Annotated in this window: 171 protein-coding genes and 4 pseudogenes; 36 read left to right on the top strand and 139 right to left on the bottom strand. The window is 53.0% G+C overall.

Features of this window, described 5'->3' with window-relative positions:
* Positions 1–730: 730 nt before the first annotated feature.
* Together WMW72_RS21275 and WMW72_RS21270 are read left to right on the top strand one after the other, a co-directional pair.
* Positions 731–853 (top strand): annotated as a pseudogene (locus WMW72_RS21275) (transposase); the annotation flags it as partial.
* A gap of 88 nt (positions 854–941) precedes the next feature.
* Entirely contained in the window at positions 942–2,159 is a 1,218-nt protein-coding gene (locus WMW72_RS21270; RefSeq protein WP_341417577.1) for an IS256 family transposase, read from the top strand.
* 639 nt (positions 2,160–2,798) lie between these two features.
* On the opposite strand, the gene WMW72_RS21265 is transcribed toward WMW72_RS21270, so the two are convergent.
* The 3 genes from WMW72_RS21265 to WMW72_RS21255 form a co-directional block, all read right to left on the bottom strand.
* Positions 2,799–3,089, bottom strand: coding sequence for a hypothetical protein (locus WMW72_RS21265; RefSeq protein ID WP_341417576.1), 291 nt, complete (start codon positions 3,087–3,089; stop codon positions 2,799–2,801).
* A gap of 234 nt (positions 3,090–3,323) precedes the next feature.
* Positions 3,324–3,824 carry an SMI1/KNR4 family protein gene (locus tag WMW72_RS21260; protein ID WP_341417575.1) on the bottom strand — a complete coding sequence of 167 codons (501 nt, stop codon included), beginning with the start codon at positions 3,822–3,824 and terminating at the stop codon, positions 3,324–3,326.
* Positions 3,825–4,466: 642 nt separating this feature from the next.
* On the bottom strand, positions 4,467–4,916 hold the full coding sequence (locus WMW72_RS21255; protein ID WP_341417574.1) for an oxidoreductase: 450 nt from the start codon (positions 4,914–4,916) through the stop codon (positions 4,467–4,469).
* Positions 4,917–5,197: 281 nt separating this feature from the next.
* On the opposite strand from WMW72_RS21255, the gene WMW72_RS21250 reads away from it, so the two are divergent.
* From WMW72_RS21250 to WMW72_RS21235, 4 genes are all read left to right on the top strand, one after another.
* The gene (locus WMW72_RS21250; RefSeq protein WP_341417573.1) at positions 5,198–6,028 is read left to right on the top strand and encodes an undecaprenyl-diphosphate phosphatase; all 831 of its coding nucleotides are present in this window, start codon (positions 5,198–5,200) and stop codon (positions 6,026–6,028) included.
* 92 nt (positions 6,029–6,120) lie between these two features.
* Positions 6,121–7,554, top strand: a complete 1,434-nt coding sequence (locus WMW72_RS21245; RefSeq protein ID WP_341417572.1) for a hypothetical protein — start codon at positions 6,121–6,123, stop codon at positions 7,552–7,554.
* A 238-nt stretch (positions 7,555–7,792) separates the two neighbouring features.
* On the top strand, positions 7,793–8,377 hold the full coding sequence (locus WMW72_RS21240; protein ID WP_341417571.1) for a GNAT family N-acetyltransferase: 585 nt from the start codon (positions 7,793–7,795) through the stop codon (positions 8,375–8,377).
* Between the two features lie 55 nt (positions 8,378–8,432).
* Positions 8,433–9,158, top strand: a complete 726-nt coding sequence (locus WMW72_RS21235) for a sulfite exporter TauE/SafE family protein (protein ID WP_341417570.1) — start codon at positions 8,433–8,435, stop codon at positions 9,156–9,158.
* A gap of 99 nt (positions 9,159–9,257) precedes the next feature.
* Here WMW72_RS21235 and WMW72_RS21230 read toward each other — a convergent pair whose 3' ends face one another.
* On the bottom strand, positions 9,258–9,401 hold the full coding sequence (locus WMW72_RS21230) for a hypothetical protein (RefSeq protein ID WP_341417569.1): 144 nt from the start codon (positions 9,399–9,401) through the stop codon (positions 9,258–9,260).
* 133 nt (positions 9,402–9,534) lie between these two features.
* Between WMW72_RS21230 and trxB the strand changes: the two genes are divergently transcribed.
* Positions 9,535–10,482 (top strand): thioredoxin-disulfide reductase, encoded by a 948-nt coding sequence (gene trxB / locus WMW72_RS21225; protein ID WP_341417568.1) that lies wholly within the window; start codon positions 9,535–9,537, stop codon positions 10,480–10,482.
* A gap of 101 nt (positions 10,483–10,583) precedes the next feature.
* Here trxB and WMW72_RS21220 read toward each other — a convergent pair whose 3' ends face one another.
* The 13 genes from WMW72_RS21220 to WMW72_RS21160 form a co-directional block, all read right to left on the bottom strand.
* Positions 10,584–11,408, bottom strand: a complete 825-nt coding sequence (locus tag WMW72_RS21220) for a TatD family hydrolase (protein ID WP_341417566.1) — start codon at positions 11,406–11,408, stop codon at positions 10,584–10,586.
* A complete protein-coding gene (locus WMW72_RS21215; RefSeq protein WP_341417565.1) occupies positions 11,405–11,980 on the bottom strand; it encodes an RNA 2'-phosphotransferase in 576 nt (191 codons plus the stop codon). The genes WMW72_RS21220 and WMW72_RS21215 overlap by 4 nt, the downstream gene beginning before the upstream one ends.
* A gap of 208 nt (positions 11,981–12,188) precedes the next feature.
* Complete coding sequence (locus WMW72_RS21210) at positions 12,189–12,827, bottom strand: hypothetical protein (RefSeq protein WP_341417564.1); 639 nt, start codon at positions 12,825–12,827, stop codon at positions 12,189–12,191.
* A 66-nt stretch (positions 12,828–12,893) separates the two neighbouring features.
* Positions 12,894–14,186: an AAA family ATPase gene (locus WMW72_RS21205; RefSeq protein WP_423227574.1), complete on the bottom strand. Its 1,293-nt coding sequence runs from the start codon at positions 14,184–14,186 to the stop codon at positions 12,894–12,896.
* 2 nt (positions 14,187–14,188) lie between these two features.
* The gene (locus tag WMW72_RS21200; protein ID WP_341417563.1) at positions 14,189–15,634 is read right to left on the bottom strand and encodes an RtcB family protein; all 1,446 of its coding nucleotides are present in this window, start codon (positions 15,632–15,634) and stop codon (positions 14,189–14,191) included.
* A 370-nt stretch (positions 15,635–16,004) separates the two neighbouring features.
* Positions 16,005–17,003, bottom strand: coding sequence for a Gfo/Idh/MocA family protein (locus WMW72_RS21195; protein ID WP_341417562.1), 999 nt, complete (start codon positions 17,001–17,003; stop codon positions 16,005–16,007).
* A gap of 209 nt (positions 17,004–17,212) precedes the next feature.
* Positions 17,213–17,836 carry an SGNH/GDSL hydrolase family protein gene (locus WMW72_RS21190; protein WP_341417561.1) on the bottom strand — a complete coding sequence of 208 codons (624 nt, stop codon included), beginning with the start codon at positions 17,834–17,836 and terminating at the stop codon, positions 17,213–17,215.
* A 100-nt stretch (positions 17,837–17,936) separates the two neighbouring features.
* The gene (locus WMW72_RS21185; RefSeq protein ID WP_341417560.1) at positions 17,937–19,472 is read right to left on the bottom strand and encodes an extracellular solute-binding protein; all 1,536 of its coding nucleotides are present in this window, start codon (positions 19,470–19,472) and stop codon (positions 17,937–17,939) included.
* Positions 19,473–19,546: 74 nt separating this feature from the next.
* Positions 19,547–20,422: a carbohydrate ABC transporter permease gene (locus WMW72_RS21180; RefSeq protein ID WP_341417559.1), complete on the bottom strand. Its 876-nt coding sequence runs from the start codon at positions 20,420–20,422 to the stop codon at positions 19,547–19,549.
* Positions 20,423–20,434: 12 nt separating this feature from the next.
* Complete coding sequence (locus WMW72_RS21175) at positions 20,435–21,400, bottom strand: ABC transporter permease (protein ID WP_341417558.1); 966 nt, start codon at positions 21,398–21,400, stop codon at positions 20,435–20,437.
* Between the two features lie 90 nt (positions 21,401–21,490).
* Positions 21,491–23,272 (bottom strand): cache domain-containing sensor histidine kinase, encoded by a 1,782-nt coding sequence (locus WMW72_RS21170; protein WP_341417557.1) that lies wholly within the window; start codon positions 23,270–23,272, stop codon positions 21,491–21,493.
* Positions 23,273–23,323: 51 nt separating this feature from the next.
* Positions 23,324–24,940, bottom strand: a complete 1,617-nt coding sequence (locus tag WMW72_RS21165; protein ID WP_341417556.1) for a response regulator transcription factor — start codon at positions 24,938–24,940, stop codon at positions 23,324–23,326.
* Positions 24,941–25,070: 130 nt separating this feature from the next.
* Positions 25,071–26,474 carry an FAD-dependent oxidoreductase gene (locus WMW72_RS21160; RefSeq protein WP_341417555.1) on the bottom strand — a complete coding sequence of 468 codons (1,404 nt, stop codon included), beginning with the start codon at positions 26,472–26,474 and terminating at the stop codon, positions 25,071–25,073.
* Between the two features lie 141 nt (positions 26,475–26,615).
* Between WMW72_RS21160 and WMW72_RS21155 the strand changes: the two genes are divergently transcribed.
* Positions 26,616–27,656 carry a LacI family DNA-binding transcriptional regulator gene (locus WMW72_RS21155; protein WP_341417554.1) on the top strand — a complete coding sequence of 347 codons (1,041 nt, stop codon included), beginning with the start codon at positions 26,616–26,618 and terminating at the stop codon, positions 27,654–27,656.
* A 76-nt stretch (positions 27,657–27,732) separates the two neighbouring features.
* On the opposite strand, the gene WMW72_RS21150 is transcribed toward WMW72_RS21155, so the two are convergent.
* Positions 27,733–28,599, bottom strand: coding sequence for an AraC family transcriptional regulator (locus WMW72_RS21150; protein WP_341417553.1), 867 nt, complete (start codon positions 28,597–28,599; stop codon positions 27,733–27,735).
* A gap of 118 nt (positions 28,600–28,717) precedes the next feature.
* Here WMW72_RS21150 and WMW72_RS21145 point away from each other — a divergent pair, with 118 nt between their 5' ends.
* On the top strand, positions 28,718–30,985 hold the full coding sequence (locus tag WMW72_RS21145; protein WP_341417552.1) for an FAD-dependent oxidoreductase: 2,268 nt from the start codon (positions 28,718–28,720) through the stop codon (positions 30,983–30,985).
* A 106-nt stretch (positions 30,986–31,091) separates the two neighbouring features.
* Here WMW72_RS21145 and WMW72_RS21140 read toward each other — a convergent pair whose 3' ends face one another.
* Together WMW72_RS21140 and WMW72_RS21135 are read right to left on the bottom strand one after the other, a co-directional pair.
* On the bottom strand, positions 31,092–32,606 hold the full coding sequence (locus WMW72_RS21140) for a M23 family metallopeptidase (protein ID WP_341417551.1): 1,515 nt from the start codon (positions 32,604–32,606) through the stop codon (positions 31,092–31,094).
* 1,067 nt (positions 32,607–33,673) lie between these two features.
* Complete coding sequence (locus WMW72_RS21135) at positions 33,674–33,967, bottom strand: Dabb family protein (protein WP_341417550.1); 294 nt, start codon at positions 33,965–33,967, stop codon at positions 33,674–33,676.
* Between the two features lie 226 nt (positions 33,968–34,193).
* Between WMW72_RS21135 and WMW72_RS21130 the strand changes: the two genes are divergently transcribed.
* A complete protein-coding gene (locus tag WMW72_RS21130) occupies positions 34,194–35,657 on the top strand; it encodes a hypothetical protein (RefSeq protein WP_341417549.1) in 1,464 nt (487 codons plus the stop codon).
* Positions 35,658–35,732: 75 nt separating this feature from the next.
* Here the strand turns inward: WMW72_RS21130 and WMW72_RS21125 are convergent, their stop codons facing one another.
* The 8 genes from WMW72_RS21125 to WMW72_RS21090 form a co-directional block, all read right to left on the bottom strand.
* Positions 35,733–37,172 carry a nicotinate phosphoribosyltransferase gene (locus tag WMW72_RS21125; protein ID WP_341417548.1) on the bottom strand — a complete coding sequence of 480 codons (1,440 nt, stop codon included), beginning with the start codon at positions 37,170–37,172 and terminating at the stop codon, positions 35,733–35,735.
* Between the two features lie 92 nt (positions 37,173–37,264).
* The gene (locus WMW72_RS21120; RefSeq protein WP_341417547.1) at positions 37,265–37,822 is read right to left on the bottom strand and encodes a cysteine hydrolase family protein; all 558 of its coding nucleotides are present in this window, start codon (positions 37,820–37,822) and stop codon (positions 37,265–37,267) included.
* 140 nt (positions 37,823–37,962) lie between these two features.
* Positions 37,963–38,115 (bottom strand): hypothetical protein, encoded by a 153-nt coding sequence (locus tag WMW72_RS21115; RefSeq protein ID WP_341417546.1) that lies wholly within the window; start codon positions 38,113–38,115, stop codon positions 37,963–37,965.
* A 287-nt stretch (positions 38,116–38,402) separates the two neighbouring features.
* Positions 38,403–39,782, bottom strand: a complete 1,380-nt coding sequence (locus tag WMW72_RS21110; RefSeq protein WP_341417545.1) for a sulfatase family protein — start codon at positions 39,780–39,782, stop codon at positions 38,403–38,405.
* 44 nt (positions 39,783–39,826) lie between these two features.
* Positions 39,827–40,774, bottom strand: coding sequence for an ABC transporter permease (locus WMW72_RS21105; RefSeq protein ID WP_341417544.1), 948 nt, complete (start codon positions 40,772–40,774; stop codon positions 39,827–39,829).
* Positions 40,771–43,047, bottom strand: a complete 2,277-nt coding sequence (locus WMW72_RS21100; protein WP_341417543.1) for a helix-turn-helix domain-containing protein — start codon at positions 43,045–43,047, stop codon at positions 40,771–40,773. Before WMW72_RS21100 ends, WMW72_RS21105 begins: the two co-directional genes overlap by 4 nt.
* Before the next feature lie 62 nt (positions 43,048–43,109).
* A complete protein-coding gene (locus tag WMW72_RS21095; protein WP_341417542.1) occupies positions 43,110–44,693 on the bottom strand; it encodes a type 2 periplasmic-binding domain-containing protein in 1,584 nt (527 codons plus the stop codon).
* Positions 44,694–44,738: 45 nt separating this feature from the next.
* Positions 44,739–45,596 carry a carbohydrate ABC transporter permease gene (locus tag WMW72_RS21090; protein WP_341417541.1) on the bottom strand — a complete coding sequence of 286 codons (858 nt, stop codon included), beginning with the start codon at positions 45,594–45,596 and terminating at the stop codon, positions 44,739–44,741.
* A 638-nt stretch (positions 45,597–46,234) separates the two neighbouring features.
* On the opposite strand from WMW72_RS21090, the gene WMW72_RS21085 reads away from it, so the two are divergent.
* Positions 46,235–47,185 carry an SEC-C metal-binding domain-containing protein gene (locus WMW72_RS21085; protein ID WP_341417540.1) on the top strand — a complete coding sequence of 317 codons (951 nt, stop codon included), beginning with the start codon at positions 46,235–46,237 and terminating at the stop codon, positions 47,183–47,185.
* A 101-nt stretch (positions 47,186–47,286) separates the two neighbouring features.
* Here the strand turns inward: WMW72_RS21085 and WMW72_RS21080 are convergent, their stop codons facing one another.
* Entirely contained in the window at positions 47,287–50,412 is a 3,126-nt protein-coding gene (locus WMW72_RS21080; RefSeq protein WP_341417539.1) for an S-layer homology domain-containing protein, read from the bottom strand.
* 437 nt (positions 50,413–50,849) lie between these two features.
* Here WMW72_RS21080 and WMW72_RS21075 point away from each other — a divergent pair, with 437 nt between their 5' ends.
* Positions 50,850–51,110 carry a hypothetical protein gene (locus WMW72_RS21075; protein ID WP_341417537.1) on the top strand — a complete coding sequence of 87 codons (261 nt, stop codon included), beginning with the start codon at positions 50,850–50,852 and terminating at the stop codon, positions 51,108–51,110.
* A gap of 154 nt (positions 51,111–51,264) precedes the next feature.
* On the opposite strand, the gene WMW72_RS21070 is transcribed toward WMW72_RS21075, so the two are convergent.
* Complete coding sequence (locus tag WMW72_RS21070; protein ID WP_341417536.1) at positions 51,265–51,522, bottom strand: MerR family transcriptional regulator; 258 nt, start codon at positions 51,520–51,522, stop codon at positions 51,265–51,267.
* A gap of 265 nt (positions 51,523–51,787) precedes the next feature.
* Here WMW72_RS21070 and WMW72_RS21065 point away from each other — a divergent pair, with 265 nt between their 5' ends.
* The 3 genes from WMW72_RS21065 to WMW72_RS21055 are packed head-to-tail and all read left to right on the top strand — an operon-like array spanning position 51,788 to position 54,221.
* The gene (locus WMW72_RS21065) at positions 51,788–53,398 is read left to right on the top strand and encodes a flavin monoamine oxidase family protein (RefSeq protein ID WP_341417535.1); all 1,611 of its coding nucleotides are present in this window, start codon (positions 51,788–51,790) and stop codon (positions 53,396–53,398) included.
* A gap of 36 nt (positions 53,399–53,434) precedes the next feature.
* Entirely contained in the window at positions 53,435–53,992 is a 558-nt protein-coding gene (locus WMW72_RS21060; protein WP_341417534.1) for a RidA family protein, read from the top strand.
* A 37-nt stretch (positions 53,993–54,029) separates the two neighbouring features.
* Positions 54,030–54,221, top strand: coding sequence for a twin-arginine translocase TatA/TatE family subunit (locus tag WMW72_RS21055; protein ID WP_341417533.1), 192 nt, complete (start codon positions 54,030–54,032; stop codon positions 54,219–54,221).
* A gap of 159 nt (positions 54,222–54,380) precedes the next feature.
* Here WMW72_RS21055 and WMW72_RS21050 read toward each other — a convergent pair whose 3' ends face one another.
* The 5 genes from WMW72_RS21050 to WMW72_RS35760 form a co-directional block, all read right to left on the bottom strand.
* Positions 54,381–55,322: a dihydroorotate dehydrogenase gene (locus WMW72_RS21050; RefSeq protein ID WP_341417532.1), complete on the bottom strand. Its 942-nt coding sequence runs from the start codon at positions 55,320–55,322 to the stop codon at positions 54,381–54,383.
* Entirely contained in the window at positions 55,319–56,104 is a 786-nt protein-coding gene (locus tag WMW72_RS21045) for a dihydroorotate dehydrogenase electron transfer subunit (protein ID WP_341417530.1), read from the bottom strand. Before WMW72_RS21045 ends, WMW72_RS21050 begins: the two co-directional genes overlap by 4 nt.
* On the bottom strand, positions 56,101–57,372 hold the full coding sequence (locus WMW72_RS21040; protein ID WP_341417528.1) for a Zn-dependent hydrolase: 1,272 nt from the start codon (positions 57,370–57,372) through the stop codon (positions 56,101–56,103). The genes WMW72_RS21045 and WMW72_RS21040 overlap by 4 nt, the downstream gene beginning before the upstream one ends.
* Positions 57,373–57,783: 411 nt before the next feature.
* Positions 57,784–59,745 carry a ribosomal protection-like ABC-F family protein gene (abc-f, locus tag WMW72_RS21035; protein ID WP_341417527.1) on the bottom strand — a complete coding sequence of 654 codons (1,962 nt, stop codon included), beginning with the start codon at positions 59,743–59,745 and terminating at the stop codon, positions 57,784–57,786.
* A 154-nt stretch (positions 59,746–59,899) separates the two neighbouring features.
* A complete protein-coding gene (locus WMW72_RS35760) occupies positions 59,900–60,043 on the bottom strand; it encodes an RAxF-45 family protein (protein WP_479724857.1) in 144 nt (47 codons plus the stop codon).
* 177 nt (positions 60,044–60,220) lie between these two features.
* Here WMW72_RS35760 and WMW72_RS21030 point away from each other — a divergent pair, with 177 nt between their 5' ends.
* Positions 60,221–60,565 carry a hypothetical protein gene (locus WMW72_RS21030; protein ID WP_341417526.1) on the top strand — a complete coding sequence of 115 codons (345 nt, stop codon included), beginning with the start codon at positions 60,221–60,223 and terminating at the stop codon, positions 60,563–60,565.
* A 114-nt stretch (positions 60,566–60,679) separates the two neighbouring features.
* On the opposite strand, the gene WMW72_RS21025 is transcribed toward WMW72_RS21030, so the two are convergent.
* The 28 genes from WMW72_RS21025 to WMW72_RS20890 form a co-directional block, all read right to left on the bottom strand.
* A complete protein-coding gene (locus tag WMW72_RS21025) occupies positions 60,680–61,345 on the bottom strand; it encodes a CPBP family intramembrane glutamic endopeptidase (RefSeq protein ID WP_341417525.1) in 666 nt (221 codons plus the stop codon).
* A gap of 130 nt (positions 61,346–61,475) precedes the next feature.
* Positions 61,476–61,763, bottom strand: coding sequence for a hypothetical protein (locus WMW72_RS21020; protein WP_341417524.1), 288 nt, complete (start codon positions 61,761–61,763; stop codon positions 61,476–61,478).
* Between the two features lie 205 nt (positions 61,764–61,968).
* Positions 61,969–62,883 carry an arginase gene (gene rocF / locus WMW72_RS21015; protein WP_341417523.1) on the bottom strand — a complete coding sequence of 305 codons (915 nt, stop codon included), beginning with the start codon at positions 62,881–62,883 and terminating at the stop codon, positions 61,969–61,971.
* 13 nt (positions 62,884–62,896) lie between these two features.
* Entirely contained in the window at positions 62,897–63,820 is a 924-nt protein-coding gene (locus WMW72_RS21010; protein ID WP_341417522.1) for a proline dehydrogenase family protein, read from the bottom strand.
* An 87-nt stretch (positions 63,821–63,907) separates the two neighbouring features.
* Positions 63,908–65,458, bottom strand: coding sequence for an L-glutamate gamma-semialdehyde dehydrogenase (gene pruA, locus WMW72_RS21005; RefSeq protein ID WP_341417521.1), 1,551 nt, complete (start codon positions 65,456–65,458; stop codon positions 63,908–63,910).
* A gap of 5 nt (positions 65,459–65,463) precedes the next feature.
* Positions 65,464–66,687, bottom strand: a complete 1,224-nt coding sequence (gene rocD, locus WMW72_RS21000) for an ornithine--oxo-acid transaminase (RefSeq protein ID WP_341417520.1) — start codon at positions 66,685–66,687, stop codon at positions 65,464–65,466.
* A gap of 176 nt (positions 66,688–66,863) precedes the next feature.
* Positions 66,864–67,046 (bottom strand): hypothetical protein, encoded by a 183-nt coding sequence (locus WMW72_RS20995; RefSeq protein WP_341417519.1) that lies wholly within the window; start codon positions 67,044–67,046, stop codon positions 66,864–66,866.
* A gap of 95 nt (positions 67,047–67,141) precedes the next feature.
* On the bottom strand, positions 67,142–68,842 hold the full coding sequence (locus tag WMW72_RS20990) for a methyl-accepting chemotaxis protein (protein ID WP_341417518.1): 1,701 nt from the start codon (positions 68,840–68,842) through the stop codon (positions 67,142–67,144).
* Between the two features lie 185 nt (positions 68,843–69,027).
* Positions 69,028–69,801 carry an ABC transporter permease gene (locus WMW72_RS20985; RefSeq protein WP_341417517.1) on the bottom strand — a complete coding sequence of 258 codons (774 nt, stop codon included), beginning with the start codon at positions 69,799–69,801 and terminating at the stop codon, positions 69,028–69,030.
* 16 nt (positions 69,802–69,817) lie between these two features.
* Positions 69,818–70,867, bottom strand: coding sequence for an ABC transporter substrate-binding protein (locus WMW72_RS20980; protein ID WP_341417516.1), 1,050 nt, complete (start codon positions 70,865–70,867; stop codon positions 69,818–69,820).
* The gene (locus WMW72_RS20975) at positions 70,864–71,655 is read right to left on the bottom strand and encodes a nucleoside phosphorylase (protein ID WP_341417515.1); all 792 of its coding nucleotides are present in this window, start codon (positions 71,653–71,655) and stop codon (positions 70,864–70,866) included. The genes WMW72_RS20980 and WMW72_RS20975 overlap by 4 nt, the downstream gene beginning before the upstream one ends.
* 41 nt (positions 71,656–71,696) lie before the next feature.
* Entirely contained in the window at positions 71,697–72,464 is a 768-nt protein-coding gene (locus WMW72_RS20970) for an ABC transporter permease (RefSeq protein WP_341417514.1), read from the bottom strand.
* Entirely contained in the window at positions 72,464–73,207 is a 744-nt protein-coding gene (locus tag WMW72_RS20965) for an ABC transporter ATP-binding protein (RefSeq protein WP_341417513.1), read from the bottom strand. Before WMW72_RS20965 ends, WMW72_RS20970 begins: the two co-directional genes overlap by 1 nt.
* 250 nt (positions 73,208–73,457) lie before the next feature.
* Positions 73,458–74,735 (bottom strand): dihydroorotase, encoded by a 1,278-nt coding sequence (locus WMW72_RS20960; RefSeq protein ID WP_341417512.1) that lies wholly within the window; start codon positions 74,733–74,735, stop codon positions 73,458–73,460.
* 137 nt (positions 74,736–74,872) lie between these two features.
* On the bottom strand, positions 74,873–76,528 hold the full coding sequence (locus WMW72_RS20955; protein WP_341417511.1) for a PucR family transcriptional regulator: 1,656 nt from the start codon (positions 76,526–76,528) through the stop codon (positions 74,873–74,875).
* Positions 76,529–76,689: 161 nt separating this feature from the next.
* On the bottom strand, positions 76,690–77,274 hold the full coding sequence (locus WMW72_RS20950) for a hypothetical protein (RefSeq protein WP_341417510.1): 585 nt from the start codon (positions 77,272–77,274) through the stop codon (positions 76,690–76,692).
* Between the two features lie 95 nt (positions 77,275–77,369).
* A complete protein-coding gene (locus tag WMW72_RS20945; RefSeq protein WP_341417509.1) occupies positions 77,370–78,176 on the bottom strand; it encodes a response regulator transcription factor in 807 nt (268 codons plus the stop codon).
* Entirely contained in the window at positions 78,169–80,037 is a 1,869-nt protein-coding gene (locus WMW72_RS20940; protein ID WP_341417508.1) for a cache domain-containing sensor histidine kinase, read from the bottom strand. Before WMW72_RS20940 ends, WMW72_RS20945 begins: the two co-directional genes overlap by 8 nt.
* Before the next feature lie 164 nt (positions 80,038–80,201).
* Positions 80,202–81,842: an extracellular solute-binding protein gene (locus WMW72_RS20935; RefSeq protein ID WP_341417507.1), complete on the bottom strand. Its 1,641-nt coding sequence runs from the start codon at positions 81,840–81,842 to the stop codon at positions 80,202–80,204.
* A gap of 71 nt (positions 81,843–81,913) precedes the next feature.
* Entirely contained in the window at positions 81,914–82,789 is an 876-nt protein-coding gene (locus tag WMW72_RS20930) for a carbohydrate ABC transporter permease (RefSeq protein ID WP_341417506.1), read from the bottom strand.
* Positions 82,790–82,807: 18 nt separating this feature from the next.
* Positions 82,808–83,758 (bottom strand): ABC transporter permease, encoded by a 951-nt coding sequence (locus WMW72_RS20925; RefSeq protein WP_341417505.1) that lies wholly within the window; start codon positions 83,756–83,758, stop codon positions 82,808–82,810.
* A 252-nt stretch (positions 83,759–84,010) separates the two neighbouring features.
* The gene (locus WMW72_RS20920) at positions 84,011–85,744 is read right to left on the bottom strand and encodes a hypothetical protein (RefSeq protein ID WP_341417503.1); all 1,734 of its coding nucleotides are present in this window, start codon (positions 85,742–85,744) and stop codon (positions 84,011–84,013) included.
* 36 nt (positions 85,745–85,780) lie between these two features.
* On the bottom strand, positions 85,781–87,031 hold the full coding sequence (locus WMW72_RS20915; protein WP_341417502.1) for an efflux RND transporter periplasmic adaptor subunit: 1,251 nt from the start codon (positions 87,029–87,031) through the stop codon (positions 85,781–85,783).
* A gap of 63 nt (positions 87,032–87,094) precedes the next feature.
* The gene (locus WMW72_RS20910) at positions 87,095–88,678 is read right to left on the bottom strand and encodes a DHA2 family efflux MFS transporter permease subunit (protein ID WP_341417501.1); all 1,584 of its coding nucleotides are present in this window, start codon (positions 88,676–88,678) and stop codon (positions 87,095–87,097) included.
* A 39-nt stretch (positions 88,679–88,717) separates the two neighbouring features.
* Positions 88,718–89,371, bottom strand: a complete 654-nt coding sequence (locus WMW72_RS20905) for an HlyD family secretion protein (RefSeq protein ID WP_341417500.1) — start codon at positions 89,369–89,371, stop codon at positions 88,718–88,720.
* Positions 89,372–89,395: 24 nt separating this feature from the next.
* A complete protein-coding gene (locus WMW72_RS20900; protein ID WP_341417499.1) occupies positions 89,396–89,827 on the bottom strand; it encodes a MarR family winged helix-turn-helix transcriptional regulator in 432 nt (143 codons plus the stop codon).
* A gap of 174 nt (positions 89,828–90,001) precedes the next feature.
* Positions 90,002–91,150, bottom strand: coding sequence for a Gfo/Idh/MocA family protein (locus tag WMW72_RS20895; RefSeq protein ID WP_341417498.1), 1,149 nt, complete (start codon positions 91,148–91,150; stop codon positions 90,002–90,004).
* A gap of 54 nt (positions 91,151–91,204) precedes the next feature.
* Positions 91,205–92,128, bottom strand: coding sequence for a DNA-3-methyladenine glycosylase family protein (locus WMW72_RS20890; RefSeq protein WP_341417497.1), 924 nt, complete (start codon positions 92,126–92,128; stop codon positions 91,205–91,207).
* A 167-nt stretch (positions 92,129–92,295) separates the two neighbouring features.
* Here WMW72_RS20890 and WMW72_RS20885 point away from each other — a divergent pair, with 167 nt between their 5' ends.
* From WMW72_RS20885 to WMW72_RS20850, 8 genes are all read left to right on the top strand, one after another.
* Positions 92,296–92,883 (top strand): CatB-related O-acetyltransferase, encoded by a 588-nt coding sequence (locus tag WMW72_RS20885; protein WP_423227577.1) that lies wholly within the window; start codon positions 92,296–92,298, stop codon positions 92,881–92,883.
* Positions 92,884–93,105: 222 nt separating this feature from the next.
* The gene (locus WMW72_RS20880) at positions 93,106–94,449 is read left to right on the top strand and encodes an extracellular solute-binding protein (RefSeq protein WP_341417495.1); all 1,344 of its coding nucleotides are present in this window, start codon (positions 93,106–93,108) and stop codon (positions 94,447–94,449) included.
* A gap of 181 nt (positions 94,450–94,630) precedes the next feature.
* Positions 94,631–95,521 (top strand): carbohydrate ABC transporter permease, encoded by an 891-nt coding sequence (locus WMW72_RS20875; protein ID WP_341417494.1) that lies wholly within the window; start codon positions 94,631–94,633, stop codon positions 95,519–95,521.
* Between the two features lie 20 nt (positions 95,522–95,541).
* Positions 95,542–96,423, top strand: coding sequence for a carbohydrate ABC transporter permease (locus WMW72_RS20870; RefSeq protein ID WP_341417493.1), 882 nt, complete (start codon positions 95,542–95,544; stop codon positions 96,421–96,423).
* A gap of 192 nt (positions 96,424–96,615) precedes the next feature.
* A complete protein-coding gene (locus WMW72_RS20865) occupies positions 96,616–98,496 on the top strand; it encodes a sensor histidine kinase (RefSeq protein ID WP_341417492.1) in 1,881 nt (626 codons plus the stop codon).
* A gap of 8 nt (positions 98,497–98,504) precedes the next feature.
* Positions 98,505–99,704, top strand: a complete 1,200-nt coding sequence (locus tag WMW72_RS20860) for a response regulator (protein WP_341417581.1) — start codon at positions 98,505–98,507, stop codon at positions 99,702–99,704.
* A 427-nt stretch (positions 99,705–100,131) separates the two neighbouring features.
* The gene (locus WMW72_RS20855) at positions 100,132–101,805 is read left to right on the top strand and encodes a ribonuclease J (protein ID WP_341417491.1); all 1,674 of its coding nucleotides are present in this window, start codon (positions 100,132–100,134) and stop codon (positions 101,803–101,805) included.
* Positions 101,806–102,104: 299 nt separating this feature from the next.
* On the top strand, positions 102,105–102,452 hold the full coding sequence (locus WMW72_RS20850) for a hypothetical protein (RefSeq protein WP_341417490.1): 348 nt from the start codon (positions 102,105–102,107) through the stop codon (positions 102,450–102,452).
* 191 nt (positions 102,453–102,643) lie between these two features.
* On the opposite strand, the gene WMW72_RS20845 is transcribed toward WMW72_RS20850, so the two are convergent.
* The 6 genes from WMW72_RS20845 to WMW72_RS20820 form a co-directional block, all read right to left on the bottom strand.
* On the bottom strand, positions 102,644–104,563 hold the full coding sequence (locus WMW72_RS20845) for a 3'-5' exonuclease (RefSeq protein ID WP_341417489.1): 1,920 nt from the start codon (positions 104,561–104,563) through the stop codon (positions 102,644–102,646).
* Positions 104,564–105,086: 523 nt separating this feature from the next.
* Complete coding sequence (locus tag WMW72_RS20840) at positions 105,087–105,686, bottom strand: response regulator (RefSeq protein ID WP_341417488.1); 600 nt, start codon at positions 105,684–105,686, stop codon at positions 105,087–105,089.
* Positions 105,683–106,825: a sensor histidine kinase gene (locus WMW72_RS20835; protein WP_341417486.1), complete on the bottom strand. Its 1,143-nt coding sequence runs from the start codon at positions 106,823–106,825 to the stop codon at positions 105,683–105,685. Before WMW72_RS20835 ends, WMW72_RS20840 begins: the two co-directional genes overlap by 4 nt.
* A gap of 75 nt (positions 106,826–106,900) precedes the next feature.
* Entirely contained in the window at positions 106,901–107,956 is a 1,056-nt protein-coding gene (gene desA, locus WMW72_RS20830; protein ID WP_341417484.1) for a Delta(5) desaturase DesA, read from the bottom strand.
* Positions 107,957–108,194: 238 nt separating this feature from the next.
* Complete coding sequence (locus WMW72_RS20825) at positions 108,195–108,632, bottom strand: acetyltransferase (protein WP_341417483.1); 438 nt, start codon at positions 108,630–108,632, stop codon at positions 108,195–108,197.
* Between the two features lie 211 nt (positions 108,633–108,843).
* A complete protein-coding gene (locus tag WMW72_RS20820; protein WP_341417482.1) occupies positions 108,844–109,803 on the bottom strand; it encodes a D-2-hydroxyacid dehydrogenase family protein in 960 nt (319 codons plus the stop codon).
* A gap of 157 nt (positions 109,804–109,960) precedes the next feature.
* Between WMW72_RS20820 and WMW72_RS20815 the strand changes: the two genes are divergently transcribed.
* Entirely contained in the window at positions 109,961–110,812 is an 852-nt protein-coding gene (locus tag WMW72_RS20815; RefSeq protein WP_341417481.1) for a YitT family protein, read from the top strand.
* A 6-nt stretch (positions 110,813–110,818) separates the two neighbouring features.
* Here WMW72_RS20815 and WMW72_RS20810 read toward each other — a convergent pair whose 3' ends face one another.
* The 4 genes from WMW72_RS20810 to WMW72_RS20795 form a co-directional block, all read right to left on the bottom strand.
* A complete protein-coding gene (locus WMW72_RS20810; RefSeq protein ID WP_341417480.1) occupies positions 110,819–113,404 on the bottom strand; it encodes a metallophosphoesterase in 2,586 nt (861 codons plus the stop codon).
* Between the two features lie 4 nt (positions 113,405–113,408).
* Positions 113,409–114,674 carry a class I SAM-dependent methyltransferase gene (locus WMW72_RS20805; RefSeq protein WP_341417479.1) on the bottom strand — a complete coding sequence of 422 codons (1,266 nt, stop codon included), beginning with the start codon at positions 114,672–114,674 and terminating at the stop codon, positions 113,409–113,411.
* Positions 114,675–115,134: 460 nt separating this feature from the next.
* The gene (locus WMW72_RS20800; protein ID WP_341417478.1) at positions 115,135–115,893 is read right to left on the bottom strand and encodes an NAD-dependent protein deacylase; all 759 of its coding nucleotides are present in this window, start codon (positions 115,891–115,893) and stop codon (positions 115,135–115,137) included.
* A gap of 156 nt (positions 115,894–116,049) precedes the next feature.
* On the bottom strand, positions 116,050–116,250 hold the full coding sequence (locus WMW72_RS20795; protein WP_341417477.1) for a sporulation protein Cse60: 201 nt from the start codon (positions 116,248–116,250) through the stop codon (positions 116,050–116,052).
* Between the two features lie 256 nt (positions 116,251–116,506).
* Here WMW72_RS20795 and WMW72_RS20790 point away from each other — a divergent pair, with 256 nt between their 5' ends.
* Positions 116,507–118,378 carry an SLC13 family permease gene (locus WMW72_RS20790; protein ID WP_341417476.1) on the top strand — a complete coding sequence of 624 codons (1,872 nt, stop codon included), beginning with the start codon at positions 116,507–116,509 and terminating at the stop codon, positions 118,376–118,378.
* A 59-nt stretch (positions 118,379–118,437) separates the two neighbouring features.
* Here WMW72_RS20790 and WMW72_RS20785 read toward each other — a convergent pair whose 3' ends face one another.
* From WMW72_RS20785 to WMW72_RS20660, 26 genes are all read right to left on the bottom strand, one after another.
* On the bottom strand, positions 118,438–119,457 hold the full coding sequence (locus WMW72_RS20785; protein ID WP_341417475.1) for an HD domain-containing phosphohydrolase: 1,020 nt from the start codon (positions 119,455–119,457) through the stop codon (positions 118,438–118,440).
* Positions 119,458–119,608: 151 nt separating this feature from the next.
* Entirely contained in the window at positions 119,609–120,166 is a 558-nt protein-coding gene (locus tag WMW72_RS20780) for a nitroreductase family protein (RefSeq protein WP_341417474.1), read from the bottom strand.
* Between the two features lie 268 nt (positions 120,167–120,434).
* A complete protein-coding gene (locus tag WMW72_RS20775) occupies positions 120,435–121,322 on the bottom strand; it encodes a DUF6612 family protein (protein WP_341417472.1) in 888 nt (295 codons plus the stop codon).
* A 113-nt stretch (positions 121,323–121,435) separates the two neighbouring features.
* Positions 121,436–126,394, bottom strand: a complete 4,959-nt coding sequence (locus WMW72_RS20770; RefSeq protein WP_341417471.1) for a DUF4132 domain-containing protein — start codon at positions 126,392–126,394, stop codon at positions 121,436–121,438.
* A gap of 11 nt (positions 126,395–126,405) precedes the next feature.
* Positions 126,406–126,825, bottom strand: a complete 420-nt coding sequence (locus WMW72_RS20765) for a hypothetical protein (protein ID WP_341417470.1) — start codon at positions 126,823–126,825, stop codon at positions 126,406–126,408.
* Positions 126,826–126,901: 76 nt separating this feature from the next.
* A complete protein-coding gene (locus WMW72_RS20760; RefSeq protein ID WP_341417469.1) occupies positions 126,902–127,714 on the bottom strand; it encodes an undecaprenyl-diphosphate phosphatase in 813 nt (270 codons plus the stop codon).
* 377 nt (positions 127,715–128,091) lie between these two features.
* Positions 128,092–128,376: a Dabb family protein gene (locus WMW72_RS20755; RefSeq protein WP_341417580.1), complete on the bottom strand. Its 285-nt coding sequence runs from the start codon at positions 128,374–128,376 to the stop codon at positions 128,092–128,094.
* Positions 128,377–128,546: 170 nt separating this feature from the next.
* Complete coding sequence (locus WMW72_RS20750) at positions 128,547–129,656, bottom strand: slipin family protein (RefSeq protein WP_341417468.1); 1,110 nt, start codon at positions 129,654–129,656, stop codon at positions 128,547–128,549.
* A 670-nt stretch (positions 129,657–130,326) separates the two neighbouring features.
* Positions 130,327–133,824, bottom strand: a complete 3,498-nt coding sequence (locus WMW72_RS20745) for an S-layer homology domain-containing protein (RefSeq protein WP_341417467.1) — start codon at positions 133,822–133,824, stop codon at positions 130,327–130,329.
* 171 nt (positions 133,825–133,995) lie between these two features.
* Positions 133,996–139,767 carry an S-layer homology domain-containing protein gene (locus tag WMW72_RS20740; RefSeq protein ID WP_341417466.1) on the bottom strand — a complete coding sequence of 1,924 codons (5,772 nt, stop codon included), beginning with the start codon at positions 139,765–139,767 and terminating at the stop codon, positions 133,996–133,998.
* A gap of 447 nt (positions 139,768–140,214) precedes the next feature.
* Positions 140,215–142,503 carry a helix-turn-helix domain-containing protein gene (locus WMW72_RS20735; RefSeq protein WP_341417465.1) on the bottom strand — a complete coding sequence of 763 codons (2,289 nt, stop codon included), beginning with the start codon at positions 142,501–142,503 and terminating at the stop codon, positions 140,215–140,217.
* A gap of 69 nt (positions 142,504–142,572) precedes the next feature.
* Positions 142,573–144,099 (bottom strand): extracellular solute-binding protein, encoded by a 1,527-nt coding sequence (locus WMW72_RS20730; RefSeq protein WP_341417464.1) that lies wholly within the window; start codon positions 144,097–144,099, stop codon positions 142,573–142,575.
* A gap of 90 nt (positions 144,100–144,189) precedes the next feature.
* On the bottom strand, positions 144,190–145,074 hold the full coding sequence (locus WMW72_RS20725) for a carbohydrate ABC transporter permease (protein WP_341417463.1): 885 nt from the start codon (positions 145,072–145,074) through the stop codon (positions 144,190–144,192).
* Between the two features lie 35 nt (positions 145,075–145,109).
* The gene (locus tag WMW72_RS20720; protein WP_341417462.1) at positions 145,110–146,066 is read right to left on the bottom strand and encodes an ABC transporter permease; all 957 of its coding nucleotides are present in this window, start codon (positions 146,064–146,066) and stop codon (positions 145,110–145,112) included.
* A 459-nt stretch (positions 146,067–146,525) separates the two neighbouring features.
* On the bottom strand, positions 146,526–147,185 hold the full coding sequence (locus WMW72_RS20715) for a DUF1266 domain-containing protein (RefSeq protein WP_341417461.1): 660 nt from the start codon (positions 147,183–147,185) through the stop codon (positions 146,526–146,528).
* A 78-nt stretch (positions 147,186–147,263) separates the two neighbouring features.
* Positions 147,264–149,120: a tetratricopeptide repeat protein gene (locus WMW72_RS20710; protein ID WP_341417460.1), complete on the bottom strand. Its 1,857-nt coding sequence runs from the start codon at positions 149,118–149,120 to the stop codon at positions 147,264–147,266.
* On the bottom strand, positions 149,120–150,820 hold the full coding sequence (locus WMW72_RS20705; protein ID WP_341417459.1) for a molecular chaperone HscC: 1,701 nt from the start codon (positions 150,818–150,820) through the stop codon (positions 149,120–149,122). The genes WMW72_RS20710 and WMW72_RS20705 overlap by 1 nt, the downstream gene beginning before the upstream one ends.
* A 153-nt stretch (positions 150,821–150,973) precedes the next feature.
* Entirely contained in the window at positions 150,974–151,483 is a 510-nt protein-coding gene (locus WMW72_RS20700; protein WP_341417458.1) for a DUF1266 domain-containing protein, read from the bottom strand.
* Positions 151,484–151,656: 173 nt separating this feature from the next.
* On the bottom strand, positions 151,657–153,651 hold the full coding sequence (locus WMW72_RS20695) for a tetratricopeptide repeat protein (RefSeq protein WP_341417457.1): 1,995 nt from the start codon (positions 153,649–153,651) through the stop codon (positions 151,657–151,659).
* Positions 153,651–155,348, bottom strand: a complete 1,698-nt coding sequence (locus WMW72_RS20690; protein ID WP_341417456.1) for a molecular chaperone HscC — start codon at positions 155,346–155,348, stop codon at positions 153,651–153,653. Before WMW72_RS20690 ends, WMW72_RS20695 begins: the two co-directional genes overlap by 1 nt.
* 226 nt (positions 155,349–155,574) lie before the next feature.
* Complete coding sequence (gene ssuD / locus WMW72_RS20685) at positions 155,575–156,699, bottom strand: FMNH2-dependent alkanesulfonate monooxygenase (protein ID WP_341417455.1); 1,125 nt, start codon at positions 156,697–156,699, stop codon at positions 155,575–155,577.
* Between the two features lie 56 nt (positions 156,700–156,755).
* A complete protein-coding gene (locus WMW72_RS20680) occupies positions 156,756–157,589 on the bottom strand; it encodes an ABC transporter ATP-binding protein (RefSeq protein ID WP_341417454.1) in 834 nt (277 codons plus the stop codon).
* Positions 157,590–157,621: 32 nt separating this feature from the next.
* Positions 157,622–158,704 (bottom strand): taurine ABC transporter substrate-binding protein, encoded by a 1,083-nt coding sequence (locus tag WMW72_RS20675; protein WP_341417453.1) that lies wholly within the window; start codon positions 158,702–158,704, stop codon positions 157,622–157,624.
* 19 nt (positions 158,705–158,723) lie between these two features.
* Positions 158,724–159,506 (bottom strand): ABC transporter permease subunit, encoded by a 783-nt coding sequence (locus tag WMW72_RS20670; protein WP_341417452.1) that lies wholly within the window; start codon positions 159,504–159,506, stop codon positions 158,724–158,726.
* 131 nt (positions 159,507–159,637) lie between these two features.
* Complete coding sequence (locus WMW72_RS20665; protein ID WP_341417451.1) at positions 159,638–160,183, bottom strand: TetR/AcrR family transcriptional regulator; 546 nt, start codon at positions 160,181–160,183, stop codon at positions 159,638–159,640.
* Positions 160,184–160,448: 265 nt separating this feature from the next.
* Complete coding sequence (locus tag WMW72_RS20660) at positions 160,449–160,787, bottom strand: winged helix-turn-helix transcriptional regulator (RefSeq protein WP_341417450.1); 339 nt, start codon at positions 160,785–160,787, stop codon at positions 160,449–160,451.
* Positions 160,788–160,921: 134 nt separating this feature from the next.
* On the opposite strand from WMW72_RS20660, the gene WMW72_RS20655 reads away from it, so the two are divergent.
* On the top strand, positions 160,922–162,136 hold the full coding sequence (locus tag WMW72_RS20655; RefSeq protein ID WP_341417449.1) for an MFS transporter: 1,215 nt from the start codon (positions 160,922–160,924) through the stop codon (positions 162,134–162,136).
* Between the two features lie 38 nt (positions 162,137–162,174).
* On the opposite strand, the gene WMW72_RS20650 is transcribed toward WMW72_RS20655, so the two are convergent.
* The 7 genes from WMW72_RS20650 to mutT all read right to left on the bottom strand — a co-directional run bounded on the left by WMW72_RS20650 (position 162,175) and on the right by mutT (position 169,858).
* Positions 162,175–163,551, bottom strand: coding sequence for a hypothetical protein (locus tag WMW72_RS20650; RefSeq protein WP_341417448.1), 1,377 nt, complete (start codon positions 163,549–163,551; stop codon positions 162,175–162,177).
* Between the two features lie 390 nt (positions 163,552–163,941).
* Complete coding sequence (locus WMW72_RS20645) at positions 163,942–164,697, bottom strand: class I SAM-dependent methyltransferase (RefSeq protein ID WP_341417579.1); 756 nt, start codon at positions 164,695–164,697, stop codon at positions 163,942–163,944.
* A 275-nt stretch (positions 164,698–164,972) separates the two neighbouring features.
* Positions 164,973–165,791, bottom strand: a complete 819-nt coding sequence (locus WMW72_RS20640) for a carbohydrate ABC transporter permease (RefSeq protein WP_341417447.1) — start codon at positions 165,789–165,791, stop codon at positions 164,973–164,975.
* Positions 165,791–166,627, bottom strand: coding sequence for a carbohydrate ABC transporter permease (locus WMW72_RS20635; RefSeq protein ID WP_423227576.1), 837 nt, complete (start codon positions 166,625–166,627; stop codon positions 165,791–165,793). The genes WMW72_RS20640 and WMW72_RS20635 overlap by 1 nt, the downstream gene beginning before the upstream one ends.
* Positions 166,628–166,768: 141 nt before the next feature.
* Entirely contained in the window at positions 166,769–168,028 is a 1,260-nt protein-coding gene (locus WMW72_RS20630; RefSeq protein ID WP_341417445.1) for an ABC transporter substrate-binding protein, read from the bottom strand.
* Positions 168,029–168,380: 352 nt separating this feature from the next.
* Complete coding sequence (locus WMW72_RS20625; RefSeq protein WP_341417578.1) at positions 168,381–169,403, bottom strand: LacI family DNA-binding transcriptional regulator; 1,023 nt, start codon at positions 169,401–169,403, stop codon at positions 168,381–168,383.
* Between the two features lie 65 nt (positions 169,404–169,468).
* Positions 169,469–169,858 carry an 8-oxo-dGTP diphosphatase MutT gene (gene mutT / locus WMW72_RS20620; RefSeq protein ID WP_341417444.1) on the bottom strand — a complete coding sequence of 130 codons (390 nt, stop codon included), beginning with the start codon at positions 169,856–169,858 and terminating at the stop codon, positions 169,469–169,471.
* Between the two features lie 140 nt (positions 169,859–169,998).
* On the opposite strand from mutT, the gene WMW72_RS35635 reads away from it, so the two are divergent.
* On the top strand, positions 169,999–170,082 hold the full coding sequence (locus WMW72_RS35635; RefSeq protein ID WP_423227575.1) for a putative holin-like toxin: 84 nt from the start codon (positions 169,999–170,001) through the stop codon (positions 170,080–170,082).
* A 364-nt stretch (positions 170,083–170,446) separates the two neighbouring features.
* On the opposite strand, the gene WMW72_RS20615 is transcribed toward WMW72_RS35635, so the two are convergent.
* Both WMW72_RS20615 and WMW72_RS20610 read right to left on the bottom strand, forming a co-directional pair.
* Positions 170,447–171,229, bottom strand: coding sequence for a hypothetical protein (locus tag WMW72_RS20615; protein WP_341417443.1), 783 nt, complete (start codon positions 171,227–171,229; stop codon positions 170,447–170,449).
* An 11-nt stretch (positions 171,230–171,240) separates the two neighbouring features.
* Positions 171,241–173,994, bottom strand: coding sequence for an AAA domain-containing protein (locus WMW72_RS20610; protein ID WP_341417442.1), 2,754 nt, complete (start codon positions 173,992–173,994; stop codon positions 171,241–171,243).
* Between the two features lie 173 nt (positions 173,995–174,167).
* Between WMW72_RS20610 and WMW72_RS20605 the strand changes: the two genes are divergently transcribed.
* Together WMW72_RS20605 and WMW72_RS20600 are read left to right on the top strand one after the other, a co-directional pair.
* On the top strand, positions 174,168–174,746 hold the full coding sequence (locus WMW72_RS20605) for a TetR/AcrR family transcriptional regulator (RefSeq protein WP_341417441.1): 579 nt from the start codon (positions 174,168–174,170) through the stop codon (positions 174,744–174,746).
* Positions 174,747–174,783: 37 nt separating this feature from the next.
* A complete protein-coding gene (locus tag WMW72_RS20600; protein WP_341417440.1) occupies positions 174,784–175,758 on the top strand; it encodes an aldo/keto reductase in 975 nt (324 codons plus the stop codon).
* A 61-nt stretch (positions 175,759–175,819) separates the two neighbouring features.
* On the opposite strand, the gene WMW72_RS20595 is transcribed toward WMW72_RS20600, so the two are convergent.
* From WMW72_RS20595 to WMW72_RS20560, 8 genes are all read right to left on the bottom strand, one after another.
* Positions 175,820–175,981: a hypothetical protein gene (locus WMW72_RS20595; protein ID WP_341417439.1), complete on the bottom strand. Its 162-nt coding sequence runs from the start codon at positions 175,979–175,981 to the stop codon at positions 175,820–175,822.
* 69 nt (positions 175,982–176,050) lie between these two features.
* Positions 176,051–183,790, bottom strand: coding sequence for a GLUG motif-containing protein (locus WMW72_RS20590; RefSeq protein WP_341417438.1), 7,740 nt, complete (start codon positions 183,788–183,790; stop codon positions 176,051–176,053).
* A 141-nt stretch (positions 183,791–183,931) separates the two neighbouring features.
* Positions 183,932–185,083, bottom strand: a complete 1,152-nt coding sequence (locus WMW72_RS20585) for a response regulator (RefSeq protein WP_341417437.1) — start codon at positions 185,081–185,083, stop codon at positions 183,932–183,934.
* Positions 185,058–186,887: a sensor histidine kinase gene (locus WMW72_RS20580; protein ID WP_341417436.1), complete on the bottom strand. Its 1,830-nt coding sequence runs from the start codon at positions 186,885–186,887 to the stop codon at positions 185,058–185,060. Before WMW72_RS20580 ends, WMW72_RS20585 begins: the two co-directional genes overlap by 26 nt.
* 363 nt (positions 186,888–187,250) lie before the next feature.
* Entirely contained in the window at positions 187,251–187,871 is a 621-nt protein-coding gene (locus WMW72_RS20575) for a hypothetical protein (protein WP_341417435.1), read from the bottom strand.
* Between the two features lie 218 nt (positions 187,872–188,089).
* The gene (locus WMW72_RS20570; RefSeq protein WP_341417434.1) at positions 188,090–189,454 is read right to left on the bottom strand and encodes a HAMP domain-containing sensor histidine kinase; all 1,365 of its coding nucleotides are present in this window, start codon (positions 189,452–189,454) and stop codon (positions 188,090–188,092) included.
* Positions 189,451–190,125 carry a response regulator transcription factor gene (locus WMW72_RS20565; RefSeq protein WP_341417433.1) on the bottom strand — a complete coding sequence of 225 codons (675 nt, stop codon included), beginning with the start codon at positions 190,123–190,125 and terminating at the stop codon, positions 189,451–189,453. Before WMW72_RS20565 ends, WMW72_RS20570 begins: the two co-directional genes overlap by 4 nt.
* 58 nt (positions 190,126–190,183) lie before the next feature.
* Positions 190,184–192,127, bottom strand: coding sequence for a serine hydrolase domain-containing protein (locus tag WMW72_RS20560; RefSeq protein ID WP_341417432.1), 1,944 nt, complete (start codon positions 192,125–192,127; stop codon positions 190,184–190,186).
* Positions 192,128–192,505: 378 nt separating this feature from the next.
* Between WMW72_RS20560 and WMW72_RS20555 the strand changes: the two are divergent.
* Positions 192,506–192,948: pseudogene (locus tag WMW72_RS20555) on the top strand (YdeI/OmpD-associated family protein); the annotation flags it as partial.
* A 47-nt stretch (positions 192,949–192,995) separates the two neighbouring features.
* Here the strand turns inward: WMW72_RS20555 and WMW72_RS20550 are convergent.
* The 7 genes from WMW72_RS20550 to WMW72_RS20520 all read right to left on the bottom strand — a co-directional run bounded on the left by WMW72_RS20550 (position 192,996) and on the right by WMW72_RS20520 (position 204,290).
* A complete protein-coding gene (locus WMW72_RS20550; protein WP_341417431.1) occupies positions 192,996–195,362 on the bottom strand; it encodes a glycoside hydrolase family 95 protein in 2,367 nt (788 codons plus the stop codon).
* Between the two features lie 86 nt (positions 195,363–195,448).
* A complete protein-coding gene (locus tag WMW72_RS20545; RefSeq protein ID WP_341417430.1) occupies positions 195,449–197,257 on the bottom strand; it encodes an alpha-1,3-galactosidase-related protein in 1,809 nt (602 codons plus the stop codon).
* A 94-nt stretch (positions 197,258–197,351) separates the two neighbouring features.
* Complete coding sequence (locus WMW72_RS20540; protein ID WP_341417429.1) at positions 197,352–198,995, bottom strand: type 2 periplasmic-binding domain-containing protein; 1,644 nt, start codon at positions 198,993–198,995, stop codon at positions 197,352–197,354.
* A 79-nt stretch (positions 198,996–199,074) separates the two neighbouring features.
* Complete coding sequence (locus WMW72_RS20535) at positions 199,075–200,007, bottom strand: carbohydrate ABC transporter permease (protein WP_341417428.1); 933 nt, start codon at positions 200,005–200,007, stop codon at positions 199,075–199,077.
* Positions 200,007–200,915, bottom strand: a complete 909-nt coding sequence (locus WMW72_RS20530; RefSeq protein ID WP_341417427.1) for an ABC transporter permease — start codon at positions 200,913–200,915, stop codon at positions 200,007–200,009. Before WMW72_RS20530 ends, WMW72_RS20535 begins: the two co-directional genes overlap by 1 nt.
* Before the next feature lie 182 nt (positions 200,916–201,097).
* Positions 201,098–202,525 (bottom strand): response regulator transcription factor, encoded by a 1,428-nt coding sequence (locus tag WMW72_RS20525; protein ID WP_341417426.1) that lies wholly within the window; start codon positions 202,523–202,525, stop codon positions 201,098–201,100.
* A complete protein-coding gene (locus WMW72_RS20520) occupies positions 202,512–204,290 on the bottom strand; it encodes a sensor histidine kinase (RefSeq protein WP_341417425.1) in 1,779 nt (592 codons plus the stop codon). The genes WMW72_RS20525 and WMW72_RS20520 overlap by 14 nt, the downstream gene beginning before the upstream one ends.
* Positions 204,291–204,925: 635 nt before the next feature.
* Here WMW72_RS20520 and WMW72_RS20515 point away from each other — a divergent pair.
* Positions 204,926–205,507 (top strand): TetR/AcrR family transcriptional regulator, encoded by a 582-nt coding sequence (locus WMW72_RS20515; RefSeq protein WP_341417424.1) that lies wholly within the window; start codon positions 204,926–204,928, stop codon positions 205,505–205,507.
* A gap of 162 nt (positions 205,508–205,669) precedes the next feature.
* Positions 205,670–206,710 (top strand): NADH:flavin oxidoreductase, encoded by a 1,041-nt coding sequence (locus WMW72_RS20510; RefSeq protein WP_341417423.1) that lies wholly within the window; start codon positions 205,670–205,672, stop codon positions 206,708–206,710.
* Positions 206,711–206,733: 23 nt separating this feature from the next.
* On the opposite strand, the gene WMW72_RS35630 is transcribed toward WMW72_RS20510, so the two are convergent.
* The 7 genes from WMW72_RS35630 to WMW72_RS20480 all read right to left on the bottom strand — a co-directional run bounded on the left by WMW72_RS35630 (position 206,734) and on the right by WMW72_RS20480 (position 210,620).
* Entirely contained in the window at positions 206,734–206,922 is a 189-nt protein-coding gene (locus tag WMW72_RS35630) for an immunoglobulin-like domain-containing protein (RefSeq protein ID WP_423227573.1), read from the bottom strand.
* A 73-nt stretch (positions 206,923–206,995) separates the two neighbouring features.
* Entirely contained in the window at positions 206,996–207,841 is an 846-nt protein-coding gene (locus tag WMW72_RS20505) for a transposase (RefSeq protein ID WP_341417422.1), read from the bottom strand.
* Between the two features lie 63 nt (positions 207,842–207,904).
* A complete protein-coding gene (locus WMW72_RS20500; protein ID WP_341417421.1) occupies positions 207,905–208,051 on the bottom strand; it encodes a hypothetical protein in 147 nt (48 codons plus the stop codon).
* Positions 208,052–208,259: 208 nt separating this feature from the next.
* Positions 208,260–208,763: an SMI1/KNR4 family protein gene (locus WMW72_RS20495; RefSeq protein ID WP_341417420.1), complete on the bottom strand. Its 504-nt coding sequence runs from the start codon at positions 208,761–208,763 to the stop codon at positions 208,260–208,262.
* A gap of 217 nt (positions 208,764–208,980) precedes the next feature.
* Positions 208,981–209,370, bottom strand: a complete 390-nt coding sequence (locus WMW72_RS20490; RefSeq protein WP_341417419.1) for a hypothetical protein — start codon at positions 209,368–209,370, stop codon at positions 208,981–208,983.
* A 191-nt stretch (positions 209,371–209,561) separates the two neighbouring features.
* The gene (locus WMW72_RS20485; protein WP_341417418.1) at positions 209,562–210,107 is read right to left on the bottom strand and encodes an imm11 family protein; all 546 of its coding nucleotides are present in this window, start codon (positions 210,105–210,107) and stop codon (positions 209,562–209,564) included.
* An 18-nt stretch (positions 210,108–210,125) separates the two neighbouring features.
* On the bottom strand, positions 210,126–210,620 hold the full coding sequence (locus WMW72_RS20480; protein WP_341417417.1) for a hypothetical protein: 495 nt from the start codon (positions 210,618–210,620) through the stop codon (positions 210,126–210,128).
* A 177-nt stretch (positions 210,621–210,797) separates the two neighbouring features.
* Between WMW72_RS20480 and WMW72_RS20475 the strand changes: the two are divergent.
* A pseudogene (locus tag WMW72_RS20475) lies at positions 210,798–211,916 on the top strand (IS3 family transposase).
* A gap of 165 nt (positions 211,917–212,081) precedes the next feature.
* Here WMW72_RS20475 and WMW72_RS20470 read toward each other — a convergent pair.
* A pseudogene (locus WMW72_RS20470) lies at positions 212,082–212,396 on the bottom strand (MazG nucleotide pyrophosphohydrolase domain-containing protein); the annotation flags it as partial.
* Between the two features lie 77 nt (positions 212,397–212,473).
* Between WMW72_RS20470 and WMW72_RS20465 the strand changes: the two are divergent.
* Positions 212,474–213,043, top strand: coding sequence for an LOG family protein (locus WMW72_RS20465; RefSeq protein ID WP_341417416.1), 570 nt, complete (start codon positions 212,474–212,476; stop codon positions 213,041–213,043).
* 245 nt (positions 213,044–213,288) lie between these two features.
* Complete coding sequence (locus tag WMW72_RS20460; RefSeq protein ID WP_341417415.1) at positions 213,289–213,597, top strand: hypothetical protein; 309 nt, start codon at positions 213,289–213,291, stop codon at positions 213,595–213,597.
* 130 nt (positions 213,598–213,727) lie between these two features.
* Here WMW72_RS20460 and WMW72_RS20455 read toward each other — a convergent pair whose 3' ends face one another.
* The 8 genes from WMW72_RS20455 to WMW72_RS20420 form a co-directional block, all read right to left on the bottom strand.
* Positions 213,728–214,261 (bottom strand): RNA polymerase sigma factor, encoded by a 534-nt coding sequence (locus tag WMW72_RS20455; protein ID WP_341417414.1) that lies wholly within the window; start codon positions 214,259–214,261, stop codon positions 213,728–213,730.
* Positions 214,262–214,510: 249 nt separating this feature from the next.
* Positions 214,511–214,897, bottom strand: coding sequence for a hypothetical protein (locus WMW72_RS20450; RefSeq protein WP_341417413.1), 387 nt, complete (start codon positions 214,895–214,897; stop codon positions 214,511–214,513).
* Between the two features lie 117 nt (positions 214,898–215,014).
* Positions 215,015–216,670 carry an extracellular solute-binding protein gene (locus tag WMW72_RS20445; protein WP_341417412.1) on the bottom strand — a complete coding sequence of 552 codons (1,656 nt, stop codon included), beginning with the start codon at positions 216,668–216,670 and terminating at the stop codon, positions 215,015–215,017.
* 119 nt (positions 216,671–216,789) lie between these two features.
* Positions 216,790–217,695 carry a carbohydrate ABC transporter permease gene (locus tag WMW72_RS20440; protein ID WP_341417411.1) on the bottom strand — a complete coding sequence of 302 codons (906 nt, stop codon included), beginning with the start codon at positions 217,693–217,695 and terminating at the stop codon, positions 216,790–216,792.
* 13 nt (positions 217,696–217,708) lie between these two features.
* Entirely contained in the window at positions 217,709–218,680 is a 972-nt protein-coding gene (locus tag WMW72_RS20435) for an ABC transporter permease (RefSeq protein WP_341417410.1), read from the bottom strand.
* Between the two features lie 242 nt (positions 218,681–218,922).
* Entirely contained in the window at positions 218,923–221,226 is a 2,304-nt protein-coding gene (locus WMW72_RS20430) for a helix-turn-helix domain-containing protein (RefSeq protein ID WP_341417409.1), read from the bottom strand.
* 378 nt (positions 221,227–221,604) lie between these two features.
* On the bottom strand, positions 221,605–222,384 hold the full coding sequence (locus tag WMW72_RS20425) for a class B sortase (RefSeq protein ID WP_341417408.1): 780 nt from the start codon (positions 222,382–222,384) through the stop codon (positions 221,605–221,607).
* 19 nt (positions 222,385–222,403) lie between these two features.
* A partial coding sequence (locus tag WMW72_RS20420; RefSeq protein ID WP_341417407.1) for a hypothetical protein occupies positions 222,404–222,805 on the bottom strand: 402 nt, incomplete at its 5' end.

The raw sequence follows: 222,805 nt of genomic DNA, 5'->3' as shown, positions 1-222,805 counted from the left end.
TGAATCGTCTCAGCAAATAGATTTTTCAATGCGTTTTGGGCATCTTGAGCCGTTACCAATTTATTCTCCTTGATAAACTCGCGGAGCTGCTGCTTCGTCCATAATCCCATGTGTTCTCCCCAACCTTTCTCTTATTTCCATTTTAATAGGTTTTGGGAGTTTACACACTTTATTTTACAGACTCCAGCAAGGTATAACGTACTTTTTGATGTATCTTTAATAATCACTAAATTATTGAGAATAAACATTATATTAACCAAAATGATCCCGAACATGAGCGTGTAGATCAAAACATCCTCTCCTCGAAAGCTTAAGAGCAAATGCTTATTCTGGCTAAGAGCATCTCGAGCTTTTAAAAAGTTATCATTACAGAACAAAAACCTATTTAGAGCTGAAACTGTGCTCTAAGAGAGCTTCGCATAAAAGATGGTAGTACCTTTTTTCCAGTTACCACCAACTATAACATTCAGTCTTTTAGATACACTGATTTTATAATTTCTGTCTAATTTCATCGTGACATAGATTATTTTTCCGCACGACACATTCTAAGTTGAATTTTTGAAGTGACTAGCATTTGAAAACACCACATGGGGAGGGTCGCATTGTAATTCACTATTAAATTTCTGCTTCTTCACAACAATCATATTTCTCTAGATCGACTACTATTTCTTCAAATGTATTCTCGGAAATTACTTTTATCATTATGAAGGGGTTATTACCTGGATCAGCCATAGGGGAATATGGGCTCACCGCATCGGCCTTGGATCGTTGGATCAAACAAGCACAAACCACAGGCTCTTTCTCGGAGAAAGACAATCGTTCTGCAGAAGAGAATGAACTAATTGCTTTGCGGGGTCTGTAAAATAGAACGTGGAACCTTTGAAATCGAGAAAAGTTGGGCATACTGACATCATAGAAAACTCGATTCGGAGGAAACCAAGATGACCGAAAAGTTTTGGACCAAAAGAGATATCCGTGCTTTTGTCGATGAACACAAGTTCCAATCCGTGGAACACATTCAATCGACGCTGAAAGACATGTTCAAAGATGTGCTGGAGGAAGCGCTGAAAGCTGAGCTCGATACTCAGCTCGACTATGCGCGCTACGATCAGAATAAAGCCACAAAGAACAGCCGTAACGGCTACGGGAAAAAGACCGTGCATACCGAGTATGGTGACATGGAGATTCAAGTGCCGCGGGACCGGCTGGGCGAGTTTAATCCCGTGGTGATCAAGAAAAACCAAACCAACGTGACCGGCATTGAAGACCAGGTCGTCGCCCTGTACGCTAAAGGTGTCAGCACCCGTGACATCCAGGATCACCTACAAAACCTCTATGGGATTGAAGTATCCCCAACTCTCATTTCCAATATAACCAATAAAATCGTACCGCTGATCAAAGAATGGCAAAGCCGCCCACTGCAGCCGGTTTATGCGGTCGTCTTTCTCGATGCGATTCACTTCAAAGTCAAGCAGGACGGGGCCATTGTGAACAAGGCGACCTACATGGTCATCGGGGTTGATCTGGATGGCAACAAAGATGTGCTGGGCATCTGGATTGGCGAGAACGAATCGGCCAAGTTCTGGCTAAGCGTCTTGAATGAGCTCAAAAACCGAGGCGTCCAAGACATCCTGCTCGTCTGCGTGGACAACCTGACCGGCTTCAGCCAGGCGATTAGCGCCAGCTTTCCGAAAACGGATATCCAAAAGTGCATCATACACCAAATTCGCAGTTCCACGCGCTATGTGTCCTACAAAGATCTGAAACGAGTTACGGCTGATCTCAAGCCGATCTACAAAGCACCGACGGAGGAAGCTGCGAGGGCGGAACTGGATCGATTTGAGGAAGAATGGGGAACGAAATACCCGTTACTCGTGAAGTCATGGCGGCAGAATTGGGAGGAGCTCTCGACCTTCTTTGCCTATCCGCCGGAGCTGCGCAAGCTCATCTACACAACCAACATGATCGAGGGTTACCATCGGCAGCTGCGAAAGGTCACCAAGGGCAAAAGCATCTTTCCGACCGACGAATCGCTGCTGAAGATGCTGTACCTGGCGACCATGGATGTACTGCGAAAATGGACAGGACGGGTGCAGAACTGGGGTCAAATTCTGCTGCAGCTCACGGTATTTTATCCGGAGCGCGTCCAGGTGCGCTAAGCGGCTTGATGGGGAGGGGGTGGGCCTGATAGGCTGATCGCCGGAGCGAAAAAGGCCCACAGGCCCCTTCGCCCATCGCGGGTGCATCGGGCCCGCCAGAGGCTCCGGTCAAGCTGCGGCTCGCTGTTTGCTAGATTCTGCTTTCAAAGGTTACACTTATTAATTGACAGTCTCGCTTTGCGGAACCGTATTCATGGAACCTTGAAGTATTTAACCCCTATTCAGTATCGTCATGCAGCCCTTAAAAAAGTTGTCTGATTTACTGTTGACAATCCAGCTGACAAATACTTAGGGCTGAGTTTTCTATTTACACTTAACACAGGCCTTTGCCAAAATCGTTCATTGAAATAGGAATGATCAGTAATCCTATTAAAAACTTCTACACAGTGCCATAGCCCATTTTTTGCATGCTAACACTTTCTCTATTCCTTCTCGAAGCAGTTCTAAAGATATTCATTTCTTTTCGGCAAAGCCCTTTGGCTTAGCTAAAAAAGTTTAATCTTAATTCACAGTAAATGATTCGAACCTTCACCATATTGATGTGCATTGTCGCTATTCTGTTCAGTAGGAAAATCAAACCAACTTTAGTTAGCTAACTTTCTTCAGCACTTGGGACTCGCGAGAATTGCCAAGACATAGCTATTTCTTCAAACGTTTTATATCTCCTTTTTCAACAATAAATGTATACTGTTTGTCCTTTTCTATTTCCAGCCAATCCTCCAGAGATATAGTGCAGCTCTCCCCTTTCCCAGACTTATTCGTTAAAACCAAGTAATAAGATTCATCCTTTTGATACTTATCCAAAACCGTCCTAGTTGTTTCAATAAGAATCATTTTTTTAGTACTTTCACAGGCGCTCGTCACTAAAACAAGCACCATTAAGAAAGTAATTAGAAGCTTTATTTTACTAATACTCCATCTCCCCTTCAATCAGGTGGAAATATCTTAGCGGATAATCCTTGCCGGATAATTCCATTGCGCCCCAGTTCGCTGGATCCAAAGCGCGGCGTTTAACATGTTTCAATGATTTTTTGGAGAACGTCCTCCTTAGACTTCCGGTTTAGCCCCTCGAGTCCATTTTCCTATAGGCTGTTCAGTGTTTATTAATAGTTTGGTAGGCACGTACACCTTACGACAGTAAGTCTTATTGTGGTGCAACTTCACTCACTCCACTTTCTTAATATCATCATACGCATCTCCAAGTGAATCAAAACTAGACTCAAGCCAATACCAATAGTTACCTTTGTTTTCAAACAGTCTGCCTAAAAGCTCCATGAATGAAAATGCGATTATGCTACATTCCCCTACTATGCCATGTCTATCTATAAAACTATCGTAACATCTCCCTATCCTTTTACCGTTCAAGTCAATTGTCAGATACTCGCCCGAACCATTATCAGCGATAATATACCAATCCGAGGTTATATCCTCAGAGCAACGCTCTCCTACAATAACAGGATTTGCAGGTACAAACTCTTCAGGACCCACAATGTTTACCGCGTAGTCTGAGCCTTGGAACAATTGGATTCCACCACATAAACTATAAAACTCTTTTAGATCCCGTGGTAAGTAATAGTTCTCTTCTATCCTAGGAATCCCTCGACTAGGGTGTACATTGCAGCTATAAGTAAGCTTAATCTCGTCAATAAGTTGCTTCAGATCCATAAGATTCACTTCCTACTAGATATAATTGTTAAAGAAGGTCATCTATCTAATTCATTTGCGCATCCGACATAAAGGCAAATAGCCCCCTCCCAAGTTCCTCAATATTCAGACTATCCCCTATTCGGGGGATTTTCTCAAAAAATTACTGGTGTTATCATTGCTTTACTAGAGGTGATTATATTGAAAAAAACAATTGATATTCGATCCATCTGTAGGCAGTTAAATATCGAGGTTAAAAAGTTTATTGCTTGATTTACTTCGCCAATCTATCTCCTTCGCCCCTCATGGATCAAAGTATTCAAACGGTTTCCTTCTATTAGGGATACTATTTTCAGCCTTAAACACGTTCGTCACCCAGCACACTCCACGCAGATATCTAGCATTGTGGCATACTTCCGTGCGCCGTTGATTTTGTATATCCGGTGGAGCGTGCCTTCTACAGCTCTGGCTTTACATGCCTGACCGCTTGAAATTCCTTCAAAGGTTCTATCATCACGACTTCCCAAGTTCCTCAATATCCTCTTATTTGAACTTATGCAGACTGGGCTCTTCTTGAAAAGTAATTTCCTTACCTTCGTGCAGAATTTCCTTCACGTACTTAGTGGTAATCCTTGTATCGGATACATCTAGTTGTGACTATTATTAAGTTTCTGCAGTTCCATAAGTACTCATAATTGCTTTTTCATAGTTTTCCCATTTAAAATAAAACGGCCCAAGATTGATAGATTTATGAGCATGCTCTTTTTTAAAGTCTTTCCAGATAACGATATCTTCCTCTCTATCGATTATAACTGAAATAAATCCACATTCTTCATCTCCACACCAAGGGCAAACTAAAATGGGGTATCTATTGTACATATACTCATGCTGTTGTTTCAGTAAAAAATAATCAATCATTTGTCTCTGATGCTCTACTCTACCCCAGCCTAAGGATGGGACCCTATCATACTTTTTGAGCATCTGATAGAGGGATCTACCGTCAATAATTAAATCTGCAAACTTAGTATTTTTATTTCCATCTTGATCAGGATCCATTTCATCAAATCGAAGTGAAGGTCTTGTTTCTAAGAGATTTATTTTTTCATTTATCATACATACCTCCATTAGAGCCCTGTTGGCATACCCAATTACGTATACCTTATCATACCAAACCTTGGAAAATAGTGGACCATTCTATTCGAAATTAAATCATGTTTGATAAGATTCTCCTCACCATCAATCACGGCATGACTCCCGCATCCATTCTGATCCTCAGAAGAAGCTGTCGCGAATCGGATAGCGTCTCCCCGGCATCTCTCCCCCTCCTCCCACATAAAGTAATACAAGCCCCTCTCCCTCATCTATCTCCCTTTCAGAAAGGATGAAACCGCCCCATGAACCTCTGGGAACTATGCGTCGCCATCGTATTAGGCTTTGTGGAAGGACTAACTGAGTTCGCCCCGATCTCCTCAACCGGGCATATGATTATCGTGGACGATCTGATCCTCCACTCGAAGCAGTTGTTCTCCCCCCCCGTGGCTAATACTTTCAAAGTCGTCATTCAATTGGGCTCTATCCTGGCCGTCATGGTGGTATTCAAGGACCGATTCTTAGATCTGCTCGGGCTGCAAAGAAACACAAGCTCTGACCGGCCATCCAACAGCCGCTTGAAGCTAACGCAGGTGATTGTAGGAATCATTCCATTCGGCATACTGGGACTTCTATTCGAGGACTTTATCGATGAGCACTTGTTCTCCGTGCGGACGGTCATCATGGGGCTGCTGCTGGGGGCGGTGCTGATGATCCTGGCCGACCATTTCCGACCCAAGCAGGCAGCGGTAGATACGGTGGACCGGATGACGTATAAGCAGGCGCTGGGGATGGGGCTGTTTCAATGTCTGGCCCTGTGGCCGGGCTTCTCCCGATCGGGATCGACGATCTCGGGAGGGGTACTGCTGGGCCTCAGCCACCGGGCGGCGGCGGATTTTACATTCATCATGGCGGTGCCGGTGATGATGGGCGCTAGCGGGCTTTCTTTGCTGAAAAACTGGGAGTACATGACGCAGGATGCCCTACCCTTCTTCATCGCCGGCTTTGTCAGCGCCTTCGTCTTTGCATTGCTTTCGATCCGCTTCTTTCTCAAGCTGATCCAGCGGGTGAAGCTTGTACCGTTTGCTTTCTACCGGATCGCATTGGCTGCCATTATTTACTGGTTATATTTCTGATCAAAAAGAATTGACAGGCCTGACGAGACGGAGTATGATCCTCTTAATAACCAACCATTTTTATCGGAATTCACTTACATAGGGGGATTATTATGTCATTCTTACCAGTATCCAAACGCCAAGAAGCAGCCCGCAAGCCTGCAGGCTGGAAGGTTCTGACCTTAACCGCCCTGCTGCTCGCGACTAGCAGCACTGGCCTGTCCGCTTACGCTCAGGACCAGACCACTGCGACCTATGCTCCGGTTACTACGCTGACTTTAACGCAATCATCGTCCGTTGACGCGATCAGCGCTGGACAATATTTACAGGACCGCTTCGGCCTCAAGCTGGCTGCTTCGCCATCTAAGGGCGAATTCGTAAGCGCTGTTGCCAAGCTAATTCAAGCCGCTCCAGCTAAATCCGACAAAGCCTTAGAGAATCCGTTCTCCGACATTGCAACGGACAATGCCCTGTACCAGCCTGCTCTAGCTTTGCAAGAGCAAGGTATCCTCAGCAGCGGCACGCTGCAAGCGGAATCCGCTCTGACGAGAGGCACTGCCGTCTATATCACCCTCAAGGCCGCCGGGCTGAAGGAACTGGCTTACACGTATCCAGAAGCCAAGGTGAAGGAAGCCGTCAGCAAGCTGGGCATTACGGATATTAGCGGGCTGACGCTGCAAGCGGCCCAAGAGCTGGCAGCTGCCGTCGATGCGGGCCTGGTGGCCCCGCAAGCGGCCTTTAACCCGAGCGCTCCGGCTACGAGCGAGTTTGCCGAAGGACTGCTGGACAGGTTGTTGTCCGTTCGTGGCGAGTCCAAGCGGTATATCGGATCTGTAAACGATGCCGATATTTTCGCTAAGGTCCATGCTGCGTTTGATACGCATAACCTGATCCAGGTGCCAGAGCTGCAGGAGATTGTCGACCAAGCGGTGAAGCAAGGCTTGGTCACCGGCTACAATCTGAAGGACGATCGCTACACGGCTCACTTCGACGAATCCCGCGCCCTCACCTACGGCCATAGCGACCTGAAGCACGCCATTCAGCTGATCGGTCTGCTGCGCAGCGAGAAGCTGAACGCCAAGGTTCAGTTGGAGCCCAAAACATCGGCATTCCTGTATCTGAAGGAATGGGGAGAGCCGCATCAATCCGACGACTACAAGGTCGTACAGATCGAGAACGGCAACTACATCGCGTATGCGAAGGAATTCGATCTGGCGTTCGAATTTGATACAGTCGAGCAGAAGGATAAATTCAACGGCGTGATTGAAGCCTATGCCAAAAAGGACAGCGAGAATCAGCCCGGCTTGATCGCAAGCTCCTGGTGGCAGCCGCTGTACTACTCGCTCCGCAAGGAGGCCGGTTATGTCGAAATCGCCAATAACCGGATCGATCAAGGCCATTACTATGCTCAAACCTTCTCGCTGACAGAGAAGACAGCCGAGATTGGCGAAGGCTTGAAGAAAATCAAGCCAGGCACCGAGGTGAAATCGTACCACTTCTGGGTGGACAAGCCGTTCTACAACTACCTGAATGGCGAATCCAAATAAGTTCAACTAACAGCCGCCGGATGATCGGGCAGCCTCGGATAGAGGCTTTCCATCACCCGGCGTTTTTTCGTTACGGGGAAAGTCCCCACTGCCTCAAGCGGCAAGGTGAAGCTTCACTTCCTTACGTTCTCGGACATACTACATTCCGTATCTGCACAGCCGCTTTTTTGGCTCTTGATCCCGATTGGATAGTTATGGTAACCTTACAAAAACCAATCGACTTCCAGGAGGTCAGCCTATGCCTAATTCAGATGTAAATCCTTTATTATTGGACTTCCTCGAAAGCTTTGAAAGCGACCGTCTGCTAATTCGCGCTCCACTCTGGGGCGACGGAGCAATCGTCAACGAGGCTGTGCATGAAACGATCGAAGAGCTGCGTCCCTGGATGCCTTGGGCTCAAAGCCTGCCCAGCCTAGACGCTTCCGAAGAAGATATCCGTAAGGCGCGACTGAGCTTCCTGAACCGTTCCGATCTCCGGCTGCTCCTCTTGTCCAAAGATACGGGAGCGCTGATCGGCTGCAGCGGCCTTCATCGGATCGACTGGGATATCCGCAAATTCGAAATCGGATACTGGCTCCGCACGACTTGTGTGGGTCAGGGATATATGACCGAGGCCGTGGGAGCGATCGAACAATTCGCGATCCGTGAATTGGGCGCTAACCGCATTGAGATCCGCTGTGACAGCCGCAACCGGCGCAGTGCTAACGTCGCCGAGCGTGCAGGCTTCACACATGAAGCCACACTGCGCAGCGACAGTATCGCGGTCGACGGTACGCTGCGGGATACGTTGATTTATGCCAAGGTTCGCGGCGTGGAGTATTAAGAACGGCCCCGTTCAGGCAGAATGAATACGGAAATTTTATTTAGGAGATCTCCTCTTGGAACCCTATTTATTTGTACTGCTGGTAGGACTGGCCGCGGGTGCTGTCAGCGGTGTAGTCGGCACAGGCTCGTCCATCATGCTGCTGCCTGTGCTTGTGCTCACCTTTGGCCCCAAGCAAGCCGTACCGATCATGGCCGTAGCAGCTCTGATGGCGAATCTCGCCCGAGTGCTGGCCTGGTGGCGGGATCTGGACTGGCGGGCATTCGCCGCCTACTCGGTCCCGGGAGTCCCGGCCGCGGCGCTGGGCGCGCGGACCCTGCTGGAGCTTCCTTCCATCTGGCTGGAAGCAGGACTTGGCCTGTTTTTCCTGATGATGATTCCCGTTAGACATATTCTGGCTGCCAAACAGATTCTTATCCGCTGGTGGCAGCTTTCACTCGCTGGAGCGGGCATCGGCTTCCTGACGGGCCTAGTGCTATCCACCGGTCCGCTAAGCGTACCGGCTTTTGCCTCATACGGATTAGTGAAGGGCGCTTTCCTCGCTACGGAAGCCGCTAGCTCGCTCGCGCTATATGCCAGCAAGGTCGCAACCTTTCAAGAGCTCGGTGCCTTGCCGGCGGAGCTTCTCATGCATGGCTTGATCGTGGGAGCGTCGCTTACGCTCGGTACCTTTGCTGCCAAAGCCTTGGTCCGGCGCATGAAGGCCGTTACGTTTCAGTATGTGCTGGATGTGCTCCTGCTCGCCTCCGGACTTTCCCTGCTATGGGCTGCGCTTCGCTAGCCTGGCAGATATCCAGCTTCGCAGCGGGACAACACGCTAAGCTGAGAAAGCATATGCGGGTATCGATTCCCTCAAGGAATGCCTTTGGAATAGAGCAGCTTAATAAGCTTCCCGTCCACCTGTACAGAGCACTTGGTCATCCGCAGCGTATCCTGTATACTGGAAATGATGGACAGACGCCGCATGACGGGAATACTTCGTAAGACGACCTTCTTCAGAGGTAGTAGGCATAGATGTCGTCATGGAAGCGCCGAATCGGACCTATCTTCATCCGATCTTCATCAAATGATCATGAAGCGCTCATGATCTGTGGAGCAAGCACTGGTATACTATGAATATGAGCTAGACAAGAACCAAGGAAGCGGAGGCAATCACTATGTACAAATCGATCATTATCGGAACCGGACCTGCCGGCCTGACGGCGGCTATCTACCTGGCACGCGCCAACCTGAATCCCCTCGTTATCGAAGGACCTGAGCCGGGCGGACAATTGACAACGACGACTGAAGTCGAGAACTTCCCAGGGTTCCCTGAGGGCATCATGGGTCCTGAGCTGATGGACAATATGCGCAAGCAAGCCGAGCGTTTCGGCGCTGAATTCAAGACTGGCTGGGTGAACAGTGTCGATCTGTCCCAGCGTCCGTTCAAGCTGAACGTCGAGGGCATGGGAGAACTGGTCGCCGAGAGCATCATCGTCTCCACGGGCGCATCGGCCAAGCTGCTCGGCATTACCAACGAGAAGGAAAGCATCGGACGGGGCGTCAGCACATGCGCAACCTGTGACGGGTTCTTCTTCCGCGGCAAAAAAATTATCGTGGTCGGCGGCGGCGACTCCGCGATGGAAGAAGCAAACTTCCTGACCCGCTTCGCGTCCGAAGTGACCATCGTTAACCGCCGCAACGAGCTGCGCGCGTCCAAGATCATGCAGGACCGTGCAAGAGAGAACGAGAAAATCAAGTGGAACCTGAACCGGACGCCGCTTGAGGTCATCTCTGGCGATAAAGGCGTTACCGGCCTCAAAGTACGCAACAACGAGACCGGAGCCGAGGAAATCGTCGAAACCGACGGCATCTTCGTCGCGATCGGCCACAAGCCGAACACCGGCTTCCTGAACGGCCAGATCAAAACCGACGAGGTTGGCTACATTCTGGTACAGCCAGGTACTTCCCAGACGAACATCGAAGGCGTATTCGCCTGCGGCGACGTTCAGGACAGCAAGTATCGTCAAGCGATCACCGCAGCAGGCAGCGGTTGTATGGCGGCACTGGAAGCTGAGAAATTCCTCGACGGCCATATGGTTCATGAGTGGAGCCTTAGCCTGTAAGCGACAAAAACATACAGCGACGGGAACCTAATATATAGAAGGAGTGCGTACCGGTGACGGTTTCCGCACTCCTTTTTCTACATGGACCTGAAGATGGACGGCTACTCCAAGCCGAAGAACGCCTTGGCCGTCCGCGTGCTGTCCCGTGCGATCTCATCAGCCGGTCGACCAGTGCAGCTCGCCACGGCTTGCAGCACATGGGGCAGATACACCGGTTCGTTGCGGCCGTCCCGGGGCTTGACCGGCAGGTCGCGCGGCGTGAGGAACGGCGCGTCCGTCTCCAGCATGAGCCGGTCTGCGGGAATCCGCTTCACCAGCTCCCGCAGATGCCTGCCGCGGCGTTCATCACAGATCCAGCCAGTGATGCCGATATGCAGTCCCATAGACAAATAAGCGGACAGCTCCGCTGCACTTCCTGTAAAACAATGCACAACCCCGCCTGCCAGCCTATCCCGGTGCGACCTAAGCAGAGCCAAGAAATCTTGATGCGCCTCACGCTCATGCAGGAACAACGGCAGCTTCAGCTCGCAGGCCAGCTCAATCTGGGCTTCGAACCATTCACGCTGCACGTCGCGCGGCGAGAAATCGCGGTTATAGTCCAGCCCGCACTCCCCGATCGCCACCACCTGTGGCAGAGCCGCCAGCTTCTGCAGCCTCGCAAGTGTCTGGGGTCCACAGCTCTTAGCGTCATGGGGATGGACACCTGCCGTTGCATACAGCTTGCCCGGATACTGCTCGGCATAGCGCGCGGCTTCCTCGCTGCTTCGCATACTCGTTCCGGTGATCATCAGCGGACTGACACCGGCTTCCGCAGCTCTAGATACGATTTCTTCGCGGTCCGTCTGGAACGAACGGTGCATCAGGTTGACGCCGATATCGATCAGTTGGCCGTGTGATGGTCCCTTAGCAGGAATACCTTCACTCATGAATGCTCGCCTCCTTCCCCATCCGCTATCTGACGAAGACATACCGGCGGAATAGCAGCCGCCAGCCACACCTCGTTGCCCGCATAATAAAAGGTGATACCGTGGCGGCGAGCTTCAGAGGTATCCACTTCTAACATCACCAGATTTCCCCGCCTGCGTCCCGCCATCACCGCAAAATGCTTGCCCGCTGACAAATGTACATAGCTGCGGCCCATCGGCCGCAAGCCTTCGCGCCGGATGGACCCCATTACGCTCTCATTCGTCCCGTGATACAGCACGGGAGGCGGCTCGGCCTCTTCATAAGCCGGCTGCAGGCTGCTGTGTCCGTATCTGGCCCGGATGCGGCCTTCGGCGAGCTCGAATCGTTGCTTGTCGGAATTCCGAACCACCTGTTCGATATCCGCCAAGGTCAGTCGAGACCAATCGGGCAGCCTGCGCAGCGCCTGCAGCAGCTCTTCCGCATCACAGGAGCCATCGGCCCCGTCCAGCCTGATGCCGAAGGATTCCGGGCTATGACGTAAAATCTTCGTCATCAACTTGCTCAATGTTTTTTCCCTGGCTTCGCTCAACATACAAAATCTCTCCTTTCTCTCTACTAGCTTCGTTCGTCCGTACATGGAGGTCCCTTCAGCAGAATTTGGCCACTGAGCCTGTTCTCCCCTCAAGCCGTCGCGGGAAAAACAGGATCAAGTGCAACACTCTCCGTATCTTCGCAGCAACCGCAAGCCCTGTGAAGAATAGCTACCTTCATCTTGTGCGATAAGCTTCATCCGTCAGTGTCTACCCGCGCCGTCTGGCCCGCAGGATACGTAACAAGATGACCAGGCCAAGGCTCGCAGCCGTCATCGCGGCTCCAATCATCCCCCACCGGGGCTTGGGGAGCATTCCCCACGAGGGAGCATCAGCAGGAGGGGATTGCACGGTGATGCCACGGATATGAGCAGTCTCTTCGAGAAGCTGATCCGCAGTTGACCGTGCGTTGTGCGTAGCTTCTACCACCAAGCCAGCCTCAATGGGCAATGCTGTAGTGAAGCTCTCATTCAGCAGCACAGGCTCAGGCCCGTCTTGCTTCAGAAAGACCAGATATTCTCTCCCAGGCTCGAACCTCGTTGACAGATCCGGGCACATGTCCTCCAGCGTTCGCTGACTGGACCTCGTGGCAGGGAGACTCGCTGTCTGCGGCGCCACGCCCTCCCCCACGTAACGGATGACCCGTAATACCGCCTGTCTTCCTTCCTGATGGGCAGCAACAACCTCGCCATACAAGATCGCCTCAGACTTCTCGGCCAAACTGTGATACGACCAAGCCTCCGGACTGCAGGCTTCCGCCTCCGGCAGCGCCCAAATCATCGAGATCATGCCGAGCAGCAGAACGGCCCCGCCATACCAGCCTGCTCTCCATCGTCTATACCTGTCCAAGCGTCATCACCTCACGAAAAGTTCCTTTCACCCTTGGACGCAGGTCAAGATCGAATAGTTACAGTCCTAATGCCCGCTTGCCAGAAAACCTACCGCAGAATCCGGCTTATCCCGCAGCCAGGTCTGCCGCCGGCTCTTGTCGAGCTCCTGCCTCATCGCGCGGACCAGCGCGTGCAGCTCCGCACGGCCCTCCGTATGCCACTGCAGTGCTGCGGACACGTACAACTCGTTGAGCTGAGCGCAGGTGAACTGATCGGTCAGGCGTGCCGCTTCAGGCAGCGCTTCCTCCCCGATCAGCCGGCCGAGCTGCTTGCGCCGCAGGTAAGCGAGACGCAGCTCCTCGTCCGGCAGCGTCATCTCATAGGCGCGGTCGAAGCGCCCCGCCCGGTTCATCAGCGCCGGATCGATCTGCTCCGGGAAATTCGTCGTGCCGATCAGGAAGATGCCTTCCTTGGAGGTCGCCCCATCCAGCGTGTTCAGGAAAAAAGACCGCGCATGCTGTGGCATCGAATCAATATCCTCCGCCACCAGCACCATCGGCGCCATCGCAACTGCCGCCTGGAACACCTCCTGGATCGAGGCGCTGCTCGTATGCTCCGTCAGCTGCCAGTACGCGACAGGCGCAGAGATGCTGCCTGCAATCGACTTGACCAGCGTCGTCTTGCCGTTGCCCGGCTTGCCGTACAGCAGTATCCCCCGCTTGTACGGCACGTCGTACAACTGGTAGAACGACCGGTCCTCCGCGAAAAATTGGTCGATCGCTCGGAAGATCTCCGTCTTCAGCCCCTCGTCCATGATCACGTCCTCCCGGTCCACCGTGCGGGTGATCGGCTCGATCTGCCGCTCCATCCCGTCCCTCGTATCGGTGAACACGGTGACCTGACGGCGGTCCTGCTCCCGGCGCCGGGCTGCCGTGAAGGCGAGAAAGGACTGCAGAGCCTGGTCATCGCGGGCAAAGACGAAGTCCTCGCAGCTTAGCCCGTGCTGGCGGAATACCGGAACCCGGGCCAGCGCCACGCCCCAAGCCGGATAAGCAAATACATTATTGCGTAGCGAGCTGTAGATGCGGTACCGCCCATCTGCTTCTCCCGCCGTGCCACTATCTCCGTCGATCGCGAACGCGCGGGACTCGACGAACTCGAAGATGCGCGCTACATGCTCGAGCCCTTCGTAGCGATGCCGGATATCCTGCTCCAGGAGCTGCCAGTAATCCTCGCTACCGTCATCGCATACGTAGGCGTCGAATTCATAGCCGTATAAGCCGCTTAATTCGAACCGGATGCGCGACAACACATCCTCATAGGCTTCCGCCGTCATAAACAATGTCTGAACCGCATGATCTCGCTTCAGTTCCTTCATATTTATACCCCCTTGATCGTCGCCAGCGGACGGCATGCCGCTACCGGAATGGCCAGCCCGGCCCCTTTGACGCTTTCGATAATTTGATCGACATCCTTATAAGCCTGGGGCGACTCATCAACGAGTCCCTCGAGCGTACGGTGGTTGATCACCACCTCATTTTCGGTCCCTACACCGAGCGCGGCTGCGAAGTCCTTCACCGATACGAGCTTCTTGGTCGCCGTTCGAGACCGGATCCGGCCTGCTCCGTGGCAGATCGAGTAATAGTTGTCGCGGCCTCCCGCCTGCCCGACCATGATGTAGGAGGCCGTTCCCATCGAGCCTGGGATCAAGGCCGGGTGCCCCGTTGCCAGATATGGCGCCGGATTGTCCGGATGACCGGCAGGCAGCGCGCGCGTAGCCCCCTTGCGGTGAACGAAGTGCACGCTTCCCTCCTGCTGCTCCTCCCAGGCATAATTGTGCATCAGGTCATACAGCGTCCGCATCTCGAACGCCGTGCCCAGCACCTCCCGGCACGCCTCGCGGATCGCGTAAGCGATCAGGTGGCGGTTCGTCACCGCATAATTCAGAGCGGAATACAACAGATGTACATAATCCTGTGCGGCCGGTTCAGCCAGTGGGGCATACACCAGTTTGGGATCGGCCGTTCCGAGACCCAGCTTGCGCATGACCTTCACCAGCTCCGAAGAGCCATACTGGCTGACTGCCCCGCCCCAGGCCCGGGAGCCGGAGTGGATCATAACGACGACCTGCCCGTCGAACAAGCCCCAGCTTTCGGCCACGTCACGGCTGCGCTCGTCAATCTCCACCGCCTGCAGCTCGGCAAAATGATTGCCCCCACCCAGCGTACCGAGCTGGCGGTGAGCCCGGTGCCAGACCCGGTCCGGGAACCGGTCCAGCACGCTCTCGTCGAAGCTGTACCGGGAGCTTTCCACATGGGACAGCGAGGTCGACTTCTTCGGTGTGTAGTGGTCCGGCACATACTTGTGCGGGAGACCGTGCAGCCCCTTGCGCACGATATGCTCCAGCCGGATATCTGAATAGTGCCCGCGTGCATGCTCCTCGGCAGGCAGGTACCGGTCGATGGCCTTCACCAGCTTGCGGCGCAGCTTGATATCCTTCAGCTCGTCGCGATGTATATTGGTCAGGTGCACCCTCATGCCGCAGCCAATATCGCTGCCGACGATCGAGGGCGATACGAAGCCTCCTTCTGAGGGCCAGACGGCTGTAGTGCCGATGCAGGTGCCTACCCCCACATGCACATCCGGGGTATAGCTCATATACGTCAAATTCGGAATTTGCAGATTGTTGTTAGCCATGGCGAATACCTGGTAATCCAGCGCGCGGAATAGCTCTTCATTGGCGTAGACATGCAGCTTTCCGGCGGGCAGCTCCAGTTCACGGTAATAAGCGTCTAGGGCTTCGCCTGTACGTTCGTTTACGATCATAAATTCAAACATTCCTCTCATAGTCGGATAACACAAATAACCGTAAGCCTCGTCGCCTACGGTTATGAAGAACAAGCGGCAATCTCGGGTACGGGCGGGCGCAGCAGCTCGCGCTTGGCTCTCCCGATCCTAGATCCGAACCCGCATACACAGCCCCCCGTAAGGGTCCTGTATGCGATGCCCTGGCTCTATGTGGTCCGACAAGGCCGATGCGACGCGCCCGCGTATGAAGTTAGGTACAACAGATGCAAGGTTCTTAGCGAAACGTCAATCATGTCGATCGGCCTCCTTTTCATCAGAATGTACAATCAGTATAACCTGCTTCCAGCCAAATCGCTTGGGAAAAAATGATTGTTAATCAAGTTTACCTTCAATCCTGCGTATAAAATCCGCGGGTCAGCTCATCCATCACCCGGCTCGTCCGCATCGCGGAATCACCTGTACTCGCACAGCTTCCTGTCCCCCGCAGCTCGTTCACCATCGTCTGGATCAGCGGCTGCTGGATATGAGCCGGCGCCTCGAAGGGGAAGATCTGCACCCCGTCCGCCGTCTCTAGGCGGATCGGCTCGTGGCCGAACGTGGAGAAGACGAGCTTACCCTTGGAACCGACAATCTCATTGCGGTCCTCATGGGCATAAGCCGAGAAGCACCAGGTTCCGCTGCCCTGCACGCCGCTCTCGAACCTGTACGTACCGGTCACCGTATCCTCCACGCCCGGGAAGCGTCCTTCCTGATTGACGGCGATGCCCTTGGCCTCGGTAATCGGACCGAACAGGAAATCCAAGACATCCAGCGTATGACTCGCCAGATCGAAGAAGAGACCGCCTCCGGATTGCTCCGGCTGCAAGCGCCATGGCACCTCACCGTTCCGAAGCTGCGGGGAAGTTTGCGTCTGGTAGGTGCTGACGAAGCGTACCTCGCCGATCGCTCCCGCCTCCAGCAGCTCCTTGACCTTCAGAAAGCGTGGCAAGCCCCGGCGGTAGTACGCGACATAGAGAGGAACCTGCGCCTCCCGGCAAGCCTGGATCATCTGCTCGCACTCCACTTCATTGAGCGCCATCGGCTTCTCGACATAGACCGGCTTGCCGGCCTTGGCCGCCGCCAGCGTGTAAGCCAGATGCGAGCCTGGGGGCGTCGCGATGTAGACGACGTCCACCTCCGGATCGTCGATCAGCGCCTGTGCATCCGTGTACCAGCGCCCCACTCCATGCCTGCGCGCGTAATCCTCCGCCAGCTCGCCATTGCGCCGCATCACGGCGACGAGCTCCGAGCCGTCCGCCTTCTGCAGGCCGGGCCCGCTTTTGATCTCCGTTACATTGCCGCAGCCGATTATCCCGAATCTGACCTTATTTCCCGCGTTTGTCATCATAGCTGGAATCGCCCCTCATGTCCTTATTCTCTTGGCCCATTCTAGTTTATTGTAGCATGACTTCAGAGGCACAAGGCAGAGAGTTTAGGGGATATTGCATACCAGAGAGCCAATACGTGCTCTAGAAACCTTCACCCGCCTTAGCCTAGAACCCGTCAGAGAGTCTGGGTCAAGCATCTGCTCTACCAGGAAGCTGCATCCCTCCTAAGCTAGATACGTTTTAGAAAAGGAATGGCCATGGCTGCAATCCGCTTAAAGCCCTCTCCATTGGGATGCAGCCGGTCATCGCTTAGGAAGCCTAACGTGAACCGATTGAAGCCGCTCTCCGTGTACAAGTTCAGTACAGGGAGCGCATACCGGGCGCCAATAACTTGGATGGCCTCTACATAATCCTCCAATCGGTGGCCTTGTGCATTCACGGAATCGATGCCATACCCGTCCTTGTCACGCTGGAGCGGTGTCCATAAGTTGAGACGACACGCGGGATTTTTGCTTAAAATATCCTCAACCAAGGTGACATATGCCCCATAGAACGTATGGATATCCTTCTCTTCCTGCCGGCCCATCGGTTTATCCAGCCGAAAATCATTCGTTCCCGCGAAGATCGTCACACAATCATACACAGGCTCCATCTGTCGTCCGATATGCACGGTAGCCCCATCATCCGAGTCTCCTCCTGCGGTGAGTGGACACCCGCTTCTGCCTTCATTCCGAACGGTAGAGAAACCAAGCGCTGCGCTTACCAAGGTTTGATAGCCACCTGCTGCGGAGATGCTATCTCCCAGCGTACACCAGCTTTTCCCCTGCCATTTCGAATGCTCATTAGTCTCCATTGCTCTTCCTCCATATACAATCCGTTTGCTTTAGCAAAAAAAGAAGAGAACCTGCAGCAAATATTTGCAGGCAAGTTCTCTCTCCTCGGGGCGGCTTTGCTTATTTCTTCGCGGTTGCGTACCAATCATTGACTTCCTTGTAGCTGGCGTCTCCGCCGGCTGCTTTGAATTTTGCTTGGAAAGCTTCCAGCCCGCTGATGGATTCCGCACCGAAAATAAGCTTTGTCGTATAGTCTCCCACCATCGTGTTTAACTGCTGGAAGTTTTTCGAGAATTCAGGCAGGTAAGGCGCGAATCCTAACGGGTCATTAATTCGGGTACTCTCCGGTTCAATCTTATTCATGAAATTCCATGCCTCGAATAAACGCACATCCTTGCGAACACGTGCCTGCCAGTAAGTGGGATAGTTTTTATCGTCTGTCCCCATCAGGAAGTTGTTGGCTTGATTGCGCTCTTCCGTAAAGATCGGTTGAATCGGTGTATAAGCACCGTCCTTGAACGTGTAATGCTTGCCTTCTTGACCGATGGCCATCTCTTTGAACGTTGCGCTTTCAAGCTTGGCATTCATCCATTTGATCGCATCCTCCGGATGCTTGGATGCTTTGGGAATGAAGGTAATGCGATCAAAGCCTGTTGCAGCGTTTAAGCCCGCCTTGCCATCCTTTCCTTTTAACGCAGGAAGAAAGGCAGCCTTGGCTGCAGCATTATTTTTGACAAGCGCATCCGTCACGGCAGGCACATCGGCCCAGTGAAGAATAATCATACCGGCTTTGCCGCTTGCGAACTTCTCTTTTGCCGTTGCGTCTTTATTGGCGGCGGCCTCTTTGTCGAGTAAGCCTTGTTTAAAGAGCTCCGAAGCAAACGCGACATAATCTTTGTACGCAGGATCCAGAATACGCGGTGTCAGCTTCCCATTCACATCATTCCAGAAGGTCGGCATGCCGAAGGCACCCACAATGTTACTGATGAACATGGCATCGCCTTTGATCGTTAACGGGATGTTTTTATCGCCATTGCCACCGGGATCTTGCTCTTTAAACGCTTTCAAAACAGCAACCAATTCATCCAGAGTCGTGGGAGCCTTCATGCCTACCTTCTCAAGCCAATCCTGTCTCACATACAAGCTTTCCGCTGCATAAGGAATGGTTTTCGTCGGGATGGCATACAGCTTGCCGTCTACCTTCGCCGCCTCTAGAACGGCAGGGTCAATGGCTGCTTTGATATTCGGCCCGAATTTATCGATTAGCGGTCCAAGGTCGGTCAGGGCGCCTTTTTTCGCATAATCCGCATATAACGCTTTGAAATCTGTTCCGCCGCCTGTCGTGATAGCATCATAAGGCTCACCGGAAGCAATGAGAATATTCAGCTTATCCTGCGCTTTATCCTGCGGCAGCATGTCATACTTCACTTTGTAGCCTGTTTTTTCCTCGAGAAATTTTGCAACCGGATACGTATTGTAGTCGTCCTTCTGCCAAATTTGCAGCGATTTTAATTCAGGCTTTGGCACGGCGGTTGCTGCTGGGGCAGAGCTGTTGTCTGCAGGCGTGCTGCTCTTGGAGGAGCAAGCAACTAATGAGGTTACCGACAAGCTTGCTGTGAGCGTTAGAAGCACGGCTTTATGGTGTTTTTTGAACATGTGCAAACCTCCATTGGTCATAGATATTTTGATCATGAACCCCTTCGTAAACTCCATAATGGGATCATGCAAGTTCACCCTTTTACCGAACCGATCAGAACGCCTTTCACAAAATGCTTTTGCAAATAAGGGTACACAAGCAGCATCGGAATGATGGAAGCGATGACGGTTGCCGCCCGAATGCCTTCCGGTGATACGTTCATCATGTCGTCTACGCTCTTGTTCACGGCATTCGAACTATCCGCATCCATCACGATATCACGCAAGTACAGCTGCAGCGGCTTCAGACCTGCATCATTGATGTAAAGCATCGGATGGAAGTAATCATTCCAGAAGTACACGGCATAGAAAAGAGCAATCGTTGCGATGACAGGAACGCTCAATGGAATGATAATCCGGAAAAGAATCGTAAGGTTACGGGCACCGTCCATTTTGGCGGATTCCTCCAGCGCCTCCGGCAAGGATTCATAATAGCTCTTGATGACAAGCATGTTGAACACGCTGATCAGAGCAGGCAGTATGAGGGACCATAAGTTATTAATAAGATGCAGCTGCTTCATCAGCAAGTAATTCGGGATAATTCCTCCATTAAACATCATCGTGAAAATAAATAGCAGCATGATAAAGGAAATGCCGGGCAGATGTCTTTTGGACAAAGGATAGGCAGTCAGCGCTGTGATCAAAATGGCCAGCAGCGTTCCTGCAACCGTAATCAGCAATGAAATACCGATCGAATGAAGGAACTGGCTGGAAGAGACGACGTATTTCATCGTATCCAGCTGGAAGCCAACAGGAAAAATACCCACTTTACCGGAAACTACGGCTGATTCCTCACTGATCGCTTTGGATAAAATATTGACGATCGGCAGCAAGGTCGCTAAGCCGCAGAGGAGCAATACCAGATAGATAAGAAAGTCTAAGGACCAGTCGCCAATCGTTTTTTTGTGCATATTCGCCACCTCCTACCAAATACTGCGTTTGATCAGCTTTTTACTCAATTCGTTGCCGGCTACGATGAGGATGAACCCGACGACGGAGTTGAATAATCCGACTGCCGTACTGAAGCTGTAATCCTGTTGGCCAAGACCTTGGCGGTATACGAACGTGCCGATGACATCCCCCGACTGATAGACGATGGAGTTATACATCGTGAGTATTTGCTCCGTACCCGCCTCCAGCAAGTATCCCAAACGTAGAATGAAGATCAGAATGATCGTCGGCAAGATGCCCGGCAGCGTAATATATAGCATTTGCCGAATGCGTCCTGCTCCATCGATAGAGGCCGCTTCATACTGCTCCTGCTCAATTCCTGCAATCGCTGCGATAAAGATAATGGCATTCCAGCCGGATTCCTTCCAGCCTGCTGTAAATACAACGACGCTGCGGAAAAACTGGTTGTCCAGGAAGAAGGAGATCGGCTCTCCTCCGAACCATTGGATCACATTGTTCACCATACCGCCTGCCGGAGATAAGATATTAATAAACAGCCCGGATATAATGACCCAAGATAAGAAATGCGGAAGAAAAATAATGGTCTGAATCGTCTTCTTGAACAAGACCTTACGAACCTCATTCAAGAAAAGCGCAATGAGGATCGGTACCGGAAAAAGGAGCACAATCTTGTACACACTGATTAGCAGCGTATTGATAAAAACCTGATAGAACTCTTCGGAATTCATGAGCTTCCGAAATTGATCCAGCCCTACCCACTGGCTCCCCGCAAACCCATCGAAGATATTGAAGTCCTGAAACGCGATGATAATGCCGTACATCGGCGCATATTTGAATAGCAATAAAAAGATCAATCCGGGCACTAGCAGCAGGTACAAATCATAGTTGCTTAGGATCAGCCTCCATCGGCTTTTCCCCTTCGAGACTGGCTTGGCGTGAGCTGTCTGTGCTTCTAGCTCGGCTTGTGTGGTACTCATCAATGGCTCACCTCCATGTTCTTATAGGATCATTATATCGGTGGGCATCAATGGGATGTAGATGGTAATATTTCTGTTTCTGGTGCAATCTTATGGTTTTCGGATACGCATACGAACCACTACCGTCGTTCCTTCACCCGGCCTAGAGTATATCGTCAGTCCGTAGGGCTCTCCGGCGAACAGCCTGATCCTTTCGTTCACATTATACAGACCGTACGAGCTTCCTGAATTGTCCGATTTCATAGGAGGACGAGGCTGCGTCAGCAAGCTTTGCACAAGCTGCTCATCCATGCCGATGCCATCATCTGTGACGGAGAGGAGCAGATCGCCCTCCTCTTTTTTCGCTTGAACAAGAATGGAGCCGGTCTTGCCCTTGGATTTGCGTATTCCGTGCAGAATGGCATTCTCCACAATGGGCTGAAGCGTGAGCTTAGGCATTTCCACAGCATCAAGCCCGTCTTCCATGTCGAATTGAACCTCGAAGCTTTTGGGAAACCGGCTTTGCTGGATCTCCAAGTACACCTTGGCCAAGTTAAGCTCATCGGTTACACTGACCAAATCCCGGCCTTTATTGAGACTGAGGCGGAAATATTTAGCGAGGCCGGTGATCATTTGTGAGATCTCGGGCGCGTTATGTCCGATCGCAATCCAATTAATCGTATCGAGCGTATTGTACAAAAAATGCGGATTAATCTGCGCTTGTAAAGCCCGAAGCTGCGCTTCCCGCTCCTGCACCTTGGATTGATAGGTTTCCTCCATCAAGCCATGCACTCTGCGGATGAGGTGATCCACACTATGTTCAAGCAGCTTAAAGTCGCCACCGGCGTTTAATATGCGATCGTCCAGACTTTCAATGCCGCCTCGTTTAATCGTCCGGATGACCGTTTGAATGCGCCGGTTCATATTGCGAACAATCATCGCCAGCAGGATGAACACGAGCAGCAAGAACAGAATCGTCACGGTCGAAATAGTCGCTATCCCTGAGAATTGATTCAGGGCTACAGCCCGGGAGCTAATCTCCGATTGCGGCACCTCGGCTACCAGCTTCCACCCGGTGGAAGCTACCCTCGTATAGATCGCGAATCTCGGATCCTTATCATCGGGCAGTCGCACAACACCTTCATCACTTTGAGCAATCGTTTCGAATTGCTCGGTTTCCATCATCTTTTGGCCGAGCAGCGATTTGTCCGGATGCGACACGATCGTACCATCGCTCGCGAGCAAATAAATGTTACCCTCTTTGGTTAATTTAATTTTGCTCAAAATATCGGTAATCGTTTTTTCAGCCATATCAACGAGCAGCACGCCGGAAATTTGATCGTAATGATGCAAATCCCGTAGCATTCTTGCAGCTGAGAACACATACGCCGGGCCGCTATCGATGAACGACTCCAGATAAGCACCCGACCATACGATGGCGCCTCCTGAATTCATAACCCTGTCATACCAAGGCCAGCCCGCCAGACTTTCCTGTGTAAAAAAGTTCACCCGTTCGCCCGTAAATAAGCGATCCCCGTTCACGAACAAACGAACCCGGAACACCGTGCTATTCGTCTGAGCACTATCGACCAAAAATCTCAATTCTTTGAGCGACTCCAGCTGCTGCTGCATCGTGGCTTGACGGTTTAAGTATTCTGCAAGCATAGGGTTCATAAATAACGTATTGGACGTATCCCGGACCGAATCGAACTGAAAATCCAAGTTAATGCTCGCCTGCTTGAGCGTCTGCAGCATCGTATTGGTTACTTCCTCTTCCAAGATGTGAGAAGACCGCTGGGTATGCGCCACAAGCAGAATAGCTGCAGGAATGAGAATAACCATCACATAGACCAGCAGCCAGTACTTAGCTGTCAACACAGCGTTTATGAGCAACAACACATAATTCCAACAACGAATAAGCAACCGCTTCATCTGGCACCCTCTTTACATCATCTGGTCGCGGTATGCACTTGGCGTAAGTCCGGCGTACTTCTTAAACAGCTTGCTGAAATAGCTCGGATCCGAGTAGCCGACTTGGTAACAAACCTCGTAAAACTTGTTGCGGGGATCGCTGAGCAGTTCCTTTGCCTTCTCAATTCTCACCTTGGTCATATACTCGTTAATGGTTTCACCGGTTTCCTGCTTGAACAGCAGGCACATATAAGTCGCAGACAAATACACTTCCTTGGCAATATCGCCTATCTGCAAATTCTCCGCGTAGCGCTGCTCGATTAAAGCATGAATCCGTTCAATGACGTTTTTCGGCTTCCCTTTTCTCTTCTCCTCCATGCAGTCACAGACTTGCAAGAGATGGTCTTCCACAATATCCCTAAGCTCGGCCATCCGCTCCTGCTTGAAAATGCGCTCCCATACGTCTCTTTCCTTCCTTTCCATCTCGGGTCCTAATAAATTTACCTCTTGCAGCAGCCGGCTTGTCAGCAAAATTAACTGTAAGCTAGCGTTTCGTCCACTCGCGAACCCTTGCCTGCGGTTCTGGGAAAGCGGGATAAACACATCGTCCAGTTGAGCGTGAAGCGCCTCCCTATCCGCAGACTTGATAACAGACAGGATACGCTCTCCCTGTGCGGAATCGAAACGGTACGAGGCTTCGTTATCATGCTGCAGATGATCGATGGAAATGATCCGGTTCTTGCCCAAATACCAGCGATGGTCAGCTGCTTCCTGTGCCTGGTTGTACGATTGCGGCAAAGCCGCTAATTCGGAGATTCGATCGCCTACGCCAATTGTCACGCTTATTTTCAACCATTTCAGCAAGCTGTCTCGAATGTCCTCCGCAACACCGAGCAGCAGCTCCTCCTGGGTATCCTCCTCGCCCATTCTCAGAATGCCTACGAATTCGGCATTGCGATTTTCGAAAGCATATCCCTGCATGGAGTTCCCGATAATTTCCTGGATAATATTCAGAATCGAATAGGATAACAGCTGCTGGTCCCTCTCGGAGCGTGTCGCCAAAACTTGAGCGCTATCGTCGATTTTCACAACGATGATCCAATAGGTAGCCTCGACAGGCAGATCCAGCCCTAGAAAATCAAGCCGGTCCTGGATTCTAGCCGGATGCGGAATCCCGTCGCGAATGAGTGACATCAGAAATTTTTCGCGCAGCAAAGGCATGCTTTGTGTCAGCTTCACCTGCATATCGACGATATAGGTACGTTCTTGCTGAGCCTCCTTTAATTCTTGGACGACCCGTTCAACAACTTCAGCTAATTCCAGCCTATCGACAGGCTTCAATATATAATCCACCGCACTGACCTTCAGAGCAGATTTCAAGTAATCCGCATCATCATGCCCGCTCACAAACACAATCTTCATCGCTGGAAAGCGCGACTTCACCTCGTGCGCAAGCCGAATCCCATCCATCTGCGGCATGCGAACGTCCATCAGCACCATATCGGGCTTGAGGCTCTCAATCACTTCCAAGCCCACGTCGCCATCATCCGCATCTCCAACAACCTCAATGCCATAGTTGCCCCAATCAAAATAAGTTATTAAGCCATGACGGACCGTAGGCTCGTCATCTACAATTACGAGTCGAAACATGCTCTATCCAGTCCCCCTTATCCTCTTGCATGTAACTACTATACTACGAGATCCGATACATCCCGCTATCACAAAAAGACCGTCTCCTCTGCTCGGGGCAGGTCGGGGACGATCTTCCGCAGTTATGCCATTAATGACTTTCCTCGTCGTATTCAATATGGCCGGAGGCTACGGCAACGGCTTCCGCCTTGCCCGGATGTTCGCCCAGCCATGCTCCCTGCTCAACCAGCTTAGCCTGAAGCTCAGCGATGTTCACCTCACGGAAACCTCCACCTGTGACGCTTGCCATCGCTGCAGCCGTGCCTGCCGCTTGCCCCATCGCAAAGCAGTTTGGCATCACGCGAAGCGAGCCCTGAACAGGGCGATCGGACGAAACCGAGCGTCCGGCGACGATCAGATTGGATTTCCCTTGCGGCAGCATGCAGCGGTAAGGAACGCCATGGGATTTGCCTTTGGGCAGATGCTTAATCACCATGGTGCTGCTGGCATTGGCAAGATGAATATCAATAAAATACGCATTGCGGGCAATATCATCCTCGAATGTCCGCATGGAGATGAAGTCGTCCACGACGAGCGTATAATCTCCGGCGATGCGGCGCGTTTCTCTGATGCCGATTTGATCTCCGGAGTGGACCAGATGGATCTGTTCGAACCCCGGCACATATTTACGCAAAAATTTGATTTGCAGATCAATCAGCTTGCGCCCTTCGACCGCAGCATACGTTAAGTCTTCTGCACGCGTACCGTCAATCCCGAAGATATGACCAAAGTTAAACCCCGCAATCGAATCCGTAATCCACGCGATACCGGATACACGTTTGCGGCCTTCCGGAAGATCGCCATTTTGCTGTGCTTCCACAATCGTTTTGTCCAATTGCTGCGACTGTCCGGTGTCCTTACAAAATTGATCAAAGCGAGCTTTATCCGCTCCTGTCACCACATAGCACATCGTGCCGGGCTGCAGCTCTCCGTTTTCCCCGCCTGTCTGGAACGGCACGCCGGCCAAGGCCGCCAAATCCGCATCCCCGCTCGCGTCGATGTACAGCTTAGCCTGAACAACGGAACGCCCCGATTTGTTGCTGATGACCAGTCCACGGATGCGATCCCCTTCCAGCAGCACCTGATCGGCTACCGTGTGGAACAACAGCTTGGCACCGCTTTCCAAAACCTGCTGATCATAGACCCGCTTCAAGGTTTCCACATCGATTGGCACCCAGTCCAATTGCTCCTTAAATCGTCTATGGAAAGCGTCTCCTGCCTCCCGCTTCATTTCATTTAATAAGTCCAGACCGATCCCGCGTATAATCGGCTTCTCCCCATCGGAGTATGGACAGAAAGCCGGAACTAACGCAGCTGTTCCCATGCCCCCTAAATACCCCCGCTGCTCAATCAGCAGGGTGTCTGCTCCATTACGTGCCGCTGCCATCGCAGCAGCAACACCCGATGCGCCGCCGCCTACAACGACCACATCCGGGGTATAGGAAACCGGCAGCTCAGATGAAATGGTAATCGTTTGTGCCGTTTGTTTGCTCATGGGCTCTACCTCCACGTTATCGGATAGCTTTATTATAAGCTGCCCCTAACGTGAAACTAGTTTAATTTTAGTTTAATCAAAAAAGAGAACATGCTACGATAGAAGCCAAGCAAGCATCCTCCCGATCAGAGGTGATCTTACATGCCTATACGCAAGCAGGTAACCCAAAAAACGATCGCCAAAGAGCTCGGACTTACGGTACAAACGGTCTCTAAGGCCTTAAAAGGTAAACCCGGCATGTCCGAGACGACCCGCCAGCTTATCCTGCAGACGATGGAGCAGCGGGGGTATTTGACCAAGGATCAACTCCGCAGCTTGCGGGCTGAGCACATCGTCCCTTACCCTGTAGAAAACTTGAGATTCCTGCTCGTTCAAACCGAGGCATCTGTGACCTATAATGCGCGCTTAATCGAAGGATTGCGCGATCGATTCGCTTCCTTCGGCCACCATATTGAGACCTGCCAGCTGCCAACCTCGATCCGGGACAAAGCCATGTCCGGCTGGATCGAAGAGCATGGCCTCGCCTATACCGACGGTATCTTTATTGCTCCAAGCCTAACGCCCAAAACCTGGGAGGATGAGCTTCTGAAGCTGCCGATCCCCAAAATCTTACTAAGCTATCCACCGCTCGGCACCAAGGTAGACAGCGTCATCTGGGACATTTATGAGGCGACCTTCCAAGCCGTGGCCTACCTGTGCTCGATAGGTCATGCCAACATCATGTATGTGGGGGATACGCACCACAGACGGGGGTTTATTTTGCGCTGGCAGGCGTTTCTGCATGCAATGAATGAGTTTGAGGCGGCCATCGATCCCCTCATGCATTCCATTGATGCACGGGATACGAATCCGCATTGGGTTGAAGACCTGCGTGCCAAGCTTGTTCGCTATCAGCCCACAGCCATCATCTGCGGCGTCGACAGCGAAATCCCTGCCGTGTATCAGCTTTGCACCGAGCTTGGCCTTCGCATCCCCGAGGATATTTCCCTGGTCGGCATGCTTCATGAGCAGCCGGACTCCCTGCCGGAGTTTACCCGGCCGCTGCTCTCTGTACGCCAAACCGGGTATCGCGCCGCCGATCGCATGCTCTGGCGCATCGCCAATCCTACCTTGCCGTGCGAGCACATTCGCATCCAAGGGGAGCTGTGGATTGGCCGGACAACGGCGGAACCCCCTAGGTAAAGTCGGTTAGCTTAGCGATAACCTCTCTACTGGACTCTATCGTGGTATCCACGTAACCCACAATGCTGCTTGAGTGTTATACCCGATGCAGCCTTCTATACGCCGACGGCGTCATCCCTTTCTTCCGCGTGAAAATCCGGCTAAGGTAATATCCGTTCTCGTAGCCGCATTGCGGAGCAATCTGCTCGAGGCTTAGGGACGTTTCCTCCAGCAGACGACAGGTTCGGCTCAGGCGCAGCTCCGTCACAAAATCCATCGGCGTAACGGCGAAGGCCGCCCGGAAGCGCCTCGTCAGCTGGACCGGCGTCACCTGAAGCTGTCCGGCCAGCCCGCGCAGATTGAGCTCCTCGCAGGCATGCTCCAGGATATAAGCCCTCGCCCGGTCCATGACAGAATCGCCGGAAGACGGCAGAGAAGCGTTCGGCAGCTCTGGCGACTGCGGCATCCGCTCCAGCAGCGTCCACAGCCACAGATCGTTGACCGCATGGGTTTTCAGCAGATCACGGGTTTGCCCAAAGCCAGCGGCTTGTTCATGCAAGAGCCGGCAGGTCGAGGCGAGCCGTTGCTTGTCCTGGAAGGTCCAGCATCCCGCCAGGCTCGTGATCCTCTGCGCCATCCCTCCTAGCCCGAAACTCCAGAATGAAGGGATACCTGCGTCCTCCATATCCCCCTCTCTTGCCTCCACTTCCTGCCTCCCTGTCTCCAGCTCCAGATGAAGAAAATGAAACGATACCGGCTCCACCACCTGGCGGTGAAAGCGAACCTGAGGCGGACAGATGACCACGTCACCCACGCCAGCTTCTCCCGCATGCTCCCCAATCCGAAACCCGAAGCTTCCCTCCTCCGGCACGAACATCGTCCAGTACGTATAGATGTCATGCTCCAGCGCAAATTGATGCTTCCGGTGCCAATATTTATGAGATATCAGTCTGACCGACTGCATGGCAATCACCTCTTTACTTTATGAAATAAAGTATAAATGATTTTGAAATTCTATGCATTACATTACAAAAACGATTGTCATATGATGAAATTATAGACATTATACAAATCCGGAAGAGGTGTCCGATATGCTTCAGGAAACGATAAAAGCGGATATTACCGTAGTAGGTGCCGGTTTATCCGGGGTCAACGCCGCCATTGCCGCCGCCCGTCTCGGTCAGACGGTTACTCTCGTGCATAACCGCCCCGTGCTCGGCGGCAACTCCAGCAGCGAGGTGCGCGTCTGGGTATGCGGGGCGACCGCTCACGGGACGAACCGCTATGCCCGGGAGACCGGCATCATGGGCGAGCTGTTCGTCGAGAACCAGTACCGCAATATCGACGGCAATCCGTATATGTGGGATCTCGTCCTGCTGGAGGCCGTCCGCGCAGAGCCGAATATCCGGCTGCTGCTCAACACGGATGTACATGAAGTCGAGGCGGAAGGCGATGCGGACAACCGCCGCATCCTGTCCGTGACCGGCTGGATGATGGGCTCCGAGCGCCGGATTCGCTTGGAGAGCGAGGTGTTCCTGGATTGCACCGGGGACGGGCTGATCGGGTTTCTGGCCGGCGCCAAGTACAGAATCGGCCGCGAAGCCCGAAGCGAACACAACGAGGAATGGGCGCCCGAGGTTGCCGATGACATCACGCTCGGCAGCACCCTGCTGTTCTACACCAAGGATGCGGGACGTCCCGTTCGCTACCACAAGCCTTCCTTCGCCATCGATATCGAGAAAACCAGCATTCCGCTGAAACGCGTGATCCGCAGCGGCGACAATGGATGTGCTTACTGGTGGATCGAATGGGGTGGTGAGCTCGATATCGTCCATGATAACGAGCGCATCCGCGATGAGCTGTGGGGTGTGATTTATGGTGTCTGGGACTATATCAAGAATTCAGGCCAGTTCGATTCGGAAAACATGACGCTGGAGTGGGTCGGCTCGCTGCCGGGCAAGCGGGAATACCGCCGCTTCGTCGGGGATTATGTGCTGAATCAGAACGATATTCTGGCCCAGCGTCCATTCGAGGACCGCGTCGCCTTCGGCGGCTGGTCGATAGACCTGCATCCACCCCAAGGCGTGTATTCCACCGAGAGCGGCTCCAAGCATCTGCATGCCGACGGCATCTATCACATTCCGTTCCGGTCGCTCTACTCGGTCAATGTCTCGAATCTGCTATTCGCCGGGCGCAATATCAGCGCGACGCATGTGGCCTTCGGCACGACCCGCGTCATGGCTACGTGTGCGGTCGGCGGCGAGGCGGCCGGCACCGGTGCCGCTCTCTGCGTGCAGAAGAAGGTCACTCCGCGCACGCTGCATGCCGAGCATCTGGAGGAGCTGCTGCAAACGATGCTTCGTCAGGACGCCTCCATCATCGGCATTCCGTCGAGGGACCCGCTCGATCTGGCGCGTCAGGCTCAGGTGAAGGCATCCAGTACGCTGACCGGCCTGGCCGTCACGAGCTCGGCCCAGACGTATCCGCTGGCTTCCGGCGATGTGGCGCTGCTGCTTCCCGTCGATCCGGCGCTGAACGGTCTGGAGCTGCTGATCGATGCCCAGCAGGCTACCACGCTCACCGTGGAAGCATGGAACACCGGACGCGGAGAGAATTATGTCCCTCATACGCAGCAAGCGACAGCTACAGCGAGCGTAGCCGCGGGTCAGGAGCAGTGGGTGAGCTTCGACCTGACCTGGGCGCCGGATGAGGCGCAGAATGTCTTCGTTATCATCCGGGCCAATGACTCCGCCTCCGTCCACCTGTCGGCGGAGCCGCAAACCGGCGTACTACCGCTGTACCGGCAGCAGGCTCATGCGGCCGCCTCGATGCTGGAGGATCACTCGCCCGAGCAGCTGGTCGTGCAGTGGAGCATGCGGGGCCAGACCCGGCGGCCGTTCTGCTTCCGGCTGCCAGCCGGGGCGGGCACCGAGGCCTTCCGGCCGGAGAACGTGACCGACGGGTTCAACCGGCCGTTCGCTGGGCCGCATCTCTGGAGCTCCGAGCCGCTAACCGCAGGCCAGCCGGAGTGGCTGGAGCTGAGCTGGAGCGAGCCTCAACGGCTTGGGCGCGTCGAGATCATTTTCAACGATGATGTGAACGAGGACCTGATCAATCTGCATCACCATCGTACCGACTTCGAGCTCATCCCTGAGCTGGTGAAGGATTACCGAATCGAAGCCCGTATTGGTGGACAATGGCAGACGGTCGTCACCGAGCGGGACAACCGCAAGCGCAAGCGAGTGCATGCGCTGAGTCAGCCTGTGGCTGCCGAGGCGCTTCGCCTCGTGGTGGAATCGACCAACGGCGCTCCACGGGCCGAAGTCGTGGAGGTTCGGGCGTACGCGTAACGCATACAGCTGATCTAGAACAAGCAGAGCCGCCTTCCGTGAGGAAGTGCGGCTCTTGGTTTGTTGGGTATGCATGCTGGTCGTAACGAGAAGCAGCAACGCCGTGCTACGGTTGCTTTCCACCCCAACCAAACGGCGTCTTATCCATAAATAAATTCGGATTGGCCTGTACATTATGCACCCAGAACGTGAAGTGCAGATGGGGCCCTGTCGAGAAGCCAGTCGTGCCGACAAGCCCGATGATGTCCCCCTTCTTCACGCGGTCTCCCGTCTTGACGTTCAGCTTCGACAGATGCGCATATTGGGAGAACAAGCCCATCCCGTGGTCGAGGTAGATGGAGTTGCCCGTCAGATACAGACTATCGGCGAGAGCGACGATGCCGTCATTCGTAGCCTTGATCGGCGTACCCTCCTTGGCGGCCAGATCGATCGCCATATGCGAGCCACTGAACTTGCCATTGACATAGCGGGTGTAGCCATACGGGGTCGTCAGTATCCCTTCCACGGGAACAACGAACGGCCCCTGGAACAAAAATTCCGGCTGCGATTTGCTGCGGGCCGCGTTGATCTTCTGTTGATCCGCATCGATCCGCTTCGTATCCTGGCGCATGCTGTTCATTTCCTCGGTTACCTTCAGATACTGCGTCTCGAAGCGCTTCGCCACGATCTTCAGACTCTGATCCCCAATCGCATAGCTGCCCGGCTTCACATCCATCCCGATGGGCAAGAAAGTAAAAAATCCGGCCCCATAAGGCTGCAAGGCATAGGTTTTCCCCTGCCACTGTACCTCGCCCGCCTGGCTGTGCCTCACAAGCACCGTATCACCGGGGCTGGCCGTGTCCGGCATCAACAGCCAAGCCGAGACGAAGGCCCACTTGGCCTGCTCCGCGTCCATATACTGTGCGGCTTCCGTCTGCCGCTTGGACAGCAGCTCCTTATCTTGAGCGATAGCCGCCCGCACAGCCTCCGTTACCTCGGTTTGCCAAGTGCCGCCGCCATCGGCCGTTACCAGCAGCTTTCCTCGCAGCTCGCCGGTGTCCTGCACGAGCGCCCAACCGATGCGGTCCGTCATGAACTGGACCTGCTTCACCGTGTAATCTGTCCCTTGAACGCGCACTGACGTCAGAGGGGCATGATCACCTTGCAGACGCAGCCATTCATACGATGGCGGGACTGGGCCACCGCCCGCTGTGGGGTACTGTACGCGTATGACGCTTCTCCCTTCTGCCCCCGAACCGGTAATCACCTTCCCCTGCTCGTCCCCCTGCCCCTGGACAGGTGCGCCGGGCGAGGCCGTCTTGCCATCGGTCCCGGCAGCCTGCGCGCCTGTAGCTTTAGCATCGGAAGCGCCGCTTCCGCTCTGGCTTACGCTCTCTTGGGCGGAAGGCGATCCTGCGGCAGGTTCCTCAGGCAGCACATCCGTCTCCGTCCAGGTCATGCCGCTGTCTGTCGTCGTCTTGATCCCGTCCGTATAGCGGACCCAGCCGCGATCCAGATCGTTCATGCGGAATTCAACCGCTTCCTGGTAGCGGGCGGCGGGCGGCGCGCTGGAGGTAAGGCCCTCTTTGTCCCCCTTGAAATTTTCCTTGTTCGCCAGATTTATGTAGATGGCCAATCCCATCCCCAACATAGCTCCACATAATCCAAGGAACAGCAGCCTGGGGCGTCTTGGACTTCGATTGGAACCTAACCGTCTTGTTCTCGACGTATGAGCCTCTGAGCTTCTTTGTTCTCTTTGATCGGTCATGTAACGCTCTCCTTCCTGACCGTTTGCTTATGCGTTCACTTTTCATCTACTCTTATGGTACAACGATTGCTTACAGCAAACAACCGTATCCGGTCATGGTCGAATACGGCTGATACGGGTGCTTCCCGGATTCGCACTTTATACCTTTACAGTTATCCTGCACAACTATGATTGCTAAATAATGAGCTAGCCAGTATATGTTCGTGCTGATCCAGAAAAACGATGTCCATTTCTCCATCCGGCAATTGATTACGTGCTACCTTTAATAGAGTAAGAGGAAAGTAACGTACTTGAATTGATTTTTCGGTGTATGATGATTGGTCCACCCTAACCAAAAGCTTATTTTCCTTCAGCTCCAGTGACTGCACCTTTAGGGTATGCATCCCGCTTTGCTGATGACCCTGTGTTAAAATGAGGACAAATTCATGGCAAAAATCAACATGATCTAATTCTTTTGGGGGAAATGCTTGGGAGATGGAATCGCTTGTTGTAATACCAGGGAAAGTAGAGTAAAACTGCTCTATTTTATGGATAGGGATAAACGTTTCCCCAATAGCCTCTGTAGGTTTCCATGCGGTAAAGCTAACGTCGGGTAGAAGAATCTCATAGGCGATTGTCGAAGCACCCGCATTTTCCTTGGTTGCGGTTAGATCACTTTCTTGAGCACGGGGGCAACACCATATTAAACATAGAATGACAACGGCTGTTATGACTTTACCTATACTAGATCACCTCTCCTAGTCTAGATCCCTGCTATAAATAGTAACATTGCTTATTTTTAATTAAAACCATATTTTTATTTAATTGTAAATTTTAATCATAAGAAATGATGAATAGAGAAATGAAACACAAATGACCCGTGAGAAAGCACTTTTTAAAGTGTCCATCTCACGGGTCACACTTCATAGCAGGGTCCTGCTATTGCTGCATCGCTATACAGCTTAAATTTCAATATCCACAACGATGCTATCGACGCGGCCGACTTCGCGGATATAAGCGGCAACAGCCTGGTGATCCGGATTCGGGCCATAGGCTTCCAGCGCGGCCTTGTTCTCGAAGCGGACAGACAGGACGATCTGGTAGCCCTGGCTTTTCTCGGAGAAGTTAATGCCGGCTTGCAGATCGACAACGCCCTGCAGCTTGCCGCGCAGCGCCTTGAAGCGGTCTGCCACTTCCTGCAACTGCTCTTGCGTCGTAGTTTCGCCGAATTTTACGAGTACGATATGATCGATCATGGGATGGATGCTCCTTTGGGTCAGTAGGTTAATTGTTCCTCTCACACTTTACTATAGCGCGGGTGGTCTCGCAAGTTGAACGGACAGATTGCGGGCATTCACTATTCGTATGCCAAACTATTCATCAGGCATATATTCCAGTTCACCCGCTGCAACGCAACTTCCTGCACGCCAGCTCGTTTAATCGTATGTACGTTACACTCGATCCCCCGAGGAGGTTCAATCAGTGAGCTTTTCTGTTCAACCGGCCCGTCTAAGACGCTTGCTGGGCGCATTTCTGCTTCTGCCGCTCCTATGGAGCTCCGCACCCCTATCACAAGCTGAGGCCAGTGCTGCAGCAGTGGTCACGATCCCTGATTATACGGTCAAGGTGAATGGCTCTACGATCGATAATGTGCGCCAGCGCTACCCCTTCCTGGTATACAAGGATATCACCTACATGCCCTTAACGTGGAGCAACACGCAGGCACTGGGCATTCAGGCCGATTGGCAGGGGACGGAAGGGCTCGTCGTATACGAGATACATCCCATCGGCAATGGGGCCGACTGGAAGCCTGCGGCTCTGGAGCAGGATCTGTCCGGCTCCAATTCGCCCCGCCGCAAGTATCAAGCTTCCGTGGCGGAATATCCGATCGCACTGCCTGGCGGGCAGAAGCTGGACAATAGCAGCGAGCCCTACCCGTTCCTGGAGTTCCGCGATGTCACTTACATGCCGCTGACCTGGCGTTTCACCCGGGAGCTGCTTCAGCTCGGTATCGACTGGGATGAGTCTGCCGGGCTTAGCATTACCGGCGGGCAGTGGCTAATCGGCCGCATCTTCTATGACGATGCAGATGACCTGTACGCTTATCCCCGTGTCTTCCTGGACAAAGAAAAACGTGCGCTGAAAATTTCCAAGAAGCTGCAGGAGCCGCCGGTCTGGGTCAATGAAGCCGATACGAGAACAATCGAAGAAACGCTGTACAATGGCAGACGGGACGCAGGCTCACAGCCTGTCGAGCTAAAGCGTACCGGCAACGAGCTGTACAGCGGCTCCAAGCTGCTGCGCAAGCTGAGCGATGAAGACCGGCACATTCTGGGTGATAAGCAGCCGATCTATGAGGCCGTCCGTTTCCCTATCGATGACAAGAAAGCCATCGTCTCACTCCATATTTATTGGCCTATCGCGGTCATCGGCCCTCCGCCCGGACGCTATTATCTTTATTTGGAGCAGGAAGGAACATTCACCGAGCTGACAGACCTGGTCTTCCCGCCAGAACGAGTTCTACTCAATCCCGACGGCACGGTCTGGATTGTCAAGAGCTATAACGAGCTGCGTTACGGCCCGGCTGTCCTCTTCCTGCTGGATACACAGGGCAAGCTGCATAGCGTGAATGACAAGCTGGCCAGCCCGCAACTCATTACGCTCGGGTCGCTGAATAAAGATCTGAGCAATCCGGCAGCAGCCGACGGCAGCCTGATCGTGCAAATGGCCGATGGGATGTATAACCCTGATCGCAATCCTACCGAGGGACGGAGCATTTACCGCCTGGATACGAGCCTACATGCGACCAAACTGAATTATCCCGTTGACGGTCAGCTCTATATGGGGACCGGACATGAGCTGTTCCTACTTCGTCCAGGTACGAACACCCTCATCGACCTTTCCCGCAATCTGTCACGCACATGGCTGGACCAAGAGGTATATTAACCTCCCACAACAAAAAAATACAAAGGCAGGCGCTCCCGGCACCTGCCTCCTTGTCTCGCTTACAGCTCCTTAAGCTTAAGCCTTATGCGCAGCGATCAAGTCCATCTTGAGCTGCCACGCCGCCGTGCTGAGATCGACCGGATAGCCCTCGGGATGCAGCTTGCGCAGATATTCCGGCCAGAATAGCTCCAGCTGGCTCCGGTGATAGCTGCGGATTTCCTCCAGCGTAGGCAGCTCGTAGACGAGCTCCCCCTGCTCGAAGATCGGCTTCAGCAGCGGAATCGCCTCGTAATCGTCGATATGTTTGTAGATATAGGGATGGACCGGGTCAAACAGCTTGATCCGCTCCCCGCGCCGGACGTCTTCTTCCCCCATCAGAGCGATGTAATCCGCCTCAGCCTTGCCCGTCTCCCTGTTAATGATCCGGTAAGCTTCCTTCAATCCCGGATTGGTTACCTTCTCGGGATTGCCCGAGATTTTGATCACGGGAATCATCTCGCCGCCACGTTCCCTCGCAACCAGCTTGTATACACCGCCAAGCGCCGACTGATCCCCGCCGGTAATGAGCTGGGTCCCGATACCCCAGCTATCGACGCGCGCGCCCTGGGCCTTCAGGTTGAAAATAATGTTCTCGTCCAGATCATTCGAAGCGACGATCTTGACATAAGGCAGTCCGGCATCATCCAGCATCTTGCGCGCCTTCTTGGACAAATACGCGGTATCCCCGCTATCCAAACGGATCGCCTGCATCCGCTTGCCCTGCGCCTCCAGATGCTTGGCGGTCTTGATCGCATGAGGCACGCCGCTGCGCAGCGTATCATACGTATCGACCAGCAAGGTGACCTGGTCGGGCAGCGCGTCAGCGAACAGCCGGAACGCCTCCTCCTCCGAGTCATGTCCCTGCACCCAGGCATGGGCATGCGTGCCCTTGGCCGGAATGCCGAACAGCATGCCCGCCCGCATGTTGCTCGTCGCATCGAAGCCGGCCAGGTAAGCCGCACGTGCGCCCCACACGGCCGCATCCATCTCCTGCGCCCGCCGCGTGCCGAATTCCATCAGCGTGTCCTCGCCGGCCACCTGCTTGATACGGGCTGCCTTGGTGGCGATTAGCGTCTGGTAATTGAGCATGTTCAGCAGCGCCGTCTCGACGAGCTGAGCTTCGAAAATCCGCGCCTCTACGCGGACCAGGGGCACATTCGGGAAGACGAGCGTGCCCTCCGGCAGCGCGTACAGGCTGCCGGTAAACCGGAACTCGCGCAGCGCCTCCAGGAAGCCTTCCTCATAGCCCTCCTCCTGGGTGCGGAGGTATGCAAGCTCGGCATCGCTGAATCGCAGCGATTGGATATAACCCACGACCCGCTCCAGGCCTGCGGCGACGGCAAAGCCGTTGCCGAACGGCAGCTTGCGGAAATACGCCTCGAATACGGCCCGCTCGTCCTGCGAGCCTTGCTTCCAGTGGGCGTACATCATATTGATCTGATATTTATCGGTATGCAGGGCTAACTGTTGGTCCATCCTCCTGCTCGCCTCCTTGATTCTAGTTGTATAGGCGGATTTCGGTCTCAACCATCCTGCCAGAGGATGACGGACTGACGGCCGGGTGCTGCTTACAGCGCGGCCTGTTCCCCGCCCCGGACGACAGCTGCGCCCAAGGTATGCTTGAAATGCCCGAGCGCCCATTCATGGCCTGCCGGATTGAACGATGCGACCGCGTCTTCATGGACGATAATATCGAAGCTCTTATTATAGGCATCCACGGCCGTATGGAGCACGCAGATGTCGGTGCATACGCCAATGAGATGCAGCTCCCGGATCCCCCGGCTGCGGAGCTGTAGCTCCAGATCGGTGCCGCAGAAGGCGCTGTAACGCGTCTTATCCATCCAATAGACGGCATCCTTCCATTCGCGATAAGCGTCATCCAGCTCCCCATACAGCCGCCTGCCCTCCGTACCCCGCAAGTTATGCGGCGGGAACAGCTTGTACTCGGGATGGTGGACATCCGCCTCATCATGCAGGTCGACAGCCATGACGACCAGGTCGCCGGCTGCGGCAAACTCCCGGGTCAGCGCTGCGATCCGGCCCTCAATATCGATGCCCGGCTGCCCGCAAGGCAGCTTGCCTAAGACAAAATCCACCGTGTAATCAATGACGATCAAGGCTCTCATCGTTCAAAACCTCCTCGAATGGGTTGTAGCTTTCCATGCATCCATATAATCAATTTGATATTATCATTATGACATATTAATTCAAGTTGTCAACCCTATTTTTATTCCCGGGCACCGTGTCCCCGCCCACATCGCCTGCATCAGCGGCTCCAAGCAGATATAGCGCAGGTCTCCTCCAGCGAAATAAACCGGAAGGCAGACTCCATGTACCCTAGCGTCTTGTCTGCCAGTTCATCCAGGGTCAGCATGACCAGCCTGGAAGCTGGGATCTTCGACCAGGCCGCATCCGTCATCAAATCGCCAGCGGATCTATCCTATTATTGCCCAAAAATGAGTTATTTTGTGAAAATTAATTTTCAAGCAAATTATCTTTGGTTCATACACATATACTCTATATTTCTCAGAAATCATTTTACACTCTTCGCGAGCATTATCATATAGTACAGACAAGCGCTAATAAAAAAGAGCAATGATCGACACTCGGTTCGAGGTCTCATTACTCTTTATCATGAAGGTAAACCTTGCTGTTATATTTGTCCATAAAATTTGCAGAAGCAACAGATCGCAGTAACCATCTAAGTCAGATTCTCAGTTCCTCAACGGATATTCTTCTCTGCTCTAGCTTCCTGGATTTAGCAGGACGTATTTCGGGCGCTTCTTCCCCCGCTTCCATCATTCGGGCGATGAGTCTTTCTCTAAGCTCTGCCGTGATCGATGCATAGCTTTCCACGCCAATCAAATTGCTCAATTCATGCGGATCCGCATGAAGGTCGTACAAAAACTGCTCTTCATAGACATCGGATGCCGCATCCGTCCAACCATTCTTGTCTGGTGCATACACGCTGTATTTCCATCGATTCGTTCGTATGGCTCGCCCTACCTCGGATTCGCTAATTTGCAGGAACATTTCCTTGGGCCATTCTATGCTTTTCTTCTGCGCCAAAGGCAAGATGGAGCGGCCCTGCATGGTCTCCGGTACGGGAATGCCCGCTGCATCCAGCAAGGTAGGCGGTAAATCGATCAGGCTAACCAACTCTTGAATTCGGCCTCCTGCTTCAAAGCCTGGACCAATCAAAGCAGTCGGGACCCGAATCGAGCTATCGTGGCAGGATCGCTTGTACTCTGAATTGCGCGTCTTGAAATGACAGCCGTGATCGGAGGTAAACAACACAATCGTATTTTCTAGCAGCTGCAAACTTCGCAATGAATCAATGAGACGGCCCAGCGCCTCATCGAGCCGCTTAATCATCCCATAGTAACCGCCTAAATGCTGCTGGGCTGTACCGCCAAGCGCAGCGAGATCCGGTGGTGTCCACCGTCCGCTATATTGTTCTTCATAACCTATCGGAGCCGGATAATTGTCAAGGTGATTCTGGTGATGAGGTTCAATATAAGACAGGAACAGAAAGAAAGGCTCTTCGGACTTCTCCTTCAGGTTCTTTTTCTTCTCCTTATGAACAAATTGAATGGCCGCATCCGTTAGCGCGTCCGCCCGGTAGCCTGGCAGATGAACCGGCTCGTTCTCATTATTGTACATCACCGTGTCATACGCATCGGAGGAGAATTCCAACACGTTAGAGGCAAGCCAATGCTCGTAACCACCTCGTTGTTCCTCAAGCACCGGCTCCGAGCTCGCTAAATGCCATTTGCCGATATATCCTGTGCGGTATCCAGAATCACGGAAATAGTGCGCTAGCGTCTTGCGGTCCGGAGGCAGTGGAATACCGTTGCGGTAGCAGCCTGTCGTCGTTGCATACTCACCGGTTTGCAAGGATGACCGTGCTGGACCGCACACAGGCTGGCACGTGAATGAATGATTCACATGGGTACCTTCGGCCGCCATTCGGTCGAAATTCGGCGTCAGCCCCAGAGGGTTGCCATGCACACCCGTCGAATCCCACCTTTGCTGATCTGTAAAAAATACGATAACATTCGGACGTGTTGTTCCCTTTTCATGCAAAGTTCTCCATCTCCTTCAACCTTTTGTATAACAGCTCTTCCCCATTACCATAAGCCTTGATCGTTGAATCGGCGGGCTAGCCAGTTCGTAAACAGAAGCAGAAGCAATCCCGCCAAAGACTGAAACAATCCTGCGGCCGTAGCAATCGAGAATCGTCCCATGCTCAACCCTACACGATAGACATATGTATCCAATATGTCAGCGACATGAACCACGACATCGTTCGATAAAATAAATACCTGATCGAAGCCCGCTGACAGGATTTGACCCGTCCGCAAGATAAGCATAATAACGATAGTCCCTGAAATCGCCGGAAGCGTTACGTGCCTAATTAAACGGAATCGACTTGCTCCATCCATGCGAGCCGCTTCATACATCTCCGGATTAACGCCTGCTATCGCCGCCAAATAAATGATGGCCCCCCAGCCGACTTCCTTCCAGATGTGCGACAGGACAAGCAATGAGCGGAACGATTCCGGCTGCATGAGCGGCGAGCCGCTGAAACCTAACCATGAGAGCAAGCCCGTTCCTGGTGAAAGCACGGCAAACAATATGCCTCCCAGCACAATCCAGGATAAAAAATGCGGGAAATACAAAATACTTTGAATGATTCTTTTGAACTTTTGATTCATTACCTCATTCAGTAAAATCGCGAGCACAAGAGGTGCAGGGAAACCGAAGATTAGTTTATAAAAACTAATGAGCAGCGTATTATGCAGCGCATTCCAGAAATCTCCCGTAGACCATAGAATGCGAAACCACTTCAACCCAACCCAAGCGCTGCCTGTGATCCCCTGCGTTAGCTTATAGTCCTTAAAAGCAATAACGACACCGCCCATTGGGATGTACTTGAAAATAATAAAATAAATAAGTCCCGGCAACAGCAGCACGTAATAATATTTATACTTAAGCAGCGTTCGTAAGAAGGATCTTGACGATCCCGGAATCGCGCGGGCAACCGGCGTGTTAGCATCGTGAGCTTGACCGATCATAAGGCACCTCCTTTTTCCAGCTGTAGCTTGCGGTATTCGCCCGGGGTAATCTTTTCCCATTTCTTGAAAAACCGGATGAAGCTCTGCACATCGTGATAACCAATCTCCCAGCATATTTCCTGCAACGAATATTTGCAATTTTCTGCGAACAGCAGCTCTTTGCTTTTATCGATACGCAGCCGGGTCAAGTAATCGAGTGGTGTTTTCCCTGTCTCTGCACGAAACATTCGGCTTAAATAGCTGGAGCTGACACCCACATATTCGGCAATATCGGAGATGGATTCAATCCGGTCGTAATTAGCCTGCATATAGTCAATCGCCTTACTGATATAAGTATTGCTCAGAGTATGTTCTTGAAATTGTTCGAGCAGGGTTATGATGTCGCTGATATACCCATAGAATAGCTCTTTCACCTGCCCTATATGTTGGCATTCACTTACGGATTGAAACCGTAAATGAACTTTATCGAGGGAATAACCGTCTTCGTACAGCTCTTGCACGATCGCGCTCATCATCAACGTGATCGTGTCTTGAACCTCATCCCGGGTATAAGATTTCCCTAACATATAGCGGTCGAACAATTCGTCCAGGCATTGCTTCGCTAATTCCCGGTCTACCGACTTAAGGCGCCGCAACAGCTCCTTCTGGATGGCCAGGGGATAGCTCCATTTTCTTGAATCTGCCGAATCGTCGAAAAAGACACAGTCGGTTCGATGCATCCATGCGGTATTGTGTAACGCCCGTTTTGCCTCATGGTACGACTTGTTCAAATCGTTCATAGCTGAATAAATGCCGCCAATGGCTATTTGGAGGGTGATCCCCAATTCCTCCAGCCCAATCCCCCTCGCCGCTTTGCAGCATGCATCCAATTCCAGCCTTAGCTGCGTAATGAATGATGACACAGGCACATTCAAAATAAACCCGAATTGATGATTTTCCAGTATCGTCCCCACAACAAAAAGTCGCTTCCGCAGCTCATTCTCAGTGGTGCTGTACAGCATTAAGCGGATTTCGTTGTAGTCGTCCTGATCCTCCAAAGTCTGCATGTCTGCTTGCACAATGACAGCCGCATAGTAAGGATGAGGAAACACGATTCCGATATGCTGAAGCCGATTGGCCATGACCGGTGTTTCGAACACGCGATTTGTTAAAATGTCATAGATCAACCGGAAACGGATAATGGGTTCACTTTGCTCCAGGGTTTGTTTGATGTTTTGATTTTCCGAAACGAGCTCCCGGATCGCTTCAGCGATCAACTCGCTTTCGTCTTTTTTCGCAGCATTCCCTTGGCCTTGATACTGCTGTACATACTCCCTTACCATGTTCTTCCATGGTCTAGTGAAACGAATGCTATACAGGCATGCAAGCGCTAGGCTGATTAGGATCGCCACGGCCACAACTTCAATCGCCGCTTGTACCTTGCTTTTCCATGCGAGTTGGTACACGGAATATGGAATACGTTCTGCAACCGTCCACGGCGTCGTATCTGATCTGGCATAGCTGAGGAAGTAAGTCTCTCCCTCCCACTTCATCTTCACCATCCCTGATGAGCCTGACAGCAAGTGCCCCGAATCCAGGCTTTGCAAAGCCAGGTTGAGCTCTCTGCTTCTGGTATTACTTTCTGAAAGCACGACATGACGATCGCTGTCCATGATAAACATATTGCTGTTATCGACGTTCGCATACCGAAACAAGGCATCGAAGAAGGCTTGACGCTTCACATTCAGGATTAATTCGCCGAGCGGTTCTTTGGCCGTCAAGGGGACAAGTCTATGAAAGGTAAGCAGCTCAACAGGTTCTGTTGGTGATGTATCCTGCAAGCTGCGAACCTGATAGCTTTTGCTCATGCTGGATTGAAAGTTCGTCGTTACAACCTGTTTGTCAAAAAATTGATCCAGCGTATAGATCCCTTCGTTCGTAGTCAAAATACGGTTGTTAAGGCGAAAATACAAGTAAATGGAGTACAACAAGTTGTTAGAATTAACCTCATCCTTCAAATGATCCTTCAAAGCTCCATATTGCAAAATGGAATACGGAAACGGATTTGTTAATGCCTCATTGACCCCCGGCTTTAAAGAAACTTGCAAGGACAATTGCTCGATACTCTCAATCAAGGACTCGGCATGCTTCATCATCCCTTGCATTTGAGCTTGAGAGGATCTCGTAAGCTCGGACTTAATATCATGAGACACAATTATGAGGTACGACGAACCGACCACCATCACGAGGATGACTATGATTGTCAAATAGGATACGAGCATTTTATTAAACATAGACGGTCCTCCTTTTTCTTTGGAAACGTTGTTCGATTCGTCGTCTTTGAAAGATTAACCGTTTATTTCGCTTTCTTCCACTCCGCATTAACCTGCTTCTCTATTTCTTGTCCGCCCTCTTGGTAGTACCGTTTGACCAGTTCATCCCATTTATCGACGGACCAAGCACCGGTAACAATTTTGGCGAAATATTCATCCCAGAGCTTCTTAATATCCGGATAGTCATTCATCGCCGGCACACTCTTCCAAAATTCGTTGCGGACCAGATTTTGGGGATCGTTGGAAACCGTCATGGCCGCAGTAGCATCCTCCGTCAACCACCGGCGATCGACGACTTGCAGGAACCGGATCGGGTTGGAGAAGCCTTTTTTATACAGCTCAGAGTAATTAGGAACAAGCAGCTTAATCTTATTTTTCTCTTTGTCATATTGGTAATCTTCATTCTCAATGCCGTATGTAACCAGGTCAAAGCCCGGACCTGCAGACCAGTTGATCAATTCCATCAGCTTCTCGGGATTTTTAGCCTTTGCGGAGATCGCCCGAATATCGCTGTATGCCGGGGAATTCTCGGCTGCTCCCTTTTTCCCGTTCGTACCGGCAGCCGGTGCAAGGAAGGCAAGCTTCGCAGTCGCCGTTGTCTTTTTCAGCGCACTGTAGTTCGCTCCTGTCGGATCAGCATCAAACGCTGTTCCTTCGAAAGCGCCTGCTTTGGAATTAATGATCTTCTCGTTCATTTGTTTCGGTTCCATAATAGGGAACTCCGGATCGATAATCCCTTCTTTGTACCAGCTTTGCAATAAGGCAAGCGCCTGCTTCGTTTCTGGCAGAACCATGCCTTGCTTCAACTGTCCGTCACGCTGCTGCCAGAACGTCGGAATGACACCGAAAGCACCGAACACGGGGCTGAAATAGTTACCATTTGCGCCTGCTCCGACAAACTTATTGGTCGTTAAGCCAAACGTATCCTTCTTCCCATTGCCATCTGGATCATTGAACGTAAACGCCTTAAGCACGTCATGAAGCTCATCCAACGTAGTCGGCGTCTTTAGATTCAAAGCATCCAGCCAATCCCGCCGGATCAGCAGCCCGTTTACGTTAGGTCCATTGAATGTCTCTGGACGGTAGCCTGGCGGCAAACCATACAGCTTGCCCTTGTATTTGAGAATTTCCAAGTCTTCAGGCTTTAAATATTTCGTAACGTTAGGAGCTTGCTTTAACAAGTCATCCAGCGGCATAATCAAGCCTTCATCAGTTAATCTGTTCAACGTTAGTAAATCCGGTACACTAAAGTAATCCGGCAGATCCCCGGAGGAAGCAAGCAAGTTAAGCTTCGTCTTGTACTCTTCTCCAGAAGCCATTGAAACATTGTAATCAATGCCTTTGATTCCCGCCTGTTCAAGCCCAGCCAGCACCTTTTGCCTCGCTGGCCCGCCATCGGGCGGGTATTCAGGGGCTTGAAAGCTGCGGAAGATCTTAAAGGTAACCTTCGCGGGATCGCTGCCGGCAGCATGGCTTTGCTGACCCGCTGTACTTGGTGAGCTCGTACCGCTGCCCTCTTTCCCTGTGGTATCACTGCAAGCCGTCGTAAGACTGGCCGCCATCGTCAAGATAAGGATTGTCTTGTATGTATGATGAAATCGCATCATATTTGTTTCCTCCTATACAACAATGAAATGAATGCTGAGTTGTACTCAAGCTTTAACAGAACCGATTAGCGTGCCCTGCACAAAGTATTTCTGTAAAAAAGGATAGACGACAAGGATTGGCAGAACAGCCATGATCGTGGTTGCTGCAATAACTGATTCCGTTGATGAACCTGTGCTTTCCCCTGTCATTTGAGCGACGATCTGCCCATTAATAATATCCCTGAGGAGCACCGTAAGGACGTACTTGCTTTTATCATTCAGGTAATAAAGAGCCTGTAAATAGTTGTTCCAATAACCAACTGCCTCCCATAGTGCAATCGTAGCGAGTACGGGCTTGGAGAGAGGGAGAATGACACTGGTAAAAATGCGAATGGCATTCGCCCCATCCATTGTCGCAGATTCATCCAACTCCCGAGGAAGCGTTCTAAAGAAGCTCATCATAATGATCACATTGTAAGCAGATATGGCCGTAGGCAGGATTAATGACCATAAAGAGTTGATAAGTCCAATGCTTTTTACGAGCAGATAGGTCGGAATAATCCCCCCGTTAAACAGCATCGTGAACAAAATAAGGAGTACGAATGATTTTTTCCCAGGCAAATCTGCTTTAATAAGCGGGAACGCGGTTGCCGCTGTCAATAATACGCCGATAAATGTTCCAACCAATGTAACAAACAAACTATTGCCGTAGGCAAGCCATAAATACCGGGAATGTAAAATGTTGATGTAAGCATCCGCAGTAAAATCTCTCGGCCATAAAAATAAGCCGCCTTTCATCGCCTCCTCCATGCCGCTGAAGGACACCGCCGCTTCTCGCCACATCGGATAAAGAGTGATTAGGGACAAAGCGCTTAAACCTATATAATTGAAAATTGAAAATAGGTTGCCTCCTTTTTGACTCATCTGTAATCTCTCCTTCATGTAATATCCAATTCCATCTATCTTTTCGGTTAATTCCGAGTGATTTAATTATGTATAAAAGACCCCAATGAATATATAATGAGTTTTTGAACTAGTTATCAATATTTGAAATTCCGCTAAAAAAACCTTATATTATCAAGGTTTTTGAAAAGAATTGCGCCCCATGAATCTCTATAAATGAATACATGGAGTTCTTTTGAATGGAATTAAACTTATCATTTAACTCGGAATTATTCAATACATGTAGTTCGCCAATAAATCAGGTATCACAGCATATCTGTAACAACTGCTTGATGGATCCATCCCTCGCTAGCTTCCCTGCATACATCTGATAACACCCTGAGTAAACATACTAGATCCGCATAGGTTTCATAGATATCAGTTATCGCGAGTGAGACATCCATGTAACGCTGCATATGCAGGCACATGACCTCGCTTCGCGTTAGAGATCAGGTCCCTTTACCCTCTGAAAAGAGACCAAAATCGTCTTTTCCACCCTTATCCATCGTTTTTTCGTATAAAAACGACAAAAACTGCGAGTAGTATTATGAATATTTCTCAAAATCGGTTATGCTAGTACTATTGGCATCGATCGTGCTTATGTTGAAGGAGGAGCATTCTTGTTAAAGATTGGCAGAAACGAACCCTGTTACTGTGGTAGCGGTGCAAAATATAAGCGCTGCTGCCTAAATAAAATCGAGGTGACGGCCCTAGCCGCACCGGGCCATAACGACATTCAGGCCCGGACAGCGGAGCCGCAGGCCGAGCTCGGACTCACACCGGCCCCTGCGCCGACGATTGAAGAAATCCGCCGCATAGCGGATACAGAGATCCAGTGGGAGACTGACGCTTATGCTGCCCTGGCGAGCGAGCTTATTTCCCGGATGGAAGACTCCTATGAACCGACACATATCGGCGAAGCCTTGTCCGTCTGGGACAAGTTCTCGCGTGAAAACCGGCCTTCATTCAAGAAATCCGGCGCTTTCTGCGCCGCGCTTGAATACATGGTCGTGCAGGCCCACGGCCTTCCCGTTACCCAGAGCGATCTGGCCGCCAAGTATGAGGTTTCGTCCTCTACCCTGTCCAAGCGCTATCAGGAGCTGCTGCAGTTTGCAGACAGCTATTTCGGTTCGCACATTGAAGAGCCAGCTTCTGTGCCTGCCAGCCTGCCGTCTTCTCAAGCTGCGGAAGGGAATATCCGCTTGGAGGATCACGCGCGCGACTCGCTGCTGGCATCTTATCTGGAGCAAGACCGGCTTGATGAAGCTGAACAATTGCTGCAAGCATTCCCTGATGACTCATCCGTTACCTTCGTCTACGATCAGCTGCTTCTTGCTTACAAAAAATCCGGTACGATCACGCCTGAGATCGATGCCCTGTACCGCCAGGCTCATGAGCAGAATGAGCATGTACTTGAATTTCTATTCGGCGGCAAACCGCTGCCTAAGCCAGGCTCAGGTACAACCTCGAGCGAAGCTGAGGAAGAGGCCGTCGTCTATGTCACCACACATATCCGGCTGTGGATCAAGCTTCCAGAGCTGCTGGTCTGGATCTATAAGCAGCTTCGCTAATCCCGAGTTCGGGAACCTGGCGTAGAACTCCAGTCTAAAAAGTCCGTCGGCTCTTGAAGAGCCGACGGACTTTTTAGAACCTTTTAACCCCTACCTATAACCTATAGATGGAGCGACTCAAGCAGCTTATAGATAACCACAGTTGCTTCTGCTCTGGTCGCTAGACCGGAAGGCCGGAAGGTCTGGTCCTCATACCCGCTGAGGATACCGGATGACACCGCAGCATCCACGGACGACAGAGCCCACGCCGGTATATCTGCAGTATCCTGGAATGCGTTCTTCCCGGACGCAGACGGTCCATTATTGCGACCCAGTACTCTGGACAGGATCACAGCCATCTCTGCCCGGGTAATCGTGCGGTCCGCTTTGAATACCGTGCGGCCCTGTTCCTCATAACCTTGAATGAAGTCTGCCTGCACAGCTGCAGCGATACTGGCCTTGGCCCATGCAGGAATCACGGCATCATCTGCAAATCCCGTCGTCTTCGCCGCTTGAGGCAAAGCGAATGCATCTGCAATCATCTTGGCGAACTGCGCCCGGGTGACAGCCTCCTCCGGATGGAACATCCCGTCTTCAAAACCTTCTACAATACGCATGCCGACCAAACGATCACTGTAAGGCTTCGCCCAATGCTTGTCCAAATCTGCGAAAGTCATCGGCTTGTAAGCAAATACGGCAAACTTCGTAAAATGATTCACACGGACGGTCACCGCGCCTTTGGCCGAATCTACGCTTCCGCCCAGGTAAATCCAGCGATGCTGGGTATCGTTGTAGTAATAGACAGCCGCCTGGCTGCCTGCTGGAGCTCCATCCGGCTTGTAATTCAGCGTAATCTCAACCGGCTTGTTAAAGAGCCGACCTCCGGTGCTCGTCATCTCGACGACCGGGCTAAGCGCCTGGTAGCTGCCGGCTTGCGGAGCTTGTCCGGCCTGCAGGATCTCAGCTTGAATCACGCTGTCTTGGGACAGGGCGTTAGCTGGAATCTTGAAGCTCAGCACATTCTGGATCCCGCCTTCGGCCGCTTGCTTGCCTGCGGCATCGAATTTAACGGATGTTGTTTTGTCATGCTTGCCGCTATCCGGCTCTTTGTCCGAATTCCCTGAATTGCCCGGGGATGGGGTACTGCCTGAATTGCCGTCACTCGGTCTGTCATCGGATGCTGCGGCGACGACCTGTACAGCCCTGACAGCCTCAGCGGTATTTCCCGCAAGGTCGCTTGCCTTGTAATGAATCTGATAAGTCCCAAGCTTGCTCGTATCTACGGAACCTGTAACAACCACAGGACCGGCTAGGGCCAAGTTATCCGTGGCATCGGCCCCCATATCGGTGTAAGGGCTGTACACCGCCACCGTTACGCTCACAGCTCCACGCAGGGTAATGACAGGAGCCGTCCGGTCCATATTGACCTTCAGCGGCAGCACCGCTTCATGACCGAGCGAATCGGATGCTTGGAATCGAAGAACGTGCGTCCCCTCTTGCACCAGTTCCAGGCTGCTGCCACTTTCGTAAGGCAGGAAATCTCCACCGTCACGGGAAACCTGCAACGTAACCGTGCTGCCGGGTTCTTGAGCCGCGGTATAGACGCTGGCTGTTACATTTTGCTTAGTCCAAGCTGCCTGCGGGTAAAGCTCGCCGTCCGCAGTCTTCAAGGTCCCGCAAATGCGCAGCTGACTGCTGTCACTGCAATTCGGCTTTACATCCACGAAGATCGGATTCGAGTAGAACCACAGGTCCTTATAATTTCTTTGGTTGATTTCGGCGAATCGGAGTTCGTTATCAGCGATATCGGTCTTCTCATCCATCAATGGCTCCCCGTTGATGGTCTCGCCTTCCACATCCGTTCCCAGATTCGTGCCTCTTAATCTAAAATACTTGTTTTTGTCTGCGCGACCCACTTCGTAGGTAATGACATGGGTCCCGTCTGCTTCTGTGGTCCAATCCTGGCTAGTGAAACGCTTGACTACTTTCGTAGAATCATTGGTGTCCTTGCTGTAGGCTGCCGTGCCAGGAATAGCCTTGCCCGTAACATCGCCGGAGATCAGGTCGACATGGTCGACTTGAACCGGATCGCCGTTGTTGTTAGTTTCCGGACTCTTGAACCGGATGGTAAGCTGGAGCTTATCTCCCTCGTTCACTTGGAGGTTGCCGCCCATCTCTTGCTGACTGCCGCCTCCAGCCACCGTAAAGTCAAGCTTGTTGATGAGGTCACCGAATACAGAGAATGATTTACCCGATTTCATTCCGTCTAAGACGGCCTGCATATCATTGCCGTTCACCCAGGTATAATTCTTGGAGTATTCGCCCGGCCAATAGCCACTGGAGTAAAGGCGATTGGAGCTGATTTCAAAGTGAGAGTCTGAGTTAGCAAAATTCCAGAACCTGCGGCCTTCGCCCAGCAGCGCGTCCCAGGTACCGCCCAGCTTGGCGATCATGTAATCCGAACCGCCGTAGGTGCGGTTTTTGGGCGTCGACAGGTTCAAACCGCCCCGGTCCGGCTCCATCTGATTGCCCGGCATCCCTTCCAGACCGAACACAACATCCGGTGCCACATTGTTAAAATCCCGGATATCCGCAATGGTATAAACCGTTTTTCTGGACGGGTGGTTCAAGATGGCATAGCTGGTTGACGGGTAGTTCGTTTGCAGCCATTTCAAGCCGGTTCTGGCATCTTCCTTGGTTGAAAAAGCCCGGTTGTCCTTCGCTTTCCATGCCGCTACGTCAGAGGGATCGAATTTGTTCTCCGGACGATCGGAGAATAAGTACTCAAACTGATTCGAGACCTTCAGGGCCTCGTCGGAATTCGGATGGTCTGTCAAAATGCCAATGCCGACATGCTCGTAGGTAGGCATATCCCATTCGAACCCGGAAAACATAATTTTCCCTGCATACTTACCCGCCGCCTGAAGCTGCTTGATCTTGGGAGCTTGATATTGAATGATGCCCTGAGAAAACGGAATCGGTCCCCCAGGTATATTGTGGCCTTCATCATCCCGGGCAGACATTCTCAGGTGATCGGATAGAGCTATCCAGTCCATGCCGTATTGAGAAGCCTTGTCCAACACGTCCTCCAGGGACTGCTGCGCATCGTCAGATTGAAAAGTGTGTGCGTGATATTCTCCTGTTACCCATCTGCCGCCGCCAGGCGCTGGCTGGTTGGCTCCTGTGTCAGGACCAGCAGCCGCTGCAGCAGCGAGGCTCTGAGCAAATAGAGAAGCTGTGATTGACATGACAGATAACCACTTAGCTGACTTCGAATTAATCAAGACGGTTTATCCCTCCATCAGATTCCTTAGGTGTGTTGTTCTTCCTGGTGCACGATCATCCGGATGTCACATACGTGTAGGAAAGCAACTTAAAAATAGCCGATCATCGGTCATCCTGTCTACAAATTTCGACAAACAACATAATATCTTTAAATATGATCATATGAAGGATTGTAACTATGAATGGATCTGATCCTGTGGGGATGATGAAACCGATTAAGGGGAATTACAGAGGGTTACCAGCAGTCTTAGCTGAAGTCGAAAAAATAACAAAATCATGGTAAAATACACCTAAAATACAAGTTTACACGAGATCAGGAAGAAAACTAGGGTTTATAAAAAGAGCTGGTTGTCCAAACCAGCTCAGGCGATTCAGTAATTAATGGAATGGAGTGATTGGAGTGAAAAAAACCATAATAGGCGGAATCCTTACGTGTACCGGTACTTTTATTTCTCTAGCTATTTTAATAGCCGCGGCCTTATATGTACCAAGCATCACCGCTTGGAGAGGGTCCAAGCTGTGGTTTGCCATTTTCGGGACAGATTCTTTAGGCGATCAAGTGGTTCAAAGCTTATTTTTGGGCCTTCCCTTTACGGTAGGAATTGTGCTGTTTGTGCTGGGGCTGGTGGTGCTGGCTATCGAGTATTTCAAAAAAGAGTAATGTTCAGATCCGCTAGTCCCAAAGCTACGAGCATGATCATCCCGTTAGAAAGCGCTGCCGGGAAGACTTCCGGCTTTGGACCGAAGCTTCCCCCTAAGAACGCCCACAACCTTCCGCATGCTTACTATTCCTGCGCAATCCCGTCATTCCCCTCTTACTCCACTTCCCTCAGCTTCGTCATGGCCCCTCTCTTGCTGTGCATCAGCTGCTTGAGCTCGAACGTATTCTGTCCCTCCCTCAGCTGACGGTAGATCGCTTTGATCAACTCCACATCCTCGAATGAATACTTGCGGTTTCCTCCCTTCGTCCGCTCCGGGAAAATCAGCTTCCGCTCCTCGTAATATCTGATTTGCCTCTCCGTCAATCCTGTCATTTCACACACCGAACCGATACTGATGACTTTTTTGTCCAAAGTAACCATCCTCCCTGCGCGATATGCGATACATAAATGTCATTTAAACTACCATGAAAATCAAACGGAAATCTCTAAAAGTATCAATTCCCCTTACATTTTCCTTGATTTTAACAATTACAACCTTCATTAAGCAAGACCCAAGATAAAAATAGGACTCTAAAAATTTTCTATGTAAGATTTTCTAACCTGTTTTTACCACAGATTTTTAAATTCTGTTATATTGTGTGGGAGTCGTCATCCATTCATAAGGGGAGTGTAGCCGATGGAAACACCGGATTCACCTAAAGAAATCACACGCAGACAGTTTTTAACCACGGTTGGTAAAATCGGAGGCTCCGCTGCCGTATTCAGCCTGATGGGCACACTGGGCCTTCTTTCACCAGAAACCTTGAAAGCCGCCGATTATACGCCTCCGAGACAAGGCGATCTGAGCGCTACCCACCGCAACGGGAAAAAGATTCTGATTCTGGGAGGCGGCATCGCCGGGATGACGGCAGCCTACGAGCTCTCGCAGGCCGGCTATGATTGTACGATTCTGGAAGCCCGGGCCAGAGCCGGGGGCCGCATCTGGTCCGTCCGTAGGGGGACCACGGTGTCCGAGGTAGGCGGGATCAAGCAGGTCGCCCGCTTCGACGAAGCGGAGCACTTGTATCTGAACGCCGGGCCTATGCGGATTCCTCAGTTTCACGTGACGATGGAATACTGCCGCAAATTCGGCATCGAGCTGGAGCCGTTCAACAATGTGAACGAAAGCGGCTATTATTATCATGAAAATGTCGGCGAGCTGTCTGGCCGTAAAATCCGCAAGCGCGAAGCGAAGGCTGACATGCGGGGATACGTGTCGGAGATGATGGCGAAGGCTGTCAATAGCGGGTCGCTGGATCTCCCGCTTACGGCTGAGGAGAAGGCCAAGCTGGTCGATTATCTGAAGCGCGAGGGCGACCTGAACGCTGATCTGTTCTACAAAGGCTCTTCGCGGGGCGGCTACAAAGAGGAGCCGGGCGGTAAGTTCGACGCCGGCGTCGCCCGCGATCCGTTCGACATGAAGGCTATTATCAACTCAGGCTTCGGCAATAACTTCAGCGGCGAATACGGCTACGATCAGCAAATGATGATGTTCCATCCGGTAGGCGGCATGGATCGGATCGCCCAAGCCTTCGAGAAGCGTGTCGGCAATAGCATCATATACCATGCGGAGATTAAGGAAATCCGTCAGGGTGCGACAGCCGTCCGCGTCGTCTACACGGACACCACGACAGGAGCGCTCAAGGAAGTCAGCGGTGATTACTGCATATGTACGATACCGTTATCCGTGCTCAAGGACATCCCGGCAGACTTCTCCGCCGACATGAAGAAGGCGATCTCCAGCATCAGCTATGCCTCTGCAGGCAAGATGGGGATGCAGTTCAAGCGACGCTTCTGGGAAGAGGACGAGCAAATTTACGGCGGCAGTACGACCACCAATACCGACCTGGCCTCCATGTACTATCCGCCGACCAAGTATTTCGGCAAGAAGGGTATTCTGCTTGCTTACTATAACTTCGGGGGAGCTGCCGACAAACTCGGCAAGATGTCACTCGCAGAGCGCGAAAGCCATGCTCTCGCCCTCACCTCCAAGATCCATCCGCAGACCTACAAGGAATTCGAAACATCGTTCTCCATCAACTGGAAAACGATCAAATACAACATGGGCGGCTGGGCCGCATACACCGCCGACGATCGCAAGACCTATTATCCGACCCTGTGCAAGCCGGACGGACGCATCTACCTAGCCGGGGAGCATATGAGCTACATCACCGCGTGGATGGCCGGCGGCATCGAATCCGCCCGCAAGGTCGTCACGGAGCTGCATGAACGTGTGTTGAAGGAATAGTTGTTGGAATCCAATTATCTGAAGGAGTGACGCTGCATGTTCACCAGAAAAATAAAATTGTCCATCGCCGCCACTGTACTGGCCAGCTCGATCGGAGCGTATGTGTATGCGGCAGATGCCGATACCCCGAGCAAATATCCGGCCGAACCGATTCATGAGGTCGAATTCTACGGGAGCCCGAGCTCGTCGATCTCCAGCGGCGTATCCGTGCCTACCGGTGCCTCGTATCTATTCACCAGCGGGACAGTTCCTCCATTGCTGAACAAGGACGGTAAGACCGTGTATGAGCGATACGGCGATACGAAGACGCAGGCGACAGGGGTTCTGAAGACGATCGAGAAGCAACTGGCCGACAAGGGCCTCTCGCTGAAGGATGTCGTCTACCTGCGTGTCTACGTGACGCCGGACGCCGCCAAGGACAATAAGTTCGACTTCGCCGGCTGGAACGAGGCTTATGCGCTCTTCTTCAACAACGCGGATAACCCAGTCAAAACCGCTCGTTCCACCGTAGGCGTCCCGGCGCTGGTCAGCCCGGACTGGCTGATCGAGATTGAAGCCGTAGCCGTATATCCGAAGCCCCACAAGCAAAATTAAGCCACCCAACCGTTTATGAAAAGGAGCTGAGACTTCCATGCTGCAAAATATCGGCATCTCCGGCATTCTGATGATCGCGGTACTCGTCCTCATCCTGTTCGGTCCTTCCAAGCTGCCGGAGCTGGGCCGGGCCGTCGGACGGACCCTGCATGAGTTCAAAGCCTCCGCCCGCGACCTCGTCGGCGGTGACTCCAAGGACGAGGCGGAGCCGCGTCTGGAGAAACGCTAAACGAAAACCGCCGCTCAGCGCATAACAAGGAAGACCCTGCACAGCATCTTGGCTGCTGCAGGGTCTTCCTTGTGTACAATATCCCAGCGGCATCCGGGATGTCTCATAGCTCGCTCAGCTCAGCTCGGCTTCGTTGCCGGCGCTTCCGGCAACGCTGACTTACGGCTGGCAGACCTCCACCCCTTGATGAGGCAGGATCACCTGGCCGACCAGCTCGTTAATGTCTTGAATCTCATACATGCGCATATATTGCTCGATGCCTTCCAGAATGTCCGTCATGGCGAATGGATTAATGAAGCTGGCCGTTCCCACCTGTATGGCCGTCGCTCCGGCCAGAATCATCTCGATCGCATCCTCCCACTTCATCACGCCGCCGCAGCCGATGATCGGGAGCTTGGTCACCTGGCGGACCTGATAGATCATACGGACGATGATCGGCTTGACGGCAGGTCCGGAGAGACCGCCCATCACATTGCCGATCTTGGGCTTCCGGGTATGAATATCGATCGCCATCGCCAGGATCGTATTGGCTACATTCAGACCGTCAGCCCCACCCTGCTCACAGGCCAGCGCGATGTCCTGGACGCTAGTCACATTGGGGGTGAGCTTGGCTATAATCGGCTTGTCCGTCACCGAGCGGGCCAGCTTCACCAGCTGATACGACAGCTCAGGGTCCATCCCGAACGCATGGCCATCGCCCTTGAGATTCGGGCATGAAATATTCAGTTCGATGGCGGCGACACCCTCCGTCCCGCCGATAATCTCGGTCATCTCTCCATATTCCTGGATCGAATCGGCCGAGATGCTCGCGATCAGCGGCGTTTCGTACTGCCTATAGTAAGGAATCGTATGCTCCAGATAATACGCCAGCCCTTTGCTCTGAATGCCGATTGAATTAATCATGCCGCTCGTGACCTCGCATACCCGAGGGGTCGCATTTCCTCCCCTCGGATATTTCGTGATGCTCTTAGGAACGACAGCTCCGAGCCGGTTGAAATCGAACAGGCTGTCCATCTCTTCCCCAAAGGCCCCGGAAGCGGGCATAATCGGATTTTTCAAGTGCAAGCCGCCAATGCTGACGCCCAGCTTCACCTCTGTCATACGAGCACCACCTTATCCAGATCAAATACCGGCCCTTCCTTGCATACCCGCACCGAGCGCACGCTGCCCGCTTCCTTAATATCGCAGACACAGGCATAGCAGACGCCCATCGCGCAGCCCATATGCTCCTCCAGGGCGATCTGCCCCGGAAGCCCGTAGGCTTCGGCGGTCTGCTGCGTGAGCAGAGACAAGCGCTTGGACCCGCAAGTAAATAAGGCTTTAATGCCCTGGGTCTCGATGATGCTTTTCATCAGCTGGCCCACATGGTCCACACCGCTCGTACCCTCTTCTTCCGTTACTTTGTAAATCTGGGCGCCTAGCGCTTCCAGAGCCTCGGTCGCGAGAAGATCATTCTGGCTTCTGGCGCTGAGGATCGCCACGCACTTCACTTGTTTCCGAGCCGCTTCTTGTACCAGAGCTGCCAAGGTAGCGATCCCGACGCCTCGGGCAACGAGCAGAATCGAGTCCCAATCCTCCGCGATGGCGAAACCTTCACCAAGGGGACCGAAAACATCGATGGTATGCCCCTCAGCAATCCGGGTCATGCGCTTGGTGCCTTCGCCCTTCACCAGATACAGAAATTCGATCGTCCGCTCGTCCGGATTGATCCGGTAAATGCTGAACGGCCGCCGTAAAAAAGGGTCCAGCTCATCGCCGCACTTCAGATTAAAAAATTGACCGGGCTTGATGTCCTCCTGGATCAAGGACGCATCCACCACCATATGCCAATAGCGCTCACTTACCTGGATGTTGGATAAAACCTTCACATGGGCTACCGTCATAGGACTCTCTCCGTTCTATATACTTCTTGCTGGCTGCTGGAGGCACCGGCCCACTGTAAGATGGCTTGCTCCAGGAGGATTGCTCCAGCGGCCAGTTGCTCCACGGACGTGAACTCGTCGCGATGATGGCTCACCCCGTCCTTGGAGGGGACAAATATCAGCCCGGTAGGACAAAGCAGCGCCATATTCATCGCATCATGCCCCGCCCCGCTCGGCATACGTCTATATGAAAATCCCTCCTGCGCGCAAAGACGGCTTAGGGATTCAATCACTTCGCTATCCAGATGCACCGGCATTTCGTTGCTGAGCTGGCGGAACGTAATCTGGAGCCCCCGCGTGCTCTTCGCTTCCTCGATAGCCGCGAACAGCCGATCTACGACCCTGTTCTTGGACTCCACGGATGTGCCGCGGATCTCCAGCTTCAGCTCGGCCGCATCGGGAACGACATTCATCGCTCCAGGCTTAACCTCGCACACCCCAACTGTCGCAACCGTTCCATACGCAACCTCCAGCTTGGCAGCCTTCTCCAGCTCCAGTGATAGCTCAGCTGCGCCCAGAAAGGCGTCATGACGGCCATTCATCGGTGTCGTGCCTGAGTGGGACGCATGCCCCTGGATGTGAACTTCATACCGGGACGGAGCGGCAATTCCAGTGGCTAAGCCAATCTGCAGCCCCTCGTTCTCCAGAACCGGGCCCTGCTCGATATGTAATTCGAAGAACGCCTTAAGCTCCCCGCGGCCGCGGGCACTTTGTTCAACGCTTTCAAAATCGAGTCCGCAATCGGAAAAGGCCTCCGCCATCGAACGGCCATCCCGGTCCGTTAGTCCGCTGAGCTTTTCTTTGTCCAGAATACCTGCCATCGCTTTGCTGCCTACGGTCGATACACCGAACCGGGACGATTCCTCACAAGCGAAAGCTATAATCTCAACAGGATGATCTGTTTCGATCTGCCCATCATTCATGCTGTAAATCACTTCGAGCGCTGCGACCACACCCAATGCGCCGTCGTATCCGCCTCCTTGGATCACGGTATCCAGGTGGGAGCCTACGGCTACCGCAGGCCAGTCAGGATGCCGCCCTTCTCGGCGGGCGATCAAGTTCCCGCTAGCGTCGATGCATACCGTCATCCCCGCCTGTCTGCACAGACCGGCAAAATGCTCCACGGCCTGCCGCTCGATTTCCGAATAAGCCAAACGGGTCATGCCTTTATCTGAATAACCAAACTGGTTGATGGCCATCAAGGTGTTCTCCAATCGCTTCGCATCCACTTGTGATCCCTCCAGCCTCTAGGTGTCATAGAATTCAGACCGATATTCGCTAATCTGTTATCCTTATTGTAAACACTGTAGTTGCTATTGGCTTTATGGATACAGACAAAAAGCAGCGTCAGTTTTTATCCCAAACCATAAACAACCCCGAATCCAACGCGATTCGGGGTTGTTTATGCTGCACATATGAGGGTAGATCCCGGAAAAAGGAGCTGTGGGGAATCAAAATTGGCAGCCGGCATTCTGCGATCCCCTGACGAGCTTACGGCAAGCGTAGAACTGTTAGCGTCGTGCTTACTCGTTCGGCATCAGCCGCGCTTCAAGTTCCCACTTCAAATCCAGCCTCAAGCTTCGCTTCCGGTTCCACATCCGCTCCACGCCGACCGCCGCCGATGTACCAAGCCGTCAGTCCTATTCCAGCTCAAGCCACGCCTCCATCATCGCATCGAGCCGGGCTTGCAGCGCCTCGCGTTCCCGCCAACGGCGCTCCAGCTCCGCGGCCCCGCCCTCCTCGGCTCCGAGCCGCTCCAGCTCGGCATCCGCAGCGGCTAGTTCCGCCTCCAGCCCGGCCAGGGCGAGCTCCAGCCGCTCCCGTTCACGCTCTCTCTGCCTGCTGGAGCCCGCTTCAGTCCCGGCACGCAGCGGCCGCGCTTCAGCAGTCGCCGTTACCGCAGCCGGAGTCGCAGCTTGCTGGCTTTGCCCGTTCTTCTCCGGCATCCGCGCCGCAGCCGCTCCGGATTCCTGCCGTAGTCGCTTCATCCGGTATTCATCGAAGCTGCCGAGATGCGAGGTGAGCTGGCCTTGATTCAGCTCCCAGATCCGGTCGGCCAGCCGGTTAATCAGGTACCGGTCATGCGAGATGACCAGCACAGTTCCCGGAAACTCCTCTAGTGCTTCCTCCAGTGCTTCGCGGGAGGCGATATCCAGATGGTTCGTCGGCTCGTCGAGCAGCAGCAGATTCGGCTTATCCAGGATCAAGAGCGCCAGTCGCAGCCTCGTCCACTCGCCGCCAGAGAGCTGACACAGCGATCGGAACACATCCGCCCCGTAGAATAAATAGCGGGCCAAGATCCCTCTGGCCTCCCCTTCCTCCAGGCGCGCCTCGAGGCGGAAGTAATCCAGCACCGTCTGCTTCCCGTCCGGAACGGCCTGCTGCTGGGCCAGGTAGCCCAGACGCACCCGGGCGCCCAGCGTCACCTGGCCGCCATCGGCCGACTCCTCGCCAAGCATGACCCGGAAGAGTGTCGTCTTGCCCGAGCCATTGTCTCCGACCAGCACGACCTTCTCGCCATAAGCGAGACTCGCATCTGCCCGGGCCAGAACGCGACGACCGGTGAAGCTTTTGTCCAGCTGCTCCAGAGTTGCCACCTTGTTCCCCGAGCGATCCAGAGGAGTCAACCCGAATTCGGCACTCCGGCGCTCCAGCACCGGCCGCCTGATGAGTTCCATCCGCTCAAGCGCCTTGCGCATAGACGCCGCCCGCTTGAAGAACTTCTCATTGTCGCCGTTGCGACCCCATTCCTCCAGCTTGCGGATCGTTTCCTTCATCTTGGCCACGACCTTCTGCTGCTCCTGATACTGGGCGAACTGCTGCAGAAGCCGCTCCTGCTTCTCCGCCACATATCCCGAATAGGACGCCCTATACGAATGCGCCTCACCATCCTCCAGCTCGATGATCCGCGTGACGACCTTGTCGAGGAAGTAACGGTCATGCGACACAATGATATAAGTCCCTGTGTAATCCTGCAAATATTGCTCCAGCCACTCGAGTCCCTTCAGATCGAGATGATTCGTCGGCTCATCGAGCAGCAGCAAGTCGGGACGCACAATAAGCTGGGAGGCCAGGACGACTCGGGTCTTCTCTCCGCCGGAGAGCGTGCGGAACTCCCGTCCATAGGAGGCGGGGTCTATCTGCAGCCCCGCTGCGACCTGATCGATCCGGGCATCCGCCTCATATCCGCCTGCCGCTTCGAACTTATCCTGAGCCGCTCCATAATCGTGCAGCAGGTCGTCGAGCTGTGCAGGGTCAGCGGCGATTTCCTGTACCGACATCAGCCGCTCCAGCCGCAACATCTCTTCCTTGTACGCCCACAGCGTGCGCAGGCCGAACGCCAGCACCTTATGGACCGTCAGGCTGTGGAATTCATCCGGGATCTGGGGCAGATAGCCCACCTGGATATGCTTTCGCAGCGTCAGCTGTCCCTCATCCGCGCGCTGCCGCCCCGAGATCAGCTTAAGCAGCGTCGACTTGCCGCTGCCGTTGGAGCCGATCAGGCCGACCCGCTCGCCTTCCTGAATATCAAGATTCACTCCGCTAAGCACCAGATGGGCGCCATGGTATTTATGAACGTGCCGGGCATTGACTATAATCATATAGGGATCCTCCTCAAGATGAAGACCCTATCCAAGCTTATGAAGCGGATGGCAGGCGGCCCGTATCCGGGTGCAACCGGCTGCATACTCGTACAACGAAAAAAAGCCGCGGCAACAAGCCCGCGACCTTCGAACTAATCAAGCATCCGTTCGGCTAAGGTAGGTGTCTTCTCGCAAATGGTACAACCGTATTCATGGTTTTGGACAGACTTCTCCCGTTGTACGCCAAAGCATGAACGATGCCAGCCATAGCAATCGGCAGCTGGCTAATACGGTTGTTCACCATCTCGTGATTCACCTACCTCACCCCCTTCTCATAATTTCCATAACTGTATCATAAACTTCCAGTCAGCGTCAAATGATGAGACACAGCCTTCTGCGGCAAAGGTACAAGCGTCCAAGTCTATCCGCTCTATTCCCAGCATATCCTGTAGCATAGACAGGTCCACCAATTCTGGATATGGGGTGATTGAGCATGGATTTCAACAAGCTGGCCCGATACTGTGAGCTGAAGGAGCAGCATAAGCGGCTGGAGGACGAGCTGGAGTCCGTCCGCAAGGACATCGTATCGATGTATCCGGATTCCGCCGAGCTTAGAATCAATGAGTACACGTTAAAGATCATTTATCAGGAGAAAAGGCAGTTCAACGATCACCTGCTCTTCGAGGCACTGCCCGATCCTGAGCTCTGGAAGAATGTGTCCAAGGTCGATCCGGCCAAGATCTCCGCGCTGCTCAAGGCGGACATTATTACCTCCGACATGCTGGAGGGCACATACAGCACGATTCGCAGTCCCTACGTCTATGTGACCAAGCTGTAACAGACCGGCCGATGGAGAACGGCAAGCGGCACTTGCATGTCTTCCGCTAGCAGTCGCTTGCCCCTTATCGGCGATGAATCGACCCGTAGTCCCAAAACAGAATTTGTCACGATCTCATGCTATGTACAAGCCGTAAACGATCATGATGCCCGCATCCGCCAGCAGATGGCAGAGAATGGCTCCCAGCAGCGACCCGCTGCGGACACGCATCCAGCCCCACACGAGTCCCGCTCCGAATACAGCCAGCCCCGCCAGCCAGCCGAACGGCGGCTTGAAGATCGGCACGACAAGCAGCAGATGATACACGGTATAAAATAACGAGGAAACTCCTATTGCTGCCAAGGAAGACATCTTCCTCTTCAGCTCCTGCAGCACATACCCCCGCCAGTACAGCTCCTCCAGCACGGGATTGAGGACAATCAGTACCACAATCAGCAGTGGCCGTCCGCTCCCGCTAAAGCCCCAATTGGCCAGCAGCACGCGCAGGTTAAAGGGATCGAACAAATACATCCACAGGCTGGAGGCTGCCCCGAGGATAACAGCTAGTATGACCAAACCAAGCGCAGCCCCTGCGAGCGTATCGCTGCGATTATAGCGAAGCCCCCAATATTTCACAGCTTCTATCCATGTATGTCGCTGCAGCAGCAGCCGATCTGCAAGCGGCAGTCCGGCCAGCCACAAGTAGAAGAGCAAGCAGCCCAATGGTACGCTGCCCAGCTCCTGAAGCCCTATACCGAGCATCACAGTCGGTCCGAACAAGCGTAGACCCAGCATTTTCATCACAAACCCACCCTATACAACCAGCATCCTATTCAGATTAATTGTAGCTGCATGGGATAGGCAGGTGAAGTACTAACTTGACGTAGTACCGCCGATACGGCGAGGAGCCAGAGTCCTGCAGTGCATCCGCTCAGCTCTGTCCCGATCCGTAAGCTGCTGCCGGCTGGCACGACGGATAAGGGTACAAGTCTCGAATATCCCGAAGCGGATAATGGAAGGTTGCAAATTGCCGAGCGTACAGGTATTGAAGCACATACACTTCCCCTCCCTGTACGCCGCAGATGATCCCAGATACCCCCTGCCCATTCGCCATTGCAAGACCGACCGGCTGCCCGACTAATCCTCTCGCCTTCTCTTCCAAGGACATTTGTTCGTATCCGACATATGCCCTGTATACAGGTCGTTGCGGCTCCAACATCCTGCATGCACCCTCCCTCTCGAGGGCTGCACAGCTCTAGCTCTACAGCCCGCTATTATCTATCTTTATGCCGAGAAAGCAGGACTTGTGTTTCCTCTTCAGGGGGGAGCCGGTGGATATGCGTTCCTGGAGCAGGACATCTCTCAGCCCTGTACAGTCGGGTCAACAGACCTCTCCATCTTCCATTCCACCCTAGCGGGCAAACTCAATAAATCCGCTCGCCAAATAAAGAACTGATCAGCTCGACGGCGACCTTAGCAGTCGAATTGCGCACGTCCAGCGTCGGATTCACCTCCACAAACTCAGCGCTAACGACGACATCGGCTTCAGATAGCAGTTCCATTGCCAGCCGGCTCTCGCGGAAGCTGATCCCTCCGGCTACCGGCGTACCGACCCCAGGGGCGAACGAAGGATCGAGCGCATCGAGATCGACGCTCAGATGGACGCCGTCCGTGTCCTTGGCGGCAATGGCAAGCGCCTGCTCCATCACCGCAGCCATGCCCAGACGATCGATCTCCTGCATCGTGAATACGCGGATGCCCCGTTCCTTGAGAAACAGCTTCTCCCCGGGATCGATCGACCTCGCCCCGACGATAACCACGTTCTCCGGCAGGATCGCGGCCTTCCCGCTCCCGATCGACGTTAGCAGCGGATGGCCGCAGCCGAGTGCCACCGCCAGCGGCATTCCGTGGATATTCCCCGAGGGCGAGGTCTCTGCCGTATTGACATCCCCATGGGTGTCATACCAGATCACGCCGAGGCTTCCATAGTGACGGGAGACACCGGCCAGTGTCCCGATGGCAATGCTGTGATCGCCCCCGATCACGAGCGGGAAGCGGCCGGAAGCTGCAACGCCGGACACCCGCTCGCATAACTCCTGATTCACGCGCACGATCTCGTACAAATATTTCAGATTCGTCTCCGGAGCCGCAGGCTGGGGCTTGGCGCGCCGAACCAGCAGATCCCCCTCGTCAGCGACCTGATAGCCGAGCGCTTCCAGCCGCCGCTCCAATCCGGCGCAGCGAATCGCACTCGGCCCCATATCGACACCCCTGCGGTCGGCCCCTAGATCCATCGGTACGCCCAGCACAGTCACATTCCGGTTGCGGTTAGGGTTCATTACGATTCCTCCTTTAGCTGCGCATCAAGCCTTTGAGAACAAACCACAGATTGGCCGGCCGCTCGGCGATCCGACGGGAGAAGTACGGGTACCACTGTTCACCGAAGGGCGTATACACGCGCACGCGGTAGCCCTCGGCAGCAAGCTGCGTCTGCAGCGAACCGGCAATGCCGTAAAGCATCTGGAGCTCGAAGCGGTCCCGCGCAATGCCATGCTCGCTTGCATAGCAGATGACTTCGCGGATAATCCGCGTATCATGCGTGGCTACAGCTGTGTAGGTTCCCCGATCCAGAGCGGAGCGCACCAGCTCCAGGTAGGCGGCATCCACATCCCTTTTGTCCGGGAAGGCGATCTGTGCAGGTTCCCGGTATGCCCCCTTGACGATGCGAAGATTGGCGCCCAGCCCGGTGAGCCGATCCACATCCTCCGGCGAACGCCGCAGATAAGATTGAATGACCACGCCTACCGTCTCCGGGCCGTACGCTCGCAGCAGCCGCTCGAAGATGCTTAGCGTCGGCACGGTCAGCGAGGAATCCTCCATATCAATGCGGATAAATTGCCCGTAGCTTCTCGCACGCTCCACAATCAGCTCCATATGCCCGAGACAAAGCGACTCATCGAATAGGAGGCCAAGCTGGGACAGCTTGAGCGAGATATTGGCCTGCAGCCCGCGCTGCCGGATGTCATCCAGCATACGCACAATCATCATGCAAGTCTGTTCGACCTGCTCGCGGTCCCTGACACTTTCCCCCAGAAAGTCCAGGGTGGCGAGCAGACCGGATGCATTCAGGCGGCTTATCTGCTCCGCCGCTTCCGGTAGTGAACGCCCGGCCACAAAGCGCCGGACGCCCCAGTCCATTCCCCGCCGCTCCAGCAACCCCCGAAGCTTCGGCTGGCCGGCCAGCTTCAATACCGCCCGCCGATACAACTGGTTCATATCCATCGACTCCCGCACCTCCCAGTGAGCTGCTGTCCTTCATCTGGTCAACGGCCGCATGAATGCCTCCTAGACAGTGCGCCCGGTCTACAGCCGTTCAGAGATCAGCTTAGGCTGGGTGAACAGCAGCAGATAGTCGGGACCGCCCGCCTTGGAATCCGTCCCCGACATATTGAAGCCTCCGAACGGGTGAACCCCGACCGTGGCACCTGTGCACTTGCGGTTGATATACAGATTGCCGACATGGAAGTCCTCTCTCGCCCGCTCGATCCATGCGCGGTTGTTCGTATAGATAGCGCCGGTCAGCCCATAATCGGATTGGTTAGCTATAGCAATAGCCTCCTCCATCGTAGCTGCCTGAGCCATCGCCAGCACAGGTCCGAAGATTTCTTCCTGCATCAGCCGGGTATCCGAAGCCAAGTCTGCATAGATGGTCGGTGCGATGAAGAAGCCCGCCGAATCGTCATACGTCCCCCCGGTCACCAGCCTGCCCTCCTGCTGCCCTTGACGGATATACGAGAGGATCTTGGCATAGGCCGTGCTGTCGATCACCGGTCCGAGATCGGTGGACAGATCGAGCGGGTCGCCCTGCTTCAGCCGCTCCGTCAGCTCCCGGCAGCGTTCCAGCACCTCCGGGTATACAGCCTGATGCACAATCGCCCGTGAGCAGGCCGAGCACTTCTGCCCTGCATATCCGAATGCCGAAGCGACGATGCCCGCAGCCGCAGCCGATAGATCGGCCTCCTCATCGACGATGATCGCATCTTTACCTCCCAGCTCGCCTACGAACCGCTTCAGCCACAGCTGCCCCTTCTCCACCCGGGCCGATAGGGCATGCAGATGCACGCCTACATCCCTGGACCCTGTGAAGGACACAAACCGGGTGTGCTTATGTGCAACCAGGTAATCCCCGATCTCGCCCCCGCTGCCGGGCAGAAACTGAACGACGCCGTCCGGGACGCCCACCTCCCGCAGCAGCTCCATGAAGCGATGGGCGATAACCGGCGTCTGGCTGGACGGCTTGACGACGACCGTATTGCCGGCGACGATCGCAGCCGTCGTCATCCCGACCAGAATCGCCAGCGGAAAATTCCACGGCGGGATGATAATCCCTACACCCAGTGGCAGGTACACAAGCTGATTGCGCTCGCCCGGCACCCGGACCAGGTGAGCCGCACCCCGGCCGGTCAGCTCCAGCATCTGGCGGGCGTAATATTCCATGAAGTCGATCGCCTCCGCCGTGTCGGCATCGGCTTCCGCACAGGTTTTGCCGGACTCCAGCATGATCCAGGCCGAGAATTCATGCTTGCTCCGGCGCATCAGCGCAGCCGACTTGAACAAGTAATCGGCACGGGTCTCTGGCTTCACCCGCGACCAGGACGGGAACTGCGCATAGGCCGCCGCCACAGCCCGCTCGGCGAGCACCAGGTTGGCCTTGGTTACCAGGCCGACGATCTCGCCCTTCCTCGCTGGATTAACCGACGAGATACGCTGGTCTGTCTCATAAGGACGGCCATGGATCAGCGCCGGATACTCCCTCCCCAGCTTCGCGCGGACAACGTCCAGCGCCTGAAGCAGCTTCTGCTTTTCCACTGGATTCGTGTAATCGGTCAACGCTTCCGGAGCATATGGAATCATAGATGTCATCCTTCCCTCTTGGATTCATTCAAATTCTCGGCAAGCGCCTCGATAAGCTGACAGGCGGCGAAGTCCAGCGCATCCTGTTCGACCGTTAGCGGAGGGGCCAGCCGGATGATCGTGTCGTGCGTTTCCTTACACAGCAGTCCACGGCTCATCAGCAGCTCACAATAAGGACGCGCCTTCCCATACAGCTCGATGCCGATGAACAGCCCGCGGCCCCGGATTTCCTTCACCCACGGAAGGCGCAGCAGCCCTTGAAGCTGCGCCTGCAGGTACGTCCCCAGCTCCAGCGCCCGCTCGGCAAGCCGCTCCTCCTCCAGCACCCGCAGTGCCTCGGCCGCTACCGCACTGGCAAGCGGGTTGCCGCCGAAGGTCGAGCCATGCGATCCGGGATCGAATACCTGCAGCACTTCATCGTCGCCAGCCACAACCGAGACCGGCAGCACACCGCCGCCCAGCGACTTGCCGAGCACATACAGATCCGGCGTCACGCCTTCCCAGTCGCAAGCAAACATCCGCCCAGTCCGCCCGAGTCCCGTCTGGATCTCGTCGGCGATCAGCAGCACCCTGTGCTGTCTGCAGATCTCTGCCGCCTCCTGCAGGTAACCGTCTGGCGGGATGATGATGCCCGCTTCTCCCTGGATCGGCTCGACCAGAAAAGCTGCCGTATGCGGCGTCACCGCCCGTCGCAGCGCCTCAGCATCGCCGAACGGAACCGCTCGGAAGCCCGGACCGAACGGACCGAAGCCGTCCTTGTAGGCATCATTCGTCGAGAACGACGTAACTGTCAGCGTCCGTCCGTGGAAGTTGCCCGTGCAGACGATGATCTCGGCTTGATCTGCCGGGACCCTCCTGACCCGGTACGCCCATCGCCTGGCCGCCTTGATCGCCGTTTCGACCGCTTCTGCCCCTGTGTTCATCGGCAGGAATCGGGTCTTGCCCGTGAACCGGTGAAGCAGCGCATACAAAGCTCCCAGCGGCTCGTGGTGAAACGCCCGCGAGGTTAGCGCGACCTTCCCCGCCTGATCGAGGAGTGCCTGCATAATCCGGGGATGGCGGTGACCGTGGTTCAAAGCGGAATACGAGCTCAGCATATCCAGATAGCGGTTGCCCTCGATATCCTCCACCCAAGCTCCCTCCGCCCTAGCGATTACGACAGGAAGAGGCTGATAATTGGAAGCGCCGTACCGCTCGACTTCCCGAATGACATCATCCGAACTACTCATGGAAGCCCCTCCTTGGTCGCATCTTTTTTATTTTTGAATATTCAGACTTTTTATGGCGCTGTATACCATAGCTTATTCCGCTGCCCGGCGGAAGGTTCAAGCTTGCGAACAACCTAAAAACCGACATCTTCCCGGTAGGGTCGAATGTCGGTTTGGCTCGTGTATATGGAAAGCGGTTAGATGGAGTTCAGCTCGAACACCCGTTTCACTTCATTAAAATCCAGGTCCAATTGGTTGCAGCAGTCTTCCACTTTGCTGAAAAAGTTATTTTCCTCCGTGGGCTGGTCGCGTTCTACATAGTATAGATTAATTAGTCCAAACAACTCGGCCAACACTTCGACTCTCTTCACCTTATCCATGGTCTCATCCCTCTAGTCCTCTGTATATTTAGATCAAGAGTCTTTATTATACACAAACATGAATATTTATGCACGATAAATTTCTGTATCTTTCTCTACACGCGGAAACTGAGCAAGGATTGCTGCAATTCCTCAGACAGCTTGGCCAAGGAATCGGCCGCTCCTCTGATCTCCTCCATACCGGAGAACTGCTCCTGGCTGGAGGCACTGCTTTGGCGGCTTAGGGCCATTCCTTCGCGCGCAACCTGATTGGCGGCTTCGATCACAGATACGACTCTTTCGCTGCCAGCCAGCAACTGATCGATCGTTTCTTTGACCTCGCCGACTCCGGTGTATACTTGATCGAAGGAAACGTCGATTTGCCGGAATGCCACCTGCGCTTCATCGGTCTTAACCAGACCGAGCTCAGCTTCATGCAGACCATCCCGCATCGTGCTGCCGATCCGGTTCATCTCGGACTGGATCGAGGCGATCAGACGCTCGATCTCACGAGAAGAGCCGGAGGATTCGTCGGCCAGCTTGCGGACTTCCTCGGCGACGACCTGGAACCCTTTACCTGCCTCGCCCACTCTTGCAGCCTCGATGGCAGCATTCAAGGACAATAGGTTCGTTTGGGTGGAAATCTCGCGGATCACCGTAGCGAACTTCCCGATCTCTCTGACATGTCCGCCCAGCTGCAGAATGGTGGATTCCAGTTCCTTCACTGTGGAATAAATGGATTTCATCTGATCGGAAGCCGCCGATACGGTCAAAGCTCCGTTCTTGGAATGCTCTGCCGCCTGGCTTGCCGATATAAACATCCGTTCGCTGCTGTCGCCTATGCTGACTACATGCTCGCGGATTTGGTAAATATCCGTGGCCGCACTTTCAATGCTGGTGGCTTGCTTGTCCAGCTCCTGCTCCAAACGGCCGCTCGATTGTGCGATTTGCTCGGAAGCGGAAGCACTCTGCTCCGTGCTTGCCAGCAGCTCCTCTGAGCTGGCCGAGATGATCAGCGTGTGCTCGCCCACCTGATTAACCAGGTTGCGCAAGCCCTCGAGCATCTTGTTATAGGAGCCCGTCAACGCACCTACCTCATCCTGATACGGGTAGTTGCCTGTCGCAGATAAGTCTCCGGCTTCGGCACGCTTCATCAGGTCCTGCAGCGTGCGGATCGGATTCGTGATGACCAGATTGATGACATAGCCTACCCCGATAAAGATGGCAATCGCAATAATCGTTGCGACCCAGGACATCAGCTTCGCAGCTGTTGCTTCCTTCTCCGTGCGCTGGTACAGCGCTTCGGCAACTTGTTCATTTTGGGCGGACAGGCTGATGAGCAGTTCATTCAGTTGATTGCCCTTCACCCCGGCCTCGGTGACGAACGCATCGTAAGCCTTCGCTTCGTTATTCTGGGAGGCCAGCTCCAGCACGCGTTCAGCCGCCTTGCGGTAGTCCGGAAGCAGCTCCGTGTATTGACGGAACAGATCCGCCTCTCCGGTGCCCTTGGCAGCCTGCTCGTACTGGCGGATGACCTCATCCACCGCTTCGTTTTGCTTGCCCATCTTGGACTTCAGGAACTCATCCTTGGTCAGCATAAATTCCAGCATGCTGGCTTCATTCATCCGCATGGATGTTTGAATCGCGTTCACCCACTTCACCGGAAGCAGTTGATCCGTATACATCTTCTTCGTGTTCTGCGCCATGTTATTCATGTACACAGAGCCGATGCTGGCTACGATCAGAATCGCCACGATCGCAGCTACGTTCAAGATTAAGATTTTGTTGCGAAATTTTAAATTACGGAGTATCTCCACTCCAAGTCCACTCCTTGCAGCGAATTGCTTGCGCACCGCCGGTATTTTTCTTTATCTATGGTTTCCCGCTGGTGTGGTGTAGCTCTTGTTGCAAGTCATGTTGTTACTCAGCAGTATCGATAACAGGAAACACCCCTTCGTTCAGAGCTGTACGAGACAGATCGCTTCACGTCGGGGTATGGGACTTACATAATGACTTCCTGAGACTCATGCCAACGAAGCAGCTTCTTCTCCAGCTGGTTCGACAAGACATAGAGGATCAAGCCAATCAAACTCAAAAGCAATACGGCGGTCAGAATCATGTTGATGTCATACGTTTCGCTGCCCAGAATAACCAGGTAGCCAAGGCCGGCCTTGGCCCCGATCATCTCGCCGATCACAGCGCCGGTGATGGCATAAGTGGTAGAGACCTTAACGCCTGACATGATAGACGGCAGGGAATAAGGAATCTCCACCGACCAGAAGCGCTGCCACCGGTTGGCTCTCAGAATATGCAGCAGATCCTGCATATTCTTCTCGACCGAGCGCATACCTACAATCGTATTGACCATAATCGGGAAGAAGACGACCAAGATCACCAGCGCGACCTTCGATGTCGCCCCCAGCCCGAACCACAACAGAAACAGCGGAGCGATCGAGATTTTGGGAGCGATCTGGATCAGTACGATGTACGGATTGAACATCCGCTCCAGTACAGGATACTTGGCCAGCAGGTAACCGAACAACAACCCGCACACGCATCCGATGACAAATCCGATGAAAATTTCATACAACGTGATTCCGATATGGGTCCCCATATTGCTCATGGACATGATGCCCACAAACTTGGAAACAAATAAGGCGGGGCCCGGTAAAATTTGCACCGGCACTTTAAAGGCGGACACGTACGCTTGCCATAATCCGATAAATACCAGCAAGGTAATAGAAACGAGCAAGGTTTTGCGTCCAAGTCTGTTCATTAGTTGTTCACCCGGATTACTTTAGATTTGGCACGACCAGATCTTCGGCTTTAACGGCTGTCTTGATGATATCAAAGGTTTTTTGCGTATCGATCGAAGCTTGCCATCTTGCCAGATCGGCGGCACCATAGCCTTCTTTTTTCGTCAGATCGCTTTGCCACAGGTAAGGAATGAAGATTTCATTGAAGATTTTTTCTGTGATCTCCTGCTTGCCTTCGGCAGATTGAGCGTACTTCTTGATCGCCATGTCGACCGCTTCCTTCACATGACCCTTAATAATATAATCGAGCGACTTGTTCAGCGCTTGGTTGAAAGCGACAACGGTATCCTTGTTGCCAGCCAGGAACTTGTCGGAGGTTACGACTACGTTACCGAAGGAAGGCAGGAAATCGTCGGAGCGGATCTCGGCTACGTCGACGCCGGAGTTCTTCAGCTCAACGGTGCGCAGCATGGAGAACGTGATCGCATCCACTTCATCAGATACGAGGGCATTGACGATAGCGCCTGTACCTACGATTTTCGTGTTAACGTCCTTGATGTTCAAGCCGTTCTTCTCGAGCAATACTTGCAGTTGAATGTAGTTCGGGCTTCCGAAGCTAGTTACGGCAACCGTCTTGCCCTTCAGATCCTTCGGTTCTTTGATGCCCTTGCCATTTTTGAAAATGGTTGCACCCAGGCCGCGTTGGTAGGTCGTGTGAACGACTTTCACCGGAATGCCTTGGGACTTAGCTGTGATGACGGCATCTGCGTTCGGGAAACCGAATTGTACGTTGTCAGCCGCGACGTTCTTGACGATGCTTGCAGCATCGGCGTATACGAAATCGACGTCCAGGCCAGCGTCTTTGAAGAACCCTTGCTCCTTGGCTACATACATAGGAGCGTAATAAGGAGTAGCAGCTCCATCCATTTGAACCGTTACTTTTTTCACTTCTTTGGGCTTGGTTTCTGCGGCAGGAGCAGGCGTCCCGCCTTCGTTGCTAGGCTTCGCGGATCCGCATGCGGACATAAGGGAAGCCACCAGTGTCAGGCTCAGCAGCAGACCGAGCGATTTCTTCTTCTTCATCATTGAACTACACCCCTAGCGATTAGTTTGGTTACAGCATGCAGCGCCACTTGGCATAGTTTCATCTGGGCTTCCTCGTAGTCGACCAGCCATTGGTTCGTAATTCGGTTGGCATGAACGACAAGCAAAGTTCCCGCATAGGCTCCCATCACGGAAGCAATAGTTAACAGCGTCTCCGATTCCATCTCCAGATTCAGCACGCCGAGCGACTTCATTTCATCAATGATATCCGAGGAATAATTATACGGGCCGACAGTTCTGCCCTGACCATGGTAGAACGAGGATGTGGTCGCTCCAATACCTAGATGGTACCGGCAGCCCAGCTCCTCACAAGCTTCAATCAGTGCCTGAACCACATAGTGGTTCGCAACTGCAGGGAATTCAGGACGGGCATAATGACCGGTGCTGCCACCAAGCCGGACGCTGCCGGTATTGATGATCATATCCCCGCATTCGATGCCTTCCTGAATCGCACCCGTGCCGCCGATTCGCAGCAAGCACTTGGCTTTCAGGCGAAGCAGCTCCAGAACGGCGATTTCGGTCGAAGGACCGCCGATACCCGTCGAGCATACCGAAACCGGATTGCCCTTGTAAGCGCCTGTGCCGACCTTGAACTCCCGGTTTGAGCTGATGATCGAGTATTCGTCGAATAGCTGGCCGATCAGATCGACTCTGCCGGGATCGCCCGGCAGCAGGACGCAGGACGCAGTATCTCCTTCGGAAATTCGAAGATGCGGAACCTTCGTTCCTTCATAGAGCGGAAAGTCCGCTTGAATAAATCGTTTGCTCATAGCTGCTTCGCCCTTCCCCTGATGATCTTTCGCTTGCTTGACTATTTCACTTGCTTGGAGTCATGCCAGAACAAGAAGCGGTTTTCCAAGAAGCTGATTAAGGCATAGAAAATAATGCCGACGACAATTGTGTAAATAATGCTGGCGAACAGCATAGGAGAATTGTACGTCGTGCTGTTGAAGACGAGCAGATAGCCTAGCCCGCTTTGCCCGGAGATCCACTCGGCTACGATCGCAGCGATGACGGCCTGTACCATCCCGACCTTCAATCCAGCGAAGATTTGCGGCAGCGAGTGCGGCAATTCGACCTGGACGATGCGCTGCCACCAATTCAGACCCGTAATTTGCATCAGGCACTTGAGATTGTAGGTGACGCTTTTCAGACCGAAGATGGCACCCAGCATGACCGGGAAAAACACCATGGATACGATCAGCATCAGTTTGGACGTAAACCCAAGACCGAACCATATAACGAACAGCGGCGCAAGCGCGATTTTCGGTGCCGTTTGCGCGAGCAGGATATAAGGCATCAGCGCTTCTTCAAGCAGCTTGTATTTGCCGATCAGGTATCCGATTACGTACCCGAACACGATACCCAGCACGAATCCGGCTAAAACTTCACCTGCCGTGACGGAAAAATGATGCAGTAGATCCTGTGCGCTAAACATCTCGATCAAGGCTTTGCCTACATCAGCCGGGAGCGGAACGATAAAGGCAGGAACGTCGAAAAAGACGACATAAGCCCACCATATGATAACGAGAACCAGGATCGCTGCGACATATTGTCCGGCTTGCCTCAGTAGCTGCATTATCCCAACACTTCCCTTAGCTTTTTCACATAGTTGACGAACTCGATCGTTTCCTTTACTTCCACGGATCTGGGATGCGGCAGATTGATATCGATAATCTCATCGATCTTGCCCGGCCGCGGGGACATCACGATAACGCGGTCAGACAGAAAAGCCGCTTCCGAAATGCTGTGGGTGACGAACAAGATCGTCTTTTTCGTTTCTTGCCAGATCCGGAGCAGCTCGATTCCCATCTTGTCACGGGTCAGTGCGTCCAGGGCGCCAAATGGCTCGTCCATCAGCAGCACATCCGGGTTATAGGAAAGCGCCCGTACGATGGCCACACGCTGCCTCATACCTCCGGACAGCTCTCGCGGATACGCCTTCTCAAAGCCCTTCAGCCCGGCCAGCTCCAACAGCTTGTCGAGGTTCTCGAGGTTCTCCTTGGTTTCCTTCTTCTTGACTTCAAGCGGGAATTTCGCGTTCTGATATACCGTTTTCCAAGGAAGCAGGGTGGCATCCTGAAAAACAAAACCGATGTTATCGGATGAATTTTGCCATGTTATGGAACCCGAAGTCGGGGTATCCAGATTCGCGAGTATCCGCAGCAGCGTAGACTTGCCGCAGCCGGAAGGTCCGATGATGGAGATAAACTCGCTTTTTTTGACATCCAGATCAATATGCGTGAGCGCCTGTACCTCTCGACCGTCGCTTGCCTTGTAGATCTTGTTGACATCCTCTATGCGAATCGCTGTCGCAGACACAATCGATTACACCCCTTCGCCTTCATCAATTCCATCTAAGATATTGAAAGAAAAATTCTCTAATATTTTCTATTTGTTGTATCAAACCTATTCTATAATTTTATAATGTTATTAGATATATCCATTTGGACAAAAAAATATTTTTTATTTCGTCCAAGCGAACATATCTTTTTTTCAATTTTTATTTTCAGTCTACTTATCCAACCTATAATGTCAGATAATATGTCATGAAAATAACTGGGAACTGCCGTTAGAGCTCGTTATAGACGACATCGCCATGTACCATCGTCCACACCGCCTTGCCTTTCAGCTTCATTCCGGCAAAAGGTGTATTCCGGGATTTCGACTTGAATTTGTCGGAATCGACAATCCATTCCTTCTGCGGATCGATGATGGTCACATCGGCTGCAAGCCCCACCTCCAGTCTGCCTGACGGTAATCCCATGATAGCGGAAGGAATAACCGTGAGTTTGGAGATAGCATCCATCAACGACAGACGGCCCGGGTAAACGAGACTGGTCAGCGTAAGACCGACCGCCGTCTCCAAGCCGACCATCCCGAACGGCGCTTGTGCCAGCGGGCGACCCTTCTCCTCCAGCGTATGGGGAGCGTGGTCGGTGGCGATCACATCAAGCGTTCCGTCAGCGAGTCCGGCGATCACGGCCTCCACATCTTCACGGGTACGCAGCGGCGGGTTTACCTTGGCCATGCTGCCGCTCGTCAAAGCCTGCTCATCCGTGAGGGTGAAATGATGCGGCGCCCCCTCGGCGGTAACCTTCACCCCGCGGGCCTTCCCCTCTCGGATCAGTTGAACCCCGCGGGCCGTCGAGACATGCTGGATATGCAGTCTGGCACCCGTCTCCTCCGCGAACAATATATCGCGGGCGATGATCAGCTCCTCGCCCAGCCGTGGAATACCCGGATCGCCAAGCTGACGGCTGACCTCTCCCCGGTTCAGGGAGCCTCCCTTGACCAGATGATGGTCCTCGCAGTGAGAGCTGATCGGCACATCTAGCTCCGCCGCCTTCTGAAAGGCTGCATACACGAGCTGCGGGTCCATCACCGATCTCCCGTCATCGGTAAAGGTTACGGCTCCAGCTTGCTTCAGGCTGTCCAGATCGGTCAGCTCGGTGCCCTCCAGCCCGTAGGTCATCGCGGCCGACGAATACACATGGACCGCCGCCTGCTCCCTGCCAGTGCGCAGTACATACTCGAGCGTCTCCACCGTATCGATAGAGGGCTTCGTATTGGGCATACAGACGACAGAAGTAAATCCGCCGGCTGCTGCCGACTGGGCTCCGGTTGCAATCGTCTCTTTGTCCGGAAAGCCAGGATCGCGGAAATGCACATGGATGTCGACGAGCCCCGGCACGACGAGCAGGCCTGTCGCGTCAATGACCTGTTCGGCTGTTACATCGGCGATATCTCCGATATGGGATACCTTTCCCGCTTCGATCAGCACATCCGTGATTTCCATGAAGCCTGTTGCCGGATTGATCACGACTCCGTTTTTTACAAGCGTTTTCATTGGCAGCTGCTCCTTCGCTTTTCAATGTACTCAAATCGTATCAGGAATGAGCAAAACGGAACATGTAGGGCAGGACAAAAAAAGAAACCGACAGTTGTCGGTTCAGCCAAATCTCTCTTTTTGTTGTCAGGATTGCGTTAAAGACCCGATTGCAGAAGCAGGTCAATCTTCAGCCCCATCTGCAGCAGCAGACGCTGCTCCGCATCATGAACACTGCAATCGGTCAGCTGCTCGATCTTCTGCAGACGATACTTCATCGTATTGACATGCACGAACAGCTTCTCCGCAGTATCGGCGAGCGAGCAGTTATTGGCAAAGTATTCCTTGAGCGTAACGACCAGGCTCGCATTGTGGCCCCAGTCGTATTCGACGAGCTTGCCGATCGTCTCCTCATACAGCTTCTCCATCTCCCGCCAGTCCTTCATCTGGCCCAGGATACGGAAAATGCCCAGCTCTTCATAATGCACGCATCGCGTCTCGCCGCTCAGCGGCTTGCCCAGCTGTATCGCCTTGACGGCCTCCTTGTACCCTTCATGCAGGCCGGTCAGGCCTGGATAGAACCGGCCGATGCCCACGGAAAACTGCAGCTCCGAGAACTCCTGGGAGAGCTGCCGGCGCGCTGAAGCGGCCAGCTCCATCACTCCCGGCTTACGGGCGTCCGTCTTGTCCGTCCCCGGAATCCGGTCCCAGGGATACAGCACCACGATCAGCTCCTTGCGGATCGTGACGATCGCCTGGTGCGCATCGAACCGGAAGATGTCATACACCTTCAGCAGCAGCTTCCGCTTGCGCTCCTGGGCGCGCAGCGCTTCATGATCCGGCTTGCCGAGCGGCTTGGACGGGTCTGTGCAGGAGATGGCAAACACCTGGTAGTCCTTGTCCAGATCCCAGTTAAACATCCGGCCCTTATCCATCACCTCGACCGGGTCCTTCACATTGCCCAGGAGTACCTCGGATAGAAAATCATCCCGGTAGCTCTGCTCCACGTCGGCCCGCGTAATCACCTTCAGGAATTCGAGCGCCATCAGCGGAACGGTCCGGTCCAGGACGAGAAAATCCTGTTCGACAAACTCTCGCTTCGTCTGCCAGCAGGTCACATCGCCGTACAGTTCATCGTTGAGCAGCAGCGGCGTCACGATACAGGGTGTGCTGCGCTGATTGAGCAGCCGCTCCATGCGGATCGAGCGCTTCGCGATCTTGAGTTCATTCTTCTGCGCCCAGGTCAGCGGGGACACCTTGCGGTTCCACGAGATCGACTCCAGGGACGGAATTTCCGAGCCCAGGGTGATCATATTCTCCGCCATCTGCTGGACAGCCTCGACCAGTGCCGGAATTCCCTTGCCGCCCATGGCAAGCTCCGTAATCCACTGGAAGAACTTCTCCATCTGTTCCTTGTCGACATCCGATTTATTGAGACTGAGCTCCATGAGCGGTGTCATAATATCCAGGTAAGAAACCTCATCCTTGATCTCGATAATTGGGAAATTCAGGCGGTTGCCCTCATCCAGAATAATCTGGGGAATCTGCTCCACATAGCGTCTGGTCTTCACCGCCAGCGCAGAGCTGCCTACATCATGCAACTGCTGAACCAGACACCCGATCGCCACCGGATCATCCTTGATCGGATACAGGCTCGTCAGCAGCAGGTCATGGCCCTTCAGCCACCGGATCACATCCGGCACTTCCATCACCGTCGTATAATCAATCGTCCGGTGCAGCCCCTTCTCTCCGGCCACCACCCTGCAATGCGCCAAGCCGCCGATCCGCATCGCATCCTTGACCGTGACTCCCATCAGCCGCCCTCCTCGCGTACGAGTTCTGTTTACTAAGAAGACTATACCATAATTCTGCAAAATTCCTTAATAGAGAACAGTGAAAAACCGCCCGCGGCAGACTTGGGATAAGTCTGTGCCACTGACGGTATTGGGAGTCCACCTGACGGACGTACAGCCGGTTACTCGGTTCGGATCACTTGAATTCTGTTTATCTTTCTTGGCGGTTCGTCAGACGCTATGAAGGTCAGCATGAAGCCCTGCAACTCGTAGTTCATATAGTAGCCGCCATATGCTTCATTCGAATATTCCCTCGCAGGCTTGCCTAGAGTTTCCTTTACATCCTCTTCACTAATCCGAATACGAAAGAAATCGGGAGTTACCGAGATCTTGTTCAAGATGGTGTCTGGCCTCAAGTGGTTCAGTTCTTCGCTGCAGGAGTCATGCGCATAATAAAAGGTGGCTTTTGTCTGAGAGTGGCCATAAGAATACGTCCAGCACTCGTCATTGGCTATTTCTTCGGGACTTTCATGAGCGGCTATAACTTCCTGGAAGGAAGATCCTAATGGGGTCTCTACGCCTTCCAGCCTGCCCTGCTTGGCTTGCTCTCGCAGCACGATCAGAAGTTGTTGTTTCTGCAGCAGCTCCTGCCCGCTGCTCTCCACCTTTTCAACGAAAGGCGGAGGATGGACCTCCGTAACAACCGGTGGCTTACCGTAAAGAACTCCAGCTATTATCGCGCTAAGCAGTACCCACGCCTTAAACATCCCATCACCCTATCCGTATAAGGAATACGTTCCAATTTTTTACATAATTAGATACGTAAGGGCTGCCCGGTTTGTTGCAAAATAAAGCTATAAGTTTACAAAAACTTATTCCGGTATTCGGTCGGCGTCAGATTGAACTGCTTTTTGAAGCTCTCCCGGAAATGGTCCTGATCCGTGTAGCCGAGCCGGTCGCAGATTTCATAAATTTTGATCGAGGGGTCCTTCAGGAGCCGGGCTGCCTCCTCCATCCGGAGCTTGATCACGGCGTGATTGATCGTCATGCCTGTCACTTCCTTGAACAACAGGTTCAAGTACTTGTAGCTGACCCCGACGGAAGCTGCCACATCGGACAGGACCAGGTCGCGGCGGGTAAACTCCTCCTTGACCACCTGGATCGCCTGCTCGACGAGCTTCTTCTTCTTCAAGCTGCCTGACCATTCGCCAGGAGGCAGCGACTCCAGCACGTTGGGGAGCTTTTCCTTGGCCGCCTGCACAGCGAAGGCGACGCCCTGGCGCTCCTCCCGCTCCCGGCGCAGCGCCTCTACCACATGGGCAAGCACGCGCTCGATCTCAACCGGGTCGATCGGCTTGAGCACATAATCGAGCACCTGCAGCTTTACCGCCTGTCTGGCGTGCTCGAATTCATTGAGCCCGGATAGGATGATGCAGCGAATGTCCGGCTTACGCAGCCTAGCTTCGGCGATCAGCTCCAGTCCGTTCATCCGCGGCATCCCGATATCCGTCAGGAGCAGGTCAGGCTCCTCGCGGTCCAGCCAGGCCAGCGCATCCGCTCCATTCTCGGCGGCGCCCAGCAGCTCGATGCCCAGCTTCTCCCAAGGAATCATGCGAACGAGCGCTTCCCGTACGGTGCGGACATCCTCCGCGATCAGCAGCTTAAACATCGGTGTCATTCCCTTCTCTGGAGTAGATAGTCGCAGATGGTCCAGGCAGTACCACCTCGACGCAGGTGCCCTCATCCGCCTCGACATAGCGCAAGCCGAATGCCTCCCCGCACTGAAGCTGGATGCGCCGGTGCACATTCATCGTCCCGTAGCCGCTGCCTCCGCCGGACGGATGACCGGCAGGAGCCTGATCTGCCGGCTGCCTCAGCCTGCGGTTCAGCTCCGCAGCATCGCTGCCGCGGCCGTTATCCTCCAGGCGCAATACCAGCGCATCCTGCTCCAGACGCGCAGAGATGATGATCCGGCAGCCGGACGTACGGTCGGCGAAACCATGGATGACCGCATTCTCAGCGAGCGGCTGCAGCGTGAGATGCACGACCCAGGCGGGCAGCAGTTCTTCCGGCACCCGGATCTCCACCACCAGCTCCTCCAGCATCATCTGCTGGATGTGCAGATAGGCCTCGACCTGCTTAAGCTCCTCTCCAAGCACAATCCAGGCCTCCCCCCGGTTCAGCCCGAACCGGAACACATGGGCCAGCGAGCGGACAATCCGGCTCGTTTCCCCATCCCCGGTCATCATCGCCCGGCAGTTGATCAAATCCAGCGTGTTGTACAGAAAGTGCGGGTTGATCTGGGCATGAAGCAGTTCGAGCTGCAGCCGCTGGCGCTCCAGCTCCTCTGTAAACGACTTCTCGATCAACCCGTGCAGCGTGACCAGCATGGAGGCAAACTGCTGATTCAACGCATCCACCTCGTAGATGCCGGTCCGCTGGTCGGGCAGCGGCTCCCTGAACTCGACAACCTCAGGCCGCTGGATCGCATTCACCAGCCGGGTGATCGGGACGGTGACCCGTATAACAATCCGGCGCAGCCAGAGGCCGGCAACCAGCAGCGCCGCCGCTGCGGTAGCCGCTCCGATAGCGGAGATCGCGAACGTATACCGGCTGAAGTGGCTCTCTGGCACGATGGCCAGCAGCTTCCAGCCATTGCCCAGCGTGTCGAACATCACCCGGTGGTTCTCCCCGTCGATTCTAGTAACGACCGCCCCCTTAGAGCCGGAGAGCGCGCGCACATAGGGCAGCTCGCCCACCTCTTCCAGGAAGGCATACTTCTCGCTGAAGATGACCCGGTTCTCTTGATCCAACAGCAGGTAATATCCCATATCGAGCGGGGCATTGTCGAACACCCCCCGGATACTGCCGGTATCCGCGCCGACGAGTACGGTGCCGATACTCCGGCCGTCCTTGATGCTGGTCTTCCTTCTGGCGGAATAGATCATGGCTCCGCTCATCGTATCCGTCTGCTGTCCCCACCACTCGACCTGATGGTCCCCACGGTTCAGCTGTTGAAACCAAGGCTGAGACTGCAGATCCTTATTTTTCATAATCCCGGTCGTCGGGAAGAAATGATCCGGCGCCATCGCGTACAACCCGCTTTCCGGCTCCAAGGCTACAGCGACTACATAGGATCTCTGGCCGACCTTGTCTGACCCGGGATCGCTCAGCAGAGAGACCAGCGACAGATTTTGCAGGTTCGTCTGCAGCGTATAGAAATCGTCAATCGCTTCGTAGGCTTCTTCATGCGTATTTTCCAGCAAGTTCTCGATGGACTGGTTACTCAGGATGAAGGCGGCTACACTATTCATCGTATCGAACTGATAGCCCACATTGCGGTACACGAATTTCATCGATTGTTCGGACATCTTGAGCGTATGATCGTTCTGCACCCGAATCAGAATATAGCTGGCCGCCGAGGCGAAGATCGCAATGACAGTGACGATCAGGGCAAAGATCGGCAGGCTAAGCCTTGCCAGTAATTTGGAGCGGCTGCTCCGTACCCGCTGTGAGATCGTCATCTTCATGTTAAGTTCTCCTCTCTCGGCAGCCATGGAAGCCTTTCTTCTCATAGTAGCATACGGGATGGAAAGCGAATACATGACGAAGGCTCGACGGCGCATACATCCGCCGTCAAGCCAGTCGGTTGCGTTAGGGCAGCCGCTTGGTAAGAAGCTGCCTCCCAACAGGTTTATTTGCCGGACTTCTTCTTGAAGGACTCCTCCAGCTCGCTCAATATCTTGGTACCGCCCTGTGACTTCCACTTCTCTGCGAATTCGTCGAATTTCTTAATATCCGCGCCCATGATGATTTGCGTAAAGGTTGAGTCGCGCATCGTATTCAGCTCCACGAGCTTAGCGATTTTCGTCGGCGAGTCCAGATAGTTGGACGCATCTGTAATCTGGTATTTGTTATTGATGGCTACATCCAGCGCCTGGGAGGCACGCAGCGGCAGCGATTCCAGATAACGCGGCCAGCCCTTCAGTCCGGGTGCGAACAGATAGCTTTGGATGCCGCGGAAATTACCGTTTTTGTCCTGCATCGTTTTCGGATCGATCAGGTCGGTGACGATCTTCATCTTGCCGCCGTCTACCTTATAATCCTCGCCTTCCAGCCCCCAGACCGTCAGCATCTGATTCTCTGCCGACAGCGAGCTCTCGATAATCGCCAGCACCTTCTTAGGATCCTTTGTCTTGGCGCTGATCGCATGCATCTGGCCGAATGGAGCTCCCGCAGGAGCTACCGCCTTGCCGTCCGCTCCGACGATAGAATCTGTCAGCGTCAAATACTTGAACGGCTGCCCCGATTGATCCGGAAGCTTGCCGTCCGAGGCCAGCTTGCCGCTTTTCTTCAGCTCATTGGACTCAACCTGTGAATCATAGTCGTTGGGCGTAGACCACCAACCCATCCAGCTGAACAGCTTGCCGTTATACAGCTTCGCCCGCAGCTGCTCTTCTTTAATCGTCGCGAATTCCTTGTCGATCAGCCCTTCGGCATACATCTTTTGCAGGTATTGAAGCGCTTCCTTCATCCGCGGATCGATGTCGTAATTGCTGAACTTGCCGTCTTTCTCCGTGAAGTAGCCCGGCGTCACGCCAAACGCACCGAAGATGTGATCGAAGGAATTGTTCGCATACTTCTGCTGGCCGATCTGGGCCGTGTAGCCCCCGAGCGGGATGACATCCGGCTTTTCCGCTTTGATTTTCTTCAGCAGATTGTAGTATTCATCCAGCGTCTTGGGCGTCTGAGCGCCGGCACTCTCGACGTAATCCTTGCGGAGCACCAGATTCCAGCGATAGCCTGCCCCCGGCCCTCCCTGGTAAGGGATGCCGTAGATTTTACCGTTTACCTTGGCCTGCTCGAAGACCTCCTTGGGCACCTCTTTCAGGATATTCGGCGTATCCTTCTCATTGATCAGATTCGTCAGATCCACGAAGGCCCCTTGCAGGGCGTACTTCTGGAAGTCATCGGCGAAATCGATACGAACCACGTCGGGAATTTCCCCGCTGGACATTTTGAGATTCAGCTTGGTCTTATATTGCTGAACGTCCACCATCTCGGGGGTGATCTTGATATTCAGCTTTTTCTCCACGGCTTGCTTGACGGCATCCTTGGAGGGATCGTACGGCTTGGAAATATCCTGGGCTTTAAGCCATTTGAGCTCATAAGGCTCATCCGGCTTAGGAGCGGGCGCTCCCTCCTTGCCCGATGAGGCAGGCGGCGGCGTGGAAGCTCCCGGCTCCGCGGTTTTGCTGCAACCAGCCACCGTGACAGAACCTGCGAGTACAACCGCAAGCACACTGTACGGCCAAACTTTAACGGACTTGGACATGAAGACAGACCTCCTTGAATTTCACTTATATGATATAGGTACATCGTTGAAGCTGTATCTGGGGAATTTCTCTAACCCTTGACCGACCCGATCAGCATCCCTTGCTGAAAATACTTCTGCACGAACGGATAGATCAGGAGCATCGGCAGTGCGACGATGACGATCGCGGCCATCTGGATGCCTACCGTGGGTGGCGGCGTCGAGCCAGCGGCCTCCAGCAGCTCCGGCGGCAGGCTGGAGCTGGCAATCATCGTGCGGAGAACGAGCTGTACTGGCGCTTTATGCCAATCGGTCACGTAGATCATCGCATTGAAGAAATCATTCCAGTACACCACCAGATAGAGGAGTCCGATCGTCGCGATAACCGGCCTCGATAGGGGCAATACGATCTGCCACAGAATCCGGAACTCGGATGCCCCGTCGATCGCAGCGGATTCGCGCAGGCTTTCCGGGATCCCCTCGAAAAAAGACTTCATAATAATCATATTGAAAGCGCTATAGGCCATAACCAAAATCAGCACATAGCTTGTATTCAACAACCCGAGCTGCTTGATCGTGATATAGGTCGGGATCATCCCGCCCTTGAACAGCATCGTGAAGACGAAATATAGCATCAGGACCCGCCTGCCCGGCAATTTCTTCTCCGCCAGCGCGTAGGCCGCCGTCACGGTCAGGAACAGCGCCAGCACCACCCCTCCGGCTGTATTGCGGAGCGTATTGGCATAGGCGGAATAGATGAGCGAGCCTTCCTTCAGCAGATAAGCGTAGTATTCAAAGCTGAACGATGTGGGAAATAAAATCAAGCCGTTCTTTTCGCTGAAGATATGATATGGCGTCACCGATACGGAAATGACGTACCAGAAAGGTATGACGATTATGATCGTCAGCAGCGTCAATACGAAGTAATTGGTCGTAACAAAGGTTTTCTCCCCTGCTGTGAGCTTCATCGGTTCTCTTCCCTTTCCTCAGAATATGCCGGAATCATTGATCCGCTTGGCAAGCTGGTTGGCAATCAGCATCATCACCAGTCCGATCGCGCCCTTGATCACATCCGCGGCCGCGGCCAGGCTGAGACTGAACTGCTCGATGCCTACTCGGTAGATGTAGGTGTCCAGGATATCCCCGACCTCGAACACCATCGGATTATACAGATTGATCACCTGATCCAGCCCAGCGCTCATAATATATCCGACTCTTAGAATGAAGATCACGATGATCGTGCCGGTAATGCCCGGCAGCGTTACATGCAGGATCCGCTGAAGCCGGGTCGCTCCGTCCATGATGGCAGCCTCGTATACCTCCGGGTTCAGTCCCGCTATAGCAGCAATATAGATGATTGCGGCCCAGCCCATCTCCTTCATCGCGTCGGTCACCACCAGAATCACCCGGAAGTACGCAGGCTCGACCAGCAGATAGGCTGGACTGCCGCCGAAGAATTCAATGATTTTGTTAATGACGCCGGTTTCCGGTGAAAGCAGCAGCGTAATGATCCCCCCGTAGACGACCCAGGAGACAAACCGCGGCAGGTAGACCGCCGTCTGCAACGTTTTCTTGAACCAGGCGGAGCCGATCTCATTGAGTGCAAGCGCTAACAGAATGGGGCAAATAAATCCGCTGATCATCTTGTACAGGCTGATCAACAGCGTATTCTTGAAGGCATTCACAAACATCTCCGATTCGAACAGCATCCGGAAATATTTGAGCCCCACCCATTCGCTGCCTGAGAAGCCTTGAATCGCGTTGTAATCCATAAATGCAATGCTGATCCCGTACAGGGGCAAGTAATCGAAGATCAATACCCATGCCACGGCAGGCAGCAGCAGGATATACAGCAGCTTGTATTTCCACATCCTCCTTGCCTGCTTCATCAGCGGCTGCTCTCTGACTTCGGTGATCTTGGAGGTCACCCTATCCATAACGTTCTCCTCCATCCTCTCTCTAGCCGCACTGTCTTGCTTAAGAAAGTGCTTACATCTGTAAGCTTACCGGAAATTCAAAGTCAGGAAAACCGGAGCAGAGGACAATAATACCGGGGAAAAGTCTTTTTACCGCCCAGATTGGCCGGGTAGAGCTACAGGTCGGGGAACGGAAGGACTGCCTCAGCCGTTTCATGCTAAAAAAACCGCCGACAGCCTCGTATCGGCAGTCAGCGGCGTTCCCTTGCTCTTCTATTCCAAGTGTGCGATCAGCATTCTTGCCTGACCATGCGGTGTCTCGAAAACTTCATATACATTGATCTTCAACCTATTCTCAAGCTGATCGATAGGGTCGCGGAAGTAAATGCTCTGTTCTCCGTTCAGCATCTTGTTATCGCCAACCAGATTCAGCGTCTGCGTGCCCAGCTTCCTGTCATCGGACCCGAGAAGCTCCAACTGCAGCTTGGACGCACTATCGTCAGCGATGACGGCTTCCGTGGAGGAGAGTTCGACATCCCATTTCAGTTTGAATTGGTACATAAAGCCGCCTGTAGGCGAACCTGAGGTCGAGAGCGAGATGAAATGGCTCTTGATATCCAACTTATAAGGATAAAACTCGGTGCTCTTGCCGAGCTGATACGGATAGCCCGCTTCCAGGGAAACCTGCGCGATAGGCGCCTTGTACGGCGCAGCTGTCTTAGCATCGTTCAGCTGGAGCGTGAAATGATTACCCGGCTTGGCCGCGAGCGGCACAACGAAGGCATAGTCGACCACATTGGCAGTGCCTGGAAGCACTTCGGTCAAGTTGCCGGACACCCGGCTGCCTGTGTAAGAATTGCCGTCAGGTCCGATCAGATCGAATGCCCAGGCGGGCACGGGAAGAGGTTTGTCAGTCCCGTTGCTCAGCTTCAGCTTCACAACGCCGGACTGATAGCCCTGACCCTTATTCTCGTACAGACGGAAATCCTCGACCGATGCCCCGAGCTCCGAATAAGCCGACTTGGCGAGCGGATCCAGCTTGAGCGCCCTGTGCAGACCTTCCGTCAGCGGAACGGAAGCCGCTGATCCGTCTTGAGACGGCACAGCCAGTCTGAGCTTGCCCACCGTATAATTCACAGTGGCGGAAGCATCCGTTTTTCCCGGCACCCGGTAGGATTCCTTCGTCATCACGGTCAGATTATCCAGAGGCTGTGTCAGATCATAAGGGATGGCGAAGTACACATACCGGCGTTCCTGTGGCTCCAGCGCTCCGGCATTGGCATCCAGCAGCTCGCCCGCATAGAGCTGTCCGGCCGCTTGCCCGTCAAACTCGACCGCTGGGATCGCTTCGGCCGAAGCGCCCCCGTTCGTAACCAGCAGCTGCAGCACCTGGGCTGCAGCTCCGTCCTTGAACTGCTTGGTCAGGCTAACCGGCTGGTAGGACAGGGACGAATCCAGACCCGGGATCGTGAAGGACTTGCCCCACTCGATCTGGGAAAGCTGCCCCGCCGAGCTCGCCGCTCCGCTCCAGACGAGGGAAGCGACGGGCAGCTCCAGCAGCTTAGTTTCCTGCTTAGGGTACACATCCTTGTTTACATCGACCCAGACCAGGTCGGTCGGCGCAGGAGCATCCTGCCTGTCGACGACAATCATATACCGGAGTTCAACCGATGACATCGGAGCAATCGAGACCGGCTGATCCGCGCTCGGACGGAGCACATATTCCGTGCCAGAGGCCGTTCTTGCGCGAAGCTCGTAATCCGGCACACGGGCCGTACTCTCCCAGACGTTATACATCGTCACGACGGCAGCCAAGCGGGTGCCGCCTGTGATTTTCTCCGTGGATATACTCTTGACCTTAACCTGCAAAGCGCCCGACAATACGTTCGGCACCTGTGCATCCAGCACTGCCGCATGAGCGGCAGGGATAACGGTCAGCACGGACGGGGTACTGGCCGCCAGGGCGACGATCACCGCGCTGGCCAGCGTTTTCTTCCATATCTGCATGATTGTAAGTCCTCCTCTAAGCATAGCTATAGGCTTCTATTGGCTGACGACCGCTTGATCCTTGTCCTGCAGGTCCTTCTGACCGGAGATGACGACGAGCTCGCCGTCCTTCAGGCCTCCTGTCACTTCGCGGCCATTCTCGGTGCTGGCGCCCAGGGTGAGCTTCCGCTTCTCGACATGGTCATCTACAACTGCGAATGCGTAGGAGGCATCTCCCTCTTGGACCAAGGCCGCATTAGGCACGGACAACACGGATTGGCTGCCCCCACCGTCGCCAAGCTGCAGCTTGACCCGCATGCCCGGCTTCAGCTTCCGCTGCGGATTCGGTGCGGATAGCTCCACCACGTACGTCTTGCTCGGCAGGCTCATCACATCTGCTACATACACGATCTTGCCGCTGAGCTTGTCATTCGAGCCTTGGACGGTGAATGGAATCTCCTGCTTGCCGGACAACTGCTTGAGCATAGCCTCCGTCACATCGGCATGCACCTTGATCGGGTCAAGCTGCTGCACGACGCCGGCCGTATAGCCCTGAGGCACGGTCATACCCGCTTCCGGCGAGAAGTCCGTGAGTACTCCGCTGATCGGAGATTTCACTTCAAAATCGTTCAGCGTCGACTCAATATCGAGCAGCGCCAGATCGGAGCTGTCCATCTGAATACGCAGCGGTGCAAGAGCATCGGTCGATTCGAGATTAGCCAGTTGCTTCTGAGCCGTATCCAGATCCAGCCGCGCCGCCTTGAGCGCGGACTCGGCCTTCTCAACCTGAGTCTTCTGCACCGTTCCGGCATCGAAGTCATTGCGTGCGTTATTGTAGGCCTTCTCCAGATCGGCAATCTGCAGCGTGAGCTTCTCAATCGAATTGCGAAGCACCGCTTTGTTCGTCACAATATCGTTGGACGTCTTGTCGATTTGGGCCTTCAGATTGTCCTTGGTCAGCTTCGTCTTATCCCGGTTGCGCGCTGCAGTCGAGGAATCGAGACGGAAGAGCACATCGCCTTGATTGACACTATCCCCCTTCTTCTTCAAGACCTCGATCACATCACCGCCCAGCTTGCTCACGATGTTTACCTGAGTGGAAGAGACGATGTCCGCATCCAGCTCCTTGGCTCCTGTGACGAGTCCGGAGGAAACCTTGGCCACCCGTACCGTTTTGGCGCCGCTCTGCGCCGAACTAGGCGCTGAGCAGCCGGCGGCTGCCGCAGACAGCAGGACCACCATACCGACCAGCGTTACGCGCGTCCAGGCGGAGTTCCTTTTCGATTGTCGCTTCATTGCATATGTCATGTGCTTATACGCTCCTTTGCATCCTTGTTCCAATGGCCTAATCTCTCACCCGACTTACACGGGCTATTCTCCCATCATGTGCATGCTGCTGGCGCCGGCATCCTTATTGCGCTTCTCCTTGAAAAACAGGCTCATGACGAGTGCTACCAAGGACAGCACGGCCGTCACAATAAACACGTCATCAAGCGCCGTCACCGTCGCCTGCATCTGTACCTGCCCGTAGATGTAGCTGAGCGCACTGGATTTGGCTTGAGCAGCCGACTGACCCGCGCTTATGAAGGCGTTCTGAATCTTGGCAATCTGATCCGTAACCGTCACGGAGAGCGAATTGAGCTGCTCCGCATAGTTTGCACTGTGGAAGTCGCGGCGTCCCGAGAACTGCAGCGACAGCCAGGCGATGCCGAACGCGCCGCTAACTTGGCGGACCGTATTGGAGAGTGCCGTCCCCTGTCCGATCTTATCCGGAGGCACCGTGCCCATACCAGCTGTCTGCATCGGCATCATCATCAGCCCCATACCGGCAGCACGCAGACACATCCAGAAGATGATCGTAGCGAACGAAGTCTCGATCGTAAGCTGCGCCGTCAAATACAGTGCGTACGCCGTAATCAGAAGCCCGGCGATGGCAAGCTTCTTAGCTCCCAGCTTATCGTACAGCGCCCCCGCAATAGGCATCATGAATCCGGACAGCAGCGCCTGCGGCAGCAGGATCAGCCCGGTCTGTACGGCGGACAGCCCGGAGATGCTTTGCAGGAAAACCGGCAGCAGGAACAGCACCCCCATCATAATGACCGTCACTAGGCTGGAGATGAGCAGCGTCAGTGTAAATGTTCCGTTTTTCAATAACGACAGATCAAGCAACGGTTCCTTGATATTGAGCTCTATAAGTACGAAAGCCGTCAGCGAAATCAGCGCCACAATCAAAAATGCCAAAACCTCGTGATTGGTCCAGCCCTTCTCCCCGACCAGCCCTACCCCATACAGCAGGGAAGCGAGCCCAGTCGTAGACGCCACGAACCCCCATACATCGAAGGAGCGTTTGATCTCGGACTTGTATTCCTTAAGGAAGAAAATAGATAAGAACAGATCCGCGATTCCGATCGGTACGTTAATGGTAAAAATCAGCCGCCAGTCCAAGTACTCGACAATATAGCCGGACAAGGTCGGTCCCGTAGCGGGTGCAAACATGATCGCAATCCCGAACAATCCCATCGCAAGACCGCGCTTCTCATTCGGAATCATGCGGAAAATCATCGCCATACTGATCGGCATCATCGCGCCGCCCCCAGCAGCCTGGATAATCCGGAAGACGATCATCGAATCATTGCTCCAGGCGATGCCGCATAGAGCCGATCCGATCGTAAAAATAATTAATGAAATGATATACATCCGCTTGTAGCCAAACCGGTCCCCCAGGAATCCTGTGGCCGGAACCAAGGCTCCGCTGACCAGCGCATAAGCCGTCACGACCCATTCGATCTGCGACTGATTGACGCCGAACACGGACATCATCTTCGGAATGGCCACATTGACGATGCTTGTATCCAGGATAGCCATGAAGACACCCAGGATCATGGCAAGCATCGCGAGCAGCGGCAACTTGGGCGCAGCCGTCGCAGCAGCCGGGCTTGTCTCTTGCGCGCTCATCTTGTGAACTCCCCCTCCCGCGGCATGCGCGCATACCTGTTACTTTTCAATTCGTACGGTCGCATTCAGTCCCGGGATTAGCCGCTTGCCTCTCGTGCCGTCGAGGGCGATTTTGACAGGAATACGCTGGATGACCTTAGTAAAGTTGCCCGAAGTGTTGGACGAACCGAGCAGAGAGAAAGACGAATTCGTGCCCAATCCGATTTTATCGATATGTCCGGTAAACGTCTCACCCTTGAAGGCGTCAATCTGAATGGTGACCTTATTGCCCACCTTCACCGAATTGACTTCTGTCTCCTGCAGATTGGCTGTAATGTACAGAGCGTCCAGATCCGCGCTCATCGCAAGTGCCGCTCCCGGAGCAACGGTCTGATTCTGAACCGCAGCCGATTGGATGACCGTTCCGCCTTCAGCCGCTGTAATCTCTACCGTAGAGGCAGGCGTGTTGCCACGTGCTGGCACGGTTTCGACGATGCCAAGCACATCTCCCTTGGCGAAGGAATCTCCCTCCTTGTACTTCCACTCCACGAGCTTGCCGGCCGACAACGAGCCGATAGCCCTGAGATCGCCCTGTACCTTAGCGTCCTCCGTTGTTACATATTTGCCGCTTTCCACATACGCATTGACGCCAAAATAACCGCCCACCAGCACAAGGACGATCACGATTGCGAGGATGATCCGCTTCTTGTTCATGAATCTACTAAACCCCTTTCTTTCCTACTCACCGTTTCCTCCCAGAGAGGATGTCATTTTGCGCAGCAAGCGCACGAATTGCTCCTGTTCCTGACTGTCCAAGCCGCCCATCAGTTGCTTCAGTATCTCTCGCTTGCAGCTCCACATCTCCGCCGTTAGCCCCTTGGCGCTCTCCGACAGCTGCAGCCGGACAACGCGGCGGTCGGTCCCGTCGCGCTGACGCACGACCAGACCCATCTGCTCAAGCCGGTTCACGGAAAGCGTCGTCGCACTCGCAGAGAGCTCCAACTCCTCGGCCAGCTCCCCGACTGTAGCACCGTTATTAACGAATAACGTATGCAGCAGCACCATCTGCTGCCGGGACAGACCGGAGGAGGCGGCCCATTTGCGGGCGTGCCGGACGACGATCACAAGCAGCTCATCCAGGTCCATCAGCCGTTTGTCGATCTCGGACAATGACTGTCACCTCCATTTCGTTTTACAGTAAATTAATTTACTTTTAAATTATTTTAATGATAAAATATCATCATTCTAATAATTCGTCAACGATTATTTTTATGTTAAAATCAAAACAAAAAGACCTGACGAAATGTCCTCCGCCAGGCCTCATCCAACCGATGTATCTTTTCGTTATTCTTCCTCTACACGAACCCACCTCTGCTCCTTGTGGCTCTCCATGATCGCTTCAATCAGCCTCATAATTCGATGCCCGTCCTTCAACGTCGCGAACTGGCTTTTCCGTCGGGGCTCCTCTATGCGCGCATAGAAGTCTAGGAACAGGTTCTTCAGTCCATCCGGCCAGCCTTCATCATGTCCGCCCGGATAGTGCGTCATGGCAGCCGATCTCGGCAGCAGCAGACCCGGATCACGCGACCAGTCCTCGCTGGCTGTCTCCCGCTTGCCGACCCACAGGGCATTGGGATTCTCCTGATCCCAGGCCAGCGAGGAATACTGTGCAGCTATCTCAAAGCTAAGACGGTTCTTGCGCCCGGCCACCACCTGGGATACGGTAAACACTCCCTTCACGCCATCCTCCATGCGGAGGAGTACGCTGCCGTAGTCCTCCGTATCCACGGCAAACGCCTCTCTCTCGCCAGATTCGCTGCCGCCTGCGAAAGTTTCTACGCTTTCCTTGGGACGGAAGCGGGTCGGATAGACCGTCTTCAGATCGGCCATCACCTCGATAATCCGCTTGTTGAGCACATGCTGCACGGTATCGCACCAGTGCGAGCCGATGTCTGCTATGGCCCTAGACGGTCCATTCTGCTCCGGATCGAGCCGCCAGCTGTAGTCCGTGTCGAACAGCAGCCAATCCTGCAGATAGGTGCCGGTGACATGATGCACCTTCCCCGGCTGGCCCGTTTGCAGCAGCTCTTTCATCTGCGACACCATCGGATAATGCCTGTAATTGAAGCAAACACCGGTTACCGCCCCGGACTGATCAGCCAGCCTTACCAGCTCCGCCGACTCCCGGCTGTTCACGCCCAGCGGCTTCTCCGACATCAGATGCTTGCCCTCCAGCAGTACGGCACGGTTGATCCCGTAGTGCAGCGCATTGGGTGTACAATTGTGAATGACCTGAATCTCAGGGTCCTGCACCATGTCTCGCCAGGAGGCGTACGCCCGGGGAATATTCATATTCCCAGCAACCTCCTCACCCTTCTCTCGCGAGCTTGCAGCAATCCCACACACCTCAACGCCAGGGATCCGCCGCAGCGCCTCCAGATGTGCCATCGCCGAGAACCCGGTTCCGGCAATACCTGCCTTGATCGTATCCATCTCCATCGCTCCTCTCCATTTCTCTTCTATTACCCAGAAAATGAGAGAAACGATTCAAACGTATAGCGTCCTCCATAGATAAAAGGTCGCATACGCTTCCCAGCCCTGCCATGGAACGGCCATCTCCCGTATTTCTTCCATAGAAGGCTTGCGCGGCAGGCCAAGAAGAACCTTCAGAGCATTGTGAAGCCCCACATCGGCAATCGGAAATGCTTCGGTGTGATGCAGGCATTTCATGCGGACATAATCGGCTGTCCAGGCCCCGACGCCCCGCAGGGCAAGCAGCGTCTCCCGAGCCTGATCGCGATTCTCCTGAAGAAGCCGCTCCCGGCTCAGTTCTCCTCGCGCCATTGCCTGGGCTACGCCGATGACGTATTCCGCCTTGCGGCCGGTAAATTGAAACGCCGTCAGCTCAGCGGGCTCCAGCTCCGCGATCACGCGGCAATCCGGGTGCAGCCAGTACACTTGCCCTCCATGGATCAGCTGCTCCCCGAAGCGCTCCACGAACCGCCGCTTCAACGTATAAGCGAAGGTCAGGTTGATCTGCTGTCCGATGACTGCCCAGCTCAGCGCCTCGAACAGATCAGGAAAGCCGATCATGCGCAGGCCGGCATATGATGCGGGAAGCCGGGCCAGCACCGGATCATGCCGCAGCAGTTCCTGGAAGCCGTCCAACGGCGTATTCAGGTCCAGCCAATCCCATACATGCCTCGCGGCTTCCTCTCGTGCCGACTTGGATGGAATTCCCGCGGGGAAGCTCACACGGATGATGGATGCGGACGCCTCCCAGCTGATGCGCAGCAGAACCGGCTTCGGCTCATGCTGCGTCCTCAGCAGCTTGCACACCTCGTCGCCTTGAACCTGATGCGTCACCTCCTGAGTGGAGCGGCTGAGGAATATCAAGCACTCCTTATAATTGAATGGCTGGGGTGGGACGATATCCAGAAAAGCCTCGTGGTCAGTGTATGAACACTTCATTCGTCTTCTTCAGCTCCTTTCGCCGCAACCCTCTTCATTATCTGCAATTATAGTCGCTGTCTGCAGAGCTTGTCATTCCGATCCTCTGTAAAATGCCGCTTCTAAATGTACGTTTGGCTCATGCAACCTATCGGTCCCGGAATATACTACACTATTTGAATCCGGTGATGAAGGGTGTGGCTGCATTGGGTATCGACAACCTGCGGGGGCAACTCCCGCCAAGGGCAGACGGAGGCAAGACGAGCATCGGAGAGTTCACTTACGGGACGCCGGAGGTGAGATCATGGGGGGAGTACAGCCATTTGACCATCGGTAAATTTTGCTCGATCGCCGACAAAGTTACGATTTTTCTCGGAGGTGAGCATCGCACGGACTGGGTAACCACCTATCCGTTCAATGTCTTGATTCCTGAGTTCGCGTTCATTCAGGGACATCCCCGGACCAAAGGTAACGTCACGATCGGCAATGATGTTTGGATCGCATCCGGCGCTACGATTTTGTCCGGTGTCCAAGTTGGCGATGGGGCGGTCATCGGTGCAGGCGCGGTCGTCTCCCGCGACGTGCCTCCCTACGCGATCGTAGCGGGCAACCCGGCTAAGCTGGTGAAGTACAGATTCAGCGACGACATTATCGTCCGGCTGCTGCATATCCGGTGGTGGGACTGGCCGACCGACCGGATCGAAAGCGCCATTCCTTTGCTGCAATCAGGCGACATCCATACGTTTTTAACCCATTTCGACATCCAATCAAGCTGAAGTGAGAAAAGCCTTCGCAACATCTAATCCCCGGTCCTAAGCACCGGGGATTTTGCACGTTATCCGTCGAAAATTGTGGTACTTGCCAATCTGAAACTTTACTTCCATATTGTACCGACCTTTAGAAATCCCACCTCTTTTCTATAGTTCCCACATTGTAAGGGGGTTGAGAATTGGTGATAATAAAAACATCCAATCCAACACATAAGGGGGATACAAACAATGAAAAAGAAAACAGCACTCCAGGCAGTAATCGCAGGAACGCTGGCTGTAAGCTTGACGGCTTGTGGCGCGGGCGGCAACAAAGGAACAGAAAGCACTCCATCGCCAACTCCGGCTGCCGGAGGTAATGAAACGAAGAAAGCCGACAACATAACAATCACTTTCCAAAATATTTATCCAGATCCGACCGATCCTAAAAATGGCGTCATGAAAAAGATCGTCGCCGATTATCAAGCGAAAAACCCTAACATCAAAGTCGAGCTCGACTCGCTGAACACGGACCAGCAGAAGCTCAAGCTCAAAACGCAAGCCGCTTCCAAAGAAGTACCTGATATTACCGTCGTAAACCCGGCCGCTCAAATGAAGCCATTCGTCGATGCCGGACTTTTCGCTCCGCTGAACGACATGGTCGCTCAGAACGGACTGAAGGACACCTTCCAAAGCGGTATCCTGGACTGGTACACCTTCAACAACAACATCTATGCGCTTCCTGACGGCAACAACATCGGCGTTGTGTACTACAACAAAGATCTGTTCCAGCAAGCAGGCGTCGAAGTTCCGAAAACCTTCGAAGAAATGGTTGATGCCGTTAAGAAATTGAAGGCTAAAAATATCCAGCCGTTCACCATCGGAGAAAAAGATTCTTGGACAGGCTCCTTCTTGTTCATGAACATCCTGCTTCGCACGAACGGCGGCCCTGGCTTCCTGCAAAGCGTTGTAGACGGCAAGAAAACGTTCACCGACGCTGCATTCACGGATGCGGTTGATAGCTTCCAAGATCTGGTACAGGCCGGCGCCTTCCAAGAAGGCGCAACTTCCTTCGACTATAACGCAGGCGAGAACTTGTTCAAAACAGGCAAAGCCGCTATGTACTTCATGGGTACTTGGGCAACTGGCGGTATCGAGACTTCTTCCGTAAACGGCAAGGTTGGCGTATTCAAGTTCCCAACAGTCAAAGGCAAAGGCAACCCAGATGAGTTCATGCTCGCACCAGGCAGCGCGTTCGCCATCTCCGCGAACAGCAAGCACCTGAAAGAAACCAAGGACTTCTTGAACTACTTCATGCTGAATTTCCCTAAAGAAGCCTTCGCTGTTAAAGGCGCTGTAGGTCTGGCGCAAAAGGTAGACGGCGACTTCAAAGCAGCCGGTTACTCTGATATGGCGATGGAAGTTTTGAACCTCTTCAAGCAAGTTAAGGGCGGAGACCTGGCATTCGACAATACGATGAACCCAGGAACTTCCCAAGGTCACCTGACGAGCATCCAAAACCTGTTCGTACAAAAGAAAAATTCGCAAGATGTTGCCAAAGAGCATCAGACAGCTTACGAAACCAACAAAAAATAAGATCGCACCCGGCCGCATCCTTGCTTTACTAAGTTTTAAACTGGCTTAAACCGCCAGTTCTTTCACAAAATCAAGCAGCCGGATCGAAATCGCTCCTCTACCGTCAGGCAGGGTGGGCGGTTTCGATTCGCTTCATTTCTAGAAATGTTAAGAAACTTATAAGAAGGGAGGCGGAAGCCAAGTGAACGTATTACGTGTCTCCAAGTGGACCATTGCTGCCTTCGTTCTGCCGTGTTTGGTGCTTTACGTCGGCCTGGTTTTCGTGCCAATTCTCGTCTCCATGTACAGCGGTCTGCTCGATTGGAACGGGATCGGCGAATCGAAATTCATCGGTCTGGAAAACTTCAAGAATATCCTGACCGCCGACCCTGTATTCTGGCCGTCCGTTCGCCGGACGCTGATGTTTGCCGTATTCTCCATGGCGGAGATTCCGGTGGCCTTATTCGTCGCTATGCTGCTTAGCCGCTTTATCAAGAAGCCGAACTTCCTGGTGGCCAGCTACTTCCTGCCGGTCATCCTCTCCGTCGTTATTATCGGGCAATTGTGGAAAACGATCTATAATCCAGCCGCGATGGGCGGCATGCTGAACCAGGTGCTGGACCTCTTGAACCTGGGAAGCTGGAAAAGATCTTGGCTGACCGACCCGAAAATTGCGATGTACTCCCTGTACTTCGTCGCTTTGTGGCAATACCTGGGCTATCATACACTGATTCAATTCACAGGCATTCAGAATATTCCGGCCGATATCTATGAAGCGGCCAAGATCGATGGTGCCGAAGGTCTGAAAGCCGACTGGTACATCACGTTCCCGATGAATATTCCAATCTTCAAAATTTCCATCGTCTTGGCGTTTATCGGTTCTCTGCAAGCCTTCGACATGATCATGGTCATGACCGGCGGCGGCCCGGCTCACGCGACAGACGTGATCTCAACGCATATGTACAATATGTCGTTCCTATCCCTGAAATACGGTTACGGCAGTGCCATCGCAGCCTTCCTGGTTGGTATTTGCTTAGTGGCTACGCTGATCATCAACTTGATCTTTAACCGGCTCGAACGCAAATTTTCGTAGAAAGGAGAGTGTTCTCTCTTATGCAGTCAACGTCCCGATCCGCTACAGTCCAACCGGCCATCCGGGTGAGACGCAGCCGCTTCTCCTTCGCGAAAGCTATCGTCCTTGTTTTCTTGTCGGTGCTTGTCGTCACTCAGCTATACCCTCTGCTCTGGCTTGCGCTCTACTCGCTCAAGACTAACGAAGAGATTTTGTCCGGTGCCTTCTTCGCTCTCCCGGCTTCTCCGCAGTGGAAGAACTTCACAGATGCGATTCAAGCAGGGAACTATTTCCAATATCTGAAAAACAGCTTGTTTGTGACCATCGTCAGTATGGCGGGCGTCCTGCTGCTTAGCACGTTGGCTTCCTTTGCCATCAGCCGGTTTAAATGGAAATACGGGCAAGCTGTCATGTTGATCTTCCTGATCGGGATGATGATTCCCATGCAGGCGACCTTGCTGCCGCTGATGCTGATCTTCAAAAACCTGGGCATTCTGAACACACATGCCTCGATCATCTTGCCTTATATGGCGTTCCAGACGCCGGTCGCTATCTTTATCATGAGCGGGTTTATGAAGTCGATTCCCGCTGAGATTGAAGAATCGGCCATTATGGACGGAGCGAGCGTCGGACGGATTTTCTTCAACATTATCCTGCCGGTCTCAGTTCCGCCGATGATGACCGTCAGCATTCTGACCTTCATCAATATCTGGAATGAGTACATTCTGGCGTCTACGTTCATCTCCTCGGAGCGGCTCAAAACCTTGCCGTTCGGGGTAAACAGCTTCGTCAGCCAGTATTCGGTCAATTACGGTGCGATCGGAGCCTTCCTCGTCCTCGGGGCACTACCGGTCATTATCGTATACTTCCTGCTGGCCGACAAAATTACAAAAGGGATGGTGGCGGGAGCGGTCAAAGGCTAAGCCTCCGCCCCCTTTTCCCTTTCTACGCAAGCGGCGTTTGAATGCCGTAGCCGTTCGATTTTCATAAGATGCTCCCGCAGCCGCACGAGCTGCGGGACCTGATATTTCCCTTACCGGCTCCAGCCCGGTAAGGGATTTACCATTTCTATTGTGGTACAATAAGTGGAGGAATTATGGCGAAAGGGGATCATCATGAAGCGGAGCCTGAATTCCATTCACAGCCGATTGTTTCTGCTCTTCCTGGCTTGCATGCTGGTCCTGCTCTTTATTGTAAGCTTCCTGTATGACCAGAAGACAACGGAAATCATTCACGGTAAAATCAGTGACCTGGCAGAAAAAAATATCTCGCAAACCGTCGGTCTGTTCGACCTGCTGCTGCAGGGCTATGATAGCGTTACCAAGTCGCTCAACAGCAACTACGAGATGCTGCGGCTGATCGAGGATCGCGAAGCGAACCGCGAGACGGCCGTCGGCGCCATCAACGAACGCACAATCACTAACATTATAGGGGCGATCTATTACTCCCGGGACGATATTATCGGCATTCACATCATCACCAACGGCGGCAAAAACTACAGCTACGAGCGGCGCTTCGCTGGCGTCATGGACGCGAACTATTCCACCTCAGATTGGTATCAGAAGCTAGTAAATTCCTCGGGGGAGATGGTCTGGCTTGGCCTATACCCCGGCTCGGTCATCAACCGGTTTACGGAGGACCCGCTCTTCGTCTTCGGACGCAAGCTGTTCGATCTTAGCGAGCATAAGATGATCGGGGTTATGCTGATCGAAACGGACCCCAAGCCGATTCTCGCGGCGCTCTCGAACGTAACGATAAGTCCGAACAGCCGGGTCTATATCGTCGACCGTGAGGACCGTATCATCGCTTCTACGGAGATGGATCAGGTGCAGCCGCCTACCTTCAGCGGTCTTCCCCGCCCGCCAGCGGGGCAGATCGTCGTCGACAACGGAAGCGATCAATTGATCGTCGCGGCCAAGGCCAAGCTGTCCGACTGGACCGTAATCGGTCTGACTCCGAAGGGAGATATTAACGCCGAGGTCGTGAAGACACGCAAATACCTGCTGATCGTTGTGCTCGCCCTAGTTCTAGTCTCCACTGCGCTCGCCAGCCTGATCTCCCGCAGCATGTCCTCCCCGCTCAAGCTGCTGATCCGCGAGATGAAGCAGGTCGAGATGGGAAATTTCAAAGGCTCGGTCAACGTCAAGTCATTCGATGAAATCAACTCGCTCGTCTCCTCCTTCAATCGGATGGTGTACCGGATGGATGAGCTGATCGAGCGGATCAAGCTGGCTTCCATCAGTGAAAAAAACGCGGAGCTGCAAGCCTTGCAGTCGCAAGTCAATCCGCATTTTCTATATAACACACTGGATATGATATACTGGATGCTCGACGAGCAAGAGAATGATAGGCTGGGACGGGTGATTTTGGCCTTATCGCAGATGTTCCGCTACAGCAGCGATTGGGAGGAAGCATCCAAGACGACGCTGCGGCAAGAGCTGGAGCAGATGCAGCACTATATGACGATTATCGAGAACAGGTTAGCTGGACGAGTCCGGACGGAAATTCAGGTTGCAGCGGAATGGCTGGACGTCCCACTGCCCAAGATGACGATTCAGCCTGTGATCGAGAATGCCGTTAAGTATGGACTCGAGCCGCTGCATGAGCATACAGGCGTGCTGCGTGTCTATATCGAGGCGGACGACAACGAGCTGCGCATCGTCATCGAAGACAACGGAGTCGGGATTGAGCCTGGCGTCCTGGAGCAGATGCGAGCTTCGCTCCGCGGCGATACCGTGCAGCCGGCGGAGCCTGCTGCGGAGCCGATTCGCGGATTCACAAGCGGAAGCTACGGAATGTCTGGCCTGAGCATGGTGCAGGGAGCTGCCGCCGGTCTGCCCTTGACCGGCCGCACTCGCCGCGGCATCGGACTAACGAATGTCCATCGCCGGATGACGCTGATGTTCGGCGATTCTTACGGACTTCGTATCGAAAGTACCCCGGGGCGAGGAACAACGGTCATCCTGGCGATGCCGCTCCCCCGCAAAGGAGGTTAGAACTCATGATTCAAATTCTGATCGTAGACGATGAACATGTCATTCGCGAAGGCATCCAACGGACGCTGCACAACCGCTTCCCCGAGTACCGTATTCATCTGGCGGCAAACGCCGAGCAAGCGATCGCGCTGCTGCGCGAGCATCGTATCCATATTGTGCTGACGGATATTCTGATGCCCGGCATGACGGGCCTGGAGCTAATGAACGTCTCCCGTCACCGGCATCCTCAGCTCAAGTGGGTCGTGATCTCAGCTCACTCTGAGTTCGCCTACGCCCAGGAAGCCGTCCGACTTGGGGCCAAAGATTATCTGCTCAAGCCGATCGGCAAGGAAGTGCTCGGCGACATGATCGAGAAGTTGAGCGCCGACATCATCAAGGAAACGGCGCAGACGGAGGAAGCGGAGCTGCTGAAGCGGAACCGCAAATATTTACGCGAGGCGGTCTTCCAACGCTTTGCCGCCGGATTGGATACGGGCCGCATCGATATGAGCACGATGATCGAGCAGCACCCACACTTCCATCTGATCATGGTGAAGATGGAGGCCGACCGGCCGGTTCGTCTGGAAGTATTCATCATCGAGAATGTGCTCTGCGAGCTGATCGACCGGCACGGCACCGGCTTCGTCACTGCCCACGACAGCCGCAGCCTGCTTGGCTTGATCACGCTGCAGAGCGAGGACAAGCTCGCAGAGCTGCTAAGCGAGCTTCGCACGCACCTGATTAATTACCTGCGTGTACCGTTCCAAATCATGCATACGGAGCAGATCGAGCGATTCTCCTCCGTTCCAGAGGAAGTGCAGCGGATGCGCCAAGCGTCCACCACGCAGGTCTACGAGCATTATGCAGGAGGCGGCGGAGAGCGCGCCGTCGAGGTAGCACAGCAGTATATGCGCACGCATTACCAGGACGATCTGTCGCTGGAGAAGGTCGCAGCGCTCGTGTACTTGAACCCGGTCTACTTCAGCCAGCTGTTCAAGCAGAAGACCGGCCAGGGCTTCAAGGAGTACGTCATTCAGCTCCGGCTGGAGCAGGCCAAGCTGCTGCTAGCCAATCCCAAGCTCAAGCTGGCCGATATCGCCGAGCGCATCGGCTATCAGGATGTCCGGCACTTTACCCAGGTGTTTCGCAAGCGTTACGGGGTTACCCCGTCCGAATACCGGCAAGAAGCGGCGCAGGAGGCTGCCGCGACGGCGGATGAACACAGCTAGAGTTAGAGCTAAAGCTAAAAACTAAAGCCAGGGTCGGGTCGCCCAGACTCAAGGTATGGCCGAAAAAGCGAAGAATCTGACGCTCCCGCGTTTGGTTCTTCGTTTCTTTTTTGTCCGGATGTGCGGATTCTTTTGTGTACTGTATATGCTGGCCCTCTTTTACGCCTGCACATACTGACTCTCTCTTGTCCTGTACATGCTAACTCACTTTTGTTCCTGGATATTGGACTCACCAAACTCCTCACTTAGGGCCTCGTCGATGCCTCTCTCTCCTCCTCCATCCTTTACCAATTTCCTTCACCCCTTGAGAAGTCCGCAACCTCAGCAGATGACATATGCATAAATCCCCTGCTGCCGAGAGACATTATACTCATTCTTCCAGGGTCTGCTTGAAGGCCCCAGTTGCATGGACGAAGGAGCGTTCTAGATGAATACGAATGAAGACCTGCTGTCGATCGCCGCTCTCGGAGGCTTACATGAGATCGGCAAAAATATGTACATGCTCCAATACAACGAGGAGATCCTTGTCATAGACTGCGGATCGAAATTTCCGGACGAAAGCCTCCTCGGCATCGATCTGATCGTACCGGACATCTCATATCTGCTGGAGAACCGGGATCGGGTCCGGGGTTTGCTGGTTACGCATGGGCATGAAGACCATATCGGGGGAATCCCTTATATCATCAAGCAGTTGAACATGCCGATCTACGCCACGCGGTTGACGCTGGGACTGATTCGAGTCAAGCTGAAGGAGCACGGACTGCTCGGCTCGGCGAAGCTGCACGAGATCGACTCGAGCACGATCCTGGAGTTCGGAGGGGTCTCTGTCAGCTTTTTCCGTACCAATCACAGCATTCCGGACTGTCTGGGATTCGCCTTCCATACGCCGCAAGGTACGGTCGTGCATACGGGCGATTTTAAGTTCGACTTTACGCCCGTTAATCAGCAATATGCGGAGCTTCATAAAATGGCCGAGATCGGCAAGCAGGGCGTGCTGCTGCTGCTCTCCGAGAGTACGAATGCCGAGCGGCCCGGCTTTACCCCGTCCGAGCGCATGGTAGGCGATCATATCCAAGAGGCCTTCCATCAGGCCGAAGGCAAAATCTTCCTCTCCACCTTCGCCTCCAATGTGAATCGGGTGCAGCAAGTCATCGAGGCTGCGGAGAAGACGAGGCGCAAGCTGATTTTGCTCGGCCGAAGCATGGTTAATGTCGTGGAAATCGCCTCCAAGCAGGGGTATCTGCGGCTGCCTGACGGCATGCTCATCGATGCGACGGACAGCGACCAGTATGCTCCGCATGAGCTAGTCATCCTCTGCACGGGAAGCCAGGGTGAGCCTATGGCGGCTCTTGCCCGGTTGGCAAGCGGCAACCATCGGCAGGTCAGCATATCTCCCGGCGATACGGTGATCCTGGCGGCAACCCCGATCCCCGGCAACGAACGCAATGTCGGTCGGATCGTGGATAATCTATTCGAGCGCAGAGCGAAGGTCATCTACGGCTCGGGCTCTGTGACGGGGATGCATGTTTCCGGCCACGCTAGCCAGGAGGAGCTTAAGCTGATGCTTTCGCTCATGAAGCCCAAGTATTTCGTCCCGATACACGGCGAATACCGTATGCTTCACCAGCATCGTCTGCTGGCGGAAGCGGTCGGGGTGGAGTCAGAGAACATCTTCATCCTCAATAACGGGGATGTCGTGGACCTGACCGGCTCCGTAGCCCGCCAGGAGCGCAAGATTCCGGACGGGAATACGCTGGTAGACGGCCTCGGAATCGGGGATGTAGGGCAAATCGTGCTGCGCGATCGCAAAGTCTTGTCCGAGGACGGCATTCTGATCCTCGTCATGTCGATGACCAAATCAGGTGGAACGATTGTATCCGGTCCCGAACTGATCTCCCGCGGCTTCGTCTATGTGCGAAAGTCCGAAGGACTGATGGACGAGGTTCAGCGGCTCGCCTTAGCGACGATCACGCAGCTGCAAGAAACCGGCGCCAATCAATGGGCCGTCTACAAGCAGGCGCTGAAGGAAGCCGTGGGCAAGTACTTATTTGCCCAAACGAAGCGCAGACCGATGATTCTGCCGATCATCATCCAGGTCTGACGATAGGATCTTCCTTGGGAGAGCGGGGGGTGGCTCCCACGGCTTCCCCCTGAATACTGGCGTACTCCATCTCCGGGAGTACGTTTTTTGTTGATACGCAGACATATGCATCAGGGTCTTGCCTTCCTACTGGACCGACCGTGCTGATGGCCGCCCCCTTACTGCGACCCTTGCAGCCTTTGGGTCCTGGCACTTGATATATACCTGATCTACCCCCAAGATTGGCGCCGTTTAAAAAAATTGCATTCGGGAAACATTACAAGGGAGCTCATGATCCTGAACTTACGTAGGAGGTTCGTATGCTACTCGTGTATGCTGTCGCCTTGCTGCTTGGCGGGCTGTTTGCGATCAACGCTATCTTCGCTTATCAGAGCAAGCACATCGACCCGGCCTTCTGGACGACCGTCTGGTATCAGTTCAAGCTGCTGCCCGTGATGTTTGCAGCCAATATCATGATCGGTTATGGGGTCAAGTTTACGTATAAAGTGCTGAACAACCTGACCTTCGCCCTGTCCTTGTCCAAAGGCATCGAAATTTTCGTCTGCGTCGCGATCGGGTTTCTCTTTCTGAAGGAAGTGCCTACCTGGAAGACCCTTCTCGGTCTGGTCATTGTCGTAGGCGGGTTCTGGATTTCGAAGCTGAAGTGATTTTCTCTCGGTGCGTTAACCGTTGACCTGGGGAACCACGTCTCGCCCAATACCGGAAGTAACCGTCTCATTCGGTGAAATAGAAGGTTGCATAAGGGGTGTATTCTCTGGAGCGGATAAAAAAGAACCTGCTCCGCCAAGCAGGTTCTCTCGTCATGTATACCTAAGCGAAAGCAAGATAACTCCAGACCTCAACCCATACGGCTGTTCGGGTCACTCTCTCGCTTGCGGCCGACTCGGATCTCCTCCAAATACTTCGTAAAGGTTGACTCTCCGCTATAGGATAGGCTCAGCCAATCCAACGCCCGCGTCATCCCGATATAGAACAGCGACACCTCGCGTTCCTCTACCTCTTCGAGCGAGAACGGCATGTTCTCGATATTCACGATGAATACCGCCCGGAAGTCCAGTCCCTTGGCCCCATCAATCGTTGACAGCTTAACCGTTTCCTCCCGGTGAGTGAAGCCGTCTTTGCCGTCCATGCTTTCCTTCATCCGCGTAAACGGAATGTTGGATTTGAGCAGCTGTCCCTGAATATCATCGATAAATGACTGCTTGTGGTTATCCTTGACCCGGTACAAAATCAGCATCTCGTCATATGGCATATGACGCTCCCGATGCAGCAGCTCGATTTGCGCCGCTACGTCTTGCATCTCCTCCACAAAGGACGCGCAGCGGACGATCCGCGGTTCCGGTCCCCGGCGCCGCGTGCTTTGCGGCGGGATGATCTCGACGCCTCTGGCCGTGCCTAGCTTCATCTTATTCTTCAACTGCGAGTGCTTGTTGTAGAAATCCCACGCAAATTGCACAATCTGTGTCGTGTTGCGGTAGTTGATCGTCAGCACCTTGGAACGCCCACGGAAATCCAGCCCTGTATCCTGGGCCAGGCTGGTCTTGCGCTTGAAGCCGGATTGCGCCCGGTCTTCGACCAGCAGCAGCGATTGGGTGGCCGGGTTCAGCACCTGCCCGAGCAGCCTCAACCAATCGGATTCGAACTCCTGCCCTTCATCGATCAGGATCGCATCATAGGTAGGGAGAATGGCTTCCTTCTTCTGCAGCATATCGAGCAGGATCGGGATATGCTCTTCCCGGGTTTGCAGCTTGTTGCGGAGCCACTCGCGGAAGTTGTACACCTCGATCCGGCTGCTGATCATCTCCGGCGTCTCCTCGCGAAGCTGGATCAGATCGAACAGATCGACCGGCTGCTCCAGCATCCGGTCGATCATTTGCCGGAGCCGAAGGGACAGCGGGATGCCGTAGCACAGCACGAGAATTTTCCAATTCGGGTGCAGCTTCGCCAGCATCTTGGCCCGACCGGCCAGTAGGATCGTCTTACCACTGCCAGCCACGCCCCGGATTAGCCGGTGCCGGTCCCCCAGATGCTCGGCCAATGTTTCCTGATGCATATCCATGGTCTGGATGTTATGCAGAGACAGCAGCATCTGATCCTGAAAGGAAATCGGCCGAGCTCCCTCCGTTCCAATGCTGATCTGAGGCGAGATCCGATGACGAATCGCCCTGACATCCCCGGACGTCAATCGGTAAAACCGGCGGCTCCACACGCTAAACATGCCGAGCAGCTTCTCCACCAGATTTTCCTGAGAGTAACCATCCTCCTCCGGATCAATCTCATCCTGACAGAACACGAAATCAGCCGGGATCATCTCGTAGAGATCGTAGCGCACGAAGTCCGCCCGCTTCATCCGGGTGAATACCGCCCCGAAGCCGCAGGCAAACTTCAGCTGTCCAGCCTGAACACCCTGGAGCTGAATCAAGACCTTGTCCCTTCTAAGCTGCTTCTCCAGATGCTGAGCATGGTCCCGTGCTTGCTTCAATGGGCTTTTGACCGTCGTCAGGTCGCCCTTGGCTGTGTACAGCGCCCATTCATTCTGATCCATCTCCTGCAGCATGTTGCGTGTATAATCGCGGACCTCCAGCACGACCAGACCAAGGTCCGGCCCGATGACTACGAAGTCCGGCCTTCTTCCTTGAATCTCCGGTTTATAGTAGACGATGTAATCGCTCGGCAAATCCTCGCGCAGGGTTTGAAATAATATCCGTTCGCCCGCTATGGCGAGACGCGGGATCGTATCGGGAACCATATAGGCCATAACCTGTATCTCCTAGTCCATATTTCCTAATCTTAGTATACAACGGAAAGGAGACAGATGGAATCCGTCAGAAGTGGCGGTTCCTGTGTAGAAAATACTGTTCGTGAAGTAAATCCTCCCACAGAAGCCGTTCCACGGCCTGCAGTTGCTGATCTACATTCCGCGTCTCGCTTCATTAATGAATAAAACAAATCAGCTCAAAAGCGAATAAAAAAATGAACAATTTGGAAGAGTTGCTTATCGTAAGAGAGCAACCAACCTTAAAGTTAGTTCCCTTGTAAATGTAAGTTATCTTGTTATTATTTCAATTCAAACTGGGTATGTAATTATGAATTGGCGAATGATAAATATCTAAAATCAACGAAGAGCTCTATGGATTCGCTATAAGTCATTAAACTCTAACAGATTCATCTGACAGACACTCCTCTGGCGTCTCTTCCCTTCATGCACAAAAAACCAGAGCATCCGCTCCGGTCCAAGATCATCCGCTCATGGTCTTAGCCACCAGCTAAGACTGCTACCCTCACTTAAACCAGCCCTTCTCCTTAAACGTGACAATCGCCTCGATCCGGTTGCTCACGCCAAGCTTATCCAGAATCGTGGAAATGTAATTGCGCACGGTGCCGGTCGTCAGATACAGCTCGCTGGCGATCTCCTTGGTGTTCTTGCCGTCCGCGATCATCACGAGTACTTCTTTCTCCCGCTCCGTGAGCGGACTCTCCTCCGCATATACGCCGTCGACCAACTCGGGGGCATAAATCCGGCGTCCCGCCATGATGCTGCGAATCGAGTCGGCCAGTTCTTCGCTGGGGCTGTCCTTGAGCAGATAGCCATTGGCTCCGGCGCGGACGGCACGTTCGAAATATCCGGGGCGGGCGAAGGTCGTCAGAATCATCACCTTACAGCCAAAGCCCTTCAATTCCTCTGCCGCGTCCAGTCCGCTTTTGCCCGGCATCTCAATATCCATGATGACGATATCCGGCCGTTCCTGATGCACCAGCCGAACCGCTTCCTCACCATTGCTGGCGCGGCCCACAACCTTCATATCCTCTTCCAAATCGAGCAGGGAAGCCAAAGCGCCGAGCAGCATCCGCTGGTCTTCCGCGATGACGATTCGAATCATTTCCCCTCCTCCTTTTCCACTGGTCTGAAGACGTTCGGTACTTTCATAACCAAGGTCATGCCCGGTTCGCTGACGATGTCCAGACTGCCGTTAACGAACTCCAGCCGCTCCTTCATCCCCCGCAGGCCGTTCCCGCGGAAGCAAGTGGTTTCATTCACTACGCCGCTGCCGTTATCCTGCACCCGAACGACGAGCTCCGTCGGAGCTGGCTCAATCGCGATCGTACAAGCGGTTGCTCCGCTATGCTTGACGACGTTGGTGACAGCTTCCTTCAGGCACATACTAAGGACATTCTCCGTCATCAGCGAGGTCGCGGTCAGCTTGGGATCACCCTTCAGCTCAAAGTCGATCTGCGCCGCCCGGCAAATTTGCTCGATCCGGAACATCTCGTCCTCCAGCTTGGTGCCGCGCATCTGCGTGACCATCTCCCGGACTTCCTTCAGGGCGCTCCGGGCCGTCTGCCGCACCTCATCAATTTCGGTCTGAGCCCGCTCGGGGTTCATCGTGATCAGCTTGCCGGCGAGATCGCTCTTGAGTCCGATCAGAGACAGCTTCTGTCCAAGCGTGTCATGCAGATCCCGGGCAATCCGCTGCCGTTCCTCCAGCTTAACCAGCTCGGAGATCCGCTTGTTCGCATCCTCCAGCTGCACCTGCAGCTTATCCCGCTTGTTGCGGTTATACGTGGTGACAGGCAGTAGAATGACCGCGATCAGGCTGACGACCACAAATGGCAGCTGGGTAATAAACACCGGATTCGCCTTCTGTGTGATAAAACCGAAATTGACGGCCACAATAGTCGTAACCAGATGAATCGAATACAAGGTAAAGAAACCGGCCTTATGCTGAATATTGCCGATGAAGAAGGCCAGAAACAATGAGAAGTACACATACCCGAAGAGCAGGGTCATCAGGATCGAGATGACCACCTGCAATCCGGTCCAAAAGTACATAAGCCATCCCTTCGACAGAAAGGACAGCAGATAGCACCCGAAAAATAAGAGAATCATGATAATTCCGCTCGCAACCTCATAGGTCGAGGAGGAGCGGAAGATAAAGTAAAACGGAAGGATATAGAATACGACCCATACATACGGGCTCAATCCGGTGCTGCGGTGAAAGATCTGATACCATTTTTGCATGGTGGCCCACCTTTTAGGAGACGACGCTGATTGTACTTGTAGTTTACCATACAATCGCAGCAGGGAGCTATTCACCTATTCACCTTGCAGTCCCGGCTTGGTCAGCTTCAGCCCGTCGACGACGGCATCTACTCGGCCCTTAGCCCGCCGTACATCACGGAATCCCACAAACCGCTTGCCCTGTTCGTCCCACAGGTGGAACCGGAGCGACTTCAAGCTGGTACGGAGCGTAATCGTGGTTGCCATCTGCAGCGGCGGCGTCGCCTCATGAGCCTTCTCCAGGTTGTAATTCGGAACCTTGGGGCTCAGATGATGCACATGATGGAAGCCGATATTGCCCGTGATCCACTGCAGCAGCTTGGGAAGCTTGTAGTACGAGCTGCCTTCCACCGCGGCTTGGACGTAGCTCCATTCCTCTTCATTTTCGAAGTAGGAGTCCTCGAACTGGTGTTGTACATAAAACAGCCAGATCCCGAGTAAGCCTGACACGAACACGATCGGGAGCTGTACCATCAGAAACGCCTGCCAGCCGATCGCCCAGATCAGCAGCGAGTATACGCCGACAAGCAGCACGTTAGTCAAGTAATTGCCGAGGCGCTCTTTGCGGCGTGCGCCCTTGCGGTTGAAGCGGTATTGAAAGACGAATACGAAAATCGGACCCAGTCCGAACATTACGATAGGATTGCGATAAATGCGGTAAGCCAGGCGGCGCCAGAAGGAAGAGGCCACATATTCATCCACGGTCAAAATCCAGATGTCACCTACCCCGCGCTTGTCGAGGTTGCTGCTGGTGGCATGATGGATCGAGTGAGCATTTTTCCATTGTTCATACGGACATAAGGTCATGACACCCGTTATCGTACCCAGAATATCATTAGCCAGCCGGTTGCGGAAAAAGGACTGATGGCAGCAGTCATGGAAAATAATAAAGGTCCGAATCACGAACCCGGCCGTGACCACAGCGATCGGAAGCGTTAACCAATAGGATACGGATAAGCTGAGATAGGCTCCATACCAGAGCAGCACCAGCGGAACGATGGTGTTGATAAGCTGACGGATGCTCGCCTTCGTATCGGTCTTCTCATAGGGAGCAACGGTCTTCTTCAATTGAGCTATGCTGGGTTGATGCATCTGCGGGGCTTCCTCCTCTGATGGACGCGCGGCCATGCCGGTCAACCCGGTCGATGAACGCAGTTTTTCTGTTATCTCTAGTATAGAGAAACCCTCCGCATCTCTGAAGTCATAAACGTCATAGAGGGGAGTATGACAAGTGTCATGTCCGCTTCGCCAAAGCTGCCTGTCAAGCGAAAAAAAGCCCTCGGGCTTCAGGCCCGGGGCTGATTCGAACTCTTCATGGAAAAAATTGGTGTTAGCTAAGTGCCAGATGAAGCAGCGGGAACGGCTTACCCGAGCCGTCGAGCTCGGAACGGCCGGTTTGCACGAAGCCAAGCCGGAGGTAGAAGGCATGCGCCCCTTCATTCTGCTCGTTCACATCGACCGTGATCGCCGGTCCCTTCAACTGAACAGCGTGCTCCATCAGCCGTCTGCCGGTTCCCTGACCGTGACGGTCCGGATCGACAAACAGCATCTCCACCTTGGTGCCGTCCAGCCCAATGAAACCGACCGGTACGCCTGCCTCGTCGAGAGCCGTCCACAGCTCCACAGCCGTCAGCGCCTCGTCGCGCACCATAGTATGAAAGAACTCAATGTCTTCTTCCGTCAGAAAAGTATGTGTAGCGCGCACCGCGCGCAGCCAGATATCCACGAGCTGCTCGTGATCCTCTTTTCGGTAAGAAACAATCGTCATGATGCTTTCTCCTTTCTAACCTATACAACAAACTTAGACACAACCTCTGTACAGGCTCCACTCTCCATTATAATCCAAGCTTCATCAAGGTTCCACAGAGCTACCCGAGGCTCGAACATGGGCAACTCCCATCAGGCAGCGCTCTGCGGTGCCTCGCGAAGAGAGGGGATACTAAGTTCAAGCTGAAGGCCCTATCTCTCTCATGATAAGCTTAGCCCAGTTGACGAATCGGAGCGCCGGACAAATACGCCTGGATATCCTCCACCGCCTCCTGGAAATAAATGCGGTAATTGCCTTCCGTCACATACCCGGTATGAGGGGTAGCCAATACCTGAGGCAGAGTTCTCAGCACGTGCGACTCGGGCAGAGGCTCCAGCTCGAAGACGTCCAATCCGGCTCCTGCGATGCCGCCTGATTCCAAGGCCCGAACGAGGGCCTCTTGATCGACAATTGCCGCACGCGACGTATTGATCAGATAAGCGCTAGGCTTCATCCGCGCCAACTCCGCTTCGCCGATCAAGCCCCGGGTACGCTCGCTCAGCACGAGATGGATCGAAACGAAGTCGCTGACTGCGAGCAGCTCCTCCTTGGATGCCGCAAGCTGGGCTCCGGAGGCTTCCGCTTGCTCGCGGGTCAGGTTCTGGCTCCAAGCGATCGTCTTCATCCCGAACGCTTGTCCGATCCGCGCCATGCGGCTGCCGATCTTGCCCAGCCCGAGTAAGCCCAGCGTGCTGCCAGCGAGGTCCGTACCGATTGTCGATTGCCAAGGCCCATTCTGCCGCAGCGACACATTCTCCGGCATAATATGCCGCGCCAGCCCCAGAATCAGCGCCCAGGTGAGCTCAACCGGCGGCTCTGGCCGGCTGCCTGTCCCGCAGACGACGATCCCCCGCGCCTTGGCAGCAGCAAGATCAATGGAAGCGTTGCGCATCCCCGAGGTGATCAGCAGCTTCAGCTTATCCAGCCGGTTGATGAGCGATGCCGGGAACGGCGTCCGCTCCCGCATGATAACGACAATCTCACAATCCCCAATCGCTTGGATCAGTGCTTCCTGCTGCTCGATATGGTGATGAAATGCTCGCACCTCCACTTGATCTGCCAGCACGGACCAATCCGCCAGCCGCAGAGCCGCATCTTGGTAATCGTCCAGAATTGCACATTGTATACGCATAGCTTTTTCCTCCCAAGGTTTGGATGTCTGAAGCTCAGCCTGCCTATTCCTCCCTTAATCTTACCACAATCTGTCAAACCCTCGTCACGAACAACGCGAGCCTTCCGCTCCAACCTATGCTACTATGGATGAAGAAAGGAAAGGAGGAACCCGTTCTATGAACCATCGTCCCGGTTCTAAGCTGCAATGGCTGCCCGTCGGCGCCATTCTCATCGGTGTGCTGCTCGTTTCTATCGGTCTGGAGATGTTCCTGACCCCCCATAAGATCATCCCCGGCGGCGTTAAGGGAATCGCTATTCTGCTGTCCCATGTCACCGAGATGAAGATGGGACTCTTCCTATTGTTCATCAATCTGCCATTCGTGCTTTTCAATAAAAGGAAGCCGGTACAAATGCTCTCGGCCCTCATCTCCCTGATCGTCATCACAGCGCTCGCCATCTTCATGCATCCGTTCCCCCCACTACTCGAAAATCCCCTTCCCGCAGCGTTATGCGGCGGACTGACGCTCGGCGTCGGGCTCGGACTGATCATCCGCTACGGGTGGTACCCGGATGGACTGAATATCGTGGCCGTCTATCTGAACCGGAGGCTTCGGCTGTCCATCGGCGAGCTTGTCATGATTCTCAACCTGCTGATCCTGGCCTGCGGCGGCTTTTTATTCGGCTGGGATCAGGCCATTCACTCGGTCATCGCTTACTTCGCCGCCTTCAAGGCGATTCAGTTCACGCTGGAGTTCCGCAATAAAAAGCTGATCTGGATATCCTGCGAAGGTCCACGGGAACGGCTCGTGGAGCAGCTTCGCGCGGCATTCGGATCGGAGATTGAATTTCTGAAGCAGCACCAGGTCTCCGGTGATACTCCTTCTGATCCGCAGCTCTTCCTGGTCGTCCCAAGCCGGCATATCCAGCGGCTCAAGTCCCTCGTTCGCGAGCTGTGTCCGACCGCTCAGGTTGTCGTGTCCTATGCGACGCCGGACGCTCCGGGGGCCATGCCGGAGGGGCGGAAGTAGCCCCTCCTACAGCCTAGGGTCGATCTCCCGCTCCTTGGCTACCTCGAACAGCAGGCCGACAGCCGCTTCGCGGTAAGCGTCATGCTCCGGAGAGATGTCGCTGAGCTTTACCGCCAGCATCCGGTTGCCCAGCCGATACTCATTCATGGAGGTGCGCAGCTTGGGGCGGATATTTTTCTGCTTCAGCAGCTTCCTGTATTTATGCGGGAGACGGTAGTCGTAGCCATAAATGATGGAGAGGTATTCAGGATTGCGTACCTTCATATAAGGGACGTTGCTGCCGGATATCCGCTCCGGCTTGATCACGACGCCCTCCATCTGATTCTCAACCGTCAGCCTTGCGAAAAATTGCGCAGCCCGCTCGTAAGCATCCTCAGCGGACAGGTCGAGCAGCAGGCAGTCATCCTTCGACAGAAAGCGGTACATCTCGGAGGTCGTCCAGTTGGGTATCTGCTCCTCTCCGCTGACCAACATCATCTTCAGTACAGCGAATGGCTTAAACTCCAACTCTCCGTCACCGGCATAAATGTCCAGCTGACGCTTATACGTTTCATAAGCCTGTACATGCTCCTGAACAGGTGCATAGGTAGCCCTCAGCTCATGCACATACTTATAGTTCTGATACATACCGGCGCCATATTTGTCGCTAAGCGCTCCTTTGGGCATATGATGCTGATCCTTTTCGAAGCCGCTGGCGTCATAATCCTCGACCAGCTTGCTCCAGGCCTGCTCGAATCCATGCTGCTGCAGAAAAGCGAACTCGCTCTCCAGCGCCTGTCCAATCGGTTTGAACTGTCGTTCGATCAAGCCGTCCCCTAGCGCTTTCCAAGGCAGCAGTTCCCCGTCCAGCAGCAGAAGATGAATCCCCTGCGCCTCCATGTAAGAGCCGAACTTGCCAAGCAGCGCTTCATACACCTCGGTGAGGTCCGGCTGTTTGAGTCGATAACCGTTTCGGCTCACCGCGTAGCACTGCTCCAAGTCCCGATGCAGGTAAATATTGCAGCGGGAGCCCATGTACTTGGGCTGCAGCACCACCTGCTCTACGCCATGCTCGGCGAAATAAACCAATCCCTGGCGCAAAGACTCCAGATCGCCTGCCGCTTCGTCCTTGTCTGCCGGGGACATCGTACCGGAGATAAAGTTCACCTGGTTGCGCGAGATATATCTCAGACGGCGCACAGCCTCCTCGTCGAGATCGGCGATGCTGATCTTGCGTTCTATCTGGAACAAGATCGGCAAATCTTCGGTGACCACGCTCTGCCCTGAACGGAAGGACTTAAACATCGGCTTGTACCCGATCACCACTGAAGTCAGCTGGTTGCCGTACACGCAGCCGGTATCCAGATGAAGCTTGTTTTTCAAGCGGAAGGCTTGTTTGGCTGCAATATGCCCGAACAGGTGGAACGGGTGATTCTTGACCGCTTCCTCCTGCAGGAAGGCCAGCTGCTCCTCGATTGAGCCGTCCCGATCCAAGCGGAAGCTCCGCTGCTGGCGGACTGACTGAACATCCAGCTTGCCGATATATGTATTCCGGCATGGAGCGTGTGTGACGTAGAACGAAGGGCTTTGCTGCCCGATATATCGGTAGAAGGGCTTAGCCGACGAAACCAGTTCATTGAACTTATTCAGCAGCTCGGCATCTTGAGCAAGGACCTGGGTGGAGTCGAAGTATGATTCTAGCAACTGCCGGTCTGCCCCGGCAATCTCCCCTTGCAAATATTTGTACACAAAGTTCTCATGGTTGCCGAGCACGAACAGGAAATGCTCCCGGTTATCATATAGAAACTCAACAATCGCCCGAGTATTCTTCCCTTTATCGATCCAGTCCCCAGCCAATATCAGCTTCGTATCACGAACCTTCTCTCCCGCCACGAGCCGCCCTTCCTGCAGCTTGTAGCCATAGCTCAGCAGCAGGCCCTGCAAGGCCTCGATGCATTCATGAACGTCGCCGATAACGATGTAGCGCTGATGCTGCGGCAGAATCGTCGACAGATACGCCTCGAGATCCTTAATCTGGACCTGATAAGCCGGATTGGCCATGCCTCCCTCGGGATCGTAAAAATCCTTGGCCCGGACCCGATGCACGGCCTCGTAGCCTTCACGAGCCAGCGAGCCAAGCACTTCCTTACGCAATCGGTTGATATGGTTCGTGATCAGACGCTTGGAGCGTTCGGAGGCGTAATAGTCTTCCCGCTTCTTGTAATCGAACAGGATCACTTCCAGGTTATAGTGATTGGCCTTAGCAATCTCCCGAACCTTCGCCCGGAAGTCCTCGGATAAACCTGTTGTATCGACGACGACGAACTCCGCATTCACTGGGAAGCTCGTCGCCATCTTCAAGCGCTCGAACAGCAGATGAAACGCCTGCTCGCTCGATTCCAGCATCACTTGGTCGTACTTGTCGTAGTCGAAGCCCAGTACCTCCTGACGGATGCTGTCCGACGAGAGGACCTGCACGTTGGCCTTCAAAGACGTACCTGCAGCCTCAAATCTCAGCTGAGGAATCAGCACCTCTCGGGCAAAGGTCGTCTTGCCGCATTCCGTCGAGCCGATCAGCATGAAAATCGTATGCACCTTTGTTTGAATCTGCATAGACTTATGCCCCCTTTCTCCTCAAAATAACTCCTTGTGTCGTACGAATATGGTTGACACCCTCGCCGACCGCTACAAATTCATAATCCAGTCCGTTCTCCAGCACCGACTCCGTCAGCCACTGCTGGAACGCTCCCTCGCCCAGCTCCCACTTGTGATCATCATGCCGGAAGCCTTCCAGCTCGTAATAGCGGTTAAAGTCAGCATTCGGCGTCGTAATGATAAAGTGCTCGAAGTGAACCTGGGTGCAGATCTGGCGGATTAGCTCACGCGCTTCCTCCAGACTCATATGCTCGATCACTTCGGTCAGAATGACATCGACTTGCTCTCCGTTGTACTGTTCCAGGAAACGGTCTAGTGAAGCAAAGATCGCGATGTTGTCGATGTCCTTGGCCTGTGCCTTCCGCTGTACCGACTCTAGCAGTTCCTCGTTGATATCGACCGCGTAATAGCTGTCCTCCAGCTTGCCGGCGAAGGGAAGGGCATAGAAGCCTTCACCGCAGCCCACATCCAGAATAGACTTATTGAACGGCAGGATGCTCCCGATGTAATTTCTCCGCTGCATTCCCGTTCCCCCGAATTCAAATTGAATCTCGTACCGGTCGGTACGCTCCAACGCACCCTTGTAGGCTCGGAAGCGATCCCTTGAGGATAGAAAGTGCCGGACAAACAGGCTGCGAATATAGAACGGCGCGTCGATAATCTGAATGCTCTTGATGTATTTATCCAGCAGGCTATCCGCTACATCAAGCTCCTCTGGACCAAACATGGCCAGAAACAAACACAGAACGGAGGTGACATGAAGCAGTTGATACAGGCTGCGCTCGGTAGATATGGTCAGCGAGTAGCTTTTGTGGGCACGATGCTCCAGCTCGAACGTAAAGTCCTTCAGATGCTGGTTGAACAGCTCCACATACCGGACCCTCTCCACATGAATCATGTTGATGAAGAAGGTATGCCGGTAGCCGTCCGTATCGCGGGCATCCTGCGCCTTCAGCGGCGTCGAGAAAAACTCATTGATCGCATGAAGGGGAAAGAGCGGCGTATTGTACCGGGATACATTCAGGTATTCAAATTCCTCTTGCTCATGCTGCTTGTAAGAAATCTCATTGTCGGCATCCTTGAAATAAACGTTAAACGTCGTGTCATCCGTGTACCAGCCGTAGGCTGTGCCTTTGCGGATGGAGCGAAGCAGCATCCCGGAGCCCGGATTTTTCTTGATGATAAACGAGAGCTGCGGGTTGGTCGATTGCAGTTGAACGATAGCCATATGAACCCTCCTTCGGCATAAAAAAAGGCTACGGACTCATAGGTCCGTAGCCGGGTGATTGCCATTTCTCAAACGAACAGATTCAGTTCCCCGATAAGCAGGGCAAGCTGGTCTGAAGCCTGTAAACAGAAAACCGGTTAGGTCGATGAGTACGAATAAACGCAGGATGAAACAAATCATTCAGATTGCTATTCATCCAATCCATAGATAGATTTGTCTCTCGTTTCGCTGCGAACATAGTCATCGAACCTCCTTTTTTCATCGTGTACTGGAATCCATCATAACCCAAATGCCCACATTTTGTAAATCGTGATTTCAGCTTCGGCTCGTCGGTATATGCTAACTATCGCTCATACGGAGTCATCCGAACAGGGTGAAAGTATGGCGAAGCGGAGCTATTCGGGAAGAGACTCATCGTCCAATGTTGTCCAAACGCAGGAACATGACCTAGAACTTAGGACTATGCCTCGCCGTCCTTAGCGTCCTTGTTCGCCACCAACGCCTCCAGCACCTGTCCGATGCTGTCTCGGATCAGATACTGGGCCCGGCTGTCGAAAGGCGTCGGGGTCCGGTTGATCAGGATCAGCTTGTCCCCCCGGTACTCGGCGACGAGGCCTGCGGCGGGATTCACCGTCAGCGAGGTGCCTCCGACGATCAGCATGTCGGCGCTGCGCACAAAATCCCTTGCCCGGTACAGCAGCTCCAGATCCAGACTCTCCTCGTACAGCACGACGTCCGGCTTGATAACCCCGCCGCACTGGCGGCAGCGCGGGATGATCGACTCACTCTCGATGACAGCGGATAAGTCACAGAAGGTCCCGCAATCCAGGCAAAAGTTGCGGTGAACGGAGCCGTGCAGTTCCAGCACATGTCGGCTGCCCGCTTGCTGGTGCAGCCCGTCAATATTTTGCGTGATGACAGCCTGCAGCCGCCCTTGACGCTCCAGCTCGGCCAAAGCGAGATGGGCTTTTCCAGGTCTAGCGTCCGGGTACAGCATCTTCGACCGGTAAAATTCAAAGAAGCCCTCGGGATGCGTGCGGAAGAAGCTTCCGCTTAGCACACGCTCAGGCGGATAGCCAGTCGTGTGTCCGCCTGGACGGAACAGCCCCGTCTCTGAGCGGAAGTCCGGAATATGGCTTTCGGTGGAGACGCCTGCTCCTCCGAAGAAGACGATATTGGAGCTTTGGGCAACGATCTGCCGCAGTTCGGAAACGTCCATAGGTTTATGAGCCTCCTTCTTTCCTCCATCGTATCAAACACCAGGCCATCTTACCACGGAACCCTTGGGATGCAAGCGGATTCATAGCAAAGAGGCCAGCGTTCCCTGAACGGGGCTGACCTCTCTTGGCGACTCTAATTGGATCCATTCTAAGGACTAGGGCTCGTGCGGACCTGACGTCTTGTACACGACCAAAATAGTGCTGCGCTGATGCGCCGTGCCGGAAGCCGTCGGCTTCACGACCGAGCCGTAACACACATTGATGACCTGATCGTCTTTCAATCCGGACAGAAACTCATTGGCTTTATTCTCAGCATACGAGTTGTCCGTATCTACAAATTCCTTAACTTGAATCATGGGCTGCATCTCCTTGTCTTAGGGGTATCTGCTTGTGTGATCTCATGAATCATTGCAGAGCAAAAGGCATTCCGTGCCTTACGGAATGCCTTCGCTTGAGCTTAGATTAGCACCCCTGGAAGCAGTTGTCAAACCGTGCTTTTCCAGCTACGGCCGAATGAAGACCGCCTCCCTCAATCGTCGCACTTTGTTCACTCTCTCCTTCATTCCTCTGTGCTACTATGGAGGAAAGAACTCTACAGAGAGGAGCTCGCCCATGACGATGCCTATGATCATCACCCTCACCCTGCTGGCCACAGCGGCTATTCTGTTCATGAGCGGCAAGGTTCGCTCCGACCTGGTCGCGATCTGCGCGCTGATCCTGCTTGTCGTATTCGGCATACTTAGCCCGAGTGAAGCGCTGTCCGGCTTCGCGAGTCCTGTCGTCCTCATGATGATAGGTCTGTTTGTCGTAGGCGGAGGAATCTTCCACACCGGGCTGGCCAAGATGGCGAGCCGCCGGATGCTCAAGCTGGCGGGTACCCATGAGACCCGCCTGCTGATCACCGTGATGCTGGCTACCTCCGCCATCGGAGCCTTCGTCAGCAATACCGGCACCGTGGCCGTGATGCTGCCCATCGTGGTCAGCCTTGCCGCCGGGGCCGGGATCAGTCCGGGAAGACTACTGATGCCGCTGGCTTTCGCCAGCAGTCTCGGCGGGACGTTGACGCTGATCGGCACACCGCCCAATCTGGTGATCAGCGAGACGCTCGGCGCAGCGGGCTATCCCGAGCTGTCCTTCTTCTCGTTCACCCCGATCGGGCTCGTCTGCCTGACGATCGGCACGGTACTCACTGTGCTGCTAAGCCGGTTCCTGCTGCCCAAGGAAGCCGATGCCTCCGGCCGGACAAAGCGCCGGAGCCGCTCGCTGAACGAGTTGGCCAGCCAATATCAGCTCGGCCAGCATTTATTTCGCGTACAGGTCGGCCCAGCCTCCCTGCTGACGGGCAAGACACTCAAGGAGCTGGATATGCCTAAGCTCCATCACGTCCATATCCTTGAAATCCGGCGCCGAAGCTCCGCCAAAAATCCGTTCTTCAAGACCCTGCAGCAGGAGATCGCAGGTCCCGGTACGGTCGTCCAAGCGGAGGACATATTATATGTATACGGAGACTTCGAGCACGTGGAGCGTTTGGCCGAGTCCCAAGACCTGTCGATATTGGATCATCAAGCTGCCGAGCGATCCTCCGAGCTGCAAACCGAGCATTTCGCCTCGCATCAGATTGGCATCGCAGAGGTACTCCTCCCTCCCAATTCACGCCTGATCAACCTGCTGGTCAAGCATACCGGCTTCCGCGAGCGGTATGGGATCAATATTCTCGGCATCCAGCGCAAGGGTGAATACCTGCTGCATCAACTGAAGGAAGAACGCATCCGCTTCGGAGACGCGCTGCTGATCCAGGGAACCTGGCCGAACATCGCCCGTCTGGCACAGGAAACCTACGACGTCGTGGTCGTCGGACAACCGCTGGATACGGCGGCATCCGTGCCGATGAATCATAAGGCTCCGATAGCGGCCGGCATCATGCTGCTGATGGTCGCGATGATGATCCTCGAGCTGTTCCCCGCTGTCGTATCGGTCATGATCGCCGCCGTGCTCATGGTCGTCACCGGCTGTCTGCGCAGCATGGAGGAAGCCTACAAGACGATCAACTGGGAAAGCATCGTGCTGATCGGCGGCATGATTCCGATGTCGGCTGCCATCGAGAAGACCGGCGCTGCGGCACTGCTGTCCGAGCAGCTAGTCGCGACGCTCGGCGGATTCGGCCCGCTGGTGCTGCTGGCTGGCATTTATTTTGCAACGTCACTGCTAACCTTGTTCATCAGCAATACGGCCTGCGCCGTACTATTTGCCCCTATTGCGCTGTCGGCCGCCGTGCATCTTGGAGTGAGCCCGCTTCCCTACCTGTTCGCGGTGGCAATAGCCGCCAGCATGTGCTTCGCTGTCCCCTTCTCGACGCCGCCCAATGCGCTGGTCATGTCGGCTGGACGTTACAGCTTTATGGATTATGTCAAGGTAGGCCTGCCGCTGCAGCTAGGCATTGGGGTGGCGATGGTGGCCTTACTGCCCGTATTTTTCCCGTTTTAGCTGATCCGTATAGACGGAAGGGGAGCCCTAGTTGGCTCCCCTTCCATCGGTTATGTAAGTCAACACGAGGCTTGCGCGGTTGCAAGCAGCCCGTCCCTATCCAGGGATACGAGCGAATCCACAAGCTCGGCATCGAATTGCTTGCCCCTCTGATCGACTAGAAAGTCGATCGCTTGGGCTACGGTCCATTTCTCCTTGTAAGGACGCTTGGACACCAGCGCATCGAAGACATCAACCACGCTGACAAGCCGCGCCTCAAGTGGGATCTGCTCCCCTTTTAACCGATGGGGATAGCCGGTTCCGTCCCATTTCTCATGATGATGTAGAATAATATGCTTGGCGGTAGACAGCTCGCTCTCGAACAGCTCGTCATCCAGCTCGCGGAAAATTTTATCCACAATATCTACGCCGATCAAGGTGTGCATCTCAATAATCTTGCGCTCATAATCGGCCAGCGGGCCCGGTTTGTACAAAATTCCTTCCGGAATCGCGGACTTGCCGATGTCGTGCAAAATGCTCGAATTGACGATGTGCGTGATCTTTTCGGACGAAAGGATGAGTCCGCTTCGTTCGTTATGACGAACAAGCAGCCGCTCGGTTAGCCTCTGCACGTTGGAAAGATGCGTTTCGATGCCGGGATCGCGAATTTCGCAGGAAATCGCCAGCACCTTCAGCAGCGAGCCCTGAATCCGCCCCAATCGGCCCTCGTCGAGATAGTGCCCGCTCTCCAGCCTCTCCAGCTCTCGAAATACCCCCGCGAAGAAGCGTTCTCCCTCAATCACATAAGGCGTAATCGTGATGGAGGAATGCCACAGCTCGCCGCTTCGCTTGCTGTTTGTAAACACCCCCGACCAAGGGAGACCGTTGTGAATGGACTGCTTCATGGAGACGTAGGTGTCCGGCGGCGTGTGCGGGGTCCGCAGAATACCTGCCTTTTTCCCCAGGATATCGGCATGCGCGTAGCCCGTAATACGCTCGTAGGTCGCATTGACGGCTAAGATTCGATGATCCTGATCCGTAATAATCACGGCATCCGCCAGTGACAACAGGACCTCAAATATGCTGTTTCCGTTATTCATCGTTTCGCTCCAATATCCGTAATCTTGAACATTCTCATACTAGGAATGCTGGCAGGAGAAGCCACAAGGCCTCCGGAATAAAGAAAAAACCGGCCGCAGGACGTGTTCCGGCGCCGGTTTCTTGCTGCCCATTCCGTCAGAGAGGCGCTCTTTACAGCCAGGTGGTCTTATCAGCCACTGCGGAGCGCTTCGTCTCCGGCGTATCCCCGGACGGATACCCCACAAAGACCGTCCCTACGATCTTGCGATGTTCGGGGGAGCCCAGGAACTGGTGCAACCGCTCATCGCGAACCAGGCCGATGCCCCGGGTCCGCCACACCAGGCCTAGACCCAACTCCTCGGCGGCCAGCCACATGGAGTGAATGGCGCAGGCGACGGCATACTCATTGTCCTCCGATGACGCTTCATCCCCCGGGATGATATCGGCAGTAGCTACGATCACCAGCGGAGTCGCCTCCAGCACCGCGATCGAATCCTTCACCAAGTGAGGCTTGGTCGGAAAGCGCTCCTCCAGGAATTCGCGCGCAAGCTGCTCATAGCGCTGCTTGGCCTCTCCCTGGATGACGTAAAAGTGCCACGGTTCCCTCAATCGGTCGTTGGGAGCCAAGACAGCGGCCTCCAGCAAAGCGTTAATTTTCTCCGCCTCTACTTCTCTCTGCTCATAATTTCTTACCGCTCTGCGGCTTCTCAACGCTTGAACGATCGACATGATGGATTTCTCCCTCTCTTGGCATATGTAAGTGACCCGCAAAAAAAGACATCTCCAACAGCCGTCTGTCAGAAATGCCGGATTTCGAACACGAGCCGTTCGTTAACCTCTGTAATCCCGCCTAGCCTGTCAGGTTATGCGCCTGTTACTGTCATCTTAACACCCGCAAGAGCTTTTGTCGAACCACTTTCCCTGACTTCGGATGCTAAACAGACCGCCCCTGATCCAGGAGCGGCCTTGTCTTACGGGAGGTTCTATGCTCAAGTTATCATGTGCCAGTTGCGCTATTCAGTGCTTCTTGGGGCACCTTGATTTCCTTCACTGCGTTATAATTCGAGAACGTGCTATCCATCTTCATGTCCATGGACATCTTCTGTCCCTGCTGCTCCATATCCATCAACATAGCTACGTTCATGCTGACAGGAATATAGCCGTCTTTCTTAATGACATACTTAATCTTCATGCTCTGAATCTTCATCTGCTGCATAAGAGCTTCTATCTGAGGATTTGCCCCTCCAGGCCCGGTACCGGACATGAAGCCCTTGACCAGATCCTTTACATGGTCTCCGGACACGGTCGCGTCCAGCACATAATGGCCTCCTTCTTCCGTGACCTTCGTATCCTTGACGATGGTATTGAACTGCTCCAGCTGCTTCTGCGGGCTGGCCTGATTCTGAACGGCTTGGAGCAGTTGATCCTTCATCTCTGCCGGCAGCTTCATCCACTTGCCCTGCGTCTGCATGAAGATGCCGTCCTGGGTAATATATTGCTTAATCTGCTGAGAAGACGGCAAGCCCGGCATGTTCATGCTGATCTCTTGAACCATCGCCAAGGGCTCGTTGATCATATCGGTCTTAATCGCCATCTTGATGGCTTGCTCCTGCTTCTGATCATTTTGCGTCATCGTCATCTTCTGCTCGATCTGACTGTCCATCGAGTAGCTCTTCAGACTTTGGCTTGCTTCCATGGTCTTGTTAATAAGCTCTCCAACCGTAGGCGCGCTAGAGGCTGCCGGTGCCTGGGCTGTGGAGGTCGGACTTGAAGCTGGCGGGGCTGATGCCCCATTCGTTGCCGCTCCTGGATCTACCTTGCTCCCGCAAGCCGCAAGGCTTACGGCGAGTGCACTTGCAATCAGTACGTTGTTCCACTTCTTCAACTTTACTTCCCCCTGATCCTATTGCTTGATGCCTGACGGCATCCTCATCTACTTACCACCTGACAGTATTTTGAATCTTGTGCCGTCACGGCAGGTTGAATGTTGCTGGCTTTCTACTGGAGCTGCATCAGAATGCTCGGGTCCTTGATCTTCGTATCCTCTGCCAGCAGCGCAATCTTGGACACAATCTCGGCCGTTCTCGGGTCTTCGTCCATGAATGGCAGGAACAGACGCCCCCTATGCTGGGCATGGACCGGGATGATATGCAGCGCGCCCTGGGCTTGCTTGTATACTTGGCCGCTGCCCAGATGCACGCTGTATTCGCCCAGCTTGCCCCGGATCAGCGCATAATGGCCCTCCACCCGTACCTGATCCAGCTTCAGCAGACGTACCGACTCCGCCACGATGACCCGGCGCATCTCGACAGTCGACAGACTCGCCTCGGGATCGACGCCTCCGACATGCGCCACGCTAACGACGAGATCGATATCCCGCATCACCTCGGAGAACACTAGCTCGGGCACATCCCGGAACGGAATGCTCTTATATGTGGTACGGTCCATGAACTGAACCGTCTCCAGCGTTGGGGCTTCCGTATCAGCTGGAGAGAACCAGTCCGCCATCGCATACAAACTCGCGATAACATTCTCTGCATGGTACACCTTCTGAAGTCCTTCTTCATAGCTGACCGTCCACTTCCGCCCCTTCAGCAGCGCTACCGTCTTCTTCGGTTGAACCTGATGCCCCGCATAACGGCGAGATACCGTCCCGTTGTCCAGCTCATCGGTATTCGGCAGATACAGCTCGCGGAATATTTGCTTGAACGGCTGCCGGAGCTGCCGGTCATACAAGTCCTTCTGGTACTCGCTCCAGCGCCCACTCCGGTACAGATGCAGCGGATGCGCGATCAGCAGGTCAGCCTCGTTAACCAGCGGAGTCGTCTCGCCTGAAGGTTCTACAAGCCGTCCCGTCTCGGGGTCGAAGTAGCCCAGACTGCCGCTATGGGTCCAGACCAAGGCCTTCACTAAGGGCCGGATCACCGGATTATGGAACAGACCTGTCAGCTCGCGCTTGGTGAACGCACTGCCAGCGACCATGGACTTCTCCAGCTCCTCGCGGGCCCGCCGGTACTGGTCGGTCAGCTCCGACTTGGCCGCCTTCAGCGCGATCAGATGCTCATGCTTCTTATAGCGGGCCGGGACCGACTTCAGCAGCTTGCCCTTGGACGTCAGCTCGATATCGCTTTGCCCTTGTTCATCGATGACGAGTTGAACACTCGTCTCCTCATCCAGCGCATAAGGCTGGAAGTAAGACAGGAGGTCGTCCAGCTTGCGTCCCTCCATATCCCACTTGAGCCGGATGACATCGGCATACCCCGCATTCCTCGCGAGATTGCCGAGCGCGATCTCCGCCGCCTGACCCTCGCTGGCCTGGCGCTGGGCTCCGAAGGTCTTACTCTGCTTGAGGAATCGCTGAATCAGCTCATACCGTTCCCGGATATCTCTATCTCGGTCTTCATCGAGAGGCAGAAGGCTGTAGCTGAGCAGATGATCCTTGTTGCGCTTCTCATTCACCGACAGCACCAGCTCATCCTTGTTCAGACGTCCCAGTACCGCATCGGCGAAGAGCTGCGAACGGCGGTGATTGCCTCCGGCCGAGATATACTTGGCGGCTTGGTACAGCACCTCGAATCGCTCTGCGCCCAGCTCCTGGTACGCCTGCTCAAACCAGGCGATATCGAAGGCTCCGTCGTTAAACTCCTGCGGAGTAATCGGAGAATAGTGAGCGACCGTCGTTTCCTTCTCCGCCGAGAAGCTCTCATTGATGTGCGCGTGAAAATACCAGGCGGCCTTGCGAAGCCCCGGCCAGTCCAAATACTCCGCTACGATCTCGATCCATTGGGGAGCATACATCGCCGCCTCCAGCAGCCGCTTCTCGGAAATTCCCTTGCCCTGCAGCAGCGTGCGCAGCAGATCCGCATCCTCACCCGCCTTCGGATGGCATATCTTCAGCAGATGACTGAACGTCTCCTTCTTCGTAAAGCTGTCGTTATAGCTGTACACGTAGCCCCGGACGAAGGGGTCCTTGTCCAAGCCGGACAGCAAGCTTGTCCAATAGGCTATGCCTTCTGTCTTCTGCAGCCTCATCGCCAGCGGAGTCGCTTCCGTAGGCAGCTCCCCGCGTCCCAGCTCGATCTGCAGCAGCCGGTCTATGATCGTACTGCGCAGCGCCAGCAGCTGCGGATGCTCCTCGATCCATGCATATCTGGAAGAGGTCAGACTTTGCAGGAAGTTCCGGCAGTCCTTGCCGCTCAGCAATACCTTGTACAGCTCCCCCTCGCCGATGAGGCCAGACTGGAAAGCCCGGAGATAGTCGTCCAGATCCAGCTCGGAGTAGCTGTTAGGCAGCTTCTCCAGGCGCTGGAAGGTATATAGAGTATGGAACATGGTCCGGAAGGAGGCGTCATCCTTCTTCCCCCTGCGCTCCAGGCCTCGCCACGGCTGTGTCAGGAGATGAATAAGGCCCGAGTGCTCCGCCCACTCCGCTTCCGTGACCGACTGCATGATCGCATTCAGCATCTGGTCAATCTTATTGAAGGTATTCAGATTATGACTGTCTGCATAAAAGGATTGCAGCAGTATCCGGACCTGATGGCTGTATTCACAGTTTTCTACAGCCTCCTGCACCTGCTTGATCCAAGCTAACGGGTACAGCCTTCCAGCCAGCTCTCCTCGTTCTCCCTCCAGTAGCCGGTGCTTGTCCAGCGCTTGGTACTCCATCGTATGACTGAAATAGCGGTACAGCCGGCCCAGCGACTGATCCAGCGACTCCAGCGAGCTGTAGAATTGAAGCTGGAGCAGCTCTTCCGGCCCGAACCCGCTCTTATTCAAATATTCCTCCCAGACTTCGGCTAACGGAAGTGCGGCGAGCTCCTTTCCTTGATCGGACTCATCCCAGGGGCGAAGGCGACGAAGCATTGTTCCGATCAGCAGCTTTTCCTTGTAGCCCGCATAATACTCGGCTTCGTATTCCACCTCCCGGTGCTCATGGATCAGCTCGTCCAGGCCCTTCAGGAATTGCAACGCCGCCTCAGGCTCCAGTGTGAACATATCCGCCACTTGGAAATCGCCAGATTCAGGCAGGGACAGCAGCCAAGACTCCGTAGACGCCGGATCGTACAGACCGAAGCCATTCTCTTGCGTATAGGCATCGGTCCGGCTCAGCTTATCGATCAGCAGCTGCTCGTTGCGAGTTGGCTGAGGAAGGTGCGACACAAGCGGACGGATGCGCTCGTACTGCTCCTGCTTTTGCTCATCTTCGCTTAGCTCGGCGATGACCTCCAGCGCTGCCAGCCGCTGCAGCTCGATCTTGCTGAGCAGCAGCCTCTCCAGACAGCACGCTAGCTTCTCCTCCGGCTGGAGCAGCAGCAGACCGATCACGCTTTGCCTCAGCGATCCCGTCTTCAGCTTGAGCAATGCCTCCAGCTGCTGCAGCTCCTCGCCTGTGAGATCCAGCTCCATGCATGTCTCCAGGGCCAGTTCGCGGTTTTTCATACTCTTGTCCGACAAGCTGGCGAACAGGAAATCGCGCTGTACCCGGTCGTTCGTATCCTGCATAAAGAAGGATAGCAGTTCGCCCCGCAGGTCGGTGCTCACCAGGTCCTTCAACGCGATAAGTTCTGCAATCCATGCCGTGTCCATATCGTATGCGGTGAGGTAGAGCAGCTTGCGAACAGGCAGATCTGAGTCATAAGTAACATGAGCGAAGTCGAGGACCTTGGAGGGACGGGATTGCTCCTGCCCCCTCATGCTGCGGGCTATATGCAAGAGCTGCTCGAAATCATGCCTGCGTGCGGATTTATCCTCCAGCAGCGGGTGACGCCAGACAGATATTTGCCTCCGGTGACCGTTCTTACTGTCATGCTTCCATGTGTAATCGAGGGCATAGGCATAGTTGTTCAGCAGCCAATACCTCAGCTCCGGGTCCGTTTCGTGCAGATAAAGTCTGGCCGTACGGAATCGAATATCCTTGTTCTCGCTGTTCGCCAACACATACTGGGCCACAATTTTCTGGTAAATCTCGCCTTGCTTCATCACCTTGTCGATCCGTTCGTAGAGATCGCGCTCTTCATGGACGGCTGTCGCCCATAGGCTCAGATACACCTGATTGGCATTGTCGCTAGATAGCCACGTCTCCCTGATGGTCTCATCCGTCAGCACCAGATACGCCTGCTCAATCAGTTGACCGGCCACCCGATGATTGGCCGCCTCCAATCCCATCCCGGTCCAGACGCCGAGACCTCGAACCACTGAGCTGTAGCGGATAAAGTCATGATCGATGATCAGCTTGAGGATATACAGCGTGCCGGCCAGGGTGCCCTCATCCATGCGCTCCACGATGCTCTGCCTTAGCCCCTCCTGGAGACGGGCTGCGATCAGCAGCTCGCCCAGCATCCGGTAAGCTTCTTCATCATGGCTCATTACGATACCTGAGATCATCTCATGCGTCAGCAGAGCCGTCTGGTTCTCCCCGTAGATAATCTCCTTCAGAGCTTCCTTCACTTCTACGCTGCCCTGGTCCAGTTCGAACGCAATCCGGTCTCCGAGCGCTCGGCTCAGCACATAATGACGTCCCTCCTGGGGCGTAGTCAGATACTCGATTAATACAAAGCCATCCTGATGCATCTTGAGCAGGGACAGCAGCTTGTTGTACACCTTGAGCATATGTACGCTTGCATCCGAATGACGGAAGGGCCTGCGGGCATAGGAGGTCCCATGCGGATACTCCGCAGCATGCTCTGTGATGTAAGCGAGAAATTGTGCCCATTCTTCCCCCAGAAGCTCCCGTACGATACGGACCAGCGGTTCGAACAGAGCAGGGGTGTAGCCTCCCTCACCGGCCATCGCCAGGAGCAGCTCCCGGCTCTTGACATAGGCATCTTCATCCTCCCGGACATATGAGCCTGTGGCCAGCTCAATCAGATAAGCGGCCAGCGGACGAAGCTCCTCATCGAGTTGAGGAATGCGCTGTTCCAGAACAGCCAAGTATTCGGCGGCATTGTCCATCATCATGTAATCTCCCCTCACCATAACCTTCCGGCCAGCATAGTCAGCCGGATCAATATGAGTTCTCCGCCTTCTGTCAGCGACAAGGGGGCATCCAGCCCGAGAATCTCCTGTTCCTCTATAAATACCTTGTACAGGCCGTCTTCAAATGCCTGAATCGCCGCTTCCCGAGCTTGCTCAAGATCCGGCAGCTCCTGCGTCCGAATCTCGCCGAAGCTGACCTTGCCCAGCTCTCCCCGTTCCTGGACCTCACGCTCCGTCAGATAAGCGATAAGACCCGCACCTTGCTGTCGATCCGTGAATGCTCGCACCTGACTGGCAACGACCTCTTCAATGAGCTCCCTCAAGGTACCTGGAACGACGGGAAGCTCGAGCTCCTGGCGCGTCAGTACATCTCTGCGCCTGCCCAGACTTTTGACTCTCACCGTCAGCTTCATCGCGTTTCTCCTCCTTAGGTGACCGTCAACGACTTATATCTGGCATCCGGCAGTCCGCTATCCGCTACAGCCGGAATTACAGAAAAATAAGCAGGGCGATGCCCGCTATAAAACAATAATAAGCGAAAACCTTCAAATTGCCCTGGGCCATAATATTCATAAACCAGCGCATGGAGAAATACGTCACGACCAGCGTCGTGATAAAGGCAGCCAGATACGGAATAGCCAGCGCTGCGCGGTCGGGGTCCCCCACAATATCTGAGACTCCCAGCACCAGCCCTCCCAGACTGATGGGAATATAGAGCATGAAGGAAAAGCGCAGCGCCGTTTCCTGCTTCATCCCTACAGCGATGGAGGTGATCACGGTCGCACCCGAACGGCTGATGCCGGGTACTAGAGCAACCGCCTGCGCCAGACCGACGATCAGCGCATCCTTGAACTTCAGGTCCCCGTCACGCTTCACACCTCGCAGATTGCGGATGAGCCACAAAGCTACGCCTGTCGCCAGCAGGGAAATCGCAACGGTACGGATCGAAGAGAAATAAGTTTCGATGGCATCCTTAAATAATAAACCGATGATAACGGCCGGTACGGTACCGATGACTACATACAGGACAAACATAAAATCAGCTTTGAAAGACTGCTCTCTCGTTCTTATAAACTTAACCGTATGTACGGCAAGCCTCCAAATATCTTGCCGGAAAATATAAGCGATGGCGATCAACGAAGCGGTATTGGTCAAAATTTCGAAGGCCAGTCCCTTCTGCTCAACGCCCAGCAGCCGCTGACCGATGATCAGATGTCCGCTGGAGGATACGGGTATTGGCTCCGTAAAGCCTTGAATAAAGCCTAGTAGTACGTATTTTACAAGCAGTATAAGATCATCCACATTTTCTCAGCCTTTCATAGGAATTTCTTCCACTATAGCCTACTTGAACGGTGTTGTTCAAACTTTCGTGCCTCATATCTTCTGTTTCTACTCTAATTCATGGTTCGGAAAAACATCTCAGCACGGGCAAATGCCTGGCTTGCCAGCACCTTGTTTAAGAGCTGTCATCGCAACAATTGTCTGTATAAGAGCAACACTTAATAGATGAGTGACCCTAGCACAAGTAAGAAGGAACGCTAGGAGTCTTGTAGCTGGACATGCCAAAAAGCAGCTTCAGCCATGACTGAACTTTGCCCCAACCGTTAGTGAACTCTAACATTCGGGATGAAGTCCATACTCGGCACAAGCTGCTTGATCGGCTAGTATAGAGTCTCCGATTATTTACGATCGCTGAAATCAATCTCCAGGAAACGCTCTACTTCCACCTTCCAACGATTGTCCACAAAGTCCGTATGCAGCGGATGATCGTTGTAGGTGTCGTAATCGGCCTGATTGGCAAATACCATCGAAAACCCGTAGTCGTAATCATTCTTCGGACTGACCTGATCCAGGACGCGGAAATCGCGAACCGTCGGAATCTGGCTTAGAATCGCCCGTCCATCCTCCAGAAACTGCTTCGCTAGCTCCGATCCCTTGGAATGCTTCAAGCAAAAGATAACCATATGCTGAATGGATTCTGCCAATGGGGGGTCCTCCCTTATCGATTTAAAGTGACTTACATCTCGTCCAGTATACCAGAAGCCGGCCAGATGAGCCTGCTTTTTTTGCACAAGGACATCAGGTTTGAACCAAGAGTTTCGGCCTATTCCGGTCCAGGATCAAAGGGTGAGGGCTAGCCTGTTTTTTTCTCACCGAGAAGGGTGTTGAGCTGCTCCAGCAGGTTATTCCCGCCGGTGAGGGAGATGGTCCCGATCTTCTCGCAGATTTTCTCCAGGAACTCCAGCTCCTTAAGCCGATAGAGCGTCTGGTTCTCATCCATCAGCTTGGCCGTGTTAAGCAAGCTGCGGGTCGATGCGGTTTCCTCCCGGCGCGTGATGACTGTGGCCTGCGCCTTCTTCTCCGCCAGGAGCACGGTGTTCAGGATATCCTTCACCTCCCCGGGGAGAATGATGTCCTTGACACCTGCCGTCAGGAAGACCGCGCCGATTTCTTCGCTCTTCTCATTGAGTCGCGTCAAGGCGAATGCTGCGAGCTCCTGCTTCATCCGCAGCAGCTCGTCGAGCTTCAGCGTGCCGACATACTCACGCAGGATCAACTGCAGCTGGATGTACAGCTGCTCCTCGAAGGACTTGATCGCCAGCACGCGAAGCGGCTGCACGATCCGGTATTGGCAGACAAAGTTCAGGCGCAGCGTGACTTTGTCCTCCGTCATCATTTCCTGCCCGGTCATGTCGAGCTGGAGCTGCCGCAGATCCACCGTCTTGACGCTGACCGCTACCGGGCCCTTCCAGAAGTAGTATTTGCCCGGCTTGAGTTCCTGCTGCAGCTCGTGATTGTAGTACAAAGCACCTGTCTCGTGATGGCCCACCTCGAAAATCTGGCAGTAGGGGGCCAGCTTGGTCCGCACCGCAGCATTCACCCCCGATGGAAGCTCCGGCTGACGGATGTCTGCACGCACGAAGGTGTGCTTCTTCAGCACCTGCCAGAACGCGTAGCTGCCGGGCGTTAGCAGACCCGCAAATTTCCCGTCCTCGAAGCGCAGCACATACTCATGATCCTCCACCTGTACGACTTCAAGTTCGCGTAGCAGTTCGGAATCATGGGTGAATAGACTCAGTTCCTTCTCCGGCAGCACGAACGGCTTCATAATGCTAACGATCTCAACCTTGTCCTCCGACCAAGGTGCGAGACGATATACGCCGGGCTGCAGAACCTTGAGGTAGCTGCCTCTGCGAAAAAGCAAACCGCGCTCGTCGGCTTGAATGGTGATTTTCTTAAACATATATATCTTCCTCCTTAGGGGCTGCAATCGTCATCGGTTGGACTTCAGGTTGGGGAACCCTCCTGACGCGCGAGCGGAATCCGGCTTGAGCAGCGGAAGGCCCGGCTAGCGGGACGGGCTTCGGAGGAATCGCCAAGGGCTCAAAAGCAGCCCGGTGTTTTTCCTCTTCGGACCCCTGCCGATTCGCCGCTCCTTGCCGGCTGCGGTATCCGCGGATTGCAAAGCTCGGGGCCAGTGTGCATAGAAAGCCACAGAAGGTTCCGCCTGATGTCTTTTGGTAGGGTCTCATGGGCAATGAGAGTCTCGTTCGGACGCTCTACCTTGAGCTAACGCTTGCCGCGATCAGGGAATCGAACCCTGCCTTCCGATCCAATAAGCTTGTGCAACGGAGCGTACAGCATACGAGTATCCACCGGACACACGCACTGCGGAACCTCGGAAGTTCCTGCCTCGGGTACGGCTGACGACAGGCGAGCCTGCGGGATTTCGCTCCCATGCTCCTTCTGCCGCCAGGCAAGTTCCGCTACAAGAGCTATTATCCCCGAAGGCAAGCCCGGCGAACATGGTGAAAGTATGGCGAGGGGGCTAAGTGAGAGGAAATAAAAAAGCCGAGAGTTGTTCAGGGAGTGAACAACTCTCGGCTTGGTAAAATTGACCACTTCAAGAGACCTTATTCAAAATCTAGGGAATAGTCCATAAACTCAACGTCATAAAGCTTACCGGCTAATCTATATTTCAATCCGGCAATCCAGTAAGCCCGATTAGTTAATCCTGTTTTATCTAATGGAATAGCCAGATAACTTTGACCGTTTAAATTCAGCTTGTGACCCGTTAAATTATCGCCCGGGATCCGTCCTATCACTACATCCGAATAATCGACCGCATTCTGTAAATTGACCTGATGATCCGAAAGGTCCTTGAGCTTGAGCAAGATGGTGTCTGCGCCCTGAGCAGACTTGGGAAGGATATACTTTTCTTCCGTATCTGTGCGTTTAACTAGAGGCGCATAGACTGCTTGAGTAACGCTATTGTAAGGTATTGGGGGTTCAAACCCCAGCCACGCTTTGGTGGTCACCTCTCTCTGTTCCTCCGAAGAGCAGCCAGCCGCATTGCAAGCTTGAAATGTAAACTGATAAGTCGTAGCAGGTTTTAGCGACTCTATCTTATCATTAAACCCATTTATACTAGTCATCCATTGACCATTACTGAAAACCTTAACCTGGTCGGGGTATCCGCCCACCCATTCCGTGCGGAACATAAAACTATTATAGGAGACAAAGTACACTTGAAAATCTTTCATTAAGCGTGGTTTTTCCTTCAAATGGAGAAACAACTGACGTGGCTCTCCCGACCCCAAAATAAAGGAAGGGCTTGTTTCTTTGGAATACCCTTCTTTGGAAGCTGTTACTGTATAAGCCTTGCCGGAAGGAACGTCATTAAACCTATAGTATCCCCATGCATCGGTTTGCGTTTTTAGATTTGTTCCATCCAAAACGACATCTGCGCCTGAAACCTTTTGGCCTATGCGATCCCATACATAACCTTCCAGCGAACCATTCACCCACACTCCGGGAATCGGGATGTTGCCGCTTCCGGATGGAAGAGGGCAAGTGGAATTCGAGCAAAGGTTTCTCAGGCTTCCAGTTAGAGTTTTATCCGTAGTCCCGCCTTTGTAAATGAATTTATAGATTGTATCTTGCTTTTGTCCGTCTACAGTCAATAAGACAATTTTGGGAAACTGAGGATAATAGGTAACTGACTGAACCGAAAGGTTCTGATCAAACACAAAATCGTTGACAACCGGACCCGCTAACGGCGAGTCAAACTCAACGGCTACAAGATCTGGCCGCAAACTATCGAGACGCTGGACTTTGGCGTCATATTGTTTAATGGTTATCACGAAAGTCTTGGACACGTTATACCAACCATAGTAGATGATTGCTTCCAATGTAACGACAGCATCGCCGGCCCCTGAAGCCGGACGAGTGAATTCTCCCCAGCCTGAAATGAGATCCGAACGACTGGAATTCCAAATGACCGTATAATCCTGTTGAGAACCGTTTGCCAAAACAGGCCTCTTCGTTACGGAGTCGGCCGAGTCACCTTCTTGGTATGTAATTTTAGTTTCATTCCAAGCATAGGTCATCACTTCATAAGCCTTCTTAGCCCGCTGGTAGCCCTCAAGACTCCAAGGCTCGAAGTCCTGCTGTGTGACTCCCCATTTCTTAGCGGCTTCCAAAGCCAAGTCAGCTATTTTCAAATGATCAACCAGTTCGTCATAACCATAATTATTTAATTTAGAGAATAAATCAGTTAATCGCTGAATGGCCTTATTCTTAAATTCCGCAACAATCACCGGATCGAACTCTATCTTAATCTGGTTGCCTTCAAAAACTACCTTGTCGATGTCCTCTGCATTGGCTTTAATCTGAACAGGAGCCTCTCCCTTTAGAGTGCTTAATTGAACCCCACTATCCAAAATCAACTCAGAATCCGAAGCATCTCTCGTCACATGAACCTGCTCGATCTTTCCTGTTCCCGTTAGCTGAAGCTTTGTCTTGGGAGCAGCTATTCGGATGATTCGCCAAATTGCTGCATTGTCTGTGATCAATTGGGTATTGGCCTTAACAACCAAAGATTTGACCACAGTGCCGGATACTGAACTGCCGGTGGTCGGAGGTTCCGCTTTAAGCTTGACGTCCGGGGCCTCTACCGTTACATCGCTGTCCACCAGCCCCCTAAGCGTCACACTCTTGCCTGCTGCGGAAGGCTTCAGGATGATGCTGCCTAACGATGCTTCGGAAGAAGAGGCTTCCAAGATAGCCTGCGACAGCACTTCCGTAGATGCGATTATAGCGCCGCTCTGGGCTTCAATCCTGACCTCTTTCCCCTGATTATGTATGGCATTGACCTTTAACTGGTTTACTGCGGTGTTCTTCAGTACGATGGAATTTACTCCCCCCGAAAGAACAATTAATTGTTCGGGGTTGATGTTCTTCAAGATGACCTTACCGTTTACGCCCGGATCTACCGTAAGTTCCTTGACCGTCGTAACTGATCCGGCGGCTGGTCCATACTCACCATCCTTGGTTATGGTAAGGGAGGTTTGCGGCTTACCGCTGGCTAGCAGTTCTTTAACCCCTTGGGTATTAGTGCTGCCATTGTTGCCAGTACTCCCTCCACCTCCGCCTCCACCGCCAAAGAACGAAGAAGCTCCGGTTACACTATGCTTCGTGGCTTCACCTTTGTAGCTCAGTTTATATTCCTTACCTGCGCTTTGCGTTTCCGTTGTCAAGATGACAACGGTCTTGCTTCCCGTCTGAAACGCTGCAGTCGTTACCTTCAATTCAGGCTCGAAAGAGAAATGCTCTTTGCTCAATCCTTCTATAGGTGAAGCAAAGGTTACCTCAATAGAAGTCGAGGAAGCCGACTTGACCGACTTAATCTCAGATGCCTTGGAACCGGGCTGATTTAATTCGTTAACTAGTTTTTTACCCTTTGCCGTATAATCCGCTTGATTCACCTTAAATTCATAAGCCAGTCTCGCCAAAGCCTGACGGTCTGCTTGCTGCTTGGGCTTAAAGGTGAGCTTGCCATCGGCGCCTTCTAATCCGTTAATAAATCCGATCTTGGCAGACAGCTTGACCGCCGGCTGCGCCCATTCCGCTATATCGATTTCATCGCTGAATAGCCCAGCTTCGCTGAATTGTTTAGCTTCCTGCTCTAATCCCAAAGAACGAACAAAGAACACAACCAGCTCTTCTCGGGTCACTTGAGCTTCCGGTGAGAAGGTATGCTCCGAGGTCCCCTGCGTAATGCCCGAAGCTACCAAAGCCCCCACATAGCCCCGGTACCAGCTATCCGGCTGTACATCTTGGAAAGCTGCCGCTTGCTCTGGTGTTTCCTTGAGCCCCTTGCTTACTACCAAAATTTTTGCCAGCTCGGCGCGGGTAATCGCCTTGGCGGGTTGAAACGACCCGTCCTGATAACCCGCAAGTATACCTGCGTTAGCCAACTCCGTAATCTCATGGCTGGCATATGAGGCGGCGATATCCGTAAAAACAGACTGCGGCTCTGCTCCGGCTGCGATTGCTGGCAACAGCAAAGTTGCCAGCATTGTGCCGCTGGTCAGGCAACCGATGATGCGTTGGGGGAGTCTAACCCTCATACTTGAATGCCTCCAATGTTCAAATCCATGCTCTGCAGGAGCATGTCTTAGATAATTATAGGAGAAAATGTCAAAACAATAAACAAATTTATGCTTTTAAGGAAAAAATAAAAAACGACGACTATTCAAAAATGAACAGTCGTCGTTTTTACAAAAATTCCCTACTTTTCTTTATTCCAACGTCAGATGTACTGGCTCACTTGTCGCTTTACCGAGCACCGTGGCCGTTAGTGTCAGTTGATCTCTAGCTTTGTACTCACCTGGGAAATAAGTGATCTCATAAGTGCCATCCGTCTTCGCCACGGCTGTCTCGCTAAAGCCTCGGGAATCGTTCTTCAACTTGACGATAGCCCCAGGCTCGGCATGACCCACGAAACGATAAGACTCATACTCGTCGTCCGAGATCGTCGGGACGGCGGTCTGTCCTTGCGTAGCTTGGACAATAAGCTTGAACGGCTCGCTTCTTTTTTTACCCTCGGCTTGAGCGGTTACCCAAACCTCTCCTCCCGGAGTAAGCTTAAAATAATCGTAGTTCACGAGGCCAGTCCATACGAACGACCCTTCTCCCCTAAAACCAGTGCTGCCAATAGTTTGATTATACCGGTCCGTAAGAGTGATATTGATAAACTGGCTTTCCTGCTGCACAGTTCCTTGAAGGTCAAAGGCATTGGTATAAACGACACCGGTGACCACGGGCTTCGCTGTCACATCGGCGGCTTTCACCGTCGCGTAGACAGGGCTGCTTGATGCTTTGCCAATTTTCGTTGCCGTAATTTCAAGTCTGTCTCCGACCTGCCATTCCGCCCAATTTATAAAATTGGAGCCAAATGACCCATCGTAATCCGAAGCCCAGAATTGAATGGCCTGGCCCTGAGCCCATTTCACCACAATGACAGAATTCGGCTCTGCATATCCCTTGAGCTCTACCTCACTGCTCTCAGAGATGGTTGGCTCATCTGTGGTACCTTGAATAGCCTGCACCTGAAGCCGAACAGGAGCACTTTCCTTCTCAGCATAGGCGCGTACCTTGACAAGTACCTCTTCTCCTACCGGAAGCGGATCGGAAAATAACGCTTGAATCCAAAAGCCGCCGTCTTGTGAGATTACACGATCAGAGATAATCGTACCGTCCAGCCGGCTTACGGTGACATAGCTCAATTTGTCTAAGGCCCGCGGTTCCGCCTTCCCGCTCAACATCAAACCGTTGGTGTAGACACTGCCTGTTACACTAGGCGTTTTACTGATCGGCGCGGCTTTCACCTTAACTTCTACCGGTAGGCTTGCTTGTTCACCGATGTTATAAGCCGTGATCGTCAATGTGTCTCCTACAGCTAAAGCATCTTTCGTTATATCTACGCTGAACGAACCGTCCCGCTCTGATGCTTCTGTAAAATGAGTCCAACGGGTGTTCTTGTTCTGGATAGCAACCGTGGAGCCAAACTGCGCCCATCCGCTAACCACAACATCATTCACGATATCAGGCATCACCGGTGCGGTCTGAATCGTGCTCGGCTGAACGCTTAGCGAAAGCGGATCGCTTGGCTTCTTACCGAATACTCGGGCGGTAAGCTCCAGTTGTTCTCCTACCTGAAGCGGGGAACTATCCAACAGGCGAAGATACTGCAAGCTGAACCAACCATCGTCTCCTGCATAACGTTCTTGCAAAAATTCGCCGTTTTTCTTCTTTAAAGTAACCAAGGAGTTTGGCTCTGCCGTACCGCTGAACTTCCAGCCGTTCGTGTACACTGCGCCGGTAATTGTAGGCTGTTCTGTTTTCGACGAAGGCAAGACGGTCAGGTAAACAGCCTCGCTAACGTTTTTACCGAGTGATGCGGCAGTCACGGCCAATCGGGTTCCAGCTTCCCAGCTTCCGAAGTACAAATCAAAATTCCCTTCAGCATCGGCAAGAGCTGTATAGCGGTAGCTGTTCGATGTTAAGACCACTAAAGACCCAGACTCTGCGGTCCCTCTTACCCTGTTCGTCAATTCGTAGACAGCCTGATCGACGGTTGGCTGCTTCGTTTGGCCGCTGAGAGCCTGAACGATCAGCTTATACGGATCGCTCTTCTTTTTCCCTCGTAGTTGTGCCGTTAGATAGACCGCTTCTCCCACCGTCAGCACCGGCGGATCAGCAGACTCCGCAAATTGATACAATAACTCGTAGTATCCCTTGCGATAGGTATATCCTCCAGGCAAATAAAAACCGTCTTGTTTGGTTAACGTTACATTCGCAATATCGTCAAGCGAATCGCCTTCAACGGAAACCTGAACTTTCCAACCGTTCGCATAGACGGCTCCAGTTACCGACTTGAGCTCCGTTTTAGGCGAAGCCTCCACGGTTACATATACCGTTTCACTGACCGTTCGACCTATGGATGTAGCGGTCAGCGCCAGCTTGGTCCCCGCCTCGTACCGGCCTCCGTTATAGAAGCTATAAGAGCCGTCTATCGAAGAAGCCCTGTCCGTGGACGTATAAGGACTCGTGCCTACCCTTAGCTCTACCATAGCTCCCGGCTCTGAGAAGCCGGTGATGTAATTGGACATTTCGTACACGATCCCAGTGACCGTAGGAGCGGCGGTCGGCTCTGTAGGCGCTTGAACGGTAAACCAGAAGGGCGCGCTTGCATTTCTTCCGTAGGCTGTAGCTATCAGTTGCACTTCTTCGCCAGCCTTCAACGATGAGCCATTGGACAGGTTGTATTCCATACTGAATGTCCCATCATACGTGTGGGTCGAGCCTAAATACGAACCATCCTTCTTGAGAAGACGAACTTCCGTGCTGCGACCCTGCTGTGTGACTTGAGCTTGGCCGCCAAGTCTCCATCCATTCGTATATATGGCGCCAGTAACCGTAGGCTGCTCTGTTGGAGGAGCCGACTTGACGGTAACATAAACGACTTCGCTGACGGATTTGCCGAATTGAATGGCTGTCAGCCTCAACACAGTGCCGACCGGATAGTATCCGGAGTACAAGCTGAACGATCCGTCCTTGTGGGAAGCCTTCGTATCATGTGGATTGTCTGTCCCTGTCGTGACGATCACCGTCGCCCCAGGCTCCGCATATCCGTAGAAATCTCCTTTGTCGTACACGTCTCCGATCACCGTAGGCTTGGCCGTCGTACCGATTGTCGGCTTCACTTCCAGAACCACAGGGTCACTTTCTCGCTTGTTATCCGCTTGAGCCGTTAATAATATCCGCTCGCCTACGGCAAAGCTCCCATGGGAGAAGTAATCCTTATACAGCCGGTATTTGCCATCTGAACCTACAGGATGCCTATCAATGTATGCCTTGTCTTCCTTCGTTAACTGAAGTATCGCATAAGGCTCCGTTTGACCCTCCAGCCTCCAGCCATAGCTGTACACAACTCCTGTCACGGTAGGCACGGCCGTTTGGGACAAACCTGGTGTCACGCTGACTTCCTGAGAACTAGTGACTTTTCCGCCTTGGACCGCTGTCACCGTGAAGTAATAGATTTTGTCGTTTTCCAAGTTATAGACGGTATAGGTTGTGTTCCAAACAGTTGCAAGAGGCGCAGCATAAGAACCACTAACTTTAGATCCGTATACCTGATACATAACATTGTTCCCGACGGAGTTCCAGGTTAATGTGACTTGGCCGTCCCCGGGAGTAGCTTTGGCGACAAGCTTCTCTTGATTTTGAGCCAGTACGGTAACGACCTGTTCGACATTAGCCGTTGAACCATTTCTGGACAAAACGGCCCTAAGCTCTACTCTGGCATTCGGCTCACCTTCGGCCGGACGCACGACCGTACCATCCGTCGCGACCACGGCAGCATTGGAACTAGACCAGACAATGCCGACTTTTTTCTCGGCATCCAGGGTTGGCAGCGAGATGGAGCGTGTCACGGACTCTGGAGAATCTCCTTGGGCGAAGCCAATGGCAAGCTTCCCATCAACCTTCCCAGCGAGCTCCCTTGCGGCCTGCTCGACGGCCAGCTCTGCAATCCTCTGAATTGCAGGCTTAAGGCGATCCACGTATCCGGCAATTTCCGCTTCGGGCGTGCCGAGAAGAACGGCATTCGAAGCCGTGATGTCCGCCTTTTCAATCTCAGTGTCAATAGCCGGTGAATACTCCGTGAAATCCGGGATCTTCGCGATGGCCACTTCCGCCATCTCCTTCAATTCACGCACGAGTTCAGGGGATGCCTCGACAACCACGCCCGGCTCCGCAATCATCCTGATCTTGCTGATTTCTTTAGAGTTTCCCTCAAGCTTGATGCTGGCTTCCAGCTTGATCGCTCCAATATTGGAGGTGGCAAGACGGAGTGTAGCGCCCTGGGCCTCTTTGGATACGGTGACCGCCTCGACCATTCCTTCTCCTTCCAACGTTATCTTGGCCGTAGGCGAGGTAACGCTAACCGCCTTCAACGTCGTGTCGGAATCCGTTGATACCGTTGCATTGGCAGCCAGATTCAAGGAAGCGACCGTTGTCTCACCTCCCCCTGGAGGCTTAGCCAGCTTGATATGGGCGCCTTGGCCTTGCACCGTGATGCCGCCCTGCAGCGTCCCTCTCAATTCAATCTCCTGGCCTGCTGCGCCGGAGCCGATCTTGATCATACCGAGACTTCCTGCGGTCGATTCCATGATTACTTTGGATTGAATATCCGTTTGATCCACTTTCGCACCGGCCAACGATTCGATACGAACCGGGCTCGGCTGGTTGCTTGCAGCTACTTTCAAGCTTTGGATCACAGTGTTCTTGAGCTTGATGGAATTCGAGCTGCCGGAGGCTACGAGAATCTGAGCGGCATTGACGTTCTGCAGCGTGATCTCGCCACTTGCGCCAGGATCCAGCGTCAGGATGCCAGTCACGGTCGTCGTGCCTTTTCCGTCCGCAGGACCTAGCGTTCCGGAGGAACGCACAGTCAGGTTGTCATAAGTACCGCCGCTGTTTAATTTCTCTAGGTCCGTCTTATCGGTATCCGTAACCGGTTGGCTTGGGTTGCTGCTGGAGCCGCCTCCACCTCCGCCGCCCAAGATAGCCGAAGCGCCCTTGAACGTTTTACCGGTATCCTTGCCTTTATAAAGAAGCTTGTACACGGTGCCGGACGTCTGGGAGGATGTCGTCAAGACGACCACGGTTTTGCTGCCAGACTTCAACTCCGCTTTCGTGACCTTCAGACCTTGATCGAATACAAAATCCGCCGCTACAGCCGCCGATACCTCTTGATTAAAGGTGACCTCAATCGTGGTCTGGCTGACGACAGTTACGGATACAACAGCCAGTTCGTTATAACGAACAAGCTCTTTGGCTTTGGCAACGAACTTAGCCTTGCCCGTCTTGAATTCATAAGCCAATCGAGCCAAAGCCTGCCTTTCGGCATTCGCCTTAGGCTTGAACACCAGTACCCCGTTCGGGCCCTCGATGCCATTGACCAATCCAATGCGGTAAGCCAGCGAGACATGCGGCTGCGCCCAGCCCGAGACGTCCTTCAGGTCGGACAATCCTTCCCCCAGCGATGCTTGCAGAGCTTCCTTCTCCACACCTAGCGCGCGGATGAAGAAGATGACCAGCTCCTCCCGAGTGACCTTGGCCTCTGGGGAAAAGGTTGTCTCCGAGGTGCCTTGCGTGATCCCCGAGGCGACCAATGCTCCTACATATCCGCGATACCAGGCATCGGCTGCCACGTCAGAGAACGATGCTGCTTGCTCAGCATCTTCCTTCAGCTCCAAGGACAGCGAGAGCAGCTTAGCCAGCTCTGCACGACTGATCGCCTGAGCGGGGCGGAACGAGCCGTCCTCATAGCCGCTGAGCACACCCTGATCGGCCAAGGCTTGAATCTCCTTACTTGCGTAAGAGCCCCCTAAATCGTTGAAGGATGCAGGAGCCGCTCCAAATGCCAGCATAGGCATCAGCAGGCTGAACAGCATGGTGAAGATCAGGATTGAGCTGATTTTGCGTTGGCCTTCTTGCCAATTCATTATTTTTCCTCCTTACTATGTAGTTATCAATGAGCATTCTTCGGCCATTGTCGAGCAATTGCTCGCTCTATCGACAGAAGAACAAGAAGTAAACACAGGAATTATATCCCACTTTACCGAATTAATCCATTTAAATTCATGTAAAAGTCCTGGAAAACTAGGCCCAATGGTATAAATATCGGGTGAAGGGCTCTCGATAATTAGACCAACTGTAAAAAAATTCTCCTTCCCCCCGCTGCTTGCTCCCAGTCCTCTTACACCTATACTTAGGCGCACGTTGCCAGACTGCTGCGCCAAGGCAGCCCTCCACAAATATCTTGTGCCTGTGCCTGCCATACGCCCCACGACATGCAGAAGAAGCAGGACCCGAGCCGCCTTGGCCCAAGTCCTGCTTCATATGCCTTTCCCATCCCGGCCATTGGCCTTCCTTAACTCCACCCGCCCGCATCATATCTCCCGATTCTGCTCCCTGTACTGCCCCGGCGTAATGCCTTCCATCTTGCGGAAATACCGGATAAAGTTCGCCGGATTGTTATACTTCAGCTTCTCGGCAATCTCGGTAATGGTCAGCGCCGTTTCCCGCAGCCAGCGCTTGGCAATCTCCAGGCGGTACTGTGCCAGATACTCGGCGAAGTTGATGCCGGTCTCCTGCCGGAATACCCGGCTGATGTACTGCGGGTGATAGTTCAGCCGAGAACCGATCTTCTCCAGGGTCAGATCGGTGTCGAAGGCGTCCTCGATTAGGCGCTTCACTTCCTGCGAGATCGTCCGGAATTGCGTCTCACGACGCTCTTCCAGCAAGCGGATCCCTGGCTGCACGATCTTCCCTTCGAACCAGGCCGCGATCTCCCGGCTCGTGTGAAGCGTCAGCAGCTCTTCGAATAGCGAGCTTTCTCCGAGCTCCAGCCCATGCAGAGAAATGCCCGAATCCTGAAGCAGCCGGAGCAGGTCGGTCAGCAGCCGGACCAGCGCCATCTGGTAATCGTTATGGTCGTAGTCCTGCCTCGACAAGGCTTCCATCAAGACCGAGAGCGCCTGCGAAGCCCTCTCCTGCTCGAGCGACTTGATCGCTTGAAGCAGCTCTTCACCAAGCTCCTTCGGGTAAAGGATCTCTTTTCCCTTGTCCGGCTGCACATCCTCGATAAATAGAATCGCCTCTTCCCCGAGCCTTGCCCGATACTTCAGCGCGTTCTCCCCCTCCGCGTAGCCGCGGGAAGCTTCCGACCAATCCTCGAACGAACGGCTGATGCCAATGCTCGTCGGCAGCTGCAAGTACCGTTTGATCGCCTGCTGCATCTCCGTCGCCATCTCAAACACCGCATCCTTGAATACCTCCTCGGATTGCGAATTCGTGCCGATCAGCACGACGACCGATTCCTGCATAATGACAGCAGGCAGCCGATGCTCATCCGGCGCAAGCTCCGACACAATATTGCCGATCGCGAACAGCAGCAGATCGCGGTCCTTCTCCGTGAAGCGTTCGCCCTCCAGACCGTCGATCTGGAAGAGCAGCACGCGCATCACCGCCCACCCCCGGGTATAGTCATACCCGTAATAGAGCAGGCTCTCGGAGATTTCCCGAGCCTTGGCCTCTCCCAGCATGAGCTTGCGGACCAGCAGCTCCACGAGCTGCTTCTGCTGTCCCTTGAGTTCGAACTGCAGCTGGGACTGATCCTGGATCAGCGATTGAATCCGTTCCGTAATCGCCTTGAACTCATCCTTCTTCTGCACGCTTCCCTTATCGTCAAGCAGCGCATGATAGATCCGGCGTACCGGGGAATACATGCGTCTTGAGCCGATCAACGCGGCGAGCACCGTCGCGATCAGCACAATAACGCTGACCAGAATGGATGTCCAGGCGATCGACCTCACCTGCTCCGTGATCGCGCTGGTTGGTACGATGGAGACATAGGTCCAGCCGTTATAGGCGGATTTCCGGTAGGAAACCGACAAGTCCTCCCCGGCTTCTTTGGCATTCAACACCCCGATGTCGCTGTGATGCTCACGCATGGTCTGCATATAGGGAGCGCCGGATACATCCAAGCCCAGCTTGGCATCGTCGGAATGCGCAATAATACGGTTATCCTCGTCGACAATGAACATTTCGCCCGTACGCGGATCGCTGTCGATCAGCTGCTTCAGCTGCTGAGGCGACAGCACGACGCAGATCATCCCCCGCGGATGCGCGGAGTTGATCGGCCATTTCTTGAGACTCATCACCGAATGCTGCAATTCAACGACACCCTCGGCTCCCTGAAGCTTGGCCGCGTTGCCGCTCACCCACCTCGAGCCCTGAGGCATATCCGCATACTCGCGGATCTTATCCTTCAATCCGGGAGGACTGTACTCGTCCAGCCCGGAGTTGCTGATCAGCCAGTCCTTTTCCATGCTGAACAAGTAGACATCCTTGATGCCCAGCTCGAACGTTTGGATCGAACCCAGGACATTATAGATCTCACGGATCGTCTCGGTGTCACCAAGCCCCAAGCGCATGGGAAAAGATCGAATAACGACCGGCAGGCTTAATACCTGCGAGGTCGAGTAATCGATCATCTTAAGCGTCTGCTCGACGCGAAGCTGGCTTTGCCGCAGAACCTGGGAATTGCCTTCTTCCAGCTGCTTCAATACCGATTGCGAGGAGTAGTGGTAGGAATACCATCCTAACGTAAGCACAGGGAAGGTCCCCACGATTAAAGTTAGAATGACCAGTTTAAGTAAATAACTTGATGTTCGCATTCCCCACTACCCCCAGCAACTGTTCTTGATGTTTCTTTATTTTAATACAGCGGAGGCCTGTCTGCTGCTTTATTTTTTCTGGCTCTTGTTATAAGAGTCCGTGTACTCCTCGATGATCTTGGAACCGCCATCCTGCAGCCATTTGTTTACAGCACTGTTCCAGCCGGCTTCGTCCAGTTGACCCATGATGAATTTCGTGCGGGCATCGTCGATAATTTTATCCAGTTCCTTGCCCCGTTCGCTATAGGTGTTGGAGATATACGCATTGGTTGGGTTCGGTACGGCAATCTCAGCATTGGCCTTGTACAGCTTGTCACGCAATTGGAACAACGGACCGCCATAGGACTTCAGCTTGTCGCGAAGAGCGGCCAACTGGGAAGCGTCGCCCGAGCCGAACTCGACGAGCATCTTAGGATCGGCTGTTTTCTTATACTGCCCGTTCTCCAGCGTATATTGACGGCCTTCGATTCCGTTAATCAGCATGTTCTGCATGTCCTCATCGGAAATCTTGTCGAAGAAGTTCAGCACAGCCTTCAGCTCGGCTTCCGTCTTGACTGTCGTCTTCGGAATCATGAACATCCCGTAGGAGCCGGTACCGCCTACGCTGCGCAGTCCCTTCGGACCTTCCAGGGCATTAACCATCGTCAGGCTCGCCGTAGGTTCTACCTTCTTGATCGCTTCCTCAATGCCTTGTCCGTCATTCATATTAGCGATCCATGCGCCGGCCTTGCCTTTGTTCATCACCTGGCGTCCGTCCTTGACAACGGCGAAGTCCTGGTTGATCAGCTTCTCAGCATACAGCTTCTTGTAGAACTTCATCGTCTCGAGGTAGGCAGGCGACAGAGCCGCTGGACTCATCTTGCCGTCCTTGACTTCCCAGTCCACCGGACCGCCATGCCAGACCAGCATGCTGCGCCATGCCGCAGTGACCTGTTGTTCGACCAGACCTACCGTATCGGCTTTGCCGTTTTTATCCGGGTCATTTTGTGCAAACGCCTTCAGTACATTGTAAAATTCATCGATCGTTTTTGGCTCTTTGAGGCCCAGGTTATCCAGCCAGTCCTTACGCAGCATAATGCCGTCCTTCGCCAAATCACGCTCACGGTAAATTCCGTAAATTTTACCGTCGATAGATACCGCTTCAAGTGCAAGCGGGTTCATCTTGCTCAGGTTCGGATAATCCTTCAGATAAGGACCGACTTCCCAGAACATACCGGCACGGGCCGAGTTGACGATATAAGGAAGCTTCTGATTGAGCACCGTAATGACGCTTGGCAGTTCTCCGGAAGCCACGGTCGAGCTAAGCTTGTCCTCATAGGTCGAGGATGGCACCCAAGTCAGCTTCAGATCGGTGTTCGTTTTTTCTTGAAGGCGCTTAAACAATTCGCCGTCTGTAGACATCGGCTCCGGGTTATAGCTTGGGAGCATAATGGACATTTTATACGGGCCTTGGGCTCCACCCTTACCTGCGTCCGTTCCTGCGGCAGATTTGGACGAATTCCCTCCTCCGCAGCCTGCGAGCACGCCGGCCATAACAGCCATCGCACTAATCGCCGTAGCCGATTTCATCCAAACTTGCTTATTTGTTTTCTTCATTAGAATGAATCCTCCCTTTTCTATTGAACATGACATCAATAATGGCTTTGATTGCTTATCTATCATTAAGATGACAACGATGAAGGGAATTTATCCCTTCACCGATCCCATTAAAGCCCCTTTGGCAAAATGCTTCTGCAAGAACGGATACACCAGCAGAATCGGCAGCGTCGATACGACGATAACCGCCATCTTCACCGTCTGTTCTGGCGGCTGGACGAAGCTCGCATCCAGCGCTGCGGAATCTCCCAAGCCTCCGCCCTCGGATAGGATAACGATCTGCCGGAGCAGAACCTGAATCGGCCACATGGTCGAATCGTTGATGTACAGCACGGCATTGAAGAATGTATTCCAATGACCTACCGCGTAAAACAAGGAGAACGTCGCAATTGCAGGCAGCGACAGCGGAATCACAATTTTCCACAGAATACCGGGATCGCTCGCACCGTCGATCTTGGCCGACTCTTCCAGCCCATCGGGAAGCTGCTGGAAGAAGCTGCGCATGATGATCAGGTTAAAGGCGCTGATCGCACCCGGCAGCAGCAAGGACCAATACGTGTCGATAAAGCCAAGCTGCTTCACCACCAGAAACGTAGGAATCATCCCGCCGCTGAACAGCATGGTGAAGATAACCATGATCTGAATCGGCTTACGGTAGTCCAGATCCTTCCGGGCCAGCGGATACGCCATCAGGCACGTGAATACGATATTGATCAGGGTCCCGACGATCGTGATGAAAATCGTCACTCCCATACTGCGCATCAGCGTGCTGGTGGAGAAGATAAACTCATAGGCGCTCAGAGAAAATTCCGTCGGGAATAAGATAAACCCTTTCTCCAGCAATTCCTTCTGGGTAGCGAACGAACCGGCGACGATATAGATGAACGGAACGATAGTAATCAGGGCGAACAAGCCAAGCAGGACGATATTCAAGCCGTCAAACAGCCTGCTCCCCCAGGAACGGTCATGGACCATGGAGCGTCATCTCCTTTCGATGATGGTTTCAAGTCTTACAGAATGCCTTCCTCGCCAAACTTCTTGGAAAGGTAGTTCGAGGCAGCGACCAGCACGAGACCGACAACGGATTTAAAGAGACCGACGGCCGTCGAATAGCTGTATTGTCCTTGTGAAATCCCCGTCGAGTATACATAAGTATCGAAGACCTCTGCAACCTCCCGGTTCATAGCATTCAAGCTCAGGTAGATCTGCTCGAAGCCCGTATCCAGGAAATGTCCCATTCTCAGAATGAGCAGGATCACGATCGTAGAACGAATGGCCGGCAGCGTGATATGCCACAGCTGGTGCATCCGGTTCGCCCCGTCCATCTTGGCTGCCTCATAGAGCTGGGTGTCCACACCCGCCAAGGCTGCGAGGAAGATAATCGTTCCCCAGCCGGTTTCCTTCCACATCACCTCGGCGGTGATGAACGGACGGAACCAGTCCGGACTAAGCAGGAAGTTGATCTTCTCCCCGCCCAGAGCTGCGATCAATTCGTTGACGATACCGCCCTCGGTCGTGAAGAACAGGTAAGCGATCGATACGATGACAACCCACGACATGAAGTGAGGGATATAGATCAGCGTCTGAATCAGCTGCTTGTACACGGCTAACCTCAGCTCATTGAGCATCAGCGCGACGATAATCGGCAGCGGGAAGAAAAAGACGATGTTGTACATCGCGAGTATAAAGGTATTCTTCATCAGCATCCAGAACAGAGGATCACCGAAGAATCGTTCGAAATGCTTCAGCCCGACCCATTCGCTGCCCGCGAATCCGAGAAAGGGCTGGTAATTTTTGAAAGCAAGCAGCACTCCGTACATCGGAATATACTTGAAAATGATGAAGTACAGCAAACCCGGCAGCAGCATCGCATAGAGCCAGCGGTTGCGGACGAGCCTTTTCAGCTTCTCTTTTCGATACACATTCCCAACGGCCGGAGCCTGGGTTGCGGTGGCATTATCCTGCATATGGTCTCTCCCTTTCTAAGCCTTGAATATCCGGTGGAAGCCTTAGCCGTATCCGGCGGTCACCTCTGCATAGTAAGAGACAGCGCTCATTGCCGTCCATAGTCATTCCCTGACGATATGAGCTTATTGTCCCCGAAAACCCTTGCTGCACGCGGATATTCATTTCGCAACCTGGGATAGTCATAACGCGATATGGGTGAAAAATAGGCGTCCGGCCGCGGTTTGATAAGGTTTAGACAGGTCCTTCACATAAATAAACGGCGGTTGCGATCTGCCGGGTGAAAGGAGGAGCGCCCAGCTATGGAGCAGCTTCATAGCGTCAGCTTACCACCTTAGCAGGTCAGGACAGGGGGCCAAGTACATGTCAAAAAAGCGCTGGCTCCGAGTCCAACGCTTCTCTTTCCCTATCTCTGAACGAGCTATTCCATAGCTCTGAACTTATCCTGCTGCCTGCTGGCTCTACCCCAGCTCCAGGCTCCAGCTTACCTTCTCAAACGGACTGTGCCTGGAAGTAAGCAGCTCCGTTATAGCCGATTTTTCCTTTTCCATGTAGGCAGTGGACATGTTCCGGTCCACAAATTGGATGCCCGCAGCAAACCCAATGACGTATTCGTTCCAACCCCCATAGTCCCGCTGAGCGTTCCGCGCAGTCTGCAGCAGATAAGCATAATACTCGTCGCGAGTGAGATAATTGAATTCCAGGCCCGCCTGGCACAAGAAGGAGCTCCAAGCATAATCCACAGCCGCAATGCCTCCTGCAGGAAGCCTTCTGAGGTAACGATTGACAATGAGCAGCTCTACCTTATGCACATGCCCATCCAGGGATTGGATGTAGCGTTCACGCCCAGCCTCCGACATCGTGGACAACTTCCGGGTCCAGTCGTTAAATCTATGTCGTCTTCCCAGATAGTCTATCCAATCCAAAACCTGCTTTAAGCTTTGTGCGTTCTTAATCGGCTCACTCGTCCAAGAGTCTAGTCCTTGGCGGTAATACGATCGGCGGATCTGTTTATTCTCCATCGCAACCTCGTACATGGAGTCCCCGCTGAAGCAGACAGCTGATAGCGCACTTGCGTAGAGATCAAGCTTCTTGCGCTCCTCTAAGACAATATCAGGCACCCGTTACACCCCCATCTCTAGTTGAGTAATTGGCTGCCTGGACGAGTAGACCTAATGCCCATAGGACGAGACCGTACATCATAAATACGATAACCGGCCGGGAGCCGGAGGATCGGGGCTCTCAGGCACTTCCACCACCTCAACCCGTGCATCTACATACGTATCGGTTATGAACTGACCACTCTTGTATGTAACTAGCGATTTAAGTGCCAGCAGTTCCTCGACCATGTCTTGGAATGGACGAGAAGGTACATCCAGCACCCTCCCCGTAATTTGGGCCGTCTTCTCTTTGGTTATTTGGCCGCTCAGCTTCTTATCTACGATGACCGTAACCGCGGTATCGCCGAGATAGCCGACATGTACCCAGCCGGACGGTTCTTCGGACTCAGGCACGTATTCCTTCTTTGCCGTCATCATATAGGTTGCATATTCCGCATGCATAGCACCCTCCCCGTCCTGCCGCTTGTACTCATACAAGCCTATGGCTCTGGCATTCGTGAGTGTAAATTGAACGAGATGATTCCCGGTTCTCCATCCCTCAATGGACGTTATGGGTATAATCACGGTCGGCTCCTCCTTAAGCTGGACCGATTGCTGTTGGAAAATTGAACCGTACGTCAGCACACTGCACACGGTAATCAGAACCAGACAGACGGCAAGCTGGATCCACCACTTGGTCCAGCGATCCATCCTCCGACTGCTCCGTTGTTTCGTAGCCTTCAGCAGCTCTAAGCTTCCGGCCCGGCCCGACTCCTTGCGGAGTTCCCTGGCCTTCTGCATCCGGCACTCCGTCAAACAAACCACGGCCGTCATATCATACGGGTCCTCTTCAAGCACTTGTTCCAGGTAAGGGATAGCCCGTTCAAGATCCCCCAGCTTCATATAGCATTGGCCGAGCAAGCAGCGAATAGCTGTGTTCACCTGCATCCGAGTCAGAATAAACTGGCATTCCCGAATCGCCTCCGTAACCTCGTTCTGCTCGTACCAGATTCGCGCCCGGTACAAATAGCCGTCCATTTCATCCGGGGAGGATGCAATGGCACGGTTACAAGCAGCCAGCGCAAGCTCCCGCTCTCCCCTGCGTACATAATACTCTGCCTGGAGCCGGTGGAGATCCGGGTCCAGGGCATATATGGCATAGGCTTCATCCAGGGCCTCTCCTGCGCCCTCAAGGTCGTCATCTTGCAGCGCCTCCAAGGCGGCTTTGCGCAGACGCAGGAAAGCATCGTAATCCACCTCTTCCCCTTCAACCAAGGAAGGAAACCGAAGTCCCAGTCCTTCCAATTGATCGGACATATGCCGGATAAACCCGCCGGAGAACTGTTCAGCAAATTCCGGTTCCTCGCGGATCCGCTCCTGCCAGTAAAAGCTTTCCTCCAGCAGCCTCCACACATGGGGCGGCAGCTGGTCATGCTCCTCGAGGAAGCTGAGCAGCCGCAAGCTGAGCGTCTGCCTCTGAGCGACCTGCCAGACGATATCCGAGTTCAGCAGCTCTGTCCAGCGATCCATGTCGATACGGGCCCAGAAATCATCGTACACAGCTTCCACCTGCTCCATGAACCGGTCCAGCTGTTGAGGGAACGACGGGAATCCGCTCTGCTGCTCCGCTACTACAAGCCTCGGGGTATAGGATTCCGTCTCCTGCTCTTCCTCCGGTTCCCAGACCACCAGCCGCGGAGTGTGGATTTCTTCCTCCCCCGTATCTTCATGTTCGCCGTCATTCCAGTCCATATCATCCTGGGACCTGTCATCCTCAGCATCCAGGACGCGCCGCTGCTTGGCCAGTCTGAGCGCCTCGTCGTAAGCCTCCCTCAGCTGCTGGTAGCCCTGCGGATCATCCTCGGGGTGATGCTTTTTCAACTGCCGGGCATAGGCCCGTTTTATTTCTTTCTCATCCTGCGTACGTTCGATACCGAGCCATTCCCATACCGTCACTAGTAATCCAGCCACCTCTCAAAGTGAAGCAGCTGTTTCTTGAATTCGGAAGCGGCTTTTTGGATCACCTGCTCATTTTGGGTCATCAGCGCTTGTTCGAATTCACTCAGGTAAAATCCGATCTGATCTCGTTTCTCTCCGAGCGCTTCCTCATATAACCGCTCACCCTTGGCCACCAGCAGCCGGTTTTCTGTTCTCTCCCGCGGGTGAATCTTGATATCTCTCAGCTCCAGCAGACGGGCTTCGATCTCTTCCGGGGTCAGCACGCCCGGGTTTTTCTCGATAATCTGCTTCACCTTCTCTCCCGTGGTGACCGTCGTGACCTCGACCTCCAGGATGCCGTTGATATCATAGGTGTACCTCACGTCGATCGGCTGGTTGCCGGCCAAATCAGACGGCACTTGAACCACGAAGCCGCCAATACGGATATTGTTCTCAATCCGGCGGCTTTCCCCCTGGTAGATCTCGAGGGATATGTCCGTCTGATGGTCATAAGCCGTGTATAAGCGCTCGACCTTGCTGACAGGAATCGGTGTATTCCGCTCAATAATCGGCTTGAAAAATCCCTCTTCATAGTTGCCGTTTCCGACCCTCTTGACGATCTCCACTCCTAGCGTATAGGGGCATACATCGGTCAGCACGACTTCCTTCAGCGCCTCATTGCGTTCCTTGAGCGCGACCTGGATAGCTGCTCCCAAGGCTACCGCCTCATCCGGGTTAATCTGGGAGAAGGGCAGACGTCCCAGCATCTTGCTCACGACTGACTTAATGATCGGCATCCGCGTAGCGCCCCCGACCAGAATTATCGCATCCAGCTCGGAAGGCGCCAATGATGCATCCCGCAAGGCCCGTTCGATCGGATGACGTAAACGGAGCATAAGCTGACTGCAGATTTTCTCAAATTGCTGACGGTCCACACTTAACTCCGCCTGCTTGTCCCCTTCCGTAAAGCTCATATGTCCGGCCGTCTCCGTGCCCAGAGCTCTCTTGCACAGCTCTGCTTGCTTGAAGATCGCAGATCGCGCCTTATAATCTAGCGCCTGTATATCGATCCCGTGAGTTTCGGTAAAATACGAGACCAGCTGATTGGTGAAATCCTCACCACCCAAGTAATTATCCCCAGCGATGGATTTGACCTCCATCACCCCTTCGAAAAACTCCAGGATCGACACATCGAACGTGCCGCCCCCCAGGTCGAAGACCAGGAACTTCGTATCCGACTGCTCCTGATGCAGCCCGTACGCGATCGCCGCCGCCGTCGGCTCACTGATCAGCCGCTCAACCTTCAGTCCGGCAATCTCCGCCGCCTGCTTCGTCGCCTTCCGCTGGGTATCGTTGAAATAAGCCGGTACGCTGATGACCGCCTCGGTCACTTCTGCCCCGAAGAAAGCTTCCGCATCCGCCTTGAGTGACTTGATCACGAACGAGGAGAGCTCCTCCGGCGTAAAGGCATATTGAGCCAGACGGAATACCTTCTCCGTCCCCATATAGCGTTTGAAGGCTGCCGCTGACCGGTCGGGATGTGTAATCAGCCGTTCCTTGGCGATCTGCCCGACCAGAATCTCGCCGTTCTCATCGATGCTGATGACTGACGGTGTGAGCCGCTCGCCCAGTACATTTGGAATAATGGCCGGTCCGTTATCGGTCCAATACGCCACGAGACTATTCGAAGTCCCCAAATCAATGCCTATCATGGTCATAGTGATATTCTCCGCTTCGGTATGTAAGGATTCAACTTTTAGGTATTCCCAAATAACTGATACGACGGGGTTCAATATGGAAAGACGACTCTCATCACTAACAACTTGGAATGAGAATCGTCTTATTAATTGGTGGTACGACCGATTTGCCAGCTACCCCAGCTTCAAGTTCCAGCTTACCTTCTGAAAAGGGCTATGTCTGGAAGTCAGCAGCTGAGTAAGGACGACTTTGTGCTCTTGCGTATAAGAAAAGGAAAAATCCCGGTTCATGTATTGAAGGCCGGCGGCATACCCTATGACGTATTCGCTCCAATTCGCATAGGCCCTTTGAGCGCTCAAAGCAAAATGCAGCAGGTAAGCGTCATGTTCTTCGCGGGTGAGATACCTGAGTGCCAATCCCGCCTGGCACAAACAACTCCCCCAAGCATAATCCAATGCAGCAATGCCTCCTGCCGGAAGTCTGCTCAAATAATGATGGATACAGAGCAGTTCGGTGGTAAGCTCCTGCCCTTCCGGCAGCGATTGCATGTAGCGCGCACGCTCAGCTTCAGAGGACGACGATAGTATCCGGGTCCAGTGGTCAAAGCTATTCCTGTATCCTGTAGAGCTGAACCCTTCCAACTCCCGCTTCAGACTTTCTGCATCCTTGATCGGCTTTTTCATCCTAGTCTCAAGGATGCTGCGATACCATGCCCTACGAATCGGTCTATTCTCTAATGCAGCCCGGTATATGCTTTCACCGCTGAAGCAAAGTATGGATAACGCACGCGCGTAACGATCCAGGTTTTGGCGCTGCTCATTATAAGCCATCTGTTGGTTATCCCTCCACCTCTATATCAGAATCTGGCCGCCCTGTAGACGGCGAGGAGCCCATAGATGACATGCCCGTACAGCGGGAGCAGGAGAACCAGGTAAATCATAGCCTCCACGGGCATTTCCGGACTCTCCGGTTCCGCTTCCTCCACGATTCGTGCATCGATATACGTATCTTTGACTACGGGGATATCTCTGTATCGGGCATACCCTTTAAGCCCCAACAACTCCTGAACAAGCTCTTGTAATTGCCCGGAGGAGGAGGCATCCTGCACCTTGCCGGTGATCTCGGCTGTCATCTCGCCGTTCTTCACTTTATTTAACTTTACGGCCTGCTTGGCATCCACCTCGACAATAACCCCGGAATCACCCAAGAGCCCGACATAAAACCATCCGGTAGGCTTTTCCTCGTTTGCCTTGATCCCCTTCTTATGCAGGGACAGATAAGAGTCAAACTCCACCCGCTCGGCTCCCTGCCCGTCCTTTCTCCTATACTCGTATAAACCAAGGTACGAAGCTTCGTTGAGCGTGAATTGAACGAGGTGATTTCCTGCCTTCAGACGATCTTGGGAAGTAATAGGTACGATTTCGGTCGTTTGTTCCTCCCTGAATGTTTCCGTAACCCATTCCCATGCTGTATAACCCGTATGTTGGATAAATGCGTGGTTCAGCATCAGATGCATCCCGATGATCAGAACCAGACAAACGGCAAGCCTGATCTTCGGCGCAACCAGGGAGACAATCTTCCATCTCTCTGCCCTCCCCCCGCTGTAATCCAGCTGTTGCCTGAGCTTCAGCAGCTCCGACCTCCGCTCCGGGTCCCGCTTCTTACGGATGGCCTGGGCCCGCTTCATCCGGCATTTTGCCAGAAGAACGATCGCCGTGATGTCATTCGGTTCACTTTCAAGTACTTGCTCCAGGCAAAGGATAGCCTGCTGAATGTCTCCGAGCTTCATGTAGCACTGGCCGAGCAGGCAGCGAATAGCAGCATTCTCCGGCATCCGGGTCAAAATAAATTGGCATTCCCGGACCGCCTCGGCATACAGCACCTGCTCATACCAGATCCGCGCCCGGTACATATACCCATCCATCTCATCCGGATACCAGGCAATGAGCCGGCTGCAGGCATCGAGAGCAAGCTCAGCGTTGCCCGTGCGCACATAGTAATCCACCTGAAGCCGGAGGAGATCCGGATCTTGGGGATAGATGGAGTATGCTTTATCCAGATACGCTCCCGCAGCCTCCAGCTCTTCCTGCCGGAGCGCCTGTAAAGCCAACTGTCGCAGTTGCAGAAAAGCATCGTAGTCCACCTTGTCCTCGGGGTCAAAGGAAGAGAATCTCAACCCTGGCCACGTCACTTGAGTGGTCAAGTGTCTGATAAACTCATCTGACAACGGTTCGGCGAATTCCCTCTCCTGACTAATCCGCTCCTGCCAGTGGAAGTTGCTATCCAGCAGTCTCCACACCTCAGGCGGGAGCTGATCATGTTCCTGCAGGAATATGATCAGCCGCCCGCTAAGCAATTCTCTCTGCTCCACATTCCATACCAGATCCGAGCTCAACAGCTCCGTCCAGCGTGTCACATCGATGCGTGCGAAGTAATCATGATACAACGCCTCTGCTTGCTCCATGAACCGGTCCACCGGATGTTGGGTCTGCGTAAAGCCGCCCGGGTGCTCCCATACGACCAGTCTCGGGGTATTGGGTTCTTCCTCCTCTTTCTCCTCCGGTTGGGATACGATTAGCCTCGGGATGTGCAGCTCTTCCTCCTGCTCCTCCGTATCTTCATAGCCGCTGTCATCCCAGTCCGTACCATACCCGAACCCGTCGTCATCATCGTCATCCAGGCGCTGAGGCTGCTTGGCCAGTCTGAGGGCTTCGTCGTAAGCCTCCCTCAGCTGCTGGTAGCCCTGCGGATCATCCTCGGGATGATGCTTTTTCAACTGCCGGGCATAGGCCCGTTTTATTTCTTTCTCATCCTGCGTACGTTCGATACCGAGCCATTCCCATACCGTCACTAGTAATCCAGCCACCTCTCAAAGTGAAGCAGCTGTTTCTTGAATTCGGAAGCGGCTTTTTGGATCACCTGCTCATTTTGGGTCATCAGCGCTTGTTCGAATTGACTCAGGTAAAATCCGATCTGATCTCGTTTCTCTCCGAGCGCTTCCTCATATAACCGCTCACCCTTGGCCACCAGCAGCCGGTTTTCTGTTCTCTCCCGCGGGTGAATCTTGATATCCCTTAGCTCCAGCAGACGGGCTTCGATCTCTTCCGGGGTCAGCACGCCCGGGTTTTTCTCGATAATCTGCTTCACCTTCTCTCCCGTGGTGACCGTCGTGACCTCGACCTCCAGGATGCCGTTGATGTCATAGGTGTACCTCACGTCGATCGGCTGCTTGCCAGCCAAGTCTGACGGTACTTGAGCCAGGAAGCCGCCAATACGGATATTGTTCTCAAGCCGGCGGCTTTCGCCCTGGTAGACCGCAACGGATAACTCTGTCTGATGGTCACGGACCGTATAGAAACGCTCGACCTTGCTGACAGGAATCGGTGTATTCCGCTCGATAATCGGCTTGAAAAAATCTTCATAACTGCCGTTGCCGAGCCTCTTGACCATATCCGTCCCGAGTGTATAGGGGCATACATCGGTCAGCACGACTTCCTTCAGCGCCTCATTGCGTTCCTTGAGCGCGACCTGGATAGCTGCTCCCAAGGCCACCGCCTCATCCGGGTTAATCTGCGAGAAGGGGAGTCGTCCCAGCATCTTGCTCACGACTGACTTAATGATCGGCATCCGCGTAGCGCCCCCGACCAGAATTATCGCATCCAGCTCGGAAGGCGCCAATGATGCATCCCGCAAGGCCCGTTCGATCGGATGACGTAAACGGAGCATAAGCTGACTGCAGATTTTCTCAAATTGCTGACGGTCCACACTTAACTCCGCCTGCTTGTCCCCTTCCGTAAAGCTCATATGTCCGGCCGTCTCCGTGCCCAGAGCCCTCTTGCACAGCTCTGCTTGCTTGAAGATCGCAGATCGCGCCTTATGATCTAGCTCCTGGATATCAATGCCATGGGTTTCGGTAAAATACGAGACCAGCTGATTGGTGAAATCCTCACCACCCAAGTAATTATCCCCAGCGATGGATTTGACCTCCATCACCCCTTCGAAAAACTCCAGGATCGACACATCGAACGTGCCGCCCCCCAGGTCGAAGACCAGAAACTTCGTATCCGACTGCTCCTGATGCAGGCCGTACGCGATCGCCGCTGCCGTCGGCTCACTGATCAGCCGCTCAACCTTCAGTCCGGCAATCTCCGCCGCCTGCTTCGTCGCCTTCCGCTGGGTATCGTTGAAATAAGCCGGTACGCTGATGACCGCCTCAGTCACTTCCTCCCCGAAGAAAGCTTCCGCATCCGCCTTGAGCGACTTGATCACGAACGAGGAAAGCTCCTCCGGCGTAAAGGCATATTGAGCCAGACGGAACACCTTCTCTGTCCCCATATAGCGTTTGAAGACAGCCGCTGACCGGTCGGGATGTGTAATCAGCCGTTCCTTGGCGATCTGCCCGACCAGAATCTCGCCGTTCTCATCGATGCTGATGACTGACGGTGTGAGCCGCTCGCCCAGTACATTTGGAATAATGGCCGGTCCGTTATCGGTCCAATACGCCACGAGACTATTCGAAGTCCCCAAATCAATGCCTATCATGGTCATAGTGATATTCTCCGCTTCGGTATGTATGTTGTTGGCTTGCCTGTCACGAAACTATTTATCGGTAAATTTGCTGTAAATCTTTAACTTTTGGACAGACTCTATCCAGGTGCCTTACGCAGCAACCTGCAAGGAAACGGTTTGTTCTCCCTTCAACACAAAAAAGGCGAGGACAGCGCACGCTGCGCATCCTCACCATTCTTATAGGGCGTTGCTTTTGCTTATATCATCACTTCGGCACGATACTCTCCGCGATTAATTCTCCCATCGGGGCCCATTCCCAAGGTTCCGGCCGCTTCGGAAATTGAACCGGCAGACGCGGAAACAACAGCTCTGCGATCCGGTACGCCTCCTCCAGATGCGGATACCCGGACAGGATAAAGGTATCGATCCCCAGTGCCGCATATTCCTTCAGCCTCTCGGCCACTGTATCCGCATCTCCGACCAGAGCGGTTCCGACACCGCCTCTCACCTGACCGATCCCGGCCCACAGGTTGGGACTGATCTCCAGCTGGTCCTGATGATCCCGGACGAGCTGAGTCATTCTCCGCTGACCGACCGAATCGAACCGGCCCAGAACCTGTTGGGCTTCCTCGATATCTTCCTTCGTGACATGCTTCACCAGCTGCCGTGCAGCCTCCCACGCTTCCTCCTCCGTATCACGCACGATAATCTGAACCCGCAGTCCAATCCGGATTTCCCTGTTCAACGCACGTGCCTGTGCACGGACATCGGCGATTTTCTCCGCGACCATAGCCGGGGTTTCCGCCCAGGTCAGATACGTATCGATGTGCTTAGCAGCCACCTGATGCCCTGCTGCCGAAGAAGCGCCTATAAATAGAGGCGGAGATTGGCGGTTGAACGGAGGATACAACAGCTTGGCCTGCTCCACCTGAACATGCTTGCCGGAGAAGGTCACCTCTTCCCCCTTCATCAGCCGGTTCCAGACGGTCAGGAATTCATCAGTCGCCTCATAGCGCTCCTTATGGTCGAGGAAAATCCCATCCCCCTTCATCTCCAGCGGATCTCCACCTGCCACTACATTAATCAGCAGTCTTCCGGTAGACAGCCGGTCGAAAGACGCCGCCATCCTTGCGGCGATGCTGACCGAGATGCCTCCAGGACGAACCGCAACGAGAAATTTTAACCTCTCCGTGGCCGTCATCAGCGCTGAGGCGACCACCCAGCCATCCTCGCAAGCATGCCCGGTGGGTACAAGCATTCCCGTGAAACCGAGCCGATCGACCGCCTGAGCGACCTGCCGAAAATAATGCAGGTCCGTTACCTTGGCTCCCTCGCTCGTCCCCAAATAACGGCCGTCCCCCATAGTCGGCAAATACCAGAAGATTTCCATGTCATTACGCTTCCCTTCATTAATAATTACAGTAGCAATCCTCTACATCCTTGCCTCTAAGCATGAGCCTGTGCAATCTGAGAGATCAGGAAGCTTCTCAGCTCGATGAATTCCCGTTCTGACCGAATCCGGTTGAAAGAGACTTCCTCGGTCTCTTGAAACAAAGGATTGACAAAATCCTGTACAATTCTCCCGGGGCCAGGCTGCATAATCAGAATGCGTCGTCCCAGCAGCAAGGCTTCATCCACATCATGCGTAATGAAAAACACGCATTTGCGCGTTTTGAGCCAGATGGAGCGCAAGTGCAGCTGCATCGATTCTCTCGTGAGTGCATCCAACGCGCTGAACGGCTCATCCATCAACACAATGCTCGGGTCCGTAGCGAGCGTTCGCGCGATAGCGGCACGCTGCTTCATGCCTCCCGACAGTTGATGCGGCAGTAGGGCCCCCGCCTGAGCCAGCCCGACAAGCTCCAGATACGTAGCCGCACGCTTCCTGCGCTCTGTTCGGGGCAGCTTCGCCATCTTGAGCCCGAACTCTATATTGCCCGCTATCGTCAGCCATGGGAACAAATTGGCGTGCTGGAAGACGACGCCAACCTGCGCATCAGGCTCCGTATGGGCCTTTCCGCTAATCCGTACCGTACCGCCAGTCGGCGGCAGGTATCCGGCAATAATATGAAGCAGGGAAGATTTCCCGCATCCCGATGGTCCGAGCACGCAGACGAATTCATCCGGCTGCAGCCTGAGATCGATGCCCTTCAGTACCTCCAGGGACGATGAGCCTTGGCTGTAAGTGAGGTCAATCCCTTCCAGAGAAATCCCGTTCCTGCCCTCTGCCCCGTGCTCCGCTCCGCTTTCCAGTTGATGATGCAAGCTGTGCATGGCCATGAATAGCCTCCTTCCTGCTTTCCTTCCAATGGTCAGGGCTTGGCATACAGGTCATTGCGGATCGCCTTGGTAAAGACAGATAGCTCAGGAGCTTGCTTGATCGACTTCTGCTCCACCAGAAAATCCGCCGTCGCCTTCAATAAAGAGGCGAACTCCCCAGGCTTATCCGGCGTGCCCATATATTTGGGGCTTGTTTGCTCGGAAGCATCCAGCACCGTAATTTCTTTCATCGCCTTCAGCGTTTCCTGCGGGGTTAAACCGAGCTCCTTGGACAGCGCCTCGGCCGCTTCCTGCGGATGATCGCGGTAATATTTCGTCCCTGCGTCCAGCACCTTGATGTAGGTTTTGACGGCATCGGGATATTTGGCTATAAAATCCTTATGAACCACGCCGAATTCTCCGGTTAACGCTCCCTTATTCGCGACTTCCTTGGAGGTAATAATAATCCTCCCTTTCTCTGCCAGCAGCTTGGATTGAACCGGCTGCCAGGTGTATGCCCCGTCGATATCTCCGCGCTGCCAGGCCGCAAGCAAATCCGGAGCCTGCATATCGATCAGCTTGACCGTCTTCAGGTCAATGCCTTCCTGCTTCAAAGCAGACAACAGGCTGAAGTGCGAGGTTGAACCGAACGTAGTCGCAATCGTCTTGCCCTTTACATCCTGCAGCTTCGAGATGGACGATTTCTCCTGCACGACCAGAGCTTCGCTTTCTCCGATAACATCATGAATATAATAAATTTCATCCGGAAGTCCTTGAGCAATTCCAGACGCCCCCGGAGGCGTTCCTACGAGTCCGAAGTCGATGCTTCCGCTGGCCATCGCGGTATTCACATCCCGGCCGGATTCGAATTTCAACCATGAAATTTTAACGCCCGGAAACTGCTTCTCAGCCAATCCAAGCGCCTTGGCGACAAGCTCGCCGTTGGGCGATACCTGATAGCCGATGCGGATTTCCCCGGGTAGGCCCTGAGCCTGCCCAGCCGGTTGGCCGGAGGACTTCGTCGTCTTATCCGTACCCCCCGGATTGGAGCAGGCTGCCGCGATCAGCAGGATGAGCAGTGGTATAAACAAGCGTGCAGCAAGACGCGCTGCCGGAATTTGTTGGATCATGTTCATTCGTTGAACCTCCTCATTTCTACTGCCCCACCCATGGCGACACGCGCCGGATGAGGTACCTCAACCCCATATCGATAGCAATCGCGATAATACCCATAATTAGAATAGCCGCGTAAATAATATCGCTGCGCAAATATTTGCTGGCGTCCAATACCATCCAGCCGATACCGGATACGGCCGCGATCATCTCCGCCGCCACCAGCGTCGCATACGTAATGCCTACCGTGGTCCTAAGTCCGGTCAGTACATCAGGAAGGCAAGACGGAAAAATAACGTACGCATACAATCTCCAGCCCTTGGCCCCTAGCGATTTGGCCCCATTGAGCCGGTCAGCCGGGATACGGCTGCTGCTGTATACCGTAGCAATAAACAACGGAGCGAAGCCGCTCAGAAAAAGCAGCACGATTTTGGACGTGTCCTGGATACCGAACCATAACACCAGCAGCGAGTAGTACGCCAGCGGAGGCAATGGGCGATAAAATTCGATAAACGGGTCAAACACCGCCCGAATCCAGCGAATGCGTCCGCACAGTATACCGAGCGGCACTGCCGTGACGAAGACAAAGGCCAGAGCAATAGCAATCCGTCTCAGGCTTGCTCCGATATGCTCCAGCAGCGAGGAATTTTTGTAACCCTCGCGTGCGATGTCTAAGAAAGCGGCCCAGACCTCCTCCGGGGTCGGGAGAAATAATGGATTTACCCAGCCGTTCCGGCTGGCGACCCACCATAAACCAAACACCACAAGCACCGAAGCGGCCGATATGAAGAAATAACGAGCCTCATGCTTCGCATGCTTTGCCATCCTGATCACCTCACTTTTTTCTCTTAATTTATTATGTTTATAGAATTAGTCGGCTTTAAGTCGCGACTTCTCCTAAGAAGTTCTCCCGTTGTCGGGTCGCGGACCGGGAGGGACGAGCCCTCGCCGCCCGGTTATGATTCTCTTTTCTTGACCATCGTCTGCAGGTACGAAAGCACGTCCGAACGGAACGGCTCATCCAAGGGCGCGAATCCGAATAGTTCACAAAAAAACAACCCGTCCGCAGCCAGACGCGCGACCGTGGCTTCCACCGGATCCTTGCACTCCGCCATCATCCGGCTCTGCCACATGATATATCTCTCCCGCATGGGATCCAGCAGATCCGGACTGTTCGCCGCAGCAGCCAGGATGCTGGCGCTCATCTGCAGGTCCTCCTTGCCAATCTCGAAAGTCTCGATGAGATAGGCCTCAGCCCAGCCGTTATTCAGCTTGGTATTGCGGGACGCCTCTTCTTCCGTGTTCGAATCGAAGCGGTTGAGGAAATCATCCAGGGTGGCCTGAATCAACGCTTCCTTGGTCGGAAAATGGTACAACAGCCCGCCCTTGCTGACGCCCGCTTCCTTGGCTACAGCGTCAAGCGTAAGCTTGGATGCCCCTTTTTCACTCACAAGTTTGCAGGCTACCTTTAGAATTTCATTGCGCTTGAAGCTTGGCCTCATGCCTGTCACCCCTCCCCATTACTGTACTGGCTGGACGGTATAGTTGTCAATCCAAAATTGCACTTTTCCTACTTGATAAGTTTGTTTTAATCTAAATGCTCATTAAGGCACTACAGCTCTCGAATGAAGTCAGCAAAAAAAGGTGCCCAGCGCAGTTAGATCTGCGTGGCACCAAAGGTCCGAACGAACGAGCGGCAGCCTCTTCAAGGGAGCAGTCCTCTTCTGAATAAGCGCTGCGCCTGGAAGCCGACTCCGAAGTTCACTTTTAACCAATGTGCTCGGATTCCAATAACCGTTCCTTATGCTTCTCACCCCATAGATTCATCAGGTCCATCAAAGGAATCAAGCTTTCTCCATACGGAGTCAGCGAATATTCTACCTTTGGCGGGATCACGGGGTAAATCTGCCGCCTCACCAAGCCATGGGTCTCCAGCTCTCGGAGCTGATACGTCAGCACCTTCTGCGTAAGTCCCGGGATGAGGGCGGTAAAGTCACAGAAGCGCTTGGTGCCGTTCCGCAAATGACACAGCAACAGGAGCTTCCACTTTCCTTCGAGGATACCCAGGGTTACATTAGCCGCATAATCGCATGAAGTAGGTCTCAATGTCCTCTCCCCTTTCCCTGTCTATACTTACTTTCAAGAAACTAAAGCGAAATAAAGTGCGTACTTCTCAAGCTGCTTCCTCTCCAGCATAATCAATGCCATACCCATAAGCAACCCCAGAGAGGAGCAACATCATGGAAGTATCCCAAGCAAACAAGAACAAAGGTCCCCACTCACGCTATCCCATCGCGATCTATATCCTGATGATCAGCGCATTCGCCATAGGTACGACGGAATTTGTCATTATGGGACTGCTGCCTGACGTGGCCCGGGATCTGCAGGTTTCGATCAGCACCGCGGGATTACTGGTCACCGGCTATGCCCTAGGCGTAGCCATCGGCGGTCCCTTGCTCACGGCATTCACCGTGCGCTTGCCGCGCAAAGCCTTGCTGCTAGCCTTAATGGCCTTATTCGTAGCGGCCAACATCATCAGTGCGATCGCGACCGGCTATAACGTCTTGATGGTCGCCAGGGTTCTTTCCTCCTTTACGCACGGCACCGTGTTCGGAATAGGATCCATCGTCGCCGCCAGGTTAGTGAGGCCCGACCAGCAGGCGAGCGCCATAGCGATGATGTTCATAGGTGTGACCTTGGCTAATATATTGGGCGTCCCGCTCGGGACCTGGATTGGACAAAGCTACGGCTGGCGGGCGACCTTCTGGATCGTGGCCGGGCTCGGTATGTTCTCGCTGATCACCCTGGCCGTGTTCGTCCCCAACTTGAAGTCGCAAGAGATCCCTCGTCTGGGACAAGAGCTTCGTGTACTGCGAAACCCTCAGGTGTTGTTGACCTTGCTCATGACGGTTACCGGTTTCGGAGGCGTGTTCGTGGTATTCACCTACATCGCCCCCATACTCACGGATATAACGGGATTTCATGATAGCAGCGTAACCTATCTCCTGCTGATCGTAGGGGCTGGCCTCACCCTTGGCAATATCGTCGGCGGAAAGCTGTCCGACCGGAGGCTTATGCCCTCGCTGATCGGCATGCTAGTTCTGTTGACTGTCGTGACGGTCCTCTTCTCGTTCACCAGCCATAGCAAAATCGCTACAATCTTCACCCTATTCTTCTGGGGCTTCGCCGCCTTCGGCACGGTGCCGGGATTCCAGATGCGCGTGCTGGATAAGGCACGATCCGCCCCTAATCTGGCCTCCTCCCTCAATATCGGCGCGTTCAATCTCGGCGGCGCAGGCGGCGCTTGGCTGGGCGGACTTGTGCTGGACAGCGAGCAGGGGCTACCGTTACTAACTTGGGTCGCGGCGCTGGTTACGCTGCTGGGACTCGCTGTCACGATGGTAAGCAAGCTGGTCGAGGATCGAGAGCGGCGGAGGCTCGGGGAGGGAAAGTGAGGGGCTGACAGCAGGGTGGCGAGGCAGCAAGCCACTGCCTATCGAACTCCAGCAGCCCCGTACTCCACCCAAACAAATTCATCCGGGGACACCCACCCCAGGAAACGTCCGATCCCAACAAAGCGGGGTTGGGTGCCGCGGTCGCCCGTCATCCAGATTTCTATGTAAAAATCTGCGTTTGACCGGGTGATATAGACGGCTTTACTTGGATCAGGAGATAAATATATCGTGATTTCCGGTTCGGTTGCGGAGATCCGATTGAGCATATCCAAATCCGGGTCTTTATCAGGGATCATAGTTACAGCTTGTGTACGAACATCGATCTCCTTCTGCCCTGCTCTGGATTGGTCCGGGTACTCTGTCGTTATTCTTAGGGTATTCCCTTGTTGCCACTTTATCATGTACTCGGTTAAGTAACCATCGCTATGAGATATATAGGCAGCCCGGGGAATAGCGAATACCGCCTTTCCCTTCTCATTAATGACCAGAAGATCTGCCTCCGCCCGCAGCTCCTGATCCTGGGCAACCATAAGTCCTATCATTTTCCCATCCGGAGAAGGAGAAATACCGAGAATAGGCAGGGGGGACGTGTAGACCTTCTCACTTCGCTGAGTGCGGATATTCAGCCGGTGCACCTCCGAATGAGACAAGACCACATACAGCTCGTCACCCTTGTAGGTATCGGGAAATAAGATGTTCTTAAAGCCATGCAGCTGTTCCAACCCCGCTCGATACTTCGCATCAGGAATGGGAAGGGCACGCGTGAGGCCGCTTTTTATATCCATGATCTGAATCTTAGATGGACCGGAGGTCACCGTGAACATATTCCCCGACTCAACTTCACGGATCAACCCGAGCTGCTGCGCGGCATCGACTTCCGTATACCGGTGTTGTTGAGAATTGAAATTTGTAACGGCAAGAGCAGGTGCAGAACCAGCTTCTCTGTACTGAAAGACGGTATCGAAGAGATGAAGAGCCCCTTCGTTAAGAAGGCCAGGCTCTTTCGTCTTGGCCTTCTGCAAACTAACGTGAACCGCTTCTCGAGGCAGCAAATCAAAGAGCGATAAAGTAAAATCTTGATCAGATCCCCAATGGATTCGGTAATCAAAATCTTTTCTGTCCGTCAGATTACTTGTCAGTTGTTCCTTGACGGCTTGCTCCACTGACGCACGGTCCAATTCGATATCGGAGATATAATGAAAGGTCATGGGGTTTTTATCGGACACAGGAGGGTATTTCTCATCTACGTCTGGTTTTAGATGTCCCTGGAGTTGTTTCAATTCAAACTGAGGCGTAGCGGGTACTGGTACTAGTGAGGGCTCTGGAGGCATACTTGTCTGGCGCCCTACGAGTTGCAAGCATCCGGACAACAGCGTAAGTACGGCCAAGCTCGCAATGATCGTCATCCTTTTCATCTGTGCCCTCCATTTTCCATTGCATGGTACCAGGTAACAGCCCCAATATATCGCTTCAAGCTCTCTTCCACGGTTCCCGCAATACACGGAATAAAGGGCTCCAGATGACCTGATGTGCTCATTCTGTATGAATTACATTAGCCTCAATTACCAGGGTTCTTTAGTCCAAACTGACCGCCTCGCTACACAAATAATCTTTTTCGCGCTCAAAGAAAAACGTATCTTCCTTGCTCTTCTCATAAATATCAAATAAGTCGCTTGGAATTTATCGATGCGGTCGTGCCTTTACTCCGCTATTCGGACTTTCGTATGTCGGAAGAGGACGGTTCCCTGTCACGTGCTTAGACAGATTAAGTCATGTCGTCTTTTCAGCACGCTCAGCCCGCTACCTTACACGTCCCCCCAGAAAACCTCTGTCTCATAATCGAAGCTGACCAGGCCATTCTCTTGTGTCTTCTCGAACAGCTCTTCCAGCCCCTGCTTGAACTCGTCATGATTCGGCTCGCCCTCGGCAGGCACATAAGAAGAGGACAAAGCCCGTCCGGTCAGCTCCTCCAAGTTAAACTGCTGGGAGTTGGTGAATCTGGCTTCCTGCATCTTCTGATTTCGGAAGAACAGCTTGAGCTGGTCCGGAGAAATCTTTTTATGCGTCATCTGCTCGTAATCCGTGGTGTACAGACGAAGCAGGTCCTCATAGCCTGCCAGGAACCGCGTGCCGCTCGTCAGACGGGAGTTCCAGATCAGGACGGCTTTGCCGCCCGGCTTGAGGATACGGTGGAATTCCACTTGCGCCGCTGGGCGATCGAACCAGTGGAAGGATTGCGCACACACGATAAAATCTACCGAATGCTCCGGCAGACCTGTCACTTCGGCCGCGGCTGCCACAGAGCCATACTGGCCGTAGGCGCCCAGCTCACGATCGGCCGCCTCGCGCATCGCCTGATTCGGCTCCACCGCGATTACCTCACTGCCCCGCTCCAGCAGCAGCTTGGAGAAAATCCCGGTCCCGGCTCCCACATCGGCTATCCGCGACTCTGGCTTCATCCCTACCGTGCTGTACAAATAATCGATCGCTGCCGAAGGGTAACTTGGACGGTACTTCACATAGTTGCCTACCCGGTTCGAAAATCTTTCCTTGCTGTCCATACTCATTGGCCCACGCTCCTAACAAAACTGTTATGATCCTTGATGGCTTTTAAAATAATTATAGTAGAGTAGCTACGCCATATTCAACAACACGACAGTACGTGCTTATATAGGATTACGATCATGAATCCATTCCCGTCCAGAAGCTGCCATTATCCTTCCTGCCTCCTTGTATCGGCTATCCGCAGCTACCGAATGAAATGCAAAAAAGGGAGCGTTTCCGCTCCCCCTCTTGGCATACAGCCGTTATCCTACAGCATCCGATTTTGTGGTATTTATTTCACGGCACCTTGTGTAATGCCGTTAATGATCCATTTCTGCGCGAACAGGTAGACGATAATCATCGGCAAGAGCGCAAGCAGATAGGATGCAAAAGCCAGGTTGAAATCTGTACTAAACTGTCCTTGGAAGACATACTGCACAAGCGGGAGCGTATACGAATTCGGATCTCCCAGCAAGATCAGCGGCAGCATGAAGTCATTCCACGAAGCGAGCCACGACAGAATGCCGATCGTAGCGTTGATGGGGGCCAGCAGCGGGAAGATGATCTTCCAATAGGTTCCCCAAGTCGAGGTCCCGTCTACCGTCGCCGCTTCCTCCAGCTCGTACGGAATCGAACGGATATAGCCGACGTAGACGAAGGTATTGAATGCCAGCCCGTACACGACATTCAGAATAATCAGGCCGGGGATGTTATTCATCCCGAAATCCGTCGTCACCTTCACGACAGGCAGCATGATGATTTGGAACGGAATGAACATAGCGCTGATCAAGTAAAAATATAGACCTTTAAAAAATCGCTGCTTCATATTCCGTGCAATCGCGTAAGCGACCATGGAATTGGTCAACAGAATGAGCAGCACAGAGCTCGCTGTAATCACGAAGCTATTGCGGAAAGCGCGGAAGAAATCCGTCGCCTCGATCGCATGGGCAAAGTTCTCAAAGTGAAGCCCTGTAGGCAAGGCGAAGATGGAAGCGGCCATCTCCTCCGGATTTTTGAGCGCAATACTTACCGTCATATATAAAGGAAATAAAATAAGCAGGGAGCCTAGTGCGATCAGTATCGTAGCGGACCAGTTTGTCGATTTTGTCATCACAAATCCATCTCCCGTTTTTGCAGAAATTTAAGCTGAAGCACAGAGATGGCGACGATGAGGATGAAGTAAATAACGGCATTCGCCGACTGGTAAGCAAACTCTCCTCCTTGGAAGCCCCCCGTGTAGATCAGGTATGCGATGGATTGCGTCGCGCGGCCAGGTCCTCCGCCGGTCAATGCCACAATTTGGTCGAAAACCATCAAGCCGTTTTTCATGGCAAGCACCATATTAATGGTGAAGAACGATGCCAGCAGCGGGAAGGTAATGCTCCAGAACTCTCTGAGCTTCCCCGCGCCGTCCAAGCTGGACGCTTCATACAAGTCTTGCGGAATGGTTTGCAAACCGGCCAGATACAGAATCGTATTGAACGCAATCCCTTGCCAGACAGCGACGATGACGATCCCGGTCCAAGCCCAGGTTTGATTCCCCAGAATATTTTGCGAAAACAGTTCACTGCCAAGCTTCTCTCCCCAGACCGGGAACACATTCGCAAACAAATAGTTGAAAATAAAACCGACGATCAGGACGCTTAGAATGTTCGGCAGGAAATAAACGCCCCGGAAAAAGTTTTTGAATTTTATTTTAGCATTCAACCCGACCGCAATCAGCAGGCTGATGACATTCGTCAGAATCGTCATCAATAGCGCATACTTAAACGTAAACCCGTACGAGTGAATGACATTTTCGTCTTTAAAAATATTGGCAAAGTTCTTGAAGCCTACAAAGTCAAAAGCATCGCTGTAGCCATTCCAATTCGTAAACGAGTAGAAAATCCCCTGCAAGGCAGGAAAGGTGTGAAACAAAAAAAACAGTACTAAGGCCGGAATGGTCATGAAGTAAAAGGCAATGCGGCGTTTTGCCACGGCATACTCCTCCTTAAAATAACACAGCTATGGGGCTCTAGCTGCGGGAACTTCGTACTAACACCTAGCCATAGCCCCATAGCGCCTGCCTACACGGTTAAGATGCCTCCGTTACTTCCGGCTAGCCACCTTGTCCCATTCTTTGTCGAGCGTAGACAAGTATTGATCAATGTCTTTCTTCTGAAGGAAATCTTGAATAATCGCACTCAAATTCATCGCGCCTGGAATGTAGTGATCCGCAAAGTCAACCAGGCTGCCGCTCTCAAATGCGCTGTTAAGATCCGCTACGCTTGCATCCGACTGCACGACCCCTTTGATCGTGGAGAAGGCTTTTTGCTCATCGATGTAAGCTTTGGAGTTTTCAGGCTGCAGCAGGAAGGCAATGAACTTCTTGGCTTCTTCCTTATGCTTGGTTGATTTGGAGATCGTGAGCAACGTATCTACGCCGGACACGAGCTTGTTTTTGGCCGCATCGTTAGTCGACGGGAACGGGAAGATGCCGAGCTCCATCGATGGATTGGCTTTTTTAATTTCTGGAATCGCCCACACGCCCTGGATATACATCGCTGCCTCGCCTTTGGCGAAGGCTACGTTGCCGTCGTTGTACCCTTTGCCGAAGGCGTCCTTCTGGCCATAGTCGAGAATTTTCAGCTGCTTCTCGGCAACCTCGCGGAAAGAATCCTTGAAGGCAACTTTGCCGTCCTTCCGATCCTTGAAGAAATCAAGTCCGACAATACCCGGCTCCAGGGAGTTAAACAGAACTAGAGAAGTCCAAGCATCCTTAACCGTCAGGTAAAACGGAGTTTTGCCGGCCGCTTTGATTTTGTCTGCTGCTGCGATCAGCTCATTCCAGGTTTTTGGAATGTCAATGCCAAGCTCCTTGAACATAGCCTTGTTGTACAAAACACCGCTTGCATTGGCAGAAAAGGGAACACCATTCAGTTCAGCAGAGCCGGTTTGCTTGTTGAGCATGTCGATATAAGCCGGTTGTACATTGCTTAGGAGGGCGTCGTTGGTAAAGTTATCGAATACCCCGCTTTGAGAAAGGGAAATATACGTATCGTTAGCGCCAAGTCCGATGACATCCGGCAGATCCTTCTTAGCGAGCCGTGTTTTCAGAACGGTCTCCGCATCCGGCGGGTTCACTTGAGTAACTTGAATGCTAGGATTGGCCTCGTTGAATTTGGTAATAAGCTTGTTGAAGCTATCCTTGGCTTCCAGCTTGTTTTGGAAAAACTCAATCTTGACCGTACCGCCAGCTCCGGCCCCGGCACCTGTGCCGCCTTCGCTTTTGTTGCCCCCGCTACCACATGCACTAAGCATGGAAACCATCAACGTACCCGCTATAACCGTATGCAAAGTCTTCTTCATGTCATGTCCCCCCACGGTATGAGTTTTATAGATTAAACGTTTACGTAACCTTGAAAACAAAAGAATTACCTTAGCTCTAACTTCCCCAAATCAGAACGGCACTATTCATTTCCCTGGATAGTAAACGTTTACTCTAACAACAAAAAAAACATTGGTAAAGCTTCCTATTCTTTTTTTTAATCGAATTTCATGTAAACGTTTACTCTAACATTTCACTGAAGAAAATATAATCCTAAATAAATGATTTGTCAAGCTAAAGTCATCCAGTAAATCTTCTGCTGTTTCCCCTTGATTTTTGAAAAATCTGTATTGGAAGACGCCAATAACACGCTCGCCGATCACGCAAGCCGTCTTAATCGTTCCCGATCGTACCAACTGTTTCTCTCTCCACAATGCTATGAGGAACGAGCTGGTTCTCCGCAACAACTCCCGTCATAATCATGCTGATAAGCTTCGCTGCGGCCACTTGGCCCATCGCAAATAACGGCTGCTGTACGGTCGTAAGAGCAGGCACTGACATCTGGGCGAGCTTGACGTTATCGTATCCGACCAGTGACAAATCCTGCGGCACCTTAACTCCATGCTTCGCGGCAGCGGAAAGAACGCCCAGCGCTGTCTCGTCGCTGGCAGCGAATACGGCCGTGACCTCCGGAGCCTTCTGCAGAATCTCTTCCATCCCCCGGTATCCGCCGTCAAACAAGAAATTCCCATGCACAAGATACTTGCTGTCAAACGGAATTCCGTGATCTGCAAGCGCCTTCAGGTAACCTTGGACTCTGGGACGTCCGGCAATCGGGTCCTTCTCCGTGCCACTAATCATAGCTATCCGGCGGTGACCCTTGCCAATTAAATAAGTGACCGCATCATACGAAGCCTGCCAGTCATTCACCTTCACATAGGGAACGGAAGCATACGGCGATTCCGAAGCTACCAGCACGACAGGAATTTTCATGGCCTGGATGACCTCGTAATATTCCGGCTTGAGCACCTCGCTGGTATAAATAATGCCGTCCACCTGCTTCTCCCTCAGCACCTGCAAATACTTCAAGGTACGGCTGCCATCCGCATCCGTATTACATACGATCACGCTGTAATCATGGCTTTGGGCGTACTCCCCGATCCCCTGAAGAATGTCTGAAGAAAATTGGACGGAAACCTTGGGCAGCAATACCCCAATGGTTTGCGTTCTCTTGTTGATTAGCCCTCTTGCAATGGCATTCGGCTGATAATTGGTCTCCTTGATGGCCTCCATGACCTTCTGCCGCGTCTTGTCCGAATAACCGGTCAAATTATTCAGCACTCGGGACACCGTGGCGATGGATACCTTGGCTTTCTTAGCTACATCCTTAATGGTTGCACTATGGGTAGGTTTCACTTCATTCAACTTCCTCTTCCTTCGATACCTAAAATATAGTGGCAGAGCAAGAGGTTGTCAACTTCTCACTGCACCAGTTGTCTCAGCATATCCACAAACTTAACATCTGCCGGGGCGAATAGATACTCCCCCAGCTCCTCCAGCCGGATCCACCTGTACGCATCATGATCAATTAAAGCTATTTCTCCGCTGAGGTAAGCGGCTTTGTAAGCAATCAGGCGAACACAAACAGAGCCGTAGTCATGGTCATTCGTGGCGAAATAAGCATACGGATCGATCTCGATCTGCATCTCCTCCCGCAGCTCTCGGCGCAGGCATTCCTCCGGCGACTCCCCTCTCTCGAGCTTTCCGCCAGGGAATTCCCACAAGCCTTCCTGGGACTTCCCTTTCCTTCGTCTGGCGATCAGAATCTGTCCCTGTTCATTCTCAATAATAGCTGCGGCCACTTCGAGCATGTCTATCACGTCCTGTTCAATCATTGTATACGCTGTTGGCCATCTAGTATTCCAGTACTGTCCATTTAGGCTATTATCAGGGAGCAATAGAATAGGCTTGTAAGGGCGGTCGGCTACCTCTCGGAAGGGAGGGATGCCCCATGACCGTATACGAAGCGCTGATGATCATGCTCACGTTTGGTCTGCTTATCGTAGCATTGCTGTCGTTTAGAAATAGGAAATAGACCGCCCTCGGCCAAAGGATGCGGTCTATTTGCTGATCGAATCACCGATTTAAGCCTACCGCCCTTAAAAGCGGCTATTGCTCGGAGAGTCGTGTTACCAGCACGGCTCTCTTTGCATTGTACGCTATTCTTACTGCAAGTATACCACAGAGGAGTGGGAACTGAAATGTAGAGCTCGGGCCTTAGCTAAGTTTTCTGGCGCTTGACCCTAGGTACATCCTACTCTAGACCCTCGAGTCGATCTCCACTTTCATCCAAGCCTATGCCGTGCAGCTAGAAAGATACAAGTTTATTTGGCATCAAAAAATACATCAGGTTAACTTAATCATTGTTCTCTTAATTAAAGAAGTCCAAAAACATATTGTCATTTCGATTTACTAGTTCTAGCTAATAGTTTCACTAGGTAGAACTGTAAGAAAATAGCTAGGGAAATTAATGATGGCTTGATTGCTAAAAAAATAAATGGCACAACAATAATTCCAAATGTATAAGCCCAAGGTTTAATTCCAAGGCTCCTTCTTATTTTACCTTCTATTAGGATATTGAAAATTGATAGAAAAATGAGACCTGAAAGCAACAGCGCAAAATACTTTGCTACAATATTAATTTTATACGAAGTAAAATCTATCTCTGAGAATTCTGAAATGAATGCACCAAAAAGAAGTACTATTAGTACGATAGAAATCATAGGAAAAAATGGTCTAATGACTTTGGCTATAAGAGCAAAGATTTGATCAATGAGCAGGGGTTTACCTCCAAATGTAGGGTAGCTATCTAACTCAGAAGCAATAACTCTTTTTAACGTATTAAGTGCTGCATCTGAGCGATTCACGTAGTATAGTCTCAATTTTTGCTTAACTTCCCACGATAAATAACAATAACCTTCCCCCAATTTTTCTATGAGTTTATCCAGTGCGGACTGACTTTTGTCACCCATTTGATATACAATTATCGCAGCCTCAATTTTTCCGAGCATTTCTCCAGTCTTAATTCTTATTGGTTGAATTTGCTTGTCATCATCAGAATACATGCCTAAAAATGTTTTATAAAGAAAGGCAAATAAACCAATGCATAGTGTCACATAAAATTTTGAAGTCCCGTCTAACTTAGTGAAGGAATCATATATTTCGTACAATTGATTTAGCATTAACACAACTCCTATCCATCCATATCTAACACCCTATCCAAAGCCCCCCGAACCTTCTCGATCTCATTCGAGCCCGTCGTCGGCAGCCGTAGCAAAGGAAACTTCTTTTCTTCACAGATCCTAGTTTTCAGTCGATCTCGCTCCATTTGATCTGGATTATTCCGATGACTGGCAAAGCCATCTACCTCAATGGCCAGCAGCGGCTGCTTATTGATGCCATCATAGACAACAAAGTCGAACGAAGCTTTGTTTTGAATATACTTTTTCTCCCGATCACTAAGGCCGTCAGTCTCTCTGAATATATCCTTTAGGTAGATCTGCATGTTGAAGTAAACACCTTTATACCTCTCTTCACTAACGATATCTGTCATCACACGCCACATAATATTCTCAGACTTATATTTCGATTGGTTTCCTATCCTACTATGTAAGTAGTTCAATCGCTTAGAATACTCGGAATACAAGAGGTCGAAGACAGAGATCAGTTCACTTTGAATAACATGCTCATGAAGTGTTTGGTACTCGATGTAACGTATCAAATTACCTATATCTTTTCTTGAATTACGGAATAACTTATGGTCCGTTACCAGAATGAACTGCTTCTGAGCTCTAGATACCGCTACATTTACTAGGCAAGAATTTTCAACAAAGTTCTTCCCAATCTTTCCACTCCGGGTTTGGTCCAGCACCGTAGACATGATCATGACGGGTTTCTCGCGTCCTTGATATTTATGAACCGTATCGATTTCAATGTCCTCCTCAAGCTTGTCGGTCGCTTCGGTAACTTGCAAACGATACGGCGTTGTAAATCCGATATCTTCATTTGATATATCCTGCAGCTGAAGTTCCTTCAAGATCTCCTCTTTCACTACATCGATTTCCCGGTGGTTAAAGCTGCCTTTCTTTCCCTTAATCGTCACTCTTTGCATGTGATTTCCAGCAGCCGTATAATGCAGCTTGATGGGAACATCCGATTCGGCCTGTGGCGTGAATGGAATCAACTTATTGTCGTAGTACTGACTATTGCAAAAGCCTATGATCTGAGGATGACATCTATAATGTTCTTTCAATATGACTTTAGGGATGTTCTCCCCATATATGGTAAGCATGGATGATAATAAACTATGTCTAAAATAGTCATAACCTTCCTCGACATGCGTGACCTTTAAGTGTTTTTGAATGTTTTCATCTACGATCTGGGGAAGTTGTTTCGTATCGCCTACAATGATGATCTGTTTGCAGCAAGACATAGCCAATGCTCCTGTCAACAGATCTACTTGAGACGCTTCGTCCACAATCACATAATCAAACAGAAACTGTTCTGGAATGCATGAGCGTAAGGAATGTGTAGTACTGAGTAGGATAGGAAAGTGAGTAACAAACTCACTGATATTCTTTTTGTAATTTTGTTGATTGCCCCTGTATGCAGCTTTATCTTGATATTTCTGATGAAGCCTATGTTTAAATAAAGTGGCTGAATAGAACTCATGTTTTTTGATCAGCGTTTGGAATGATTCCTTCTCAAGCTCCAACTTCATGTCGTTACTCTGCTTTTCTAGGGCAGCAATCTTGGAATAGTAATATTTCTTTTGAAAGCTTGTGATTAGATCCAACCGATTCTTTTTTAACTTGCTAAAATCAACAAACCCATACTTGAAAAACAGCTTCGCATGTTGTAACAAACGAAAGGCCCGATTCTCCATCAAATTTTCATCAGCCAGAAATGCAATGATCGTTTCGGGAGTCTGGCGTCTATAAAACAGACGCTGCATTTCTTCAAAATTTTGTTCATCATGATGGACATGGAAATGCTTTTGTTCGAGGCGGTACGCAGCAATCTTCTGATCATGCTTGGCTTTCCGGTTGGCAATCTCTAATAACCGGTTAAGACGTTCTGACAATTCACTTATAGTTCTAATAAGCTCTTCTTCCGGGATCTCACTCTGCCAATCGGCTACATCATGCTGAGGTAGATTCTCAAAAAAAGCTTGTTTGTTTTTCTTATTGCCTAGCGAAGCGACAAGGAACCCATACCCATTCTTATGCAGCTTATCCTTCACGTTCTGTACAGCTGCGTTGTTGCCTGAGACGACCGCTACCGTTTTACACTGCACAACCGTTAAGTTAGCAAGGATATTAAGGATCGTTTGTGTTTTACCTGTCCCCGGTGGTCCTTCTATTATTGAGACCTTACTGACAAAGGCTTGTTCGAGCGCTTGTTTTTGACTCAGATTGAAACTGAATGGAAAGATCACTGGAGTTGTTGTCGGTTCTGACTGTGTGATTGACGATTTATTCATATACATGGCCAACACACTATCCTTAGGTACATCATTCATATTGGCAAATTGTTTTTTCAGTAGACCCTCTTGTTCTTCATCTGTCTTGATATTCTGAGCGATGTCTTCCCAATAATTCATGAGTCCGACGATCGGGCTCGAATTCGTATTCTTAGACTCGATGCTGACCAGAGAGCTGTCATAGATCTGAGTTTGCTGGTTTTTGAAAAACACCTTATGAAGCTCACCAAAATCAAGAACTTCCTGTACGTTTCGGAGTGGAATCCCCTCATAGTATACGTTTTGTGTACTAGCATCCAAAGCAGTCGGGGCGGTAAGTACCTTGATCTTTTGTGTTGCGTATTCATAGGTTCTTTCACTGTTCTTAAATCGAACACACACTTTATCTTCCTCAATGGTATAGGCAAAGATGTCTTTCGTCTGATCACCTTTATTTGTAACAATTAGTACTTCCCGCTCATTCATGGTATAAGTCCCTTAGTTCAAATTTATTATGGTTATATAGGTAGTATAGCTCATTTATTCCTATTCCTTCTAGACGAGTCTGCTCCTGCATCCATAAAAAGCTTAAAAAGTTTTGGACCAACCAATACAAAACATGCTATACTCTTATCAAACCCTCACAGGAGGCAGCAGCTATGGTCAGACCCCTGGAATTCGACAACAAGCAAGCCCTTCGCGCTGCCATGCAAACCTTCTGGACCAAGGGTTACGATGGCGCGTCCCTGCCCGATCTGCTGCTGGCTATGGATATCAGCCGATCCAGCCTGTACAACACGTACAAGGACAAGCCAACCTTGTTCCAGCAGACGCTGACCTACTATCAGCAGACCATCGGTGCGTCTAAGCGTGAGGCCTTGACCAAAGCCCCTTCGGCAAAGGAAGGAATCTGGCAGTATTTCTACCGGCTGCTGGAGGTGGCTCTGTCCGAGGAGTTCCCGGGCGGGTGTTATTTCACCAATATCGCCACCTCGCTGGAGACAGCCGACGAGCAGACAAGGCAGCAAATAGAGGACAGCCTCCGGTCGCTGGAGCAGCTGTTCTACGAGACGTTACGGCGCGGTCAGCAGCAGGGGGAGTTCGATCCCGAGCAAGATATGCGGAAGAAGGCCGCCCTGCTGCTCGGCCTGAGCCAAGGCCTTAACGTTCTCTCTCGCGTGTACAAGGACAGAGAGCGGTTTGAACCTATGATTCACGCCGCATTGGAAGACCTTTAATCGGAGTCCCCATCAACCCACAGAGGAGCTGGAGAAGATGAACTATCGGCGTCTTGGAAAAAGCGGTCTGCAAGTATCGGTGCTCGGCATAGGCACGAATGCATTTGGCAGAAGGGCGGATGTGGATACCTCCACGAGGCTGATCCATCAAGCCTTGGACTATGGGATTAACTTCATTGATACAGCCAATATCTACACTGGCTCCGAGTCTGAGAAAATTATCGGGCAGGCACTTGTAGGCAAGCGGCATGAGGTCGTGCTGGCTACGAAGGCAGGCTTAGTGCGGGGATCAGGTCCCAACGCCAGCGGCTCCTCGCGCATTCATCTGATGCAGGAGCTGGACAACAGTCTGAAGCGCCTGAAGACCGACTATGTCGATCTGTACCAGATTCACACCTTCGACCCGTATACACCGCTCGAAGAGACGCTGCGCACCCTGGACGATCTGGTTCGGTCGGGAAAAGTCCGCTACATCGGCGCGTCCAACTACGCCGCCTGGGAGCTGATGAAGGCGCTGGGGATCAGCGACTGGAAGGGGCTCGCTCGGTACAGCTCCATCCAGCTCAGCTACTCGCTGGCCGACCGGACTCCGGAGCAGGAGTTGATCCCGGTGAGCGTGGACCAAGGACTGGGAGTAATCCCATACTTCCCGCTGGCTGGCGGTATTTTGAGCGGCAAGTACAACGACGCTGATAGCATTCCGGCTCAGGCGCGGTCCCAGACGGAGCCCAGCTTCAATAATTTCCTGAATGAGCGGACGCTCAACCTCGGGAGACAAGTCAGCAAGCTCGCTGCCGAGCACGGCTACACGCCTAGCGCCCTCTCCCTGGCCTGGCTCATGACAAGACCTGCGGTCTCGACCGTGATCGTAGGCGCTACGCGTCCCGAGCAGCTAATGGACAACCTCCAGAGCGTAGCGATCCAGCTCACCCCCGAGATTATCAGCGAATTGGATGAGATCAGCGACTCGTTCCGCTACGGCAAGCCGTTCGCCTTCTACCGGCTGCCTTAACGCACAAGAAAAAAGCAAGCTATCGCCTGAGAGAGGCGGCAGCTTGCTTTTTTGCCTAAACTTACTTAATCCAAACGGAGACGACGTTATTGACCTTCAGACGGTTGACCACCACTGGGGTGACCCGATTACCGGCTTTTAAAAGCAGGACGTTCTGCTTGTTATAGATATCTTCAGCCAAAATCTTACCGACAATATATTCGGTGACGATTGCTTTCTTCATGCCTTCACCCCCTCGCGGGAGCCAGGTACCCGGCAAGTTTGTTCACTGTAAGATCCAGTCATCCGTGATTCACCATAATTTCTTCAACTGCAGCGCTCTTAGGATAACTGTCGCCGCTTCCGCGCGTGTGCTGTTGGCTTGCGGCCTCACGGTACCGTCCTCGTATCCGTTCATCAAGGCTTGGGCCGTTGCGGTCGCTAGCGCCGTCCTAGCCCAGTCGGAGATGTCCGCGTTATCCGCAAAACTCCCTTTATTCTCCGTAGCATCGATGTGAGCGGCGCGAATGATGATCGCGGCCATTTGCTCCCGGGTGATAAGGTCATCTGGACCGAAGGTGCTCGCATCATAGCCGGTAACAACCCCGAGCGAGGCTGCCACTTCAATGGCACTTCGCGCCCAGTGAGCCTCCGTATCGGCGAATGTTTGGCCTGTCTGAGCTTGAAGCTGGAAGGCTTTGACGATGATCGTGACAAACTCCGCTCTCGTGATGCTGTTATTCGGCTTAAACGTACGGTCCGAATAGCCATGAATGACGCCGAGTTTGACTAACTCGCGAATACTTGTTTCAGCCCAGTGCCCCTGGATATCCCCTAGATCCACGACTTCTGTCGGAGGATTGGTTGTTACCTTTTTATCCGAAGCCAGTGCAGCGAACTTCGTAAACTGACGAACGGTTCCCGACACCTTACCGGTCGTCTGGTCCACTTGCTGGTCATCCAGCGGCAGCCATGTGCGCTTCTTTTCATCCCATCCATATAGACCGACTGTGGATTTCGTGAAATCCACCTTAGATTTGTCATAAGGCAAGGTAAGGACGACAGATTTATGAAACTCACCAGCCGTATCCTTCTTGATGTCGAAAATGTCGCTCACCAAGCTCAAGACAAGGCCAGTAGGCATGGTGGAGGTGTCACCTAACTTATCTACCGTAACCTGAATATCGCGCTCTATGGCTCCGGCCGGTACTTCAATATGGACCCCATTCAAGGTTAACGTTCCCCCGCTAGGCGCGTAAATGATTCCCGTGTTGCTCGGACCGCCACCGCCGCCTCCACTGCTGCCAGTATTGGTCGGAGTAACGGGCAAGTAGAAAACATACTTAGTGAAATGCTTCGTCCATACGACCATATCCTCGCCAAGCGTAAGTTTGGCCTCACCGCCTGGAGCGATCTCGCGATCTGCAGTTGCCTGGGTATCTGATGTGATGGAAGCCGTGATCGGAATAACCCCGCCATTGCTTACATAACCTGCTAACTTGCCCCCCTGCTTAGGGAACAGCAGGCGAATGGCCGTATCAAAAGTTAACGTGACATCCGGCGAGCCTATTTCGATGACTCCGCTTACCCTACTACCGCTGACGGATATACTTTCGTTGCTCTGTATTTCCGGCAGGAGGATCATGCCGTCCCAGCCTTCCGGAGCTGTCACTTTCGTGCCTTCTGGAATGATGACCGTGATCGGTCCTTGGGCAGTCTCCGCGTAGACTTCGATCAAGGGAAGAATGACCTCTTTGTTCGAACCTGCCACAACCGGCGTGACGGCAATCTTGGCATTCGTTACACCCTGTGGAACGGTAATGGTTACCGGATCGCTCGTTACAGGAATTGACGTGTCCGTGACAGCCGTGATGGCTATGGCTCTTTTGACCGTCACGCGATAAATCCGCTTCGTGATGCCGTCTGGTGCCGTGACTTCGATGGGAATGATCGTGCTGCCCACAGGAAGTCGGATTTCTTTGGACATTGTCGGCTCAGCATCTATTATTACACCCGCATGGGTCACTTCAGGAAGAGCCTTTACCGTTAGGGTCTGCACACGATTTCCCACAGACAGGGTGTAATCCAGGATATCCCGGTTGAACATCAGATCCGCGTTGCCTACTTGTAAGGATTGCAGATGAGCATTGCTGTAGGCCGCAGAGGTTCGATTTACGAACACGAGATACGTCTGACTGGAGCCGTCAACAGCGGTTAGGACTAGCTCCAATCGGTTACCGCCTACAGCGAGAGGAATCGGATCGGTCCCCACACCGCTGGTTATTTGAAAAGGACCTGTTACTAGCACATGATCACTGTTGTACAAGCTGCCTACGATGCGGGTATGGCTATCATAAGCGCTGGCCGTCACGCTAATACTCGAAATGGCGTAACTCACCTTATACTGGTATGTGGTTCCCGTGACAGAATCAGCCACGAGGGGCACTCCCCCGCCCGTCAGCATCAAGCTGCTTAGACTCGGGCTGCCTCCTACAACACCAGACTGCGTAACCACCACCGTATAGGAGGCTCTCGTTCCATCCTGAGCCGTGACGGTGTACGTGAGTGGGGAAGTAAAGTCGTTCGCCGTCGTGCCGCTAACTTGCGGGATGGAGCCTACGGTCACCGTAGATCCAGCCGAGTTGGTAAATGTCGCCACTAGGGACGTTACTGCTGTTCCGTTCGGTACAGTTAGAGCGATCTGAGTACCATTAATGATGCCTACTATAGGTGGCGTTAAGCCTTGGAAACTGAAGGCCGTCAGGTCCTTGGCGCTGTTTGCCGCGGTTGTCACCGTAACTGTCCAGCTCTGCGTGCTGCCGTCCGCAGCTTTCACTACATAAACAACTGGAGCCGTGAAATCGTTCGCGGTCGTGCCACTCACTTGATCCACGCCGCCGACCTTCGCCGATGCTCCTGCGGATAAGCCGAACGTGGACACCAAGCCATTCAAGCTAGTTCCATGCACTACTTCAATCGCCACTGTATGCGCGACCGCATCAATCACTGCAGCTCCCGTTTGCTCAGCGAAGCTGAACGACGTGATTTCCTTCGCGCTGCTCATGGCAATGCTGACCGTAACCGTCCAGTTCTGTATGCTGCCGTCCGCCGCTTTCACCACATAAACGACTGGAGCCGTGAAATCGTTCGACGTAGTGTCGCTTACTTGATCCACACCACCGACCTTAGCCGAAGCTCCTGCGGATACACTGAACGTGGACACCAAACCGTTCAAGCTAGTTCCATGCACTACTTCTATCGCTACCGTATGCGCCGTAGCATCAATCACGGCTGCTCCCGTTTGCTCAGCGAAGCTGAACGACGTGATTTTCTTCGAGCTGCTCCCCGCAACAGACACCGTAACCGTCCAGTTCTGTGTACTACCATCCGCCGCTTTCACCACATAAATGACTGGGGCGGTGAAATCGTTCGCCGTCGTACCGCTCACTTGATCCACAGTGCCGACCTTAGCCGAAGCTCCTGCGGATACACTGAATGTGGACACCAAGCCGTTCAAGCTGGTCCCATGCGCTACTTCAATTGTCACCGTATGCGTCGTCGCATCAATCACAGCTGCACCGGTTTGCTCAGCGAAGCTAAACGCCGTTAGTTCCTTCGCACTGCTCGCCGCAACGGATACCGTAACCGTCCAGTTCTGCATGCTGCCGTCAGCCGCTTTCACCACATAAATGACTGGTGCGGTGAAATCATTCGCGGTCGTGCCGCTTACTTGGTCCACACCGCCAACCTTAGCCGAAGCTCCTGCGGATACACTGAACGTGGATACCAAACTGTTCAAGCTGGTTCCGTGTGCGACTTCTATCGCTACTGTGTGCGCGACTGCATCAATCACAGCAGCTCCCGTTTGCTGAGCGAAGCTGAACGACGTCAATTCCTTCGCACTGCTCGCCGCAATACTGACCGTAACCGTCCAGTTTTGCGTACTACCATCAGCCGCTTTCACCACATAAACGACTGGAGCCGAGAAATTATTCGCAGTTGCGCCACTTACTTGATCCACACCACCGACCTTCACCGAAGCTCCTGCGGATAAACCGAACGTAGACACCAAGCCGTTCAGGCTAGTTCCATGCGCTACTTCTATCGCTACCGTATGCGCGACCGCATCAATCACAGCCGCTCCGGTTTGCTCAGCGAAGCTGAACACCGTCAATTCCTTCGCACTGCTCGCAGCTACGCAGACCGTAACCATCCAGTTCTGCGTACTGCCGTCAACTGCTTTCACCACATAAATAACTTGTGTGGTAAAATCATTGGCGGTCGAGCCACTCACTTGATCCACACCACCGACCTTCGCCGAAGCTCCCGCCGATACACCGAACGTAGACACCAAGCCGTTCAAGCTAGTTCCATGCGCCACTTCTATCGCTACTGTATGCGTGCCAGCATCAATCACGGCCGCTCCCGTTTGCTCAACGAAGCTAAACGACGTGATTTCCTTAGCACTGCTCGCCGCAACACTAACCGTAACCGTCCAGCTCTGCGTGCTGCCGTCAGCCGCTTTTACCACATAAACGACTGGGGCAGTGAAATCATTCGCGGTCGTACCGCTTACTTGATCCACACCACCGACCTTCGCCAAAGCTCCTGTAGATACACTGAACGTAGACACCAAGCCGTTCAAGCTGGTTTCATGCGCTACTTCTATCGCTACTGTATGCGCGAACGCATCAATCACAGCCGCTCCCGTCTGCTCAGCCAAGCTGAACGACGTGATTTCTTTCGCACTGCTCGCCGCAACGGATACCGTAACCGTCCAACTCTGCGTGCTTCCGTTCGCTGCTTGCACCACATAAATAACTGGTGCGGTAAAATCATTCGCGGTCGTGCCGCTTACTTGATCCAAACCACCGACATTAGCCGTAGCTCCTGCCGATACACTGAACGTAGCCACCAAACCGTTCAAGCTAGTTCCATGCGACACTTCTATCGCTACCGTCTGTGCACCAGCATCAATCACAGCCGCTCCCGTTTGCTCGGAGAAACTGAACGACGTGATTTCCTTCGCACTGCTCGCCGCAACGGACACCGTAACCGCCCAGTTCTGCGTGCTTCCGTCCGCTGCTTTCACTACATAAACGACCGGGGCGGTAAAATCATTCGCCGTCGAGCCACTTACTTGATCCACACCACCGACCTTCACCGAAGCTCCTGCCGATACACTGAACGTTGCCACCAAGCCGTTCAAGCTAGTTCCATGCACCACTTCTATCGCTACTGTGTGCGCGACTGCATCAATCACGGCAGCTCCCGTTTGCTCAACGAAGCTAAAAGACGTGATTTCCTTCGCACTGCTCGCCGCAACGCTGACCGTAACCGTCCAGCTCTGCGTGCTGCCGTCCGCAGCTTTCACCACATAAACGACCGGAGTCGTGAAATCATTTGCCGTCACTCCACTAACCTGATCCACACCACCGACCTTCGCCAAGGCTCCTGCCGATACACTGAACGCTGCCACCAAACCGTTCAAACTAGTTCCATATGCCACTTCAACAGCTACTGTGTGCGCCGTCGCATCAATTACGGCCGCTCCCGTTTGCTCAGCGAAGCTAAACGCCGTGATTTCCTTCGCGCTGCTCGCCGCCACCGTCACGGTATAGGTAACCTTGGTCGTCCCGTCCTGCGCGGTGACGATGATCTTCTGCTCCGAAGTCAAGACGGTCGCTACTGTCGTGCCGTCCGCTTCGTAGATCTCAAAGGTCGCATCGGCCGCCGTTGTGATCGCAGCCTTTAAGGAAGCTAACGTTGTGCCATACGGAATGCCGGTTATGCTTTCATTGGTTGTCCCGCCCGTGCTGACGGTCCCAATCGTGGAGGTCAGGGTCGCTATCGTGCTGACGGGCTTCCACTTGGCATACAAGGTCGTATCCGATGTGATCGTATACAAATCCCCTGGGCGATACGAACTGCCGCTGCCATCCGCTTGCGTGTTCCATCCGTCGAAGACGTACCCGGTCTTGGATATATTCAGCACTCCGGAATAAACCCCGGCTTTGGTCCCGGGCATGTAGGAATGGTTGGCCGGCGCCGTTCCGCCGGTATGCTTGTTCCCGTCATAATCCAGATAGGCCTGAATAGCCCGCAGATAAGGGTAGCCGCCATTATGCCTAGCATCGATGGCCCAGGTGTTCAAGAAGTCCCAACGATGAGCCATATCAGCTTCATACGTGCTCTGATCCTGCATCTCTGCCGTTACTTTGCCGGTACCCGACCCTGTGCCCGGCTGTCCGGTGGTGACCGTATCATAGAAGCTATTGACCGTCAGAGCATAGATATCTTCACCGATGAAGCCTCCTACGTTGCTGCTTCCGCTGACTTTCCCTGAGACGTAGCTGTTACTGATGTTCCCGTAAGCGGTGATGCCGATGAGCCCGCCGACTTGTGTACTTCCATCGTCTCCGCTCACTTTCCCTGAAGCGTAGCTGTTGCTGATGGCGTTAAACATATGATAGCCGACTAAGCCTCCGACGCCTTCGACTCCGCTCACATCTCCGGAGGCGAAGCTGGTGCTAATTGGTTGATCGTTCGTGTAGCCAACCAGGCCACCGACAAAATGGGCTCCGCTCACTTTGCCCGAAGCATAGCTGGCCTGGATCTCTCCATGATTGTCACCCACCAGGCCGCCTATGCTAAAGCTATCCCCACCGGCGCTCACATTCCCCAAGGCATAGCTATGGCTGATAAGCGCATTCTGGTGGTAACCCACCAGCCCGCCAATATAGAGACCTCCGTCCTCTCCCTTAACATGCCCGGAAGCGTGGCTATAGCTGATCGCGCCATCCTGGTCATGACCCACTAAGCCACCTACATACATGAATCCGTTCACCTCACCAGAGGCCGGGCTGTTGCTGATTTCTGCGGATTCGTTACGGCCTGTCAGACCGCCTACATAGTTGCTGCCTTGGCCACTTAGGACAGCGCCTGATGCCTGACTGTCGCTAATCTTCCCGAATAGATTTTCTCCCACCAGGCCACCGACAAGATTACTAGAATTGCTTCCTTTCACCTCACCTGAAGCATGGCCTCCACGGATGGTTCCACGGAGATTCCGGCCGATCAGGCCGCCTACGTGCTCTTCTCCGCTTACGTTTCCTGTGGCGTAGCTATCGGTGATCTCTTCCCCCGTCGATTCATTGCCGACCAAGCCGCCGACTCTAGTCGTTCCACTGACATGACCTGATGCGTAGCTGCTGATAATTTTGGTCGAGTCATTCACACCCACCAGGCCGCCTACGTTTTTACTTCGCCTGCCGCCGCTCACATCCCCTAGAGCATAGCTGTTACTAATCTTCCCATCGGAGACCCCGCCAGCCAAGCCTCCGACCTCGGTGCTATTTCTTCCCCCCTTGACCACGACAGAAGCATAGCTGTTGCTGATCTCCCAAGCCGATCCGGTCGAGTTACCGACCAAGCCCCCTAATTGAACACTATTGTCAGCACCGGTCACCGTTCCTAAGGCGTGACTACCGTCAATCTGACCGCCCGCGTTATAACCTAACAGACCGCCGACATTATACATGCCGCTTACATTCCCTGAGGCGTAGCTGCTGCTGATGCTTCCTCCATTGTTGTATCCGACCAATCCCCCTGTGAATTGCCAGCCTTTCACCGAGACTTGCTCCAGCTTCATACCTGAGACTGTACTATCCGTATCGATGTAGCCGAACAGACCCGAATAATCCGCGTCAGGCCTATTGATCGTCAATCCCGTAATGGTGTGGCCGTTGCCATCCATGTGCCCTTGAAAGGGAGTATTGTCATCTCCGATCGGGGCCCAGTGGGAATAGCCGCTCAGATCTATATCGCCGTTCAGCTTGAAATACAGGCCGGGCCCCAGATAGCTCCCCCTGATCTTATTTAACTGATCGGCCGTTCCGACAAGATAGGGGGTTCCCGAGGAACCATCTCCGCTAAAGTCGCCTGCACCTGCGGCGTATGCTTTGCCGCTTCCCCTGAAGCCTCCCATACCGGTTCCCAACACCATCATCACCGTCAAGAGCATGATCATGACTTTATTTCCTGATGAGCGCATTCCATTTCTCCTCTCCATCTATAGCTTCTCTAACGTAAGTCTACAGAGGCCCACTGAAAGAATAATGAAAAGAACGGTCCCACATAGACAAAAACCGCGAAGCATCAAGCTTTCGCGGTTTTTGTCGACGGATGGAAATATTTATTTTTTGTTAGATAACCGGCTGACCAGCAAATCGTAATGCTGGATCAGCTCCTCGGACGGGCGGATGCCCAGTTCCCGGCCGAGCAGCCGGACATACCCGGTATACAGAGCGGTTAATCCTTTCTTGTCCCCGTTCATCTCCCGGATCGTCATGAGCAGGCGAATCACCGATTCGTCCAGCGGATTGCGCTCGTTCAGCTTAAGCAGCAGCTTGGAGGCATGGGCCGTATTCCGCAGCGAGATCAGCACCTCGGCCAGCCGCTTGACGAAGGCCGCATATAATTCCGCGTAGCGCTCCGTTTCGTGAATAGCCCACACATAGGCCTTGTCCCCGAACAGATCACCGGTATACAACCGCTCGATGTGGAGCGCCTGCTCCACATTTCGATAGTCCATGACTTGTAGCTTCTCCGCTTGCTGTTCGAATTCCAAATAATCGATCGCCGGATCTTTCAATTCCAGCGCGTAGCCATCGTTCTCCGAACGCACCGCTTCACGCAGACCCAGCGGTTCCAACGATTTGCGCAGCTGATACACGGTTGTATTCAGATAGCTTTCTGCGCCTCCCTGGTGCATCCCTCCGAAAATATCCGTGACCAGCCGGGAACGGGGAATGCGTTTGCCCCGGTACAACAGCAGATACGCGAACAGCTCCGCGCACTTCCGCGAGATCCACTTAACGCGCCCCGCTTCACTGCTCACCGCCACGTCGCCGAGCATCGTAAGGATGATCTTGGGAGAATCTGTGGAAGCCGGAGCCGATAACGATGGCGATTGGCGGCTCACGCGCTGGTTCGTCATCGCACGATGGACGGTCCGCTGCAGCCGCTCCTGGGACACGGGCTTGACCAGATAATCCAGCACAGACAGCTCATACGCTTCCAGCGCAAACTCCTTGTGCGACGTGACGAAGACAATCTGCAGCGGCGAGTCCGCGTCTTCCATCCGGGCGGCGAACTCCATGCCGCTTCCACCCGGCATCGAGATGTCGACGAAGGCCAGCCCGATATCCGTATGCTCGCTGAGAAAGGAGGCTGCCGACTTCGTATCCGTAAAAGCACCCGCAACATGAATGCCGGGCAGCTTATCCAGCATTTTACGCAAAATCAAATGCATCGTAGGTTCATCGTCCACCAAGATAACCTTCATCCATCTGTTCCTCCAATCCGCCGTTCTCCGGCGCGTCCCGCTCACCTGCCGAGACCGGCAAGCTGAAGGAGAAGATCGTTCCCGTCCCCGGCTCGCTCTCGAACCAAAGGCTTCCTCCATGGATACGGACAAACTCGCGGGTCAGCGCCAGTCCGAATCTCGTATCCCCCGACTCCTCAGCGGCCACCATGACCTTCAAGAACGGCTCCTCCAGACGAAGCAATTCGGAGGTCTGTTCATCGATCCCCGCTCCATTGTCGCGAACAGACACGATGATCCGCTCGCCCTCCAGCACAGCCCCGATCTCGATAGCTCCGCCAATGCCGGTAAACTTAATCGCGTTGGAAAGCAGATTCCGCAGGATCAGATCGAGCATCTCTTTATCCGCTCTGACCATGAACCGCTCGTCGATGCTCTCCGTCATGCGAATCTGCTTCATGCCCGCCTTGATGCCGGACAGCAATAGAGCCTGGCGGACCACCTGCTGCAAATTCCAGCCCAGCGGGCGAAACACAACCTTCCCCTTCTGGCTGCGGTACCAGTCCAGCAAATTCTCCACGAGGTGGAAGGTGCTCTGCACCTGTCCCTTAAGCTCCCGTACCAATTCCGCATGCTCGAAGTCGGCGGCCGCCAGCTCGTCGCCCAGCAGCTCGGTCAAGCTGACGAGCAGCGCGATCGGATCGCGAATATCGTGCGCGACAACCGTGAACAGCTTGTCCTTGAACGCGTTAAGCTCGGACAACTGGCGGGCGTTCTCACGCAGCCGGGCCTCGCTTTCCTTCAGCTCTGTAATATCGTTGAACATCAGCATCCGGCCGATCAGCACCTCACCCGAATCATAGATCGGCGATAAGCTGCAGTTGTAGTACTTGTTCCGCCCCGCCTGCATCCGGTGGAACGGGAACCGCTCGTCTCCACCGCTTGCGGCGCGGATGCGTGCCAGCAGCTCAGGACTCTCCACCAGTATCCTCTCCATTTCGACGGGATAGCGGACTGTCCGGCCAAGCTCCGGCAGCACCTCTTGGGCCGCCCGGTTATAACTGACGATCCGATCCTCGTAATCCAGCAGAACCACGCCTTCACGGATCGTCTCGAATACCTTGGCCATCGCCAGCGGCGTGAGGCGGAGCAGGTTAAAGCGGAGAATGCCCCAGACATAGGCGACTCCCGAGACGGCGAAGCCAAACGGCGTCAGATCTACGGTAAGTCCGGTCCAGAAGAACAAGTTGCAGAACATAGGGGCCAGCGCGCCCAGCAGAAGGACGACGATTTGCTTGCGCACATGGGGCAAAGCCCGCCAGTACATCGGGATGAACAGCAGAATCCCGCACAGCAGTACGGAATAATTGTAAAGCGTGTGGATCTTATACCAAAGTCCCTTGACCGTTGTATACAGAGGAAGCGTGCCTTGTGTGTTCAAGTCATAGCGCTCATAGACGAGATGATGCCAGTCATTGGTCAGGTGGAAGCCGAAGACGGCTATGGGGATCACAAACAGAGCGGCAGCTAGACGCTTGCGGTAACGGGCCGCCGTCCCGGTGAACTGCACGACCTGGAAGAACCAGAGCGTCGTGACGAAGGGGATGCCCAGGTATTGAATCCGAAGCGACAGCTTCACCTCGCTCAGATTCCGGCTGAGCACCTCGAGTCCGTAGCCGAACGCATAGAAGGCGGCTGCCAGCATGATTAGAATCATCGTCTTGGCCACCGGCAGATGGCGTTTCCGGTAAGATAGATAAGCGACGAACAGCATAAGCGCCGTTGCTATAAAAAGCGTTCCCGCCATCCATTGTCGAGTGTCCACTCTGACGCCCCCCCTTGTACCCAGGACTATCGAACCCCGGGACCCGGGACCCCCTTCGACAATTCTCTGCGTTGATAAAGGTAGGATAACATCTTCGCTTAGCCCTGTCGACGGATGGATTTCGGACCCATTACGGACAGACAGTACCCACCTTGATCACCGCTTCTCCGAGTCGAATGTGAGAATGCCGGCGCCCCCGAACAGCGCCTGAACGTTCGCGATCCGCTGCAGCTGTCCCCCAGACAAGCGGAGTCCGCCCTCTCTGATCATCGTCTTGAAGCCTGATGAAGCTATCTAAGACGAATAAAAGCGCGGGATTCGGCTCCCGCGCCGGGCTTTCTCTCCTGCTTCTAGAATCAAGCCTTATCTCATACGGTCCAATACGACCGGAGGTCTAGTCGCCTTTTTTTCCAACAGATTTGTTGTCTCCACCAAAGCCTCATTCCGTTTAGTCATTAAGCTTTGCAACCTGAGCATATCCATCTGCAGAGCATTATTTATGGCGTCGACTTTGCTGAGCATTTGCTGATGAAGGGTATCCAGATCCCCCTTCACTTTCAACGAAGCAACGATATTTGCTTGACTTAATGCCGTCGTCAGCTCGGCTGAAGCCGAGATCTTATCCGTGGACTTCGCATCCGGCGAAATCTTGGCCAGTTCAGCTTTGATCACAGCCAGCACCGCATTCTGCTTGGCTAATTCCTCGGTTTTCAGCTTGACCGCATTCAGTTGATCGTTAAATTGGTTGTCCATCAAAGCAGCCCGATTCGACTGTACCAGCAGCATTGCCGTTTCGATATCCATGCTGGAGAGACTCTGGGGCGTTATGCCCGGATTGCTTCCGATGGCATTTTGCGTCGCTCCCTGATCCAGCACCTCCCGGATCGAATGGTACACCGTATCGTTGTACATCAGCGCCGATCCGCCTATGATCCCCAGTACAAACATGCCGGCTAAAGGCAAGACCCTCTTCTTCACGTTCATTCGACATCTCCCTGTCCTCAAGTAGTCAATCCCATGGTTTCCTGATGAGGTCATTGTAGCACCGTCCAATGAAAGAATAATGAAAACAATCAGCCTTCTACGCAGAAAAACCGCGCAGCATCAAGCTATCGCGGTTTCTCCAAACGCTGAACAAATTTTTTCGAATGCCGGCTGACCGCCTTTCGATTCTGAGCGTTTTGGCCTCATGGCAGAGCGGATTAGCCTTGACCTGGCCGGAGGGGAAGATGAACCGACACGGTCGTCCCTTGGCCTACCTCGCTTTTTATAGCTACCCTCCCCTGGTGAAGGGTGATGATTTTCTTCACGATAGCAAGCCCCAGGCCGTTCCCGCCGAGCTTGCGGTTTCGCGAACGGTCCGTCTTGTAGAACCGCTCGAACACATGATGAAGATGCTCCGGGGCGATTCCAATCCCGGAATCGGTGATCGTGAAGCAAATCTCAGCAGCCGAATGGATCAATCGGATATCGATCAGCCCGCCCTCCGGCGTAAACTTGATGCTGTTGCCGAGCAGATTCATCCATACCTGGCTCAGCAGATCCCGGTCAGCCGTGATCATGACGGCGTCCTCCAGCTCCAGCTCGATGCGGATACCCTTCGCCGACCACTGGGGCTCGCAGGTGACGACGACTTGCCGGATTTGCTCATCGAGACTGTACGTAACGGGCTCGAACGGATGTTGCTCCGAATCCAGGGAAGCGAGCTTGAGCAGATGATCGCTCAGTCTGGAGAGCCGCTCACTCTCCGTAAGAATAATATCCAGATAATAATCCCGGTCGTCCTCCGCTACCAGCTTGTTATTCTTCATAGCCAGGGCGAACCCGGAGATGGACGTTAGCGGAGTTTGAATTTCGTGAGAGACATTCGAGACGAAGTCCTGACGCATCTGCTCGAGCTGCTTCAGCTCGCTCGCCATTTCATTGAAGCTTTGAGTCAAGGCACCGACTTCATCGGCTCGCTTGGTCTTGATCTCCACATTGAAATCACCCTTCGCCAATCGCTTGGTCGCTTGTGTCAAGACCTGAAGAGGCTTCACCAGGTACCGGGCTGCTGCGAGAATGCATACACTTCCGATCAACAGGCCGAGCAGCAGCACGATCAGCATCATCCGGTTCAGGATATTTTCGTTCTGCGGGGAATATTGCATGAACATCGCATGCGGCCGCCCGTCGAAGGCAAAGGGCAAGCCGACGAATGTTTGGTCCACATCCGCGGGAGAGCGGTAAACTTGTCCCTGCAGCACCTGCTGGACGGCCTCCGGCGTGATTGGAGCCATTCGGGATTGGTTCAGATCATAGAACGTGGCATGGCCCGAAGCATCATACATATGAATCGGGTGAGCCGATACGTTCACCATACTCTGGATGAACCCCTTCCAGTCCTCGGGCCGGGTTTGCTCATAGAGACGGATAATCTCCTCGCCAACAGCAATCATATCATTCTGTCCGATACGGTTGATTTCTTTCTTGAATAGCGAAAGTCCGATAAAGAAAGCCGACAATAGGCTGAAGATAATGACAGCCAGAAACGTCCAGATGACGCGAACATATAAGGTCTTGATCATGGAATCACTAAGCGGTACCCGAGACTGCGGGCTGTTTCAATCTGAAAATGCTCCGTATCTCCGGCAAACCTCTCCCTCAGCCGCTTGATATGCACATCGACGGTCCGGTCGAGGCCCTCGTAGTTCATCCCCCAGATCTGCGAGATCAACTGCTCGCGGGTAAAGATTTGCCCGGGATGGTTAGCCAGCTTGAAGAGCAGCTCGAACTCCTTTAGCGGCAGCGTAAACATCTCGTCTCCCCTTATCACCTGATAATTGCGGCGATTCAGTACGATTCCACCCAGTTGCACGGTCTGCGAAGAGACGATCATATAGCGCTTCAGTAACGCCTTGACCCTAAGTACGAGCTCCAGCGGATTGAACGGCTTGGTCAAGTAATCGTCTGTCCCAAGCTGGAACCCTTTTACCCGATGTCCCGCCTCACCTTGGACCGTAACCATCAGCAGAGGAATGTCAGCATGGACGCGCCGGATTTCCTTGCATAATTCCCAGCCATCCATCACCGGCATCATGATATCCAGGATCACCAGATCGATTCGGGAGTTTTCGATGATAGCAAGAGCTTCCTCGCCGTCTCCCGCTTCTACGATCTCGAAGCCTTCATTCCGCAGGAATAAAGTGATTAGCTCACGGATATGCGCATCGTCATCCGCGATCAGGATTTTGGCCATAAGCATGCAGTCCTCCCTGCTCTATCGTTGTTCCTCTGTCCATCGGCGGATGATGGCTTTAGCCAAACTGCCAGCCTAACAAGTTCCAGTGATAGAAGAATACACTCATCACGACCGCCGCCAGCGCCACCAGGGTGAAATGCACACGCTTCAGTACACTCCAGTAGTTGTTTTTCCAAGCGATCACCATGGTAGCCAGCATCGCCAAAGTCAGTCCTACGAGTAGGATGGGCATGAACAGGTAAAGGTTGAGCGCGGTCGTAATCCGGCTAAGCCTATCCACCAGCCCCATGTTCAAAACCACGGTAAACGTCCCGGCCATAGTTAGCAGTGCCCAGGCGGCCGTAGCCGCCGACAACCGGACAGCCCGTCTCTGAGCCTTCGGCATCGCCTTGATCTGGCGCCTGCGATACGCGACTCCCAGCAATACGGTAAGGAATAGAAAAGCCGAGATCCCCAGCAGTGGAAACCAGAACATCGTCTGGTTGATGAGCGGCCTGCGTTCGAGCGGCTCCGACGAAAGAAAGTCGATAAACAAATGCGTGACTTCGCCCGATGCATCCGTGCGGAAGGCGATCTGGTGCGTGCCCCCGACCTCCTGAAATATATCCGGTCCGATCGGAGCGAATACTTGCTGCTCGACACCGCTCCCCATGGTCAGATGGTTATCTGAGGTAGCCTCCACATTCATCTGGGCCATGAAGCTGTAGAACTTATCGATCTTGCTATGATTGCTGCGCACAAATTGATAGGCTCCCGCATATTTCTGCACGTTGTTCTTAAGCTCATCGGATACAGGAGACAGCTTAGTCTCCTGGGCCGGATAATATCGGTCGAAAAACACGCCGGTCAATGCGTTCGCCGCACCTCCGCTTTCTCCGCCGCTGTACGATATGAACATGCCGAGTTGCTTGTCAGGCACTAGATACAGCTCCGTATTAAATAGCGGGTCGGCGCCGCCATGGGAGATCACGCGCAGCCCATTCATGTGCAGCTCGTAGAAGCCAAGCGCCATGCCGGGTAAACGTTCATGGAACTTAAAGGCAGGAGCATGCATCAATTGGGCGGTTTCCTGCTTGAGAATCCGCTGGTTGCCGTACTGCCCGTCCTGCAGATGGGCGATCATGAAATGAGCCATATCCACCGCCGATACAGACGCCGATCCGGCTGGCCGAAAGCCTCCCTCGAACGTGGGCGGCTGGGTGGCGAAGCGGCCGTTCTCCCTGGCATAGCCCAGCACTTCATAACGCTTCAGCGCTGCCGGGACGGGCTCATGGGTTGTCGCATATTTCATGTTTAGCGGATCAAAGATATTCTTCTGAATATAGTCATTATACTCAAGGCCGCTTACCTCCTCGACGATCAGTCCCGCCAAGGCCGTCCCGTAGTTGGAATAAGACATCATCTCGCCCGGAGGACGAACCCGCTCCGGCATATGCTTGGCCAGCGTCCCCGAGATCGATACCGGCAGCTTCGCCGGGTCGGTAGTAATTTGATAACCGACGCCCCCCTCCTCGAACCCGGCGGTATGGGTCATCAGATGATGCACCGTCACAGGCTGCGGATAGGTGGCCGGTATCTTCACGGTCTTGAGATACGTATTCACATCGGCATCCAGGTCGATCTTGCCCTGCTCGACCAACTGCATCACAGCGGTCCAGGTAAACAGCTTCGTCGTCGAAGCAATCCGAAACAGGCTAGTCTCCGGGTCGACGGGCTTGCTCTCTTCCATATTGGCTTGCCCAAAGCCCTTGGCCAGCAAGATCTTGCCATCCTTGACGATGGAGATGACAGCACCCGGGATCTTGAAGCTGTCCATATGCACATTCATGATGCCGTCGATGAATGCGGCGAGCCCGGCTGTGTCATTCAGATCCGCAGCCGCTTCCCTTCCTTTATCCAATGGGGCTGCCGACACTGACGCCTGCGCTCCCAGCCAACTCGTCCCCGCCATTGCGACCACTAGCGCCAATACTAATGTCGGGCAAGATATCTTTCTCATCCAAGATAACATAATCAACCTCCGGCGTTCACTCTATTTTGATAGCTCCGTCATGACTTTCGTGGGATAGCATACCAAAAAAGTGTGAACGCAGAGTGAACCTGACCGGCATGGCAAAAGCTGTCCTGACAGAGCTTCTGAGTGTTGCCCTATGATCCGCATCGCCATCTGCATGGCATCTTTACCCGGTGTATCCTTAATTGAACATACTTATACATGCTTACATTTCCCATGGTCCAAGCATCTATATGCATATTCTGCCTGCGTCTTACCAAGCATCAAACAAGAACCGCAAGCTGTACAATCCCCCAAAAAGCAATGGAATTGAATCTATAAGATACAGAGAGGACAAACTAATCAGGCAAGTAGAGTTGAAACCATGAAAACATCGTGCTCATCCAGGGGTTTAAAGAATACTGTGCGATTCTATTTATGAAAGGTGCTTTGTTACAAGATCCCCATGGCATTCTGATCCAACAAACCGAGAATGTTCAGGCGGCGCGGCAGATTCGGTTCACCCAGATTCAAGAAATCATGGAGATGGAATACGTCTTGAAATCGTATATTCATCAAGCCACAGAGGTTGAAAGAACCGGCTTGGAGGTCAATTTTAAAAAGAACACCGAATATGCCATTCCTGAAGAACTTCAACATAAATTCGATGAAAACCCTGCCTTGAAAACAGCCTTTGAAGCCTTAACGCCTGACGGCAAAGAGCGTATCTGCTTTATTTCTCCGCACCCAAGCAATCCAAAACTCGAGAATCCAGGGTTGACAAATATGTACAGCAAATTCTGAGCGGGAAAGGATTAAACGATTGACTTACCTAGGAAAAGCCACCTGTCGGCAGGTGGCCTTTCCTCGCTTGCTATTGCTCTAATGTCAAGATATACCGCTTCCCTGCTTCCGCCAGGAACGTCAACACGCCAGACTCTAACTGCTCTGTAGGAATGGAAACATCCCCTAGGCGTACTTGCATAGCTGATCCCCCGCGAATTTTGCAGAGCCCCCCATGCAGAGAGGAAATCTCCGCTTGCACCAGCTTATTCGCTTCCCACTGGATATCGACTTCGAACCCTCCGCGCGCCCGCAGACCTCGGATCGAGCCCCGGGCCCAGGCGTCCGGCAGCGCCGGTAGCAGCTCCAGAACCCCTTGATGCGACTGCAGCAGCAGTTCGGCGATACCGGCTGTGGCGGCGAAGTTGCCGTCAATCTGGAACGGAGGATGCGCATCGAATAAATTCGCATACACCCCACCTTTATTCTCCTGGGCCTCATCCGGCTTGACCAGCTGCAGCAAATTCGAGATCAGCTGCAGCGCCCGGTCTCCTTCCCGGAATCTCGCCCATAGCGATACCTTCCAGCCCAGGCTCCAGCCCGTTCCTCCGTCGCCGCGCCGCTCCAGCGATTGCCGGGCCGCTTGATAGAACTCGGGCGTCGACTCGGCCGTCAACTGCCGCCCTGGGTAAACGCCGAACAGATGCGAGACATGACGGTGATGGACATCCTCGTCTTCGAAGTCCCGGAACCATTCCTGCAGATGTCCGTGCACGCCGATCTGTATCGGATACAGGCGCTTGCGGGCCAGGATCAGCTCGTCGCGGAAAGCTTCATCTGTGTCCAGTGTGAAGGAGGCCTCGATGCAATTGGTGAATAAATCCCAGATGAGCGCCATATCCATCGTCGACGCGACGCTCACGGCGCTCTTCCCTCCTTGAGTGTGAAATTTATGCTCGGGTGAGGTCGATGGCGATGTGACGAGGTACCCAGCCTCGTCTTCGATAAGCCAATCCAAATAAAACAGAGCTGATTGCTTCATAAGCGGATAGGCCTTGTCCCGCAGATACGTCATATCGAGGCCGAACGCATAGTGCTCCCATAGATGCTGCGCCAGCCAAGCCCCGCCCATCGGCCATAGCGCCCATACCGGATCGCCTCCGACCGGGGCCGTATGCCCCCAAATATCGCTGTTATGATGGGCCGTCCAGCCGCGTGCTCCATAATTGTCGAGGGCTGTTTGCTCCCCGCTGACCGACAGGCGCTCGATCAGTGCCAACAGCGGGGCATGGCATTCCGCCAGGTTGCATGATTCCGCAGGCCAATAATTCATCTCGGTATTGATATTCAGCGTCCAGTTGCTGCTCCACGGTGGACGCGTCTCGTTGTTCCAGATGCCCTGCAGGTTGGCGGGCTGCGTACCGGGACGGGAGGACGCGATCATCAGATAGCGGCCGTAATCGAAGATCAGCTTAACCAGCCCCGGGTCGCTGGCGCCGTATACGGCAACCCGCTGATCAGTAGGGAGGTCCTCCGGCGCCAGGGACTTCCCCAGATCCAGCCGGACCCGGTTGAACAGGCGCTGGTAATCCTCGATATGGCGCTGCCGGATCTCTTCGTAAGAAAGCTTCAAGGCTGCTTCTAGATGGCGCTTGGCCAAAGCTGACGGATCTTGCCCTGTCGCGTCCGCCTGATAATCGGCTGTCAGGTGGAAGCTGGTAGCTGCGCTGAAGTACAGCGTCGCGCTGGTCGCACCGAGAATATGGAGTCCGCTGGCATCCGCTCGCAGCGTCCCCTCCTCCAGTACCGCCGCAAGCCGGCCTTCGAAACGGATCGCCGGCGTGGTCTCAAGCGGACCGTAGACGATAGGCTGATCGCTCACGTGGTATTTGGGATCGACATGCTCGGGAGCGACGCCGCGAAGCACCAGATCTGGCCCGTCGGCAGACGTCTCATACCTAAGCAGACTGTCCAGCCTGGCGTGAAAGCTCAGCATCCCGCGATGGCTGGCCTGCAGCCGGATGACGAGGACCTGATCCGGATGCGAAATGAAGACCTCGCGCGTGTACGTCACCTCGCCGATCCGGTAATCGACCTGACAAACACTCTCGGTCAGGTCCAGCCTGCGTGTATAGTGCTGCGTCATATCTCCGTGGTCAAACTTCAGATGCAGTGAGCCCAGCGGCAGATAAGATTGCGTATTGGGCCCGAGCATGCTTCGGCTGAGCTGGTCGGCTTCCAGGAAGCGCTCCTCCGCCAAGAGGCGACGGACCTTCGGCAGCACCTCCTGGGCCCTCGGATTGTTCCAATCCAGCGGCGGTCCCGACCATAGCGTATCTTCGTTGAGCTGCAGCAGCTCCTGCTCAACGCCTCCGAAGACCATCGCGCCGAGGCGTCCGTTGCCCAGCGGCAAGGCCTCCGTCCATGCCTTGGACGGCTTCTTGTAGCTTAGTAACATATCCTTCATCTCCTTGTCGAATCGCCGAAGCTTATTCCTTCGGGCTCAGCTTGGGCCCAGCCCAGCTTAACTAAGCTTAGCTTAGCCTAGTTACCTGGCAGCTGCAGCCCCTCTCCCTCGGCCACAGCGACCTCTTCGCTCGGCATCCTCTCCAGCTTGATTCGCTTCATAGCCGCTCCCTCTGTCCAGCTATTGTCCTCGATCGTTACCTGGGTGCAAGCCTCCAGCTGTATGACGGAGTCCTGTTGTTCCAACTGCTTTCCCTGCTGCGCGGCCTGCACAGGCAGCTCCACTTCATTGCGAACAAACTGCAAATCTCGCGTGCTCTTGGCCGCCAGTACGGGAAGCTCGCTCAGCACAAACCGATTGCTTTCCACCCGAATCTGCCGGTGGACAGGCTGATCGGCACTAACCACCGTATTCTCGGGCTCGATGCGGATCACCGGGGCTCCGCAGCGGATAAACCGGTTGCCGGAGATGGTCACATCCTCCACCCGGCCGGATTCATACCAACTCTCCGCATCCCCCGCAATCAGCACACCGCTCATCCTCATGCCTTCGAAATCGTTGTTCTCGATCAAGACCTTCTTCCTCGTCGTCGCCAGCACCCCACGCGTCGGGATGCGCAAGAAGCGATTGCCCCGCACCTCAACCTCCGCGATCCACGTCACGTTCTCCACAACATCATCTGCTCTAATGCCGTCCGGTACATCGTCCTGCAGCGTCAGCAGCAGCTCTCGCGGGCTGCGGAATTCCGAAGCCATGACCGTGCCGCTGCCATAACCAATGAGCGATATCCCGCGCACGAACTCGATGCGATCTCCCGGGTAGAAGCTTTGGAAGCCATACGTCTGATGATGCATATACCGGACGAGAAGCTGGCGGTGACCGGGCTGGCCCACGATCCTCAGATACGTACCGTGCACATTGATCACATCGTCGTGTGCGCCTTCGAAGTACGAATTCGTCACCGTGATCTTCCCGCGGCAGCCGGACATATGCACGAAGTCGGCGAACGCTGCGCAGGTGCGTCCGCTCTCTTCGCAGGGAGCCAGACGCAGTCCGTCCAGCAGCACATCCTCGCTAAGCTGGCCTACGATACCGAGGCCATGCATGTAGTGCACGCGCAAGCCGGTCATCACGACGTTGCGGCTCCGGTTAATAAAGACGCCGACCTGATCGCGAATCCCGTCCCGCATCTGATAGACTCGGCCGATCTGCGTATCCGGCACACGGTCATAATACAGCCGCAACCGGTCAGAGCCGCCTGTCGTGCCCGCCAATGGCTCGACCCGCGAAGCCTCGGTAACCGGATTGTCCACACGCCAGGTCGTATTCGTTTCCGGGTCATACTGCTGCGCAGGCCCATCTGTGTAGCTCCAGCCCTCCCCGACCCAGTTCAGCTTGCCATTGTCCAGCGAGTACCACGAATCTGGATGAACGCATACGTCCAAATAGTCACCGCCCACCGCTTCCACCGTGAACTCCGACATCGTCGGCCGTTCGAAGTCGGTGCTAAAATTACGCAGGATCACATCCTCGCATCCGTCCAGCACGATCATCGTCATCTTGCCGTGAAAGACAAACCGAGATCCTTGGCCGTCCACGGTCAGCCCCCGGACATCTTGCAGCCAGAGGCCGATCGTCTTCTTCACATCCGGATTCTCCACTTCCGACGCCGTGTTGGAGATGTAGTACGGGAACTTAGAGGCTTGCTCAGGATAAAAGTCGTAGCGGCCTGTCGGAAACTCCAGTACGACGGGGCCTGACGCGGCTTGAACCGCCAGGATCGCCCGCTGAACCGCCGGCCCGGCATCCTGCCCGGAGCCGGGTACGGCTCCATAATCCGTCACGCGGATCACCGCAGGTGCCGGTGTACTTTCCATATGAGACATGGTCATCAGGTTCACGCTTCCCTTCGTCTTGAAGTTGAAACAAGGAAAAGTTCTGCACCTCTACCGATGCAGAACTTGTTCCCGGTGCTTGCTGTTACTTGTTCAGCTTGGCCATCTCGGCAGTAACTTCCGTAATCGCCTGCTGCAGGCCCTTGCTGTCGTAGCCCTTGAGTGTGTCATGCCACATCTTCACTGGATCATCCTTGCCCAGGATCACCTTGATGAAATCATCATCGAAGTTGATCGTCGACAGCTTATCCTTGGCCTTCGAAGACATCGTGAAGAGTTCGAAGGCTGTAGGGATCGGCTTAGCATTAGTCATCTGCCATTTCAGCTCATTCTGGATGAATTGAACGGTGCTGTCGCCGAATGCCGCACGGTTAGCCGGGCTGTCCTCGATGACGCTCGCATTTCTCCAGAAGGCCATCTGCGAGATAATATCCATGGACGGATACTTCTTCTTCAGGTCGATGTATTGACCGCTTGGGTCCTTCTCGCGAGTAACGGTGATCTTGTCGCCGTCCTTCGTGAAGTCCTTGCCAGCGATGCCGTAGTCGAATAGCTCCTTGCCTTGCGGCGAAAGCAGCCAGTCATAGATGCGCAGGATGCGGTCCAATTTCTTGTCGTCGACATCCGCGTTGATCATCGTCTCAGACCACCATGGCGTGTTGACGTTCCGGTACACGGTACCGCCTGCATCCGGCCACAGGTGGATGATTTTCACAAAGTCATAGAAGTTTTTACCCGGATTGTTTTTCTCCCACTCCGCCTTGACGCCGGTCGCACCGGTTACGCCGTCCACCTTGAAGGCGAAGGCTCCCGCTTTGTTCTGATAGAACTTCTGGTTGGCTTCGCCAGCCTTCTGTACGGCGAAGTCCGGATCAAGCGCGCGCTCCGCATACAGGCTGCGGGCCTGGGTGACAACCTCGTCCATCTTCTTGGAAGCAAAGAAAGGAATCCACTTGCCGTCTTCCTTCAGCCAGCCGCGGTTGCCGAACTCAGGGAAGGTCGGCACGAAGACGGACTTGAAGTAACCAAGCGTATTCATGACGATACCCGTCGTATCGTTCTTGCCGTTGCCATCAGGGTCTTTCTCCGTAAACGCTTTCAGCATGTCTTTAAATTCATTGAAGTTTTTAGGATCTTGAATCCCCAGCTTCTCCATCCAGTCCTTACGTACGAAGATCGCGCGGTCCACCGCCCAAACACTCTGCATGTCGCTGACCGGGAAGGTCATCCGCGGCAACGCATACAGCTTGCCGTTACGGGCAATCCCCTGCACCCCTTCGACCTTCGTAATTTGCTGAACATTGGGATACTGGCTCAGGTTATCCGGCAGCGGGCGAATCAGCTTCTGATTGACCCACTCGTTATACGTAGCCGGGCTGTCCGTGGTCATACTGTGGGTGATGATGTCCGGCAGTTGACCCGACGCGGCCCAGACCTGAGACTTTTCCTTGTAGTTGTCCCAGCCGATATCCATCGGCTTGAATGTCACGTTGAAGTCCTTCTCGATTTTTTGCAGGACTTCGTCGCGTTTTTCAAACCCTACGCCAATCCCCCACCATGAGACGGAAATATCCATATGCTCCTTGAACGAGCCGTCCCCCGCAGCCGTCTCCGGCGCAGCGCCGGAGGGCTTCGTTTCCGTGGACGTTCCCGATTGACAAGCGGTTAACAGCGTGGTGAGCATGACCGCGCTCATCGAGGCGGCGCCGATCCATTTGGCCTTCTTCATCTTTTTGTCTTCCCCCTTAATAAGGTACGTGAATGATTACGTTTTATAATAAAAGCATGAGCTGCTTTTACTACCTAGCCTAACCTTTGATCGAGCCAATCATGACGCCCTTGGTGAAATACTTCTGCAAGAATGGATACAGGCAGATGATCGGCAGCGCGCTGACCACCAGAACCGCCATCTTGAGCATCTCCGGATGCACATTGGATTTGTCCGAGATGACAATGCTTACACTAATATTGGTAAGCAGCTGCTGGTAATTCGTCAGAACCTCGCGCAGCAGAGCCTGCAAAGGCAGCAAGTTCACGTTGGTCATAAACAAGACGCCATACCACCATTCATTCCAGCGGTCTACGGCATAGAAGAGCGCGATGGTTGCGATCATCGGCTTGGCCACCGGCAGCATAATATGATAGAGCACTTGCATGTCGTTAGCTCCGTCAATCGTGGCCGATTCCTCCAAAGCTGCAGGCAGCGTCCGGAAGAAGGAAATACAGATAATCATATAGAACGTATTGACGGCTACGGGAAGAACCATGACCAGCAGATTGTTGACCAAGCCGAAGTTCTTCATCGTCAGGTACAGCGGAATGAGTCCGCCGTTGAAAAACAGCGTGAAGATAATAGCTGACATGACCCACTTGAGCCCGGGGATGCCCTTCTTGGATAACACATAGGCTCCCGTTACGGTGACAAACATATTCACCGCTGTACCGACAACCGTCACGAACAGCGTCACTTGGAACGCTTTCAAGAAGCGCGGTTCACTGAAAATATACTTGTAAGCCGAGAAATCGAAGTTTGTAGGGACCAAATACACGACTTGCTTGGAAATCGCGGTCGCATCGCTGAAAGACATCAGAATGACGTTGTAGAAAGGAAAGATCATGCAGATCGTCAGCAGAATAAGAACCGCGTGAATGAGCACATCTGCAAGATTGGCTTTCCCACGGCGCTTGGCCTTGGACTCGACCGCAGTGGCCGCTTGCTGTTGTTGTACCGGTGCATCCATTACAGCAGCCCCTCCCCGCCGAGTCGTTTGACCATATAGTTAGCCGTGTACAGAAGGACAAAGTTAATGACCGCCTTGAACAATCCGACCGCCGTGGTCACTCCGAAGCTGAGTCCGCCTCCGAATGAGGAACGGTAGACATACGTATCGATAATATCGCCGGTCTTGTAGACGCCCGGGTTGTACAGGTTGAAGATCTGCTCGAAGCCGCCGTTCATCGCATTGCCCACCGCCAGGATCAGCAGGATCGCCGCTGTACCGCGAATCGAAGGCCAGGTGACCGCGAGCAGCTGCTGAAAGCGATTAGCACCATCGACGTAAGCGGCTTCATACAGCTCCGGGTTAATCCCGGCGATCGCCGCCAAATAAATAATGGCGCTCCAGCCGATTTCCTTCCACATGTTCGACAGGAACAGGATGGGTCTGAATAACTCCGCATCCGTCAGGAATGCATATTTCTCAAAGCCGAGGAAAGCTATCAGTTGGTTCAGTACGCCCGACTCGCCCAGGAAGTTCAGCATAATTCCGCTGATGATAACCCAGGAGATGAAATGCGGAAACGTATAGACCGTCTGGTAGAAGCGCTTAAACTTCTCGCGAGTCACCTCGTTGATCATCAGAGCAAGAATGATCGCCGCCGGAAATTCAATGACGATCCGGCCTACGCTGATGATGATCGTATTCGTAAACGCTTGCCAAAAATCGCTCTGTTCCATAAGCACCCGGAAGTTGTCCAATCCCACCCACGGGCTGTTCAAAATACCGGCCTTGATATGAAATTCCTTAAAAGCCAACAAGATCCCGTACATCGGGAAATATTGAAAAAATAAATAATAAAGCACTGTAGGAAGGAGCAACAAGTACAAATACCTTCGTTTATAGATTTCCTTGCCTAATGACGTTCCCATGTAAATCCTCCTCGTAAGCGCTACCACTGAGTCTATATTTATTATCCATGACAGACGGCTTTGGGAGTATGCACGAGATTTATACGTTTGATTTAAAAATAGTCCATTTCAGAACTTGAAAGATGACGCTTTCAAGATTCTAAAAATAATCCATACGACATCTAAAATCAGTCTATTTCATTTCAAGAAAGCGGTTCCACTCGATATTGAGTCGGTGTTTTGCCAGTCATTTTCTTAAATAAGCGCGTAAAGTAAAAATAGTCATGGTATCCGATCTTCTCCGCAATATCGTGAACGGAGGCGTCGGTATCCTTCAGCAGCTCGCAGGCATATTGAATCCGCAGCTTGGACACATACATGGTGAACGTCTCCCCGACCTCCTTCTTGAACAATTGGCTGATATAACTCGGGTTCATATAAAACTGCTCCGACAGTCCTTGCAGGGACAAGTCCTGCTGAAAATTTGACGTGACAAATTGCAGAATGGCATTGAACGTCTGGTTCTTTGTTTCGGGCGAAGCCGTATGGGCCTGCTTCAAATACCGTTCCGTCAGCTGCTTCAGCTCGCCCAGCATCAAGAAGACGTGATGGAAAGTCTGCGCCAGCTGCTCGTAGCTGTACAGCGTATTCTCCGTCTGTCCCAGATCAAACAGGAAGGAAATCGTCATGTTATACACCTGGAACGCATGCCGGATAGACAGCGACGCTTCCCGGAATAAGTCCTCGATGCGCTCGAAGATCAGCTTGGCCGCCGCGAGCTCCCGGTCGCGCACTGCGTCGCTCAGTTCTCGGAGCAGCTGGCTTAATTCGCCGTCCTTGAAGCAATGCTTGCCGTATACACCCGACTTCGAGGTAATAAAATACTGGTAGGCCAGATTATCTGCACTGGACACCGCGCGTCCGAGCTCCGTCAGCTCGGTCAACGTCTCGCTGATGCCGATCCCCATCACGCCCGCAGGCTGCTCCAGCTCCCAGCGCTTGCGCAAGGCTGCTGCCTGCTTGTCGCTCAGCAGATAGGCGGTCTTGGACGTGCCGGTCTTGGCTCTCATCGCCGGCTGGCCGATGCCGGGCAGCTCGCCCGAGCCGATCGCTACAACGCACACGATCCCGTCGCCGGGCGCCTGAATGACGCCATGACGGAGCAGCTCCTGCTCGAGCCTAGCCCGGTTGCCTCCGCTGGGGTCCTCGATCAGATGAGCGAGCGCAGTGGAGTCACCCGCGGGCTTGCCCGCCTGCAACAGCTTACCGAGCCTCAGCAGCACGCTCGAAATCTCGATCTCGTCAAACGGCTTCAAGCAGTAAGCCACAGCCCCGTAATTCAGAGCCTTCTGCACATAAGCGAACTCGGCATAGCCGCTAACGACGACGCAATGAAGGGGGAACGGCAGCGCCCTCGCCCGCTGCAGCAGTTCCAGCCCGTTCATCTCAGGCATGCGGATATCCGTGAAGACGACATCCGGCCGAATCCGCTCGATGGCTTCCATCGCCTCGACACCGCTGTAGGCTTGCCCCGCCACCTCGAAGCCGTATTGCCCCCAGTCCATCAAATCCTTCAGGCTCTCGACAACCCAGCTTTCATCATCCACCAGCAGCACTTTATGCATGGTCATCCCTCTTCTCTCCAATGGTCATTCGAATATGCGTCCCCTCGCCCGGACGGCTGTCTATCTGTAGGCCGCATTCATCTCCGTACATGATCTTGATCCGGTTGCTTACGTTCACTAGGCCGATGCTGCGCTCATCCTCCGCATGAATGCCGATCGAAGAAGGCGCTGCCAGCAGGGCCTGAATCTCCTTAAGCCGCCCCGGCTCCATCCCTATCCCGTTATCCTGCACGGTCAGCACTAGTCTCCCCTCTTCATCGACGGATCCCTCCATCCAGAGATCTCCCTTTCTGAGCGTCGGCTCGAAGCCATGGAACACCGCATTCTCTACAATCGGCTGCAGGATCATCCGAGGCACCGCATAGGCGAGCGCTTCTTCCGTGAACTGGTAGTGCACGGTAAACCGATCACCGAAGCGAATCTGCTGAATACTCACGTAAGCTTCGATCATCCGAATCTCCTGCGCCAACGGAACGATATTATTCCCCTTGATGCTGTATCTGAAAATACTGGACAGCGAACGGGTCATCGTCTTGATCTTGCTCTGTCCCTCCATCGCGGCGATGCCTGTGATCGCTTCCAGCGTATTGTACAGGAAGTGCGGATGAATCTGGCTGCGCAGGAAGGCCAGCTCGGACTTTTTCTTCTCCAGCTCGATATGGTACAAGCGGGAGTTCGTTTCGATCAGCCGCTGCGTCAACTGATCGATTTCATCGAGCATGCTGTTGAATTCTGCGGCCATCATGCTGATCTCCAAGTAGCCTTGCAGCGAAACCCTTCGCTTGAGCTTGAGCAAATCTCCCCGTTTCACGATCGTCATGAAGAACATTAATTTCCGCAAAGGCAGCAGGATGTTATTGATGATGAACATAAAGGGAACGGCCAGAATCAGCAGGCATAAGCCTAGGATAACGATCTCCTGCTTCTGAATCGTCCATAAGTCCTTAAGCAGCTCATTCTTCGGCACCATACTAACGATGCTGCCGCTAATTTCCGGCAATGGCTCGGTCTGGACGACGTACTGCTTGTTATCCCAATCCACCAGCTTGCCGTCGGTCAAGGAGTTATCCAATTGAAGGCCTTGCAGCTCGGTGCCTACCTCCGCTTGCGAATTGTGGGACACCACCTTGTGTTCCCGGTCCAGCAGGTAGATCTGGGTGCTCGACTGCTTGGAAGGAAATCCTTTGTCCCCGACCAGCGCCTTGGGATCGATAATAAAGAATAGCGTCCCCACATTCGTGTTGAACAGCTCGCCCTGCCTCAAGTAATAGATCGTCGTAGCAAAAACCAGGCTTTCCCCAAGTCCGTTCTGGCTTGCAAAGGGGACCCGGCCCGCATAATACGAATTCGTCTTGGGGGGAAGCGCTTTCCTTAGCTCGGAGACATATCGGTTGCCGCCGCTCAGGTCAATCCATGCTCCGTCATTGCCGGATAAGACGATATCCATAATCCCGTCCTTGAGCTCCCGCTGGCTGGACAGGTAATTGTTCAGCTTCTTGAACAGCTCGTATTTGTACACATTATCCTTCTCAACCAGATACGTCTGCACATCCTCGCTATAGGAGATGCTCTGCATCAGCCGGTTGATGACATCCTTGTTGGAGGCCACATTTTTCTGAATCTCGGTAACGGTCTGCTTGATGTACTGCTCATGATTCTGGGTGATCATCCCGGACATCATCGAGTACGAATGCAGGATAATAATGAGAATCACAACGATCGTCGATGTCGCCAGCACCAGCAACTGCGACCGGATCGATAATCTGCGCAAGAAAGCCATAGCGTCATTCCTTTCTGGGGCCTGGGCAGTTTTGGGGTCCGCCTGTAGGTTCTTACATATTAGCATGAAGTCCACTGAGCGAACATAGGCCAAAAAAAGACTCTGATAGGAACGGAGTCCGTGGCTCGGAATACGAATTTCGCACCATTCTTGAACATAATTTTTTTGTTTTTTGTAAAAATCTATTTTATACGAGAACCTTCGTAAAACCCAGATCATCTATTCAGCCTTTCTTTTGCATGGAAAGTTTTCACTTTTTCCAATGTCATTAGTTATTGTGGTGCCGGATCCTTATAAGAAAAGAGACATTTACAGCTCAAGCTGTGCAATAGATTGTTCAGCATTCGGTATGGCTCTCTCTGCAAGTAGTGGAATATTTATGCCCTGAGCTCTCACTACTTGAACATTTTCAATTCCAATAAATCGTAGATAATAGATTTTGCTCTATAGTTACGGTTAAAGATCGAAAAATAGTTTATTGGAGAGACTATATGGATTCACTTGCTGTTATGCAGTTGAGCAGCAACTAGTAACGAGATCAAGATGATCAAGCAGTAATGGGAGACTAATATGAGGATTTGCCCAAATTTTTTGACTTCATGGTCAAGAAGTGCTATCATGATTCCATGAGCAGACCAAGAGAATTCGATATCAATCGTGCCCTGCACCAGTCTATGGAGATGTTCTGGGCCAAGGGCTTCAAGTCCACTTCGTTTGAGGATCTGACCCGCACAACACAGGTAAAAAAACAAAGCTTGTATGGCGTGTTCGAAGACAAGCGAACCTTGTTTTTGAAAGCTCTGACGCGGTATCGCGAACAGAGCATCACCGCCCTGGAAGAACGGGTCTCCCGGGAGTCGTCTCCGCTCGACAAGCTGGAGGCCATACGCACTATTCCGCTGCTGGCCTATGACGAAACAATGTGCAACGGATGCTTCGCAGTCAATTCCGCACTGGAATTCGGCACCGATGACGAAGCGGTAACCCGCGAGGTGGAGATGATGTTCGCCCAGTTCGAACAATTACTTGAGCAGACCATCCGCAGCGGCCAAGAGCAGCAGTTGATAACGACCCGCTTTTCGAGCACTGAGCTCGCGGCATGTCTCAACAATGCTATTCTCGGCGCCAACATCTTGGCGAAGTCGGGTGCATCTCGTGAGAAGATCGACAGCGTCTTACGTACGGCTTTTGCCGTGATCGCTCCCTAATTTTTTTTCGAAGTTTTTGACTTCATAGTCAATAATGGAATCATTAAGGTAAAAAATGGATGTGATAAGTGAGATGAAGGAGGTGGTATTTAGGGATTATAAGTAAGTATAAAACGAAAATCCGTACTCAACATAAACTCACAAATTTTGGAGGTTATTGATATGACTCATACTCAATCTGTACAATCCTTGTTTAAACCATTCACCGCTGGAACTTTGAAGCTCTCTAATCGTGTTGTGATGGCACCGATGACCCGGCAATTTTCCCCGGATGGAGTTCCTGGGGCCAATGTGGCCGCCTATTACCGCCGCAGAGCCGAGAACGGGGTCGGTCTGATCGTGACAGAAGGAACCGTGATTGATCACGCGGATGCGTCTAATCAAGCCAACGTTCCACACATCTACGGCGAAGCCGCACTTGAGGGTTGGGCCAACGTTGTGACTGAAGTGCACGCTGCAGACGGACGGATCATCCCGCAGATCTGGCATATGGGAGCGCGCGGCAATGTGAATGATTACTCCGAAGCCGAGATCGGCTCTATCGTCGAAGCCTTTGCACAAGCTGCAGCCAATGCCAAGCGGATTGGATTTGACGGCATCGAGCTACACGGTGCGCATGGCTATTTAATCGACCAATTTTTCTGGGAGAAAACCAACTCGCGCACTGACAAGTATGGCGGCGATATGCTGAAGCGCGCCCGCTTCGCTGTGGAGGTCATCGAAGCTTGCCGACGTGCGGTCGGACCGGACTTCCCTATTGTGCTGCGTTTCTCGCAATGGAAGGGCAGTGATTATGCAGCCAAGCTGGCTACCACCCCGGAACAGCTGGAGCAGTTCCTTGCGCCGCTGGTCGCTGCAGGAGTCGATATCTTCCACGCCTCCACTCGCCGCTTCTGGGAGCCTGAATTCGAAGGCTCCGACCTGAACCTCGCCGGATGGACGAAAAAATTGACCGGGAAACCGACGATTACGGTGGGATCGGTCGGTCTTGACGGTGATTTTACGAGCCTCTTTGCCGAAGGCAAGGGAGCCGATAATGCTCAAATCGACGGGATCTTCGACAGACTCGAACGTGAAGAGTTTGATCTGGTCGCCATCGGCCGGGCCTTGTTAATTGATCCGGCTTGGGCCAACAAAATCCGCGACGGCCGGGCATCGGAATTGATCCCCTTTACGCCTGAGGCCTTGAAGACCCTGCATTAAAGTAAGAGTTATTCGGAAAAGCCTTAGCGATCGTTAATGGCGTGAGGGCTACTAGGAGCATGCACAGCCCCTGCAGGAGACAAGACTGCAGGGCTGCTGCTTGCCCAAGAGAGGGTTCTGCCATTGGCGCCGGTAGTCGGCAGGGCTTCATCCGGTCTAACGTGAGCCGCGGAATCTGCAGAAGCGTATCCGACTTGTAAAGAATCGATCATAGGCCCTTCCGGGGGTCTGTCAAATCTTTTGTGTAAACTCATTTAAAGACTTCTCCCCGAGGGGAGAAAAAATTCACCTCAGATGCTGGCCGATGCGATCTGGAAAGAAGACTGACAGCTGGAGAAGCATTTGCCCCCAGTTTTGGACCCGGCCGGTCCACTTTCGAGTGACGTCCATCGTGGCCAAATAGAGCATTTTCAAGAGAGCTTCGTCCGTCGGGAAGATGCTCTTTCCTTTGGTTACCTTTCTAAGTTGACGATGGTAGCTTTCAATGATGTTGGTTGTGTAAATGAGTTTGCGGATCTCTGGCGGATACTTAAAAAAAGTAGCCAGTTCATCCCAGTTGTTGCGCCAAGAGCGAAGAATGAGTGGGTACTTCGTTCCCCAGGCCTCCTCGAATCGATCAAGTTCCACGAGAGCCATTTCTTCCGATGCAGCTTTGTAGATGGGCTTCAGATCAGCCGTTACCTTTTTCAAATCCTTGTTCGTTACGTTGGAAATGAGGGTTGGCGAAACCTCGATGCCATACAGGTTTTCTAAATGATCCTGAATATCTCTCGTGCTAACTCCCTTAGCGTACAAGGCAATAATTTGATCTTCAATGCCCGTTACATTCGACTGATGCTTCTTGACGACTAGAGCTTCAAACTCACCTTGGCGATCTCTCGGAACCATGATTTCTTGCTCTCCGTACTCACTGGTTACGCGTTTCTTGCTCTTCCCATTGCGGCTGTTGGACGTCTGTTTGTTCTCTACTTCATGTTTTTGGTAGCCCAGATGCGTATCCATTTCCGCTTCCAGCATTTCCTGAATTGTCTCTGCAAATAGATTCTTCAGTGCGTTTTGAGCATCTTGAGCTGTGACCAACTTATTTTCCTTAATAAATTCGCGGAGTTGCTGCTTAGTCCATAATCCCATGTGTTCTCCCCAACCTTTCTCTTAATTCCATTTTAATAGGTTTAGGAGTTTACACAAACTATTTTACAGACTCCCTTCCGGGTCGTAGCCGTGCTGTACAACACCGCGATCTGCTTGCTCGACTCGAATCGTCCGGTTAAACGCATCATAAGCGTAGTTTGTCTGCAGCACATTCCAAGCACAGAAGATTTGGTTCAGTTCCTGAACCACAGATTATAAAAACAGGCCTATCCCTGATAGGAATAGACCTTCGACATAAAAAATGTTTGCCTGACCAATTATAGTTTTGATTAGGTGTCGCACTTCATACTACAATCCGTCAAAATGGGTTATTGCAATAAGGTGTCACCTCAATGCACTTTCTAAACGGAAGATGAACTCACGGTCTCTTCCCATGTAAAAATTCTAAAGTTCCACTCTATTCATTCGTTGGATTATCATATGCATCTCCTAATGGTTCAAAATCATCCTCATCCCAATACCATGTAGTTCCTTGTCCCCTTGTTTCAACAAGATTGCTCAATAATTCTGTAAAGCTATTAGAAATGATCGCACAACTTCCTGCGACAGCATGTGTATCCCAATGACTATCGTAACATCTTCCTAATCTATCTTTATGGAGATCGATTGTAAAATAATCTCCATTACGATCATCAGCTATAATGTACCAATTAGAAGAAATGTCATATTCGCACAATTCATTAACTATGACTGGGTTTGCCAAGAAGAATTTTTCTGGAGAAACAATATCAACTCCAAAATTTTTCCCTTCGAATAGTGTTATCCCCCCGCAAATTTGATAAAACTCTTTCACATCTTCAGGGAGTATATGGTTCTCACTGAGTCTAGGTAAACCTATAGGAGGGGAAATCATACAATCATCGAATTGTTCAATTCGTTTAACAATTGTTTTTATTTTCACTTACTATTCTCCTTTGTAATTGTATTTTCACTTATAATTAGATCCCTTAGTTGATTTGAAAATTCTATTTTCTGAGTCCTACTCATTACCTCAGACGAAGGTAGATTGTACAAAAATTGATCCAACGTTTCTGTAATATTCTCTACGAGCAGAATCCGGAGTTTTAACAGCATTAAACATGTCTTCGGAAAGTTTTTGAATTTGTTTTGGAGACATCTTAGTCCCCAACTGGCCTACCGTAATTCTCTCGACTCCATTCTCTAAATATCTCTTTGGTCAGCTTATGGTTGTCTACACTTAAAGCTACTGTAGGAGACACGTTTACAAATGCAGTATATCCCGGTACATTTTGTTTAGCCCATTCATTCATTACACCATGATGATTTTCAAGCCCATATTTCCCAGTTGTTGTTGGCATACAAGGTGCCACATCATACTCATCTCCGACCTGGCTCCGATTTTTGGTCGTAAGCAAACCGTCTTCGTTATAGTCGTAGTCGTAACGCACTTCGTTATTCACGGACGAGATCAGCAGGCCGTCTTCGCGGTAGGTGTACGTTTCTTCCTCACCGCTGGAAAGCTCCCGTATGCTGAAATTGTAGACCATATCCAGTATCCGCTGGTTCCGATCCTGCTGCCGAGCCAGGCGGCCTTCCCGGTCATACTGGTACGTGATCGGTGAGCCGTCCGGACCCTATTTCGTAAGAATGTTAAGCATCGATATTAGCAAAAAAAAGTATTTAAACATTCACGCCGTACGTACATTAATCCGATTTTAACTCTGCGAAAGTTGAGTTTTCAACTAAACTGTTTAAATTTAAACCCCTTTAACTGATGCTTTATCACAATTTCTTTTAATACATCCGAAACAAATATAGAGGTTCCATACAGATTATTATTAAGATAAACTTTGAATATATTATGATTTTCAATAACGTTTTGAATAAAATGAAGTTTTTTAAAACCCACAATCAAGCCACTAGGCAACTGTCTAAACTCCGTTTTCGTTCTATCAACTGCATCCAAATGTTTTATAATATGAATAGCATAATATATTTTTTCACCAAGCATAATAGGAAGAAACTCCACTTCATTTCCCAAGACGTCTTCTAATATTATTTTTGCATTCTCACTAACAATAGGTACCCCACTTGAACCCCAGAAATGAGGATAATCACTTTCCATGCCCTCATCTGCTACTTCAACATAGACAGGATTCCATTTATGATCACTAATTAATTCAACACCATTGAACATTTCTGCAAAAACTATAGAACTTTCCTCAAATTCTACGAGTTGAAATGTTTGGAACCCTTCCGTATTACTTTCTAGTTCCCATACCATCACTAAACACTCCTTGATTTACTCTAATGTGGGCCCCCCAGAATACATTATTCTAGGCATTTCAGTTAATTGATTGAAATATAGATAAATTTCCTGCTGATCACCGCGTGTTTTTGAATCCGGCAAATTACTGAAAACAGTGATATGGTAATAACCATTATCAAGACGAATGACTTGCTCACCCGGTAATTTGCTAGTCCATTCCATTAAATCATACAAGTCTCTAATACATAATTCATGATTTCGCACTTCTAATCCCAATCTCAAAACAAAGTCAGACTCATCTAAAATTTTTTCATCGGGATACCCTGTCCTAATCCGTAAATTATAATTCCCTGGTGATCCTGTTGAAAACCCTACAATCGTTCCTCGATTGACATGGTCTGCTACTTGTTGAGCAGACATATAATTTTGCGTTAAATAATCCTCTTCTTCATCAATATGTGCTACTGAAAAGGGCGAATAAACAATAATGCCAAGCCCCTCAATTTGGATATTTATATCTTTATACATCTGATTGATCCCTCATTCTTTATTGTTGTTATCTTTCCATATTCTACTCCCATTCTAACAATTCGGTATATGCCTCACCAGGAGTAAGTTTATCACCTGGATCGTCTACACTTAGTTGGACAATAAAAATAAGGGCTTGTAGAATAAACCTATCATCCTAAGGAGCGGATCTCTACAATGCCAAAACAACAACGACGTACCTTTACAGCACAATTCAAAAAACAAATGGTGGAACTCTATGAAAACGGTAAATCTAGAGCAGCAATTGTGGAGGAATATGACCTCACCGCCTCCGCTTTAGACCGCTGGATCAAACAAGCCACGACCACAGGATCCTTCAAGGAGAAGGACAATCGCTCGTCAGAAGAAAATGAGCTGCTTGCTTTACGAAGAGAAAACCAACGTTTGAAAATGGAGGTGGATATTTTAAAGCAAGCCGCGCTGATCATGGGACGAAAGTAGCTATCATCCAGAATAATCGTGATAAATACTCGGTATCAGCAATGTGTGACGTCCTGCAAATCGAAAGAAGTACGTTTTACTATGAAGCGAAAGAACAAACGAACGAAGAAGATATCAACGAAGCGATTGTGGACATTTTCCATAAGAATCGAAAAGTTTACGGTACACGCAAGATCAAAGTCAAGCTCCAGGAACGTGGTTTCGTCGTCTCCAGGCGTCGAATGGGTCGGATCATGAAAGAGAATGGGCTTGTTTCCACGTACACCGTGTCCCAATATAACCCCCTTAAGGCCGCATGTAATGAAGCATCTACAGCCCATACACTGAATCGCGAATTCGATCAAACGGAGGCTAGACGATTCGTTGTCAGTGATCTGACGTATGTAAAAGTTCAGAACCGGTGGCATTACATTTGTGTACTTATCGACCTGTTCAATCGAGAAATCATCGGCCATAGCGTAGGTCCTCATAAGGATGCTGCGTTGGTTTCCCGTGCCTTTGCAACGGTTCAAGGTGATTGATCTCAGATTCAATGGTTCCATACCGATCGTGGCAGCGAATTTAAAAATCAAACGATGGATGCGCTTTTGGAGACATTTAAAATTGGCCGATCCCTGAGCATGAGAGGCTGTCCCTACGACAATGCTGTTGCGGAAGCGACCTACAAGATTATGAAAACGGAGTTCGTGAACCAGATGAACTTCCAGAGTCTTCGTCACCTGGAACTGGAATTATACGATTATGTTAACTGGTTTAACCAGCATCGGATTCATGGGACACTTGAATATGACGCCTATTCAGTATCGCCATGCAGCCCTTAAAAAAGCTGTCTGATTTACTGTTGACAATCCACCTTTATGTCGAAGAAAAGGGGGATTTGTGTCGGTTAAGCGAAAATAACTTAAAAAAAACCCCGCTTGCTGACCGTTAAAATAACGGAAGACGACGGGGTAATTCCAATTCATATATAAATCTACAATTGTGTAATACTCTGAACTTCTGCTTATAACGATTAAATAATTTCTCTTGATGAGATTTAAATATATCCCCAATACTAATATCGTACTTGTTGGCAATTACTATAACATTCCCTAGTACATCACCAAGTTCTTCTATTAACTCCTGCTTATTTTCAGCGTATGTTCCGATGGTTTCATCTGGACGATCTCGACCAATTTCTAACGCTCTAATAGCACGTGCTACTTCTCCCGTTTCCTCCGCTAAAAAACCAATGCGAATGAATATATCGAGTTCTGACCAACCTCGTGCTTCATAATAATCCTTCACCCATTTTTGAAACGCATTTACGTCCAATTTATGTACCCCCTATTTATTAAACAAAATTCAAGTAATTATTAGTATATAATATTCTTCGAAATGGGGTTAATTTTATGAATAAAATAGCTATTTTTTGTGGATCTAGTAATGGATCTTCTATAGCATACAAAGAAGGGGCAATAAAATTAGGTGAAGAATTAGTAAGACGTGGCATTACTTTAGTGTACGGCGGGGCCAGTGTTGGAATTATGGGAACGGTAGCTGATACTGTGTTACAAGCGGGCGGTCAAGTCATTGGTGTGATTCCAAAGCTACTTGAGGAACGAGAAATATCACACAAAAACTTAACAAAATTAATTACTGTTGAGTCCATGCACGAGCGAAAAAGCAAGATGATGGAGTTAGCAGATGCCTTTATTGCGCTTCCAGGTGGTCCCGGTACATTAGAAGAGTTTTTCGAAGTATTTACATGGAGTCAAATCGGTTTACATCAAAAACCATGTGGTATATTAAATGCTAACAATTATTTTGATCTGCTGATTTCATTTTTCGACCATATGAACGAACAACAGTTTTTGCAAGATCAGTACCATCAAATGCTTTTAGTAGATCAGGAGCCAGCAGGATTATTAGAAAAGTTTGCAAATTATGTTCCGCCTAGAGTAAAAACATATACTAAGTAATCTATAAAATACTTTTTATCTCAAAGCTGCTAGACTAATTTCCATACAAAAATATTACTTTAGTATATTTTGATTTGTAACGATATTATCCCCGGCAGGTACCTTGTCGGGTTTTTCGCATTTCGGCTTTCCGGGGCGTTTTGTCGGCGGTTCTTTACATTGTTAACGGTGGAGCATCACAAATCGAATAATCGCCGCGACATAGGTATGCATAAGAAACAAAAAACGAAGGGGCTGTTTACACTATGACGAACCAAATCAAAAACCAGAACGCCGAAAAATTTATGGAGGAATTGAAACGTAATTTCTACGAAGCTGAACGAAATGAAATAGTGAAAAGAAATTTACTAATCGTATTGTTTGAAGCGCGACAAGACCTCGCCGAACAATTGCAAGTTTTCAAAAAAGAAATAGAACGGTTCTCGACCCTCGACATTGACGATGTACAGGTCGTGAAACACGTTCTTAAAAGGTTAATACAAAAAATTGAAGTATTCGAGGGCGGAAAAATTAAAATTCACTATAATCTTTCAAACCCTCTTCTACAGAACTAAGATACAGTTTAATCGGCTGTGTCTTTTCTTTCAAGTCTTACTGTACACTCCACATGCACGGTATGCGGGAACATTATATATGAATGTCCCTCCATACCTTTCGAGAACGCGTATAGCCGCCCCTCCGCCTTTAACTCGTCATGTCCAAGCTTTGAGCTATAGACCTCATTTTAAGCTTGGCCCGGTGCAGCCTGGTTTTGATCACGCTCACCGTCGTTTTTTGATAACAAGCAAGCTGTTCATACGTAAAGCCATGTGCATAAACAAGCAGCAGCGCCTGTCTTTGCAAGGGCTGTAAAGTTAAAAGCAGCTCCCGAGTGAGCTCCATGTCCGCGAAAAGCTCGATTTCCTTTCCGCCCGTACCCGTACGCGTGGTGGACCATTCATCGAGTATTTCCAAGCGCCGGAGCCGTTTGCGGTAAGCATCGATGGCCGTATTTCGGGAAGTGATAATCAGCCAAGCCTGCTGGATGTTCTCATCGCTTAATACATCGAGATGGCGGAATGCCTTAATAAAGGTTTCTTGAACCACATCTTGCGCCAGGTAGTGGTCCTTAGTAATCTTATAAGCCGCACAATAGGCGGATTGGGCATACCTGTTATAAAGCGCATGGAATCTGTCTTCATCCGACGAACTTTTCAACTCCGGTTCACTTTGTTTCATAGCTGCTCTCGCCTCCGCTGTATCTAGTTCTACCGGAACCAGGTCTCTGCGTGTCAAGGGCAGCTCTGTGATCGGCTTGCCGGATCCTGGACCGGTTCATAGCTCCTAGTGTACCGAACAGTTTGGGCAAAATTGCGGGAAATGTGTGTAAAAAGTATGGCGCTCCATGTTCATAAAAAAACGCCCGCCAGCCTCCCCATTCGGGAAGCTTGCGGACGTTCGCTCTCGCTACTTTATAGAAGATGGCGGTTATTTCCGTTCATACCAATACCCCGGTACCCCTCGCACGAGCCGCATTAAGGCTTCCATGTAGAAGTAATCCCCCCAGATGACGAAGTCATCCGGCGACAACCCGCCCCGTACATGGTAGGAGCCGTGGCGCAGCAGGCCTTCCGCATCCGGGTCATCGCGGGTCCAATAATTCTCTGTGAGCGACGCCATGCAGCTATGCACGGCTCGCTCGAATTTCTCCCGATCCGGATCTTCCTGCGGAAGATGGCTGATCAGCTCCAGCATGCCGCAACAGGCAATCGCGGTTGCCGAGCTGTCCCGTCGCGTACCTGCCTCCACCGGCACATCGAAGTCCCAATACGTGACCTGTTCCTCCGGAAGCCGGAAAATAAAGTAGGATGCCACACGGCGTGATGCTTCCCACCTCCAAGGCTTCCTTGGATCCGTGCAGCTTACGGGTAACGTTCAGCCTTCACCATCTGCCGTTCACCTGAGTCTCTGACCCGTATACGGTCGTCAGCTTTACTTTTTATAAGCCGCCGTGTCGTACGCTTTCTGCAAAATCTCCAGGTAACGTTTGATTTTCAGATTCTCGAGTCCCTTCACGTACGCATCCCAGTCCTTGTTCAAGTCCTTGTTCCCGGTAATAAATTGAAGCGAGTTTTGATCGATGTAGTTTTTGAGGTTCGTCTGCAGAATGCTCGCTTCATCCGTCTCATCCGGATTAATCCAGACCGCCCAGAGCGGATAAATCTCCTTCGGCTCATGGCCTTGGTACAGCAGCGTCGCATCATACAGCCTGCGTTCGTAGTTGGCCGAGTCATAGACATCGGTGCCTTGGACGAAGCTGTCCCGGTATTCCTTCGGCTGATAGAAATGTCCCATGCCGCTCCATCCGGCGTTACGCGGCGCTTCCCCTTCGACCGACGGAATGGAGGCCACTTGAGGCTTCACGCCCTTGCCGAGAGCGACCTCGCCTTCCTTCGGCTTCCTCCAGTCGATGCCCTCCATCCCGGAGGCGGCGTTGGTCTGGCCTTCTGTGGTGAACATGTAGTCCACCATCTTGATCAGCGTGACCTGCGCTTCCTTGCTAGCCTTATTCGTGATGACGAATTTGGCTCCCGGACTGAGGCCTCCTCCATCATGCGTTGCCAGGGCACCGTGAGGGCCTGTCAGCGGAGGCACTGGATTGTAATCGGCCGAGTTGCGGTTTCCTTTGTCAATATTGACGAAGATCGCCGGGTGCATGCCAGCCCCTGCGCCCAGAATTTGCGTGCCGGCGTTCTCGCCGATCTTCTTGAACGCCTCGGCATTTTGCGTGAAGGCTCCCGGGTCGATCAAGCCTTCGTCGTACAACGACTTGATGTACGCGAGGCCTTCTTTCCATTCCGGCTTATTCGCCGCCGTGTCGACCTTGCCGCCTGACATGGTCAGATAATTGCGGTCGTCATTATAGATGAAGCCGTTCATCAGGAAAGGGATGACATGAACACCGAACTCTTCGGTTGAGCCGCTCAGCGGCACCTCGTCCGCTTTGCCGTTACCATTCGGGTCGTTCTTCTTGAACGCCTGGAGCACTTTCTTGAAGTCCTCGGTCGTTTTCGGCATCTCGAGATTTAACTTCTTGAGCCAGCTTGTATTGATCCACATTTTATTCGGATACGAACAGTGGAAGCACTGCGAATAGGAGCCGAGTCCATAAATATTCCCGTCAGGCGCCGTGATGAAGCTCTTGAACGTAGGGTCCTTCTCCATAGCCGCTTTGATATTCGGCGCATACTGATTGATCAGATCATTGAGCGGCACGAGGATGCCCTGCTTGCCGTACTTGAGCAGATCAGCTTGTGAGAACTGGTCGATATAGGCCGTCAGGATGTAGGAGTCCGGATAATCGCCGCTGGCCAGAGAGATTTGCCGCTTCTCCTTGGCACCGTCGTACGGTATGATTTCGAACTTGAACTTGGCATTGAATTTATCCTCTATAAACGTTGTGAACTTGTTGGTTTTCAGATCGATCGAATTATCTTGCTGAGCGAATACACTGATCTGTACAGGACCCTGCTGTCCTCCCGCTGCGTCTTCCGAGGATTCCGGCGCCACGCTGTTCTTCGTGCATGCGGCCAATACGGTGCTGGACAGCAGAACAAGTGCTAATGCGCTTACCCATTTCTTTTTCATCGAACCCGCTCCCTTTTTATTCGAGGATCACTGCTTGGCTTATCGCCTGATGTGCTGTTTGCCGAACTTATTCTAAACTCCATTCCCCCTTTCATCACGGTAACCGAATCATCCTCCGCTTAACCCTTGACGGAGCCGACCATCATCCCCTGAACGAAGAAGCGCTGCACGAACGGATAGATAATGAGCACAGGAAGCGTGGTCACCACGATGAGGGAATACTTCAACAATTCGGCCAACTGCTGCCGTTCGACCTGCTTCAACGCATCCGTCGCATTCGAGCTGTTATTGAGAATGATGATGCTCCGCAGTATCAGCTGAAGGGGAAACAAGTTCGCGGACTTCAGATAGATCAGCGCATCGAAGTAAGCGTTCCATTGGCCGACGGCATAGATCAAGGTGAGCACCGCCAGAATCGGCTTGGATAACGGCACCACCACGCTCCACAGAAACCGGAAATCGCTGGCGCCGTCGATTTCGCTGGCATCGAACAGCTCATCCGGGATCGACGATTGGAAGAACGAGCGGGTAATGATCACCTGCCAGACCCAGATGGCATTGGGAATCAATAGCGCCCACCGCGTGTCGATCAATCCTAGCTGCTTGACGACCAGATAAGTCGGAATAAGTCCGCCGCTGAACAGCATCGTGAAGGTAACGAGCATCATCAGCACATTTTTGCCGAAGAAGGTTTTGCGGGACAGCGGATACGCGACCATAATCGTCAGGACGACACTGATGCAGGTGCCCATAGCCGTATAGAAGATGGAGTTCGCATAGCCGCTCATCACCTTGGGGTTTTGAATCAAATTTTCGTACCCCTTCAGGGAGATGTCGACCGGCCAGAGCCATACCTTGCCGGAGGTGACTGCGGCCGGGCTGCTGAACGAGCTGCTGATGACATAAATCAGCGGGTACAGCACAATCAGTAGGATGAGGCTTAAAGCCGCATAGATCGCGATCAGAAATAGGCGGTCGCCTAGCGAATCCTTGATCTTGGTACTTCTGAGTTTCATCGTGGACATGTTGCACCCCCTTCTACCAAATACTGTTATTCGCAAACCGCTTAGCTAGTCCATTGACGACAACCAGCAGAATCAGATTGATCACGGAATTGAACAACCCTACCGCCGTCGCGAAGCTGTAGTTAGCATTCAGTAATCCGACCTTGTACACGTAGGTGGCGATGATCTCGGAGTTGACCGTATTCAGCGGATTTTGCAGCAGGTAGACCTTCTCGAAGCCAATCGCCATCACATTGCCGACATTCAAGATGAGGACGACCACGATCGTAGGCAGGATCCCAGGCAGATCGACATGTACAATCTTCTGGAAGCGTGAGGCGCCATCCACCTTGGCCGCTTCATACAGCGAGGGATCGACTCCCGCGAGAGCGGCCAGGAATATGACCGAGTAGTAGCCAGCTGTCTGCCAAACGTCGGACCATACATAAATCGAACGAAACATGCCCGGCTCTCCAAGGAAATTAATCGAATCCAGCCCCATATGATTCAGGACGACATTGACGAACCCGAGCCGCGGCGCCAGAAACAGCATAATAATGGAGACCATGACGACCATCGAAATGAAGTAAGGGGCGAAGGTGACCAGCTGGACGAGCCGCTTGAAGCGTTCGTTGCGCACTTCATTAATCGCCAGAGCAAGCAGAATCGGAATCGGAAATCCGACAAGCAGCAGATAACCGCTAATGTAGATCGTGTTCTTCATCAGGGTCCAAAATAAAGGGTTTTCAAAAAAGAGTCGGAAATGCTTGAACCCGACCCAGGGGCTTCCCCAGATGCCCTTGATGACATTGTAGTCCTTAAAGGCCAGCACCGCGTTCAAGATCGGATAGTACTTAAATATAAGAAAAAACATTGCCGGGGGAAGAATCAGCAGATACAATTGCCAATGCTTCCTGAAACTTTTGGCCGCTGCCTGCTGGAGGCCAAGTCTGCTGGTTTTCGTCTGCGTGTTATAACGGGTTGCGATGCCTTTCTCCACAGCCATACCTCCCAAACTGAGACTGACATAAAATGATTACGCTTTCTTTTCCTCATTGTAGGGGATCATTCCAGTTTCTAGATAGGTACAATTGGGTGAATTCAGCGTACAGTTCTCCGCTTCAGGCAGCGTACATCTGTCAGAAGACCATCCATTTCTCCCTTTTCAAGCCTGGACTTGCTTGAATCGCCTGCACTAAGGCCAAAAAATCCCGGCAGCCGAGGCTCCGAGAATTTGAGGTAAGCGGTTTACTCTTCGGACATCGATTGCCTGTAGGCGCTTGGCGACACCCCTACCACACGCTTAAAGGCTCTTCGGAAGGAATGGGAGCTGTTATAGCCGACCAGGGAAGCAATCTCGTCGAGTGTGTACAGCCTCCCTCTCAGCAGCTCAGCCGCATGGTCCATCCTTACTTTCTCCAGATGATCGGAGAGGTTCATGCCCGTCACCTCTTTGAACAAGTTAGAGATATATTTCTCCGGGCGCTCCACCTGTTCGGCTATACGATACAAGTTCAGATCGGGATCGCTATATGCCTGGGAGATATAGGCGATCACCTGCTCCACGGTCTTGTTATGATGATCATTCTTCTTACTCGTGATGAATCCGCATAGCTCCTCCATCAAGACTTCCATCTGCTCAGCGATGACTTGAATTTCTTCGGTCGCTTGCATGCCGACAATTCGGTTCTTGAGCTGCTCGAAGAAACCTGACTCCAGGAAGGTTTTCTGATGAAGCAATTTCAGGAAGGTGCCCTTCAGCTCGCCGACCAGCTGATGCCTCATCTCCAGGGACAGCTCCCGGTTTTCCATGTTTTGCAGCAGAATCCCGCGGAAAATTCGTTTGGCCTCGTCCATATCTCCCATTTTTATCGTACTGATCAGTCGCAGCTCAATATCTAAAGGGTAATAATAAGTGTCACTTTCCAGACGCGCCTCCCGGTAGGACAGCACGCCCTTTCGATTGCTGTACAACGCATGCTCCAGCACCTGTCTGGCCTGCTCGTACGCATGACTGACCTCCATCGCGTTGGCAAATGGATTACCCAGTGCCACCGTAATCGTCATTTTATACTCGTCAAATACCCCTTGGACCAGCTCATGAAGCAAGCGCTCGATCTCCATATCACCCGCCTCTTGGCTTCCTTCGCCTTCCTCGGCCCCGAAGATCGCGACAACCCGGTCGGCGCCCAGATCGGTCATATGCAGAGGACGGCCGAGATCTTGCAGCGCCTGCTTCGCAATGAGCCGTGCGGCATTCAGCTCGTTGAGGATCTCCACGCTGTCCATCCCCGTGTACCCGTTGATCTGTAGGATCGCGATGCTGCCCCGCTCCACCTGCAGCCCGGCGCCGGCTTGAGCTGCAGCGGCGGCAATCTCCTCCTGCGAACGGAATTCGCCTGAAATCAGACGCTTGAGGAACGCGTCCCGGATAAGAGGAAGCTGCCGGTTCAACTCCGCTTCCAGCCGCCTATTGTTCGTAATCATGCTGGAGATATTCCCGTGGATAAAGTCATACTCATTGCGCCCGGTCAAGGCCTCCTTGCCGAACTGCTCCTTCATCACGTTCAGCACCTTGTGAAGCGGCGAGCTGTTCCGATAGGCCTGGAGCAGACCTACCAAGAGGCCGAGGATCAAGGCTGTACCCGTGAAGGTCCAGGTGATCGATTTGATTTTATTCGCATTCTCCATCAGCACTTGTCTGGGGATGCCTGCCCGGTAAACCCAGCCGTTCGTATGGGAACGGATCGTCAGCACCAGGTCATCGTTATAGAACTGGCTCTCCTTGTCTGGATCGAAGCGGCTGTCCGAAGAGAGACGGCTGATATCGGCTTCGCCGATGCCGGCCAAGCTAATCGTGCGCCCCTCAGCATCGCTGATGTGAGACCAGCCGCCATAGCGATCCTGAATGTCCGAGAGGAGACTCGCGATCATACTTTCGTCAATCACCACCACCACTGTCGCGCGGGCAGCGCCGTTGAACGTATCCAGCGGCAGCGACTGCATATACGTAATCACCGAGGTTTCCACGCTATTGGACACAGCAGGTCTCAGTGGCATGATCTCCCTATTATGCGTCCGCTCCAATACGTCCTTTTTCCATGCCTCGACGGGCACATCCTTGTAATAGACAGACTGGTAGTAGCGCTCCGGCTGCATATACGCGGAGGCCGGCGTCAACACGACATTGTAATTGTTCAAGTAGATGTAGAACTGCTTCAGAAAATCGTTGGTTTGGCTGAAGGCCCTAATGTCTTGGTTGGCCTTCCAGATCCCGTACAGATTCACCCGATCATCCGAGCCCTTTTCATTCATCAGCACTTGCAAATCCTGATTCAAGGCCATCTGCCGCGTAAAGCTCTCGACCTCCGCCATTCTCCGCTCCAGAATCTCCTGGCTCTTGCGAAGCTGGGTCATGTTGTTCTCGATGGACACCGATTCCGTGACGGAGATCGAAGTCCGGTACGACATATAACCGGCCACGTTCGGAATAATTAGAATCACGATGTAAGAGAGCAACAAATTACGAAAAATACGGGAATACTTTGGCATAAAAAATCCCCCTACTCGAAGAAAGCGCTATCTTTTATCACTCATACCTAATCTTAATGAAAACTGCCTGTTTTGGCGAGTGAAAAATAAGAGGATGCGGTAAGGGAGCATAACGAGATGCTGAATTCAATGACCATCCCGATCGTAGTATGGTCGCATCCACCTCGGTAGTCGATGCACCAAACAAAATGGTGAAGGCGATGGAGTTACCTGGAGTGAGCCGCTGCACCCGCATGGTGCTGAAAAGCGGTTAAGCCAAACCGGAGAAAAGATGCTGAGGGTGTTCCGTGGGGAATGAAAAGTTAAACCTATTAAAAAAATCACGTCCTCCTAGGGAGAACGCGATATGAAGCAGCTTGAATCCGTGTTTCAACATCGTCATGTATACTTTCGGGCGACCACCGCTAACCGACCGTTTTCGGTTGAGTATTCACACGTAGATAGTACAATAAGCTTGTCGCCATACCGGGCTGTCACGCCCGTGTCGTAAAGCGCGAGATTCTTGATGTTCTGAACATACGAGTCAAACTCCGCAGATGTTCCTATCTTCTCAATGTCGTAATATTTAAAAACGTCGTCCGTTTTCTGATAAACCTGGGAAAGAATAACGGCAACAATCTCATAGTCTTCCTTCTCGTAAAGCGTACTGAACTGGAACTTAGCATGCTCCTTATAATAGCTTTCTTTCTTGTACTTCATCAAATCTGCAAACATCATGCCGCTGTTCATGTGATGTCCGTGAATCAGCATAATGCCTGAACCGTCTATCCGACTGTATGCATCCAAAAAGGGAAGCCCGTTTTTGCTTTTCTTTTTATCGAAATCATGATTGAGATAGTATTGCGCATCCTGTGGGTTCTGCATGATCGGATAATCAATTCGGGTGCCGTCCATATTCAGCCAACCGATGATGTCCGGGTTTCTCCCGTAAAGCTCTTGATATTCAGGGAGCATAACCGGTTCATGCGCCTTCGGAATAAAAGATGAGGGTGTTGTAGCACCCTCACCTTTTTCCGATCCTTTTTTCCAGGTTTCGGTTAATTCTTTCATTTGCCGCTGTTCCTCATAATCCTGCAAAAGAATTGTCGCAGCCTTGAAGAGAGAAAAAACCAACAGAAGAGAGGAACAGGCGATAAGAACTTTTTTGATTTTGCTCATTTTCTTACCGCCTTTCCGGTTATTGAATGTACTTTTTCTTCTTGCTACTAGGCAGACAGAGCCCGATCACAATCAAGGACATTAGCGCTAAAGCCAGGTAGAAGATTGGCGATGTGCTATGATCTCCTGTTTCCGGAACATTGTCCAGCTCGTTGCTACTGCGGCCTGCTCCGGGGTTGCCGTTGCGGGCTCCGTTGTCGCCGTTGCTTGCTCCGTTGCTGCCGTTGCTTGCTCCGTTGCTGCCGTTGCCTGCTCCGTTGCTGCCGTCGCCTGCTCCGTTGTCGCCGTTGCCTGCTCCGTTGTCGCCGTTGCCTGCTCCGTTGTCGCCGTTGCCTGCTCCGTTGTCGCCGTTGCCTGCTCCGGGGTTGCCGTTACCTGCTCCGGGGTTGCTGTTACCAGTTCCGGGGTTGGCGTTGCCGGT

Source organism: Paenibacillus filicis, from assembly GCF_038070315.1.
GTDB classification, from domain to species: domain Bacteria; phylum Bacillota; class Bacilli; order Paenibacillales; family NBRC-103111; genus Paenibacillus_G; species Paenibacillus_G filicis.
This window is presented reverse-complemented; position numbering and strand designations above follow the sequence as displayed.

Coding starts and splice junctions, on each gene's coding strand:
- WMW72_RS21270 (WP_341417577.1), top strand. CDS start 942: ATGACCGAAAAGTTTTGGACCAAAAGAGATATCCGTGCTTTTGTCGAT.
- WMW72_RS21260 (WP_341417575.1), bottom strand. CDS start 3,824: ATGGATCTGAAGCAACTTATTGACGAGATTAAGCTTACTTATAGCTGC.
- WMW72_RS21255 (WP_341417574.1), bottom strand. CDS start 4,916: ATGATAAATGAAAAAATAAATCTCTTAGAAACAAGACCTTCACTTCGA.
- WMW72_RS21250 (WP_341417573.1), top strand. CDS start 5,198: ATGAACCTCTGGGAACTATGCGTCGCCATCGTATTAGGCTTTGTGGAA.
- WMW72_RS21245 (WP_341417572.1), top strand. CDS start 6,121: ATGTCATTCTTACCAGTATCCAAACGCCAAGAAGCAGCCCGCAAGCCT.
- WMW72_RS21240 (WP_341417571.1), top strand. CDS start 7,793: ATGCCTAATTCAGATGTAAATCCTTTATTATTGGACTTCCTCGAAAGC.
- WMW72_RS21230 (WP_341417569.1), bottom strand. CDS start 9,401: ATGACGACATCTATGCCTACTACCTCTGAAGAAGGTCGTCTTACGAAG.
- trxB (WP_341417568.1), top strand. CDS start 9,535: ATGTACAAATCGATCATTATCGGAACCGGACCTGCCGGCCTGACGGCG.
- WMW72_RS21220 (WP_341417566.1), bottom strand. CDS start 11,408: ATGAGTGAAGGTATTCCTGCTAAGGGACCATCACACGGCCAACTGATC.
- WMW72_RS21215 (WP_341417565.1), bottom strand. CDS start 11,980: ATGTTGAGCGAAGCCAGGGAAAAAACATTGAGCAAGTTGATGACGAAG.
- WMW72_RS21205 (WP_423227574.1), bottom strand. CDS start 14,186: ATGAAGGAACTGAAGCGAGATCATGCGGTTCAGACATTGTTTATGACG.
- WMW72_RS21200 (WP_341417563.1), bottom strand. CDS start 15,634: ATGATCGTAAACGAACGTACAGGCGAAGCCCTAGACGCTTATTACCGT.
- WMW72_RS21195 (WP_341417562.1), bottom strand. CDS start 17,003: ATGATGACAAACGCGGGAAATAAGGTCAGATTCGGGATAATCGGCTGC.
- WMW72_RS21190 (WP_341417561.1), bottom strand. CDS start 17,836: ATGGAGACTAATGAGCATTCGAAATGGCAGGGGAAAAGCTGGTGTACG.
- WMW72_RS21185 (WP_341417560.1), bottom strand. CDS start 19,472: ATGTTCAAAAAACACCATAAAGCCGTGCTTCTAACGCTCACAGCAAGC.
- WMW72_RS21180 (WP_341417559.1), bottom strand. CDS start 20,422: ATGCACAAAAAAACGATTGGCGACTGGTCCTTAGACTTTCTTATCTAT.
- WMW72_RS21175 (WP_341417558.1), bottom strand. CDS start 21,400: ATGAGTACCACACAAGCCGAGCTAGAAGCACAGACAGCTCACGCCAAG.
- WMW72_RS21165 (WP_341417556.1), bottom strand. CDS start 24,940: ATGTTTCGACTCGTAATTGTAGATGACGAGCCTACGGTCCGTCATGGC.
- WMW72_RS21160 (WP_341417555.1), bottom strand. CDS start 26,474: ATGAGCAAACAAACGGCACAAACGATTACCATTTCATCTGAGCTGCCG.
- WMW72_RS21155 (WP_341417554.1), top strand. CDS start 26,616: ATGCCTATACGCAAGCAGGTAACCCAAAAAACGATCGCCAAAGAGCTC.
- WMW72_RS21150 (WP_341417553.1), bottom strand. CDS start 28,599: ATGCAGTCGGTCAGACTGATATCTCATAAATATTGGCACCGGAAGCAT.
- WMW72_RS21140 (WP_341417551.1), bottom strand. CDS start 32,606: ATGGGATTGGCCATCTACATAAATCTGGCGAACAAGGAAAATTTCAAG.
- WMW72_RS21135 (WP_341417550.1), bottom strand. CDS start 33,967: ATGATCGATCATATCGTACTCGTAAAATTCGGCGAAACTACGACGCAA.
- WMW72_RS21125 (WP_341417548.1), bottom strand. CDS start 37,172: ATGGACCAACAGTTAGCCCTGCATACCGATAAATATCAGATCAATATG.
- WMW72_RS21120 (WP_341417547.1), bottom strand. CDS start 37,822: ATGAGAGCCTTGATCGTCATTGATTACACGGTGGATTTTGTCTTAGGC.
- WMW72_RS21115 (WP_341417546.1), bottom strand. CDS start 38,115: ATGACGGATGCGGCCTGGTCGAAGATCCCAGCTTCCAGGCTGGTCATG.
- WMW72_RS21105 (WP_341417544.1), bottom strand. CDS start 40,774: ATGATCGGTCAAGCTCACGATGCTAACACGCCGGTTGCCCGCGCGATT.
- WMW72_RS21100 (WP_341417543.1), bottom strand. CDS start 43,047: ATGTTTAATAAAATGCTCGTATCCTATTTGACAATCATAGTCATCCTC.
- WMW72_RS21095 (WP_341417542.1), bottom strand. CDS start 44,693: ATGATGCGATTTCATCATACATACAAGACAATCCTTATCTTGACGATG.
- WMW72_RS21090 (WP_341417541.1), bottom strand. CDS start 45,596: ATGAGTCAAAAAGGAGGCAACCTATTTTCAATTTTCAATTATATAGGT.
- WMW72_RS21080 (WP_341417539.1), bottom strand. CDS start 50,412: ATGTCAATCACAGCTTCTCTATTTGCTCAGAGCCTCGCTGCTGCAGCG.
- WMW72_RS21065 (WP_341417535.1), top strand. CDS start 51,788: ATGGAAACACCGGATTCACCTAAAGAAATCACACGCAGACAGTTTTTA.
- WMW72_RS21060 (WP_341417534.1), top strand. CDS start 53,435: ATGTTCACCAGAAAAATAAAATTGTCCATCGCCGCCACTGTACTGGCC.
- WMW72_RS21055 (WP_341417533.1), top strand. CDS start 54,030: ATGCTGCAAAATATCGGCATCTCCGGCATTCTGATGATCGCGGTACTC.
- WMW72_RS21050 (WP_341417532.1), bottom strand. CDS start 55,322: ATGACAGAGGTGAAGCTGGGCGTCAGCATTGGCGGCTTGCACTTGAAA.
- WMW72_RS21045 (WP_341417530.1), bottom strand. CDS start 56,104: ATGACGGTAGCCCATGTGAAGGTTTTATCCAACATCCAGGTAAGTGAG.
- abc-f (WP_341417527.1), bottom strand. CDS start 59,745: ATGATTATAGTCAATGCCCGGCACGTTCATAAATACCATGGCGCCCAT.
- WMW72_RS21030 (WP_341417526.1), top strand. CDS start 60,221: ATGGATTTCAACAAGCTGGCCCGATACTGTGAGCTGAAGGAGCAGCAT.
- WMW72_RS21025 (WP_341417525.1), bottom strand. CDS start 61,345: ATGAAAATGCTGGGTCTACGCTTGTTCGGACCGACTGTGATGCTCGGT.
- WMW72_RS21020 (WP_341417524.1), bottom strand. CDS start 61,763: ATGTTGGAGCCGCAACGACCTGTATACAGGGCATATGTCGGATACGAA.
- rocF (WP_341417523.1), bottom strand. CDS start 62,883: ATGAACCCTAACCGCAACCGGAATGTGACTGTGCTGGGCGTACCGATG.
- WMW72_RS21010 (WP_341417522.1), bottom strand. CDS start 63,820: ATGAACCAGTTGTATCGGCGGGCGGTATTGAAGCTGGCCGGCCAGCCG.
- pruA (WP_341417521.1), bottom strand. CDS start 65,458: ATGATTCCATATGCTCCGGAAGCGTTGACCGATTACACGAATCCAGTG.
- rocD (WP_341417520.1), bottom strand. CDS start 66,687: ATGAGTAGTTCGGATGATGTCATTCGGGAAGTCGAGCGGTACGGCGCT.
- WMW72_RS20995 (WP_341417519.1), bottom strand. CDS start 67,046: ATGGATAAGGTGAAGAGAGTCGAAGTGTTGGCCGAGTTGTTTGGACTA.
- WMW72_RS20985 (WP_341417517.1), bottom strand. CDS start 69,801: ATGAACAGACTTGGACGCAAAACCTTGCTCGTTTCTATTACCTTGCTG.
- WMW72_RS20980 (WP_341417516.1), bottom strand. CDS start 70,867: ATGATGAAGAAGAAGAAATCGCTCGGTCTGCTGCTGAGCCTGACACTG.
- WMW72_RS20975 (WP_341417515.1), bottom strand. CDS start 71,655: ATGAGCAAACGATTTATTCAAGCGGACTTTCCGCTCTATGAAGGAACG.
- WMW72_RS20970 (WP_341417514.1), bottom strand. CDS start 72,464: ATGCAGCTACTGAGGCAAGCCGGACAATATGTCGCAGCGATCCTGGTT.
- WMW72_RS20960 (WP_341417512.1), bottom strand. CDS start 74,735: ATGAAAACGCTTGTAAAAAACGGAGTCGTGATCAATCCGGCAACAGGC.
- WMW72_RS20955 (WP_341417511.1), bottom strand. CDS start 76,528: ATGGGAGTCACGGTCAAGGATGCGATGCGGATCGGCGGCTTGGCGCAT.
- WMW72_RS20950 (WP_341417510.1), bottom strand. CDS start 77,274: ATGTTTAAGGCGTGGGTACTGCTTAGCGCGATAATAGCTGGAGTTCTT.
- WMW72_RS20945 (WP_341417509.1), bottom strand. CDS start 78,176: ATGTTTAAGCTGCTGATCGCGGAGGATGTCCGCACCGTACGGGAAGCG.
- WMW72_RS20940 (WP_341417508.1), bottom strand. CDS start 80,037: ATGAAGATGACGATCTCACAGCGGGTACGGAGCAGCCGCTCCAAATTA.
- WMW72_RS20935 (WP_341417507.1), bottom strand. CDS start 81,842: ATGTCCAAGTCCGTTAAAGTTTGGCCGTACAGTGTGCTTGCGGTTGTA.
- WMW72_RS20930 (WP_341417506.1), bottom strand. CDS start 82,789: ATGAAGCTCACAGCAGGGGAGAAAACCTTTGTTACGACCAATTACTTC.
- WMW72_RS20925 (WP_341417505.1), bottom strand. CDS start 83,758: ATGGATAGGGTGACCTCCAAGATCACCGAAGTCAGAGAGCAGCCGCTG.
- WMW72_RS20920 (WP_341417503.1), bottom strand. CDS start 85,744: ATGCAGATATGGAAGAAAACGCTGGCCAGCGCGGTGATCGTCGCCCTG.
- WMW72_RS20915 (WP_341417502.1), bottom strand. CDS start 87,031: ATGACATATGCAATGAAGCGACAATCGAAAAGGAACTCCGCCTGGACG.
- WMW72_RS20910 (WP_341417501.1), bottom strand. CDS start 88,678: ATGAGCGCGCAAGAGACAAGCCCGGCTGCTGCGACGGCTGCGCCCAAG.
- WMW72_RS20905 (WP_341417500.1), bottom strand. CDS start 89,371: ATGAACAAGAAGCGGATCATCCTCGCAATCGTGATCGTCCTTGTGCTG.
- WMW72_RS20895 (WP_341417498.1), bottom strand. CDS start 91,150: ATGGATACGATCAAGGCAGGTATTGCCGGAACCGGGTTCTCGGCGATG.
- WMW72_RS20890 (WP_341417497.1), bottom strand. CDS start 92,128: ATGAAGTGTTCATACACTGACCACGAGGCTTTTCTGGATATCGTCCCA.
- WMW72_RS20885 (WP_423227577.1), top strand. CDS start 92,296: ATGAAGGGTGTGGCTGCATTGGGTATCGACAACCTGCGGGGGCAACTC.
- WMW72_RS20880 (WP_341417495.1), top strand. CDS start 93,106: ATGAAAAAGAAAACAGCACTCCAGGCAGTAATCGCAGGAACGCTGGCT.
- WMW72_RS20870 (WP_341417493.1), top strand. CDS start 95,542: ATGCAGTCAACGTCCCGATCCGCTACAGTCCAACCGGCCATCCGGGTG.
- WMW72_RS20865 (WP_341417492.1), top strand. CDS start 96,616: ATGAAGCGGAGCCTGAATTCCATTCACAGCCGATTGTTTCTGCTCTTC.
- WMW72_RS20855 (WP_341417491.1), top strand. CDS start 100,132: ATGAATACGAATGAAGACCTGCTGTCGATCGCCGCTCTCGGAGGCTTA.
- WMW72_RS20850 (WP_341417490.1), top strand. CDS start 102,105: ATGCTACTCGTGTATGCTGTCGCCTTGCTGCTTGGCGGGCTGTTTGCG.
- WMW72_RS20845 (WP_341417489.1), bottom strand. CDS start 104,563: ATGGCCTATATGGTTCCCGATACGATCCCGCGTCTCGCCATAGCGGGC.
- WMW72_RS20840 (WP_341417488.1), bottom strand. CDS start 105,686: ATGATTCGAATCGTCATCGCGGAAGACCAGCGGATGCTGCTCGGCGCT.
- WMW72_RS20835 (WP_341417486.1), bottom strand. CDS start 106,825: ATGCAAAAATGGTATCAGATCTTTCACCGCAGCACCGGATTGAGCCCG.
- desA (WP_341417484.1), bottom strand. CDS start 107,956: ATGCATCAACCCAGCATAGCTCAATTGAAGAAGACCGTTGCTCCCTAT.
- WMW72_RS20825 (WP_341417483.1), bottom strand. CDS start 108,632: ATGACGATTGTTTCTTACCGAAAAGAGGATCACGAGCAGCTCGTGGAT.
- WMW72_RS20820 (WP_341417482.1), bottom strand. CDS start 109,803: ATGCGTATACAATGTGCAATTCTGGACGATTACCAAGATGCGGCTCTG.
- WMW72_RS20815 (WP_341417481.1), top strand. CDS start 109,961: ATGAACCATCGTCCCGGTTCTAAGCTGCAATGGCTGCCCGTCGGCGCC.
- WMW72_RS20810 (WP_341417480.1), bottom strand. CDS start 113,404: ATGCAGATTCAAACAAAGGTGCATACGATTTTCATGCTGATCGGCTCG.
- WMW72_RS20805 (WP_341417479.1), bottom strand. CDS start 114,674: ATGGCTATCGTTCAACTGCAATCGACCAACCCGCAGCTCTCGTTTATC.
- WMW72_RS20800 (WP_341417478.1), bottom strand. CDS start 115,893: ATGGACGTTTCCGAACTGCGGCAGATCGTTGCCCAAAGCTCCAATATC.
- WMW72_RS20795 (WP_341417477.1), bottom strand. CDS start 116,250: ATGATTCAAGTTAAGGAATTTGTAGATACGGACAACTCGTATGCTGAG.
- WMW72_RS20790 (WP_341417476.1), top strand. CDS start 116,507: ATGACGATGCCTATGATCATCACCCTCACCCTGCTGGCCACAGCGGCT.
- WMW72_RS20785 (WP_341417475.1), bottom strand. CDS start 119,457: ATGAATAACGGAAACAGCATATTTGAGGTCCTGTTGTCACTGGCGGAT.
- WMW72_RS20780 (WP_341417474.1), bottom strand. CDS start 120,166: ATGTCGATCGTTCAAGCGTTGAGAAGCCGCAGAGCGGTAAGAAATTAT.
- WMW72_RS20770 (WP_341417471.1), bottom strand. CDS start 126,394: ATGATGATGGACAATGCCGCCGAATACTTGGCTGTTCTGGAACAGCGC.
- WMW72_RS20765 (WP_341417470.1), bottom strand. CDS start 126,825: ATGAAGCTGACGGTGAGAGTCAAAAGTCTGGGCAGGCGCAGAGATGTA.
- WMW72_RS20755 (WP_341417580.1), bottom strand. CDS start 128,376: ATGGTTATCTTTTGCTTGAAGCATTCCAAGGGATCGGAGCTAGCGAAG.
- WMW72_RS20750 (WP_341417468.1), bottom strand. CDS start 129,656: ATGTTTAAGAAAATCACCATTCAAGCCGACGAGCGCGGTTTGCTTTTT.
- WMW72_RS20745 (WP_341417467.1), bottom strand. CDS start 133,824: ATGAGGGTTAGACTCCCCCAACGCATCATCGGTTGCCTGACCAGCGGC.
- WMW72_RS20740 (WP_341417466.1), bottom strand. CDS start 139,767: ATGAATTGGCAAGAAGGCCAACGCAAAATCAGCTCAATCCTGATCTTC.
- WMW72_RS20735 (WP_341417465.1), bottom strand. CDS start 142,503: ATGCGAACATCAAGTTATTTACTTAAACTGGTCATTCTAACTTTAATC.
- WMW72_RS20730 (WP_341417464.1), bottom strand. CDS start 144,099: ATGAAGAAAACAAATAAGCAAGTTTGGATGAAATCGGCTACGGCGATT.
- WMW72_RS20725 (WP_341417463.1), bottom strand. CDS start 145,074: ATGGTCCATGACCGTTCCTGGGGGAGCAGGCTGTTTGACGGCTTGAAT.
- WMW72_RS20720 (WP_341417462.1), bottom strand. CDS start 146,066: ATGCAGGATAATGCCACCGCAACCCAGGCTCCGGCCGTTGGGAATGTG.
- WMW72_RS20705 (WP_341417459.1), bottom strand. CDS start 150,820: ATGACCATGATAGGCATTGATTTGGGGACTTCGAATAGTCTCGTGGCG.
- WMW72_RS20700 (WP_341417458.1), bottom strand. CDS start 151,483: ATGAAAAAGCCGATCAAGGATGCAGAAAGTCTGAAGCGGGAGTTGGAA.
- WMW72_RS20690 (WP_341417456.1), bottom strand. CDS start 155,348: ATGACCATGATAGGCATTGATTTGGGGACTTCGAATAGTCTCGTGGCG.
- ssuD (WP_341417455.1), bottom strand. CDS start 156,699: ATGGAAATCTTCTGGTATTTGCCGACTATGGGGGACGGCCGTTATTTG.
- WMW72_RS20680 (WP_341417454.1), bottom strand. CDS start 157,589: ATGGCCATGCACAGCTTGCATCATCAACTGGAAAGCGGAGCGGAGCAC.
- WMW72_RS20675 (WP_341417453.1), bottom strand. CDS start 158,704: ATGAACATGATCCAACAAATTCCGGCAGCGCGTCTTGCTGCACGCTTG.
- WMW72_RS20670 (WP_341417452.1), bottom strand. CDS start 159,506: ATGGCAAAGCATGCGAAGCATGAGGCTCGTTATTTCTTCATATCGGCC.
- WMW72_RS20665 (WP_341417451.1), bottom strand. CDS start 160,183: ATGAGGCCAAGCTTCAAGCGCAATGAAATTCTAAAGGTAGCCTGCAAA.
- WMW72_RS20655 (WP_341417449.1), top strand. CDS start 160,922: ATGGAAGTATCCCAAGCAAACAAGAACAAAGGTCCCCACTCACGCTAT.
- WMW72_RS20650 (WP_341417448.1), bottom strand. CDS start 163,551: ATGAAAAGGATGACGATCATTGCGAGCTTGGCCGTACTTACGCTGTTG.
- WMW72_RS20645 (WP_341417579.1), bottom strand. CDS start 164,697: ATGGACAGCAAGGAAAGATTTTCGAACCGGGTAGGCAACTATGTGAAG.
- WMW72_RS20640 (WP_341417447.1), bottom strand. CDS start 165,791: ATGACAAAATCGACAAACTGGTCCGCTACGATACTGATCGCACTAGGC.
- WMW72_RS20635 (WP_423227576.1), bottom strand. CDS start 166,627: ATGACCATTCCGGCCTTAGTACTGTTTTTTTTGTTTCACACCTTTCCT.
- WMW72_RS20630 (WP_341417445.1), bottom strand. CDS start 168,028: ATGAAGAAGACTTTGCATACGGTTATAGCGGGTACGTTGATGGTTTCC.
- mutT (WP_341417444.1), bottom strand. CDS start 169,858: ATGCTCGAAGTGGCCGCAGCTATTATTGAGAATGAACAGGGACAGATT.
- WMW72_RS35635 (WP_423227575.1), top strand. CDS start 169,999: ATGACCGTATACGAAGCGCTGATGATCATGCTCACGTTTGGTCTGCTT.
- WMW72_RS20615 (WP_341417443.1), bottom strand. CDS start 171,229: ATGCTAAATCAATTGTACGAAATATATGATTCCTTCACTAAGTTAGAC.
- WMW72_RS20610 (WP_341417442.1), bottom strand. CDS start 173,994: ATGAATGAGCGGGAAGTACTAATTGTTACAAATAAAGGTGATCAGACG.
- WMW72_RS20605 (WP_341417441.1), top strand. CDS start 174,168: ATGGTCAGACCCCTGGAATTCGACAACAAGCAAGCCCTTCGCGCTGCC.
- WMW72_RS20600 (WP_341417440.1), top strand. CDS start 174,784: ATGAACTATCGGCGTCTTGGAAAAAGCGGTCTGCAAGTATCGGTGCTC.
- WMW72_RS20595 (WP_341417439.1), bottom strand. CDS start 175,981: ATGAAGAAAGCAATCGTCACCGAATATATTGTCGGTAAGATTTTGGCT.
- WMW72_RS20590 (WP_341417438.1), bottom strand. CDS start 183,790: ATGCGCTCATCAGGAAATAAAGTCATGATCATGCTCTTGACGGTGATG.
- WMW72_RS20585 (WP_341417437.1), bottom strand. CDS start 185,083: ATGAAGGTTATCTTGGTGGACGATGAACCTACGATGCATTTGATTTTG.
- WMW72_RS20575 (WP_341417435.1), bottom strand. CDS start 187,871: ATGAACGTGAAGAAGAGGGTCTTGCCTTTAGCCGGCATGTTTGTACTG.
- WMW72_RS20570 (WP_341417434.1), bottom strand. CDS start 189,454: ATGATCAAGACCTTATATGTTCGCGTCATCTGGACGTTTCTGGCTGTC.
- WMW72_RS20565 (WP_341417433.1), bottom strand. CDS start 190,125: ATGGCCAAAATCCTGATCGCGGATGACGATGCGCATATCCGTGAGCTA.
- WMW72_RS20560 (WP_341417432.1), bottom strand. CDS start 192,127: ATGAGAAAGATATCTTGCCCGACATTAGTATTGGCGCTAGTGGTCGCA.
- WMW72_RS20550 (WP_341417431.1), bottom strand. CDS start 195,362: ATGTTACTAAGCTACAAGAAGCCGTCCAAGGCATGGACGGAGGCCTTG.
- WMW72_RS20545 (WP_341417430.1), bottom strand. CDS start 197,257: ATGTCTCATATGGAAAGTACACCGGCACCTGCGGTGATCCGCGTGACG.
- WMW72_RS20540 (WP_341417429.1), bottom strand. CDS start 198,995: ATGAAGAAGGCCAAATGGATCGGCGCCGCCTCGATGAGCGCGGTCATG.
- WMW72_RS20535 (WP_341417428.1), bottom strand. CDS start 200,007: ATGGATGCACCGGTACAACAACAGCAAGCGGCCACTGCGGTCGAGTCC.
- WMW72_RS20530 (WP_341417427.1), bottom strand. CDS start 200,915: ATGGGAACGTCATTAGGCAAGGAAATCTATAAACGAAGGTATTTGTAC.
- WMW72_RS20525 (WP_341417426.1), bottom strand. CDS start 202,525: ATGACCATGCATAAAGTGCTGCTGGTGGATGATGAAAGCTGGGTTGTC.
- WMW72_RS20515 (WP_341417424.1), top strand. CDS start 204,926: ATGAGCAGACCAAGAGAATTCGATATCAATCGTGCCCTGCACCAGTCT.
- WMW72_RS20510 (WP_341417423.1), top strand. CDS start 205,670: ATGACTCATACTCAATCTGTACAATCCTTGTTTAAACCATTCACCGCT.
- WMW72_RS35630 (WP_423227573.1), bottom strand. CDS start 206,922: ATGATCGATTCTTTACAAGTCGGATACGCTTCTGCAGATTCCGCGGCT.
- WMW72_RS20505 (WP_341417422.1), bottom strand. CDS start 207,841: ATGGGATTATGGACTAAGCAGCAACTCCGCGAATTTATTAAGGAAAAT.
- WMW72_RS20490 (WP_341417419.1), bottom strand. CDS start 209,370: ATGGTCTACAATTTCAGCATACGGGAGCTTTCCAGCGGTGAGGAAGAA.
- WMW72_RS20485 (WP_341417418.1), bottom strand. CDS start 210,107: ATGGTATGGGAACTAGAAAGTAATACGGAAGGGTTCCAAACATTTCAA.
- WMW72_RS20480 (WP_341417417.1), bottom strand. CDS start 210,620: ATGTATAAAGATATAAATATCCAAATTGAGGGGCTTGGCATTATTGTT.
- WMW72_RS20465 (WP_341417416.1), top strand. CDS start 212,474: ATGAATAAAATAGCTATTTTTTGTGGATCTAGTAATGGATCTTCTATA.
- WMW72_RS20460 (WP_341417415.1), top strand. CDS start 213,289: ATGACGAACCAAATCAAAAACCAGAACGCCGAAAAATTTATGGAGGAA.
- WMW72_RS20455 (WP_341417414.1), bottom strand. CDS start 214,261: ATGAAACAAAGTGAACCGGAGTTGAAAAGTTCGTCGGATGAAGACAGA.
- WMW72_RS20445 (WP_341417412.1), bottom strand. CDS start 216,670: ATGAAAAAGAAATGGGTAAGCGCATTAGCACTTGTTCTGCTGTCCAGC.
- WMW72_RS20440 (WP_341417411.1), bottom strand. CDS start 217,695: ATGTCCACGATGAAACTCAGAAGTACCAAGATCAAGGATTCGCTAGGC.
- WMW72_RS20435 (WP_341417410.1), bottom strand. CDS start 218,680: ATGGCTGTGGAGAAAGGCATCGCAACCCGTTATAACACGCAGACGAAA.
- WMW72_RS20430 (WP_341417409.1), bottom strand. CDS start 221,226: ATGCCAAAGTATTCCCGTATTTTTCGTAATTTGTTGCTCTCTTACATC.
- WMW72_RS20425 (WP_341417408.1), bottom strand. CDS start 222,384: ATGAGCAAAATCAAAAAAGTTCTTATCGCCTGTTCCTCTCTTCTGTTG.